This window comes from Bradyrhizobium genosp. SA-4 str. CB756 (genome assembly GCF_000473125.1).
In the GTDB taxonomy this organism is placed as follows: domain Bacteria; phylum Pseudomonadota; class Alphaproteobacteria; order Rhizobiales; family Xanthobacteraceae; genus Bradyrhizobium; species Bradyrhizobium arachidis.
This window is the reverse complement of sequence record NZ_KI421499.1, coordinates 908,555-1,132,044: the sequence shown is the minus strand read 5'-3', so window position 1 is coordinate 1,132,044 and position 223,490 is coordinate 908,555. Positions and strand designations below refer to the sequence as shown.

The 223,490-nt window shown below is 64.5% G+C and carries 224 protein-coding genes and 2 pseudogenes (2 of these 226 running past the window's edge); 119 read left to right on the top strand and 107 right to left on the bottom strand.

What is annotated here, in order from left to right; translation table 11 throughout:
* Together BRAGE_RS0105460 and BRAGE_RS0105455 are read right to left on the bottom strand one after the other, a co-directional pair.
* Positions 1-142 carry the 5' end (the start) of a TRAP transporter small permease gene (locus tag BRAGE_RS0105460; protein WP_027562513.1) on the bottom strand. Its footprint begins 407 nt before the window's first position, so the window shows 142 of its 549 coding nt (coding positions 1-142); the start codon lies at positions 140-142; its stop codon lies beyond the left edge, outside the window.
* Positions 143-218: 76 nt separating this feature from the next.
* Positions 219-1,190: a TRAP transporter substrate-binding protein gene (locus BRAGE_RS0105455; protein WP_027562512.1), complete on the bottom strand. Its 972-nt coding sequence runs from the start codon at positions 1,188-1,190 to the stop codon at positions 219-221.
* 306 nt (positions 1,191-1,496) lie between these two features.
* Between BRAGE_RS0105455 and BRAGE_RS0105450 the strand changes: the two genes are divergently transcribed.
* Positions 1,497-2,273 (top strand): cyclase family protein, encoded by a 777-nt coding sequence (locus BRAGE_RS0105450; protein ID WP_027562511.1) that lies wholly within the window; start codon positions 1,497-1,499, stop codon positions 2,271-2,273.
* A gap of 10 nt (positions 2,274-2,283) precedes the next feature.
* On the opposite strand, the gene BRAGE_RS0105445 is transcribed toward BRAGE_RS0105450, so the two are convergent.
* The 6 genes from BRAGE_RS0105445 to BRAGE_RS0105420 all read right to left on the bottom strand — a co-directional run bounded on the left by BRAGE_RS0105445 (position 2,284) and on the right by BRAGE_RS0105420 (position 7,365).
* Complete coding sequence (locus BRAGE_RS0105445) at positions 2,284-3,012, bottom strand: Crp/Fnr family transcriptional regulator (protein ID WP_027562510.1); 729 nt, start codon at positions 3,010-3,012, stop codon at positions 2,284-2,286.
* Positions 3,013-3,272: 260 nt separating this feature from the next.
* Positions 3,273-3,407, bottom strand: coding sequence for a hypothetical protein (locus tag BRAGE_RS57545; protein WP_265440920.1), 135 nt, complete (start codon positions 3,405-3,407; stop codon positions 3,273-3,275).
* Positions 3,408-3,503: 96 nt separating this feature from the next.
* The gene (locus BRAGE_RS0105435; RefSeq protein WP_027562509.1) at positions 3,504-4,217 is read right to left on the bottom strand and encodes a helix-turn-helix domain-containing protein; all 714 of its coding nucleotides are present in this window, start codon (positions 4,215-4,217) and stop codon (positions 3,504-3,506) included.
* A 134-nt stretch (positions 4,218-4,351) separates the two neighbouring features.
* Entirely contained in the window at positions 4,352-5,455 is a 1,104-nt protein-coding gene (locus tag BRAGE_RS0105430) for an ABC-type transport auxiliary lipoprotein family protein (protein ID WP_027562508.1), read from the bottom strand.
* Positions 5,456-5,458: 3 nt separating this feature from the next.
* A complete protein-coding gene (locus BRAGE_RS0105425) occupies positions 5,459-6,226 on the bottom strand; it encodes an ABC transporter ATP-binding protein (RefSeq protein ID WP_027562507.1) in 768 nt (255 codons plus the stop codon).
* Between the two features lie 2 nt (positions 6,227-6,228).
* Positions 6,229-7,365 (bottom strand): ABC transporter permease, encoded by a 1,137-nt coding sequence (locus tag BRAGE_RS0105420; RefSeq protein ID WP_027562506.1) that lies wholly within the window; start codon positions 7,363-7,365, stop codon positions 6,229-6,231.
* 174 nt (positions 7,366-7,539) lie between these two features.
* On the opposite strand from BRAGE_RS0105420, the gene BRAGE_RS0105415 reads away from it, so the two are divergent.
* A complete protein-coding gene (locus tag BRAGE_RS0105415; RefSeq protein WP_027562505.1) occupies positions 7,540-7,815 on the top strand; it encodes a hypothetical protein in 276 nt (91 codons plus the stop codon).
* Entirely contained in the window at positions 7,816-8,304 is a 489-nt protein-coding gene (locus tag BRAGE_RS0105410; RefSeq protein WP_027562504.1) for a phage holin family protein, read from the top strand.
* On the opposite strand, the gene BRAGE_RS0105405 is transcribed toward BRAGE_RS0105410, so the two are convergent.
* Both BRAGE_RS0105405 and BRAGE_RS0105400 read right to left on the bottom strand, forming a co-directional pair.
* On the bottom strand, positions 8,301-10,997 hold the full coding sequence (locus BRAGE_RS0105405; protein ID WP_027562503.1) for a bifunctional acetate--CoA ligase family protein/GNAT family N-acetyltransferase: 2,697 nt from the start codon (positions 10,995-10,997) through the stop codon (positions 8,301-8,303). The genes BRAGE_RS0105410 and BRAGE_RS0105405 overlap by 4 nt on opposite strands.
* 68 nt (positions 10,998-11,065) lie before the next feature.
* The gene (locus BRAGE_RS0105400; RefSeq protein ID WP_027562502.1) at positions 11,066-11,905 is read right to left on the bottom strand and encodes a universal stress protein; all 840 of its coding nucleotides are present in this window, start codon (positions 11,903-11,905) and stop codon (positions 11,066-11,068) included.
* A gap of 180 nt (positions 11,906-12,085) precedes the next feature.
* Between BRAGE_RS0105400 and BRAGE_RS0105395 the strand changes: the two genes are divergently transcribed.
* Positions 12,086-13,609, top strand: a complete 1,524-nt coding sequence (locus BRAGE_RS0105395) for an AAA family ATPase (protein WP_027562501.1) — start codon at positions 12,086-12,088, stop codon at positions 13,607-13,609.
* Between the two features lie 24 nt (positions 13,610-13,633).
* Positions 13,634-14,608, top strand: a complete 975-nt coding sequence (locus BRAGE_RS0105390) for a CHAD domain-containing protein (protein WP_027562500.1) — start codon at positions 13,634-13,636, stop codon at positions 14,606-14,608.
* Here BRAGE_RS0105390 and BRAGE_RS0105385 read toward each other — a convergent pair.
* Positions 14,605-16,431 (bottom strand): PHA/PHB synthase family protein, encoded by a 1,827-nt coding sequence (locus tag BRAGE_RS0105385; RefSeq protein WP_027562499.1) that lies wholly within the window; start codon positions 16,429-16,431, stop codon positions 14,605-14,607. The two genes, BRAGE_RS0105390 and BRAGE_RS0105385, sit on opposite strands and share 4 nt — an antisense overlap.
* A gap of 207 nt (positions 16,432-16,638) precedes the next feature.
* On the opposite strand from BRAGE_RS0105385, the gene BRAGE_RS0105380 reads away from it, so the two are divergent.
* Entirely contained in the window at positions 16,639-17,367 is a 729-nt protein-coding gene (locus BRAGE_RS0105380) for a CBS domain-containing protein (protein ID WP_027562498.1), read from the top strand.
* A 6-nt stretch (positions 17,368-17,373) separates the two neighbouring features.
* Here the strand turns inward: BRAGE_RS0105380 and BRAGE_RS0105375 are convergent, their stop codons facing one another.
* The 3 genes from BRAGE_RS0105375 to BRAGE_RS0105365 form a co-directional block, all read right to left on the bottom strand.
* Positions 17,374-17,832, bottom strand: a complete 459-nt coding sequence (locus tag BRAGE_RS0105375; protein WP_027562497.1) for a RidA family protein — start codon at positions 17,830-17,832, stop codon at positions 17,374-17,376.
* 21 nt (positions 17,833-17,853) lie between these two features.
* Positions 17,854-19,545, bottom strand: coding sequence for a benzoate-CoA ligase family protein (locus tag BRAGE_RS0105370; RefSeq protein WP_027562496.1), 1,692 nt, complete (start codon positions 19,543-19,545; stop codon positions 17,854-17,856).
* A gap of 151 nt (positions 19,546-19,696) precedes the next feature.
* Positions 19,697-20,215, bottom strand: coding sequence for a MarR family winged helix-turn-helix transcriptional regulator (locus BRAGE_RS0105365; protein WP_027562495.1), 519 nt, complete (start codon positions 20,213-20,215; stop codon positions 19,697-19,699).
* A 251-nt stretch (positions 20,216-20,466) separates the two neighbouring features.
* On the opposite strand from BRAGE_RS0105365, the gene BRAGE_RS0105355 reads away from it, so the two are divergent.
* Positions 20,467-21,642 (top strand): ABC transporter substrate-binding protein, encoded by a 1,176-nt coding sequence (locus BRAGE_RS0105355; RefSeq protein WP_027562494.1) that lies wholly within the window; start codon positions 20,467-20,469, stop codon positions 21,640-21,642.
* Positions 21,643-21,672: 30 nt separating this feature from the next.
* The gene (locus tag BRAGE_RS0105350) at positions 21,673-22,131 is read left to right on the top strand and encodes a cupin domain-containing protein (protein ID WP_018319243.1); all 459 of its coding nucleotides are present in this window, start codon (positions 21,673-21,675) and stop codon (positions 22,129-22,131) included.
* A gap of 9 nt (positions 22,132-22,140) precedes the next feature.
* On the opposite strand, the gene BRAGE_RS0105345 is transcribed toward BRAGE_RS0105350, so the two are convergent.
* The 4 genes from BRAGE_RS0105345 to BRAGE_RS0105330 all read right to left on the bottom strand — a co-directional run bounded on the left by BRAGE_RS0105345 (position 22,141) and on the right by BRAGE_RS0105330 (position 27,538).
* The gene (locus BRAGE_RS0105345) at positions 22,141-23,391 is read right to left on the bottom strand and encodes a flavin-dependent oxidoreductase (protein WP_027562493.1); all 1,251 of its coding nucleotides are present in this window, start codon (positions 23,389-23,391) and stop codon (positions 22,141-22,143) included.
* A gap of 55 nt (positions 23,392-23,446) precedes the next feature.
* Positions 23,447-25,798, bottom strand: a complete 2,352-nt coding sequence (locus BRAGE_RS0105340) for a bifunctional salicylyl-CoA 5-hydroxylase/oxidoreductase (RefSeq protein WP_027562492.1) — start codon at positions 25,796-25,798, stop codon at positions 23,447-23,449.
* 101 nt (positions 25,799-25,899) lie between these two features.
* The gene (locus tag BRAGE_RS0105335; protein WP_027562491.1) at positions 25,900-26,736 is read right to left on the bottom strand and encodes an enoyl-CoA hydratase family protein; all 837 of its coding nucleotides are present in this window, start codon (positions 26,734-26,736) and stop codon (positions 25,900-25,902) included.
* A 40-nt stretch (positions 26,737-26,776) separates the two neighbouring features.
* Complete coding sequence (locus BRAGE_RS0105330; RefSeq protein WP_027562490.1) at positions 26,777-27,538, bottom strand: SDR family NAD(P)-dependent oxidoreductase; 762 nt, start codon at positions 27,536-27,538, stop codon at positions 26,777-26,779.
* Positions 27,539-27,754: 216 nt separating this feature from the next.
* Here BRAGE_RS0105330 and BRAGE_RS0105325 point away from each other — a divergent pair, with 216 nt between their 5' ends.
* Genes BRAGE_RS0105325 through BRAGE_RS0105305 form a run of 5 tightly spaced genes read left to right on the top strand, consistent with a single transcriptional unit; the run spans position 27,755 to position 33,464 of the window.
* A complete protein-coding gene (locus tag BRAGE_RS0105325; RefSeq protein WP_051377699.1) occupies positions 27,755-28,558 on the top strand; it encodes an alpha/beta fold hydrolase in 804 nt (267 codons plus the stop codon).
* 6 nt (positions 28,559-28,564) lie between these two features.
* Positions 28,565-29,854: an acyl-CoA dehydrogenase family protein gene (locus BRAGE_RS0105320; RefSeq protein ID WP_027562488.1), complete on the top strand. Its 1,290-nt coding sequence runs from the start codon at positions 28,565-28,567 to the stop codon at positions 29,852-29,854.
* Between the two features lie 2 nt (positions 29,855-29,856).
* The gene (locus tag BRAGE_RS0105315) at positions 29,857-31,383 is read left to right on the top strand and encodes a class I adenylate-forming enzyme family protein (protein ID WP_027562487.1); all 1,527 of its coding nucleotides are present in this window, start codon (positions 29,857-29,859) and stop codon (positions 31,381-31,383) included.
* Entirely contained in the window at positions 31,380-32,468 is a 1,089-nt protein-coding gene (locus tag BRAGE_RS0105310) for an NAD/NADP-dependent octopine/nopaline dehydrogenase family protein (protein ID WP_027562486.1), read from the top strand. Before BRAGE_RS0105315 ends, BRAGE_RS0105310 begins: the two co-directional genes overlap by 4 nt.
* A 3-nt stretch (positions 32,469-32,471) precedes the next feature.
* Complete coding sequence (locus BRAGE_RS0105305; protein ID WP_027562485.1) at positions 32,472-33,464, top strand: 3-hydroxybutyryl-CoA dehydrogenase; 993 nt, start codon at positions 32,472-32,474, stop codon at positions 33,462-33,464.
* Here the strand turns inward: BRAGE_RS0105305 and BRAGE_RS0105300 are convergent.
* The 6 genes from BRAGE_RS0105300 to BRAGE_RS0105275 all read right to left on the bottom strand — a co-directional run bounded on the left by BRAGE_RS0105300 (position 33,461) and on the right by BRAGE_RS0105275 (position 39,832).
* Positions 33,461-34,507, bottom strand: a complete 1,047-nt coding sequence (locus BRAGE_RS0105300) for a peptidase M29 (protein WP_027562484.1) — start codon at positions 34,505-34,507, stop codon at positions 33,461-33,463. The genes BRAGE_RS0105305 and BRAGE_RS0105300 overlap by 4 nt on opposite strands.
* Positions 34,508-34,544: 37 nt before the next feature.
* Entirely contained in the window at positions 34,545-35,312 is a 768-nt protein-coding gene (locus BRAGE_RS0105295) for an ABC transporter permease (RefSeq protein ID WP_027562483.1), read from the bottom strand.
* Positions 35,309-36,094, bottom strand: a complete 786-nt coding sequence (locus tag BRAGE_RS0105290) for an ABC transporter permease (protein ID WP_027562482.1) — start codon at positions 36,092-36,094, stop codon at positions 35,309-35,311. The genes BRAGE_RS0105295 and BRAGE_RS0105290 overlap by 4 nt, the downstream gene beginning before the upstream one ends.
* Positions 36,091-36,936, bottom strand: a complete 846-nt coding sequence (locus tag BRAGE_RS0105285) for an ABC transporter ATP-binding protein (RefSeq protein ID WP_035729415.1) — start codon at positions 36,934-36,936, stop codon at positions 36,091-36,093. The genes BRAGE_RS0105290 and BRAGE_RS0105285 overlap by 4 nt, the downstream gene beginning before the upstream one ends.
* Positions 36,937-37,061: 125 nt before the next feature.
* The gene (gene ilvD, locus BRAGE_RS0105280; protein WP_027562480.1) at positions 37,062-38,756 is read right to left on the bottom strand and encodes a dihydroxy-acid dehydratase; all 1,695 of its coding nucleotides are present in this window, start codon (positions 38,754-38,756) and stop codon (positions 37,062-37,064) included.
* A 77-nt stretch (positions 38,757-38,833) separates the two neighbouring features.
* Positions 38,834-39,832 (bottom strand): ABC transporter substrate-binding protein, encoded by a 999-nt coding sequence (locus BRAGE_RS0105275; protein ID WP_027562479.1) that lies wholly within the window; start codon positions 39,830-39,832, stop codon positions 38,834-38,836.
* A gap of 167 nt (positions 39,833-39,999) precedes the next feature.
* Here BRAGE_RS0105275 and BRAGE_RS0105270 point away from each other — a divergent pair, with 167 nt between their 5' ends.
* Complete coding sequence (locus tag BRAGE_RS0105270; RefSeq protein WP_027562478.1) at positions 40,000-40,908, top strand: NAD(P)-dependent oxidoreductase; 909 nt, start codon at positions 40,000-40,002, stop codon at positions 40,906-40,908.
* Positions 40,909-40,937: 29 nt separating this feature from the next.
* Here BRAGE_RS0105270 and BRAGE_RS0105265 read toward each other — a convergent pair whose 3' ends face one another.
* From BRAGE_RS0105265 to BRAGE_RS57540, 6 genes are all read right to left on the bottom strand, one after another.
* The gene (locus BRAGE_RS0105265; RefSeq protein WP_027562477.1) at positions 40,938-41,495 is read right to left on the bottom strand and encodes a flavin reductase family protein; all 558 of its coding nucleotides are present in this window, start codon (positions 41,493-41,495) and stop codon (positions 40,938-40,940) included.
* Between the two features lie 9 nt (positions 41,496-41,504).
* Positions 41,505-42,704, bottom strand: coding sequence for an acyl-CoA dehydrogenase family protein (locus BRAGE_RS0105260; RefSeq protein ID WP_027562476.1), 1,200 nt, complete (start codon positions 42,702-42,704; stop codon positions 41,505-41,507).
* A gap of 119 nt (positions 42,705-42,823) precedes the next feature.
* Entirely contained in the window at positions 42,824-44,086 is a 1,263-nt protein-coding gene (locus tag BRAGE_RS0105255) for a CaiB/BaiF CoA transferase family protein (protein ID WP_027562475.1), read from the bottom strand.
* A 201-nt stretch (positions 44,087-44,287) separates the two neighbouring features.
* Positions 44,288-44,647 carry a GNAT family N-acetyltransferase gene (locus tag BRAGE_RS47785; protein ID WP_084334724.1) on the bottom strand — a complete coding sequence of 120 codons (360 nt, stop codon included), beginning with the start codon at positions 44,645-44,647 and terminating at the stop codon, positions 44,288-44,290.
* Positions 44,648-44,693: 46 nt separating this feature from the next.
* On the bottom strand, positions 44,694-44,993 hold the full coding sequence (locus tag BRAGE_RS0105245; protein WP_027562474.1) for a hypothetical protein: 300 nt from the start codon (positions 44,991-44,993) through the stop codon (positions 44,694-44,696).
* Entirely contained in the window at positions 44,990-45,121 is a 132-nt protein-coding gene (locus BRAGE_RS57540; protein WP_283808053.1) for a hypothetical protein, read from the bottom strand. Before BRAGE_RS57540 ends, BRAGE_RS0105245 begins: the two co-directional genes overlap by 4 nt.
* 684 nt (positions 45,122-45,805) lie before the next feature.
* On the opposite strand from BRAGE_RS57540, the gene BRAGE_RS0105235 reads away from it, so the two are divergent.
* Positions 45,806-46,003 carry a hypothetical protein gene (locus tag BRAGE_RS0105235; RefSeq protein WP_027562473.1) on the top strand — a complete coding sequence of 66 codons (198 nt, stop codon included), beginning with the start codon at positions 45,806-45,808 and terminating at the stop codon, positions 46,001-46,003.
* Between the two features lie 143 nt (positions 46,004-46,146).
* Positions 46,147-47,673: an FAD-dependent monooxygenase gene (locus BRAGE_RS0105230; RefSeq protein ID WP_027562472.1), complete on the top strand. Its 1,527-nt coding sequence runs from the start codon at positions 46,147-46,149 to the stop codon at positions 47,671-47,673.
* Positions 47,674-47,871: 198 nt separating this feature from the next.
* Here the strand turns inward: BRAGE_RS0105230 and BRAGE_RS47780 are convergent, their stop codons facing one another.
* Together BRAGE_RS47780 and BRAGE_RS0105220 are read right to left on the bottom strand one after the other, a co-directional pair.
* On the bottom strand, positions 47,872-48,129 hold the full coding sequence (locus BRAGE_RS47780) for a hypothetical protein (protein WP_231164092.1): 258 nt from the start codon (positions 48,127-48,129) through the stop codon (positions 47,872-47,874).
* A gap of 124 nt (positions 48,130-48,253) precedes the next feature.
* Positions 48,254-48,541, bottom strand: a complete 288-nt coding sequence (locus BRAGE_RS0105220) for a hypothetical protein (protein WP_027562471.1) — start codon at positions 48,539-48,541, stop codon at positions 48,254-48,256.
* Between the two features lie 226 nt (positions 48,542-48,767).
* On the opposite strand from BRAGE_RS0105220, the gene BRAGE_RS0105215 reads away from it, so the two are divergent.
* Both BRAGE_RS0105215 and BRAGE_RS0105210 read left to right on the top strand, forming a co-directional pair.
* Positions 48,768-49,796, top strand: a complete 1,029-nt coding sequence (locus tag BRAGE_RS0105215) for an IS110 family transposase (RefSeq protein WP_027562470.1) — start codon at positions 48,768-48,770, stop codon at positions 49,794-49,796.
* A gap of 63 nt (positions 49,797-49,859) precedes the next feature.
* Positions 49,860-50,705 (top strand): SOS response-associated peptidase, encoded by an 846-nt coding sequence (locus BRAGE_RS0105210; RefSeq protein ID WP_084334714.1) that lies wholly within the window; start codon positions 49,860-49,862, stop codon positions 50,703-50,705.
* A gap of 17 nt (positions 50,706-50,722) precedes the next feature.
* Here the strand turns inward: BRAGE_RS0105210 and BRAGE_RS54220 are convergent, their stop codons facing one another.
* Positions 50,723-50,911, bottom strand: a complete 189-nt coding sequence (locus BRAGE_RS54220) for a hypothetical protein (RefSeq protein WP_141263124.1) — start codon at positions 50,909-50,911, stop codon at positions 50,723-50,725.
* Positions 50,912-51,247: 336 nt separating this feature from the next.
* On the opposite strand from BRAGE_RS54220, the gene BRAGE_RS0105200 reads away from it, so the two are divergent.
* Positions 51,248-51,448 (top strand): hypothetical protein, encoded by a 201-nt coding sequence (locus BRAGE_RS0105200; RefSeq protein ID WP_027562468.1) that lies wholly within the window; start codon positions 51,248-51,250, stop codon positions 51,446-51,448.
* Entirely contained in the window at positions 51,445-51,669 is a 225-nt protein-coding gene (locus BRAGE_RS47775) for a hypothetical protein (protein WP_051377695.1), read from the top strand. The genes BRAGE_RS0105200 and BRAGE_RS47775 overlap by 4 nt, the downstream gene beginning before the upstream one ends.
* Here the strand turns inward: BRAGE_RS47775 and BRAGE_RS47770 are convergent.
* Complete coding sequence (locus BRAGE_RS47770; RefSeq protein ID WP_084334722.1) at positions 51,647-51,841, bottom strand: hypothetical protein; 195 nt, start codon at positions 51,839-51,841, stop codon at positions 51,647-51,649. The two genes, BRAGE_RS47775 and BRAGE_RS47770, sit on opposite strands and share 23 nt — an antisense overlap.
* A gap of 339 nt (positions 51,842-52,180) precedes the next feature.
* Positions 52,181-52,396: a hypothetical protein gene (locus BRAGE_RS0105180; protein WP_027562467.1), complete on the bottom strand. Its 216-nt coding sequence runs from the start codon at positions 52,394-52,396 to the stop codon at positions 52,181-52,183.
* A 143-nt stretch (positions 52,397-52,539) separates the two neighbouring features.
* Here BRAGE_RS0105180 and BRAGE_RS55700 point away from each other — a divergent pair, with 143 nt between their 5' ends.
* Positions 52,540-52,677, top strand: coding sequence for a hypothetical protein (locus tag BRAGE_RS55700; RefSeq protein WP_167336485.1), 138 nt, complete (start codon positions 52,540-52,542; stop codon positions 52,675-52,677).
* Between the two features lie 40 nt (positions 52,678-52,717).
* Here the strand turns inward: BRAGE_RS55700 and BRAGE_RS0105170 are convergent, their stop codons facing one another.
* Complete coding sequence (locus BRAGE_RS0105170) at positions 52,718-52,966, bottom strand: hypothetical protein (protein ID WP_027562466.1); 249 nt, start codon at positions 52,964-52,966, stop codon at positions 52,718-52,720.
* Between the two features lie 229 nt (positions 52,967-53,195).
* The gene (locus tag BRAGE_RS55695; RefSeq protein ID WP_167336484.1) at positions 53,196-53,396 is read right to left on the bottom strand and encodes a hypothetical protein; all 201 of its coding nucleotides are present in this window, start codon (positions 53,394-53,396) and stop codon (positions 53,196-53,198) included.
* Positions 53,397-53,460: 64 nt separating this feature from the next.
* Between BRAGE_RS55695 and BRAGE_RS54205 the strand changes: the two genes are divergently transcribed.
* Positions 53,461-53,637: a hypothetical protein gene (locus tag BRAGE_RS54205; protein ID WP_156950834.1), complete on the top strand. Its 177-nt coding sequence runs from the start codon at positions 53,461-53,463 to the stop codon at positions 53,635-53,637.
* Between the two features lie 97 nt (positions 53,638-53,734).
* Here BRAGE_RS54205 and BRAGE_RS0105150 read toward each other — a convergent pair whose 3' ends face one another.
* Complete coding sequence (locus tag BRAGE_RS0105150; RefSeq protein ID WP_027562465.1) at positions 53,735-54,175, bottom strand: hypothetical protein; 441 nt, start codon at positions 54,173-54,175, stop codon at positions 53,735-53,737.
* Between the two features lie 157 nt (positions 54,176-54,332).
* On the opposite strand from BRAGE_RS0105150, the gene BRAGE_RS0105145 reads away from it, so the two are divergent.
* The gene (locus tag BRAGE_RS0105145; RefSeq protein ID WP_027562464.1) at positions 54,333-54,518 is read left to right on the top strand and encodes a hypothetical protein; all 186 of its coding nucleotides are present in this window, start codon (positions 54,333-54,335) and stop codon (positions 54,516-54,518) included.
* A 256-nt stretch (positions 54,519-54,774) separates the two neighbouring features.
* Entirely contained in the window at positions 54,775-56,061 is a 1,287-nt protein-coding gene (locus BRAGE_RS0105140) for an NRAMP family divalent metal transporter (RefSeq protein ID WP_027562463.1), read from the top strand.
* Positions 56,062-56,207: 146 nt separating this feature from the next.
* Here BRAGE_RS0105140 and BRAGE_RS0105130 read toward each other — a convergent pair whose 3' ends face one another.
* The 5 genes from BRAGE_RS0105130 to rocF all read right to left on the bottom strand — a co-directional run bounded on the left by BRAGE_RS0105130 (position 56,208) and on the right by rocF (position 59,914).
* Positions 56,208-56,396 carry a hypothetical protein gene (locus BRAGE_RS0105130; protein ID WP_027562462.1) on the bottom strand — a complete coding sequence of 63 codons (189 nt, stop codon included), beginning with the start codon at positions 56,394-56,396 and terminating at the stop codon, positions 56,208-56,210.
* A 180-nt stretch (positions 56,397-56,576) separates the two neighbouring features.
* Positions 56,577-56,861: a hypothetical protein gene (locus tag BRAGE_RS56620; RefSeq protein ID WP_027562461.1), complete on the bottom strand. Its 285-nt coding sequence runs from the start codon at positions 56,859-56,861 to the stop codon at positions 56,577-56,579.
* Positions 56,862-56,974: 113 nt separating this feature from the next.
* Positions 56,975-57,517, bottom strand: coding sequence for a c-type cytochrome (locus tag BRAGE_RS0105120; protein ID WP_027562460.1), 543 nt, complete (start codon positions 57,515-57,517; stop codon positions 56,975-56,977).
* Positions 57,504-58,775 (bottom strand): sulfite dehydrogenase, encoded by a 1,272-nt coding sequence (soxC, locus tag BRAGE_RS0105115; protein WP_027562459.1) that lies wholly within the window; start codon positions 58,773-58,775, stop codon positions 57,504-57,506. Before soxC ends, BRAGE_RS0105120 begins: the two co-directional genes overlap by 14 nt.
* Before the next feature lie 164 nt (positions 58,776-58,939).
* Positions 58,940-59,914, bottom strand: a complete 975-nt coding sequence (rocF, locus tag BRAGE_RS0105110; RefSeq protein WP_027562458.1) for an arginase — start codon at positions 59,912-59,914, stop codon at positions 58,940-58,942.
* A 265-nt stretch (positions 59,915-60,179) separates the two neighbouring features.
* On the opposite strand from rocF, the gene BRAGE_RS0105105 reads away from it, so the two are divergent.
* A complete protein-coding gene (locus tag BRAGE_RS0105105; protein WP_027562457.1) occupies positions 60,180-60,440 on the top strand; it encodes a hypothetical protein in 261 nt (86 codons plus the stop codon).
* Positions 60,441-60,460: 20 nt separating this feature from the next.
* Here BRAGE_RS0105105 and BRAGE_RS0105100 read toward each other — a convergent pair whose 3' ends face one another.
* Positions 60,461-63,205, bottom strand: a complete 2,745-nt coding sequence (locus BRAGE_RS0105100) for an EAL domain-containing protein (protein ID WP_027562456.1) — start codon at positions 63,203-63,205, stop codon at positions 60,461-60,463.
* Between the two features lie 58 nt (positions 63,206-63,263).
* Positions 63,264-64,514 (bottom strand): FecR family protein, encoded by a 1,251-nt coding sequence (locus BRAGE_RS0105095; protein WP_035729407.1) that lies wholly within the window; start codon positions 64,512-64,514, stop codon positions 63,264-63,266.
* Between the two features lie 129 nt (positions 64,515-64,643).
* Here BRAGE_RS0105095 and BRAGE_RS0105090 point away from each other — a divergent pair, with 129 nt between their 5' ends.
* The 3 genes from BRAGE_RS0105090 to BRAGE_RS54200 all read left to right on the top strand — a co-directional run bounded on the left by BRAGE_RS0105090 (position 64,644) and on the right by BRAGE_RS54200 (position 67,663).
* Complete coding sequence (locus tag BRAGE_RS0105090; RefSeq protein WP_027562454.1) at positions 64,644-66,440, top strand: ShlB/FhaC/HecB family hemolysin secretion/activation protein; 1,797 nt, start codon at positions 64,644-64,646, stop codon at positions 66,438-66,440.
* A 152-nt stretch (positions 66,441-66,592) separates the two neighbouring features.
* Positions 66,593-67,423 carry an alpha/beta hydrolase gene (locus BRAGE_RS0105085; protein WP_027562453.1) on the top strand — a complete coding sequence of 277 codons (831 nt, stop codon included), beginning with the start codon at positions 66,593-66,595 and terminating at the stop codon, positions 67,421-67,423.
* Positions 67,424-67,501: 78 nt separating this feature from the next.
* The gene (locus tag BRAGE_RS54200) at positions 67,502-67,663 is read left to right on the top strand and encodes a hypothetical protein (protein WP_156950833.1); all 162 of its coding nucleotides are present in this window, start codon (positions 67,502-67,504) and stop codon (positions 67,661-67,663) included.
* 189 nt (positions 67,664-67,852) lie between these two features.
* On the opposite strand, the gene BRAGE_RS0105075 is transcribed toward BRAGE_RS54200, so the two are convergent.
* From BRAGE_RS0105075 to BRAGE_RS0105065, 3 genes are all read right to left on the bottom strand, one after another.
* Entirely contained in the window at positions 67,853-68,194 is a 342-nt protein-coding gene (locus tag BRAGE_RS0105075; RefSeq protein ID WP_027562452.1) for a phasin, read from the bottom strand.
* Between the two features lie 143 nt (positions 68,195-68,337).
* Positions 68,338-68,523, bottom strand: coding sequence for a hypothetical protein (locus BRAGE_RS0105070; RefSeq protein ID WP_007612798.1), 186 nt, complete (start codon positions 68,521-68,523; stop codon positions 68,338-68,340).
* Positions 68,524-68,910: 387 nt separating this feature from the next.
* The gene (locus tag BRAGE_RS0105065; protein WP_027562451.1) at positions 68,911-69,375 is read right to left on the bottom strand and encodes a hypothetical protein; all 465 of its coding nucleotides are present in this window, start codon (positions 69,373-69,375) and stop codon (positions 68,911-68,913) included.
* A 198-nt stretch (positions 69,376-69,573) separates the two neighbouring features.
* On the opposite strand from BRAGE_RS0105065, the gene BRAGE_RS0105060 reads away from it, so the two are divergent.
* Positions 69,574-69,930 carry a hypothetical protein gene (locus BRAGE_RS0105060; protein WP_027562450.1) on the top strand — a complete coding sequence of 119 codons (357 nt, stop codon included), beginning with the start codon at positions 69,574-69,576 and terminating at the stop codon, positions 69,928-69,930.
* A gap of 47 nt (positions 69,931-69,977) precedes the next feature.
* Here BRAGE_RS0105060 and BRAGE_RS0105055 read toward each other — a convergent pair whose 3' ends face one another.
* The gene (locus BRAGE_RS0105055; protein ID WP_027562449.1) at positions 69,978-70,553 is read right to left on the bottom strand and encodes a hypothetical protein; all 576 of its coding nucleotides are present in this window, start codon (positions 70,551-70,553) and stop codon (positions 69,978-69,980) included.
* 50 nt (positions 70,554-70,603) lie between these two features.
* A complete protein-coding gene (locus BRAGE_RS0105050) occupies positions 70,604-71,137 on the bottom strand; it encodes a GcrA family cell cycle regulator (RefSeq protein ID WP_027562448.1) in 534 nt (177 codons plus the stop codon).
* Positions 71,138-71,302: 165 nt separating this feature from the next.
* Here BRAGE_RS0105050 and BRAGE_RS0105045 point away from each other — a divergent pair, with 165 nt between their 5' ends.
* Positions 71,303-71,911 (top strand): S24 family peptidase, encoded by a 609-nt coding sequence (locus tag BRAGE_RS0105045; protein ID WP_027562447.1) that lies wholly within the window; start codon positions 71,303-71,305, stop codon positions 71,909-71,911.
* A 105-nt stretch (positions 71,912-72,016) separates the two neighbouring features.
* The gene (locus BRAGE_RS0105040) at positions 72,017-72,292 is read left to right on the top strand and encodes a hypothetical protein (RefSeq protein ID WP_027562446.1); all 276 of its coding nucleotides are present in this window, start codon (positions 72,017-72,019) and stop codon (positions 72,290-72,292) included.
* Between the two features lie 39 nt (positions 72,293-72,331).
* On the opposite strand, the gene BRAGE_RS0105035 is transcribed toward BRAGE_RS0105040, so the two are convergent.
* Entirely contained in the window at positions 72,332-73,306 is a 975-nt protein-coding gene (locus tag BRAGE_RS0105035; RefSeq protein WP_027562445.1) for a quinone oxidoreductase family protein, read from the bottom strand.
* Positions 73,307-73,530: 224 nt separating this feature from the next.
* Between BRAGE_RS0105035 and BRAGE_RS0105030 the strand changes: the two genes are divergently transcribed.
* The 3 genes from BRAGE_RS0105030 to BRAGE_RS0105020 all read left to right on the top strand — a co-directional run bounded on the left by BRAGE_RS0105030 (position 73,531) and on the right by BRAGE_RS0105020 (position 76,198).
* The gene (locus tag BRAGE_RS0105030; protein ID WP_027562444.1) at positions 73,531-73,716 is read left to right on the top strand and encodes a hypothetical protein; all 186 of its coding nucleotides are present in this window, start codon (positions 73,531-73,533) and stop codon (positions 73,714-73,716) included.
* 149 nt (positions 73,717-73,865) lie between these two features.
* Positions 73,866-74,813 (top strand): AAA family ATPase, encoded by a 948-nt coding sequence (locus BRAGE_RS0105025; protein WP_027562443.1) that lies wholly within the window; start codon positions 73,866-73,868, stop codon positions 74,811-74,813.
* 5 nt (positions 74,814-74,818) lie between these two features.
* Positions 74,819-76,198, top strand: a complete 1,380-nt coding sequence (locus BRAGE_RS0105020) for a vWA domain-containing protein (protein WP_027562442.1) — start codon at positions 74,819-74,821, stop codon at positions 76,196-76,198.
* Between the two features lie 21 nt (positions 76,199-76,219).
* Here BRAGE_RS0105020 and BRAGE_RS0105015 read toward each other — a convergent pair whose 3' ends face one another.
* Positions 76,220-76,402 carry a hypothetical protein gene (locus tag BRAGE_RS0105015; RefSeq protein ID WP_027562441.1) on the bottom strand — a complete coding sequence of 61 codons (183 nt, stop codon included), beginning with the start codon at positions 76,400-76,402 and terminating at the stop codon, positions 76,220-76,222.
* Positions 76,403-76,759: 357 nt separating this feature from the next.
* Between BRAGE_RS0105015 and BRAGE_RS0105010 the strand changes: the two genes are divergently transcribed.
* The 3 genes from BRAGE_RS0105010 to BRAGE_RS0105000 all read left to right on the top strand — a co-directional run bounded on the left by BRAGE_RS0105010 (position 76,760) and on the right by BRAGE_RS0105000 (position 79,550).
* Positions 76,760-76,981: a hypothetical protein gene (locus BRAGE_RS0105010; RefSeq protein WP_027562440.1), complete on the top strand. Its 222-nt coding sequence runs from the start codon at positions 76,760-76,762 to the stop codon at positions 76,979-76,981.
* 148 nt (positions 76,982-77,129) lie between these two features.
* Complete coding sequence (locus tag BRAGE_RS0105005; protein WP_027562439.1) at positions 77,130-78,143, top strand: formamidase; 1,014 nt, start codon at positions 77,130-77,132, stop codon at positions 78,141-78,143.
* A gap of 87 nt (positions 78,144-78,230) precedes the next feature.
* Positions 78,231-79,550: a dicarboxylate/amino acid:cation symporter gene (locus BRAGE_RS0105000; protein WP_027562438.1), complete on the top strand. Its 1,320-nt coding sequence runs from the start codon at positions 78,231-78,233 to the stop codon at positions 79,548-79,550.
* A 12-nt stretch (positions 79,551-79,562) separates the two neighbouring features.
* Here BRAGE_RS0105000 and BRAGE_RS0104995 read toward each other — a convergent pair whose 3' ends face one another.
* Together BRAGE_RS0104995 and BRAGE_RS0104990 are read right to left on the bottom strand one after the other, a co-directional pair.
* A complete protein-coding gene (locus tag BRAGE_RS0104995) occupies positions 79,563-80,936 on the bottom strand; it encodes a hypothetical protein (protein ID WP_027562437.1) in 1,374 nt (457 codons plus the stop codon).
* Positions 80,937-81,039: 103 nt separating this feature from the next.
* Positions 81,040-82,314, bottom strand: coding sequence for an allantoate amidohydrolase (locus tag BRAGE_RS0104990; RefSeq protein ID WP_035730949.1), 1,275 nt, complete (start codon positions 82,312-82,314; stop codon positions 81,040-81,042).
* A gap of 391 nt (positions 82,315-82,705) precedes the next feature.
* Between BRAGE_RS0104990 and BRAGE_RS0104985 the strand changes: the two genes are divergently transcribed.
* Genes BRAGE_RS0104985 through BRAGE_RS0104960 form a run of 6 tightly spaced genes read left to right on the top strand, consistent with a single transcriptional unit; the run spans position 82,706 to position 88,576 of the window.
* Complete coding sequence (locus BRAGE_RS0104985; RefSeq protein WP_027562435.1) at positions 82,706-83,818, top strand: BMP family ABC transporter substrate-binding protein; 1,113 nt, start codon at positions 82,706-82,708, stop codon at positions 83,816-83,818.
* The gene (locus tag BRAGE_RS0104980; RefSeq protein WP_027562434.1) at positions 83,815-84,927 is read left to right on the top strand and encodes an ABC transporter permease; all 1,113 of its coding nucleotides are present in this window, start codon (positions 83,815-83,817) and stop codon (positions 84,925-84,927) included. The genes BRAGE_RS0104985 and BRAGE_RS0104980 overlap by 4 nt, the downstream gene beginning before the upstream one ends.
* Entirely contained in the window at positions 84,927-85,853 is a 927-nt protein-coding gene (locus BRAGE_RS0104975) for an ABC transporter permease (protein WP_027562433.1), read from the top strand. Before BRAGE_RS0104980 ends, BRAGE_RS0104975 begins: the two co-directional genes overlap by 1 nt.
* Positions 85,854-85,864: 11 nt before the next feature.
* The gene (gene biuH, locus BRAGE_RS0104970) at positions 85,865-86,548 is read left to right on the top strand and encodes a biuret amidohydrolase (RefSeq protein WP_027562432.1); all 684 of its coding nucleotides are present in this window, start codon (positions 85,865-85,867) and stop codon (positions 86,546-86,548) included.
* Positions 86,545-88,077 (top strand): ABC transporter ATP-binding protein, encoded by a 1,533-nt coding sequence (locus tag BRAGE_RS0104965; RefSeq protein ID WP_027562431.1) that lies wholly within the window; start codon positions 86,545-86,547, stop codon positions 88,075-88,077. The genes biuH and BRAGE_RS0104965 overlap by 4 nt, the downstream gene beginning before the upstream one ends.
* 13 nt (positions 88,078-88,090) lie before the next feature.
* On the top strand, positions 88,091-88,576 hold the full coding sequence (locus tag BRAGE_RS0104960; protein WP_027562430.1) for a nucleoside deaminase: 486 nt from the start codon (positions 88,091-88,093) through the stop codon (positions 88,574-88,576).
* 193 nt (positions 88,577-88,769) lie between these two features.
* Here the strand turns inward: BRAGE_RS0104960 and BRAGE_RS0104955 are convergent, their stop codons facing one another.
* Entirely contained in the window at positions 88,770-89,879 is a 1,110-nt protein-coding gene (locus BRAGE_RS0104955) for a hypothetical protein (RefSeq protein WP_027562429.1), read from the bottom strand.
* Between the two features lie 570 nt (positions 89,880-90,449).
* Between BRAGE_RS0104955 and BRAGE_RS0104950 the strand changes: the two genes are divergently transcribed.
* The 4 genes from BRAGE_RS0104950 (at position 90,450) to BRAGE_RS0104935 (ending at position 95,153) form a co-directional block, all read left to right on the top strand.
* A complete protein-coding gene (locus tag BRAGE_RS0104950; protein WP_027562428.1) occupies positions 90,450-92,021 on the top strand; it encodes an ABC transporter ATP-binding protein in 1,572 nt (523 codons plus the stop codon).
* Positions 92,005-93,096: an ABC transporter permease gene (locus BRAGE_RS0104945; protein WP_027562427.1), complete on the top strand. Its 1,092-nt coding sequence runs from the start codon at positions 92,005-92,007 to the stop codon at positions 93,094-93,096. Before BRAGE_RS0104950 ends, BRAGE_RS0104945 begins: the two co-directional genes overlap by 17 nt.
* Positions 93,083-94,000 carry an ABC transporter permease gene (locus BRAGE_RS0104940; protein WP_027562426.1) on the top strand — a complete coding sequence of 306 codons (918 nt, stop codon included), beginning with the start codon at positions 93,083-93,085 and terminating at the stop codon, positions 93,998-94,000. Before BRAGE_RS0104945 ends, BRAGE_RS0104940 begins: the two co-directional genes overlap by 14 nt.
* Positions 94,001-94,076: 76 nt before the next feature.
* Positions 94,077-95,153: a BMP family ABC transporter substrate-binding protein gene (locus BRAGE_RS0104935; protein WP_027562425.1), complete on the top strand. Its 1,077-nt coding sequence runs from the start codon at positions 94,077-94,079 to the stop codon at positions 95,151-95,153.
* Positions 95,154-95,262: 109 nt separating this feature from the next.
* Here BRAGE_RS0104935 and BRAGE_RS0104930 read toward each other — a convergent pair whose 3' ends face one another.
* Positions 95,263-96,612 (bottom strand): 8-oxoguanine deaminase, encoded by a 1,350-nt coding sequence (locus tag BRAGE_RS0104930; protein ID WP_027562424.1) that lies wholly within the window; start codon positions 96,610-96,612, stop codon positions 95,263-95,265.
* Positions 96,613-96,761: 149 nt separating this feature from the next.
* Between BRAGE_RS0104930 and BRAGE_RS0104925 the strand changes: the two genes are divergently transcribed.
* Both BRAGE_RS0104925 and BRAGE_RS0104920 read left to right on the top strand, forming a co-directional pair.
* Positions 96,762-97,589, top strand: coding sequence for an FAD binding domain-containing protein (locus BRAGE_RS0104925; protein WP_027562423.1), 828 nt, complete (start codon positions 96,762-96,764; stop codon positions 97,587-97,589).
* Complete coding sequence (locus BRAGE_RS0104920) at positions 97,586-100,312, top strand: molybdopterin-dependent oxidoreductase (RefSeq protein ID WP_027562422.1); 2,727 nt, start codon at positions 97,586-97,588, stop codon at positions 100,310-100,312. Before BRAGE_RS0104925 ends, BRAGE_RS0104920 begins: the two co-directional genes overlap by 4 nt.
* Here BRAGE_RS0104920 and uraD read toward each other — a convergent pair.
* The 4 genes from uraD to BRAGE_RS0104900 all read right to left on the bottom strand — a co-directional run bounded on the left by uraD (position 100,309) and on the right by BRAGE_RS0104900 (position 102,917).
* A complete protein-coding gene (gene uraD / locus BRAGE_RS0104915) occupies positions 100,309-101,196 on the bottom strand; it encodes a 2-oxo-4-hydroxy-4-carboxy-5-ureidoimidazoline decarboxylase (RefSeq protein WP_027562421.1) in 888 nt (295 codons plus the stop codon). The genes BRAGE_RS0104920 and uraD overlap by 4 nt on opposite strands.
* A 4-nt stretch (positions 101,197-101,200) precedes the next feature.
* A complete protein-coding gene (puuE, locus tag BRAGE_RS0104910; RefSeq protein WP_027562420.1) occupies positions 101,201-102,136 on the bottom strand; it encodes an allantoinase PuuE in 936 nt (311 codons plus the stop codon).
* Positions 102,137-102,550: a DUF3830 family protein gene (locus BRAGE_RS0104905; RefSeq protein ID WP_027562419.1), complete on the bottom strand. Its 414-nt coding sequence runs from the start codon at positions 102,548-102,550 to the stop codon at positions 102,137-102,139.
* 88 nt (positions 102,551-102,638) lie between these two features.
* Positions 102,639-102,917 (bottom strand): hypothetical protein, encoded by a 279-nt coding sequence (locus BRAGE_RS0104900; protein WP_027562418.1) that lies wholly within the window; start codon positions 102,915-102,917, stop codon positions 102,639-102,641.
* A 223-nt stretch (positions 102,918-103,140) separates the two neighbouring features.
* On the opposite strand from BRAGE_RS0104900, the gene BRAGE_RS0104895 reads away from it, so the two are divergent.
* Entirely contained in the window at positions 103,141-103,359 is a 219-nt protein-coding gene (locus BRAGE_RS0104895) for a hypothetical protein (protein ID WP_027562417.1), read from the top strand.
* Between the two features lie 223 nt (positions 103,360-103,582).
* Here BRAGE_RS0104895 and BRAGE_RS0104890 read toward each other — a convergent pair whose 3' ends face one another.
* Positions 103,583-103,972, bottom strand: coding sequence for a hypothetical protein (locus BRAGE_RS0104890; RefSeq protein ID WP_027562416.1), 390 nt, complete (start codon positions 103,970-103,972; stop codon positions 103,583-103,585).
* 287 nt (positions 103,973-104,259) lie between these two features.
* On the opposite strand from BRAGE_RS0104890, the gene BRAGE_RS0104885 reads away from it, so the two are divergent.
* The gene (locus BRAGE_RS0104885) at positions 104,260-104,517 is read left to right on the top strand and encodes a DUF2798 domain-containing protein (protein ID WP_027562415.1); all 258 of its coding nucleotides are present in this window, start codon (positions 104,260-104,262) and stop codon (positions 104,515-104,517) included.
* Between the two features lie 249 nt (positions 104,518-104,766).
* On the opposite strand, the gene BRAGE_RS0104880 is transcribed toward BRAGE_RS0104885, so the two are convergent.
* The 4 genes and pseudogenes from BRAGE_RS0104880 to BRAGE_RS47765 all read right to left on the bottom strand — a co-directional run bounded on the left by BRAGE_RS0104880 (position 104,767) and on the right by BRAGE_RS47765 (position 109,047).
* On the bottom strand, positions 104,767-105,627 hold the full coding sequence (locus BRAGE_RS0104880; RefSeq protein ID WP_027562414.1) for a hypothetical protein: 861 nt from the start codon (positions 105,625-105,627) through the stop codon (positions 104,767-104,769).
* A 174-nt stretch (positions 105,628-105,801) separates the two neighbouring features.
* Positions 105,802-107,589: a chloride channel protein gene (locus tag BRAGE_RS0104875; RefSeq protein WP_027562413.1), complete on the bottom strand. Its 1,788-nt coding sequence runs from the start codon at positions 107,587-107,589 to the stop codon at positions 105,802-105,804.
* 12 nt (positions 107,590-107,601) lie between these two features.
* A complete protein-coding gene (locus tag BRAGE_RS0104870; protein ID WP_181411713.1) occupies positions 107,602-108,255 on the bottom strand; it encodes an L-fuculose-phosphate aldolase in 654 nt (217 codons plus the stop codon).
* A 181-nt stretch (positions 108,256-108,436) separates the two neighbouring features.
* Positions 108,437-109,047 (bottom strand): annotated as a pseudogene (locus BRAGE_RS47765) (MarC family protein).
* 140 nt (positions 109,048-109,187) lie between these two features.
* On the opposite strand from BRAGE_RS47765, the gene BRAGE_RS0104855 reads away from it, so the two are divergent.
* The 4 genes from BRAGE_RS0104855 to BRAGE_RS55690 all read left to right on the top strand — a co-directional run bounded on the left by BRAGE_RS0104855 (position 109,188) and on the right by BRAGE_RS55690 (position 112,900).
* Positions 109,188-109,757 carry a ferritin-like domain-containing protein gene (locus tag BRAGE_RS0104855; RefSeq protein ID WP_027562411.1) on the top strand — a complete coding sequence of 190 codons (570 nt, stop codon included), beginning with the start codon at positions 109,188-109,190 and terminating at the stop codon, positions 109,755-109,757.
* 185 nt (positions 109,758-109,942) lie between these two features.
* Positions 109,943-110,326: an Hsp20/alpha crystallin family protein gene (locus BRAGE_RS0104850; RefSeq protein ID WP_027562410.1), complete on the top strand. Its 384-nt coding sequence runs from the start codon at positions 109,943-109,945 to the stop codon at positions 110,324-110,326.
* An 8-nt stretch (positions 110,327-110,334) separates the two neighbouring features.
* A complete protein-coding gene (lon, locus tag BRAGE_RS0104845) occupies positions 110,335-112,740 on the top strand; it encodes an endopeptidase La (protein ID WP_027562409.1) in 2,406 nt (801 codons plus the stop codon).
* 4 nt (positions 112,741-112,744) lie between these two features.
* A complete protein-coding gene (locus BRAGE_RS55690) occupies positions 112,745-112,900 on the top strand; it encodes a hypothetical protein (RefSeq protein ID WP_167336481.1) in 156 nt (51 codons plus the stop codon).
* A 72-nt stretch (positions 112,901-112,972) separates the two neighbouring features.
* Here the strand turns inward: BRAGE_RS55690 and BRAGE_RS0104835 are convergent, their stop codons facing one another.
* The 8 genes from BRAGE_RS0104835 to BRAGE_RS0104800 all read right to left on the bottom strand — a co-directional run bounded on the left by BRAGE_RS0104835 (position 112,973) and on the right by BRAGE_RS0104800 (position 121,750).
* Positions 112,973-113,275: an HU family DNA-binding protein gene (locus BRAGE_RS0104835; protein ID WP_027528369.1), complete on the bottom strand. Its 303-nt coding sequence runs from the start codon at positions 113,273-113,275 to the stop codon at positions 112,973-112,975.
* A 333-nt stretch (positions 113,276-113,608) separates the two neighbouring features.
* Positions 113,609-114,841: an acetyl-CoA C-acetyltransferase gene (locus BRAGE_RS0104830; RefSeq protein ID WP_027562408.1), complete on the bottom strand. Its 1,233-nt coding sequence runs from the start codon at positions 114,839-114,841 to the stop codon at positions 113,609-113,611.
* Between the two features lie 308 nt (positions 114,842-115,149).
* On the bottom strand, positions 115,150-116,613 hold the full coding sequence (locus BRAGE_RS0104825; protein WP_027562407.1) for a GH1 family beta-glucosidase: 1,464 nt from the start codon (positions 116,611-116,613) through the stop codon (positions 115,150-115,152).
* A gap of 160 nt (positions 116,614-116,773) precedes the next feature.
* Entirely contained in the window at positions 116,774-117,181 is a 408-nt protein-coding gene (locus BRAGE_RS0104820; protein WP_027562406.1) for a hypothetical protein, read from the bottom strand.
* 150 nt (positions 117,182-117,331) lie between these two features.
* The gene (locus BRAGE_RS0104815) at positions 117,332-118,309 is read right to left on the bottom strand and encodes a Bug family tripartite tricarboxylate transporter substrate binding protein (RefSeq protein WP_027562405.1); all 978 of its coding nucleotides are present in this window, start codon (positions 118,307-118,309) and stop codon (positions 117,332-117,334) included.
* A gap of 77 nt (positions 118,310-118,386) precedes the next feature.
* Entirely contained in the window at positions 118,387-119,232 is an 846-nt protein-coding gene (locus tag BRAGE_RS0104810; protein ID WP_027562404.1) for a fumarylacetoacetate hydrolase family protein, read from the bottom strand.
* The gene (locus BRAGE_RS0104805; protein WP_027562403.1) at positions 119,229-120,854 is read right to left on the bottom strand and encodes a bifunctional 3-(3-hydroxy-phenyl)propionate/3-hydroxycinnamic acid hydroxylase; all 1,626 of its coding nucleotides are present in this window, start codon (positions 120,852-120,854) and stop codon (positions 119,229-119,231) included. Before BRAGE_RS0104805 ends, BRAGE_RS0104810 begins: the two co-directional genes overlap by 4 nt.
* Positions 120,851-121,750, bottom strand: a complete 900-nt coding sequence (locus tag BRAGE_RS0104800) for a VOC family protein (protein WP_027562402.1) — start codon at positions 121,748-121,750, stop codon at positions 120,851-120,853. The genes BRAGE_RS0104805 and BRAGE_RS0104800 overlap by 4 nt, the downstream gene beginning before the upstream one ends.
* A 133-nt stretch (positions 121,751-121,883) precedes the next feature.
* Between BRAGE_RS0104800 and BRAGE_RS0104795 the strand changes: the two genes are divergently transcribed.
* On the top strand, positions 121,884-122,582 hold the full coding sequence (locus BRAGE_RS0104795; protein WP_027562401.1) for a GntR family transcriptional regulator: 699 nt from the start codon (positions 121,884-121,886) through the stop codon (positions 122,580-122,582).
* Between the two features lie 94 nt (positions 122,583-122,676).
* Here the strand turns inward: BRAGE_RS0104795 and BRAGE_RS0104790 are convergent, their stop codons facing one another.
* Positions 122,677-123,750 (bottom strand): alkene reductase, encoded by a 1,074-nt coding sequence (locus BRAGE_RS0104790; protein ID WP_027562400.1) that lies wholly within the window; start codon positions 123,748-123,750, stop codon positions 122,677-122,679.
* 103 nt (positions 123,751-123,853) lie between these two features.
* On the opposite strand from BRAGE_RS0104790, the gene BRAGE_RS0104785 reads away from it, so the two are divergent.
* Positions 123,854-124,729: a LysR family transcriptional regulator gene (locus BRAGE_RS0104785; protein ID WP_027562399.1), complete on the top strand. Its 876-nt coding sequence runs from the start codon at positions 123,854-123,856 to the stop codon at positions 124,727-124,729.
* Positions 124,730-124,768: 39 nt separating this feature from the next.
* Here the strand turns inward: BRAGE_RS0104785 and BRAGE_RS0104780 are convergent, their stop codons facing one another.
* The 3 genes from BRAGE_RS0104780 to BRAGE_RS0104770 form a co-directional block, all read right to left on the bottom strand.
* The gene (locus BRAGE_RS0104780; RefSeq protein ID WP_027562398.1) at positions 124,769-126,499 is read right to left on the bottom strand and encodes a M48 family metalloprotease; all 1,731 of its coding nucleotides are present in this window, start codon (positions 126,497-126,499) and stop codon (positions 124,769-124,771) included.
* A 33-nt stretch (positions 126,500-126,532) separates the two neighbouring features.
* Complete coding sequence (locus BRAGE_RS0104775) at positions 126,533-127,177, bottom strand: LemA family protein (RefSeq protein WP_027562397.1); 645 nt, start codon at positions 127,175-127,177, stop codon at positions 126,533-126,535.
* Positions 127,178-127,320: 143 nt separating this feature from the next.
* Positions 127,321-127,578, bottom strand: coding sequence for a hypothetical protein (locus BRAGE_RS0104770; protein ID WP_231164093.1), 258 nt, complete (start codon positions 127,576-127,578; stop codon positions 127,321-127,323).
* A 404-nt stretch (positions 127,579-127,982) separates the two neighbouring features.
* Here BRAGE_RS0104770 and BRAGE_RS0104765 point away from each other — a divergent pair, with 404 nt between their 5' ends.
* From BRAGE_RS0104765 to BRAGE_RS0104745, 5 genes are all read left to right on the top strand, one after another.
* On the top strand, positions 127,983-128,942 hold the full coding sequence (locus tag BRAGE_RS0104765; RefSeq protein ID WP_027562395.1) for a helix-turn-helix domain-containing protein: 960 nt from the start codon (positions 127,983-127,985) through the stop codon (positions 128,940-128,942).
* A gap of 97 nt (positions 128,943-129,039) precedes the next feature.
* Positions 129,040-129,330, top strand: a complete 291-nt coding sequence (locus tag BRAGE_RS0104760; protein WP_027562394.1) for a hypothetical protein — start codon at positions 129,040-129,042, stop codon at positions 129,328-129,330.
* A 120-nt stretch (positions 129,331-129,450) separates the two neighbouring features.
* On the top strand, positions 129,451-130,656 hold the full coding sequence (locus tag BRAGE_RS0104755; protein ID WP_027562393.1) for an NAD(P)/FAD-dependent oxidoreductase: 1,206 nt from the start codon (positions 129,451-129,453) through the stop codon (positions 130,654-130,656).
* Positions 130,657-130,749: 93 nt separating this feature from the next.
* Positions 130,750-131,667: an MBL fold metallo-hydrolase gene (locus BRAGE_RS0104750; RefSeq protein WP_028146201.1), complete on the top strand. Its 918-nt coding sequence runs from the start codon at positions 130,750-130,752 to the stop codon at positions 131,665-131,667.
* Between the two features lie 139 nt (positions 131,668-131,806).
* On the top strand, positions 131,807-132,559 hold the full coding sequence (locus BRAGE_RS0104745) for an SDR family NAD(P)-dependent oxidoreductase (protein WP_027562391.1): 753 nt from the start codon (positions 131,807-131,809) through the stop codon (positions 132,557-132,559).
* A 41-nt stretch (positions 132,560-132,600) separates the two neighbouring features.
* Here the strand turns inward: BRAGE_RS0104745 and BRAGE_RS0104740 are convergent, their stop codons facing one another.
* Positions 132,601-135,081, bottom strand: a complete 2,481-nt coding sequence (locus BRAGE_RS0104740) for a TonB-dependent receptor (protein ID WP_027562390.1) — start codon at positions 135,079-135,081, stop codon at positions 132,601-132,603.
* Positions 135,082-135,234: 153 nt separating this feature from the next.
* On the bottom strand, positions 135,235-136,590 hold the full coding sequence (locus tag BRAGE_RS0104735) for a histidine kinase (RefSeq protein ID WP_027562389.1): 1,356 nt from the start codon (positions 136,588-136,590) through the stop codon (positions 135,235-135,237).
* Between the two features lie 197 nt (positions 136,591-136,787).
* Between BRAGE_RS0104735 and BRAGE_RS0104730 the strand changes: the two genes are divergently transcribed.
* Both BRAGE_RS0104730 and fghA read left to right on the top strand, forming a co-directional pair.
* Complete coding sequence (locus BRAGE_RS0104730; RefSeq protein WP_027562388.1) at positions 136,788-137,408, top strand: response regulator; 621 nt, start codon at positions 136,788-136,790, stop codon at positions 137,406-137,408.
* 75 nt (positions 137,409-137,483) lie between these two features.
* On the top strand, positions 137,484-138,329 hold the full coding sequence (gene fghA, locus BRAGE_RS0104725; protein WP_027562387.1) for an S-formylglutathione hydrolase: 846 nt from the start codon (positions 137,484-137,486) through the stop codon (positions 138,327-138,329).
* Positions 138,330-138,495: 166 nt separating this feature from the next.
* On the opposite strand, the gene BRAGE_RS0104720 is transcribed toward fghA, so the two are convergent.
* A complete protein-coding gene (locus BRAGE_RS0104720; RefSeq protein WP_027562386.1) occupies positions 138,496-139,065 on the bottom strand; it encodes a DUF3280 domain-containing protein in 570 nt (189 codons plus the stop codon).
* Positions 139,066-139,124: 59 nt separating this feature from the next.
* Here BRAGE_RS0104720 and BRAGE_RS0104715 point away from each other — a divergent pair, with 59 nt between their 5' ends.
* The 6 genes from BRAGE_RS0104715 (at position 139,125) to BRAGE_RS0104690 (ending at position 143,979) form a co-directional block, all read left to right on the top strand.
* Entirely contained in the window at positions 139,125-140,306 is a 1,182-nt protein-coding gene (locus BRAGE_RS0104715) for an ABC transporter substrate-binding protein (RefSeq protein WP_027562385.1), read from the top strand.
* A complete protein-coding gene (locus tag BRAGE_RS0104710) occupies positions 140,291-141,283 on the top strand; it encodes a YVTN family beta-propeller repeat protein (RefSeq protein WP_092216063.1) in 993 nt (330 codons plus the stop codon). Before BRAGE_RS0104715 ends, BRAGE_RS0104710 begins: the two co-directional genes overlap by 16 nt.
* The gene (locus BRAGE_RS0104705) at positions 141,280-142,086 is read left to right on the top strand and encodes an ABC transporter ATP-binding protein (protein ID WP_027562383.1); all 807 of its coding nucleotides are present in this window, start codon (positions 141,280-141,282) and stop codon (positions 142,084-142,086) included. The genes BRAGE_RS0104710 and BRAGE_RS0104705 overlap by 4 nt, the downstream gene beginning before the upstream one ends.
* Positions 142,083-142,931, top strand: coding sequence for an ABC transporter permease (locus tag BRAGE_RS0104700; protein WP_027562382.1), 849 nt, complete (start codon positions 142,083-142,085; stop codon positions 142,929-142,931). Before BRAGE_RS0104705 ends, BRAGE_RS0104700 begins: the two co-directional genes overlap by 4 nt.
* On the top strand, positions 142,928-143,542 hold the full coding sequence (locus BRAGE_RS0104695; protein WP_027562381.1) for a hypothetical protein: 615 nt from the start codon (positions 142,928-142,930) through the stop codon (positions 143,540-143,542). Before BRAGE_RS0104700 ends, BRAGE_RS0104695 begins: the two co-directional genes overlap by 4 nt.
* A 137-nt stretch (positions 143,543-143,679) precedes the next feature.
* A complete protein-coding gene (locus tag BRAGE_RS0104690) occupies positions 143,680-143,979 on the top strand; it encodes a copper-binding protein (protein WP_027562380.1) in 300 nt (99 codons plus the stop codon).
* 172 nt (positions 143,980-144,151) lie between these two features.
* Here the strand turns inward: BRAGE_RS0104690 and BRAGE_RS0104685 are convergent, their stop codons facing one another.
* Complete coding sequence (locus BRAGE_RS0104685) at positions 144,152-144,709, bottom strand: PQQ-dependent catabolism-associated CXXCW motif protein (RefSeq protein ID WP_027562379.1); 558 nt, start codon at positions 144,707-144,709, stop codon at positions 144,152-144,154.
* The gene (locus tag BRAGE_RS0104680; RefSeq protein ID WP_027562378.1) at positions 144,706-145,587 is read right to left on the bottom strand and encodes a substrate-binding domain-containing protein; all 882 of its coding nucleotides are present in this window, start codon (positions 145,585-145,587) and stop codon (positions 144,706-144,708) included. Before BRAGE_RS0104680 ends, BRAGE_RS0104685 begins: the two co-directional genes overlap by 4 nt.
* Before the next feature lie 127 nt (positions 145,588-145,714).
* Here BRAGE_RS0104680 and BRAGE_RS0104675 point away from each other — a divergent pair, with 127 nt between their 5' ends.
* Together BRAGE_RS0104675 and BRAGE_RS0104670 are read left to right on the top strand one after the other, a co-directional pair.
* Complete coding sequence (locus BRAGE_RS0104675; protein ID WP_027562377.1) at positions 145,715-146,641, top strand: quinoprotein relay system zinc metallohydrolase 2; 927 nt, start codon at positions 145,715-145,717, stop codon at positions 146,639-146,641.
* Between the two features lie 74 nt (positions 146,642-146,715).
* A complete protein-coding gene (locus BRAGE_RS0104670; protein ID WP_027562376.1) occupies positions 146,716-147,534 on the top strand; it encodes a quinoprotein dehydrogenase-associated SoxYZ-like carrier in 819 nt (272 codons plus the stop codon).
* A 198-nt stretch (positions 147,535-147,732) separates the two neighbouring features.
* On the opposite strand, the gene BRAGE_RS0104665 is transcribed toward BRAGE_RS0104670, so the two are convergent.
* Positions 147,733-148,092, bottom strand: a complete 360-nt coding sequence (locus BRAGE_RS0104665) for a hypothetical protein (protein WP_027562375.1) — start codon at positions 148,090-148,092, stop codon at positions 147,733-147,735.
* Between the two features lie 87 nt (positions 148,093-148,179).
* On the opposite strand from BRAGE_RS0104665, the gene BRAGE_RS0104660 reads away from it, so the two are divergent.
* The 5 genes from BRAGE_RS0104660 to BRAGE_RS0104640 are packed head-to-tail and all read left to right on the top strand — an operon-like array spanning position 148,180 to position 151,835.
* The gene (locus tag BRAGE_RS0104660; protein WP_051377690.1) at positions 148,180-149,160 is read left to right on the top strand and encodes an ABC transporter substrate-binding protein; all 981 of its coding nucleotides are present in this window, start codon (positions 148,180-148,182) and stop codon (positions 149,158-149,160) included.
* A 1-nt stretch (position 149,161) separates the two neighbouring features.
* Positions 149,162-149,899 carry an ABC transporter permease gene (locus BRAGE_RS0104655; RefSeq protein WP_027562373.1) on the top strand — a complete coding sequence of 246 codons (738 nt, stop codon included), beginning with the start codon at positions 149,162-149,164 and terminating at the stop codon, positions 149,897-149,899.
* The gene (locus tag BRAGE_RS0104650; protein WP_027562372.1) at positions 149,889-150,617 is read left to right on the top strand and encodes an ABC transporter ATP-binding protein; all 729 of its coding nucleotides are present in this window, start codon (positions 149,889-149,891) and stop codon (positions 150,615-150,617) included. The genes BRAGE_RS0104655 and BRAGE_RS0104650 overlap by 11 nt, the downstream gene beginning before the upstream one ends.
* A gap of 48 nt (positions 150,618-150,665) precedes the next feature.
* Positions 150,666-151,460 (top strand): pentapeptide repeat-containing protein, encoded by a 795-nt coding sequence (locus BRAGE_RS0104645; protein ID WP_108914583.1) that lies wholly within the window; start codon positions 150,666-150,668, stop codon positions 151,458-151,460.
* Between the two features lie 27 nt (positions 151,461-151,487).
* A complete protein-coding gene (locus BRAGE_RS0104640) occupies positions 151,488-151,835 on the top strand; it encodes a hypothetical protein (RefSeq protein ID WP_027562370.1) in 348 nt (115 codons plus the stop codon).
* A gap of 165 nt (positions 151,836-152,000) precedes the next feature.
* Here BRAGE_RS0104640 and BRAGE_RS0104635 read toward each other — a convergent pair whose 3' ends face one another.
* From BRAGE_RS0104635 to BRAGE_RS0104615, 5 genes are all read right to left on the bottom strand, one after another.
* Positions 152,001-152,210 (bottom strand): hypothetical protein, encoded by a 210-nt coding sequence (locus tag BRAGE_RS0104635; protein ID WP_027562369.1) that lies wholly within the window; start codon positions 152,208-152,210, stop codon positions 152,001-152,003.
* A 274-nt stretch (positions 152,211-152,484) separates the two neighbouring features.
* Positions 152,485-153,351: a hypothetical protein gene (locus tag BRAGE_RS0104630; protein ID WP_035729384.1), complete on the bottom strand. Its 867-nt coding sequence runs from the start codon at positions 153,349-153,351 to the stop codon at positions 152,485-152,487.
* Between the two features lie 243 nt (positions 153,352-153,594).
* Positions 153,595-153,675 (bottom strand): pyrroloquinoline quinone precursor peptide PqqA, encoded by an 81-nt coding sequence (pqqA, locus tag BRAGE_RS47760; RefSeq protein WP_012029362.1) that lies wholly within the window; start codon positions 153,673-153,675, stop codon positions 153,595-153,597.
* 228 nt (positions 153,676-153,903) lie between these two features.
* Positions 153,904-154,233 (bottom strand): hypothetical protein, encoded by a 330-nt coding sequence (locus BRAGE_RS0104620; protein ID WP_027562367.1) that lies wholly within the window; start codon positions 154,231-154,233, stop codon positions 153,904-153,906.
* A 144-nt stretch (positions 154,234-154,377) separates the two neighbouring features.
* Positions 154,378-154,770, bottom strand: a complete 393-nt coding sequence (locus BRAGE_RS0104615; protein WP_027562366.1) for an EF-hand domain-containing protein — start codon at positions 154,768-154,770, stop codon at positions 154,378-154,380.
* Positions 154,771-155,084: 314 nt separating this feature from the next.
* On the opposite strand from BRAGE_RS0104615, the gene BRAGE_RS0104610 reads away from it, so the two are divergent.
* The 6 genes from BRAGE_RS0104610 to BRAGE_RS0104585 all read left to right on the top strand — a co-directional run bounded on the left by BRAGE_RS0104610 (position 155,085) and on the right by BRAGE_RS0104585 (position 160,926).
* Positions 155,085-156,749, top strand: a complete 1,665-nt coding sequence (locus BRAGE_RS0104610) for a methanol/ethanol family PQQ-dependent dehydrogenase (RefSeq protein ID WP_027562365.1) — start codon at positions 155,085-155,087, stop codon at positions 156,747-156,749.
* 10 nt (positions 156,750-156,759) lie between these two features.
* Positions 156,760-157,116, top strand: a complete 357-nt coding sequence (locus BRAGE_RS0104605) for a c-type cytochrome (RefSeq protein WP_027562364.1) — start codon at positions 156,760-156,762, stop codon at positions 157,114-157,116.
* Positions 157,113-158,036: a transporter substrate-binding domain-containing protein gene (locus tag BRAGE_RS0104600; RefSeq protein WP_027562363.1), complete on the top strand. Its 924-nt coding sequence runs from the start codon at positions 157,113-157,115 to the stop codon at positions 158,034-158,036. The genes BRAGE_RS0104605 and BRAGE_RS0104600 overlap by 4 nt, the downstream gene beginning before the upstream one ends.
* Positions 158,037-158,243: 207 nt before the next feature.
* Entirely contained in the window at positions 158,244-159,254 is a 1,011-nt protein-coding gene (locus BRAGE_RS0104595; RefSeq protein ID WP_027562362.1) for an FUSC family protein, read from the top strand.
* 121 nt (positions 159,255-159,375) lie between these two features.
* The gene (locus BRAGE_RS0104590; RefSeq protein WP_027562361.1) at positions 159,376-160,365 is read left to right on the top strand and encodes a Bug family tripartite tricarboxylate transporter substrate binding protein; all 990 of its coding nucleotides are present in this window, start codon (positions 159,376-159,378) and stop codon (positions 160,363-160,365) included.
* Between the two features lie 135 nt (positions 160,366-160,500).
* The gene (locus tag BRAGE_RS0104585; RefSeq protein ID WP_027562360.1) at positions 160,501-160,926 is read left to right on the top strand and encodes a hypothetical protein; all 426 of its coding nucleotides are present in this window, start codon (positions 160,501-160,503) and stop codon (positions 160,924-160,926) included.
* A gap of 40 nt (positions 160,927-160,966) precedes the next feature.
* Here the strand turns inward: BRAGE_RS0104585 and BRAGE_RS0104580 are convergent, their stop codons facing one another.
* On the bottom strand, positions 160,967-161,935 hold the full coding sequence (locus BRAGE_RS0104580; RefSeq protein WP_027562359.1) for a helix-turn-helix domain-containing protein: 969 nt from the start codon (positions 161,933-161,935) through the stop codon (positions 160,967-160,969).
* Positions 161,936-162,450: 515 nt separating this feature from the next.
* On the opposite strand from BRAGE_RS0104580, the gene xoxF5 reads away from it, so the two are divergent.
* The 7 genes from xoxF5 (at position 162,451) to BRAGE_RS0104545 (ending at position 170,423) form a co-directional block, all read left to right on the top strand.
* On the top strand, positions 162,451-164,256 hold the full coding sequence (gene xoxF5, locus BRAGE_RS0104575; RefSeq protein ID WP_027562358.1) for a lanthanide-dependent methanol dehydrogenase XoxF5: 1,806 nt from the start codon (positions 162,451-162,453) through the stop codon (positions 164,254-164,256).
* Between the two features lie 110 nt (positions 164,257-164,366).
* Entirely contained in the window at positions 164,367-164,858 is a 492-nt protein-coding gene (locus BRAGE_RS0104570) for a c-type cytochrome, methanol metabolism-related (protein WP_027562357.1), read from the top strand.
* A gap of 60 nt (positions 164,859-164,918) precedes the next feature.
* Positions 164,919-166,028, top strand: coding sequence for an S-(hydroxymethyl)glutathione dehydrogenase/class III alcohol dehydrogenase (locus BRAGE_RS0104565; protein WP_027562356.1), 1,110 nt, complete (start codon positions 164,919-164,921; stop codon positions 166,026-166,028).
* Positions 166,029-166,061: 33 nt separating this feature from the next.
* Positions 166,062-166,625, top strand: coding sequence for an S-(hydroxymethyl)glutathione synthase (gfa, locus tag BRAGE_RS0104560; RefSeq protein ID WP_027562355.1), 564 nt, complete (start codon positions 166,062-166,064; stop codon positions 166,623-166,625).
* Positions 166,626-167,241: 616 nt separating this feature from the next.
* On the top strand, positions 167,242-167,694 hold the full coding sequence (locus BRAGE_RS0104555) for a (2Fe-2S)-binding protein (protein WP_027562354.1): 453 nt from the start codon (positions 167,242-167,244) through the stop codon (positions 167,692-167,694).
* Between the two features lies 1 nt (position 167,695).
* Positions 167,696-170,008, top strand: coding sequence for a xanthine dehydrogenase family protein molybdopterin-binding subunit (locus BRAGE_RS0104550; protein WP_027562353.1), 2,313 nt, complete (start codon positions 167,696-167,698; stop codon positions 170,006-170,008).
* A gap of 157 nt (positions 170,009-170,165) precedes the next feature.
* Positions 170,166-170,423: a hypothetical protein gene (locus BRAGE_RS0104545; protein ID WP_027562352.1), complete on the top strand. Its 258-nt coding sequence runs from the start codon at positions 170,166-170,168 to the stop codon at positions 170,421-170,423.
* 332 nt (positions 170,424-170,755) lie between these two features.
* Here the strand turns inward: BRAGE_RS0104545 and BRAGE_RS0104540 are convergent, their stop codons facing one another.
* The 4 genes from BRAGE_RS0104540 to BRAGE_RS0104525 all read right to left on the bottom strand — a co-directional run bounded on the left by BRAGE_RS0104540 (position 170,756) and on the right by BRAGE_RS0104525 (position 174,970).
* Positions 170,756-172,495 carry a methanol/ethanol family PQQ-dependent dehydrogenase gene (locus BRAGE_RS0104540; protein WP_027562351.1) on the bottom strand — a complete coding sequence of 580 codons (1,740 nt, stop codon included), beginning with the start codon at positions 172,493-172,495 and terminating at the stop codon, positions 170,756-170,758.
* Positions 172,496-172,612: 117 nt separating this feature from the next.
* Positions 172,613-173,266 (bottom strand): ubiquinol-cytochrome c reductase iron-sulfur subunit, encoded by a 654-nt coding sequence (locus tag BRAGE_RS0104535; protein WP_027562350.1) that lies wholly within the window; start codon positions 173,264-173,266, stop codon positions 172,613-172,615.
* Positions 173,267-173,513: 247 nt separating this feature from the next.
* Positions 173,514-173,978 carry a group III truncated hemoglobin gene (locus BRAGE_RS0104530; protein WP_035730946.1) on the bottom strand — a complete coding sequence of 155 codons (465 nt, stop codon included), beginning with the start codon at positions 173,976-173,978 and terminating at the stop codon, positions 173,514-173,516.
* A gap of 140 nt (positions 173,979-174,118) precedes the next feature.
* On the bottom strand, positions 174,119-174,970 hold the full coding sequence (locus BRAGE_RS0104525; protein ID WP_027562348.1) for a 3-hydroxybutyryl-CoA dehydrogenase: 852 nt from the start codon (positions 174,968-174,970) through the stop codon (positions 174,119-174,121).
* A gap of 401 nt (positions 174,971-175,371) precedes the next feature.
* Between BRAGE_RS0104525 and pstS the strand changes: the two genes are divergently transcribed.
* The 6 genes and pseudogenes from pstS to BRAGE_RS0104490 all read left to right on the top strand — a co-directional run bounded on the left by pstS (position 175,372) and on the right by BRAGE_RS0104490 (position 179,347).
* The gene (gene pstS, locus BRAGE_RS0104515) at positions 175,372-176,424 is read left to right on the top strand and encodes a phosphate ABC transporter substrate-binding protein PstS (RefSeq protein ID WP_027562347.1); all 1,053 of its coding nucleotides are present in this window, start codon (positions 175,372-175,374) and stop codon (positions 176,422-176,424) included.
* A gap of 91 nt (positions 176,425-176,515) precedes the next feature.
* A complete protein-coding gene (locus tag BRAGE_RS0104510) occupies positions 176,516-176,860 on the top strand; it encodes an ArsR/SmtB family transcription factor (RefSeq protein WP_027562346.1) in 345 nt (114 codons plus the stop codon).
* An 11-nt stretch (positions 176,861-176,871) separates the two neighbouring features.
* Positions 176,872-177,351, top strand: a complete 480-nt coding sequence (locus BRAGE_RS0104505) for an ArsI/CadI family heavy metal resistance metalloenzyme (RefSeq protein ID WP_027562345.1) — start codon at positions 176,872-176,874, stop codon at positions 177,349-177,351.
* Positions 177,352-177,367: 16 nt separating this feature from the next.
* Positions 177,368-177,778: an arsenate reductase (glutaredoxin) gene (gene arsC / locus BRAGE_RS0104500; protein WP_027562344.1), complete on the top strand. Its 411-nt coding sequence runs from the start codon at positions 177,368-177,370 to the stop codon at positions 177,776-177,778.
* Positions 177,778-178,476, top strand: a pseudogene (locus BRAGE_RS47755) (aquaporin); the annotation flags it as partial. The gene arsC and the pseudogene BRAGE_RS47755, both read left to right, overlap by 1 nt.
* A 172-nt stretch (positions 178,477-178,648) precedes the next feature.
* Positions 178,649-179,347: an ABC transporter permease gene (locus tag BRAGE_RS0104490; RefSeq protein ID WP_027562343.1), complete on the top strand. Its 699-nt coding sequence runs from the start codon at positions 178,649-178,651 to the stop codon at positions 179,345-179,347.
* Here BRAGE_RS0104490 and BRAGE_RS0104485 read toward each other — a convergent pair.
* Positions 179,321-180,130, bottom strand: coding sequence for an extracellular solute-binding protein (locus tag BRAGE_RS0104485; protein ID WP_027562342.1), 810 nt, complete (start codon positions 180,128-180,130; stop codon positions 179,321-179,323). The genes BRAGE_RS0104490 and BRAGE_RS0104485 overlap by 27 nt on opposite strands.
* A 157-nt stretch (positions 180,131-180,287) precedes the next feature.
* Between BRAGE_RS0104485 and BRAGE_RS0104480 the strand changes: the two genes are divergently transcribed.
* The 3 genes from BRAGE_RS0104480 to BRAGE_RS0104470 all read left to right on the top strand — a co-directional run bounded on the left by BRAGE_RS0104480 (position 180,288) and on the right by BRAGE_RS0104470 (position 182,683).
* Positions 180,288-180,560: a hypothetical protein gene (locus BRAGE_RS0104480; protein ID WP_027562341.1), complete on the top strand. Its 273-nt coding sequence runs from the start codon at positions 180,288-180,290 to the stop codon at positions 180,558-180,560.
* Positions 180,561-180,828: 268 nt separating this feature from the next.
* On the top strand, positions 180,829-182,334 hold the full coding sequence (locus tag BRAGE_RS0104475) for a hypothetical protein (RefSeq protein WP_141263126.1): 1,506 nt from the start codon (positions 180,829-180,831) through the stop codon (positions 182,332-182,334).
* Between the two features lie 64 nt (positions 182,335-182,398).
* The gene (locus BRAGE_RS0104470) at positions 182,399-182,683 is read left to right on the top strand and encodes a TonB-dependent receptor plug domain-containing protein (RefSeq protein WP_027562339.1); all 285 of its coding nucleotides are present in this window, start codon (positions 182,399-182,401) and stop codon (positions 182,681-182,683) included.
* Between the two features lie 19 nt (positions 182,684-182,702).
* On the opposite strand, the gene BRAGE_RS0104465 is transcribed toward BRAGE_RS0104470, so the two are convergent.
* Positions 182,703-184,019: an alpha/beta hydrolase gene (locus BRAGE_RS0104465; protein ID WP_027562338.1), complete on the bottom strand. Its 1,317-nt coding sequence runs from the start codon at positions 184,017-184,019 to the stop codon at positions 182,703-182,705.
* A gap of 260 nt (positions 184,020-184,279) precedes the next feature.
* Between BRAGE_RS0104465 and blaBJP the strand changes: the two genes are divergently transcribed.
* Both blaBJP and BRAGE_RS0104455 read left to right on the top strand, forming a co-directional pair.
* Positions 184,280-185,164, top strand: a complete 885-nt coding sequence (blaBJP, locus tag BRAGE_RS0104460) for a BJP family subclass B3 metallo-beta-lactamase (protein ID WP_027562337.1) — start codon at positions 184,280-184,282, stop codon at positions 185,162-185,164.
* Between the two features lie 314 nt (positions 185,165-185,478).
* On the top strand, positions 185,479-187,488 hold the full coding sequence (locus tag BRAGE_RS0104455) for a putative bifunctional diguanylate cyclase/phosphodiesterase (RefSeq protein WP_027562336.1): 2,010 nt from the start codon (positions 185,479-185,481) through the stop codon (positions 187,486-187,488).
* A 7-nt stretch (positions 187,489-187,495) separates the two neighbouring features.
* On the opposite strand, the gene hutU is transcribed toward BRAGE_RS0104455, so the two are convergent.
* Genes hutU through hutI form a run of 3 tightly spaced genes read right to left on the bottom strand, consistent with a single transcriptional unit; the run spans position 187,496 to position 191,964 of the window.
* Complete coding sequence (gene hutU, locus BRAGE_RS0104450; protein ID WP_027562335.1) at positions 187,496-189,166, bottom strand: urocanate hydratase; 1,671 nt, start codon at positions 189,164-189,166, stop codon at positions 187,496-187,498.
* Between the two features lie 27 nt (positions 189,167-189,193).
* A complete protein-coding gene (gene hutH / locus BRAGE_RS0104445; protein ID WP_027562334.1) occupies positions 189,194-190,753 on the bottom strand; it encodes a histidine ammonia-lyase in 1,560 nt (519 codons plus the stop codon).
* Positions 190,750-191,964, bottom strand: coding sequence for an imidazolonepropionase (hutI, locus tag BRAGE_RS0104440; protein WP_027562333.1), 1,215 nt, complete (start codon positions 191,962-191,964; stop codon positions 190,750-190,752). The genes hutH and hutI overlap by 4 nt, the downstream gene beginning before the upstream one ends.
* 89 nt (positions 191,965-192,053) lie before the next feature.
* Between hutI and BRAGE_RS0104435 the strand changes: the two genes are divergently transcribed.
* The 7 genes from BRAGE_RS0104435 to BRAGE_RS0104405 all read left to right on the top strand — a co-directional run bounded on the left by BRAGE_RS0104435 (position 192,054) and on the right by BRAGE_RS0104405 (position 199,115).
* Positions 192,054-193,412: a formimidoylglutamate deiminase gene (locus BRAGE_RS0104435; protein WP_027562332.1), complete on the top strand. Its 1,359-nt coding sequence runs from the start codon at positions 192,054-192,056 to the stop codon at positions 193,410-193,412.
* Positions 193,409-194,137: a histidine utilization repressor gene (hutC, locus tag BRAGE_RS0104430; RefSeq protein WP_027562331.1), complete on the top strand. Its 729-nt coding sequence runs from the start codon at positions 193,409-193,411 to the stop codon at positions 194,135-194,137. The genes BRAGE_RS0104435 and hutC overlap by 4 nt, the downstream gene beginning before the upstream one ends.
* A gap of 106 nt (positions 194,138-194,243) precedes the next feature.
* A complete protein-coding gene (locus tag BRAGE_RS0104425) occupies positions 194,244-195,188 on the top strand; it encodes an ABC transporter substrate-binding protein (protein ID WP_027562330.1) in 945 nt (314 codons plus the stop codon).
* 72 nt (positions 195,189-195,260) lie between these two features.
* Entirely contained in the window at positions 195,261-196,034 is a 774-nt protein-coding gene (locus tag BRAGE_RS0104420) for an ABC transporter permease (RefSeq protein ID WP_027562329.1), read from the top strand.
* Positions 196,031-196,816, top strand: a complete 786-nt coding sequence (locus BRAGE_RS0104415; RefSeq protein ID WP_027562328.1) for an ABC transporter ATP-binding protein — start codon at positions 196,031-196,033, stop codon at positions 196,814-196,816. The genes BRAGE_RS0104420 and BRAGE_RS0104415 overlap by 4 nt, the downstream gene beginning before the upstream one ends.
* A complete protein-coding gene (locus BRAGE_RS0104410; protein ID WP_027562327.1) occupies positions 196,809-198,041 on the top strand; it encodes a Zn-dependent hydrolase in 1,233 nt (410 codons plus the stop codon). The genes BRAGE_RS0104415 and BRAGE_RS0104410 overlap by 8 nt, the downstream gene beginning before the upstream one ends.
* Positions 198,042-198,194: 153 nt before the next feature.
* The gene (locus tag BRAGE_RS0104405) at positions 198,195-199,115 is read left to right on the top strand and encodes a catalase family peroxidase (RefSeq protein ID WP_027562326.1); all 921 of its coding nucleotides are present in this window, start codon (positions 198,195-198,197) and stop codon (positions 199,113-199,115) included.
* Between the two features lie 20 nt (positions 199,116-199,135).
* On the opposite strand, the gene BRAGE_RS0104400 is transcribed toward BRAGE_RS0104405, so the two are convergent.
* The 3 genes from BRAGE_RS0104400 to BRAGE_RS54195 form a co-directional block, all read right to left on the bottom strand.
* Positions 199,136-200,068, bottom strand: a complete 933-nt coding sequence (locus BRAGE_RS0104400) for a helix-turn-helix domain-containing protein (protein WP_027562325.1) — start codon at positions 200,066-200,068, stop codon at positions 199,136-199,138.
* A gap of 169 nt (positions 200,069-200,237) precedes the next feature.
* The gene (gene bamA / locus BRAGE_RS0104395) at positions 200,238-202,715 is read right to left on the bottom strand and encodes an outer membrane protein assembly factor BamA (protein ID WP_416207782.1); all 2,478 of its coding nucleotides are present in this window, start codon (positions 202,713-202,715) and stop codon (positions 200,238-200,240) included.
* Between the two features lie 55 nt (positions 202,716-202,770).
* On the bottom strand, positions 202,771-202,965 hold the full coding sequence (locus BRAGE_RS54195; RefSeq protein WP_141263128.1) for a hypothetical protein: 195 nt from the start codon (positions 202,963-202,965) through the stop codon (positions 202,771-202,773).
* A gap of 82 nt (positions 202,966-203,047) precedes the next feature.
* On the opposite strand from BRAGE_RS54195, the gene BRAGE_RS0104390 reads away from it, so the two are divergent.
* The 7 genes from BRAGE_RS0104390 to BRAGE_RS0104360 all read left to right on the top strand — a co-directional run bounded on the left by BRAGE_RS0104390 (position 203,048) and on the right by BRAGE_RS0104360 (position 212,494).
* Entirely contained in the window at positions 203,048-203,416 is a 369-nt protein-coding gene (locus BRAGE_RS0104390) for a hypothetical protein (protein ID WP_092216098.1), read from the top strand.
* A gap of 1,111 nt (positions 203,417-204,527) precedes the next feature.
* Positions 204,528-205,970: an efflux transporter outer membrane subunit gene (locus BRAGE_RS0104385; protein WP_051377688.1), complete on the top strand. Its 1,443-nt coding sequence runs from the start codon at positions 204,528-204,530 to the stop codon at positions 205,968-205,970.
* A 23-nt stretch (positions 205,971-205,993) separates the two neighbouring features.
* Positions 205,994-207,202: an efflux RND transporter periplasmic adaptor subunit gene (locus tag BRAGE_RS0104380; RefSeq protein ID WP_416207783.1), complete on the top strand. Its 1,209-nt coding sequence runs from the start codon at positions 205,994-205,996 to the stop codon at positions 207,200-207,202.
* Between the two features lies 1 nt (position 207,203).
* Entirely contained in the window at positions 207,204-209,165 is a 1,962-nt protein-coding gene (locus tag BRAGE_RS0104375; RefSeq protein WP_027564565.1) for a MacB family efflux pump subunit, read from the top strand.
* Between the two features lie 90 nt (positions 209,166-209,255).
* Positions 209,256-209,969 (top strand): response regulator, encoded by a 714-nt coding sequence (locus BRAGE_RS0104370; RefSeq protein ID WP_027564566.1) that lies wholly within the window; start codon positions 209,256-209,258, stop codon positions 209,967-209,969.
* A complete protein-coding gene (locus BRAGE_RS0104365) occupies positions 209,966-211,294 on the top strand; it encodes an ATP-binding protein (RefSeq protein WP_027564567.1) in 1,329 nt (442 codons plus the stop codon). The genes BRAGE_RS0104370 and BRAGE_RS0104365 overlap by 4 nt, the downstream gene beginning before the upstream one ends.
* 60 nt (positions 211,295-211,354) lie before the next feature.
* Positions 211,355-212,494 (top strand): MFS transporter, encoded by a 1,140-nt coding sequence (locus BRAGE_RS0104360; RefSeq protein WP_027564568.1) that lies wholly within the window; start codon positions 211,355-211,357, stop codon positions 212,492-212,494.
* A 6-nt stretch (positions 212,495-212,500) separates the two neighbouring features.
* On the opposite strand, the gene BRAGE_RS0104355 is transcribed toward BRAGE_RS0104360, so the two are convergent.
* Entirely contained in the window at positions 212,501-213,490 is a 990-nt protein-coding gene (locus BRAGE_RS0104355; RefSeq protein ID WP_027564569.1) for a Bug family tripartite tricarboxylate transporter substrate binding protein, read from the bottom strand.
* A gap of 296 nt (positions 213,491-213,786) precedes the next feature.
* Here BRAGE_RS0104355 and BRAGE_RS0104350 point away from each other — a divergent pair, with 296 nt between their 5' ends.
* A complete protein-coding gene (locus tag BRAGE_RS0104350) occupies positions 213,787-216,624 on the top strand; it encodes an ATP-binding protein (protein WP_027564570.1) in 2,838 nt (945 codons plus the stop codon).
* Between the two features lie 7 nt (positions 216,625-216,631).
* On the opposite strand, the gene BRAGE_RS0104345 is transcribed toward BRAGE_RS0104350, so the two are convergent.
* Positions 216,632-217,258 carry a LysR family transcriptional regulator gene (locus tag BRAGE_RS0104345; RefSeq protein WP_027564571.1) on the bottom strand — a complete coding sequence of 209 codons (627 nt, stop codon included), beginning with the start codon at positions 217,256-217,258 and terminating at the stop codon, positions 216,632-216,634.
* Between the two features lie 129 nt (positions 217,259-217,387).
* Between BRAGE_RS0104345 and BRAGE_RS0104340 the strand changes: the two genes are divergently transcribed.
* The gene (locus BRAGE_RS0104340; protein WP_027564572.1) at positions 217,388-217,780 is read left to right on the top strand and encodes a RidA family protein; all 393 of its coding nucleotides are present in this window, start codon (positions 217,388-217,390) and stop codon (positions 217,778-217,780) included.
* A 47-nt stretch (positions 217,781-217,827) separates the two neighbouring features.
* On the top strand, positions 217,828-218,517 hold the full coding sequence (locus tag BRAGE_RS0104335; protein ID WP_027564573.1) for an L-2-amino-thiazoline-4-carboxylic acid hydrolase: 690 nt from the start codon (positions 217,828-217,830) through the stop codon (positions 218,515-218,517).
* Positions 218,518-218,519: 2 nt separating this feature from the next.
* Here BRAGE_RS0104335 and msrA read toward each other — a convergent pair whose 3' ends face one another.
* From msrA to BRAGE_RS0104315, 4 genes are all read right to left on the bottom strand, one after another.
* On the bottom strand, positions 218,520-219,035 hold the full coding sequence (gene msrA, locus BRAGE_RS0104330; protein ID WP_027564574.1) for a peptide-methionine (S)-S-oxide reductase MsrA: 516 nt from the start codon (positions 219,033-219,035) through the stop codon (positions 218,520-218,522).
* 132 nt (positions 219,036-219,167) lie between these two features.
* Positions 219,168-219,590 carry an OsmC family protein gene (locus tag BRAGE_RS0104325; RefSeq protein ID WP_027564575.1) on the bottom strand — a complete coding sequence of 141 codons (423 nt, stop codon included), beginning with the start codon at positions 219,588-219,590 and terminating at the stop codon, positions 219,168-219,170.
* 167 nt (positions 219,591-219,757) lie between these two features.
* Positions 219,758-220,447 carry a VOC family protein gene (locus BRAGE_RS0104320; protein WP_027564576.1) on the bottom strand — a complete coding sequence of 230 codons (690 nt, stop codon included), beginning with the start codon at positions 220,445-220,447 and terminating at the stop codon, positions 219,758-219,760.
* A 51-nt stretch (positions 220,448-220,498) separates the two neighbouring features.
* Entirely contained in the window at positions 220,499-221,167 is a 669-nt protein-coding gene (locus BRAGE_RS0104315) for a sensor histidine kinase (RefSeq protein WP_027564577.1), read from the bottom strand.
* A 320-nt stretch (positions 221,168-221,487) separates the two neighbouring features.
* Between BRAGE_RS0104315 and BRAGE_RS0104310 the strand changes: the two genes are divergently transcribed.
* Positions 221,488-223,490, top strand: partial view of an ATP-binding protein gene (locus tag BRAGE_RS0104310; RefSeq protein ID WP_027564578.1) — the 5' portion only. The gene runs 832 nt beyond the window's last position; the window shows 2,003 of its 2,835 coding nt (coding positions 1-2,003); its start codon is at positions 221,488-221,490; its stop codon lies off the right edge, out of view.

Sequence of the window (223,490 nt, the reverse complement as noted above, 5' to 3'; positions counted from 1 at the left end):
CGATGGTGACAATGACGAGCAGTCCGGTCACCGACAGATACATGCCCAGGCGAGCGACGGGAGCATTGATCCGCGACAGCAGGCCGGTCGACGGACGTCCGGCGACCTCCTGCTCGTGGCTTGCGACGTGTGGGTCTGTCATTTGCCGCGTCTCCTTGCGCGTCTGCTCGCGAGGGTCCGGTATCGCCTCGCGGCGAACCGGACCCGATGCCGTGGCCTTACTTCGTGTCCTGGATGCGCTTGACGAGGCCCTTCAGCTTCTCGTCGCCGGCGAACTTGTCGTAGACCGGCTTCATCGCATCGACGAACTCCTGCTTGTTGGCGATCGTCACGACCTGGACGCCGGCCGCTTCGACGGTCTTGCGGGAGGCCTGCTCACGCTCGTCCCAGAGCTTGCGCATGACCGGCACCGACTCCTTGGCCGCCTTGCGGATCATCGCCTGATCCTCCTTGCTCAGCGTGTCCCAGACCTTCTTGGACATCACGAGGACTTCGGGCGCCAGCGAGTGCTCGGTGACGTTGTAGAACTTGGCCGCCTCGAAATGGCGCGAGGACTCGTAGGAAGGCCAGTTGTTCTCGGCGGCGTCCACGAGGCCGGTCTTGAGCGCGGTGTAGACCTCACCATAGGGCATCGGCGTCGGGTTGGCGCCGAGGCTCTGGATCATCCCGACCCAGAGGTCGGATTGCTGCACGCGGATCTTCAGGCCCTTGAGGTCGGCGAGCGACTTGACCGGCGCCTTGACCGTGTAGATGGACCGCGCGCCGCTGTCGTAATAGGCAAGACCGACCAGGCCTGCGGGCTCCATGGCGGCGAGGATCTCGTCGCCGATCGGCCCGTCCAGGACGGTGCGCATGTGCTGCGTGTCGCGGAAGACGAAGGGCAGGCACAGCGCGATGGTCTCGGGCACGAAATTGTTGAGCGGCGATGCGTTGATCCGCATCATGTCGAGCGCGCCGATCTTGAGCTGCTCGATGGTGTCCTTCTCGGAGCCCAGGGCGCCATTGGGAAACACCTTCACGCCGAGCTTGCCGCCGCTCGCCGCCGCGAGCTGCTTGCCCATGAACTTGACGGCCTCGACAGTCGGGTAGTCGGCGGGGTGGATGTCGGCAGAGCGGAAATCGCGTGCGGTCGCCAGCGGCGCGGAGATCGCCAGCACAGCGGCTGCGATGATACCGGTCAGTGTCTTCATCTGGGCTTTCCTCCTGGGGTGATTATGTCGTTGTCGGGCAGTTGCGGGCCGCCTTGGGTCGCTCCACTTCAGGTGCGAAGTCAAGCGCCATTGTCGTCCCTAGGGCGGGCGGCATTCCCTGTCCAAGCCAAATCCGGCATCGATCAATGCTGGAGTTGCATCGATCGATCGCGCGGTGCTCGCTAGGGCCTTCAGCGGATGATACCGGTTTTCCGAAGTCGTCCACACCGGCGCGTTACTTGACGCCGCAGCGCGAGCGCCCTCAAGATGCTGCAAAGCAGAACGGACCATTTCGGGGACATGCCCATGCCGCGGAAGCTGATCGATATTTCGGTGCCGCTCAGAAACGACGTGACGGCCGATCCGCCGGGCAATCACCCGACGATCCAGTATATCGATCACCAGCAGGGCTTGCCCCGCATGCTGCAATTTTTCGACGGCCTGAAGGCCCAGGATTTACCGGACGGACAGGGCTGGGCCGTCGAGCAGGTCTCGTTGTCCACCCATAATGGCACGCATCTCGACGCGCCCTGGCACTTCCATCCGACCATGAATCGCGGCGAGCGGTCATGGACCATCGACGAGGTGCCGCTGGAATGGTGTCTTCAGCCCGGCGTGAAGCTCGACTTCCGGCACCTGCCTGACGGTTATGTGGCGACCGCCGCCGATGTCGAGACGGAGCTGAAGCGCATCGGCCACACGCTGTCGCCGCTGGAGATCGTCGTCGTCAACACCAGCGCCGGCGCCAAATTTGGCCAGGCCGACTACGTCAATTCCGGCTGCGGCATGGGCTATGAAGCGACCATGTACCTGCTCGAACGCGGCGTGCGGCTGACCGGGACCGACGGCTGGAGCTGGGATGCGCCGTTCATCTACACCGCGAAGAAATATGCCGAAACAAAAGATGCCGGGCTGATCTGGGAGGGCCACAAGGCGGGACGGCACATCGGCTATTGCCATCTCGAGAAGCTGCACAATCTGGACAAACTGCCTTCGACCGGCTTCACGGTGTCATGCTTTCCGGTGAAGATTGAACGGGCATCCGCTGGCTGGACCCGCGCGGTCGCCATCATCGACAATTAGGTCGAGGCCATCACTCGCCGTCGAGGCCGCTCTCGGCGAGCTCGCGTAGCGCATCGGTGTCGAGCACGACGATGGCGCCATGCTCGAGCCGGACCCAGCTGCGTCCGGACCAGGCACGCAATTGCTTGTTGATGCTCTCGCGCGTCATGCCCACCATCTCGCTGATCTCCTGCTGCGTGATGGCGAGCGTGCCGCTGCCAGAATCGAGCTTGCGCTCCTCGGTGAGACCGAGCAGCGCGCTTGCAAGCCGGCCCGGCAGATTTTGCAGGATCACCTGCTCGACCTGCTGGCTGGTCCAGCGCAGCCGCGCGCAGAGCAGCTCGATGAATTTCATCGCCAGCGCCGGCTGGCTCTTCACGAACGGCAGGAAGTCCCGGCGGTCGATGATGTAGAGCTCGCAATTGGTATTGGCGGTCGCATCCGCCGATCGCGGCGCGCCGTCGAGAACGGCGATCTCGCCAAAGATTTCTCCAGGACCGATCAGATTGAGAATGGCGTTCCGTCCGTCGGGCGACGAAGAGGAAATCTTCACTGTCCCCGAGATCACTGCGAACAGATTGTTGCCGGGATCGCCCTTGGCGGCGATGGTCGCACCGCGCTTCACGGTGGTGTGCTTGGCGTAGCGGCAGAGCTGATCGAGCGCGTCCGGCTCCAGATCCGCGAAGATCGGGTGCTTGCGCAGGACCGATAGTTTGTTACCCACCGACTGTCGGGGGTCGCCGGTCTTGTCCTGAGGCACGCCGCGGGCTCCTAAGACTCAAGGCACTGAAGTTCCTGCGTAGTCAACGTTATCAGGCTTTTCAACCGGAAAGCACGGGCATGGTTTGAGGCAAATGCCCTAGGAATGCCCGAAGCCCGCATCCGAAGGATGCTCGATGCACTGGAATCGATGCAGGGTTGCAGCCTGCCCAAGCCGCTGGTTGCGTTGAGGCGCTGCCGCCGAGCCAGGCGTCGGCCGCTGAGCATCGGGCTGTCGGCCCAACAGACCTGACGATGACCTCAGGAGCTTTGGCGCTTGGAATCCCGGTCGAGCCGGCCTGCGCTGGTTTGCCGGTCCGCCCAGGCCAGGGCTGCGGCGAACGTCACGAAGATCGCGACGACGACAATGATCATCAGCAGCGCGTCAGTCGGCATCATGCTTCTCCCGGATTGTCCGGGGGCATTATTTGTCGCAGGCGGCCAGCGTCATTGATCGGGATCAAAAATCCGCGAGCATCGCGAAAACCCCCGTCAGGCCGCGGCCAGAGCCTGGACGCGCGCCGGATCGCGCAGACCGATACCACCCTGGATGATCTCGATCGCGCCGTGGCGCTCCAGCTTGGTGAAGGTGCGGCTGACCGTTTCGATGGTCAGGCCGAGATAGTCGGCGATGTCCTGGCGGCTCATCGGAAGGGGAACCGTGTCGGATGCCCCCTTGAGCGCGAACAGCCGCTCGCGCCAGCCGAGCAGAAAGGTCGCGACCTTCTCGTCCGCAGAACGACGGCCGAGCAGGACCATGTGGTCGCGGGCCTGGCTCAGCTCGCGAATCGCCAGCTCGTTGATGCGCCTGAGCAGGTGCGGTCGGTCCTCGATGAAACGGCCGAAGGGCGTCTTCGCGAACTGGCACACCGTCACCGCGCCGATCGCATCGGCCGAAAAATTGTGGCGGCCGGAGATATTCATCCCCAGGAAATCGCCGGGCAAGGCAAAGCCCACGATCTGCCGCCGGCCGTCCGGCAGCAGCTTGTAGAGCCGCATGACGCCTTCGAGGACGTTGTAGAACGAAGTCGCGATGTCCTCCTCGGAGAACACGGTCTCGCCCGCGGCGAAGTGGACGCGGCGGCCGAGATGCTCGAATTCCCGGAGCTCAGCTGTATCCAGCGACGCGCAAACCGCCGATCCGCGTACGGCACAGTCGCTACAGAAATGCCCGTTCGGCTCGATCGTCACCACGGAAGCTCTCATCCACCGCTCCATGCGCCGGCGGCCTCCGCATCAGGCCGGGTCCACCGCGCGGACTGCATTTTACTGCACTGCGCCAGAGCCGATTGACGCAGATCAATTTTTGCGGGCATGGCCGCCCTGCTCTGATCACGGCGCTAGACCGCCTGCACCGTCCAGCCGATCAGCTCCCTGGCGATGCGGGCGAAGGCTGCATCGAACGCTGCGACGGCCGCGGCCGGCTCGACCTTGTCGAGCTTCTCGCTGGCCTCAACGAGCCGCGATGCGACCACCTTGCCGCTCTTGTCGACGATCCGCGCCGACAGTCCGATCTCGACCCTTGTCTCGCCCTCGGTGGCGATCCGGAAGCGCCTGATGTCGATCAGGAGCTGATAGTCCGCTGGCCCGAGTTCGGTCGTGCGCAGCGGCGCATGCGCGATGTCGTAGTTCTCAAAGCTGTCGATGAGCCGCGCCTGCACCAGCTTTGGAATGCTGTCGGCCCAGAGAAATTCCGCAAAGCCCGGATTGTCCCCGCTGGGCGCGAACAGCATGCGCTGGGTCTGGAGCATCGCGACGGCGGTCGGCTCGGGAATGGCCAGTGACCCCGAGAGCGTCTTGCCGGCAGGCCCGGGATTTCGCGGCGCGCGCAAATCGTAGGTGACCTTTTGCACAGGCGTTCCGCCCCCCGTCATTTTCTCGAGCCCCGCTAGGATGCCGTCGATCTTGCCGGTGTTGCGCGCGAGGCCGTCGGAGAATGTCCTGAGGTTGGCGATGGTGTCCTTCAGCGGACCGGAATTGTCCTCGAGCACAGTGTCGACCCGCCGCAGCGCGTCGCGCGCGGCCTGCGTCATGCTCTGGCCTGCGCCCGCCTCCGCGATCAAGGTCAGGGGGGCACCGGATTTGGCGACGATCATGCCGCCCTCCAGCGTCACCACTGGCACGCCGGTCAGCCCCTGGAAGTCGAGCCCGACCTTGGTGTCGGTGCGCACCGGCGTCGTCGCGGCCACGGAGATCGTCGCATTGACGAAGCGCGGATTGTCCGGCGCAAGCCCAAGCTGGGTCACCTCACCGACGCGGATGCCATTAAACAGCACGCCGGCGCCCACCAGCAGGCCCGGCACAGGTCCCTGGAATTGCACGTGGTAATTCGTGCGCGGGCCGATGCCGCCGGTGTTGTTGAGCCAATAGACGAAGCCGAATACCGCAACGATCGCGGCCAGCACGAAGCTGCCGATCAGCACGTAGGGAGCGCGGGTTTCCATGTCTCATCTCATTTCGTGTTGCAGCATCTGCGAGCGCTTGCCGTGGAAATAAGCGCGCACCCAGGGATGCTCGGATTGCAGCAGCTCGCGCATCGGACCGATCGCGACGATCCTGCCGTCTGCGAGCGCGGCGACGCGGTCGCAGACGGTGGTGAGGCTGGCGAGATCATGGGTGACCATGAATACGGTGAGCCCCAGGGTCTTTTGCAGGGTCCTGATCAACGCGTCGAAATCGCCGGCGGCGATCGGATCGAGGCCGGAGGTCGGCTCGTCCAGGAACAGGATCGGCGGATCGAGCGCGAGCGCGCGCGCCAGCGCCACGCGCTTGGTCATGCCGCCCGATAGCTCCGACGGATATTTGTCGGCATCCTGCGGCCGCAGCCCGACCATCTCGAGCTTGGCGATCGCGATCTCGTCCATCAGCTCCTGCGACAGCACCAGATTTTCGCGCAGCGGAAACTGGATGTTCTGCCGAACCGTCAACGAGGAGAACAGCGCGCCCTGCTGAAACAGGATACCCCATGTCGTGGCCGCGCCTTCCGTGCGGCCGCCGATCGGCTCTCCCATCACTTCGATGGTACCGGCCTGGCGCGGAATGAGACCGATGATGGTCCGCATCAGCACCGACTTGCCGCCGCCGGACGCGCCGACCAGCCCGAGGATCTCGCCGCGGCGGACGTCGAGCGACAATTGATTGAGCACGGTCTGGCGGCCGAAGCCGACCACGAGGTCGCGGACGCGGATCGCGAACTCCTCTTGCGTCGCGTCCATCGTCACATTCCGATCGAGGCGAAGAAGATCGCGAACAGGCCGTCGAGCACGATCACGAGGAAAATCGACTTCACCACCGACGTCGTGGTCTGCCGTCCCAGCGATTCGGCGCTGCCCTTCACGCGGAGCCCCTCGCTGCACGCAACGATCCCGATCACCAGCGCCATGAACGGCGCCTTGAGGATCCCCACCTCGAAATGGGTGACGGAGATCGCCTCGTGCAGCCGCGCGATGTAGATCGCCGGCCCCATGTCGCCATAGAACTGCGCGACCAGCCCACCGCCATAGAGCGCCGCGATCGAACCGATGAAAGCGAGGATCGGCAGCGCAATGACGAGGGCGGCAACGCGCGGCAGGATCAGGACGTGGACCGGGTCGAGGCCCATGGTCGAGAGCGCGTCGATCTCCTCCCGCATCTTCATCGAGCCGAGCTCGGCGGTGTAGGCGCTGCCTGAACGCCCCGCGACCATGATGGCGACGATCAGGACGCCGAGTTCGCGCAGCACCAGGATGCCGACCATGTCGACGGTGTAGGATTCCGCGCCGAACCTGCGGAAATGAAAGAAGCCCTGCTGGGCGATGATGGCGCCGATCAAGAAGGTGATCAGCACGATGATGGGGATGGCCTGCCAGCCGATGCGGTAGAGCTGGTAGACCAGCGAGGTCAGCCGCAGCGACCGCGGCCGGCGCAGCACGCCGATCACGTCCATGAACAAGGCGCCGAACATCTGCAGGAAGATCGTGATGTCTTCGCGCGCCCCGACCGTGGACTTGCCGAGATCGCCCAGCCTGAGCAGAACCGGATTTGGCGCAGGCGCCGGCGGCGGCGTGTGGCGGTTGACCTGGCGCACCTCGTCCATCAGTCCGCTGAAATGATCGGCGACGCCGACGAATTCCGCCGATCTGCCGGATGATGCAGCCCGGCGTGACAACTTCTCGAGCACCCAGGCGCCGAGCGTGTCGAGCGCGCTGACGCCCGACATATCGAGCGTCACGGCTGTCGATCGATCGACATCCGCCCCGACCGACCGGGACAGCGTTTCAAGCGTCGACACATTGGCTGCGGTCCACGGCCCTTCCGGGCGCAGGTTCAGCACATCGCCGGAGGACGTTGCCAGCAACAGCGGTTCGGAGCTCACGCTTCACCTCATCGGGACAACCAGTCCCCATTCGATCGGCATTTCTAGGCCAGGGTGTGACGGCCGGTTTGACCTGTCTCAAGACCGGGATCGCGCGCCGCCTCTTGACGCAAATCAACCGCAGCCGTGCTGGCGGTCCTAAGTTCCTTCTGTATTCAATGGAGACCGAGATCCATGTTCGACAGCGACAGGATGAGCGACGAGCTTCGCGCACTGAAAGTGGACGTCACGCGCCTCCTGGGCTCCGCCGGCGAGGAAATGTTCGACAGCTCGAAAGAACGGGCTGAAGCTCTCGCCGATCAGATCAAGGCCGCGCTTGCCGAGCTCGGCGAGACCGTCAGCGACGAGCAGGAGCAGCTTCAGGGCCTGGTTGCTGATCGCCCGATCACGTCGCTTGCCTCGGCTTTCGCGCTCGGCGTGGTCGTCGGCTTCATGCTGAGAAGACACTAGGTGAATACGGAAAATATGGTCAAACACCTGCGCGTACTCTGGCGTACCGACAGGATCATTGCGGACATCAGGCTGCGCCATCTGCTGACGGGCCTCGGCCTCCGCGCCTTTGCGGCTCTGATCGCTGCATTCGGGCTGCTGATGCTGGAGCTGTCGGCCTATTTCGCGCTGGTCCAGATCTGGAGCGCCATCGCGGCGGCGGCCATTCTCGGGGCCGTCAATTTCCTCATCGCCGGGATTCTCTTCGTCATCGCCGGTCGTCCTCCGTCCGGCCGTGACATCGAGCTCGCCAACGAGATCCACGGCGCATCCATCGAGGCGCTTCAGATCGAGGCGCGCGCGCTTCAGGCCCAGGTGTCAGGCGCGGTTCACCATCCGCTCAGCACAATCGTTCCGGTGCTGGTGCCGCTGATCGCGATCATCGTCAAGAGCCTGCGGAAAACGGCCAACGAGTCCGCCAGTGCAACGTCGGCCGAGGCGCGCTCCTAGCGAAGCTTCAGCCGAACGTCGCAAATCTCCGGCTCGGTCGGGTCCGGCTTCACCTCGAAGCCGAGCTGCCGGCACATGTCGAGCATCGTGGTGTTCTCCTGAAGCACATCGCCCGAGATGGTCTTCAGCCCTTCCGACTTCGCGTAGTCGATGATCAGCTGCATCAGCGTCCATCCGAGCCCCCTGCCCTTGAGATCGGAGCGCAGCAGGATCGCATATTCGCCGCTCTCATAGACCGAGTCCGAATGGAGCCGGACCACGCCGACCATCTCGTTGGTCGCCTCGTCGAACGCGATGAAGGCCATGGCACGCGCATAGTCGAGCTGGGTCAGCCGCGCGATGAATTCGTGGGTGAACTCCTTCATCGGCGCGAAGAAGCGCAGGCGGAGGTCGTGCTGAGTGACATGACGCAGGAATTCGTGGATGGTCGGCTCGTCCTCGGGACGCAACGGACGCACGAAGATGCGCCAGTCGTACTTGAGCGCGAGGCGGCGCTCCCATTGTGACGGGTAGGCGCGAACGGCGAAATTGGCGGGTCCTGAACCGGCGAATTTGCGCTGCGGCGGCCCCACCGCGACGCGGGCATCGACCGCGGTCACGCCGGTCTCATCCGCGAGCAGCGGATTGATGTCGAACTCTCGTATCTCGGGAATGTCGGCCGCCATCTGGGCCAGCTTGACCAGCACCATGGCGACGGCATCCTGCTTCACCGCAGGTACGTCCCGATAGGCCTTCAGCAGACGCGAGACGCGGGTACGCTCGATCAGGTCACGGGCCAGTTGCAGATCGAGCGGCGGCAGCGCCAGCGCCTTGTCGTTGATGATCTCCACCGCCGTCCCGCCCCGGCCGAATACGACGACGGAGCCGAAGGTGGGATCGTCGGCAAGGCCGAGGATCAGCTCGCGCGCCTTCGCCTTGACCACCATGGCCTGCACGATGACGCCCTCGATGCGGGCTTCGGGACGCAGCTTCCTCGCCCGGGCGAGAATGTCGGTCGCCGCCGCGCGCACCGCCTCCGGCGTGGTCAGATTGAGCACGACGCCGCCGACATCCGACTTGTGGGTGATGTCGCGCGACATGATCTTCAGCACGACGGTCGCGCCTTGCGCGAACACTTCATTCGCACGAGCCACCGCCTGCTCGACATCACCGGCGGCATAGGTCGGCACCATCGCGATGTCGTAGGCTTCGAGCAGGTGCTTGATCTCGACGGGCTCGAGCCATTTGCGGCCGTCGGCGATCGCCGCGGTGACGATCTGCCTGGCGGCCCGGGCATCGGGCACGAACGTGTCGGGCATCGCCGGCGGAACCTCGCTCAGCTCCTCCACCACTTCGCGATGCCTCACGAGATGCATGAAGCCGCGCACGGCATCATCTTCGGTCGGGTAGTTCGGAACACCGGCGCCGGAGAGCGCCTGACTGATGCTCTGATCGGCGCCAACCCAGGCGGCCAGCACGGGCTTGGCCCATCGGCCCTGCTGCTTACGGTACTTGCCGACCAGCTCCGTCACCGTCGCTGCGATGTCGGCGGCCGAGGCGATCGCGGTCTGCACATTGAGAACGAGGACGGCATCGTTGTCGGAATCGGCGAGCAGCACCTCCAGCGCCGCCGCGTAGCGCGCTGCATCGGCATCGCCGACGATATCGACGGGATTTGCGCCCGACCACGTCGGCGGCAGCACCGCATCGAGCTTCGCGCGAGCGTCAGCCGAGATGGATGCGGGAATTCCATCGAGCTCGACCAGCCGATCGATGGCGAGAACGCCGATGCCGCCGCCATTGGTCAGGATGGCAAGGCGCTTTCCGGCCGGCGATTCGACGCGGCCGAGCGTTTCGGCACAGTCGAACAGCTCGCGCAGATCGGAGACCCGCAGCACGCCCGCGCGGCGGAACGCCGCGTCATAAACGGCGTCTGCGCCGGCGAGCGCGCCGGTATGGGTGGCCGCGGCTTTCGCCCCCTGCGCCATGCGGCCGGACTTCACCACGACGACCGGCTTCACCCGTGCCGCGGCGCGCGCCGCGGACATGAATTTGCGGGCATCCTTGATGGCCTCGATATAGAGCAGGATCGCGCGGGTCTTGTGATCCATCGCGAAATGATCGAGCAGGTCGGCAATGTCGACGTCGATCTGATCGCCGATCGTTACGATGCCGGAGAAGCCGACGCCGCGCTGCGCGGCCCAATCGACCATGCCCGCCGCGATGGCGCCCGATTGCGAGATCAGCGCGAGATTTCCCGCCCCCGGCATGTGCGCGGCGAAGCTGGAATTGAGGCTTACGGCAGGCATCATGATGCCGAGGCAGTTCGGCCCGATCAGCCGCATGCCGAATTTACGGGCCGCGGCGATGGCTTCCTCTTGCAGCGATCCCGGTCCATGACCAAGCCCGGCCGAGACGATCAGCGCGCCGGCCGAGCCGCGACGTCCCGCCTGGTCGATGATGCCGGGAACCTCGCGCGCCGGCGCGGTGATCACCACGAGCTCGGGGACGAAAGGCAGCTTGTCCAGATTTTTCACCGCCGCAATGCCGGCAATCTCGGCATGGCGCGGATTGACGAGGCCGAACTGCCCCTTGAATTCCGCCTTGCGGATGTTCTCCAGAACGGCGCGCCCCACTGAGACCGGGCGGGCGCTCGCACCGACGAGCGCGACCGAACGTGGCGACAGCAGATTCTTCAGGCGATAGGTGGACATGACAGCAAATGCGCCCGGCCGCTAGTGGTTCCGATGGTTGAAGGTCAGGTCGAAAGACTGGTCCGCGCCTAGTAGGAGATCATAACCCAGCACGGTGGCTCGCCAATGACGGTCTTTGTCACACCGCCCCAGACGATCTCGTTCAGGCGCGAATGATGGTAGGCGCCCATCACGATGGCGTCGATGGCATGGGAATTCGCCCAGCTTCCGAGCACCTTTCCGGTCGAGCTGCCTCCGCCCTCCGTCGTTTCGAACGTGGCGTGGATCCCATGTTCCCTGAGATGATCGACGAGACTCATGCCGGATTGGGCGATCGCCTCGGTCTTGTCGTCCGTCACCGTGAGCACCCGTACGGACGCAGCGGCCTGAAGTATGGGCAACGCGTCACCGACGGCCCGTGCGGCACGGGCGGAGTGATCCCAGGCAATCATGACATTCTCGAATTCCGGTCGCAGCTCGTCCACATGCTGTTCCGGGCAGAGCAGCAGCGGCCGGCCCGATTCGAACAGGAGCGCTTCAATGATGTGCTCCGTTCGGCTGTCATGCGGCTTTACAGGGACCAGGGTGAGGTCGGCAAAGCGCGCATGCTCGGCCAGGGTCAAGGCGAGCTGGTCTGCCGGCACCTTGGCCGATCGGCTCTGGGCGCGAACGTTGGCGCGGGCGGCTGCATGGCTGAAGGCGCTGATGAGTTGCTCCGTGTCGCCCAGCTCGATCGAACCGCCGGCCTCCGCGGGCTCCGGATCGCCGGGGCGTATGACCTTCGGCCGCACGAAAACTTCGTCCTCAAGCGCGAGCGCGGTGATCCTGGCGCCGAGGTCGGCGGCCACAGCCACGCACTTCTCGATCGCCGCGAGCGTCTGCTCGCGCGGCTGGCCGACAAGCGGCAGAAAGACATCCTTGATGGGCATCGGGATTCTCCTTGCCGGTTAGGATACGCTGCCTTTCGTCGGGACCCTTGATCCTTCTCAAGGCAGGAACCAGCCGCCGACGGCGCGCCTTGATTGATGTCAAGGACTGGCCGCGATCCGGCTCTAAGGGTTAGCTTGGCGCTTCAGCGTTCGCCGACCTATCGGGACATGCCCGCAGAGATGACGGATGATTCTGCTACCCAGGAACGGGTCTTCCAGGCGCTCGGCGCGCGTCCCGGCGTGGAACGGATCGATACGCACGCAGCCTCGGTGTTTCTCGATCGGACACGCGCGCTGAAGATCAAGCGGGCGGTCAAGTTTCCGTTCCTCGACTACTCGACGCTCGAAAAGCGCAAGGCAGCCTGCGAGGAGGAGATCAGGATCAACCGGCCGCTCGCCCCGCAGATCTATCATCGCGTCGTGGCGATCACGGAAGAGCCGGACGGCTCGGTGCAGGTCGGCGGAAGCGGCCGGCCGATCGAGTATGCGGTCGACATGTCCCGGTTCGACGAAAGCCGCACGCTGGATCATCTGGCGAAGGCGGGCCCGCTGGATGCGGAGCTGGCCGCAGCCATCGCGGACGCGATCGCAGGCTCGCATGCGCAAGCGACGATCGCGGACGGTGCTGCGTGGATCACTTCGATTCCCCACCTGATCGACGGCAACAGCACCGGGCTGCGCGCCGGCGACCATCTCGAGGCGGCGGCGATCGAGCAGCTTGGCAAGGCCTCACACGAGATATTCCTGCGCGTCCGCACCACGCTCGAGGAGCGTGGCCGCCGTGGCTTCGTGCGCCGCTGTCATGGCGACTTGCACCTTGCCAATATCGTGCTGATCGACGGCCGGCCCGTCCTGTTCGACGCGATCGAGTTCGATGCGCAGATGGCAACCGTGGATGTGCTCTACGATCTCGCGTTCGCGCTGATGGACCTGCTGCGCTACGGCCAGGCGAACGCGGCCAACGCAGTGCTGAACCAGTATCTGACGATGGCGCCCGTCGAAATGCTCGACGCACTGGCCGCGCTGCCGCTGTTCATGTCCATCCGCGCGGCGATCCGTGCGCAGGTGGCGCTGGCGCGGCTCAATCGGCCAGATGCCGAGCGTACCGGAGTTCTCGACGAAGCGCGTCGCTATTTCGACCTTGCCCGGGCGTTGATCCATCCGCCCGCCCCTCGCCTGATCGCGGTTGGCGGAATGTCGGGCACCGGCAAGTCGGTCCTCGCCCGTGCACTGGCCCCTACCGTGGCGCCCGAGCCGGGCGCCGTCGTGCTGCGCAGCGACGTCATCCGCAAGCAATTGTTTCAGGTCGGGCATACCGACCGGCTGCCGCCCTCCGCGTATGGGCCCGAGGTGACGGCGCGGGTCTACGAGGTGCTGATGCAGCGCGCCCGGCAGGTGCTGGCGCAAGGCCATTCTGCCATCGTCGACGCGGTCTTTGCGCGCGAATCCGAACGGGACGACCTCGCCGCCTTGGCCCACGCCTGCGGCGCGCCGCTCAACGGATTATTCCTGATCGCAGACCTCGCCACCCGCCAGGCGCGAATCGGCGGCCGTCAAGCCGACGCTTCTGACGCCACGCAAGAGGTTGCCGCGCTGCAAGAGCACTATAATATCGGTCATGTCGGTTGGGCGACCATCGATGCATCCGGGACACAAGCGCAGACGCTGGAGCGCTGCCGCGCCGCGATCGCTGAGGGCAAATAGGGAATCTGATTGGCGCGGGCTAAGATGGCGCGACCCACCAAGAGTTCGACGGCGGCCGCGCGCCCCAAGCCCGCGGCGCGACGTGGCGACCTGCCCGGCCGCCTCAGCCCCGGCATGGCCTGCGACACTGCATTCCGGATCATTGCCCGCCGCCATCTCGATGCCGTCCTGGCTCAGCATGAGGGCACATGCCGCGGCGACCCGGAGGCACTGCATCAGATCCGGATCGCACTGACGCATCTGCGCACCGCGATCCGATTTTTCGCGCCCATGGTCGACGACGCGCTACGGCCAAGCGTCTGGACCGAGTTGAAATGGCTGAACAGCCAGCTCGGCATGGTGCGGGACCTCGACGTGGCGATCGAACGCGTCGTCGCCGAAAGCGGCGAGGAGCTCGCCGTGATCGCCGAGCTCCAGCATTGGGACGAGAAGCGCGCCGAGAGCCACCGCCTGCTGGCACGCGCGCTGCAATCGGCCCGGTATCGCCGCCTCGTCGAGCAGACCTCGGCCTGGATCAAGCACGGCCCCTGGTCGACCCGGCGCAGCAAGGAGGCCATCAGGCTGCGCCGCTGCACGCTCGCCGACCATGCCACGGCGAAACTGACGGAGTGGGAAAAGGCGCTGCTCAAGAAAGCGCGCAAACTCCGCAAGCTCGACGTCGAGAAGCGGCACAAGCTGCGGCTTCTCAACAAGCGGCTGACCTATTCGATCGAATCGCTCCAGGATCTTTTTGCCGAGGAATCGCTGACGAAGCAGAAGTCGATCCTCAAGCAATTGCGCAAGGCGCAACGGTCGCTCGGACAGCTGAACGACGATGCGCGGGGGCAGACGCTGGCGGCATCCTTGAACGAGGCCGTCCCCGAGGCGCACATCCGCTTCCTCAACCGTAAGCGGGAAAAGAAGCTGCTGCGAACCGCCGTGGAAGCCTACCGCAAACTGGACAAGGCCAAGCCGTTCCGCTCCTCCGACCTCGCGCCGAATGCCGAGCCTGAGGATTAGGTGTGCACGTAGTGCCCCGGCGCGTCGGGTAGATCGCCCCCGATCTGGGGCGGGGCGCAGGGCTCACCCGAGCGCGCCGCCAGCCATTGCGCCCATTCCGGCCACCACGAGGCCTCGACATGCCGCGCGAGCTTCAGCCACTCTTCCGGACCGACATAAGGCGCATCCGCAGCCTTGGTCATGACCTGATAGCTGTGCCCGGGCTCGTCCGGTGGCGCGACGACGCCGGCATTGTGTCCACCGCTGGTCAACAGGAACGTCACATCGGCATCGACCTGATAGTGGATCTTGTACACGGATCGCCAGGGCGCAACGTGATCGGCGAGCGTGCCGACCACGAACGACGGCGCATGGATGTCGGAGAGTGAAATGCTCCTGCCGTCGACGCGATAGCGGCCTTCGGCGAGATCATTGTCGAGGAACAGCTTGCGCAGATATTCCGAATGCATGCGATAAGGCAGCCGTGTGGCGTCGGCGTTCCAGGCCATCAGGTCGCTCGGCGGCGCTGCCTCTCCCATCAGATAATCGCGCGACAGCCGCGACCAGATCAGATCGTTGGAGCGCAGCAGCGCGAATGCACCGGCCATCTGCGCCGTGTCGAGATAGCCGCGCTGCCACATCATGTCTTCGAGGAAGGCAACCTGGCTCTCGTTGATGAACAGCGTCAGCTCGCCCGCCTCGGTGAAATCCGTCTGCGCGGCAAGCAGGGTGATGGTGCCCAGCCGCTTGTCGCCATCGCGCGCCATCGCGGCGGCTGCGATCGACAGCAACGTGCCGCCCAGGCAATAGCCGAGCGCATGGGTCGTCCGGCCCGGCACGATCCGCCCGATCATGTCCAGCGCCGCCATCACGCCGAGCTTGCGATAATCGTCGAAGGCGACGTTCCGATCCTTTGCATCCGGATTGCGCCAGGAGATCGCGAACACGGTGAAGCCCTGCCCGGTCAGATATTTGACCAGCGAATTCTCCGGCGACAGGTCGAGGATGTAGTATTTCATGATCCAGGCCGGAACGATCAGGATCGGCTCAGGCCGCACCTGCGCGGTCGTCGGATGGTACTGGATCAGCTCGATCAGCTCGTTGCGGTAGACGACTTTTCCGGGAGACGCGGCAACCGTCTTCCCGACGACGAACTGCGCGTCGCCGGCCGGCGCTGCAAGCGAGAGTATGCGCATCAGATCGCTGCACCAGTTCTGCCAGCCGAAGACGAAATTTTCTCCGCCGCTCCGCAATGTTTTCTCGAGCACCTCCGGGTTGGTCGCGGCGAAATTCGACGGCGCCAGCATGTCGAGCATCTGGCGGACCGAGAATTCGACGATGGCTTCGTTCGCGCGCGACACGCCGCGCACGCCGGTCGTGGCGTCGTGCCACCAGCGCTCTCCGAGCAAGAATGCTTGCGCCAGCAGATTGAACGGCGCGGCCTCCCATTGCGGCTCCCTGAAGCGTCGATCCCGCGACCGCGGCTGGATCACCGACCACGGCTTTTGGCCCGGCGAGGTCGCGTGGACTGACGCTTCCAGGAACCGGCCGCTGTCGCGAAGGACGTTATGGGCGATCTCCATCTGCCGCTGCGGCGCAACCGCGAGATGCGAACTCCAGTCGAGCCAGGCCAGAGACAGGGCGGCCGGTGAAATTCCGCCGGTGAACCGAGCCAGCATCGCGTGAAATGCGCGGTCGAGCGGGTATGGCTCTGACTGAGGCTGCAAGTCCGCGACCGGCCTTACGGCCGGTCCCTCGGGGGAAGCGGCACGCGCAGCAGGCTCGACGGGGGATCCCGGCGCCGCCGGCTGCCCGGCTCGCGAAAGTATCTGCACGACGCTCATGACGGAAGGTTCCTGCGCGCTGATGTATGTTCGCGGCAGGATATGCTCCGGCGCTTTGGAGCAGCTTGAGCTGCATCAATTCTGGGAACGGATCGAAATTGCTCAACCAGGCAGGACTGGCTTCGTCCACTTGACCTGGGTCAAACCTCATCGCCACGCTGGAGCTAGGCTCTCCTTCGACATTCAACGAGCCCTCGGAGCTTTGCCATGCGCGCCCACCAGATCATGACCCGGTCGGTCATCTCGGTCACTCCCGACACCAGCATCGTCGAGGCCGCGAACATCATGCTGACGCGGCACGTCAGCGGCCTCACGGTGGTCGACGAAGCCGGCAAGCTGGTCGGCGTCGTCTCGGAAGGGGATTTCATCCGCCGCAGCGAAATCGGCACCGGGCGCAAGCGGGGACGCTGGCTGCGGTTCATTCTCGGGCCGGGCCAGTCCGCGAGCGACTTTGTCCACGAGCACGGCCGCAGGGTCGCGGAGGTGATGACCCCCTCGCCCGTCACCATCACCGAGGATACGGCTCTCGCGGAGATCGTCGATCTCATGGAACGGAACCACGTGAAGCGCCTGCCGGTGGTGCGCGGCGACAAGATCGTCGGCATCGTCTCGCGGGCCAACCTGCTACAGGCGGTGGCGGGGCTCGCTCGCGAGGTACCGGACCCGACCGCCGACGACGATCACATTCGCGTCCGCATCATCGACACCATGGAGAAGAACGACTGGTGCCCGTACGGGCTGAACGTCATTGTCCGCGACGGCATCGTTCATCTCAGTGGCGTCATCACCGAGGAACGAGCGCGGCAGGCCGCGGTTATTGCCGCCGAGAACGTCGAGGGCGTGAAGAAGGTGCACGATCATCTGTGCTGGGTCGACACCATGTCGGGTGTCTACCTGAACTCGCCGGAGGACGACAACCTCGCCAAAGCGAGCTGAGCGAATTCAGCGGGGAATGACGGCGGTGGCCTCGATCTCGACGCGTGCCGCCCTCTCGACGAGCCGGACGACCTGAACCAGCGCCATCGCCGGATAGTGCGCGCCGAAGACGGCACGGTAGATCCTGCCGAGCTCCTTCAGGTTCGTCAGGTACTCGTCCATGTCGACGACGTACCAGGTCAGGCGCACCAGATGCTCGGGCCCGGCACCAGCTTCCGCCAGGATCGCGGCGATATTGCTCAGGGTCTGGGCGACCTGCGCGACGAAGCCGTCGGCGAGACGCTCCTCGGCATCCCAGCCGATCACGCCGCCGGTCACGACGATGCGCCCCTCGGCGGCCATGCCGTTGGCGTAGCCCTTCGGCATCGGCCAGCCCGAGGGCTGGAGCACCTGCGCGCCTCGACGGCTGTCGTTCTCGGCTGCGGTCGGCAGCACCGCGAGCTGTGGGCCTTTCGGCGTCGTCACGGACAATTCTTGATCCTCATCTCATTCTGCGGCGACGCCAGAGGACGTCGCTGCCGCCTGCGCCAATTGCCTGAGGGCAAAGCGCTTCAATTTGCCGGTCTCGGTCTTCGGCAGCTGCGTCACGAACTCGATCGCGCGCGGATATTTGTACGGCGCAATCTCGCGCTTCACGTGCTCCTGCAACTCGGTTGCGAGCCGGTCGTCCGGCGTCACGCCGGGCGCGGCAACGACATAGGCCTTCACGATCATGCCGCGCGCCTCGTCCGGCGCACCGACGACGCCGCACTCGACGACCGCGGGATGCGTCAGCAACGCCGCCTCCACATCCGTACCCGCGATGTTGTACCCGGCCGACACGATCATGTCGTCGGAGCGCGACTGGTACCAGAAATAGCCGTCGCTATCCATCAGATAGGTGTCGCCGGTGATATTCCAGCCGTTCTGGACATATTTGCGCTGACGCTCGTCGGCGAGATAGCGGCAGCCGGTCGGCCCGCGCACCGCAAGATTCCCCATCGTGCCCCGCGGTACGTCATGGCCGTCATCGTCGACGATCTTGGCCTCATAGCCGGGAACGGGCTTGCCGGTCGCACCGGGCCGGATCTCGTCCTCGGTCGCGCTGATGAAGATGTGCAGCATCTCGGTCGAGCCGATGCCGTCCATCAGCTTGATGCCGGTGGCCTTGAGCCAGGCCTCGAATGTCGGTTTTGGCAATGTCTCACCAGCCGAGACACATTTGCGCAGCGAGGAGATGTCCCGGCCCGCGAGCTTGCCGATCATGGCCCGGTACGCGGTCGGCGCCGTGAAGCAGACTGTCGTCTTGTACTGTTCGATCGCCGACAGCATATCGTCCGGCGTCGTCTTCTCCAGCACGACGAAGGACGCGCCAATGTGCATCGGGAACAGCACGCCGCCGAAACCGAAAGTGAAGGCGAGCGGCGCCGAGCCGACGAAGCGATCCTTCTGCTCGGCGCGCAGGATGTTGCGCGCATAGCCGTCGCAGACCGCCAGCATGTCCCGGTGGAAATGCATGGTGCCCTTGGGATCGCCTGTCGTGCCCGACGTGAAGGCGATCAGGCAGATGTCGTCGGCGGCGGTATCGACGGCAGTGAACTCTGGGCTCGCGTCCGCTATCAGCGCCTCGAGCGAATTGGCCGCGCCATTGCCCCAATAGACCACGTGCCTGAGACCGGGCGCAGCGGCTTTCGCCTTCTCCAATTCGTCGGAGAGCTTTCCGTCGCAGAGCGCGAGCGTAATCGCCGCTTTCTGGATCGGATAGGACAGCTCCTTGGCGCGCAGCAGCGGCATCGTCGCGACGCAAATGCCGCCGGCCTTGATCACCGCGAGATAGGTCGCAACCATCATGGGATTGTTGGCCGAGCGGAGCAGCACGCGCTCGCCGGTGACGAGACCGAGCTTGCCGACCAGCACATTGGCAATGCGATTCACCAGCGCTTGCAGCTCGCGATAGCTGTAGCTGACGGCCGGACTGATCACGCATGGCGCATCGCCATGGCCCTGCTCGACCCAACGATCGAGGAAATAGCTGACGCAGTTCAGTCGTGGCGGGTAATGCAGCTCCGGCCGCGTGAAGATGAATTCGGGCCACAGCTCCGGCGGCGGCAGATGCTGCCGCGCAAATGTATCGACATGGGCTGTCGCGGCGTTGCCGTCATGCGAGCCCGAGACTTGAACCTTGGCGGCGTTGGCCATCGCACGCTCCTTTGCGCATGGAAAGCACCCGGCAGCACTATCTGGAAAAACATTTTAGGCTTAAAACAATTTGGCGCAATAGGCGATTTTGGGCACGGCGTGCTTTTTCCTGCGGCAAAAGGGGATTGGAGGGGCCGGCCCGGATGCGGGCTCAGGGCCGCCTGCGCGCGGCCGATTTTTGTGCGGACGCCTTGGTCTTGGCGAGGAGGCGCATCAGTTCGCGTACGTCTTTCGGCGTCAGGTCGGCGAAGAGATCGGCGATCCAGGTCTCGTGCTCTGCGGCCATCCTGCGGAACTCGGCACGGCCGAGCTTCGTGAGGCGGATCACCTGGACGCGGCGGTCGGTATCCGAGGTGCGCCGGTCGAGATGGCCGGATTCCACGAGACGTTCGACGAGGCCGGTGACATTGCCGTTGGACACCATCATGCGCTTGGAGACGTCGGACAGCGTCATGCCGTCGGGCGCCTTGTCGAGCTGTGCCATCAAATCGAACCGGGGCAGCGTGACGTCGAAGCGCTGTCGCAGCCGGCCGCGGACCTCGCCCTCGATCAGGGTCGTGCAGGTGAGCAGGCGCAGCCACAGCCGAAGCTCTTCGGCATGGTCCTCCGGCGTTTCGACGGCCTTGGTCTCGGAATCGAGCATCTCGGTGCAGTCACTCACGGCCGGCATTGGCGTCGGCGCGGATTCCCCAACGTTTTGAGCTTCAAATAAATCCGCGCCGGCCGCAAGTCCAAAGCTGCAACAATCGACCGCACGCGAATTTCTTTAGGCTTCAAATAATTGGCGCGCCGTTTGCATGCGCCCTGCGCGCTGGATGGCGACGCCGTGCACTTTGCTTGCCGCGGCCGCCATCATCGGCATAAGCTTGGATTGGAGTACGCGGCTTGCGGCGCAGGCCCTGATGTCACGGGGGACAGATCATGAAGACGCAAACGACCTTGGCTGCGGCCGCCTTGCTGCTCGGCACCGCGATGAGCCCTGCCCTCGCCCAGGAGAAGCTCAAGCTTGGCGTGATCGTGACCCTGTCGGGACCCGCCGCCGCGCTCGGCCAGCAGGTGCGCGACGGCTTTGCGCTCGCGGTGAAGGACCTCGGCAGCAAGATGGGCGGCCGCGACGTCGAGGTCGTCGTGGTTGACGACGAGCTCAAGCCGGATGCGGCGGTCACCAAGGTCAAGGGCCTGCTCGAACGCGACAAGGTCGACTTCGTGGTCGGCCCGATCTTCTCCAACATCCTCCAGGCGATCCACCGGCCCGTGACGGAATCCAAGGTGTTCCTGGTCAGTCCCAATGCAGGTCCGTCGACGTTCGCCGGCAAGGACTGCAACCCGTTCTTCTATGTGACCTCGTATCAGAACGATCAGGTCCACGAGATCCTCGGCAAGGTGGCGCAGGATCGCGGCTACAAGCGGATGTACCTGATGGTGCCGAACTATCAGGCCGGCAAGGATTCGGTCGCCGGTTTCAAGCTCGACTACAAGGGCGAGATTGTCGAAGAATCCTACATGCCGCTGAACACGCTGGACTTCCAGCCGGAGCTGTCCAAGATTTCCTCGCAGAAGCCCGATGCGCTGTTCACGTTCATGCCGGGCGGCCTCGGCGTCAACCTCGTGAAGCAGTACCGGCAGGCGGGCCTTGCCGACAGCATTCCGGTGCTCTCGGCTTTCACGGTGGATGAATCGACGCTGCCGGCGCAGCAGGATGCGGCGGTCGGCATGTTCGGCGGAGCGAACTGGGCGCCCAATCTCGACAATCCCCAGAACAAGAAGTTCGTCGCGGCCTATGAAGCCGCCTATAACACCGTGCCCGGCACCTACGCCTTCCAGGCCTATGATGCCGCGATGCTGATCGACAGCGCGGTCAAGGGCGTGAAGGGCGACCTCTCGAACAAGGACGCCGTCGCGGCTGCCCTGAAGAAGGCCGATTTCACCTCGCTGCGCGGCTCGTTCAAGTTCAACACCAACGGCTATCCGATCCAGGACTTCTACCTGACCAAGGTCGCCAAGCGTCCGGACGGCAAATTCCAGACCGAGATCGTCCAGAAGGTTTTCGAGAACTACGGCGACCGCTATGCCAAGGATTGCAAGGCGGCGAACTGAGGCCGCACGGCACGTTATGGGAGGACTTCAATGAGCAGCGAAATCACCGGCATCACGCGGGCCAATGAGGGGATCCAGGGCATTTCCTGGAACATCCTTGGCCAGACCTATGTGCCGAAGAGCAAGACCGAGCACAGTTTCTCCTGGCACGCGACCTTGCCACCGGGCACGTTCGTGCCGCCGCACATCCATCCCGACCAGGACGAGTATCTCTATATGCTGGAGGGCAAGCTCGACTTCATGCTCGGCAATTCGGAGTCGCAGGCAACCGCGGGCGATCTGATCCGGCTCGGCATGGGCGTGCCGCATGGCATCTTCAACAAGTCGGAGCAGACCGCAAAGGTGCTGTTCTGGGTCTCGCCGACCAAAAAACTGTTCGACCTGTTCTGGGGTCTGCACAACATGAAGGAGCAGAAGCCGGAGGACGTGGTGGCGATGGCCGCCGAGTTCAACATCCACTTCCTGCCGCCGCCTCCCGGCGCCGGCTAACAGCTCAAATCAGGCGCGTACGGCCGCGAGGCCGGGCACGGCAGCAAAGCCTGCCTTCGTGGCATAGCCCCGCACGATCGCCTCGCGCTGGGAATAGCTCAGGACGTTATCGACATTGTCGAAGCCGTCGGGGGCAAGCTGCTCGACGGCGTCGATGACGCCCTCGGGACCGCCGCGCCGGTTGGAGCGGACGATGTCAGCGGTCATCGGCAGGCGCTTCTTCTCGTATTCGAGCAGCGCCTGACGCGGATGCTCGGCACGCACCAGCGCATCGACAAGGCAGCGGGCATCGAGAATCGCCTGCGAGGCGCCATTCGAGCCGACCGGATACATGGGATGCGCGGCGTCACCGAGCAGCGTGACGCGGCCGGAAGACCAGTAAGGCAAGGGATCGCGGTCGCAGGTCGGATATTCGTAGAACTCGGGCGTCGCCGAGATCAGGCTCTTCACGTCGACATAGGGCACCGAGAAGCGCGCCACATGCGGCATCAGCTCCTCGCGGCGGCCCGGGCGCGACCAGTCTTCTTTCCGCGGCGGCGGGGCATTGCCCTCGCCGACCTTGACCAGCACGGCCCAATTGGTCAGCCGGCTCGCCGGGCTCGATCCCTCCGCGATCGGATAGATCACCACCTTGGCGTTGAGCCCACCGGCCACGATCATCGATTTTCCGGTGAGGAACAGCGGCCAATCCCGCGCACCGCGCCACAGCATCAGGCCGTTCCAGCACGGCGGTCCCTCGTTCGGAAACAACGTCTCGCGGACGCGCGAATGGATGCCGTCGGCGCCGATCAAAATATCGCCGCGCACGGTATGGATGTGCGCACCGGCACGATCGAAGAAATAGGCGGTGACGCCGCCCTCGTCCTGCGTGAAGGCGCCGAGGCGGCAACCGGTGTGGATTGCGTCCGTGCCGAGCCGCTCCTCGACGGCGCGATGGATGACGCCCTGAAGGCGGCCGCGGTGGATCGAGAATTGCGGCACGTCATGACCGGCATCGATGCCGCGCGCTTCGCGCCAGACTTCCTGGCCGTGGCGATTGAGGTAATAGAGCTGGTCGGTGCGGATCGCGACGTCGTCGAGCTTCTGCAACAGCCCGAGCCCGGCGAGCTCGCGCATCGCATGGGGCAGCGTGTTGATGCCGACACCGAGCTCACGGATGGTGTCGGCCTGCTCGAAGATCTCGCAGTCCAGGCCACGCGAGCGCAGCATCAAAGCGGTAGTGAGACCACCGATGCCGCCACCGACGATAATCGCCTTCATCGCCCTTACTCCACTCGAAACACGCCAGGCAATGCGGTTAACGTCGCACGGGCGGTCACTCCGCCGCAAGCGGCTTTGTCGCCTCCGCCTTGAGCTCGGCCCGGGTCTTGGGCTTAGCCTTAATTCGCAGCTCCTCGAGATCCTGCCGGTCGCGAACGCTGTTGCGGAAGATCTGGTCCTTGCCGGGCAGATATTGCGGCGGGCAGAACGCATTGTTCGCCCCGTACCAGGCCGCCGCCTTCATGGTGAAGAAGGGATCAACCAGATGCGGACGCCCGAGGGCAACGAGGTCCGCCCGCCCGGCAGCCAGAATGGTGTTGGCCTGGTCCGCCGTCGTGATGTTGCCGACGCACATGGTGGCGACGCGGGCCTCGTTGCGGACCTGATCGGAGAACGGCGTCTGGAACATGCGGCCGTAGACCGGCTGCGCATCGCGCACCGTCTGCCCGGTCGAGACGTCGACGAGATCGACACCGGCCTCGGCAAAGGCGCGCGCGATCGCCACCGCATCGTCGCCGGTGACGCCGCCATCCGCCCAGTCGGTTGCAGAGATACGGACCGACATCGGCTTGTGTGATGGCCACACCGCGCGCAGCGCCTCGAACACCTCGAGCGGGAAGCGCAGGCGGTTTTCGAGCGAGCCGCCATATTCATCCGTCCGGGTGTTCGTCAGCGGGGAGATGAAGCTTGCCAGCAGATAGCCGTGGGCGCAGTGCAGCTCCAGCATGTCGAAGCCGCAGCGCTCGCCACGCTCGGCTGCTGCGACGAAAGCATCCCTCACGCCGTTCATGCCGGCACGATCGAGCTCACGCGGCACCTGGCTGTCGGGGAAATATGGCAGCGGTGATGCCGAGACCACGTCCCAGCCGCCCTGCTCCAGCGGACGGTCCATGCCGTCCCACATCAATTTGGTCGCACCCTTGCGGCCGGCGTGCCCGAGTTGCAGACAGATCTTTGCGGCCGAGTTGCCGTGGACGAATTCCACGATGCGGCGCCAAGCAGCTTCCTGCTCGTCGTTCCAAATGCCGGCGCAGCCGGGTGTGATCCGGGCATCGCGGCCGACGCAGGCCATTTCCGTGAAGATCAGGCCGGCGCCGCCAATGGCGCGCGAGCCGTAATGCACCAGATGGAAATCGCCCGGCACGCCCTCCTTGGCCGAATACATGCACATCGGCGACATCACCGCGCGGTTGGCGATCTCCATCTCGCGCAGACGGAACGGCTGGAACAGCGGAACCATCGGCGTGTCGGTGCTGACATCGAAGCCGCTATCGCGCACCTGCTTGGCGAAGGACTTTTCGACCTCGGCGACGAAATCGGGCGCACGAAGTTTGAGATTGTCGTAGGTGATCGCCTTCGAGCGCGTCATCACGCCAAAGGCAAACTGCACGGGATCGAAGTCCCAGAAGCGGTCGACGTGCTCGAACCAGACCAGCGAGACGTCGGCGGCATGCTGGGTCTTCTCGACCTCCTCGCGGCGGCCGTGCTCATAGACTTCCAGCGCGGCCTTGACGCTGGGCGTGTTCTGCATCGCCTCGGCGAGCGCGATCGCGTCTTCCATCGCGAGCTTGGTGCCGGAGCCGATCGAGAAATGCGCGCTCGCCTTGGCATCGCCAAGCAGCACCATGTTGTCCTTGACCCAGCGCTTGCTGCGGATCATCGGAAAATTGCGCCACATCGAGCGGTTCGTCAGCAGCTTATGCCCGTCGAGGAACCAGCCGAAGATGTCGGCCATCCGCGCGGCGGACTCCTGCTCGTTCAGCCCGGTCAGCCCTGCCCGCTCGAACGTCTCCGGATCGGTTTCGAAGATCCAGGTCGAGTGACCGGCTTCGTACTGGTAGGCATGAGCGATGAACGGCCCCCACTCCGTCTCCTGGAAGATGAAAGTGAAGGCGTCGAGCGGCCTAGTCGACCCCATCCAGGCGAACTTGTTGGTGCGGAGATCGAGTTCCGGCTGGAAGTGATCGACATGTTTCTCGCGGAAGCGGCTGTTGATGCCGTCGGCAAGCAGGATGAGGTCTGCGTCGGCGAATCGGGACTCGTCGTCGATGTCCACTTCGAAATGCAGGCTGACGCCAAGCTCGCGCGCCCGCTCCTGCAGGATCAGAAGCAGCTTCTGTCGCGAGCAGCCGCAAAACCCGTTACCGCCGACCCGATGCACGGTGCCGCGGAAGTGCACGGCGATGTCGTCCCAATAGGCGAATTCCTGGGTGATGCGGCGGTAGCTCGGAAGATCGTGCTTCTCGAAATTGTCCAGCGTGGCATCGGAGAACACCACGCCGAAGCCGAAGGTGTCGTCGGCGCGGTTGCGCTCATACACGGTGACGTCGGCGCTCGGGCGCTGCTTCTTCAGCAGGATCGCCGCATAAAGACCCGCAGGTCCGCTACCGATGATCGCGACTTTCATGGGAGCCTCGCCAATTCATCCGGCCATGAAACTATTTTAAGCCTAAAATAATTTCTGGCAAGTCCCCGTTTCCGCGACGGCGGCGGCCGAGAGACCGCCGCTCAGTCGCCCCTGAAGACCGGCTTGACCTTGTTGGCGAAAGCCTCGAAAGCGCGCTCGAAATCCGCCGTCGTCATGCACAGCGCCTGGGCAACGGCTTCCGCTTCGATTGCCTCCTCAACCGACATCGCCCATTCCATCGCCAGCATCCGCTTGGTCATGGTGTTGGCGAAGGTCGGCCCCTCCGCGACCTGCTTGGCCAGGATTTGCGCCTGCGGCAGTACCTGTTCCGGTGTGACGATGCGGCTGAAGAAGCCCCAACGCTCGCCCTCTTCCGCGGTCATGAACCGGCCGGTGTAGAGCAGCTCGGACGCGCGGGACTGGCCGATGATCCGCGGCAGGATGGCACAGGCTCCCATGTCGCAGCCGGCAAGGCCGACCTTGTTGAACAGGAATGCCACCTTGGCCCCGCTCGCTGCGAGCCGCATGTCAGATGCCATGGCGATGATCGCACCGGCGCCGGCGCAGATGCCTTCGACCGCGGCCACGATCGGTTGCGGGCAGGCCCGCATCGCCTTGACGAGATCGCCGGTCATCCGCGTGAAGGCGGTGAGCCCCTTGGTGTCCATCTTCACGAGTGGACCGATGATCTCGAACACGTCACCGCCGGAGGAGAAATTGCCGCCCGCGCCGGTGACGACGATGGATTTGACCGCGTCGTCGAAGGCACAGGCGCGGAAGAAGTCGGTGAGCTCGCGGTAGCTTTCGAACGTCAGCGGATTCTTCCGGTCGGGCCGATTGAGCGTCACGGTGGCAACGCCGTCGACCACGGCCAGCAGGAAGTGCTGCGGCGAGTAGTCCGCGAGCGGCACGGTCACGGGATTGGCTGGTCTGCTCATACGGTCTCCTTGCTTTCCTCGTCCGCGCCTTTTCCGTGCGCTAGATCTCACCACCGGCCACGGCAATCGCCTGACCCGTAATCGCACCGGCGCCCTCGCTGCACAGCCAGAGCACGGCATTCGCCACTTCCTGCGGCGTGATCAAGCGCCCCTGAGGATTGTGCTTAGCGAGTTCCGCGATCGCCTGCTCGCGGCTTCGCCCTGTCTTCTTCATGATGTTCTCGATGCTGCCGGCGACGAGATCCGTATCGGTGAAACCGGGACAGATCGCGTTCACGGTCACGTTGCTGCCGGCCATCTCCAGGGCAAGCGATCGCACCAGCCCGACCACGGCGTGCTTCGCGGCCGTATACGCGCTCACATAGGCATAACCTTTCAGCCCAGCCGTCGATGCAATCGCGACGATCCGGCCATACGGCCGATCCTTCATCCCAGGCAGCACTGCCTGGACGGCATGGACAACGCCCATGAAATTGACGTCCATCATGCGCGCAAAGAGCGCACTGTCAGACTTGGAGAACGGCGCGGATTCGGCGCTACCCGCGTTGGCGATAAGGATATCGATCGGCTTTCGCTTGTGCGCTTCGGCTATGGCAGCTTTCAATGATGCTTCGTTCGAGACGTCGGCAACGGCCGCGAAATGCGCAGCACCCACGTTGATCGCCTCTTCGAGCGTAGCGGCATTCCGGCCCAGCACTGTCACGGTGGCGCCGGCCCCGACAAGTGAGGCGGCGATCGCACGGCCGATGCCGCGGCCGCCACCGGTCACCAGCGCGTGCGGCGAATGCGGCAATCCGGACATGCGCTGGCTCCCTGAAAATCTGCTGATCGCTCCCCGGATATATTTTAAACTTCAAATTTTTGCAACGAAAGCGCTGAACAGCATCGCTGAACGCCCGCGCGCGACAGACCGGCCCGAAAATTGCTTTAAGTATAAAATTATCGCTTCCCATCGCCCACAGGCCTGTTAGCATCGCAGGGCCAAGCAAAAGGATGTCGCGTGTCGCAGCCTGCGCCAATGATAACAAGGGACGGACGCTTCGCCTATGAGGCCGCGGGCGATCCGGGCGCGATTCCCCTGATCTTCCTGCATGGCATTGGCGGTGCGGCACGGGCCTGGCGGCAGCAACTCGCCACATTCGGCAAACGCTTCCGAACAATCGCATGGGACATGCCGGGCTATGGCGGGTCGGCGCCGCTCGCCAGCGTCAGCATCGCTGCCCTGGCCGATGCGCTCCAGCACTTCATCGAGCAGATCGGCGCAAACAGACCCATTCTGGTTGGCCACTCGATCGGCGGCATGATCGTCCAGAAATGGCTGGTGCAATCGCCGAAGCTGGCGCGCGCGGTGGTCCTCGCGCAGACCAGCCCGGCCTTCGGCAAGGCCGATGGCGACTGGCAGAAATCGTTCATCGCAGCGCGGCTTGGGCCGCTCGATCGCGGCGAGACGATGAAGTCGCTGGCGCCGTCGCTGGTGAATGAGCTTGTCGGCGAAGGTCCCGATCCCCAGGGTATGGAACTTGCGCGCGAGTGCATGGCAAGCGTGCCGGAGGCGAGCTACCGCGCCATGATGCTGGCGCTGATCGGGTTCGATCAGCGCAGCACGCTCAAGGACATTTCCGTGCCGACTCTGCTGCTGTCCGGCTCCAGGGACAACAATGCGCCCGCGCCGATGATGGCGAAGACGGCCACCTACATTCCTTCGGCTGAATATGTCGAGCTCGCCGGCGTCGGCCATCTCGCCAATCTTGAACGGCCTGCTGCCTTCGATGACGCCCTCGGCCGGTTCCTGAACTCCGTCGCGGACCAAAGCGTAAGGTGATGCGCAATGACCATGCAAGTCAGCAAGACGATCGGCACGACTGACAAGGTCGCGCTGGATGCGCCGATCTTCGATCCCGTCGCCTTTCGCTTGAGCGACGAGCAGGCCGGCATCATCACGCGCGCGCGGGAGATCGGCCAGAGCGTGTTCGCCGGCCGCGCCGCCACTTACGATCGCGAGGCGATCTTTCCGACCGAAAACTATCGCGATCTGCACCGCGTCGGTCTGCTCGGCATCGCCGTGCCCAAGAAGCACGGCGGGCTTGGCGCAAACTACCAGACCTATGCCCTGGCGGCCGCCGAGATCGGCCGCTATTGCGGCGCGACGGCGCTGACCTGGAACATGCATGTCTGCTCGACTCTGTGGTCGGGCCCACTCGCCGACGACCTCGACATGGACGCGGAGACCCGCGCCGAGCACGAGCGCCGTCGCGCCGTTCACTACAAGCGCATCGTCGAGGATGGCGCGATCTATTCGCAGCCCTTCTCCGAAGGCGGTGCGGCAGCCGCGGGCGGCGTCGCCTTCGGCACGGAAGCAAGGCCAGTCGAAGGCGGCTGGATCGTCAAGGGCAAGAAGATCTTTGCATCGCTCTCCGGCCACGCCGACTATTACGGCGTGCTCTGCACCGAGATCGAGGAAGGCGAGAAAGCCTCGCGCCGCAACACGCTCTACCTTGCGATCTCCGCGAAATCGGAAGGCGTCTCGGTCGTCGGCGACTGGGACCCGCTCGGCATGCGCGGCACCGTCTCGCGCACGCTGCTGTTCAAGGATGTCTTCGTTCCGGAAGATTCTGCGCTGATGCCGCGCGGCGTCTATTTCCAGGCCGCGATGCGCTGGCCGCACATGTTCCTGACGCTGTCGCCGACCTATATGGGCCTCGCGCAGGCCGCCTATGATTTCACGGTGCGCTATCTTCGTGGCGAGGTGCCGGGCATGCCGCCGGTCAAGCGGCGGATGTACCCGACCAAGCAGATCGCAGTCGCGCAGATGCAGATCAAGCTCGAGCAGATCAAGGCGATCTGGTTCCAGGCGGTCACGGAAGCGCACGCCAATCCGAGCAAGGAGCAGGTGCTGCGCGCCTACGCCGCGCAATATTCGGTGATGGAGGGCGCCAATGAGCTCGCGGCGCTCGCGATCCGCACTTGCGGTGGTCAAGCCATGCTCCGCTCGCTGCCGCTCGAGCGCATCTATCGCGACAGCCGTTGCGGCTCGCTGATGCTGCCCTGGACGGCCGAGCTCTGCCTCGACCGCATCGGCCGCGAGGCGCTGTACGAGACCGGCGAGACGGACGACTGACGGTGGACCTCTGTAGTCTGATCGATCGCAACGCGGCGTTTGCGCCAGACAAGACAGCCATCGTCTTCGAGGGAGAGCGGCTCAGCTACGCGGCGTTCGCCTCACGCATCGAACAGACCGCTACGGCGCTGAAGCAGGAGCTCGGCGTCGGCCGCGGCGATCGCGTTGCGATCTTGAGCCTGAACCGGCCGGATTATCTGGTTCTGCTCTACGCCTGTGCGCGGCTCGGCGCGATGCTGGTGCCGCTGAACTGGCGGCTGGCCGTCGCCGAGCAGCTCTTCATCCTCACCGATGCCGGCGTCAAAGTGCTGGTGCTGGAGCAGGCATTCGAAGGTGTGCTCTCCGAGCTTGCGCGGGGGACTGCTGTGGTCGGCCTCGATTTCGCGCCGCCGCGCGGAACGACGTTTGAAAGCCTGCTGACCCGCAGCGAGGGAAATGGCCGCAATCCGCACACCGATCTCTCCTGCCCGCTCCTGATCGTCTACACGTCAGGCACGACCGGGCGTCCAAAAGGGGCGGTGCTACGTCAGGAGGCGCTGTTCTGGAACGGCGTCATGAGCCAGCACATGCACAACATGACGTCCAACGATCATGTGCTGACGGTGCTGCCGTTCTTCCATGTCGGCGGCCTCAATATCCAGACCACCGCAGCGCTCCAGCTGGGTGCGACCGTCACGATCCATGCCCGCTTCACGCCGGATACCGCGCTTGCCGCGATCCAACGCGAGCGACCGACTCTCACGGTGATGGTGCCGGCGATCATCCAGGCCGTGAGCGAGCATCCCTCATGGGCGGCTACCGATCTCTCATCGCTGAAAGCCGTCGCCACCGGTTCGACCATCGTGCCACCGCACCTGATCGACCGCTTCGTCGCGCGTGGTGTGCCGGTGCTCCAGGTCTACGGTTCGACGGAGACCTGCCCCATCGCCGTCTACACACGCCTCGGCGGCGATCTCTCGCGGGCGGGATCGACCGGACTTGCGGGACTGTGCTGCGAAGCGAAGGTGATCGACCAAGCGGGCCACGAGGTGCCAGCAGGCACCCCGGGCGAGATCGCGGTGCGCGGGCCCAACGTGTTCTTCGAATATTGGGGCAATGCAGACGCTACGCGCGACGCCCTGAACGAGGGCTGGTATCGCACGGGCGATATCGGGCTGTGCGACGCCGACGGCTATTTCTGGGTTCGCGACCGCAAGAAGAACATGATCATTTCGGGCGGCGAGAACGTCTACCCGGCCGAGGTCGAGCGCGTCCTGCTCGAACACCCAGATGTCAGCGAATGCGCCGTGATCGGCCGGCCCGATCCGCGCTGGGACGAAGTGCCCGTCGCCTATGTGATCCCGCGATCCGGCTGCCGGCTCGAAGCGGAGGAATTGCGAGCGCACCTTCAGGCGCAGCTCGCGCGTTACAAGGTTCCGCGCGATATCGTCTTCGTTACCGATTTGCCGCGCACGGCGCTGGGCAAGGTCCAGCATTTCCTGCTGAAGCAGCTTGATGCGCAGTCGCGCGCGCAAGGAGAAGCATCTTGAAGATTGCGGTTCTAGGTGGGGGAAACGGCTCTTTCGCGGCCGCAGGCGATTTTGCGCTGTCCGGCCATGACGTCCGGCTCTGGCGCCGCGATGCCGATCAGGTCGCGGCACATCGTGCCGCCGGCTCGCGCATTCTGGTGAAGGATCATAACGGCAGGCACGATGTGAAGCTTGCACTGGTCACGACCGACATCGGCGAAGCCGTCAGCGGGGTCGAGCTGATCCTGTGCCCTGCTCCCGCCTTCGCGCAGCCGGATATCGCCCGCCTGCTCGCGCCGCATTTGCGGGACGGCCAGGTCGTGTTTCTGCCGCCGGCAACCTTCGGATCGATGATCTTCGCTCGGGCCGCAAGGGATGCCGACAACCACGCCAAGGCCAGCTTCGCCGAGACCGGCACGCTGCCCTGGCTGACGCGGAAGCACGGGCCGTTCGAGGTCGCGATCACCATCCGCGCCAAACGGCTGCCGGTCGGCGTGTTTCCACTCGATCAGGCACCGCACGCACTCGAAGTGATTGGACGCGCCTTCCCCGATGTAATCGAGCCGTGCGGAGATGCTCTCTCCGGCGCACTGATGAACGCAGGCCCGATCATCCACCCGCCGCTGATCGTGATGAACGCAGGTCCGATCGAGCATTTTGAGCGGTGGGACATCCACAAGGAGGGTACCCAGGCCGCGATCCGCCGGGTGACGGACGCACTCGACGCCGAGCGGATCGCCGTGCGCGAGGCGCTCGGATATGGCGCGCCGCATTTCCCGCTGGCGCATCACTATGCGAAGGAAGGGGAGATCTGGATGTATGGCCGCGGCTCGCACGACCGCCTGACCGATTCCGGGGACTGGCGCGAGCGGATCATACTGACCGAGCATCGCTATATGCGCGAGGATCTACGGCTTGGATTATCGCTGCTGGTCTCTGCCGCGACACTGGCCGGCGTCACAACGCCGCTAGCAAAAGCGTTTCTGGCCATTGGCGGCGCCATTTGCGACGAGGATTTTGCGCAGGGTGGCCGAACGCTCGAAACGCTTGGCCTCGGCGGTCTCCACAAGGCTGAGTTGCAGACGCTGCTTCGCGAAGGATTCTGACCGATGACTCGTCGCGCCAACATCGTCTGTCTCGGGGCCGGCCGCATGGGGCGCGGCATCGCCGTCGCGTTCGCCTACGCGGGTCACATCGTCACGATGATCGACATCAAGGCCCGTTCGGCGGAAGATTTCGTCAAGCTGGAAGCGGACGCGCTCGGCGAAGTCAGGAAGACCTTTGCGAGCCTCTCGAAACTGGGGTTGCTGACCGAGGCGGATGTCGATCCGCTCATTGCGCGGGTCTCGGTGGTACCAGCTAGCCAGAGCGATGCGGCGCTGGCCGAGGCCGGAATGGTCTTCGAGGGCGTTCCTGAGGTCGTCGAGCTCAAGCGCGAAGTGCTGGGCGCGGCTTCAAAACAGGTCGGCCCGGATACGATCATCGCATCGACCACGTCGACCATCCTCGTCGACGATCTCTCGGGCGCGATCGTGAACCCGCGCCGCTTCCTCAACGTGCATTGGCTCAATCCGGCCTACCTGATCCCGCTGGTCGAGGTTTCGCCCGGCACGGCTACCGATCCCTCCATCATCGACGAGGTCAAGACGTTGCTTGAAGGCATCGGCAAGGTGCCGGTGGTCTGCGCCGCGACGCCCGGCTTCATCGTGCCCCGCATCCAGGCGCTGGCGATGAACGAAGCCGCGCGCATGGTCGAGGAAGGCGTCGCCAGCGCCGAGGAGATCGACAAGGCGATCCGCTACGGTTTTGGTTTCCGCTATGCCGTGCTCGGACTGCTCGAATTCATCGACTGGGGTGGTGGCGATATCCTCTACTACGCCAGCCGGTATCTCGAAGGCGCACTCGGCAGCGATCGGTATCGCGCGCCGGACGTCATATCGCGCAACATGCGTGAAGGCCGGATCGGACTGCGCACCGGCGCCGGCTTTCTCGACTATTCCGGCATGGACGTCGATGCCTATCGCGCAAAACGGCTTCAAGCCATGGTGGACCTGCTCCGGCACTTCGACCTGGCTCGCCCGCCCGTGCTCGATCGCAGCTAGCCGAAAACGTCCTGAAGCACGCCTTCCCGCACAACCGCGACGCCATCGAGCTCGATGGTCGTTCCCATCATCGGCAAATCAAAGTGCCCTGCAGTATAGCGGCCGGCAAACTCATTCGCGCCGGTCGAAAACAGGAAGTTGCCGGAGACGGCGCGGATCTCGGTGCCGTTGGTGTCGCGCTGATCGTACATCGAGAGCGCTTCGTAGCGCGCGCCCGGGTTCATACCGAAACCGACATGTGAGACTGCATAGGCCTCGCGATCACCCCAGGCGGCAAGATAGGCGCGCATCATCGCAGCATCCGTGCCCTCGCCTTCCAGCTCGACGACGTAATCGTCCTTCAAGGTCATCTTCACCGGCGAGGTCAGATAGCGCTTGAAAGTCAAATTGATGTCGCCGGGCGCCATCACCAGCGTGCCGTTGATCGTCCCGCTCTTGGGGAAGCTGACGACGATGCCGCCGGGCCAATGCGCCAGCGTGCCGGGCTTGTCGGTCCAGCCCCAGACGCCGACCGTGGACGCACCGACCATGTCAACGTCGAGCGCTGTGCCGGCCTTCGAGGTCACCTTCATCCGCTTGGTCCCACGTAGCATCTTCGCCGCCGCGCGCACGCGCTTCTCGAGCGCGGGATCCGGCACCATCCGTTCCAGCGCCTCGGGATGCTCGTTGGAGATCACCAGGATACGTGCACCGGCCTTGAGGATCTCCGGCGTCTCCACCGCATGCATCAGGCCCTCGATGGTGCAATCTACCACGAAGCCGGCCTGCTGAAGCGCCGTGATGACCGGGCCAAGCTTCTGGATCGCTTCGCTGGCTCCCGTCGAGCGAACCGGAACGATATTGCGGTTGCGCGGCGTCGGCATCACTACATGGAACGGCCGCGCACCCATGCGCAGCAGCGCGAGTTCCGCCAGATGCACGTTCAAGGGGCGCGACTGGGTTTCCGAGAGGATCGCCGCGGTATCGCCGGCCTTGACGGCGCAACGCTCAAAGATCTCGCAAAACGCGTCGATCCATTTTGCTTCGATGCGATCAGCCAGCATGATTCACTCCCGGTCTTTTGGTTTCTTGTTCGTCAGATCACGCCTCAGGGAAGCCCCGCAGCAGGTACGAGCGCACCGCCCCGAGCAGCCCGTTCAGGATCAGGCCCAGCAGCGAGATCGTGATCAGCGGCACGAACATGTCGACGGCCTGAAAGGTTCGAGCCGCCGTGACGAGCGCATGGCCCAGTCCGTCCGTCGATGTGATCATCTCGGCCAGAAACACCACGATACATGAAATGACAAGGCCAATCCGGCAACCGGTCAGGATCGACGGCATTGCCGCCGGAAGCACCACTTTGAACAGGATTTCGTACCGCGGTGTCCCCGCGGCCATCGCCGACCAGATCAGCTTCTGCTCGACGGTCGACGCGCCGTAATAGGTGGAGAGCAGGATAGGAAAAAGTGCGTCGGCAGCCACCAGCGTGATCTTCGATCCGTGGCCAAAGCCGAGCAGCAGCAAGAGCGCCGGATACAGCGCAACCTTGGGCAATGGCGCCAATACGCGCACGATCGGCCGAACCACGGCATTGATCGCGGGACTGGCTGCGGCAGCGATGCCGATGCTGACACCGAGCACCACCGCAATCGCGAAGCCGGCGAACAGCCGGATCAGGGTCGCCGCGATCTCCTGCTGAAATGTCCACGTTACGAGCTGCTGGAGCAACCGGCTGAAGACGAACCCCGGCGGCGGCAGCAAGACCACAGGCGCAAAGCCGAACGATACGAGGCCTTGCCACAGCGCGATCACCAGCACGATCGGCGCAAGCCCGAAGATGACGTTTGTGGGGAGAAGGCGCGAGGTCATGAGAAGCTCAGCGGCATGTCGAACTGAGGCTCGGACCAGCGCACCAGCCGCGCGCGGATCCGCTCGAAGATCGCATCGAGGCAGATGCCCATAGCTCCGACGATGATGATCATCGCAAAGACGGTGTCGTACTGCCCCATGTCGAGCGCGTTGAAGAGGATGTTGCCGGCGCCGGACTGGCGGGCGATCATCTCGCTCGTGATCATCGTGATCAGCGCCAGCACGAGCCCGGTGCGGCACCCGGTCAGGATTTCCGGCAACGCCGCCGGCAGCACGATCCGGGCCAGGCGTTGCGGGGGTGAGAGTCCCATCGCAGCGCCTGACCACAACATCTTCTCTTCGACCGCCTTGGCGCCCTCGAAGCTGTGGTAGATCACCGGCAGGCTCACGCCGAGGAAGATCACCAGTGTCTTCGTGATATCGCCGACGCCGAGCCACAGCATGATGATCGGCATCAGGGCTGCTTTCGGCACCGGGTAGATCACCATCAAAAGCGGATTGAAGAAGGCCGCGACGGCCCGGCTGCGGCCCATCAACAGGCCGAGTGGAATCGAAAACAGAACAGCGATGCCGAACCCGATCGCCATGCGGCGGAGCGAGGCAAGGATGTTGATGAGAGAATCCTTGTCGCCAAGGATGTCCGGAATCGCGCGGATCGCCTCGAGCGCCGTTGGAAAGCTGTCGTTCTTCAGCGCAACCGAGGCGACCTGCCACACCGCCAGCAAGCCGATGCAGGCGAGCACCGGGGCAACGCGTCTCAGCAAGGCGGCTGGCGTCATCATGAGGGCGACCCGGCCTCGTCGCTCTCGTCGAACATGCGCTCGATGTCGACAACGTATTTCTGGTAGCGTGGGTCGAGCAACAGCTCGTTACGCCGGCGCGGCCGTGGCAAGTCGATGTCGATCACCTGCCTGATGCGGCCGGGCGATTTCGACATCATCACGACCTTGTCGGAGAGGAACACTGCTTCGTCGACCGAGTGGGTGACGAACAGCACCGTCTTGCGATCACGCTCCCAGATATTCAGGAGATCGTTCTGCAGCCGCGTCCGGGTGTGCGCGTCCAACGCGCCGAACGGCTCGTCCATCAGCAGGACTTCAGGATGGTAGGCGAGCGTCCGGGCCAACGCGACGCGCTGCTTCATACCGCCGGACAGCTCCTTGGGGTAAAAGTTCTCAAAGCCCTTGAGGCCGACCATCTCGATCAGGGCCCGGCTCTGCGCTTCTGCCTCGGTGGCTCGTACACCTTTCTGACGCGGGCCATACATCACATTGCCCAGCACGGTCTTCCAGGGAAACAGTGCGAACTCCTGGAAGACCGGCCCACGATCCGGCCCGGGTCCCGTGATCGCCCGTCCCTTGATCTTCGCCGCGCCGCTGGTCGGGCTGACGAAACCGCCGACGATGTAGAGCAAGGTCGACTTGCCACAACCGGACGGACCGAGGATGGAGACGAAGGCGCCCTCGTCAATCGTCAGCGAGATGTCCGATAGCGCCAGATGATCCCTGCGCGCCGAGGTTTGAAAGACCTGCGAGACGCGGTCGATCTCGATGATCGCAGAAGCCGGCTTTTTTGACGTCACCGCTCCCACCCATTCGCTCGACCTCGAAGCCACTATCGTCATCCCGTCTCCCGCGTTACTCGCGCGCGAACGTCGCGCGGCGGATCTGCTGAACGTCCTCCATCAGCGGCACGAGCTTAGCAAGAAACCTGCCAGACAGGCGGACGTTTTCGCAAGACGGCGGCGCTTCATTCGAACCATGGCCATTCTGCCGGGCCTTCATGCGTGACGGCTCCGCCCGGCGCCTGCCCGACCAGCCGCGCATATTTTGCAAGCGCACCCGCGCGATGGCGCGGCGGGCGCTGTTTCCAGTCCTGTCGGCGTAAAACGAGTTCCTGCTCGTCGACCAGCAGATCCATCCGCCGGTTTGCAGCATCGATCCGGATCCTGTCGCCATCACGAACGAGTGCGAGAGGACCACCGACAAACGCTTCCGGAGACACGTAGCCGATGCACATGCCGCGGGTCGCGCCGGAGAACCGGCCATCGGTAATGAGGGCCACCTTCTCGCCCATGCCCTGCCCGTAGATCAGCGCGGTGACGCCGAGCATCTCTCGCATGCCGGGGCCGCCGACCGGCCCTTCATTGCGGATCACGAGAACCTCGCCCGCCTTGTAGCTGCGGTCGCGAACCGCTTTGACACAGGCTTCCTCGTCTTCGAACACGCGCGCGACGCCCTCGAAGAACTGGCTCTTCAAGCCGGCGACCTTGATGACCGCACCGTCGGGACAGAGATTGCCCTTCAGCACCGCCACGCCGCCATCGGGCATGATCGGCGCACGAGATGCGTAGACGACCTCGCCATCGGGCGCGTTCGCCGCGCCATATTCTTCAGCGAGTGTGCGGCCCGTGATGGTGATGCAGCTGCCATCGATATGCCCGCTCTGGATCAGCTCGCGGATCACCACGGCCGCGCCGCCGATATCGTAAACGTCCTTTGCCGTATACTTGCCGCCCGGCCGCAGATTCCCGATCAGCGGCGTTCGGGCAAAAACCTCGCCGACGTCGTCGATCGTGAATGCAATGGCGGCCTCGTTCGCAATCGCCGGCAGATGCAGGGCGGCATTGGTCGAGCCGCCGGTCGCGGCAACGATCGCCGCGCCATTCTCGAGGGATTTCCGCGTCACGATGTCGCGCGGCAGCGGACCGCCGCGTTCCAGCATCTCCATGATCAGCCGGCCGGCGCGTCGCGAGATCTGTGCGCGCTCGGCATAGACACCCGGCACCATCGAGACGTTGGGAATGGTCAGGCCCATCGCCTCGGAGACCATGCCCATGGTGTTCGCGGTGAACTGGCCGGCGCACGCGCCGATGGTCGGCAAGCAAGCACGCTCGATCCGCTCAAGCGTCTCGCCATCGATCTCACCGGTCATGAAACTGCCGACAGCCTCGTAGGAATCGAGCACCGTCAGCGTCCGTCCGTCCACGCGGCCCGGCAGCGAGCTGCCGCCGTAGATGAAAATGGACGGGACGTTGCAGCGAACCATGCCCATCATCACGCCGGGAAGCGTCTTGTCGCATCCGCCATATCCGATGAGCGCATCGTAGGCGAGACCATGGACGACGGCCTCGATCGAGTCGGCGATCAGCTCGCGCGAAAACAGGGAGAACTTCATCCCCTCGTGATTCATGCTGATGCCGTCGGACACCGAGATCGTCGAGAATTCGCGCGGCGTACCGCCGGCCTCCTCAATTCCTGTCTTGGCCGCGGCCACCTGGAAGTCGTGCGTCATGTTGCAGGGCGTCTGCTCGCCCTTCATGCTGACGACGCCGACCATCGGCTTGGCAATCGCCGCATCGTCGAGCCCCATTGCGCGCATGAAGGCGCGATGCGGGGCCCGATCGAGGCCGTCTGTCGTGACTCGTGATCGCAACTTTTTCATACGAGCATCTTCTTCATGCAACGTCCCGGATCACCCGGGACGTTGCGATCTCCTTTGTTCGACGTACGGCCGCTCGCCTATTCCAGCGGGGCGACAATTGTCGGATGCTTGAACTGCGCCGCGTCCAGCTTCGGCAACATTCCCGTCTCGGCGTAGATGTCCAGCATCTTCTGGATCGCCGGAAAGTTTGGCGCGGCACCAGGATCGCGACCGAAATCATTGTCCTTGAGCAGATAGGTCTCCAGCACCGGAATGGGCGCCTTCAAGACCTCATTGACAACCTTCAGCGTCTCTTCGCGGTTCGCCAGCGCCTTTTTCATGCCCGAGGTGATGTCGCGGACATAGGCCTTGACCACCTCCGGGTTCTTATCGACGAAATCGGCGCGGCACGCTTCCAGGATGTGCACGATGTTCGGCATCGCCTGCGACAGCGAGAACAGTTTCCTTGTTCCGCCCTTGGCCTCTGCGCGCGCGGCAAACGGCTGGTTCATGTTGACCGCATCGACGCGGCCCTGGCGCAGGGCATCCTCGGAGACGGCAAAGCCGACCTCGACCAGTTTGATATCCTTGGCCGGGTCGACGCCATTCTGCTTCAGCAGCAGATTGAACGGCCCTTGCGTGCCGCCGCCAATCACGGAGATGCCGACCGTCTTGCCTTTGAGGTCCGCGATCGTCTTGATCGGCGAGTCATCCATCACCGCCCAGTAGACCGAGAAGCCGCCGGGTTTCTCGAACACGTGCTGCGCCACGATATAGGCCTTGAGGTTGCCGCCGACCACGCCGTTGGCGAGCGACAGCGGCGCCTGCGTCGCGCAGTCCAGCGCGCCGGCCGCCAAAGCCTGCGTCATCGGCGCGGTACCCTGAAACTGGGTCCATTCGATGTTGTAGGTCTTGCCGAGGTTGGGAAACTCAGCCGGGCGGCGCATCATCCAGTACTTGGATTCCTCGGCTGGGATCGTCCAGCCAACGCGGAGCGTCTGCTGTGCCCATGACGGGCTCGCGCCAGCGGTCACGGCTGCTGCCGCTCCCAAAGCCAGAATCCACTTCGAAACGCTCCACCTCGAAACGGTTCGCATCGTGCCCACTCCGCTGCTCCAGCGCCGACAGGCGCCACCCAACCCGACTGCCGCAAATGTTTCATGGTTCAAACAATCAAGCAAGCCATGCGGGTTGGACGGTTTCGCCGTCCGGCCTGCCATGTATGGTAAGGCGACGTTTGCGCTGCGACAGAAAGAGGCAACCTATGGCTGATGCGAGCAAGACAAACCCGCAAGGCGTCGAGAGGCTCGGCTATCTCGGCCTTGGGCTGATGGGCACACCCATGACCCGGCGCCTGCTCCAGGCCGGCTACCAAGTCAGCGTCTGGAATCGCTCGGAGGGCAAGATCACTCCACTCGTCGAGGCTGGTGCAAGGCGTGCAGCCACCCCTCGTGACGTCATGGCGACCTCGGACATCGTGTTCATGTGCGTCACGGATGCCGCCGCCGTCGAAGAGGTGATTTTCGGGCCCGAGGGGCTTTCCACGGCGCCCGGCGCGGAAAAGCTCGTCGTCGACTTCTCATCGATCCATCCTGACGCCGCGCGCGACCTTGCGAAGCGATTGAGGGCGGCGAACGGCGCGGGCTGGATCGACGCGCCGGTATCCGGCGGCACCAAGGGCGCCGAGGAAGGCACGCTTGCAATCATGGCCGGCGGGGAAGCGGCTGACATCGAACGGGTGCGACCCTATGTGCTGGCCATGGCCCGCAGGTTCACCCACATGGGCCCTACCGGGGCCGGCCAGACCACTAAGCTCTGCAATCAGGTGATCGTCGGTTGCGCGATGGCCGTGCTTGCGGAAGCAACACGCCTTGCGGCGAATGCCGGCATTGACGCCAACCGGTTGCCCGAAGCGCTCGCGGGCGGCTTTGCGGATTCCATTCCGCTTCAGCTGTTCGTGCCGCGGATGGCCCAGGGCATTCACTCCCCGCCTCTTGGGCACATTGCCACGATGCTCAAAGACCTCGATACGGTCGCCGACGTCGCGCAGACGACGTCGACGCCGGTGCCGATGGCGTCGCTGGCCGGACAGCTATTCAGGCTGGCCAAGGCCGCCCGCGGCGCGGAAGCGGATGCGCTGGAAATCTACAAGCTCTCGGCAGCAGAGCGCTAGGCCATCGCGCGGCTCGCAGCACGTCACTGCTACTTCTTGCGCTCGTCGTCCGTCAGGAACCGGCCATACGTCCCACGCGCAAACAGCAGCGGCTCGCTGGCGTTGTAGTCATAGGCCTCGACCGCGCCGAGAAAGATCACGTGATCGCCGCCATAGTAGCGATTGACGGATCGGCATTGAAAATTGGCGACGCTGTCGGCGAGCACCGGCGCATTGCCGAGGCCCGGTGTCCAGTCAACGCCGGCGAACTTATCCTCGGATGATTTCGCAAACTTGTTCGCTAACCCCTGCTGCGAAGTGCCGAGCACGTGAACGGTGAAATGGCTGGCGTTCTGAAACACGATCAGGCTCGACGAATAGATCCCGAGACTCCAGAGCACCAGAGGGGGATTTAAAGAGACCGACGCGAACGAATTGCAGGTGATGCCATATGGCTTTCCATCCGCGGCCGTGGCCGTGATGATCGTTACGCCCGTTCCGTATGTGCCGAGCGCATTGCGAAAATCGCGGGGGTCGATCGACGAGCTGTCGCTCGCAAGCTCATTGGCAGGATCGGGGACGGCCGGCTGCTTCGGCAGGTCAGTCATCGGCCGGCCTCACAGCGTGAGGTTCTCGGACGGTAGCCCGAGAGCCACGCGTCCATAGTTGGTTCCGGCCGCATCGAAGTTGAATGCAAGATGCGAGTTGATGGCGTGGGCGTCACGGAATTGCCGCTGCAACACGCCCGTCGTGAACAGGCCGCGCGCTCCGCTCGCCGCAAACAGCATCGAGACCGCCTCGGTGCACAGATTCACCGAAAAGGCTCCGTCGCGTCGATATCTGGTCTTCGTCGCCATATCGGGAATATGACGGTGTCTCGCATTCCCAACGGCTTCGATACAGGCCGAGCGCATGATCAGGCGCGCAGCATCAATCTTGGCCGAAGCCTCCGCGATCTTGATCTGTGTGCTTTGGAAATCGCTAAGCTTGGCGCGGTTGTAGGTCGAGATGCGATGACGCGCGACCTCCGCATAATCGTCAAGACACGCTTGCGCATTCCCGAGCGCAACACCGGACAGGACGTAGGGAAACAGCGAGAACACGGGCAGCGTATACGACGGATTGGGATTGACTCCGCTTCCGGGCGTCGGCCCGCCGGCAAGATCGCCGACGGCGACCGTCATGTAGTCGGGCACAAAGGTATCCTTGACCTCGACGTCAGAGGAACCGGTGCCGCGCAATCCCGCGACATTCCAGGTGTCCAGCACCTTGTAATCGCCTTTCGGCAGCAGAAAGATTCGATATTCGATGCCATCAGCCTCGTCGTCGGAGTAGACAACGCTCGCGAGCATGTTCCAGTCGCAGGATGCAACGCCCGACGAGAATGGCCAACTCCCGTGCAGCCGGTATCCACCCTCGACCCTCGTGGCGCGACCGGCCGGAAAAATGAACGAGGACGCAATCAGCGCATCCGGATCGCGACCCCAAACCAGACCCTGCGCCTTCTGCTCGAACATGCCGAGCATCCAGTGATGGCTCGCCAGATTGGCAAGATTCCACGCAACCGACGCGTCCGCCCGTCCGAGCAGCTCGGCGCAATCGACCAGGGCGACGTAGTCGAGCTCGGCACCGCCAACGCGCTTGGGCTGAAGCATCCGGAACAGACCAGCGTCGTGGAGATCTCTCTCGGTTTCCGGCGGAAGATGTCGCAGCTCCTCCGTCCGCGCCGCCCGCTCGCGCAGCTGCGGCAGAAGCCCTCGAGCCTTCGCGATCATGGCCGCATAGGCGCTGCCTTCCGGCCCTGTCGGCTGACCCATGCTCGGCTCCTGGTCAGGCGCCATTCGTGTCCCTCGCTGTCGCCTAGTTATGCGGCGGGAGCATCGCCAAATCAAGCAGATGTGGCGCCAGCGCGTCACGCCTGCTCAAGACTGCAGGTTCAGAGCGACGGCTTGGCTGATCCAAAAGCGCCCTTTTGTGTGAACTCCGAAATCCGACGTTCGTCGTATCCCAGCGTATCACGAAGGACGTCTTCGGTATGCTCGCCCAGCAAGGGTGCCGCTACAGGATCAATCGCACCGGTCAGGCTCATATTAATCGGAGCTTCGATGTTGGGGACCCATTGCGCCGTAGGGTGTGGAATCCGGCTCAAGCGATGGCGCTCCCGGGCCTCCGGCGCGTTGAATCCCTCCTCGACCGTGCGAAGATAGCCAACCGGAATATTGGCCAGCTTCATCTTCGCCATCCAGTTCTCGAGTGTATCGCTCGCAAACACCTCCGCGATGGCGGCCCGCAGCAGCTCCTTGTTCTCGGAGCGTGCCTTGCGCGAGGCGAATTGCGGATCGGTGATCAGATCGGGCCGGTTCAGCACCTCGACCACCAGCCTACGATAGAGGCGATCGTTGGCGCAGGCCATGTAGAGCGGCCCGTCGGAAGCCTCGTAGACGCCGACGGTGGGAGACCCGCTCGGCGAATTGCCGAATCGTCCGGGGTTCTCACCATTAATGAGATAAGCCATGCCGTAGAAGCCGGTCATCCCCATCGCGATGTCAAACAGGGCCACCTCGACATGTTGCCCGCGGCCGAGCCGATCCCGCGCCAAGAGCGCCAGCAGGATCGCGTTGCAGGCGGACATCCCCGTCGCCATGTCCACGATGGGCGGGCCGGTGCGCACCGCCGGGCCATCAGCGAACCCGTTGAGCGACATGAAGCCGCTTTCCGCCTGCGTAATGGGATCGAAACCGGGCCGCGAGGCGAACGGCCCGGTGCGCCCGTAAGCGGAGATCGAGCAATAGACCATCCGCGGATTGAGGGGCGCGACAGCCTCGTAGTCGAGGCCGAACTTCTTCATGACCCCGCTGGAAAAATTCTCGACGACCACATCGGCCTTCCGGATCAGATCCAGCGCGATCTCGCGGGCCTCCGGGACGGCGAGGTCAAGTGCGATGCCGCGCTTGTTGCGGTTCAGGCTGAGATAGGCCGCACTCTCGCCGCCGATTTCGGCATGCTCGTAGGCCCGCGTATCGTCGCCGCCGTCCGGATTCTCGATCTTGATGACGCGCGCGCCGAAATCGGCAAGCGTCTGCGTGCAGGCTGGCCCCGCCACGACGCGCGTGAAGTCCACGACCAGAAGACCATCGAGCGCAGTCGGTCCGCCGGCCGCCCGCGACGAACGTTCAGGCAATTGAGGCTTGGTGGGCATCGACAGCGCTCTCCCTTACATCGGCTTATGGTCGCCGAATTTCCTGCAGCACCAACTTAAAGCCCGGCGTCGCCGGGTTCGCAAGTGCCTCACCCGCATCGCTTCAATACGCAAAAAGGGCCCGGCAGCCGTCAAGCTGCCGGGCCCCTTTTTATGTTGAGAAGATTACCTTCCGCATCACGGGAAACCCGCTCCCATCGTTCAGCGAAGCCATTTCCGCCAATAAAGACTGTACGGCCAGGCCCAGGGCACTTCCGGCTCGAAGAGCCGATAGTTCGCCCGGATGAAGTTATTCGCCGAGATCGGGTTATCCGTCGTGTCGGAGACGATACTGTCCCATCCCACACGCCGTCCCCTCGCCTCGATTGCGCGCATCAGCCTGCACTGAAGGCCGCGCCCCCAGTGCCGCTGCAACACGCCGACCCTGGAGAAGTAACCTCCATTGCGAACGTGCGTCGACGGCACCACGCCGGCAAACGCGACCGCCTCACCACGATGATAGGCCAGCCACCACGCTCCCAGCTCGAATTGCGGCACGGTCGCCGCATCGAAGAACGTCATCTGATGCAGATCGGCCAAGGTATCGGCAATGTCCTCATCGGACGCATCACTTGCCCAGCACGACCTTTACGCAGAGCCAGATGGCGCCCATCAGACCGGTGGCAATCCCCGTGATCACGGCCTTGAACGTGTAGCTCTGCGCCTGCTCCACGCCCTTTCTCCATCTCCGCAGGTGCTGAAAATCAACCCTCAGCTCCTTACGGTCGTCCACTTCGATTCCAAAAGAGGCCAGCGCCGACGCGACAGCCTTCAACACGATCGCATCGATGCTCTCCCGTTGAATCCTGTGCTGCTCAGCGAGCGTTTCGGCGACGATCGCTCGAATCTCGTCGACTTGAAGCTTCACCGCTTGATGATCTTCGCAAGATTCTCGAACTCGCGATTGGCGAAGTAGAAGGACACCACGAGATTGGACGCAATGGCGGCAAAGCCGACTAATGCGTTGGTGGTTATGAGGTCGAGAACATTGTCCAAGACAAGGTGCTTGAGCCCAAGCGCGATCGAGAATCGCGTTAGCGGCCGAGACGCGCGCCGGCGGCATTACGTTATCGCTGCGCATTATGCCGACGAGCACACGGATAGCCATTCTAGCGTGTCTGCGCGCGAGCGAGTGGATCTCGGCCGGGGTGCGCGCCCTCGACATTTTCCTGGTTGCAGCCAAGCGAACTGGTGCACGCTCGAGCTCGCATTCGATGATTTCCTCGTTCACGAGAACGCCTCCTATAGCACGATTGCAACAAGGGCGGCGAGCGCGAGCGATATCAGATAAGCACTCATCATCTCTCCTTCAGAAAAAGATGCGCCGCAGATCGCGTGACGAAGCGCAATCGTTTCGAGCGCGAACCCTATTTCCGGTCTCGGAGACCGCAGCGGCACGAGCGAAAAGCACCAGCGTCGCGAGGCCGGCACGTTCGCAGTGCACGGCCAGCACTGGTTGGGACGTCGGCACGCCGATCGCTCAACGCGGATACGCGAGTGCGTGGCCGGGACGCGTGGGCCACCGTCCGATTCTGGGATCGAAAACGAAAAAGCCCGCCGCGGATTGTCCGCGCGGGCTGAACCAAATTCTTTCGATGATGCGAGTATGCCAATGTTTTGCCCGACGTGTCAAACGAACGAATTGGCGGAAGCAGCGTTAGCCGATCAGGAGCACCGCCAATGACAGTCGAGAGTTCACCCAAGACATCGCGAGATCTGCCGGGACCGAAGCCGCGCGTCGACAAGGAGCGCGACACGCAAGAGGCGATCATCGAGGACGCCGGCGAGAGCGAGGACAACGGCCGCGATCTCGTGCACGGCGATGGCGGCACCATCACTGTTCCCACGAAGCCCGGCGATATGTCGAAGGACGATTAGGCGGACCGGCGACGTGTCAATGCGGCGAGCGCTGACGCGCAAGTCCCTCCTCCCAGCTCAATATGTGGTGCGCAAGGGGCTTGCTTCAAGTCCCCGCTCCTGCCGTAGAACCCCCGCCCAACCACAAGCCGAGGGGTCACCACATGCCTGTATTGCTTCCGACATCCAGCTCGCGCGGCCGAGCCAGCGCAACACGCGCGGCAGCCAGCGGCCATGCGGTCATCATCGCCGGCGGCGGCCCGACCGGGCTGATGCTGGCCGCCGAGCTCGCGCTCGCCGAGGTCGATGTCGCCATCGTCGAGCGGCGCGCGGACCATGAGCTGGTCGGCACGCGCGCCGGCGGCTTGCACGCGCGCAGCATCGAGATCCTCGATCAGCGCGGCATCGCGGATCGCTTCCTGCGCGAGGGACAGATTGCCCAGCTCGCGGGCTTCGCCTGGACCCGGCTCGACATCAGTGATCTGCCGACGCGCCACGCTTACGGCCTCGCGCTGCGGCAGAGCCACATCGAGCGCATCCTGGCGGGCTGGGTCGCCGAGCTCGCCGTGCCGATCTACCGCAACTGCGTGGTGACGGGCTTCGCACAGGACGAAACCGGCATCGACGTGACCCTGTCCGGCGACAAAACGCTGCGGGCGGACTATCTGGTTGGCTGTGACGGCGGCCGCAGCCTGGTGCGCAAGGCGGCCGGCATCGATTTCGCCGGCTCCGATCCGACGCTGAGCAATCTCATGGCCGAAGTCGAGATGAGCGGAGAGCCCGCCTGGGGCCTGCGTCACGACGCGCTCGGCTTTCACGGCCTCAGCAAGACGGAGAGCGGGCGCGTGCTGGTCGTCGTGACCGAAGCAACGCTCGAGCGCACCGGCGAGCCGGACTTGCGCGATCTCAGCGAGGCTCTCGTCGCCGTCTACGGCACCGATTTCGGTCTCAAAAATCCCGCCTGGATCTCCCGCTTCACCGATGCGGCGCGGCAGGTCGTCTCCTATCGTACGGGGCGCGTGCTGCTCGCCGGCGATGCCGCGCACATCCATCACTCCGTCGGCGGGCAAGGCCTCAACACCGGCGTGCAGGACGCGGTCAATCTCGGCTGGAAGCTGGCGCAGGTCGTCAAGGGCATCTCGCCCCAAAACCTGCTCGACACCTACGACGCCGAGCGTCATCCCGTCGCCGCGCGCGTGCTGCGCAACACCAGGGCACAGATCGCCCTGCTCCGCCGCGCCGAGGACGGCCTCAACGCCGCGCGCGACATCATGTCCGAGCTGCTTGCCATGGACGAGCCGCGAAAACGCTTCGGCGCGATGATGAGCGGGCTCGATATCCGCTACGATCTCGGCGAAGGTCATCCACTGCTTGGGCGCCGCATGCCTGATCTCGACCTGGTGATCGAAGGCCGGCCGTTGCGATTATTCACGCTGCTGCACGGCGCGCGAGGCGCGTTGCTCAATTTCGGCGAGGCACGGAATTTCGATACTGCGCCTTGGGCGGATCGCATCAGCGCGATCAACGCCAGCTACGACGGCGCGTGGGAACTTCCCACCATCGGACAGGTCAGCGCGCCCGATATGGTTCTGGTGCGACCCGACGGGCATGTGGCGTGGGTTGGAGACGAGAGCGAAAGCGGACTTGTGGACGCGCTCACGACCTGGTTCGGGTCAGCCGCTGTGGCGTAGGCACTCGGCTCAGAATCCGGACGTTCGCGCGATCGCTGTGGACAGGCTCGTCGACTTTGACAGCCTTCTCGCGTGGCGCGGCGTCCGGCACGTGCGAAAGAGCCTCGCGCATCCACTGAGGCCAAGCGGTCAAATCTGAATTCTGTTTCGACTGCGGCGTGTTGGGAGAGCGTGTGGGCAAAATCGGTGTTTTCACGCTCATCGCAGCACCTTTTCGCGAGGCAGAACCGCTTGCGGCGCTTCCAGCGTCGCGGCCTCATCGATCGCGTTGGTAATCGCTGGAGGGTACTCCGGATGGACGATGACGCGCTCGATCCGATGGATCAGTTCAAGCGGCTCCTGATCGGTTGCCAATGGCTGCACCGGCTTGCCCCAGCCGCGATCGAGAAGGGCGTTCGCGGCGGCAACACGCGCAAATGCAGACGCAGTCTCCCCGAACATGATGGCGGAAAGCACGTTGATTGCAGCTTCGGTCTACACCAGCCTTCGTAACAGGAAAGCCGCCTTGCTTTATCCAAGGCCTTGATGAATTCCGGATGATCATCGCTGTCCGAAAACCACTTTGGTCTCTCCTTCACCATTATCGCCTCCCGACGATCTTGCGCTTGAGAGGCCGAACAGATGACATCTGTGCAGGCTGCCGACGCGGAATGAAGAGACTCTGCACAAGGATGGGCTCGTTGTCGCCCAGCCGCTCCCGCTCCTGGACCAAGCCGCTCATCACCGCGCGCATCTTCATGATCTCCTCCGCAACGAAGGTGCAATCCTCGTCACGCTTGATCTGCTCGTGCATGACCGCTTCCGCCTCACGCATACTTACGCGTAAGGCCCTGATGATACTGCGGATTTTATTGATGCGATTGTCCATGGCCATCTCCGTTCGAAGATGGCAGAATAAGAACAAATCATGAACAATGAGTCAAGGACCAAAGGATAAAAGAGTGGCGGATCATCATCCGGGAAAGTCGTTGTCCGTCGATGTATCAAATGACCACCAAAGGAGCCGGACGCGTTCATGTGCTGGTGTGGACGGCCTCTCATCCCCACGGTTCTATGGCGCTGTCAGCGTCACAGCTAGATGAGAGGAAAGTCTGATGAATCTTCCTGTTCGCATCGGTATGGACACTTCCAAGTCGGTTTTCCAGCTTCATGGTGTTGATGAGAATGAGGCGGTGGTGGTCCGCCGCCAGTTCCGGCGAGCCGAGATGATCCGCTACTTCGAGCGGCTTCCACCGGTTCTCGTCGCCATCGAATCCTGCGGCAGCTCCCATCATTGGGCGCGCCTGCTGCAGTCGTTCGGTCACGAGGTGAAGCTGATCCCCCCTCAGTACGTGAAGGCTTACGTGAAGCGCGGCAAGAACGACGCGGCCGATGCCGAAGCGCTGTGCGAGGCGGTCACCCGGCCGAGTATGCGGTTTGTACCGGTCAAATCGAAGGAACGGCAAGCGGCCTGCATGTTAATGACTGTGCGGGAACGCCTGGTCAGCGTGAAGTCGCAGCTTTCCAATGCTTTCAGGAGCTATGCGGCTGAATTTGGCATCGTCGGCCCCGCCGGTCGGCAGAATGTCGCGCAACTTATCAAACGGGTACTCGAGGATGACAGTTTGCCGGAAATGGCAAAGGATCTCTTCCGACTCCAAGCAGAGGAATATGCCGCGGTCGAAGCCCGCCTGGCAAAGATCGAAGCCAAGCTGATGAAGTGGCACCGCGACGATGATGTCAGCAGGCGAATCGCGACGATTCCCGGCGTCGGTCCGATTGGGTCGTCCATGCTAAGCATGAAAGCGCCGCCGCCCGAGACTTTCAGATCGGGTCGCGACTTTGCGGCGTGGCTCGGGCTGACACCTAAGGATCATTCAACTGGCGGCCGGCAAAGGCTCGGCGGCATTACAAAGGCTGGAGATTCTATACTGCGATCAACGTTGATCGTCGGTGCGACCGCACTGCTGAGGCATATTCGAAAGGGCCGTCATAAGCCCACACCATGGCTCGCTTCGCTGCTGGAGCGAAAGTCGCCAAAGTTGGTCGCGGTGGCCTTGGCCAACAAGTTTGCCCGCATCGCTTGGCGCTTGATGATATCGGGCGGCGTGTACAAGCAGCCGGTAGCCGTCATGCCGACTTGATCTGAAATCGGCCCGCGAGCAGGTTGCTCGGCGGATTGCCCACGAACTTGCAGGACGCAGTAGATGGAAGGACCGATCGGTCGATACGCGCGAGCTTCCGAAGATTACACTGGCAACAAGAATGTCGCCCATGTGCTTGGAGCGCGCGTAGCGAACACCATCTCGGCCAGCGGGCTTTGTCCGCGCAAACAGGCCGGACATCTGATAGCAAGCGATCTGGCCAAAAGTCTGCTACAATCGATCACCACCAATCAGGCGGCCATCGCCGATCTCTTCCGCGTGGTCCGACGCTATGAAGGCAACTTGCCGCCGATGCCCGGCGTGTTTCCCGATTACCCCGCGCCTGTCATTCGCGATGCAGGCAGCGGCGAGCGCGAGATGGTGATGATGCGGTGGGGCATGCCCCCTCCGCCACGCACGGGCGGGCCGCCCGTGACCAACATTCGCAACACCTCGTCTCCGCATTGGCGCGCCTGGCTCAAGTCGGAGCACCGTTGCCTCGTGCCCGTCAACAGCTTTGCCGAGTATGCACCGGAGCCGAACCCGGAGACGAAGAAGAAGGACGTTGTCTGGTTCGCTCTCACGGAGGCGCGACCGCTGTTTGCGTTTGCCGGTATCTGGACCACGTTCAACGGCGATCGGGGTACGAAGTCAAAGCCAGTCCCCGGACCGCATCAGGTCTATGGATTTCTCACGACGGCACCGAATTCGATCGTCGAACCGATTCACCCCAAAGCTATGCCCGTGGTCCTGACTTCAGCGCAGGAATGGGATGTTTGGCTCAGGGCACCATGGGATGAAGCCAAGGCACTGCAACGCCCCTTGCCGGATGATCAGTTGAGCATCGTGGCACGCGGACCTGACAAGGAAGATACGGTCTCAGCGGCAACGTACTCTAACCCGCCGTAGCGCCCACCCACAAAACCTCACTCCGCGCGGTCGTCGCCATCCGCCTCCCCGCCCTGCCCGTCTTCCTTCCGCGGCGCATCCATCGTCTTGCGTCCGAGAAACGTATCAGGCAGCGGTTGCTTCAACAGTTCGCGGCATTCATGCGCCAACTTCCGCATGAATTCGGCCTGCTCATGATCGACAGGCAATGGTCGGAAAATCCGCATGATGCGTGCTCCCTCGCATTGCAGGCGGGAGCACGATCGGTCTCTCAGCCACCGACGCCTACGGACGAAAGCCTTGGCCGGTGATGTCTGGCCAACGACGTGCGGTCATCATTGTTCAAAATCGAGCTTGAGAAATCGCACCGCAGTAAAATGAGTAATTCGCTCAAACGCCTCAGACTTGGCCAAAAGAATCTTCGCAGCGACGTATCATATGATGCGGACTCTCCGCCTGGAAGGAACGTAAGGTTAACCCATCACCGCAAGGCCCGAGGTAACGATCGGTGATGAGAACGCCAATTGCGCTTCCCGCCCGCACTCGAACAAGGGAGCAGCGCCATGCAGAAGCGGCGTCGATTCAAGCAGACCAAGACACTCGACCAGCGACTGGCCGAAGAGGTGACACGCCTGCGCGATCAGGCGCGCGCGCTGCCGCCGGGCCGCAGCCGCGAGATGCTGCTGCGCAAGGCGCGGCAGGACGAGACGGCGATACAGATCGAGTCCTGGCTTCGCTCGCCGGGCCTGAGGGCTCCGACATGACGCAGCAATACCGCGCTTATCTGGTCGGCGAGAACGGCGTCTTCCGCTCCGCCGAAGCGTTCGAGGCGATGTCGGACGAGAAGGCGCTCGCCTTCGCGCGGCAGTTCACCCGGCAGGGAAATGTCGAGGTCTGGCAGCTCGGCCGCAAGATCGGCCTGCTCAAGCAGGCGGCGTCCGGCGCCACATCGGGTCGCATCGTCAATCCGTCACGCCCGTCCTGAAATCCTGTTCTTTCGGAAAAGGCTCATGGGTCTTGCGGCCGAGGAAGGTGTCCGGCCGCGGCTGCTTCAGCACGCTGGCCGCTTGCGCCGTCAGCTCGCGGATGCGGGCATTCTGCTCGCTGATCTCGGCAGCCAGCTCGTGCACGCTGTCGATGAGTGATTTGCCGATCATGGCCGCGCTCCCTTCGCTCATGCAGGCGGGAGCGCGATCGGTCTCTCAGCCACCGACGCCTACGGGCAGAGCCTCGGCCGGTGATGACGTGACCATACACCTTTCGAGGAAAGGCTGCAGCGGAATTCAGTCACCCCAGGTGCGCTTGCCGCACGCGCACAGGTAGACACGGACGGTCGTGCCGCTGCGCGGGTCCAGGAATTTGTCCGCGAGCCTCGGCCATGCCTCGCATTCCGGGCAGCGGCGGCAGAGATGCACCACGGAATCCTCGCGCTTTTCATCGTCATCCGTCATGCGGAGGAGAATACAGCTCTCGCAGGGGCGTTTCCCTGCCCCAGGTTAATCGGCGTCACTTTGGTGCTCAGACAGTTCTTCCGTCCGATCTTGCGATCTGGGCCAGACCCGGGGCACGGGTGCGGCCAGCAGCGCCTCCGCGGACGCGATCATCTCGATGGAGCGTTGCAGCATCTGGAGCGTGGCCTGGTTGCCGGCGCGGATGCGGCTCATCCGCGTCTCGACAAGGATCTCGATCCATTCCCGGTCATTCGGCATCATGCCAACCGCTTCCGGACAGAACGCCCGCAAGCTTAACCCATGTTAAGCCGATTGGTTCCCATCCGGTCCTGGTTCGAAAAATAGGATCTGCTCCCTTGCGATAGATCAAGCCGAGCGCCTGACAAACAGCGCGGCTTGTAACCATGGATCGCCAGCCTCCAAAGATACAGGACCCGCCGCCCGCCAAGCTGTCGCGGACCGAGGAAGCTCGCCGCCTCATTGAAGAGTATGTAGCCAGCCTCCAGCAGGTGATCCAGAAGCTGCGCCGCAAGATGAACTAGCCGCGCACGGGCGTGGCAAGATTGGCTGCCCGCGGCCGCCTCATTCCTCGGCCAGCTTGCGCTCGATATAGGCATCTACAGTCTCGGCAAACGAACGCTGCACGCCGACCGCGACACCGTACTGATCGAGCGCATCGCGCTGGAGCACGCGCAGGCCGCGCCCGCGGGCGCTGACCGGCGCGGTGTTCAGATATTGATCGATGGCGCCCTTGGCGAGCGGGATGGCCTTGGGGTCGCCCCTCGCGATCAACAGGCGCAGGAGGCTCTGGCATTCGGCGAGGCCAGGCATGGTATCCTTCATCCTTGCCGCGATTTCGGCTTCGGCTTTTTCACGGGCTGGGTATGGGTGCCGAACAGGGCCAGCAGAAACGCGACTTCTTCCTTCGAACCGATCTGGATCATGATTGTCTCCTTTTCGCTCCGTTGGTCGGGGCCGGACGCGAAGGAGTTCAGGACGATCTGGTTTCAGGACTGTTTCAGGCGTGTTTCGTCAGAATCTTGCGCCTGCCTGGGTGGCCTCAGCCCCTGTTGTCGCGGCGCGCCTTGCTCTCGGCGCGCGACATCGCGCTTTCGAGGATCGCGAAGCGAAGCGCCTCGATCCGCTCGGCATATTCGCGGTCGAGACGCATCTTGTCCTCGCGCAGCCTGCGATTTTCCTCCATGACAAGAAGTGCCCGTGAGTGCAGCGAATCCGACATCGGCGAGATATGCCAAACCATGGAAACCTCCGCCTTCACATGCGTTAAGTGAAGTGTCTCAACCCCGCCCCGGAGGGAATCACCCATGGACTTTGTGAGCGAAGCAGCCCGGCACCGCCACCAGGCCGAAGAGCTGCGCGCGAAGTCCGAGCTGATGGCCGACGAAGCGACGCGCACTCAATATCTGCGGATGGCGGAAGCCTACGACGCCATGGCGGATCAGGAAGAGCGGATCACGCGGCTACCGAAGTCCCCGGACTAAGCGGCAGCGAGATCAGGATGATTCGTCATCGCGCTCTAGCCTGTTGTCTGCGCTTGATCTTTTCGGAAGACCGCTGCGCATCTTTCCGGATCATTCTTTAGGTCGTCCCGCCCTCTGACGCTGCGCGCTCCGTCGTCTTGGCCAAGGGCCTTCTGCTGCAATACCACGCAGCAAGGCCCGCAGCCGCGCCCGCGGCGGCATAGAGCATCCGGTCCCGGTCGAACGGACTGAAGAGATAATTACCGGACCAGCCCAGCGCCGCACCGCAGGCGACAAACAGAGGCGCGACAAGTTCCAGCCGCGCCTTGCGCACGCCCCACATCAACAGTCCGGCCGGAACGGCCGTGAACATGGCGATGAAAGCGAAGTGGACGGCGGCAACGAACAGCCCGGCGAACAGCAAGGGAAACGTCAGTCCCTTCGCGAGCGCCGCGACCAGTCCGTACAGAAAGAGGACCGCCGTTGCCGCCGCGCAGCCGGCGAACCAGCCCTTGACGTCCGCCGAGATCTCTGTTTCCCGATCCGTCATGACGGCCATCCTGATCCCGTCATCTTGCAGGTGCTTTCACCGAACGGTCAAACTTTAACTCAAATGCAGCAAAACGGATTCGGCGGAACGAAATTTCTTCGCGCCATGCTGGGACATGTCGGGCAGACATGATGTCGCCCGGACATAGGGCGCTGGAGAGATTGCGATGTATTACGTCGCCGCTGCATTGCTGGTGCTGTCGGGACTGTTCTACTCCGCGAGCCATCACGAGCTCGGCCAGTTCGGCGCGAACATGTGCAGCTATGGCAGCGCGTTCTGCGAGAACCCGCTGATCGTCTTTTCCGGCGCGGCGCTCGCCGCGGCCTGGGGCATGTTCGTCAGCGTCAAATAGATCGCGAGGCGGGCCTGCGCATGTTCGCGCGCCCGGATTCCGCCGGCGGATGCGGCCAGGCTCGCTGCCGGGCGGCAGCGCTTCGAAGCTTTCGGGATGATGCCAATCTACAGGTGTTTTGCCCGACGGGTCAAGCGAATTTAGCATAATCAGAAATGTGCGAGGGGTGGCCATCCGCGGATGGCCACGAGGAACTTTTGTTCCCTCCCCTGCATTTGCTAAAAAGACGCCGCACCGACCCCGAGCCCCCTTGTCCATGACCGACAGTGCCCTGACCCCGACGAAATCCACGCCGAGCCTGCTGCAACGGCTGGGGCCGGGCCTCATCACCGGGGCGGCGGACGACGACCCGTCGGGCATTGCCACCTATTCGCAGGCCGGGGCGCAATTCGGCTATGGACTGCTCTGGACGGTCTTCCTGACCACGCCGTTCATGATCGCGATCCAGCTCGTCAGCGCGCAGATCGGGCGCGTCACCGGCAAGGGGCTTGCCGCCAACGTCATGCAGATCGCGCCGCGCTGGGCGGTGCTGGCGCTGGTCGCCATGCTCGTCGCCGCCAACACGTTCAACATCGCCGCCGACATCGCCGCGATGGCGGAGGCGCTCTCGCTCGTCATCGGCGGCCTCAACCACGAGCACGCCCTGATCTTCGCGGCCGGCTCGACCCTGCTCCAGGTGTTCCTGCCCTATCGCCGCTATTCGCCGCTGCTGAAATTCCTCACGCTGGCGCTGTTCGCCTATGTCGCAACCGCCTTCACCGTGAAGATCCCGTGGAGCACGGCGCTGCTCGCCGCGGTGTGGCCGAAGGCGAATGTCAGCGCCGACTATTTCATGATGGTGGTCGCCGTGCTCGGCACCACCATCAGCCCCTATCTGTTCTTCTGGCAGGCCTCCCAGGAGGTCGAGGAGATGAATTGCGGCAAGCACGACCAACCGCTGCGCGAGCTGAAGCACGGCGGCAAGCCGGAGCTTGCGCGCATCAGGGCCGACACCATCTCCGGCATGCTGCTCTCCAACGTCATCGCCTTCTTCATCATCCTGACCACGGCGTCGGTCCTGCACGCCAACGGCGTCACCAACATCAGTTCGGCGACGCAGGCGGCCGAAGCGCTGCGGCCGCTCGCCGGCAACTTCACCTTCGCCCTGTTCGCAACCGGCATCATCGGCACCGGCCTGCTCGCGATCCCGGTGCTGGCGGGCTCGGCGGCTTACGGCGTCGCGGAGATCTTCGGCTGGCGCGCCACGCTGGAGGCAAAGCCGGACGAGGCGGTCGGGTTCTACACTATCATCGCCGCCGCGACCGCGATCGGCTTCGGCCTCGGCTTCACCGGGATCGATTCGATCCACATGCTGGTGTGGAGCGCGGTGCTCAACGGCGTCGTCGCGGTGCCGATCATGGTGATGATGATGCTGATCGTCTCGAGCCGCGCGATCATGGGCCGCTTCCGGGCGCGGTCATGGCTGATCGCGCTGGGCTGGCTCGGCACGGCGCTGATGGCGCTGGCCGTCCTCGCGCTGCTCGGCTCGTCCCTGATCGGCTGACTAGTGCGGCGACAACGCCGCCGAGATCTGCGAGGCGATGATGAAGGCCGCGAACACGGCCGGCACGGCGATGAACCGCAGAAACTGATCAATCGAAAGCATTGCTGTCGTCCCCCCAGAAGACAAAAGCGCCCTCGCCCGCCGCGCTACTCCACCCCTTGCGCGGCGTGCTGATCGGCCGTCAGAAGCTGATCGGAAATGGCAGCGCCGCTCAACGTGAGCAGCGCCAGAATCGAAATCACGGCCAAGAATTGCATGGCCGGAAGCTCGGCTCGGATTGTGGCCAAAGATGTCAGAGCCTGGTGCGATTTCGCGACGATCCCTGGCAAGATCATGGCTATCCTCAATCCGTTTCTACGGCCCTTTCCCACCAAGAACGCCAGGGCCGGCCGCGCCCCTTCGGGATTCACGACGATCCCAAGCTAGTTTAACAGTTGCGGCTGGAGTGGGGCTTGCGCGCGGACCTGGAGCGAGTTCGACGCAGGCTTTGGCTCGACGGCGTCGCGATCCGCGAGCTACGGCGTCACGGGATTGACAGTCGGGGATGTTTTCGGCCCCGGCCGCGCCGGTTCGAGCGACGACCTCGATTCAGTCGGAAGCACTGCGGCGCCTGCGGCACGCGCAGCCTCGCCCGTGGTTGCGTACATCGCGACATGGGCCGGCTGAGTCTTGGCTCGGTTCCAAGGACCGTGGTCGACGATCAACATTGCAGCGATCGTCAAGCCGGCCACGATCAGCGCAATCACGCCGGGATGGCGAAGCGCCGAGGACATGGAGTTTGCGAAACGATCCATTGCCATAGAAAGACCCACTCTGTTTCCTCTCGCAGGTTAATTCAAATTGGTCCTCGCAAGTTCCCCTTAAGCTTTGGCAAGTTCCGAGCTGAAGCCCGGAACTTGATCGTTCCCATAGGTCACTTCTTCACATCCGGACGCGCATCGCCGACGAATTTGTCTCGGTTCGGCATTCTGATGGCCGCCAGCGATTTGGCGTCGAGGATCGCATCCGCCGCAACAAGCCCGTTCAGGCTCAGGACGTAGGCCGACACCGCATAGACGTCATCGTCGCCCAGCGATTGCGGCGCATTCTGCGGCATCGCGCGGCGGATGTAGTCGAACAATGTCGGCGCATAAGGCCAGTAGCTGCCAACGGTTCGGACCGGCTTTGCCGTTCCGATCGTGCCCTGTCCGCCGGCGAGCCGGTCGCCCAGGCCGCCTTCGCCTTTGTCGCCGTGACACGAGGCACATTGCTGAGCGTACAACTCACGCCCATGAGCGACCGAGCCGCTTCCCTTCGGCAAATTGCTGCCGTCGCGGCCGATGTCGATATTCCAGCCTGCGATCTCGGCGGCCGTTGCCGGCCGACCGATACCGAAGGGGCTTTGTGCCTGCGCTACGTTTACCCAGATGCCGGCGAGGATCGCAGAGACCACGCCGCAAGTGTTACGCCAGCGCATTCGTCACCTCGCCGTCTTGAGCGATGCGCCAGGGCCAGATCGCATTGTTGTGGTAGAAATAATTCTCGCCGCGCACTGCAAGCAGCTCGGCCAGGGTCGGCTGCACATAGCCGGTCTCGTCGATCGCGCGGCTCTGGATCACGGCGGGCTTGCCGTCCCATTGCCACGGCAGACGGAAGCGCGTCAGGGCACGCGTCAGCACCGGCTCCTGCAAGCGCGCTTCCTGCCAGCTCTTGGCGTCGTCCACCGACACTTCGACGCGCGCGATCTTGCCATGTCCGCTCCAGGCGATGCCGGTGATCTCGTGGAAGCCCGGCGCGCCCAGACGCTGGCCGCCCGAGGGACGCGTGATGATCGACTTCGCCTCCATGTAGAAGGAGAACTCGCGTGCGGTGCCGTCCGGCAAGAGATCGGTGTATTTCGACGTCTCCTCGCGCGAATAGACGGGCTCTGCCGTCGCATGCAGGCGCCGCAGCCACTTCACGCTCATGTTGCCTTCGAAGCCCGGCAGGAGCAGCCGCAGCGGATAGCCCTGCTGGGGCCGCAGCCGCTCGCCGTTCTGGCTGTAGACCAGCATGGCATCCTCGAGGCATTTCTCGATCGGGATGCTGCGCGTCAGCGCTGCCGCATCGGCGCCCTCGGCGATCACCCACTTGGCCTCCGGCTTCAGCCCGGCCTCTTGAAGCACCAGCTTCAGGCTGACGCCGGTCCACTCCGCGCAGCTCACCAGACCCACGAGGTCCGATGCCGTCTTGCCGTAGGGCCTGCTGTAGCCGGGGTTGCCGGAGCATTCGAGGAAGTGGATGCGCGACTCCGATGGAAATCGCTTGAGATCGTCCATCGTGAAGATCAGCGGCCGTTCGACGAGCCCGTGCAGCATCAACCGGTGCTGCGCCGGATCGATGGTGGGGACGCCGCCGTGATGCCGCTCGTAGAACAGCCCGTTCGGCGTGATGATGCCGTCGAGCTCCTGCAAGGGCGTACGACTGGACGCCGAGATGTACTGCTTGAGAGTCTTCGAGATGTTTTTGACTACCCCCTTCTCGAACGGCGAGGGCGCGCCGTAAGGCTGGCTTCCCATGGGGTCGCCCGGCGCCTTCATCCACTCAGGAACGTTGGGCGGAAGATTGTCCGTCTCCGCTGCCGCAGAAGCGCCCGCGCCGAGAACGGCACCTCCAATGGCTGCCGAACCGGTGGTCAGGAGGCGGCGGCGCGTGGTCGTCACGGGATTGTCGTCGGGATGCATCGTACTGCTCATTGCGGGCCCTCCGCTGGCGCTGAGCCCGCATCAAACAATCCGACTGCGGTATTTGCAATTCGCAGCTGTTTCAAAAGCCAACGATTTTGATCGGGGCTGGTCTAAATCCAGCGGCCGCAGGAGCAGTTCCTTTCCTTGCAGCGCACAAACGCAAGCAGCTTGATTCACTCCCCCGGGGCGATCGCGTTGCTCGGCGTCGGCCGATCGGTAATCTGCTGGCCGAACAGGCTGCCGATCAGTTCGACCGCCGTGCGCGCGGTCCGGCCACGCTCGTCGAGGAATGGATTGAGCTCGACGATGTCGACCGATCCGACCACGCCGGAATCGTGCAACAGCTCCATGATCAGATGCGCCTCGCGATAGGTCGCACCGCCCGGCACGGTGGTGCCGACGCCCGGCGCCACGCAAGGGTCGAGGAAGTCGACGTCGAAGCTGACATGCAGCACGCCATTGCTCGCCTTGACCCGCTCGATGACGCGGCGGATCAAGACGGCGACGCCGAACTCGTCGATCTGGCGCATGTCGACGACCCTGATCCGTCGCGCGCGCATCAATTCCTTTTCGAGCTTGTCGATCGAGCGTGCGCCGAACAGATCGAGCCTGTCAGGATCGATCGAGGCGCGCGGATCGTCGCCCAGGAGGCCGTCAAGGCCCGGCTCGCCGCACAGGAATGCCGCCGACATGCCGTGCATGTTGGCCGTGATCGTCGTCTCCGGCGTGTTGTAGTCGGCATGTGCATCGAGCCAGAGCACGAACAGCTCGCGCCCACGCTCCTGCCAGTGACGTGCCATCGCATTGACCGAGCCCATCGACAAGGTGTGATCGCCGCCGAGGAAGATCGGCAACGCACCGGTTTGCGCGATCTCGTAGCCTCTGCGGCTCAGCACGCGCGTCCAGCGCTGGATCTCGCGGTAGTGATTTGCCTTCACGGGCGGCCTGTCGGCGAGGTCCGTGACCTCGGCGACGGAGAGATCGCCGTAATCGACGACGTCGAAATCGAGACTTTCGAGCAGCATCGCAAGGCCGGCCGTGCGCAGCGCCGCAGGGCCCATCAAGGTACCGCGCTGCGAGGCCCCCATGTCGATGGGCGCGCCGAGCAAGGCGATGCGCCGGGCTCGGTCCATGGTCCGGTCGGTCACGGCAATCTCCCGAGTTCAGCAAGGCTGCACCAGCCTAACAGAGATTCGCACCCGTCGTTTCCCGGGGATTTCGCAACGAAATGCGTCCCGCCGGAACTAATTGGCGTACGGCGCATTTCCACTGCAAGGCCGGCACCCGCCGTTCAAAACGGCGCCTGTCGCGGATAGCCAAAGGTCTTCGGGCCCGCTGTTCCAAAACGAGCGCTCGCGCGGATAGCCAAAGGTGCCGGTCTCAATCTTTCGGTCAGGTTCGGAGATCGCGCGCTTGAGCACGGAAATACCGCAGCCCAGTCCCCAGCCCGGCATGGCCGAACGCGCCATGGACGCAGCAACCGACGTCTCCCAGACCATCGGCGAGGTCGCAGGAGGCTTGCACGCCGCCGTCGACCGTCTCACCCATGCAATCGATGAGGCGCGAAAGCCCGGACGATCGCTCGCGACTGTCGCAGCGATCACGCGCGAAGCGCCCTTGGCGAGTCTGTTCGTCGCTTTCCTGTTTGGCGTGGCGGTCGCGCGCCGGCGCTAGCGGCCGCTATCGAGGGCGCTTCAGGCGGCGCTGACGGCTTCGAGTTCAGCGGTGAGAAATTGTGTCTCGAACGCCGCGGCAGGCATCGGACGGCCGAAGAAATAGCCCTGCCCTTCCTCGCATCCCATGCTGACCAGAAAGTCGGCCGTGGCGCGATTCTCGATGCCTTCGGCCACGACTGTCAGACCGAGCTGCTTGCTGAGGCCAATCGTCGATCCGACGATCGCAGCATCGTCGGAATCGGCGAGCAGGTCGAGCACGAACGAGCGGTCGATCTTGAGGCCATCCAGCGGAAACTTCTTCAGATAGCTCAGACTAGCGTAGCCCGTACCGAAATCGTCGAACAGGATGCGCACGCCGAGCTGCTGGATCCGCTTGAACATGTCGAGCACGCGAGCCTCGTCATGGAGCAGGATGTCTTCGGTGACCTCGAGCTCGAGCAGCGAGGCCGTGAGCCCCGTCGTGTCGAGCAGGGTCGCAACCGAATGCGCGAGATCGCCGGAGTGGAGCTGCGACGGCGACAGGTTGATCGCGACGCGCACGCTGCTGCCTGACAACTCCCAGGCGCGCGCCTGACGAGCGGCAGTCTCCATCACCCAGGTCGCGATTCGCTCGGAGAGCGCCGAGGTGTTGACCACCGGCATGAACTCGCCGGGCGACACGTGGCCGCGCAGGGGATGCCGCCAGCGGATGAGCGCTTCAGCGCCGACCAGGCCGCCGTCAACCAGCCGAACCTGGGGCTGGTAGAACAACTCAAACTCGCCTCGGTCTGCGGCAAGCGCCAGTTCGCTCTCCAGCGTCAGCCGGTTCTCCAGTTCTTGCCGGATCGCGTTCTCGAAGATCACGTGGCTGCCGCGCCGCGTCAGCTTCGCCTTGGTAAGTGCGAGATGGCCGTTGCTCAGGAGATCGTCGGCGTTGTGCCCGCCTTCCGGATAGACGGCGACGCCGAGGCTGATCCGCACGCGATGCTGGCGCGTGCCCGTCGTGAGCGGAGCCTCGAACGCGCGCGTGATGCGCTCGGCGAACTCCGCAATCGGCTCGCCGCCATCTGCGCTTTCGCGCCCAATGGCAAATTCATCGCCGCTGAGCCGGGCAACGACTGAGCGATCTCCGGCCTGCTCCTTCAGGCGATCAGCGACCGCCTGCAGCACGAGGTCGCCGGCGGAATGACCCAGCATGTCGTTGATGCGCTGGAAGCCGTCGAGCCCGATCACCAGCAGCGCAACCTCGCAGGAGCGCCGCTCCGCATCCGCAATCATGTCGACCAGCCCGGCATGCAGCATATTGCGGTTGGCAAGCCCCGTCAGCGCGTCGTGTTCGGCAAGATATCGGACACGTTCGGCTTCGCGCTTGCGAACCGAAATGTCGCGCAGGATCGCTCCGTACTGGAAACCGTCCGTTCCCTGCCAGCCCGAGAAGCTCGCTTCGACGGGGAACGTCTCGCCGTTCTTGCGCCGGCCCACGAACTCGACGACGACGGCACCGCCGGGCACCAGCAGCGCCTGGCGCGCCGCATCACGCATGGCGAAGGTCTTTGCGCCGGCATCCGCGGGCACCGCACAGAGCGCCTCGAACGGCTGCCCGATCATTTCAGCCGGCATGTAACCGAAGATCGCGCTCGCGCCGGGATTCCACACCGTAATCCGGTGATCCTCGTCGGTGCAGACCAGACCGTCGCCGAGCGACATTGCGATACGATGAAAGCGGCTTTCGGCGATGCGCCCTAGAAGACCGCGGAAATCGATCTCGTCGAGCGCGATCGCCGTCAGATAGGCGATGATCGCGATATGAAACAGCGACGTGTCGATGATGAGCGGCCATTTTGCCTGCACGAGGGCAGCGGCCAGCTCGATGCCGGCCCCCGCTGCAACGAGGACCGCGACGCGGACGCCGGGTGCGAAGCGGCGCCACGAATACATCATCAGCAGGCAGATCAGACCCAAGCCAATGAACATGCCGGCATCTGAGGTCCAGCGCAGCATGCGGTTCTGCAGGATCGATTCCGCAGCGAGCGCCTGGAGGGCGGGCCCCGAGATGATCTTGCCGTTGGGAACGCTGAACCGGTCGCCCAGCTCAAGCGCCGTGGCGCCGACGATGATCTTCTTGTCTCTCAACTTGTCCAGGGTCGCGGCGTCGCCGCGCAGCACGTCGGAATAGGAGACGGTTGGAATGGAGGACGCGCGAATGCTGTAATCGATCAGGAAGGGCGGCCGCCGATTGGCGTCCTGCCCGGCCAGCACGACGGCCATCGACGGCATCTGGGAGTCGCCGAGCTTTTCACCAACCGGATAACGGCGGACGAGCCCGTCGGATTCAATCGCGACATTGACGACGGCCGGCCACGACTGGTTACTGAATGGCTTCAAGGGACGATTGATGTGCGCCGTGCCGCCGTTTGGCGCCGGCTGCTTGAAGGACGGCAGGATCGTCGAACCGCCGACTTCGCGAAGCGCCGTGAGGAAGGCCGCGTCCGAGGCCGGATCCGACGGCGTGCTGAAATCGACGTCGAAGGCGACGTCCTGCGCGCCCGCCGCTTCGAGCCTGTGCAACAGCTCGGCGTGGAGCCGCCGCGGCCACGGCCAAAACCCGATCTGGTCGATCGAGGGCGCGTCGATAGCCACCACGACGACGTTGCCGGTCGCCGGACGCGATTGCCAGGCGAAACGCAGATCGGTGAGCGCATTGCGAAGCGCGCCATGCCATCCCGTGGACAGCACGACCGCCAGCGCGATCACGACCAGAATATGCGGCCGATAGCGTTTCACCCGATCCTCCCGCACACCCGCTTCAGCGCGTGCGCCCCCTCACCCCTTGGAATTGGCGTCAGTGCCGGCCGTTACCGTGGCCGTTGCTGCCGTTACCGCCGCCATTTCCGTTGCCGTTACCGTTGTTGCCCTTGCCGTTCCCGGTGGCACCGCTATTGCCGTTACCGTTTCCGTTGTTGCCGTTATTCCCGTTATCGTTGTTGCCGGCGTTTCCATTGCCATTGTTGCCATTCTTGCCTGACGCATCGCTGGTCGACCCAGCGCTGGTCGCAACAGTCGTCGTCGCACTTGTCGACGAAGAGGTGGCACTGACCGCAGCAGCACTGCTGCTCGTGGTAGCGGCCGTCACGGTCGAACTGTTCGCGGCCGTTGTCGTCGTGCTCGTCTTGCTATCGCTCCAGACCGTCTCGGTATTGGTGCTGGCGTTCGCGTTGCGCACCTGTCCGGGAGCAGTCGCGCCGTGAGCAAGCCCGTTCGTGACCTTGTGGAAGTTCAGCTTGACCTCGCCGAGCGAGCTCGAGATGCGGACGACGCCGGCTTTGGGCGCGTGGGCTCCGCTCGCCTGATGCGATTGCTTCGGCGCGCCGACTGCCTTCGCTCCCTTGTCGATCGGACCAAGCGCGTGGATCGCATGACCGTTGGCCGCATTGCGCGGCGCCGACAGGCCCGACTTCGGCACGGGGACGCGCTCGATCGTCGAGGCACGCGGCTTGCCCTGCTCGATCGGATTGAAGGTACCGGCACCACCCAGGCTGAGGCCGGGCTTGCCGTGCTCGAAGGCGGTCGCCGATTGTCCCGGCATGACCTGGGCGATCTGTCCCGTCTTGAAGTCAGAGACTTCGACCTGGCCGCGGAGCACGCCGACCTTGGTGCTGCCTGTCCCCACGGTGACGCTAAACTGCGTTCCCTTGACGACGGCGGCGAGATAGGGCGTCTCGACCTCGAAATGCTTGACGTTACGCTTCTCGACCTCGAGCAGGATCGAGCCCGCCTGCTGGATGATCGTGGTCGAAAGCCCCTCCTTCTTCTCGGCGGGTAAGCCGACCACCGAGTTCGGAGAGATCAAAATGGTTTCTTCACCGCGGACGAGCAGCACGCGTCCGTTGCGGCCGGTGCGAATGGTATCGCCCGGCTTGAGCGTGCCGTCCTGATTCAGCGACACGGGCTGCGCACCATCGGTGGCAAGCCAGACCTCGCCTGAGGACTTGCTGACCGACCAGACACCATCGTCCGCAGCGTGCGCAGCAGAAGCCATTCCCAGGATCAGCGCAGCCACGAAGGCGCACCGCATTCCAACTCTGCCGCGCATGATGACCCTCAGTCCCCGTTACAGGCGGACCCCGACGTATCCGAAATCACTCAACATAGAATTAGCGGGAAGCAACTGGTCGGCAGGTACCATTAACGTTTCATTGACCATAAAAAACTAAGAAAAATCATGCGGCTAGCGAACCTTTACCGGCTCATGGGAATTTCTCCGTTGAACTACGGAGAGCGGTTCGTCACCCAGGTTGCAAAGCGGCATGTCCTCGCCGCGCTGGCGTTCGCGGCACCAATTCTTACGGGCGTTCCGCAGGCTTTCGCGCAGCAGGCGAACCAGCCCGGCTTCGATCCGCGACAGCCGGAGAAATACTTTGAAAACCAATCCGAACAGGAATCGCTGAGACGTCCTGCGGTCAGACTGCCGACGGTTGGCCAGCCCAACACCGGCGGCGACACCAGGCCGCAATTCGTCCTGCGCGGCGTCACTGTCAGCGGCGCCCATGCCATTTCCGGCGATCGCATCGCTACGGTCTATCAATCTTATCTCGGCAAGAAGGTCTCGCAGGCCGACCTCGCCGCGATCGCAGGCGCGATCAGCGATCTCTATCGCGCCGCCGGCTTCCACTTAAGCCGCGCGATCGTGCCGCCGCAGGACATCGCCGACGGTCGTGTCCGCGTCCAGGTGATCGAAGGCGCCATCGTGGACGCCGAGCTGAAAGGCGACGGCGCCGAGCAGTTCGGCGTGAGGCCGATGCTCGCTCCGGTTCTGGCCGAACAGCCGTCGCGCCTCGCAACGCTCGAACGCCAGCTCTTCCTGATCAACGGCAGGCCGGGTGTCCGGATCACCGATACCGCGCTCAAGGAGATTGGCGGCGCGACCGGCCGCTTCCGTCTCACGGTCTATGTCAAGACCTGGCACGTTTTCACGTCGTTCGGTCTGGACAATCTCGGCTCGTCCTCGGTCGGCCCCTGGCAGACCTACGCGACCGGCGCGTTCAACTCCTATCTCACGCCCGGCGACACGCTGGCGGTCAACCTGTCGACCATTGCCAACGATCCACGCGAACTCGGCTTTGCGCGCCTCTCCTATGACGCGCCTGTTGGCGTCGACGGCGTGCGTCTCGGCGCGTCGGTCCTGTACAGCGCGGTGCGGCCGGGCGACGCCCGCCGCCTCGACAGCGACATCACCACGACCGAGGCTTTCGAGCTGCGTGCCGGCATCGTGCCGTTGCAGTCGCAATCCTCCACGCTGACGCTGACAGCGGCGACGACCTTCAGCAACGTCTCCGAGCACGATGTTTACGGCCCCTGGTACAACGACCACATCAGGACCGCGAGCCTGACCGCCGACTACCGGCTGCAGGATCGCTTCGGCGGCACCAATTTCACGACAATGACCTACCGCCAGGGCCTCGACATCTTCGGCGCCTCGCATTTCGACGACGATCTCTTGTCGCGCGACGGCGCGTCCTCGAACTTCTCCGTGCTGAATTTCTGGTTCACGCGGTATCAGACGCTGAACGACGCCTGGTCGCTCAAGCTCTCGGCGGCAGGCCAGACCGCATCGCGGCCGCTGTTCACCTCGCAGCAATTCTATCTCGGCGGCGCGGCCTTCGGCCGAGGCTACGGCGCGGCCGAGATCAGCGGCGACAACGGTCTTGCCGGCTCGCTCGAAGTGCGCTTCGACCAGAAGCTGAATTTCCGCTACTGGAGCGGCTATCAGCTCTACGCCTTTGGCGACGCTGGCGCGGTCTGGAACGACGGCTACCGTCTGGGCGACGGCCTCTCGCTGACATCGGCCGGGGCCGGCGTGCGGTTCTTCCTGCCGGACGATTTCCTGGCCGATTTCGGCGTGGCCGTCCCCTTGAGCTACCGGGCGCCGGACAACGAGCGCCGCAGCCCGCGTTTCCTGTTCACGTTGTCGAGCGCGTTCAGGCTCTGCCCAGAACACGGCACGGGCGGCTGCCTCTAGCCGCGCGAACCGCCGCCGTCGCATGCCTTGATGCGGCCCTTTTGCGGCGCTTCTCACAGACTTGCCTAAATTTAATCCCGTAACCTGCTCACGATCGCTCGATCCGGGAGTTCCCAATGACCATGTTCAGCCGAAAGTGATTGAGACGGACCATGAAAAGGGTGTTTGCAATCCTGGCGTTCCTTTGCGTTCTCGGCGTCGGCCAGTATTTCGTGGTCAGCCGGTTCGCGATCCGCCATGAGACGTTGTCCTTGTTCGACGCCTCCCGCCAGCGGCCGATCTCGGTCGAGATCGCGGTGCGGCGCGATTACGAGAACAAGGCCAATCTCGGCCTCTGGAAGCTCCCGCTTGCCGTCATCAGCAACGGCAACACCGTCAAGGCCACCGAGTATTCCTTCCTTGCCAACGTGCTCGCCGCGCGTGGCTATCTCGTTGCCAGCCTCCAGCAAGACCTGCCGAGCGATCCGCCATTGATGACCCATGTCGGCCAGCAATATGTCGGCCGGCGCGAGGTCTATATTCGCTGCGAGGCCAACATCCTCTTCACGCTGGGCGAGTTGAAGCGGCGGCAGGAGAACGTCGATTACGACCACATCACCCTCGTCGGGCATTCCAATGGCGGCGACGTCTCCATGTATGTCGCCCATCAGCATCCGGAGCTGGTGTCGAAGGTGATCACGCTCGACAATTTGCGGGTGCCTTTCGTGCTCAGCGACCATTTGAAGATTTTGTCGTTCCGCTCCAAGGATCCGCACTTCCAGACCGATCCCGGCGTGCTGCCGACGCCGGAAGAGGCGAAGGCGCGCGGCATCGACATCGTCCATACCGGCGCACAGCACACCGAGATGAGCGATCGCGGCCCCGACGCGGTCAAGGAGAAGATCCAGGCAACGCTCGACCGCTTCCTGCGCGACAGCGCCAGCAGCGCGCTCGCACCGGCCGACACGAGAAGCCCGATGATCATGAATCCGGGCGACTACTAGCCGGGTGCGCCTTGCGGCAGATCAAGGCCGCACCGGGCAGGCCGCGATAGCAAGAGCCTCACCATCCCGGAGAGGCCCGTGTCGCACCTGATCGAAAGCGTTCATACGGAAAGTCTTGAACTGCCCGCGGCAAAAACGCCGGGATTCGCGCGGCCGATCTATCGTTCGGTCCGCAGGCTGCTGCGGGCGATCATCGCTCGCATCGATCTCTCGCAATTTCCGCGATCGTGCTGCGGGTGAGTGCGATGCTTCGCGCGTGTGCCGCAACATGCAAATCCCTGCCGGAGGACCGACAGGGATCAGCAGAAAGGATGACGGACGGCGAATGGATCCATTCGGTGGCCCGTCATGGACCTGCACCAGCATCGAAATGCGGATCGCGGCGTCAGGCAAGATCAATTTGTGGGCACGCCCTGGACGAGCAGAGAATCAGGACTTGCCCTTGCCCGGTTGCATGAAGCTGCCGGTCATCTGGCGCATGTGATCTCCGGCGCTGGTGAACTGGCTGCGCAGGAAGTCGGACTGGATTCGCATGGCTTCCTGAAGGTCGGTGGCATGGACGAGCTTGCGTGCATGCTCGAAGGCCGACTTCATGTTCTGCTCAGTGAAAGCGAGCGCCTGCTTCGAGACCTCGGTGCCCGCTCCGGGAACCGACGTCATTGATTTGGTGGCAGCGTCGAAAAACATGCCGAAGGCCTTTTCGGCCTGGTCAATCGTCTTCTCGGCCAAGTCGCGCAGTTCGGCCGGAACTTCGAGCTTCGGTTCGATCATGGTCGCACTCCTCCCTTTTTCTTAACTAATTACCACACTTGCCCAATCGGCTGCCAGCGGCCAGACCCGGACAAACGTCGTCCGGCGGTCCGGCTGCTGGCAGGAAACGAAGGACAAGGCGTAAGACCGGCGCGCCGCCAGGCTCAGGACAGGGGGTGTTCGGGGAGGGTTTCTTCGGTGGCGAGGTCTTCGACGAGCTTAATGACCTCGAAGCGCTGTCGAGGCGCGAGCTTCAGAAACGCGCGGAGCAGGCGCAGGCTTTCGACGGTGCCGCTTGCTGGGGCGCCGAGCTTGAGGTGCAGTTCAGCCGCGAAATTGAGGTTTTTCATCTCGCACCTATGACAAGCATCGGCATTCGTGATCCGATATCGAGGCCCCACTCAGAGCCGAACGCCATGACCGAACGTCGCGGTGACGGTCAGTTGGCGGCCGGGTGGCCCCGTCGGGTAGCACGCTGAACGACATATCCGAACGGACGGGCTCAACCAATCAGGTTGCAATTATGCCAAGAAACAACCCATCCGGCAAGTCCAACCATCGACCTAGCGATGCTTCGTCCGCATCGGACCATGCCAATTCCGGATAACAGGAATATCGATCCTCGTCACCCACCTGCGTCAAGAAGCAGCATTAATCACGCACAGAGCCTCAATCGCTGTCAATCGGCACAGCGTTTCACGGTGTTTCCGATGTGAACGGGGATGGGCGAGGTCAGATTAAAGTTTCTTCAGAGTATACACGTAATTGTTGAGTCCGACCTCGGCGGTTGTACCGTCGACGAAATGAACGTCGATCTCGCAGCCGGTCTCCAGCGTCCTGATCGTCGCGCCAGTGAAGCCGAGCGAGGCGGCAAGCGCCTTGGGAACGGCTTTCTTGTCGGCGCGCTGCATCTCGTCGAATGCTCCCTGGAAGATCATGTCGGGAGTGTAGTCCGTCACCTTGTACTGCGGCTTCGCGCAGGCAAAGGGCCGTGGCCCCGATATCTCTTTCGTCTTGAAGACAACCGCCTTGCCCATCAGCCGCGTCCGCTCGATGTCGTCAGGCTTGCGGTGTGGATCGGCCCATGGTGCGACCGCCGCGGTCGTGAAGGTCCAGCTGCCCACGTAGAAGGGATCGGCGGCCGCAGCCGGGAGGGCCATACCCAGCCACGCCAGGAAGCAAACGATGCCGGTGATTTTCATCTGACGGTCCCTCAAGCTCTCGGCCTTGGACTCGCCTTCCTGCATCGAGGTTCATCGCTGCGGATATGTTTCTGCCCGTGAACCGCCATTCAAGATCGCGCGACAAAGCGGTTGCGGAACGGCCACGCGGATCACGGGCGCCATGGCCGATGGACTCAAAATCGATTCGGGCGCGCCTCAGCACCAAAGGACGACGGCATGCTTTCTCGCTGCGATCTCATCAAGGGCGCCGCGGTCGCGCTTTTCACCCTCTCGATACAAGGCGCATGGGCGCAGGAGACCAGGATGAATCTGTTCAAGATCGTCACCATCAAGGACGAAATCGTCATCGGATTGTCGGCGGAGGAGCTGCAGGCGCTCGGCGGCAATGATGCGAGCGCGGTTGCGCACGCGCTGGCGCAAAAGGGCGACCTCACCGTCTGGCAATACAACGTGCATCGCGGCCCAAGCGGCGAATTGCAGCAGGCGCCGACCGCCAAGATCGGGCTTCTGGCCAACGCCTCGCTCCGGGTCGAGCCCTACACGACCCCTTACCAGATCGTGCCGCACCCGTAAGCGGCGGACCGGCACGCCTACGGCCGAAGACCGCAGGCGTGCCGTCATCATTTGCGGCGGACTGCACGCTTCGTCCCCGCTTCCGTCGCAAACCCGTAGATCAGCGCCAGCCGGTCCAGGCATTCGCGAAAGCGCCGTGCAAAATAGTCGTTCCAGCGCTGCGTACGGACCGCGCGACGCTCTCCGATCTGGTCCATGGTGAGCCCCAGCACCAGCACGTCGTGCACCAGCGCCGCGCCGTCGGTGCCGAGCTCGCGCTCGACGCGGTTCAGCCGCAGCACCGCCTGGCGCTGGCTCTCGGTCAGAGGCTCGCGCGTGCTTGTACCATCGACATATTCGCGCGTCGTATCCACCGCCTGCGGCCCCCGCTCCGCCCTCTCCCAATCGTTCTGAAAGGCGCGTCCGCCGCGGTATTGCGCCTCGTCGATCTGATGGTGCGAATGCAGCCGGCCGAGCGGATCGCTGCGGACCGAGCGGATCGCCATGATCTTCTCGCCGGGATCGAGCGCCAATGGATTGTCGACCTCGACCTCGGCCACGTCGGCATTGAACGGCATCTCGCGCGAGCGCCGGTCATAGATCCCGGTCAATTTGTAGGATTTGTTGCGTCGGGCACGTGCCACTCGGATACTCCTTGCAGGATTGACGATTGGACAGGCAGATGGCCGCCAGCTCAGGCGGCGAAGACCAGCCTCAGCACAACGGGACCGGCCGTACGGGCGGGCGCAACTCCGGCCCGGCGCGTCAGGCGCGCATGCGGCGTGCAATAGCTGGAGCCTGACTGGCGCGGATGTCCGCAGAAGGTGATCTCCTCCCCGTCCCTGTCGCCGCCATAGGGATAGCGGCAATCGCCGGCTGCAAGTTCAGCGAACGAGATCAGGCGCGGCTGGACGCCGACGCAGCGCAGCTTCACCCGTGCGGCGGGCTTCATCGCGGATTTCGGCGGCAGAATCAGGTTCGGCAATGCCGGGCGATGTGCCGAAAGCAAACAGGTCTCGCCCGGCAAGCACGGCACGATCGGCGGACTCGTCACCCGTGCCGACCCGACAAGTCCGAGCCGCTTGACCCGGCCCGCCACGGCATTGCGCGTGTAAGCCGTTCCAAACCTTGCGTTAATCTCTCTCCCGATCTCCGCATAGGATAGTCCTTTGAGAAAATAGTCGCGAAGCGCGTCGGAGTGCTCCGACGGCCAATGACCCAGTTCCATGCTGCTGTCCTGTGATGCGCCTTCTCCGGTCGCACGACCGGAGGCGAGATACACATTCCGGTATTCCGAAGAGAGAGTCAAGCAATAATTCTGATATTCATAATTGCATTTATTCCGAATTCCGGACTACAAGAGGGCAGCCGATGGGCAATCGAGGGAATCACCATGTTGGACGTTGCGATGATCGAGCGGGGCCTGGAGAAGACGGGCAAGAGCAAGGGCGGCCTGGCGGCGGCGATGGGCGTGCGGCCCGGCGCGGTGTCGGAGATCCTCGGCGGCGAGCGCCTCGTGAAAGCCTCCGAAATCATTCCGATCATGGAATATCTCGAGCTCAACCTCGCGCCGATCATGGGACGCGTCGGGGCCGGCGCGGTGATCGAGCCGGACTACGAACAGGTTCCGCCCGATGGGCTCGGCGACATCACGCTGCCCTTCCCCATCATGGAAGAGACGATCGCATTCGAGATCGTGGGCGATTCGATGCTGCCCAAATACGAGAGCGGCGACGTGATCGTGGTCTACAAGGACCAGCGTCATCCGCTGTCGAGCTTCTACGGCGAAGAGGCCGTGGTCCGGCTCAAGACCGGGGAGCGCTATTTGAAGACCATCGAGCGGGGCAAATCCCCTTCCGTCGTCAATCTCACCAGCTTCAATGCCAAGCCGATCGTCGGCGTAAAGCTCGACTGGGTCGGGGAAATCTGCCTCTCCATGCCCAAGGGGCAGCTCGAGCGGCTGCGCGCCAAATCGGCCCGCCCCCGCAAGAAAGGCAAATAGGGGCGATCGAGCGATTTCCGATTTTTGGAAATCGCGCTTGACTTAATTCCGTTTTTCGGAAATACTCTGCCGCGCTTCCGACGAGGGGCGCGGCAGGATCGTTTCATGCAGTATTTCGTCGTGATGATCGACTACGGACGGCGCGGCCGCGAGGCGATCGTCGATCCCGAAATCACGCGGCGCGAGGTCATCTCGCGCATCGTCGCGGGTGAATATCAGAACATCTCGTTCATCCACGAGATCGCGGAGTCTTCGGTCGAGGACGTCACCGAGGCCATCCTGACCGAGGCCGCCCTCCCCCAGATTCCGCCCGAAGATGTCGATCTCCAGGCGATCCGACTCGATCACGCCCGCGACCTGCGCAAGCACGAGCGGACGTGACGCAGGGATAGCGAGCCTGCGCCAACGCCCAACGGGAGATCACACCGTCAGCACGGTCGATCCCGTGGTCTTGCGCGCGGCGAGATCGGCGTGCGCCTTGGCCGCGTCCTTCAACGGGTAGGTCTGGTGCACCTCGATCTTGACCGCGCCGGACTTCACGACATCGAACAGCTCGTTCGCCATCGCCACGAGATTCTCGCGTTTGGCGGCGTAGGTGAACAGCGTTGGCCGGGTGACGTAGAGCGAGCCCTTCTGGGCCAGCAGGCCGAGATTGAGCGGTTCGACCGCGCCGGAAGACTGACCGAACAGCGCGACGACGCCGAGCGGCGCGAGACAGTCCAGCGACTTCAGAAACGTGTCCTTGCCTACGGAATCGTACACCACCGGCACCTTCTTGCCACCGGTGATCTCGTCGACGCGCTTCACGAAATCCTCGCGCGTATAGATGATCACGTGGTCACAGCCATGCGCCTTGGCGAGCTTCGCCTTCTCGTCATTGCTGACGGTGCCGATCACGGTCGCGCCGAGATGCTTGGCCCATTGGCTCAGGATCAGCCCGACGCCGCCGGCGGCGGCATGCAGCAGGATCGTGTCGCCCGCCTTCACCCGATAGGTCTGGCGGATCAGATATTGCGTCGTCAACCCCTTCAGCATCATCGCCGCCGCGGTCTTGTCGTCGACGCCGTCAGGCAACTTCAACAAGCGGTCGGCAGGGATCAGCCGAGCTTCGGAATAGGCGCCGAGCGGCGAAGCGCCATAGGCGACACGATCACCCGGCTTCAAATCGGTGACGCCGGGTCCGACTTCCTCGATCACGCCGGCTGCCTCGCTGCCGAGCCCGCTCGGCAATTGCGCGGGATAGAGACCCGAACGGTTGTAGATGTCGACGAAGTTGAGACCGACCGCGGTGTGGCGAATGCGCGCTTCGCCCGGTCCGGGCTTGCCGACATTGACCTCCTCCCAGACCAGGACTTCCGGACCGCCGGTCTTGTGAAAGCGAATGGCATGCGTCATGGGCGTTGCTCCCTTATCGTTGAGGTGAAGTCCGAACACCGGATCGGCCTGTGAAATAGGCATTTAGTCCGCCCGTTACAGTACAGAGCCGTAACAAGAATGTCACAGCGAACCACAAACGTCGGCCGTTCCGTCTCTGTTCGAAAGAGTTGATGGCAGCCTTCGGGCAACCGGCAGTAGCCTTCGCGCGGGGTTTGATGGGTCGCCTGCGAAGGAGAACCGAGATGCCAGCTTATGTACAGCATCATCAGGATATCGAAATCGCGCCTGTGATTTGCCCGACGTGCATGGGGTTCCTGCCGATGTATGTCCGCGAGGTCGAACCGCATTGGAGCCTTGCCAAGATCGACTTCGTCTATGAATGCGCCGATTGCGGCGCCGAGGTCAGACAAACCATCCGCAAGCACTGATCGCGCGAACGGCGCGACCTGCGCAAGTATTTGCGTTTCGCGGAAAAAACGCCGTTCACGCGGGTCTGATGTCTCCCAAACGAGGCTTGTTCTTTGCCGGGAACGCAGGCAGAACAAGCCTCAAATAGGACCTTTGGGAGCGCCATTTCGTGGCTGATCAGAAGGCCTCGACCTCGATCGAGGCAGTGGAGAGCGGCCTCGCCGCGCAGGGCTACATCGCAAGCCGGCAGATCGCGACCGCCGTCTATTTGTCGCAACAGATCGAGAAGCCGATCCTGGTCGAGGGCCCTGCGGGCGTCGGCAAGACCGAGCTCGCCAAGGCGATTGCCGCCTGGCGCGGCATGAAGATGATCCGCCTGCAATGCTATGAAGGCCTCGACGAGGCCAAGGCACTCTACGAGTGGAAATACGCCAAGCAGCTGCTCTACACCCAGATCCTCAAGGACAAGCTCGGCGAGGTGCTCGGCGGCGCGCAGACGCTGCACGCCGCGCTCGACCAGCTGCACGATTTCGGCGACGTGTTCTTTTCCAAGGAGTTCGTCGAGCCGCGCCCCCTGCTCCAGGCGCTGGAGCAGCCGGGCGGCTGCGTGCTGCTGATCGACGAGATCGACAAGTCGGACGCCGAGTTCGAGTCCCTGCTGCTGGAGATCCTCTCCGACTTCCAGGTCACGATCCCCGAACTCGGCACCGTCTCCGCGATCACGCCGCCGACGGTGATCCTCACCTCCAACAGCGAGCGCGATCTCGGCGACGCGCTGAAGCGGCGCTGCCTGCATCTGCATATTGGCTTCCCGGAGCAGCGGCTCGAGGAACGTATCGTCGAAAGCCGCGTGCCCGGCATCTCGCAGGCGCTGCGCCGGCAGATGGTCGGCTTCATCCACGAGATCCGTTCGCTGGATCTGAAGAAGCTGCCCTCGGTCAGCGAGACCATCGACTGGGCGCGCGTGCTGGTGCTGCTTCAGGCGACCGAGCTCGACACCGATATCGTCAAGGATACGCTCAACGTGCTCCTGAAGTATGAGGCCGACATCGAGGCCGCATCGCCGCAGGTGACGACCTTCATTGCCAAGGCGGCCCGGTCCAACGTCTTCGGTTGACGCCGATGCGCGAGAACCTCCATCGTTTCTTTCGGGCGGCGCGCGGCGTCGGCGTCCACGTCTCGCCTGCCGAAAGCATCGATGCGATGCGCGCGGTGTCGCAGGTCGGCTTTTCCGATCGGGCGATCCTGCGCGACGCGCTGCTGCTGACGCTTGCCAAATCGCAGGACGAGAAGCTGGCGCTCGGCGACTGCTTTGATCTGTTCTTCAGCCAGCCGGAGCCGCGGCAGGATCAGCCTGAGGCCAACACTAATGACGAGGCCTCGCAAGGGGCGGACCAGTCTCCCTCGTCAGGCTCGGCCAGCGAAGCGGGCGAAGGCCAGCCCCCGGAAGGACTGGGTCCACTGGCCCAGATGCTGCTGTCGCAGGATCGCAATGCGATCCAAGCCGCCATCGCCAGCGCATCCGGCGCGGCGTCGCTCTCCGACATCCGCTATTCCACCCAGCGCGGCATTTTCTCCAGCCGCATCCTCGACGCCATGGGCCTCCAGCGCCTGCGCGACGATCTCGACGAGCTGACCGCGACCAATCCGTCGCTGGCCGAGCGTCTTCGCGCCGCGCTCGACGGCTTGCGCGAGGCCGTGCGCGACACGGTCTCGCAGGGCCTTGCACTCTATGCCCGCGAGGAGGCCGAAAACCTCCGCAACGAGATCCTGCGCAACGCGCCGCTCGCCCGGATCGAGCGGCGCCAGGTCGCGGAGATGCGCGCCCTCATTCGCCAGATCGCCCGCCGCCTGCGCGAGCGCTATTCGAAGCCGCGCAAGCGCCAGCGCCGCGGCCATCTCGACGTCCGCCGCACGCTGCGCCGCAACGCCGCCTGGGGCGGCGTGCCCTTCCTCACCGCCTGGAAGCGCAAGCATCGCGACCGGCCGAAGATCGTCGCGCTGTGCGATGTCTCCGGCTCGGTCGCGCAGGTCTCAGATTTCTTCCTGCTTCTGATCCACTCGCTGCACGAGGTCGTGGACGACGTCCGCTCTTTCGCCTTCTCCTCACACCTGATCGAAGTCAGCGAAATTCTCGAAAGGAAGTCGCCGGAAGAGGCGATGGCCGAGATCATGTCCAAGGTCGGCTTCGGCTCGTCTGACTACGGCTCTTCGCTGGTCGACTTCGAGCACGATTTCATGAGCACGCTGACGCCGCAGACCACGGTGATCGTGCTGGGCGACGCCCGCAGCAACAATCTCGATCCGCGCGCCGACATCCTGCGCCGCATCTCCGAACGCTCGAAGCGGCTGGTCTGGCTCAATCCGGAAGGAAGGCTCGCCTGGGGCTTTGGCGATTCAGAGATGCCGCGTTACGCGACCTTTTGTACGGTCGTGCGTCAATGCGCCACCGCGCAGCAGCTCGAGCGCGCGGTGTCCGATATCGTGGCCACTTATCAGTAAGCCGCGAGGGCGCGGCACAGATCAGCCTCGCGCAAGCTCCGCGTGAGAGGCATTGCACTCTCGGAAGTGATAGGCAATTTCGTCGAGCGCGCGCTGCTCCCATTCCTGGGCCTGCGCGAGCCAGAAAATCCGACGCGCCGAATCGAGCGCGGCACGTTCCCGGCACAGGGATTCCTGACTGCGAATTGCCACCAGCCTGTTCATGCACTCCACTCCTGCTGTGTGAAGCCATTTCCCTGGAATCAAGCTAACAGAGTCTCGAACTCATCGTCTCGTAATTTCTGTGCATATTGCGACGCAGAATGGGACAGCAACGTTTCCCTGCAGCGCGGTAATTCGCGGCGCAACATCAAGTCCGGATCATCAATATGTGATCGCGTTGAAGGACGATAATTGCACCCGCGCGATCTTAACTTTTGTGGCGCAACGAAGTGCCGCAATTCGTGAAGAGACGTTCTAAACAATTCACCGAATTCCCGACTCATTGTCGTCGCATGGTCTTCATGCAGCGCCGCTAACAGGGGCGCGCGAACTGCACTACCGACTACCACTTGAGGCAATATGAACGACGACTTCGATTTCGATCTTTCGCCGGAACAATGGGAAGCCCTGCGCACCCTTCGCAACCCGCCGTCGAACAGTCGCCTCTCCAAGGCCTATCTCGTCGAAAGCCTCGTCAAGCTCGGCCTCGTTGTCCTGAATGACGGCGTGCCTGCGATGACGCCCATAGGACGCAAGGTGCTGGTGCGCGGATCGTGCCGACTGCTGGATCTCGTCGCGTGACGAGACAGCCCGTGTGCAGCGGAGCTGCACGACCGCCTGAAAAATAATCTTTTGCTCCCTGCCAAAATCGGATTTTCTTTCCGCCACGGTATCGCGCGCGCTACGACGCGGTGCGAGGACGGCAACGAAGCCGATGAGGGAGCTGATCATGAACGGACTGGGCGGGCTGAACAAATCGCCTGAGGGCGTGGTCATCGGGCTGGTGCAGTTGCAACTGCCAAATGTCGTGACCAGGGCCGATCTGGCCAAGCAAACCGAGCGCATCGTCTGGATGGTCGGCAAGGCGCGTCGCAATCTCTCCACCATGGATCTGGTGGTCTTCCCCGAGTATTCGCTGCACGGCCTCTCGATGGACACCAATCCCGAGATCATGTGCCGGCTCGATGGACCGGAAGTCGCGGTCTTCAAGAAGGCCTGCGTCGACAACAAGATCTGGGGCTGCTTCTCCATCATGGAGTTCAACCCGCATGGCAATCCCTACAACTCCGGACTGATCATCGACGATCACGGCGAGATCAAGCTCTACTACCGAAAACTTCATCCCTGGATTCCGGTCGAGCCGTGGGAGCCAGGGGACATCGGCATTCCCGTGATCGAGGGGCCGAAGGGCGCCAAGATCGCGTTGATCATCTGCCACGACGGCATGTTCCCGGAGATGGCGCGAGAATGTGCCTACAAGGGCGCGGAGATCATGATCCGCACCGCCGGCTACACCGCGCCGATCCGCGATGCCTGGCGCTTCACCAACCAGGCGAATTCGTTCCAGAATCTGATGGTGACGGCGAATGTCTGCATGTGCGGCTCGGACGGCTCGTTCGACTCCATGGGCGAAGGCATGATCATCAATTTCGACGGCACCGTACTGGCGCACGGCACCACGGGACGCGCCGATGAGATCATCACCGCCGAGGTGCGGCCCGATCTCGTGCGCGAAGCCCGCATCAATTGGGGTGTGGAGAACAACATCTACCAGCTCTGGCACCGCGGCTACGTTGCGGTGAAGGGCGGCGCGATGGACTGCCCCTACACCTTCATGCAGGACATGGTCGCGGGTACATACCGGCTTCCGTGGGAAGACCAAGTGAAGGTCACCGACGGCACCTCCTGCGGCTTCCCCGCGCCGACGCGGATGTTCGGCAGGACGGCGAAGGCCGCAGAATAGACCGTTTTCACCGGCGATCCGCGACATTCTGGCACGGTTGTTGCTCCTTGTGGCGTCCAAGTCGCGTCAAACCGGGGGAGTTTCACCATGTCGACCATCACCGCGGCACCCACCGCCGAACCAAAGCCGCTCTACACCTCGCTGTTCGTCCAGGTCCTGGCCGCGCTGGTGCTCGGCGTCATCCTGGGGATGGCCGCCCCGGACTTCGCGGTCAGCCTCAAGATCCTCAGCGACGCCTTCCTGAAGCTGATCTCGATGATCGTGGCGCCGATCGTATTCTGCGTCGTCGTGCACGGCATTGCCGGCGCCGGCGATCTCAAGAAGGTCGGCCGGGTCGGCGTCAAGGCGCTGGTCTATTTCGAGGTCATGACGACCGTCGCGCTCGTCGTCGGCCTGCTGCTCGCTTACATCTTCGGCCCCGGCCACGGCATGAACATCGATCCCTCGACGCTCGACGCCAAGGCGCTCAACACCTACGCGGACAACGTCCACAAGCTGTCCGGCGGCGGCATCGGTGCCTTCCTGATGAACGTGATTCCCACCACCTCCTTCGATGCGCTGTCGCGGAACGACGTGCTCCAGGTCCTGTTCTTCGCCGTTCTGTTCGGCGTCGGTCTCGCGCTGGTCGGCGGCGAGAAGGGCGCACTGGTCACCAGCATGATCGACGCAGCGTCCACCGTGCTGTTCCGTGTCATGGGGCTGATCGTTCGCGTCGCGCCACTCGGCGTGCTCGGCGCAGTCGCCTACACCGTCGGCAAATACGGCGTCGGCTCGCTGAAGCAGCTCGTCTCCCTGGTGATGCTGTTCTACGTCTCGGTCGGCATCTTCGTGCTGGGCGTGCTCGGCGGCGTGATGGCGCTCGCCGGACTCAACATTCTCAAATTCCTCGCCTACCTGCGCGAGGAGCTCACCATCGTGCTCGCGACCGCCTCCTCGGACGCGGTGCTGCCGCAGATCATGAAGAAGCTGGAACGCATGGGCGTGAAGGATTCCGTGGTCGGTCTCGTGATCCCGACCGGCTATTCCTTCAACCTCGACGCCTTCTCGATCTACCTCACGCTCGCCGTCGTTTTCATCGCGCAGGCGACCAACACGCCGCTGTCGTTCGGCGATCTCCTCCTCGTGCTCGGCGTCTCGCTGATCACCTCGAAAGGCGCGCATGGCGTGCCGGGCTCGGCGATTGTGATCCTGGCCGCGACGCTGAACGCGGTGCCGAGCATTCCTGCGATCGGCCTCGTGCTGGTGCTGTCGGTCGACTGGTTCATCGGCATGGCCCGCGCGCTCGGCAACCTCGTCGGCAATTGCGTGGCGACGGTCGTCGTGGCCGCCTGGGAAGGCGACCTCGACCGCGCCAAGGCGGCCAAGGTGCTCGAGGGCGGCGAGCTTGTGGACGTGACCGCGGGATAGCGCCCTGGAGGCTCAGTCATTCCACTGGAGGAGCGGCGTTGCATGCGCCCTCCTCCACACCGACAGGAAGCGCGGAAACCAGGAGTGCGCCACTGCGCCCTTGTAGGCCCAGGTGCGATACTTCAGTCCCTGCTCCGAGATCAGCTCCTGATAGCCACCGTGAACCTCGGTCGCGGTGCGGATGTCCTTCAATATCCCCTGGGCGCAGGCGCGATAGGTGTCGCTCCCTGAGAATTCATCGAAGTCCAGCATGCGATCGGCGAACTCGACGTTGAACGTCGGCCAGGACGAGCGCCCCTGGTAGGCGGGCGCCGCGATCTTGTGGATCATCTTGTTGCGCGGATTATCCGCCGATACCAGGAAGTGGAACGTGCTGGGGATGCGGAAGCGAGGCTCGGCGATGATCAGATCCGTCGTCGCCGCGAACAGCGCGCGCTCGCTCGCATCGTTCATATTCCAGAAGCCGCGATGCACGCTGACGAAATCCAGTGCGACCTGAGACACCGGCGGGCCCGCCGGGCTGTCGAGGGAATGCCTGATATAGCCATTCTTGCCGAACAGACCGAGCAGGCCGCTCTTGTACTCTGTGAGATCGCGGCCGAGCAGCCGCTTCAGCTCGTTCTCCTCGACGATGCCGAGCTGCACGCCCCACACGAACGTCGTGTAAACGCAGGCATTGGTAACGAAACGCCGGCGCTCGGCGCGGGTATCCGTCGCCGCGGAGCGCGGCCCGCTGGCGTCGCAGAGCAAATATCTGATGCCGTCGGCGTCGAACGGTTCGAGCTCGCTCGCAAGCTTCAGGGTCGCGCGCTTCAGATCGACCCCGTACTCGGCCAACAGCAAGCGGCCGGCATGGGCGCATTGCGACATCGCAAGATAGGACAATGCCCGCTCCTCCGCGGAGATCATCTGCTGGAGACCGGCGAGCACACCAAGCAGCGTATCCGAGGGGCGCGAGAAGTAGTTCACGCCGAGGTAGCGGCCGCGTCCCGCCGGAACGATGGTCGTCGTAACGACGTCGGCGCGAACCGCTTCAAGCAGCAGGCGAACGCTCTTCTCGAGCAGACGCACCCGCCGCACCGCGTCCTGCGCATCCATGATGGTCTCGGGGTCGAGGACGTCAGGATAGAACCAGGCGAAGTCGCGCGGGTAATAGGCCGAAGCGTGCGGTGCGCCTGTGACGAGGAAGGCCTCGGTCACCGAAAAGGCGCTGTCCATCGAGTGCCGGTAAAGGTCCTCGATGGCCGACAACGAATGGGGCGATTGTCTCAGGAATCGATCACCGAGAAAATTGACCGCCTGAAGAGCGTTGGCGACGAAGGTCGCAGCCATGCCTTGGTAGAATCGGTTCTCACGAGGTGATGGATAGGAAATATCGCTGTTCATCTGTGCAAGTCGGTGATGTCTCGTGATCCCGGTGACGGCGGTCACCCATTTTACACATGTCTGATTCGTGTCTCTACCCGGTGACTTGCGGGCTTCATGACGGTCAGCTCGCGCCGGCGCCGTCCTGGCGCGGCCTGAAATTCTCGATCACCCCGAGCAGCACGCGCGCGCCGGCATCGGCGTCGGCAAGCTCGACGTGCTCGTCCGGATGATGGCTGATGCCGCCACGGCAGCGAACGAAGATCATGCCGACGTCGGCGATGTCGATCATCGCCATGCCGTCGTGCCCGGCCCCGCTCGGCAGCTCGAACACGGCAAAGCCTTCCGTGGCGATCGCCTTCGCGATCTGGTCCTTGAGCCATGGCGCGCAAGGCGCGGTGCGATTCTCGTGGGTGACGTCGAGCTGAAGCGTCAATTGCCGGCGCTTTGCGATCGCCTCGATCTGCCTGACGACATCGGCTACCGCACGCTTGCGATGCATGTCGGTCGGCGCGCGCATGTCGATGGTAAACGACACCTCACCCGGAATGACGTTGGTGGCGCCGGGCCGCGCCTGGATGTAGCCGACGGTGCCAACCAGCCCACTCTCATCGGTTCGGCAAAACTCTTCAATCGCGCCGATACATTCGGCGGCGCCTGCCAGCGCATCGCGCCGCAGCGCCATCGGCACCGTGCCGGCGTGTCCGGCCATGCCGGTCAACCGCGCGGCTAGCCGTGTCGCGCCTGCGATTGCCGTGACCACACCGACGGGCAGGTTCTGTGCTTCCAGAACCGGCCCCTGCTCGATGTGCAATTCGAGGTAGGCCAGCAGCTCGCGCCGCGTCCGCGCCGCCTTGCCAATGTGCTCCGGATCGAGCCTGAACTGAACCAGCGCATCGCGCATCGAGATGCCATCGCGGTCGCGCGTGTTCAAGACGCTCTCGTCAAACGTGCCGGCCACCGCGCGGCTGCCGAGCAGCGTCGAGGCAAAGCGCACCCCCTCTTCATCGGCAAATCCGACCACCTCGATCGCAAACGGCAGACGCTTGCCGCGGCGGTTGAGGTCGGCGACGCAGGCGATCGCGGTGATAACGCCGAGCGGGCCGTCCCATTTTCCGGCATCGCGCACTGTGTCGTAATGCGAGCCCAGCATCAGGCAGGGCGCGCCCGGCCGCTCGCCTTCGTAGCGGCCGCAGACATTGCCGATCGCATCGAGATGCGCGCTCATGCCGGCCTCACGCATCCAGCTCAGGATGAGGTCCGCGGCCTTGCGCAGCTCCTTGCTGAGATAAATCCGGGTAAGCTTGTCGCCGTCTTCCGAGATCGCGGCGAGCGCGTTGATGCGGCGGACGATCTCATTTCCGAGCGATGCGTCTTGAGCAGCGGTAGCAGCACCCATCTCGGCCGAGCTTTCCATCCTGAAGACCGCGCGCGGCGATCGTAACCACAATCGATACAAATTCGGTGCCAGCGAAAACCGCTCGGCCGACACCGTGGTTAGCATGAATGCGGCCGACCGGCAGACGGTCCGGCTCACATCCGCACATCGTGCGCGGGTTAATGCTGCTTAACTCCCTTGCATACAATGAGGCTATGCTGCCCACAAATTAATCTGCCGCTTTCCTCGCCAGAATTTTCGTAAGAAAGATAACCTATTTTCTTCAATGCTTTACTTAAGATTGCTCACTTCCTAACCTCTGGCACGAAGCTTGCGACACCTTCTCCCGGGCTCCGCCAGTCCGGCGCGGCCGCGAGATTGAAGGCGGGGCAGCCGCCAAGGGGAGTGAGCAATGGATTCTGGCAGGATTTCACGACGTCATGTGTTGCAGGGCGGCGCGGCCCTCACCCTCGGCGCTGCAGCGGGCCTCCGTCCGGCCTTCGCGGCCGAGACCACCATCGGCTTCATCTATGTCGGCTCGCGCGACGACTACGGCTACAACCAGGCGCACGCGCAGGGTGCCGCGGCGCTGAAGAAGATCCCCGGCCTCAAGGTCATCGAAGAAGAGAAGGTGCCGGAGACCGACGCGGTCGAGAAGACGATCGAATCCATGATCAATCTCGACGGCGCCACCCTCCTCTTCCCGACCTCGTTCGGTTACTACAATCCTCACATGATCAAGATGGCCGCCAAGTACCCGAAGCTGCGCTTCGAGCACTGCGGCGGCCTCTGGAGTGACAAGGATCCCAAGAACGCCGGCAGCTATTTCGGCTATATCGACGAAGCCCAGTACATCTCGGGCATCGTCGCCGGCCTGACCTCGAAGAGCGGCAAGCTCGGCTTCGTCGCGGCCAAGCCGATCCCGCAAGTGCTGCGCAACATCAACGCCTTCACGCTTGGCGCCAAGTCCGTCAATCCAAAGGCGACAACGCAGGTGATCTTCACCGGCGACTGGTCGATGCCGGTCAAGGAGGCCGAAGCCACCAACAGCCTGATCGACCAGGGCGTGGACGTGCTCACCTGTCACGTCGATGGCCCCAAGACCATGGTCGAGAACGCCGCGCGCCGCGGCGCCTCCGTCTGCGGTTATCACACCAACCAGTCGGCGCTGGCACCCAAGGCCTATCTCACCGGCGCCGAGTGGAATTGGGAGGCGCTCTATCCCAAGTTCGTCAAGATGATCGCCTCCGGCGAAGGCATCCCGAACTTCTACCGCGGCGGCCTGAAGGAAGAGATCGTGAAGGTCTCGCCCTATGGCGAAGCGGTGCCGGCCGAGGCCCGCAAGGCGGCCGACGAGGCCAAGGCAAAATTCCTGTCTGCCGACGGCTTTGCCATCTTCAAGGGCGGCCTCGTCGACAACAAGGGCAAGACCGTCATCCCTGCTGGCACCGATCGTGGCCAGAAGGATCCTGAACTGGAGAAGATGGACTATCTGGTCGAGGGCGTGATCGGAGCGACTTCGTGACCACGGAAGCCGCGGATTCCACTGAAGCGGTCGGGGCAATCGCCCCGGCCGCCGATCCCGGCTTTCTCCAGCGCTACGGCGCGAGCATCGAATACGTCGTGATCCCGGGGGCGGCGCTGGCCGGCGCGCTCGTGGTGTTCGGCATCTTCGTCGCGATGTTCGGCAAGAACCCGCTCGATCTCTATTTCTACATGTACTACGGCGCGTTCGGCACCCGGTTCTCCTGGCAGAACACGCTGACGCGCGCAGCGCCCCTGATCCTCACCGCGCTCTGCACCGCGCTGCCCGCGCAGCTCGGCATGGTCATCATCGGCGGCGAAGGCGCGCTGCTGATCGGCGCGCTGTCGGCGACGAGCGCCGCGCTCGCGCTTCAGGGCATGCCGCCGCTCGTCGTGCAGGTCGCCATGGTCATCGCCGGCGTGATCGGCGGTGGCCTCTGGATCACGCTGTCGGGCGCGCTGCGCCAGTATCGCGGCGTCAACGAAACCATCTCGAGCCTGCTGCTGGTCTACATCGCGCTGGCGATCCTCAATCATCTCGTCGAAGGCGTGATGCGCGATCCCGCCAGCCTCAACAAGCCATCGACCCGCGAGATCGGCGCCGCCAACATGATCGGCACCATCCCCGGCACCGACGTGCATTGGGGTCTCGTCTTCGGCCTGATCGCCGCGATCGGCGCCTATATCCTGATCTATCACACCGTGTTCGGCTTCGCCGCGCGCGTCGCCGGCGGCAACATCCGCGCCGCGAAGATCGTCGGCCTCGGCGTCAGCAAGCTGATCTTGACCATCTGCTTCCTCGCCGGCGGCGCGGCTGGCCTGGCCGGCATGGTCGAGGTCGCAGCCGTGCAGGGGCGCACCAACGCCAACCTCGCCGCGGGCTACGGCTTCACCGGCATCCTCGTCGCCTTCCTGGCGCGACAAAATCCACTCGCGATCATTCCCGTCGCGATCCTGCTCGGCGGCATCAGCGCCAGCGGCGGCCTGCTGCAGCGCCGGCTCGGCTTGCCCGACGCGTCCGTGCTGGTGCTCCAGGGCATCATCTTCGTCTTCGTGCTCGCCAGTGATGCGCTCTACGGCCGCATCGGATTCCTGAAAGGCAAGTACTGATGGCAGACGGATCGATCGGACTCTGGACGGTCCCGCTCGCCGTGCTCGGCGGCGCCATTCGCGTCTCGACGCCCTTCCTGTTCGTGAGCCTCGGCGAGTGCATCACCGAGCGATCCGGCCGCATCAATCTCGGCCTGGAGGGCACGCTCGTGATGGGCGCGATGAGCGCCTACGGCATCTCCTACCTCTCGGGATCGCCGTGGCTCGGGGTGCTCGCCGCCGGCATCACGGGCGCGCTTCTCGGCGCGCTGCACGCCGGCATCTGCTCGCTGCCGCGCGTCAACGATGTCGCGGTCGGCATCGCCTTGATGCTGTTCGGTACCGGCCTTGCCTTCTATCTCGGCAAACCGCTGATCGAGCCGACCGCGCCGCGCCTCCCCGCGATCGATTTCGGCTGGTGGAGTGACATCCCGCAGGTCCGCGCCGCGCTGCGCGTCAACGTCCTGTTCCTGATCGGCGTTGCGCTCGCGCCAATCCTCTATTTGGCCTTCCGCACCACGCGCTGGGGCTTGCTTATCCGCACCGCCGGCGAAAGCTCGGATGCCGCGCGTGCGATGGGCCATTCCGTGCTCTTGATCCGGCTGCGGGCAACCATGGTCGGCGGATTCCTTGCCGGCATCGGCGGCTCGTTCCTGTCGCTGTTCTATCCCGGCAGCTGGAACGAGGGCCTCTCCTCGGGCCAAGGCATCACCGCCGTCGCGCTGGTGATCTTCGCGCGCTGGGATCCCCTGCTCTGCCTGTGGGCCTCGCTCGCCTTCGGCGGCGCCGCAGCGCTCGGACCGGCATTGCAATCGGTCGGCGTCACCTCCGGCTATCACCTCTTCAACGCCGCGCCCTACATCCTGACTCTGGCGATCATGATCATCACTTGCTCGCCGAAACGCACGCTGACCGGAGCCCCGGCCGAATTGTCGATCACTCGCTAGGAAGCGAAATCATGCCCGAGCGCTACATCAAGTCCGAGCCCTATGCCTGGCCCTACAACGGCGATCTCCGCCCTGAAAATACCGCGCTCATCATCATCGACATGCAGACCGATTTCTGCGGCGTGGGCGGCTATGTCGACAAGATGGGCTACGATCTCTCGCTGACGCGGGCGCCGATCGAGCCGATCAAGAAGCTCCTCAGCGTCATGCGCAAGCAGGGCTTCCACATCATCCATACCCGCGAAGGCCACCGCCCTGATCTCTCCGACTTGCCCGCCAACAAGCGCTGGCGCTCGCGCCAGATCGGCGCCGGCATCGGCGATCCCGGCCCCTGCGGCCGCATCCTGGTTCGCGGCGAGCCCGGCTGGGACATCATCGAGGAGCTGGCGCCGCTGCCGGGCGAGCCCATCATCGACAAGCCCGGCAAGGGCTCGTTCTGCGCCACCGACCTCGAATTGATCCTGCGCGTCCGCGGCATCGAGAACATCGTGCTCACAGGCATCACCACCGACGTCTGCGTTCACACCACCATGCGCGAGGCCAATGACCGCGGCTTCGAATGCGTCCTGCTGCACGACTGCTGCGGCGCGACCGACAAGAGCAACCACGATCACGCGCTGAAGATGATCAAGATGCAGGGCGGCGTGTTCGGCGCGGTTTCGACCTCCGACGCTTTCATCGGAGCGATTTCGTGATCATCGGCGAAACGCCACCGCCGGCGGGCGCCTTCGGCGTCGACGCCATCGCCATGACCATGCGCTTCGGCGACTTCCTGGCGCTGGACAATGTCGAGCTGAAGGTGCGGCCGGGCTCGTTCCACGCGCTGCTCGGCGAGAACGGCGCGGGCAAGTCCACGCTCGTCAAATGCATCATGGGCTATTACCACGCGACCGAAGGTGACATCCTCGTCGGCGGCCGCGAGCAGGCGATCGCCAACCCGAAGGACGCCCACGCGCTCGGCCTCGGCATGGTCTACCAACACTTCACGCTGGTGCCGGCGATGACGGTCGCGGAAAACCTCGTGCTGGCGCGAGACGATGTGCCGGCCGTGGTGAACTGGCCGAAGGAGATGAAACAGCTCGAGGCGTTCCTGGCACGAATGCCCTTCAAGGTGCCGCTCTCCGCAAAAGTCTCGGATATCTCTGCCGGCGGGCGGCAGAAGTGCGAGATCCTCAAGCAGCTCTATTTGAAGCGCCGCTTCCTGATCCTGGACGAGCCGACCTCGGTGCTGACGCCGGCCGAGGCCGACGAGGTGCTCGGCATGCTCCGCGACATGGTCGTCAAGGGCGAGCTGACCATTCTGATGATCACGCACAAGTTCCGCGAGGTCATGGCTTTCGCCGACGATGTCACCATCCTGCGGCGCGGCAAGCTGGCCGGCGCCGGCAAGGTTTCAGAGCTGACGCCTGACGCGATGGCGCGCACGATGATCGGCGCCGAGGAACTGACGGTGCAACCGCCGCGCACCGGCGAAGCCGGCAAGGCGCGCCTGGAGCTGGACAAGCTCCGCGCACTCGACGATGCCGGCGCCATGGCTGTACACGACGTCTCCCTCACCGTGCGCGCCGGCGAAATCGTCGGCATTGCCGGGGTTTCCGGCAACGGCCAGCGCCAGCTGGTCGAGGTCCTTGCCGGCCAACGCGAAGCCGAGAGCGGGGAGATCCGCGTCGCCGGCGATGCCTATCACGCCAGCCGCGAGGAAATGCGGCGCCACAAGATGTCGCTCCTCCCTGAGGAGCCACTGAAGAACGCCTGCGTCGGCGGCATGAGCGTCGCCGACAACATCGCTTTCCGCGAGTTCGACCGCGCGCCCTTTGCCAGTGGCGGCTGGTGGCTCAACCGCGGTGCCTTCCACGACGATGCGACGAAGAAGATCGGCCAGTACAAGATCAAGACCCGCACGCCCGAAACGCCGATCTCGGCGCTATCAGGCGGTAACGTCCAGCGCGCCGTGCTCGCCCGCGAGCTTGCCGGCGACGTCGAGGTGCTGATCGCGGCCAATCCCTGCTTCGGCCTCGACTTCGCGGCGGTCGCACAGATCCACGCCGAGATCATGGCCGCACGCAACCGCGGCGCGGCGGTGCTGCTGGTCAGCGAGGATCTCGACGAACTGCTAGAACTCTCCGACCGGCTGGTGGTGATGTTCCACGGCGAATTCGTGTATGAAGCACGGACCAGCGAGGCCGACCTCACGGAAGTCGGCCGGCACATGGCAGGGCACTGAGCACGGAACAGCGATGAGCGGCGCAGCCGAACGCGACGAACAATTTTTACGCCTGTCCTTCGCGGTCGCCCGCCGATCCTTCGCCCATGGCAACCATCCCTTCGGCTGCGTGGTCGTCGATGCCGACGGCAAGGTGCTGATCCAAGCCGAGAACGGCTACATGCCGGACCACGACGGCACCGCGCATGCCGAGCGCCTGGCGGCGACGCAAGCCTGCCGCACGGTCAGCCGCGACGTGCTGGCGACTGCGACGCTGTATTCCTCCGCCGAGCCCTGCGCGATGTGCGCCGGCGCGATCTACTGGGCCGGCATCGGCCGCGTCGTCTACGGCCTCAGCGAGCACCGCCTGCGCGGTATCACCGGCAACCATCCGGAGAACCCCACGCTCGATCTGCCCTGCCGCGAGGTCTTTGCCAGCGGTCAGCGGGCGACGGAGGTCGTCGGCCCGCTGCTCGAGGATGAAGCCGCAGCGCTGCACGACGGCGTCTGGACGAAGTAGCTATTCCAGCAACCGGTACCGTGGGGTGGGCAAAGGCGCGCTCGCGCCGTGCCCACGATCAGCATGCAATGGAAGCCGAAGCGGTGGGCACGCTTACGCTTTGCCCACCCTACGGCAGCGCTGCTCTTCACGAACACGAATGACGCCGCGCACTCCCGCGCGGCGTCATCCGATCTCCAAATCCCGCGATCGATCAGAACTTCACGGTAATGCCGGAGTAGAGCGAGGACTCCGTGCAGGATCCGGTGCTCACCCTCGCCCCGCCGACCAGGGTGGTACAGGCAACCGCGTTGTTGTGGTCGAGGCCGAACTTGTTCTGCCAGTAGCGATAGGCGACCCAGACGTCGACGAAGTGCGAATACTTGTCACCCCAGATCGCCTTCGACGCATCCATGGTCAGGCGGATCGGCTCCGAGTTGAACTCGACTTTGGTGGGATAGACACCGTTGGCGACGCTAGCCGGAAGCGGCTCGGTGTCCGTTCCCTTCTTGCCGTACCAGGCGGCGCGGCCGCTGATCGAGAAATACTGCATGTTCGGCGGCAGGAAGCCGAGGTCCATATAATAGTTGGTTTCGATCGCCCAGGTCGGCTTGAACGACGTGTTGCCGTCGGCGAGACACGGGGCGGACCAGCCAGCGCCGCACTGCGAGAAGGAGTTGTGGTTGGCGAACTCCCAATAAACCAGCGGCGCGACGTTGAAGTAGCCCTTGTAGGGCAGGTCGAAGGCGAACTGCAGACCGCCGACGACGTCGCGCTTGGCAGCGCCGAAGTACCGGTTCTCCGTGTTGGCATCCATGCCAACCTCGAACGAGATGTTATGCAGCGGGCCTTGCGTGAATGCCTTGGTGTTGAAGAGCTCGTTCCAGCCGAAGGTGGAACGGAACAGGCCGTAGATCTCGGTCGCGCCGGCGCAGTTCGCCGGTGTGAACGCGAAGCCCGCCGCCGGTGAAACGATGCCGCCGGTTTGCGTGCAGGGACCGGCCGGATCGTTGTGGTCCGACTTGAACATCGAGATGGTGAAGAAGTTGGTGCCGTAAGCCCAGAGGTCGAAGTGGGTGAAGGAGTAGACCTGCTTGGTGGTCTTGGCGTTGATCACACCGTTGGTGTTGGTGAATGCACCAGGCTGCGAGGCATTGAAGATGTAGGAGAAGGTGACGCGGTCGTCGATCACCAGGAAGAACGGCAGGTCGGCCGCCTTCTTGGCCGCCTTGACCGGCAGATCCGCCGCGAGAGTCCGGCCACCGGTGGCCAGCATAGCAAGTGACAGCGCCATTGCTGCAATTGCCCTAGAACGAAACGACATCCTGAATACCCCCAAGTTTGTGCACGTAAAAATGAACGCCCTTGGGTGCGACACTTGCGCCGATCTTTCGGAGTGAGAAGCCTCAACTTTTTCCAGCGCATGCCGCTTGTTTCGGCAGCGGACAGCAAGTTCGCTACGAGTTCTGGAGGCTTTAGTGCTTCGCGCTGATTGCGGGCAGCAGCGCGACGTCCAGCCTGCGCCACACATTCCTGCCTGATATTGTTAGGCTTTAGCGAATTTCGGAAAAATTGAATATGACCGCCCGCAGCAGCTGGCGGGCCGGTCGGGAATTGCATACGCGTGCTGGCGCGAATTTGCGCAACTTCACCTCGCCCCTGCACAGCGGGTTCCGATTTGACGTAGACCGTCACAAATTTGCAACAGGCTCCCTGCGCACGTCGGCGATCTGGAGGTCGATCGGAGATGATGGGGCCCGGCGAGGCGGCGACTCGCGAGGCCGAACCGCCTGCCGAAGCGTTGAGCAAGGGATGACGCTTTTTCGCATCTTACGCAGCGGCGCAAACTAGCCCACAATTGAGGCACTCCATCCCCATGCCAGCGCATCAGCGAATGTTGGATCCGACGCCTACTAGCCCGCATTCCGGCAAGCCCCCTCTGCTCCAGACAATCGGGCTCACCAAGCGCTATGGGGATTTCCTCGCCAACGATTCCATCGACATCGACATCTGGTCGAAGCAGATCCACGCCCTGCTGGGCGAGAACGGCGCCGGCAAATCGACGCTGGTCAAGGCGATCTACGGGCTGATCCAGCCCAGCGCCGGCGAGATTCGCTGGGAGGGCGAACGCATCGTGCTGTCCGGTCCCGCGGAAGCCCGCAGCCGCGGCATCGGCATGGTGTTCCAGCACTTCTCGCTGTTCGACAATCTCACCGTCGCCGAGAACGTCGCGCTCGGCCTCGACGGCAAGGAATCCTTCAAGGACATGTCAGCGCGATTGGAGCAGGTGTCGAAGACGTATGGCCTGCCGCTCGATCCCAAACGCGAGGTCTGGCAGTTGTCGGTCGGTGAACGCCAGCGCATCGAGATCGTCCGAGCGCTGATGCAGGATCCGAAATTCCTGATCCTGGACGAGCCCACCGCAGTGCTGACGCCGCAGGAGGCCGACCAGCTCTTCATCGTGCTGGAGCGGCTCAAGGCGGAAGGCCGCGCCATCCTCTACATCAGCCACAAGCTGGAGGAGGTGAAGCGGCTCTGCGACACCGCCACGATCCTGCGCGGCGGCAGGAAGGTCGAGACCTGCAATCCCAGGCTCGAGACCGCCGCCTCGCTCGCGCGCATGATGGTCGGCGGCGAGATCAAGCAGGTGAAGGCGCCCGCGGGCCGGAAGACCACCGTGCCGCGGCTCGTCGTCAACGATCTCTCGCTTGCGCCAGGCGAGGCGCACGGTGTGCGGCTCGAGCACATCTCGTTCGAGCTGAAGGGCGGCGAGATCCTCGGCATCGCCGGCGTCGCCGGCAACGGCCAGGATGAGCTGTTCGCAGCGCTCTCCGGCGAGCACTTGTCGAAGGACCCGGGGACGGTCGTGATCGAAGGCATCGCCGCCGGCCATCTCTCGATCACGCAACGGCGCAAGCTCGGCGCCGCCTTCGTGCCCGAGGAGCGGCTCGGCCACGGCACCGCGCCACGCATGAAGCTGTCGGAGAACGCGCTGCTCACCGGGCATGCCGCCAGCGGCATGGTCCATCACGGCTTCATCGACACCGCGGCCACACTAAACACCGTCGACCGCGCCACCGAAACGTTCGACGTCCGCAAGGCCAAGCGCGATCCGGAGGCCGCCAGCCTCTCCGGCGGTAATCTGCAGAAGTTCATCGTCGGACGCGAGATCCTGCGCAACCCGGCGGTGCTGGTGGTGAGCCAGCCGACCTGGGGCGTCGATGCGGGCGCTGCCGCCGTGATCCGCCAGGCGCTGCTTGATTTGGCAACCGCAGGCGCCGCCGTGCTGGTGACCAGCCAGGACCTCGACGAGCTCGCGGAGATCGCCGACCGCATCGCCGTGATGTTCCATGGCCGGCTCTCTGCACCGCTCGCGACAAGCGAGGCGACCCGCGAAAAGCTCGGCCTCCTCATGGGCGGCAGCAGCCTCGAGCCGAAGGAGGCTGCGCATGCAATTGGTGCTTGAGAAGCGCGCCGAGCGCTCCAACACGATCGCGCTGGTCTCGCCGCTGATCGCGATCGGGCTGACGATCGCCACCATGGTTATCCTGTTCGCGATCCTCGGCAAGAATCCGCTGCTCGCCCTGCACGCCTATTTCATCGCGCCGCTCACCGACGGCTACTCGCTGCAGGAGATCGCGGTGAAGGCGACGCCGCTGGTGATGATCGCGATCGGCCTGTCGCTCTGCTATCTCGCCAATGCCTGGAATATCGGCGCCGAAGGCCAATTCCTGATCGGTGCGGTCGCGGGAAGCTGGATCGCGGTGAAGACGCAGGGCACCGACGCCGGCGCCTGGGTGCTGCCGGCGATGCTGGTGCTCGCGACCGCCGCTGGTGCGCTGTACGCGCTGATCCCGGCGATCTGCAAGGTGAAGTTCGGCGCCAGTGAAATCCTGACCAGCCTGATGCTGGTCTATGTCGCCGATCTCTTCCTCGATTATCTCGTCCGCGGCCCCTGGCGCGATCCGCACGGTTTCAATTTCCCGACCACCGCCGAGTTCGATCCGGTCGCCACCGTGCCGCTGCTGATCGAAGGTGGCCGCCTGCATCTCGGCTCGATCATCGCCCTGCTCGTCGTCGCGGCAGCCGCGATCCTGCTCGGGCGCACCATCAAGGGCTTCGAGATCCGCGTCGTCGGTGCCGCGCCCCGCGCTGCACGGTTCGGCGGCTTCAATGCCAACCAGCTGGTCATCCTGACCTTCGCGATCTCGGGCGCGCTGGCGGGCCTTGCCGGCATCATCGAGGTCGCCGGCCCGGTCGGGCATCTCCAGCCCGGCATCTCGCCCGGCTACGGCTTTACCGCGATCATCGTCGCCTTCCTCGGCCGACTGAACCCGCTTGGAATATTAATTGCAGGCCTTTTCCTCGCGCTGACCTTTATCGGCGGCGAGCAGGCACAGATCGCGATGAAGATCCCGTTGGACGTCACCAAGGTTTTCCAGGGCATTTTGCTGTTCTACGTGCTCGCCTGCGATTCCCTCATCCTCTACCGCTTCAAGCTGGTCTTCCCGAACCGACAGGTGGCCCGTGGAGCTGGTTGAAGCCATCATCCTCTCGGTGCTCGCCGCATCGACACCGCTCCTGATCGCGGCGACCGGCGAGCTCGTGACCGAGCGCTCCGGCGTGCTCAATCTCGGCGTCGAGGGCATGATGATCGTCGGCGCAGCCTGTGGTTTTGCCGGCGCGTGGCTGACCGGCTCGACTCTGGTTGGTGCGCTGTTCGGCATCATCGCGGGCACGCTGATGTCGCTGATCTTCGCGCTGATGGCGCTCGGGCTCGCGGTCAACCAGGTCGCGACGGGCCTTGCGCTGACCATCCTTGGCGTCGGCATCTCCGGCCTGATCGGCGCCGGCTTCGTCGGCGAGCGCATCACGCCGGCGGCGCACCTCGCCATTCCCGGCCTCACCGACATTCCGCTGGTCGGCCGCGTGCTGTTCGGCGAGGACGCCTTCGTCTATTTCTCCATCGCGCTCATCATCGGCGTCTGGTGGTTCCTGTACCGCACGCGGGCAGGATTGATCCTGCGCGCCTGCGGCGACAATCATGCTTCGGCACATGCGCTCGGCTATCCCGTGCTGCGCATTCGTACCTTCGCCGTGATGTTCGGCGGCGCCTGCGCAGGTCTTGCCGGCGCCTATCTGCCGCTCGCCTACACGCCGTTCTTCATTCCCGGCATGACTGCCGGCCGTGGCTGGATCGCGCTGGCGCTGGTCGTGTTCTCGTCGTGGCGGCCGGGGCGGCTCGTGGTCGGCGCCTATCTGTTCGGCGCGGTGACGATCCTGCAACTGCATGCGCAGGGCTGGGGCGTCGGCATTCCCTCACAACTCATGTCGGCGCTGCCATACCTTGCGACCGTCATCGTGCTGGTTCTGTTGTCCCGCGCGCGCACCGGCGGCTCGACCGCGCCGGCCACGCTCGGCACCGTGTTCGTGCCTGACCGCTGATGATTTTCCGCGGGGCGCGCGATGGGGCGCGCGCCTTGCGGATCGTGGCTTTCCCCTGATGTTTTGGAGATCGATGATGAGGAAATCACTTCTTGCGCTGGCTGCCGGGCTGTTGCTTGCCGGAAGCGTCAGCGCAGCCTCCGCCGCCGACAAGCTGAAAGTCGGCTTCATCTATCTGGGTCCGATCGGTGACTTGGGGTGGACCTACCAGCACGAGCTGGCACGCCAGGCGCTGGTGAAGGAGCTCGGCGACAAGATCGAGACCACTTATCTGGAGAACGTGCCCGAAGGGCCCGATGCCGAGCGCGCCATCGAGCAGCTCGTCCGCGCCGGCAACAAGCTGATCTTCACGACGTCGTTCGGCTACATGGACCCGACGCTGAAGGTCGCCAAGAAATATCCGAACGTGCATTTCGAGCACGCCACTGGCTACAAGCGCAACCCGAACATGTCGACCTACTCGGCCAAATGGTATCAGGGCCGCTACATCCAGGGCCTGATCGCGGCCAAGATGTCGAAGTCCGGCGTGCTCGGCTATATCGGCTCGTTCCCGATTCCGGAGGTCGTCTCCGGCATCAACGCGACGATCCTGGCGGCGCAGACCATCAACCCGAACATCAAGGTCAAGATCATCTGGGCCAACACCTGGTTCGATCCGGGCAAGGAGGCCGATGCCGCCAAGGCGCTGATCGACCAGGGCGCCGACGTGATCATGCAGCACACGGATTCGCCAGCGGCGATGCAGATTGCCAGCGAACGCGGCAAGCTCGCCTTCGGCCAGGACTCCGAGATGATCAAGTTCGGTCCGAAGACCCAGCTGACCTCGATCCTGGACACCTGGGGCCCCTACTACATCGAGCGCGTCAAGGCCGAGCTCGCCGGCACCTGGAAGTCCGAGGACAGCTGGGGCGGCCTCGACAGCCACATGTTCGCGATGGCGCCCTACACCAACATGCCTGACGACGTGAAGAAAATGGCCGAGGATGCCCAGGCTGCAATCACCGCGGGCAAGCTGCACCCCTTCAAGTGCCCGGTCGTTGGGCAGGACGGCAAGCCGATCGAGTGCAAAGGCGGCGATCACCTCGACAACGGCCAGATCCTCGGCATGAATTTCTACGTGAAGGGCATCGACGACAAGCTGCCGGGCAAGTAGCACGCTTCTTGCATTGACTAAATCACCTGCTCCTCCCGGAGGAGGTTTGGAGGGGGTGGCCAGAAGCACCCGGCACTTGTGGTCGCCCCCTCCATCTATTCTGCCTCGATCATCCCGCCTGCATGGCCCGCGCCGCTGCGCTGTGGCGGCGGATGAGATCGGCGACATCAAGGCCCGGGATCGCCCCGTCGACCACGGTCCAGTTCCCCGCCACCATCACCCGATCGGCGCGATGCGCTCCGCACAGCACCAGTGCGGCCAGGGGATCACCGTGGCCAGAGAAGCGCAATTCGTCGAGCTTGAACAGCGCCAGGTCGGCGGCCCTGCCGACGGCGATCTCGCCGAGTTCCGGCCGGCCGACGCAGGCCGCCGAGCCCTTTGTGGCCCAGCGTACCGCATCCTTGTGGCTGACCTTGCTCACGCCATAGCGGGCGCGTTGCAGCAGGAACGCCGCGCGCACTTCCTGCATCAGGTTCGATCCGTCGTTCGAGGCCGAGCCGTCGACGCCGAGCCCAATGCCGACGCCAGCCTCCTCCATCTCGCACACCGGGCAGCAGCCGGACGCGAGGATCTGATTGCTGCACGCGCAGTGACTGATGGAGGTCTTCGCCTTGCCGAGGCGCGCCATTTCGTCAGCGTTGAAAAAGATGCCATGGGCGAGCCAGGTTCGCGCATTGAGCCAGCCGCATTGCTCGAGATAATCGAGCGGACGGCAGCCATACATCTGCTGGCAGAATCTGTTCTCGTCCTCGGTCTCGGCGAGATGGGTGTGCAAGCGCACGTCGAGCTTGTCGGCGAGGTGGGCGGTCGCGCGCATCAGCGAGGTCGTCACCGAGAACGGCGAGCACGGCGCCAGCGCGATCTGCACCATCGCATCCGCGCCCCGCTGATGATATTTTGCGATTACGCGCGCGCTGTCGGCCAAGATCGCGTCCTCGTCCTGCACGAGGCTGTCAGGTGGCAGGCCGCCGTCGCGCTGCGACAGGTTCATCGAGCCGCGCGTCAGCAGCACGCGCATCCCGAGGCGTGTCGCGATGCTGACTTCGATATCGATGGCCTCTTCGAGGCCGGCCGGGAACACGTAGTGATGATCTGTCGTCGTGGTGCAACCCGACAGCAGCAATTCGGACATCGCCACGGTGACGCCGAGTTCGAGTCGCTCCGGCGTCAGCTTCGCCCACACCGGATAGAGCGCCTGGAGCCAGGGAAACAGCTCGCGGTCCATCGCCGCCGGCACCGCTCGCGTCAGCGTCTGATAGAAATGATGATGGGTGTTGATCAAGCCCGGCAGCACGACGTGCTCGCCCGCCTCGAACGCCGCGACATCCGCCGTCGCCGGCGTGCCGCCGGCCGGCACCAGCTCGACGATCCGGCCATCCTTCACCACGACACCGCGCTCGGCACCGTCTCCGAGAATGGCGAGCGGATCCTTGATCCAGACCGGCTTTGCGTCGCTCATGATCCCGCTTCTCCTCACATTCGCGCGACAGGCACCCAATGCGGCCAAGTGCCCAAACGCCGTTTCGGCTGCGACTTGTTTGTTGCGACTTGGCTCCGGTCTTGCAAGACTCATCCCACGATTCACCGGGCGAAAGCGCTGGCGCAGCCATGGATTTGAATACCATCACGACGGTCGCCCATCCGCAAACGCGCGCGCAGCTGCCGGTCTGGACGGCGGGCGATGCCTGGCTCGCGGGCGGCACCTGGCTGTTCTCGGAGCCGCAGGTCCATCTGACGCGGCTGATCGATCTCACCGACCTGAAATGGCCGGCGCTGACGATCACGGACAGCCATCTCTCCATCGCCGCCACCTGCACCGTGGCGCAGTTCGATGGTTTCGCCTGTCCGCCGGATTGGCTCGCTGCTCCGCTGATCGGCCAGTGCTGCCGCGCGTTCCTCGCCTCGTTCAAGATCTGGAAGACGGCGACGGTCGGCGGCAATCTCTGCATGTCGCTGCCGGCCGGACCGATGATCTCGCTCACCGCGGCGCTCGACGGCGTCTGCACCATCTGGAAGGCCGGCGGTGGCGAGCAAAAGATTCCCGTCGCCGACTTCGTCACCGGCAACCAGCGCAATCGGCTGACGCCGGGCGACCTCATCCGGCAGATCGACATTCCGATTGCCGCTCTGAGGCGCCGAACGGCGTTTCGCCAGATCTCGCTGGCGCCGGTCGGCCGTTCGGCGGCGCTTCTGATCGGCAGCCTCGATGCCGACGGCACGCTGACGCTGACGGTGACGGCATCGACGGTGCGGCCGATCCAGCTGTCGTTTCGCAAGGCCCCGGACGCAAGCGTGCTTCGCGAGGTGATCGCGCAGCAGATCACGGATGATTTGTACCACACCGACATCCACGGCAAACCGCTCTGGCGCAAGCACATGACGCTACGGCTTGCCGAGGAGATCCGCGCCGAACTCTTGGGGGCAACGCCATCGTGAGTTTCGAGGTCAACGGCAAGGTGTTTTCGGATGAGCCGCGCGCGGGCCAGTGCCTTCGGACGTTCCTGCGCGAGCTCGGCCATTTCGGCGTGAAAAAGGGCTGCGATGCCGGCGATTGCGGCGCCTGCACCGTGCTGCTCGACGGCGAGCCGGTGCATAGCTGCCTGATCCCGGCTTTCCGCGCCGACGGCCACGTCGTCACCACGATCGAAGGTCTCGGCGGCGAGCGCGGCACGCATCCGATGCAGCAGGCCTTCCTCGACGCGCAGGGCTTTCAATGCGGCTTCTGCACCGCCGGTATGATCCTGACCTGCGCCTCGCTGAACCAGGCGCAACGCACCGATCTCGGATCGGCGCTCAAGGGCAATATCTGTCGCTGCACCGGTTATCGATCCATCGAGGACGCGCTGCTCGGCAAGACCAATGTCGAGGACAGCGTCGAGGCCGGCGCCGCGTTCGGCCGCAGCCTCCCGGCCCCCGCAGGCCCCGACGTGGTCCGCGGCAAGGCGCGCTATACCTTCGACACCGCCATCGACGGCCTGCTGCACGTCAAGCTGCTGCGCTCGCCGCATGCGCATGCCAGGATTGTCGCGATCGACAAGTCGGAGGCGCTGCGCATCCCCGGCGTGCACGCGGTGCTGACGCATGAGGATGCGCCATCGGTGCTGATCTCGACCGCCCGGCATGAGAAGGACTGGATGGATCCCGAGGACACCCGCATCCTCGACGACGTCGTCCGCTTCATCGGGCAGAGGGTTGCTGCGATCGTCGCCGAGAGCGAAGCCGCCGCCGAGGAGGCGTGTCGCCGGATCAAGGTCGATTACGACATCCTGCCGGCGCTGATCGATCCCGAGCAGGCGATGGCACCGGGCGCGCCCGTCCTTCATCCTGATCGCACCACGGCGAACCGCATCGCCGATCCCCAGCGCAACCTCGCGGCGGAGACGCATGGCGAGTTCGGCGACGTCGCCGCAGCACTCGCCTCCTCCGCCGTCACCTATGAGGCCACCTTCCACAGTCATCGCGTGCAGCACGCGGCACTGGAGACGCATGGCGGCCTCGCCTGGCTTGATGCCGCAGGCGTGCTCAATGTCCGCACCTCGACGCAGGTGCCGTTCCTGACTCGCCGCGCGCTGTCCGATATCTTCCAGCGTCCCATGGACAAGGTCCGCGTGTTCTGCGAGCGCGTCGGCGGCGGCTTCGGCGGCAAGCAGGAGATGTTCGTCGAGGACATCCTGGCACTCGCCGCGCTCAGGACGGGACGTCCGGTGAAGCTGGAGCTGACCCGCGAGGAGCAGTTCATCGCGACCTCGACCCGGCACCCGATGCGCGTCCACATCAAGGCCGGCGCCGATGCCAATGGCAGGCTGACCGCGCTCCAGCTCGACGTGCTCTCCAACACCGGCGCCTACGGCAATCACGCCGGTCCCGTGATGTTCCACTCGCTGTCCGAGTCCATCGCGGTCTACAACTGCCCGAACAAGCGGGTCGACGGCTACGCCGTCTACACCAACACGGTGCCAGCAGGCGCGTTTCGCGGCTATGGGCTGCCGCAGACACAGATCGCGATCGAAGCCGCGATCGATGAATTGGCCAGGCAGCTCGGCGTCAGCCCCTACGACATGCGTCGGCGCAACGTCGTCAAGCTGGGCGATCCCATGTTGTCGCCCCCGCCGTCCGAGTTCCACGACGTGCTCTATGGTTCCTACGGGCTCGATCAGTGCATCGACCTCGTCGAGCGCGCGATGCAGGCGGGTGGTCCGCAGCCGGAGCTGTCGCCGGAATGGCTGATCGGCGACGGCGTGGCGCTGACCATGATCGATACCGTGCCGCCGGCCGGCCACATCGCCGATGCCATGATCGCGCTCAACGACGATGGCAGCTTCGACCTCACTGTCGGCACCGCCGAGTTCGGCAACGGCACCAGCACCGTGCACCGGCAGATCGCCGCGACGATCCTTGCGACCACAGTCGACCGCATCCGCCTGCGCCAGTCCGACACCGCCCATGGCGGCCACGACACCGGCGCCTATGGCAGCGCCGGCACCTTCGTCGCGGGCAAGGCCACGCATGCGGCTGCGATGCAGCTTGCGACCGAGCTGAAGGCCGCGGCCGCCAGCGCGTGGCTGAGCGACACCGCGGGCTGCACGCTCGACCACGAGGCGGTCGTCAGCGGCGTGCGGCGGATGCCCTTCACAGAGCTCGCGACGTTCGCGCGCGAGCGTGGCAAACCGTTTGCCGCTGCCGGCAATTCCGGCGGCACGCCGCGCTCGGTTGGCTTCAACGTGCAGGGCTTTCGCGTCGCCGTGAACAAGGGCACCGGCGAGCTCAGGATTCTCCGCAGCGTGCAGGCGGCGGACGCGGGCGTCGTCGCCAATCCCATGCAGTGCCGCGGCCAGGTCGAAGGAGGCGTGGCGCAGGCGCTTGGCGCTGCGCTCTATGAGGAGATGGTGATCGATGCCGAGGGGCGCGTCACCAACCCGAAGTTCCGCGACTATCACCTGCCGTCCTTCGCCGACGTTCCGCGCACGGAGGTCTTCTTCGCCGACACCTCCGACACCATCGGCCCCCTCGGTGCGAAGTCGATGAGCGAGAGTCCCTATAATCCCGTCGCCGCCGCACTGGGCAATGCGATCGCGGATGCCACCGGCATCCGCTTCACCGCACCGCCGTTCAAGCCGGACCGGCTGTTTCCGGCGCTGCTCGAGAAATTCGGCAGCTAGCTGCCGCGATAGGTCGAATAGCTCCAGGGTGTGACCAGCAGCGGCACGTGGTAATGGCCTTCCGGCTCGCTGATCGCAAAGCGCAGCGGGATCTCGTCGAGGAAGGGCGGATCGGGCGTCTGCACGCCGCGTTCAGCGTAATACTTGCCGATGCTGAATCTGAGCTCGTAGCGACCGATCGGCAGCGGCCGACCGCCGATCAGCGGCTGGTCGGTGCGGCCATCGTCATTGGTAATAGCGCGCGCGATCACGCGGCTCTCACCGAGCGCGGCGAGCTCTATGAGCTCGACCGGAATGCCGGACGCAGGCTTGCCGGCGTGATTGTCCAGCACATGCGTCGACAGGCGACCGTGCACTTTCAACTTGTCGTCGGCAATCACGAGCTGATCGAGCCGCAGCGCCGAGATGCGGCCGATCTCCTCAATCGCACGCCGCGTCTCGGTCTTGGCAATGTTGCGCAGCCGCGTCTCGAAATCGCGCAGCACGGAATCCTTGGTGTGACGGCGCACGCAGACGATGTAGGGGAAGCCGAACTTGTCGCGATAGGCGCTGTTGACGCGCTCGAACGCCGCGTATTCGGCATCCGACAGCCGGTCGAGGCCGGCGCTGTTCTGCTCGTCGGTCGATTCTGCCGTGAGCCCTGCGGCGCGCTGGGTCTTGTTGGCGAGATCGGGATGAGCACGGATGAGCGCGAGCTGCGCGTCAGGCTCGGCACTCTGGATCGCCCCCATCAATGCCGTGTGCAACTGGTTGATGCCGGCGAACGGTCGCTGCTCGGCAAGCTTCTCCGCAATCCAGGGCGAATACTCGACCACGTTGGCGAGCGCGGCGACGAAATCGGCCTTGCCTGCAGCGTTGAGATCGGCGAGCGAGATCTGCGGCATCGCCTTACCCGATCTCGAACGCGTCGGCGGCGAGATGCGCGTGCTTGTCGTGCCAGTGCTGCGCGATCTGGAGCCGCGTCGGCACCCAGACGCGATCATGCTTGCCGATATAGTCCAGGAAGCGGATCAAGCCCGCGGCGCGGCCGGGACGTCCGGCAAGACGGCAATGCAGCCCCACCGACATCATCTTCGGCGCGGTTTCACCCTCGGCATAGAGCACGTCGAAGGCGTCCTTCAAATAGGTGAAGAACTGCTCGCCCTCGGCAAAGCCCTGCGGGTTGATGAACCGCATGTCGTTCGCGTCTAACGTATAGGGAATGATGAGCTGCTTGCCCTTGGCGCCCTTGACCCAATAGGGCAGATCGTCGGCATAGGAGTCGCAGAGATAGAGGAAGCCGCCCTCCTCCATCAGCAGGCGGTTGGTGTTGATCGAAGAGCGCCCGGTGTACCAGCCGAGCGGCCGCGAACCGGTCGCCTCGGTATGGACGCGGATGGACTCGGCGATCTCGGCGCGCTCCTGCGCCTCGGTCATGTCCTTGTGCTCGATCCATTTCAGGCTGTGGCTGGCGATGTCCCAGCCTGACTCCTTCATCGCCGCGACGATTTCCGGATTGCGCTTCAGCGCCGTAGCGACGCCGAACACAGTGGTCGGCCACTTTCGCTCATTGAACATCCGCCACAGCCGCCAGAAGCCGGCGCGCGAGCCGTACTCGAACATGGATTCGATGTTGGCGTGGCGCTGGCCCGGCCAGGGCTGCGCGCCAAGCACGTCCGACAGGAACGCTTCCGAGGCGCGGTCGCCGTGCAAAATGTTGTTCTCGCCGCCTTCCTCGAAATTGACGACGAACTGCACCGCGACCCGCGCGTTGCCCGGCCACTCCGGATGCGGCGGGTTGCGACCGTAGCCGCGGAGATCGCGCGGGTAGCGGGCGTCAGTCACTCAGACTTCCTCGAAGCGGATCGGCAGCGCGCCCTTCCAGAGCACAGCCTTGCCGAGAGTCGCCAGATTCTCCAGCCCCGAGGTCACGGTGATGAAGTGATTGCCGGCGAGCTGGCCCATCTTGCTGGCGAAGCTCACGCCGCCATAGGCCATCAGGATCTCGGTCTCGCTGATGCCGCCGGGATAGAGGATGATCTGGCCGGGCGCGGGATAGCTGGTGTGGTTCTCGTAGCCGACGCCGAAATCGAGGTCGCCGAGCGGCATCCATACCGCCTCGCCGCTCCAGCGCACATGGATGATGTGGCTTTCGAACGGCAGCGCCTTGCGGAATGCGGCGACGGTCTTGGGCGCGGCTTGCTCCTCGAAGCGGGCATCGAAGGTGAAATCGCCGGCGCGGATAACGAGTTTGCTCATCTCATCTCTCTGGGTCGGGGGCGATGGCCCCACGGGAACTTCCAAGCAAAGAGCATTCCATGGGCCTTCGCGCAAGTGGCGCGGGCCGTCACCGGCGGTCGTAGGACCAACCGAAGATGCCGCTCCGCCGCACCTCCGGCTCCGCCTCAGTGGCGGGCTGCGGCGCCTCCTTCAGTTCGGCCTGCGGCGGTGGCGCGGGCGGTGCCGGAAGGTTCTCGCATTTCATGGAGTAGACCAGCTTGCCGTCCGCGGTGCGCCCGATCGGAGCGCAGGGGTCCGGATGCGCCGCCGTGGCCTTCGGGGTCAATTTGACCTGCGCGGCCGCCGGTGAGGCCATCAACAACAGGACCAGCAGATATTTCGACATCGTTGTCGCCTGGAAAGCCAATTCGCAGCATTGAACCGGATTGCGGCGGGCAAGTCCACCGCGTCACGGGTGTGATTGCCGAATATTTAGCCGGGACCAAAAAGTTTGCTCGCTCCAACGTGAAGGCGGCGCCGCTGATATTCGGAAAGGCCCATCGCCATGTCAGCGGCGACGACGAACACACAAGACCCCACCGCCGGAGCGTCGTCACGGGAGAAACGACATGCAGAAATCTTTCGCCATTCTCGGCGCTACCTTGATTGCCGCGGTCACCATCCAGACCGCCGCGGCAAGTGACCGCCACCACGTCCGCAAGGCGCATCCCGCCCCCGTCACCCAATCGGTGCGTAACTCCAACGCGACAATGTGGCCCTCGCAGCCGACCGAACCCGACTGGTCGCGCTACGCCAACGGCGCGATGTCGGCACCGGCGGGACGGTAACTTGCAGGACGTGTAGCTCTCGTAGGATAGGTAGAGCACAGCGAAACCCATCACCTCTTCGTTGCGCGAAGCATGAGGGGTTTCGCAAGAGCTCTACCCATCCTACGTCCTCTGCGCCGCTTGACAGACGAGGGACACAGCATCATCGACCGCGGCATCCCGCGATGCCGGACGCAAAAAAGGGGCGGTGCAAGGCACCGCCCCTTTTTGCGAAACCGGTCGCCTAATAGGGATAGTAGCGCGGGCCGTAATAAGGACCGCCGCCATAATAGCCCGGGCCGCCGTAGTACGGACGCGGAGCATAGTAATAGTTGTCGTAGTACTCCTGGCGCCGGCTCTCGGCGATCGCGCCTCCGATCAGACCTGCCGCGACGCCCATGAAGGCGAGACCCGCGGCGTTCGGCCCGCGTCGATAATAACGATGGCGTCGGGCTGCACTGAAATCGGTGGCATTGGACGAAGCCGGACCTGCCGCGGTGGTGGGCAAGGTCTTGGCCGCGACGGGGGACGCCGCAACCGACGGCGATACCGAAGCCGCAGCCAGGGCAAGGCCCGCGAACGCGGCCAGCGCAGCGGTGCGGCCAAACCTGGAAGTGACGGGTCGATTGCTCATCTTGACGTCCTCTGTTCTCGCCAAAAAAACTATTCAAACGTGACCTAACACGCAAACCACTGAAATGGTTTCAGGATCGCGGCAATCTGCCACGCTTTGAACGATTGTAAACCGAACCAGCCGATCCAGCTTGCACCACTCAACCTGAGCGGATAATGAACAGCCGCGCCGTTTTGCGGTCGCCGTAAGCGTTCACGTGAACCAACGCATCAACCGACGCCGTCGGGATCGATGCCATTTTAATGGGTTCAACGTGACTGACGCGTCCTTTCTCGAAGAGAAATCAGATGATTGCGGTTCGCAAACTGCCGGCGCGCTATGCGCCGATCGTGATGCCATTCGTGCTGTCCGTCCTCATGACGGCCGTGGTGTCGGTCATTTCGACCCTGCGGAGCCTCGGCGCGACGCCGGCGTTCCTGGCGACCTGGCCGGGCGCATGGGCGCTGTCGTGGCTCGTCGCCTTTCCTACGTTGCTGATGGTGCTGCCACTGGTCCGCCGGATCGTGGCCTGCCTCGTGGCAGCGCCATCTCAACCAAGCCGATAGCCGGACGCGGGCGGCGCTCATGAAGCCCGCCGTCCCGCTTCCATGATTACTCGACACCTTGGATCGATGGGCGCCATACGATCGGCGGCGTGACCCGCGTCGCGCCGGTGCGGCTTGGCGAATTCGAAAGCGGCATGACCGCCGTCTCGGCGCGATGCCGGCGGTCATTCTCGGCGGCGTCGGCACCATCGATGTGGAGCGATCGTTGCCGTGAATGTGGCCGCGACTACGGGTTCGTATCGATCGCGACTATTGTCGCGCCGATTGCAGCTGGACCGGAGCCGTCCGTCGCACCGCGGCATGCGGTGACGAGGTTGCCGCCGCCGGCTTGGGCGTATGAGCCGCAGCCGGACGTGACGCAGGCACTGGTGCTGCGCTCGTCTTCTGCCCCGCGTTCGACCGGTCGGTCGTTTTGCCGGCGATCTCGGGCCTCTTGTTATCCGACGCCTTGCTTTCAGACGCCTTATCTTCAGGGGTTTTGGCGACGAGCCGCGTCATTTGTTCCTGGCCTGCTTTCAACTCATCGGCAAGCCTGAGATTGTCGACCGACATTTGCTCCTGGTTCGCTCTCAGTTGCGCGTGGCTCGCCTTGAGCTCATCGATGCCTTGCTGCACGTTTGCGAGATCGCTCGCCAGCTTCTGCAGCAATTCGGTCAACTCCGGCGGGAGTGTGCCGCCGGTTGGCGCGACGACCTCCGGTACGGTCTCGGCCGCAGATGCCGGTTGCGGCGATGCCTCGGCCAATTGAGCAGTCGGGCTCGTCTCGGCTTCGCGCACCGGCTCTGCTTGCAACTGCGACGACGTCGCAGCGTGCACCGGCGCCCAACCTGCGAACATCTGCCTGACCGTATCACCGTGGGATGATTGCGAGACGAAGGCAGCGATGCCGATCCCTGCAGCCAGCCCGAGACCGGCGAGGCCGCGCAGCGCTGTTCCGCCACGCCGCGGGCGACTGCGCACGGCATCGCGCTCCAGCCGGGCAAGCTGCTCGTTGGCGCGCGCGATCTCTTCATCCACGCTCTTGATTTTCGCGAAGGTATGCGTGAGCTGTGCGTCTATGCGCGCAGACAGCGCATAAGGCGGCTCGATCGGTGTCGTTACGGAGTTCATTGGCGCTCCCCTTCCCAGCCCAATGTCGCCCGAAGGCGTCCGTCGCATTTGCTTGCCCTGATCATCGCTGACGCGGTTTGTCCAAAGCAAGACGCCTTCAAGGAAATTCGAAGGCGACTGCGGGTGCCATGGCCCCTCCCCCAATACCTCTCTCGACCCCGAGGCCGCAGACCCTTACGACAGCGCCCCCAGCACGCCGCGCGTGGCCTTGTCGATCTCCTCGACGTAGCGGCGGCGGGCGAAGGTCTCGGTGAGGAAACCAACCACCTTGCGGCTGTCGGTGGAATCGACCACCGCCAGCATCTCGGCTTCCGCCTCATCGAACACCGCCATCGCCGACTTCACGTTCATTTCCGGAATCAGCACGATGTCGATCAGGCGGGCGAGCTCGATCACCTGGATATCGTCGGCGATGGTGTCGAGGTCGCTGGAGAACAGGTCGGGCAACAGCACGAGGCCAACATATTCGTCAGCATTGTTGACGATGACGATACCCGGCCGCGAGCCCAGCGCGAATTCGCGGCGGACGGCGGCGATCGTCGTGGTCGACGGCACCTTGCCGACGTCGGAGCGCATCAGCCGCTCGACGGTGAGGTTGCGCAGCCAGCCGACATCGTTGGCGCTGCGGATGGTCTCGCCGCGCAGATGCAGGCGCCAGGTCGAGAACGAATGTCCAAACATGAAGCGGACACAGATCGAGGTGACGATGCAGCCGGCCAGCACCACGGCGGTAACGTCGACATTGCGGGTCATCTCGAGCACGAGGAACGACATGGTGAGCGGACCGCCGACGATGGCGACGCCGAGCGTCGCCATGCCCGTCAGCATCGCCACCAGCGGATCGATCACGAAGTTCGGGCTGACCAGCAGCAGCACCGCGGCGAAGAATTTGCCGATCAGGCTTCCGACGAACAGCGAGGCGAAGAACAGGCCGCCGCGGAAGCCCGACGCGAGCGAGATCAGGCAGGCCGTCACCTTCAGGCCGATGATCACGGCGATCAGGCCGATGGTCATGTCGTGGAAGAGATCAAGCACCATGGCGCCGTGGCCCGCCGCCAGCACCTGCGGCGTGACGATGGCGAAACTGCCGACGATGAGGCCGCCGATCACCGGGCGCAGCCAGACCGGCAGCCATTTGAACAGGCGCTCGAACATCGAGGAGGAGCGCATCACGGCGATGCCGACGCCACTGGTGACGAGGGCGAGCCCGATCAATGCCAGATACTGCTCGATGCCGACCGAGCTGACCTTCGGGATTTCGATGGAATACGGCGCGCCGCCGAGCCATTGCGCGGTCAGCGCGCCGGCGAGCGAGGCCGCCAGGATCGGTGCTGCGCTGCCGACCGAATAGACGCCGACGATCAGCTCGCAGGCGTAGAAGGCGCCGGTGATCGGCGCGCCGAACGCCGCTGCGATCGCCGCGGCAGCGCCGCAACCGACCATCAGGCGCAGATCGTTGCGGCGCAGGTTGAAGAACTTGCCGAGCAGCGAGGCGATGCCGGAGCCGATCTGGGTATAGCCGGCCTCGAGGCCGACCGAGGCGCCGCAGCCGTTGGAGATCAGCGTCTGGCTCGACACCACCACGCTGTCGCGCATCGAGAGATTGCCGCCGCGAAGGGCATTGGCCTCGATCGGGTCGACCGCGTTCGAAATCTTCATGCGCCGGCGCGACCATTCCATTATGCCGAGCGCCAATCCGCCGAGCGCCGGCGCGAGCAGCGCCGCCCAGGGACTGACCCGCGCATTGGCGGACAGGCGGACGTCGACGGGAATGCCGTAGATCACGACATGCGCGATCTGCGCGATCTCCGCCATCAGCGTCACGATGGCGCCGGCCAGCGTGCCGATCACCAGCGCCAGCGGGATCAGGTAGAACTCGTTGCTGCGCAAGAGCGCCCGGAGCCGAACCATGGTGCGGTTCGTCCCCTTGCGATCGACGATATGTCTGTGCCGCACGAACACTGTCTGTCCGCCCTACCCTTCCGACAGGCCGTAGCCGGCCATGCGCTGGCGAACCCGCTCGATCTCCTCGCTCGACAGCAGCGGCGGTTGTCCGATCTGGAGACACCCGTGATACTGCCGCGCCAGGGTCTCGACCTCGACGGCGAGCCACATCGCCTTGTCCAGTGTCTTGCCGATCGCGATCATGCCGTGATGGTCGAGCAGGCAGGCGAGCCGGCCCTCGAGCGCCCGCATCGCATGCTCGGACAGCTCCGCCGTTCCGAATGTGGCATAGGGCGCGCAGCGGATGCTGTCGCCGCCGGCGGCCGCGATCATGTAGTGCACAGGTGGAATGTCCATGCCCATGATCGCCAGGATGGTGCAATAGGTCGGATGGGCGTGGACAAGGGCGTTGACGTCCTCGCGCGACTTCAGGATGTCGCGGTGGAAGCGCCACTCGCTGGATGGCTTCTGATCGGGCGCATGCGCGCCGTCCATCCTCATGAACACGATCTGGTCGGGCGTCATGGCCTCATAGGGCACGCTGGTCGGTGTGACCAGGAGTCCGTCCGCATGCCGGACGCTGATATTGCCCGATGTGCCCTGGTTGATGCCGAGCGCATTCATGCGGCGGCAGGCGTCGATGATGGCCTGTCTCTTGGCGAGCTCGTCCGCTGTCATCGACATCTCAGTTTCTTCTCGATTTCTTCTCGATTTCTTGGCGAAGTGCGTTTGTTAGACCCGAAGTACGTCAAAGCAATATGGCAGTGCAAGAGAAAGCGGACCGGATGAGGTACCGTCTTGCCGGGTGTACCGTTACATCGAGAAACCAATTGTAAAATCAGTATATTAGCAGATTGTCGCAGGCTCAGGAAAAGCTCGCTTTAACGGCCGCGATTCCGTTGATCACGAACTGCACCGAATAGGCCGCAAGCAGCATGCCGAGCACGCGCGAGAGCACCGCATTTCCGGTCCGCCCCAGCGTGCGGAGACGAAGCACAGCATGCAGAGCAGGCACACCGCCAGAACGATCGCAATGATGATGGCGAGCTTGGCGCCGTAGCCGGCATCGCCCGAAAGCAACAGCGTGGTCGCGATCGCGCCGGGGCCGGCCATCATCGGGATGGCCAGCGGGAACACCGCGACATCGGATGCGTGTTCCGACGTCGCCTTGTCGGCCTCGCGGGCCTCGCGATGCGGGCGGTCGCCGAAGATCATCTGGTAGGACACGCCGAACAGCAGCAGTCCGCCAGCGATCTGAAAGGCGGGGATGCCGATCCCGAGCTGGCGCAGCAGCCAGTTTCCGGCCAGCGCGATCACGACCAGTATCGAGGCCGCGATCAGCGGCGCGCGCACCGCGACCGTGCGCTTGACCTTGTCAGGCATGCCTCCTGTCGCAGCCAGGAACGCCGGCGCCAGACCGACAGGATCGACCACCAGCAGCAGCGTCACGAAGGCGGACAGGGCGAAGTCGATCATGGAAAGCGTCTCGGGTGGCGAGGCGCAAGCCATAGCGGCTCGCGAAGGCCTTCGCGAGGAACATTTGCTGATCCCGGCTCTTGATCGCGTGAGGATTGAGGAAGGGCATGCCTTCCCGTGTCGCCTCATGAGGAGGATCCATGGCTAAACGAGCAAAGAAACGTACAACCAAGAAAAAGACCGCAGCGCGCCGTCCGCGTCGGGCGCCCAAGATGCTGAGCGACCTGTTTCTGGAGACGCTCAAGGACATCTATTTCGCCGAGAACAAGATCATCAAGACATTGCCGAAGATGGCCAAGGCGGCCCATTCGAAGGACCTTGCGGCGGCCTTCAACAAGCATCTGCGCGAGACCCAGGGCCAGGTGAAACGGCTGGACCAGATCTTCAGGATGCTGGGCAAGCCGGCACGCGGCAAGCCGTGTGAGGCGATCAACGGCATCACCGACGAGGGCGCCGAGATCATGAAGGAGTTCAAGAACGCCCCTGCCCTCGATGCCGGCCTGCTCGCCGCGGCACAGGCCGTCGAGCACTACGAGATTTCCCGTTACGGCACACTGCGTACCTGGGCCGAGGAGCTCGGCATGCATGACGCAGCGAGGCTGCTCCAGGAGACGCTCGACGAGGAAGAGGCCACCGACCACGCGCTGACGGAGCTCGCCACCTCCGTGATCAACCTCGAAGCAGAAGAAGGGTACCGCGAAGCCGCCTGATCGGCGCCGCCCGCCCAACTGTTGCCTTCGACGCCGCAGAACATGGCTGCGGCGTCGAAGCGCCTGACTGCAAGGGCCTCCGGTTCGAGAGGCCAGGCATGCTCCAGACGCGCGATGCTGGAATTTGCGGGAACCATCCCCATATCCTCGTTTTCCAACCGCAGCGCCTTCCCCGAGTTTTTGCCATGCAACCCAAAAATCCCCTCGACTGGATGCTGTCCGAAGCTTTGGACTCGCTGACCCGCGCCGAACGGCTGCGCCAGCAGTTCGGCCGCCAGGAAGCCTGCTGGGAGCCGCCGATCGACGTGCTCGAGACCGAGCATGAGCTTTTGATCCTGGTCGCGCTCCCCGGCGTCAATCCTGACAACGTCGAGACGGTGATCCATGACGGCGTGCTCATCATCTCCGGCCAGCGCACGCTGCCGCCGGAGCTTCGCAACGCCCGCATCCACCGCCTCGAGCTGCCGCAGGGCCGTTTTGAGCGGCGCATCGCGCTTCCCATCGGCCGCTACGCCATCAGCCGCTTCGTAATGGACGGCTGCGTCGCACTGCGCCTCGCCAAATCCTGAGGTCGATCATGGCCACCGAACAGATGAATACCGAACAGACCAATTCCCAAAACGGTCCTGACGTGAAGATCCCCGAAGACGCGCTGATCATCATCCCCGTGCGCGAGATGGTGCTGTTTCCGGGCGCCATCGCGCCGATCGCGATCGGCCGGGCGAAGTCCATCGCCGCCGCACAGCAGGCGCTGCGCGAGCAGCGGCCGGTCGGCATCGTCCTGCAACGCAGCCCCGAGATCGAGGAGCCCGGGCCGGACGATCTCTACCGGGTCGCGACCATCGCCAACATCGTGCGCTACATCACTGCGCCCGATGGCACCCATCACATCGTCTGCCAGGGCGTGCAGCGCGCGCGCATCCTCGACTTCCTGCCGGGGACGCCGTTCCTGGCCGCGCGCTTCCAGCAGATCCCCGAGCCGGCTACGAGCTCGCCCGAGATCGAGGCGCGCGCGCTGAACCTGCAGCGCCAGGCCATCGAGGCGATCGAGCTGCTGCCGCAGGCGCCGCCCGAGCTGATCGCGATGTTCCAGGGCACGACTGCGCCCGGCGCGCTGGCGGACCTCGCAACCTCGTTCATGGACATCAAGCCGCAGGACAAGCAGGAGGTCCTGGAGACCATCGACCTCGCTTTGCGCGTCGAGAAGGTGTCGAAGCACCTGGCCGAGCGGCTGGAGGTGCTGCGCATCAGCAATGAAATCGGCCAGAAGACCAAGGCCTCCTTCGACGAGCGGCAGCGCGAGGCGATCCTGCGCGAGCAGATGGCGACCATCCAGCGCCAGCTGGGCGAAGGCGACGGCAAGGCGGCCGAGGTCACCGAGCTGACGGCTGCGATCGCCAAGGCCAACATGCCCCCTGAAGCCGAGGCGCATGCCAAGAAGGAGCTGCGCCGCTACGAGCGCATGCCGGAGGCTGCCGGCGAAGCCGGCATGGTCCGCACCTATCTCGACTGGCTGATCGAACTGCCCTGGGCCCTCCCCGAGGAGAAGCCGATCGACATCAAGGAGGCGCGGCGCATCCTGGATGCCGATCATTTCGGCCTGGAGAAGATCAAGAGCCGGATCATCGAATATCTGGCGGTGCGCAAGCTGGCGCCGCAGGGCAAGGCCCCGATCCTGTGCTTCGTCGGCCCGCCCGGCGTCGGCAAGACTTCGCTCGGCCAATCCATTGCCCGCGCGATGGATCGCCCCTTCGTGCGCGTCAGCTTAGGCGGCGTGCATGACGAGGCCGAGATCCGCGGTCACCGGCGCACCTATATCGGCGCGCTGCCCGGCAACATCATCCAGGGCATCAAGAAGGCGGGCGCGCGCAACTGCGTCATGATGCTTGACGAGATCGACAAGATGGGCCGCGGCGTGCAGGGCGATCCCTCCGCCGCCATGCTGGAGGTGCTCGACCCCGAGCAGAACGGGACGTTCCGGGACAATTACCTGGGCGTGCCTTTCGACCTGTCGCGCGTGGTCTTCATCGCGACCGCCAACATGCTGGACCAGATTCCCGGTCCGCTGCTGGACCGCATGGAGCTGATCAGCCTCGCCGGTTACACCGAGGACGAGAAGCTGGAGATCGCGCGGCGGTATCTGGTGCGGCGGCAGCTGGAGGCTAATGGCCTCTCGGCCGAGCAGGCGGAGATCGAGCCGGAGGCGCTGAAGCTGGTGGTCAAGGGTTACACCCGCGAGGCCGGCGTGCGTAACCTCGAGCGCGAGATCGGCAAGGTGTTCCGCCATGCCGCGGTGCAGATCGCCGAAGGCACGGCTGCCAAGGTGGTGGTGACGACAAAGGACATCGGCACCGTGCTCGGCCAGCCGCGCTTCGAAGGCGAGATCGCGCAGCGCACCAGCATTCCGGGCGTGGCCACCGGCCTTGCCTGGACCCCTGTTGGCGGCGACATCCTGTTCATCGAGGCCTCGCGCGTGCCCGGCCGCGGCGGCATGATCCTGACCGGTCAGCTCGGCGAGGTCATGCGCGAGAGCGTGCAGGCTGCGCTGACACTGGTGAAGAGCAGAGCCTCCCAGCTCGGCATCGATCCCCAGCTGTTCGAGAAGAGCGACATCCACGTTCACGTCCCCGCGGGCGCCACCCCGAAGGACGGACCGAGCGCGGGCGTTGCGATGTTCACGGCGCTGACGTCGCTGCTCACCAATCGCACGGTGAGGAGCGACACGGCGATGACCGGCGAGATCTCGCTGCGCGGCCTGGTGCTGCCGGTCGGCGGCATCAAGGAGAAGGTGGTAGCCGCGGCCGCCGCCGGCCTGAAGCGGGTGATGCTGCCGGCGCGCAACAAGCGGGACTATGACGACATCCCGAAGAGCGCGCGGGACAACCTCGAATTCATCTGGCTGGAGCGCGTCGACGAGGCCATCGCCGCAGCGCTCGAGCCGGCGGAAGCCAAGGTCGATCCGAAGATCGAAGCGGCGGAGTAATGCGATGAAGAAACTGCTGGAGAAAGCAAGGAGATCGCGCAAGACGCAGCGGCTGCGCCAGCTGCTCGATCGCGCCATCGACCGGGTGCGCGATGCACTCGCGGGACCCGAGCCGCGGCTTGCGCCAGTCCCGGTCCGGGTGAAGCGCCGCAAGGGTTGAGCCCTCCGTCTCAGGCCCTTGCGACTACCCCAAATCAAAAGGCCCCCTCTCATCGAGGGGGCCTTTGCGTTATCAGGCCACGGCGTCCTTGGCAGCCTTGACCGGGCGGGCGCGGACGATCTTCCGGGCCGGCTTGGCCTTGAACATCATCTCTTCACCCGTGAACGGGTTGGTGCCCTTGCGCGCCTTGGTCGCGGGCTTCTTGATGACCACGAACTTGGCGAAGCCCGGCACCAGGAACAGGCCGTTCTTCTTGAGCTCCTTGTGGCCGACGTCGGTCAGCGTCTCCATGACGTTCTTGACGTCGCGCTTGGAAAGCTCGGTGGCGGTCGCAATCTTTTCGATCAACTGCGATTTGGAAAGTTGGGTCGGCATCGTGTCTCCTCTGATTCGTTGCCGGTTGCATATTAGACCAACCGGCGAAGGCCTATAGCCTTCTGCACAGTTTTGTCGAGATTTTACGGGCTTTTTTGGCCCCCTGTGGCAAAAAACCCTGCTTTTTAGCTACTTCCGGAGCGGAGGAAGCCTCAGGCAGCGGATTTTACCTTGTTTCAAAGGCCCGCACGCAACCTTGCTAAAGCTGATTCGCGGCTTTCGACAAGCGACGACCGAACGACCGCGTGCGATTCACCCTGAAAAATAAGGGTTGGATCGCACTGCAGCTGCCTTTCTCCCCATTTTTAAGGGGAGCGGTGAAGACGAGGTTGGCTAGACGCGCTCGATGATGATGGCCGGCGCCATGCCGCCGGCGGCGCACATGGTGACGAGGCCGCGCTTGAGGTCGCGCCGTTCGAGCTCGTCGAGCACGGTGCCGATCAGGATCGAGCCGGTGGCGCCGATGGGATGGCCGAGCGCGATCGAGCCGCCATTGACGTTGACCTTGGCGCGGTCGAGCTTGAGATCGCGGATGTATTTCTCCGCCACCACCGCGAAGGCCTCGTTGATCTCGAAGAGATCAATGTCATCGATGGAGAGCCCCGCCTTCGCCAGCACCTTGCGCGTCGCCGGCACCGGTGCGTTCAGCATCAACGTCGGCGAGTCCCCCATGTTGGCCATCGCCACCACGCGGGCGCGGGCTTTAAGGCCATGCGCCTTGGCGTAGGCGGGTGAAGCCAGGAGGATCGCGGCCGCGCCGTCGACGACGCCCGACGAATTGCCCGCGTGATGCACGAAGTCGATGTCGAGATCGGGATATTTCTGCAGGATCAGGCCGCGATAGGTCGTGCCCTTGTCGTCGAGCGCATAGTCGGCGACGGCGGGGAACGCCGGCTTCAGGCTGCTGAGGCCCTCCATCGTGGTCTGCGGCCGCGGATACTCTTCATGGTCGAGCGCGAGGCTGCCGTCCTCGCGATGGACGGGCACGAGGCTGTTCTTGAAGTGGCCGTTCGCGATCGCATGCGCCGCGCGCTTCTGGCTTTCGAGACCGAGCGCGTCGACGTCCTGTCGCGCGATGCCTTCCAGAGTCGCGATCGCATCGGCGCAGACGCCCTGATGCGACTGCGGATGCTTCGCCCGCAGGCGCAGATTGCCCGAGTCCATCATCATCGGACCGCCGCCGCGGCGTCCCTCCATCGACATCATCTCGCAGCCGCCGGCGATGACGAGGTCTTCGGCGCCCGCCATGATCGAGGATGCGGCCATGTTGACGCTGGTGATGCCGCTTCCGCAGAATCGATCCAGCGTCACGGCGCTGGCGCGCACGTCATAGCCGGCATCGAGCGCCGACATGCGGCCGAGATCGCCGCTTTGCGTTGCGACCTGCGCGCTGCAGCCCCAGACGATGTCGTCGACGTCGGCGGTATTGATGCCGGTGCGCTCGGCAAGCGCGCGCAGCACGGTTGCTCCCAGCTGCTGCGGATGAATGCCCGAGAGTGCTCCCTTGCCGGCCTTGCCGACACCTCGCGGGGTACGGCATGCATCGATGATCAGCGCGTCAGCCATGGGCGTTGTCCTCTTGTTATGAGTGTTGAGAGGCGTTGTGAATCAGGGGGAGAGTTGAGTCAATCGGCGGTGCCGGACGGCCTCTCTGCAAAAAGTGAAAAACAACCCCATGCACAGTAGAAGCCCCGGTTCCGCGTGAGGCGCAGCGATACCTGTGAAGCGATTGGTCCGTCAGGCTAAACGGCAATTGCTGCGCAATCTTGCGTCAGGGCAGCTCAAACGCGACAGACGGGCCGCGTCCCCCTCACCCGGATTTTCCGCTGCGCGTAAAATCCGGCCTCTCCCCGCACGTGGGAGAGGCGAGGACATCACACCCCCGCGGCGTTCTTCGCGATGACGTTGCGGTAGAAGCTCGCGCTGAGCTTTGGCGTGCGCACCTGGGTGTCGAAATTGACGTGATAGAGACCGAACCGCTTGTTCAGCCCGAACACCCATTCGAAATTGTCCATCAGGCTCCAGAGGAAATAGCCGCGCACCGGCACGCCCTCCGCCGTCGCACGCTGGAGCTGGGCGAGATAGTTGCGCAGGTACATGATGCGGTCGGTATCGTAGATCTTGCCGTCGGGTGAGATCTCGTCGTCGCCGGAGGTGCCGTTCTCGGTGATGTAGATCGCATCCGTCTTCCAGATCTTTGCCGCGAGCCTCGGCACCCAATAGATCGTCTCCGGCGCCACGCGGAGCCAGTTCGAATTCATGTGCGGAAAGGATTTCGGGATCGGCAGCGGCATGAAGCCCGCGCCCTGGTCGGACGGCACCACGTAGTTCTGCGGCGCATAGATGTTGAGGCCGAGGAAGTCGACCGGCGAGGAGATGATCTTCAGCTCGGCGTCGGTGTATTTCGGTGCATTGGCGCCGGCGTATTTCAGGAAAGCGTCGGTGTACTGGCCCGTCATGATGACGTTGAGATAGCCGGCATTCATCTCGCGCAGCGCGATCTCGGCGGCGCGGACATGCTCGGGCGTGTCGATCGCGGGAACGCAGACGTCGATGTTCTCGGCCGGCCCCACTTTGGTGCCACGGCGGCCGCGCGCACGCACCGCCTGCACCGCGAGCCCGTGCGCGAGCGCGCTGTTGTGCCTGATCTGGTTGACCTCGGCTTGCGGCAGCGTCGCGCCGGGCGCATCGATGCCGAGGCCGTAGCCGAACTGCACGAAGCGGCCGCTCTCGTTCAGCGTGAACACGTTCTTGACACGATCGGTCAGGCGCTCGGCGACATAGCCGGCATAGTCGCCGAAGATCTTGCAGGTCTCGGTCGAGCGCCAGCCGCCAAAGCGGTCCTGGAGCGACTGCGGCAGATCCCAATGATAGAGCGTCGCCCACGGCTCGATGCCGTTCTTCAGGAGCTCGTCGACGAGGCGATTGTAGAAGTCGAGTCCTTTCGGGTTCGGCTTGCCGTCACCATCCGGAAACACCCGCGGCCAGGCGATCGAGAAGCGATAGGCCTTGCAGCCGAGATCCTTGATCAGCGCGATGTCTTCCTTGTAGCGATGATAATGCTCATTGGCGCGGTCGCCGGTGGTGCCGTCCTCGATCTTGCCGGGGATGCGCACGAAAGTGTCCCAGATCGAGGCCCCTCGCCCATCCTCATTGACCGCGCCCTCGACCTGATAGGACGAGGTCGCCGTGCCCCAGACGAAGCCCGGCGGAAAGCCGTCCATGCCCCGCGGCGCCGGTACCGGCTTGGCATCGGCCAGCTCGACGGGACCTGCGATTCCGGCTGCGGACAATCCCGCCAGCTTGGCAAACTGGCGGCGCGAGACCTTGTCCGACATGTGATGCTGCTCCCAAGGTGATGCTGGTGCGGCACCACAATGACGCGTGACGGGCCATTTGAGAAGCGCCGCAGCGGAAGTTTGAGGATGCAGAATTGCGCTGCCGGGGGCGCGACATGTCGGCGCGGGCGATTTCGCCGGCCGGCGCACGCTGCCGCGATCAGCGGGAGCGCTTCGGCAGTTTTGGAAGCTTGTCGGGATTGAACGCGGGGACCTGAGCCGTTCGCTCAGGCGCCGCCGCCGGCTTTTCCGTCAGGATCAGCGTTCCCTCGAGGACGACTCCCGGCGCCTGTCCCGCCGTCGCGGTGTAAGTCGCGATCTTGCCGGGGCACGTCCCTACGATGTTCAGCGTGAGCTCATCATAGACGCCGAAGACCGTGTCACGTCCTTCGGTATGACGCTTCGTCGACACGGTCGCGGTGAAGCGATCGCCGTCGACCTGACACGAACCATGATACGTCATCAGGCTGTCGCGGCCCCAGATCTGGCCGTCTGCGACATGGACGATGCCGGTGCCCTGCTCGAGCGGCGTCTTGTACCAAGCCGCGTAGGTACCGTCGTTCAGCATGGGAGCAGTCTCCCCAGGTATTCCCATGCAGATCATCCGCATGACTAGCGCTAAGAAACCGTTAATCACGCGGCCCGTGTGAATCCGGCCTCTCGAGCCCGGCGCGGCGCCCGCGACGATGCGCCAGCCGCAACGCGAGGCGTCTGCCCGCTATTCCGGCTCGATACCGAGTCCCTGAATGATCTTGCCGGACGAGGCAAGCTGTTGATCGAGGAAACGCTTTGCGCCCGCCGTCGTCACGGCATCGCCAACGCTGACATCGAAACCGAGAGTTGGAGCTCGCTCGCGCACATCGGATGATTCCAGGGCGCTTGCAATCTCGGCGCTCAGCTTTTCGACGATCTCGGCGGGCGTGCCGACTGGCGCCATGAACATGAACCAGCCCTGCAGGTCGACGCTTTGCAGCGTCTCCGCGATCGCAGGAACGTCCGGCAGGGAGTCGATCCGCTTGGCTCCGGCAACGGCGACCGGTCGCAGCGTACCTGCCTTGATGAAGGCTTCGGCGATGGACGCCGACTGGATCGTCACCTGGATGCGGCCCGAGATCGCGTCCTGCACCGCATTCGTGGTCGTGTTGTAGGGGATGAGCACAAAGCCGGTTCCGGCGCTCTTGTTGATGGCTTGAGCGATCAGGCCCGAGAGATTGCGCGCACCATCGACGGCCAGACTCAATGAACCCGGCGCCGACTTCTCGAGCTTGATCAACTCCGGCAGCGTATTGGCCTTCACCTCGGGATTGACGAGGAGGACGTGGTTGCTCTTGGCAGCCATCGCGACCGGCACGAAGTCCTTCACGGGGTCGTAGGGCAGTTTCTTGAACGTGTAGGGATTGGTGACGAGCGCGGCCGACGTGGCAAACAAGAACGTGTAGCCGTCCGGCGCCGCACGGGCGACGGACTGCGTGCCGACGAGGTTTGCGGCACCCGGACGATTCTCGACCACGAATTGCTGCCCGAGGGTCCGCGAGAGCTTTTCGGTGATGAGGCGGCACATCACGTCCGGGCTGTTGCCCGCCGGCTGCGGCACGACGATGGTCACCGGCCTCTGCGGCCAGGGCTGCGCCAAGGCCGGAAGAGAGAAACAAAGCGCGGCGCCGGCGAGCAGCAGACGACGGGATAGTGCGGACATGATGTTCCTCCCTGAAAGATTCCGCTTTGCGGGTTTTATTGATCGTTCGCACGCCGTCGCCGGCGGCCGTCGTTCGATCAGGTTTCGTCTGCGACGACGTTCCTGAGCACGCCGAGGCGTTCGACCTCGATCTCGACGACGTCGCCGGGCTTCATCCAGAGCGGCGGCTCGCGCCGCGCGCCGACGCCACCCGGGGTGCCGCTGACTATGACGTCGCCGGGCTCGAGCCGCGTGAACGTGGAGCAGTATTCGATCTGGCGCGGGATATCGAAGATCATCTGCTTGATCAGCGCTTCCTGCATGACCTGTCCGTTGAGGCGGGTCTGCAGCTTGAGCTCGCCGAGCGGACCGAGCTCGTCCGACGTCATCATCCAGGGCCCGAATGCACCGGTGTCCGGAAAGTTCTTGCCCGGCGTGAACTGATGGGTGTGACGCTGGAAATCGCGGATGCTGCCGTCATTGTAGCAGGAATAGCCCACGACATGATCCATGGCGTCGGCGCGGGAGATGTAGCGGCCGGCCTTGCCGATGATGACCGCGAGCTCGCCTTCGAAATCGAGGTGGGTCGAGACGCGCGGCCGCACGATCGGACTCAAATGTCCGGTCTGGCTGTTGGCGTAGCGCGAGAAGATGGTGGGATGATCGACCTCGGCCCGGCCGGTCTCCTTGCGGTGGGTCTCGTAATTCAGGCCCACGCACAGGATCTTGTCCGGGTTCGGGATGACCGGCAGCCAAGTGACTTTCGAGATCGGGAGGGTGGCGGCGGAGGACTTTGCATCCGCAACGCCGGCGAAGGCGGCGCCGATGGCCGCCTTGAGATCGGCATAGCGCGCCTTGAGCGCGGTGCCGACATCAAAAAAGGTCTCGCCCTCGACGATGCCCCAGGTGGTGCGGCCGTCGATCGCTACAGTGGCCAGTTTCACGGCGTTCTCTCCATTGTCTGATCGGGAATTAGGTTTGCTTGCTCGGCCGGGACGTCGCGACAATACAAGCCGATCTCGCGCAAGAGATCGCCGAGCTCAGAAGTATTGCGCGCGGTGCCGAAAACGTAATGGTCGGGCCGCACGATCGCGGCGACGACACCGTGGCGGTCGAACCAGCTCGCGAGTACGCCCTCGGTCTCTTCGAGCACATTCGGCCGACCTGCCCCAGCAGGCGCGACGGCCGTTGCCGATACGTCCGGGCGCGCGGCACAGAGCGAGAGCATGGACGCGGCATCATTGCTGCGGCCGTCGATCAACACGCGCCAGCCGGCCCCTATCATTTCGTCCAGCAGGCGAGCCGTACCGCCGCTTGCGATGCGCGGCTGCGGAAACAGGCTGCCGCGCGCCGGCGTCTCTTGATGCGACAGGCATCCTGCGCGGAGCGGCGGGATGATTTCCTGCCGCGTCAAGAGCAGCGGCTTGCCGCCGCCATCGCTAAGGATTTGCGCATCGCTCTTGCGGGCCGCGGCCGGATCGCGCTCGCAGATCGACTGGCCGATCGCCTTGATCTTGCCGGTCAGCTCGATGACGTGCTGCTTTCTCTCGACCGTGTAGCTGTCGAGCAGGCTGTCGGAGGACACGCCCTTGAGCACCTGATCCAGTTTCCAGACGAGGTTGGTCGCGTCACGCAGGCCCTGGCACATGCCCTGGCCGATGAAGGGCGGCTGCTGATGCGCGGCATCGCCGGCGATCAGGATCCTGCCGCTCCGCCAGTCGGCGGCAACGAGCGCGTGGAAGCGATAGGAGGCAGCCCGCCACAAGTCCCCGTCATGCGGCGTGAGCCAGGGCGAGAGCAGCTTCCAGACATTGTCGGGCCGCTCCATCTGCCGCACGTCTTCGCCCGGCAGCAGCATGATCTCCCAGCGGCGGTGGTTCTTCGGGCCGATCAGGAAGCTCACGGGGCGCGCCGGATTGCAGAACTGCGCGGAGCATTGCGGCAGGCGGGCCAGCGCGCTCTCGTTCACGCGCATGTCGACCACGAGCCAGGGTTCGTCGAAGACGAGATCCTCGAGGCCGAGCCCTGCGATCTGCCGCACGGTGCTCGAGGCGCCGTCGCAGCCAAGCACGTAGCGCGCCGTCACGGAACGATGCCGTCCGTCGCTGTCCTTCAGGCGCGCCTCGACGCGATCGGAGGTCTGGACGAGATCGAGCAGCTCGACGCCGAGCTCGGCCCGCACATTGGAAAAACTCATCGCGTGGCGGCGCAGCTCGGTCTCGACCGCGGGCTGGCTGAACACCATGCTCGGCGTGTAGCCGAGTGGATAGGGCTTTGCGACCATGTCGATGCGCCGGATCAACTGGCCGTCGACACCGAAATGCTCCGATGCGGTGAAGGGCTCGATGAAGGGCGAGATTGCATCCGCGAGGCCCATATTGTCGAATTGACGGAAGATCTCGTGATCGAGCGCGATCGCACGCGGCTTGTCGTAGACATCGGTGAGCCGGTCGATGACGAGCGTGCGATGACCGAGCCGGCCGAGCTGGCCCGCGGCAACGGCGCCGGTCGGCCCGAAGCCGACGACGAGCACGTCATAGTCGGTAGCGCCAGCCATATCCGTCATGCGCGCGCCGCCGTGAAGGGAATGGCGAGCTGCGCCGTCTTGCAGGTGTCGGACTTGGGCGGGGCGATACCCCACTGGTCGGTTCGTCCCGGAGGCCAGACCCAATCGGTCGGGCCTTTCGCGACGTAGCTGTCGTCGATCTGCAAGACCTCGGCGGTGTATTCGATCACGGTGCCGGCCGGATCGACGAAATAGGCGAACACGTTGTCGCCCGGTCCGTGACGACCGACGCCCCATCCGATCGGGTGGCCATGGTCGACCATGCGACCGGAGCCGCGCATGACGGACTCCAGATCAGGCATCAGGAAGGCAATGTAATTGAGGCCGTTGCGAGGGGCCTCGGCAAGCACGATCGCGTGGTGATCGCTGTTGCAGCACAGGAACGCCATCAGCTTCGAGCGATCCGTCAGCCGAAACCCCAGGGTGTCCTGATAGAATGTCGAAAGCGTTTCGATGTCGGCGCTGTTGATGTTGACATGCGCCAGCCGTTCGGGGCGATCCGCGATCACGCGCGGCGGCCTTACATGATCGCCATGGACGAACTCCATGGCGCAGCCCTGTGGCTCGCGAACCACGAAGCTTGTCCCGCCCGAGGGCGCAGGCGACGGCGCGGGTGAGTTGATCACCTCACAGACGGCTTGCCGCGCACGCGCGAACAGGCGGTGCAGATCTTCAAGCGAGCGGGTACGGAAGCTGATCTTTCGGAGTGACGTCGCCTCACCGGGTGTGAGCTCGAGAACGTGGAAGTCACTGCCCGTCGCGGCGAGGTACACGGTGCCGTCCGCTTCCGCCACGACGTCGAGGCCCCAGACCTTGCTGTAGAACTCGACCGAACCGGCGAGGTGCGGCGTCGTGACCTCGACGCTGCGCAGGGCCGTCACCGGAAAGTCGGACATTGGACTTCCTTGTCAGGAAACGCGAATGTCAGTCCATTAATATGTACAAAATCGTCAGTAAAGCAAAAATTTATAAATAACAGGTCCAAACCCTGCTAATGTACACAGGCGCAGAGATTCCAATGGGATGCCCATGAGCCCTGACCTGCCGAGCCAGAAGGACGACCAACCGGCAACGCTGGCGACCACGATCTACGCACGCCTCAAGGCCGACATCCTGACCACCCGGCTCGCGCCCGGTCGCAAGCTGCAGTCGCGATTCCTGATGGAGCAGTACAATGTCGGGCAGACCCCGCTGCGCGAGGCGCTCAACCGGCTGACGACCGAGGAGTTCGTCGTCGGGATGGAGCAGCGCGGCTTCTATGTGAAGGAGGTCAGCAAGGGGGAGCTGCAGGAGCTGACCAAGACGCGGTGCTGGGTCGAAGGCCTGGCGCTCCGCGAGTCCATGCAGAATGCGACGCAGAGCTGGGAAGAGGCTCTGCTGGTGGCGCATCACCGGCTCGACCGCACCCCTCGCTCGCTCAAGCCCGACACGTTCGAGGACAATCCGGACTGGGAGAAGGTGCACCGCGCCTTCCATGCGACGCTGATCGGCCTTTGCGGTTCACGTCCGCTTCTCGGCTTCTGCGAGCAGCTCGCCGACCGTCTCTATCGCTATCGCATGATGTCGATCGCAAAGGCCTATCCGGCGCGCAAGGTCGGTGCCGAGCACAGCGATATCCTTCAGGCGGTTCTCGCCAAGCACACCGAAAAGGCCGTGCGTCTGCTTCAGCAGCACTATCAACGCACGGCCGACGTCATCTATTCCGATCTCGACGGAATGCTGGCTTAGCGTCGCCGCGAGCCAGCGGCGATTCGGCTTCGGGAAGAGCACGCTCGCACCGCGGGCGCGGTGCAGAGCCGATGATTGCGATGACCGGGAGTGCTCAGACCGCAGCAGTCGCACCCAACGCAGGATAGTCGGTGTAGCCGCGGGCGTCGCCGCCGAAGAAGGTGGTGCGATCCGCCTCGTTCAGCGGGGCGCCGGATTTCAGGCGCGCCATGACGTCGGGATTGGCCAGGACCATCTGGCCGTACGCCTCCATGTCGGCCAGTCCGGCCGCGACGTCGGCGCCGATGAGGTCGCGCGGACGCCCCGGTCTGTTCACGATCAGCCTGCCGCGCCACAGCTTGCGGAGATCGGCAAGAAGGCGGTCGTCGCCCTGATGCATGATGTGCAGATAGGCGAGCGAGAGCTTGTCGAGCTCAGTGACCAGATGACGATAGAGGTCAGGTCCTTCGACACCTTCGTCGATGCCCCACATCGTGATGCCGGGCGACAGACGGATCGCCGTCTTGTCCGCGCCGATCTCGCCAGCGATGGCGGCCGCCACCGCGATGGCGAAACGCGCACGATTTTCGATCGAGCCACCATAGGCATCGGTTCGGGTGTTCGCGCTCGGCGCAATGAATTGCTGGACCAGATATCCGTTGGCGCCGTGGATCTCGACGCCATCTGCTCGCGCCGCGATGGCGCAGCGCGCAGCGTCGCGAAAGTCGGCGACGGTCCGGCGCACCTCGTCGGTGGTGAGCGAGCGTGGCTGCGGGATATCCTGCATGCCGGTCGCCGTGAACATCGGGGTATCCGGCGCGATGGCCGAGGGGGCCACGCCCTGCCGGTGATGCGGCGTGTTGTCGGGATGGGACATGCGCCCGGCATGCATGAGCTGGATGAAGATATGGCCGCCCTTGTCGTGCACGGCATCGGTGACCTTGTGCCAGCCTGCGACATGCGCCGGCGAGTAGATACCGGGGGTCGCCATGTAGCCCTGCCCGTCGTCAGATGGCTGCGTGCCCTCGGTGACGATCAGACCGACGCCGGCGCGCTGCGCGTAATATTCGGCGGCGAGGTTGCCGGGCGTGCCATTGGCGGCGGCGCGCGACCGCGTCATGGGCGCCATGACGAGGCGGTTCGGGAGCTCAAGTCCACCGACGCGGACGGGACTGAATAGCGATTTCATGGCGAGTTCCTTCTCGTTGCTGTCGAGAAGGCAGATGGACCCTCCATCTCATGGAATAAATGGCGTATAATGGAATAGATTGGTCCACATATGGAATAATCTTATGGAGCTGTTGAACGACATGGCGCTCTTCGTCGAGGTCGTGAAAGCCAGGAGCTTCCGCGGCGCTGCGGCGACGCTGGACATGCCGAACTCCACCCTGTCGCGACGGATCAGCCTGCTGGAGAAGGAGATCGGGCTTCGCCTCCTGAACCGCACGACGCGCAGGATCGAATTGACCGAAGCCGGCCAGCTCTATTTCGAGCGTTGCAAGCGCATCGTCGACGAAGCACGCCTCGCGCACGAGCAGCTCGGCGAAATGCTGGCGCGGCCGAGCGGATTGTTGCGCGTCTCGCTGCCGGTGGATTTCGCGAACACCTATCTGGCGCCGTTGATCACCGAATTCGCGCAGCTTTATCCCGGTATCGATTTCGAATTCGACCTGACGCCGCGGCGCGTCGACCTCGTCTCCGAGCCGTATGATCTCGCGATCCGCATCGGAGAATCCGAGGCGTCCCACATGATCGCGCGGCCGCTCGCCCGCCTGCACGGCTATCTCTACGCCTCGCCGCGCTATCTCGAACTCAACGGCGAGCCGCGCGAACCCGCGGACCTCGCGCACCATCAATGCCTCTGCCAGACGAGGGTAAGCAGCTGGAAGCTGCACAACGGAATGCAAATGTTAGACGCCGAGGTCGGCGGCCGTTTCCACCTCAACAGCATCGGCATGCTCCGCCGTCTCGCGACCCTCGACATGGGCATCACCTTCGTGCCGCAGGAAATCGTCGCCGACGAAGTCGCAGCCGGCCGGCTACGCCGCATCATGCCGCAATGGCAGGGCTTGCCCATGACCATCTATGCCGTCACCGAGACCAGACTGCTTCCTGCCAAGACGCAGCGCTTCATCGAATTCCTGCGCGATCGGCTGAGCCGGGCTTAGATCGTCCGCGCCATTTGGCGAACAGACCAGGAAGCGACTTTACACCCTCCTCCGGCCAAACACCGGCGCCGAAAGCGGGGCACTCGGCGGCGGCGGTGCGTTCCACTTTGGCTGGTCGTTCCTGACGATCTCTTCGTCGATTTCGACGATGTCCGGACGCGACTTGCGACGATCGATCTCGAGCGGCTCGAGATGGCCGAACAGCGCGCGGAGCAGTTTCGGCTTGAATATCCCAACCACCACGAGGCCGAACAGCAAGAGCGGCATGAAGGCTGAAGGCGCTGCTGGACGATCGCTGCCTTCAGCCCAGACTCCGCCGTTCGCTCCCGGCTTGCCGGCCGGCGCGGCAGCAGGCGCGCTTTGCGCGACCTGGTTGTTCGGCTTCGGCACCGGCGCGCCTTTGGTAGCGCATTTGCCGTCGGGATAGGATGGGCCGCTGCAGAACGGTCCCGAATTCGTCATCCGGGCGATATCGACCATCCCCGCCGGGTTCATCAGGCTCGCCAGCTTCGACAGGTTTCCGTCCTTCGGCCAGTAGAGATAGAGCACCGCCGCAAACGCAAGGCCCAGCGGGATCATCAGTTTCGGCATCACGCCGAGGACATTGCGACGCTCGTTCAGCTGCCATTCCGTCCAAGCCACGCAGGCATTGTGCCACTGCATGTAGAGCTCGTGGTCGGTGAAGTAGAGCAGCAAGGGATGCCGGGACGGCGGGCGCGGCCGCTCCAGCGGCCGGCCCGACGCATCGAGCGGATAGGCCGTTGCAGCTTCTATTCGCGGGCGCCTGCCGAACACGGGCCGCGCCGGAACGCGGGTGTCGCGGCGCTGCCGCGCCGGATTCATCAGCTCTCCGCCAAGGTGGCCGATGGCCTCGATCCGATCCGTGGCAGACGGATGGCTTCCGCCTTCGTGATCGGCGCGCCCGTCGAACAGCAGACCCTCGACACGGTCGCTGCCGACGAAGCAGCCCCGGCCGCTGACCTTGGCGATCGCGCTGAGCAGCGCCTCGGGAAAATGCGTGACGCGGATGGCCTCGCCGTCGGCGACGTGGTCGCGGCTCAGCTTCAACCCGCGCCGCGCCGCGCGCGACAGCCGCATGGAGAGCGACGTCATCGCGCTGCTCGCGAGCATCAGCAGCAGCATCGGCGGGATCAGCACCGCGATGACCATCTGCCGCCAGTCTTCGAAGCGCAGCGGATTGTTCATCTGCATGATGATGGCGGTGCGCATCAAGGCGTGGTTGGCGGCGAGCAGCCGCGTATCGCCGTGGCGAATATGGGAGGCCTCATGGGCGAGGACCGCGGCAAGCTCGTCGTCGTCGAGCACGTCCAGCAGGCCGCGCGTGACCGCGATCAGGCCTTGGGTCGGCCCCTCGCCTGCGGTCACGGCATTGGGTTCGCTCGCCTCGATGATCCCGAAACGCGGCAGGCGCACGCCGAGCGCGGTGCACTGCTCCTCGGCGATCGCGACGAAACGCGGCTCGTCCTCGCGGGTGACGATGCGGACGCCGAGCACTTTCGTCACCGCCTTGGCGTGACTGCTGTAGATCCACCAGAACACGAATCCGGCCACGATGGCGATCGGCAGTGCGTAGCGCAGCGCATAGCCGGCCGGATCGGTCAGGATGGTATGCTCATGGTCGGCCGAGAGCAGGATCATCGTCAGGGCGAAGGCCCCGATGATCTCGAAGGCCAGCACATAGCCCAGCACCAGCAACGCCGTGAACCGCCTGTTGTGCGCGGCGTGGGTGACGTAGCCGTGAACCGCCATGACCTAGCCCCTGTTGGCGCCAGCCCTTTCGGCCTAAAGCGCGATCTTGACCGGCTCCGCCAGCTCGGCGCGGCGCTCGCCGAGCACGAATTTTTCGCGCGGAGGATTGTGCCCGATCATCGCGATGAAATTGCCGGGGAAGGCACGGCGGACCGAGTTCAATTCCTCGACCGCGAGATTGTAGAACTTGCGCGCCGCGGTGATGCGGTCCTCGATCCGGATCAGGTCGGAGCGCAGCGTGCTGTAATGGGCGGCGCTGGCAAGCGCGGGATAGTTTTCGCTGACCGTGAACAGATTTTGCAGGACGCTGGCGATCTGGGTCTCGCTCTGAATCACCCCGCCGCTGCCGCTGATCGCTTCCAGCGCGTCGATGCGCGCGTCGAGCACGTCGCGGATCAACTGATGCTCCCTCGCGGCAAAGGCGCGGACGATCTCGACGAGATTGCCGATCAGCGTGTGCCGCTCGACCAGCAGCGCATCGACGTCGCCGAAGGCCGCATCCGCGCGCTCGTCGAGCTGCGCGATCAGCGCATGCTGCGCGCGGATCTTCAGCATCAGCCAGAGTGCGGCGGCGGCCAGCAGCCATATCCACCAATTGTCCAGCGCGAAATTGGCGGCGCGCACGAGGCGGCCTGAAATGTCGATGGCCTGAGAGAAAGTCTGATCGGCAGCAGCCATAATACGTCTCCTGCAAAAACAAATGTTTGCGAGGGGTCATACAGGCGCGACGCTAAGATTATGAACCGCGCACGATTAGAATTTTAATCAATACTTCAGGTTTGCCGATTCCGCTTCAATCCGGGACCGGGCCGAGTTCTGCTCTAGGAGGCCAGGCGAAGCCAGACGTCCTTGCTCGCCAGCGTGCCGTTCATCGTGGCGATCTCCATGTCCACGACATCCAGCGAACCGGGCTGGTCTCCATAGATGTACTTGAGGTGCCACATGAGACCGAGGTCCGGAGAGACGACAAAATCGTCCAATCCGTCGGTAATCGCCCGGACGGCCTGCCGATGCGTCAAGGGCGCGGAAAACATCGCATCGATCAGGGTGGCGAGGCTCATGCCGCCGACGAGCATCATTCGCGCGACCTCGTCACCGTAAACGTGCCGAAGCGCTGCAACGATGGCTGCGACTGCGTCCGGATTCTTCAATGACACGGCGAAGCGAACCTCCGGGCCTATCATGCCGGAGGCGGGATATTCTGTGCAAGCCGTCCGCCCGCGGCGGCGCCGGCGAGGGCCCCGCCTCGGCCGCCGGCACCGGGCCCTTTCAGCGAATTTATTCCTCTCGCGAAATCGGCACTGCGACGACGCGGCGCTGCGCGTCGGGCGTTTGCGAAAGCGCGCGCCGGCTCGGAGCAGGATCGGGCAAAGCATGGGCGCTTCAGGCAAGACGCTCGGCCCGGGCAGCGCCTAGAACGCCCCCGACCCGTAGAAACACGGACACCTGATCTGAGCTCGAAGCGATCGGGAGGAGCCACGCAATGACCGGGAGCACCACACTCATGCGCAATCCCTCCCCCAAGGGCTTGCCACCCATACCTGGCGCAAGGCCGGACGATCACGCGGCGTCCGAGCGTCGCGCCGCCGATGCCGAGATGGCACGCGTGCTCAAGACGAAGCCGCTTCGCATGGCCTCCGATTCCAGCAGCGGCGCCATCGCCTTTTGGAGGCACGAACCGCTGCACGACACCGTCGAGCCCATGGCCGATCATGTCGTCATGGCCTATCCCGCCGGCTCGCAGGCGCTGGAACGACGCACGGGAAGGACGGCCGCGATTTCGACGGCGCGTCCCGGCGTCGTGACGATCATTCCGGCCGGCTCGACATCGCGATGGGACATCCACCGCCCCATGCATGTCGTCCAGCTCTATCTTCCGCAGAGGACGCTGCTGCGGATCGCCGACGAGGCCAACACGACGAACCCCGGCGATCTGCTGGAGCGAACCGGGCATCCTGACGCCATCACGTCGCGGCTGCTGCTGAGCGCCGCCGACTCGCTCGAAGGCAGCGCCACGCTGGACACGCTGTTCAGGCAACAACTGACGGATCTGCTCGCCACGCGCCTCTTGGCCGCTCATGCCGGCGTTGCGGCTACGCCGCAGCCGATCATCGGCGGTCTTTCGCCTTCGGTTCTGCGCCGGTCGATCGAACGTCTGCGCTCGGACAGCGATGCAGATGTCTCGCTCTCGGCGCTCGCGTCCGACGCCGGACTGTCGCGCTTCCATTTCTGCCGGTCCTTCAAGGAGAGCACCGGGCTCTCGCCGCATGCCTGGCTGCGCCAGCACCGGCTCGAGCAGGCCATGGACATGCTGCGCGGGAGCGACGAGCCGGTGGTCTCGATCGCCGCAGCGCTCGGCTATTCCTCGCAGACCGCCTTCGCCGCGGCCTTCAAGAAGCTGACCGGCGAAACGCCGAGCGATTGGCGCAGGCGCATGCGGTAGCAGCAATCGCTCGACAGGGACGGCAATCGCTCTGGCGCAGTCGACTATCCGGTTCGCTAAAGATCGCAATGTCACATCATCCGGACGGAGACGAACGATGGACTGGAAACAGCTTGCAATCGCACCGAAACGGAAGGCCGCCGCCTCGGCGCTCGTGTACGGGCTCTCGCTGACGGTGCGCTTCACCTCGCCGACCGCCGAAGAGGCGGAGTTACAGGGCCCACGAAGCGCCAATGCCGCAACGTCGATCCTGCTCGATCGCGGCTGGCTCGGGAAGCCCGCGATGCCGGTCGCCCTGCGCGGCTGGCCGCTGGGCCCGCGCAGCTGCCGCGCGGCTTGCGAGGGCCCCGCCCTCCTGTCCTCGCTGCCGAACTGCACCGCGCCGTAACGGCCCGGCGCTCTCCGTCTCACCTCTTCGCGTCATCACGGGTCGCAACAGACTCCGCTCGCATCGAGCGGCAGCGATGACGCGCGCGTTTCGAACCAATCCAATCCTGGAGACAACCACATGCGACTACTCATTATCGGTGCCGGCTTCGCCGGCATGTACGCCGCCCTCTCCGCCGCTCGCCTCCGCGACATCCAGGGTGTTTCGCCCGACGATCTCGAGATCGCGCTGATCGCGCCGCAGCCGACGCTGGTGATCCGCCCGCGGCTCTACGAGCCGAAGCCGGAAACCTTGACGGCGCCGCTGCTCGACGTCCTCGAGGCCATCGACGTCGATTACATCCAGGGCAGCGCCGAGGCGGTCGACACCAAGGCGCAGACGGTGCAGATCGCCACAGCCAAGGGTACGCGAAAGACGCTGTCCTACGACCGGCTGGTGGTCGCCGCCGGCAGCCGCCTGTTCCGCCCCAACATTCCAGGTCTTGCCGAGCATGGCTTCAGCGTCGATTCGCTCGATGACGCGATCGCACTCGACAAGCATCTGCACAGCCTTGCCAATCGGCCGGCCGTCAACGGGCGCGACACGGTCGTCGTCGCCGGCGGCGGCTTCACCGGCATCGAGGCGGCCACCGAGCTGCCCGCGCGCCTGCGCCAGATCTTCGGCGAGGATTCCAGGGCGCGCGTGATCATCGTGGAGCGCAACAGCGCGATTGCCCCCGACATGGGCGAAGGGTCCCGCCCCGTGATCGAGGAGGCGCTGCGCAAGCTCGGCGTCGAGGCCCGGCTCGGCACCGGCGTTGCCTCGCTCGACAAGTCCGGCGTGACGCTCTCGACCGGCGAGCACATCGAAACCGAGACGGTGGTGTGGGCAGCCGGCATTCGTGCCGCGCCGCTGACGGCACAGATTCCCGCCGAGCGCGACAGTTTCGGCCGGCTGCTGGTCGACCGCGACCTGCGCGTGCCCGGCATTCCCAGCGTCTTTGCCACCGGCGATGCGGCGCGCGCCGCCTGCGACGACACCGGCAATTACGCACTGATGTCATGCCAGCACGCGACGCGCATGGGCGCATTTGCCGGCAACAACGCCGCCGCCGAGCTGCTCGGCGTTCCGACCAGGCCATATCACCAGAAGGCTTACGTCACCTGCCTCGATCTCGGCGAAGCCGGTGCGCTGTTCACGCGCGGCTGGGAGCGCACGGTCGAGCTGGTCGGCGACGTCGCCAAGAAGACCAAGCGGGAGATCAACACCGTCTGGATCTACCCGCCCCGCGCCGAGCGCGCCGCGGCGTTGGCATCGGCCGATCCGGAACGCGTGACGAGCCTCTAGTCGCATCACGCAACGGCGGCCGCGCTCTCCCGGCGGCGCGGCCTGCTCGACCATGACCAGCCGGGGGCCTTCACCTTGAACCAGGAGACGAACATGAACATGCACAACACCTCATCCCCCGTGACGTCGAAGCCCGAAGAGCTGGTCCCGTCGCGCTATGCGCTGAAGATCGGCGACATCGACGTGATGGTGGTCAGCGACGGCGTGCTGCCGCTGCCAACGGCCATGCTGGCCCACAATGTCGACCCGTCTGCCCGGGCGGCCTGGCTGAAGGAGATGTTCCTGCCACCGGACGCTTTCGATTGGGCGCTGAACGCGGTCGTGGTGCGGAGCGGCAGCCAGACCATCCTCGTCGATGCCGGGCTGGGATTCGATCCGGACCTGCACTTGCCGCGGGCCGGGCAGTTGATCAAGCGACTGGAAGCCGCCGGCATCGATCTTTCGTCCGTGACCGACGTGGTGCTCACCCACATGCACATGGACCATGTCGGCGGGTTGCTGGTCGACGGCGTGAAGGAGCGGCTGCGCAAGGACCTGCGCATCCATGTGGCGGCCGCCGAGGTCAAGTTCTGGGACGCGCCCGATTTCTCCCACGTCTCCATGCCGCCGGGATTCCCGGACGCGCTTCGCTCGGCCGCCAAGCGCTTCGTGAAAGAATACGGCAGTCAGCTGCGCCAGTTCGATGAGGAGCACGAAGTTGCGCCGGGCGTCGTCGTCCGTCGCACCGGCGGTCACACGCCCGGACACAGCGTGGTTCGCGTCGCGTCCGGCGGCGACCGGCTGATGTTCGCGGGCGATGCCGTGTTCGCAGTCGGGTTCGAGCACCCCGAATGGTACAACGGCTTCGAGCACGATCCCGAGGAAGCCGCTCGCGTTCGGGTTCAGCTGTTCAAGGAGCTGGTCGAGACCAAAGAGCTGCTGGTGGCGACGCACCTGCCGTTCCCGTCCGTCGGCCGGGTCGCGGCCGATGGCGATGCGTTCCGCTGGGTGCCGGTGTTCTGGGACTATTGAGCGATTGATCGAATGAATCCGAGGGCGCGTGCTCATCGCATTGATGAGTTCGCGCCCTGGTCTTCCTCAAACACCGAGCTGTGGTTCGCCGAACACTGGCCCACGCTCTCCTTCCATTTGGAACGACGCAACAAAGCGAATGAACATGCAGAACGAAAGAGTCGTGATCATCACAGGCGGCAGCTCTGGCATCGGCCGGGCGGCAGCACTGCGTTTCGCCAACCAGGGCGACAAGGTGCTCATCACCGGCCGCCGCGCCGGTCCCATCGAACAGACAGCAGCGGAGCATCGGAATATCGCAGGCTTGGTTGCGGACACTGCCTCCACCGAGGACGCCAATCGGACCATCGCTGAGGCTGTCGGCAAATGGGGCCGGCTGGACGCGCTCGTCAACAACGCCGGCGCCGGAGCCATTCTTCCGCTGTCGGATGCGGCGGCGGACCGGATCGACGACATCCTTTCCGTCAACGTGGTCGGTCCAAGCCTGCTCGCCCGCGCCGCGCTTCCTCACCTGAAGGCGACGCAGGGCACCATCATCAACATCTCCTCCACGTTCGGTCATCGGCCTGCCGCGGGGCTGTCCCACTACGCCGCCAGCAAGGCGGCGCTGGAACAACTGACCCGCTGCTGGGCGCTCGAGCTGGCGCCATTCGGAATCAGGGTGAATGCGGTCGCCGCCGGCCCTACGGAATCGGGGGCCCTGACGGGGATGATGGGGCTATCTGCGGAACAGGCTGAAGCCGTCAAGGACGACGAGCGCGCGCGGATTCCGCTCCGTCGTCGCGGCGTTCCCGACGACATTGCGCCATGGATCGTCCAGCTGGCAGGCCCCGCCTCGCAATGGATCACCGGCCAGGTTCTGGCCGTCGATGGCGGCCTGGGACTGACCTAGTCTCCGCGCTGTCGATCGCACGTCCCGCGCTTCGCAGATACCTAGAACGTCACCCGCATGCCCGCATAGAACGCGCGAGGCCTTGCCGGGCTCAGCGAGCGCGGGTCGGTGAATTCCGCGCCGCCATTGGTGAAGTTGGGCAAGGCTTCGCGATCGAAGAAGGTGCCGACGGTCGAGTAGCGGTTGTCGAAGATGTTGTTGACGCGACCGTAAAGCTGGAGGTTCTTGGTGACCTGGTAGGAGGTGTGGAGGTTGAACACGGCGTAGGATGGCAGCTTGGGAAACTGGTTGGACTCATCGCCGACGAAATACTGGCTTGAGACAAAGAGCGCGTCACCCCCGACCTTCCAAACATCGGTAACAGCATATTCGATGCTGGCCTTGATGAGGTGGCTCGGCAGCCGCGGAATGTGATTACCCGGCAAGACCTGGATGTTGCCGTCGGCGTCGGCGAACGGGCTCTCTGAGCCAAGCGTCAGCGCATCGAGGAAGCGCGCATCCAGGAATGCGTAGCTCGCCTGGAACTGAAGCACATTCGACTTCAGACTCACCTCGGCTTCGATACCCTGCCTGCGCGTCCGTCCGACGTTCTGGAAGAAGCCGAAGCCCGTCAGGCCCGGAATTGGGGTCGCGAGGATGTCATCGTAGTTGGTGGCACGGTAGGCACCGATCTTCCAGCCGAGCGAACCGATGTTCAATTCCTTGGTACCGCGGAAGCCAGCTTCAAACGTCTTGGATACGACCTGCTGCAGTGGGGGGTCAGCGATCAGGAACTGCCCGATGATGCACGGCCTCGCCGGATCGGCGCAGCCGAGTTCGAGTGGCGTCGGCACCCGGTTGGCCTCGGAATAGCCCGCATAGGCGGTCACCTCGGACGTGATCTTGTAAGTGGCGCCAATGATCGGATTGAAACGATCATAAGTATGATCGCCATTGAGGGCGGTGCCGAGCTGGTCCATCAGCGTGACACGGGCCGCATTGAACCGGCCGCCCCCCGTCACCGCAAAGCGATCGTCCACGTTGAACGTGTCGAGCGCATAGAGCCCGTGATATTGATTGACGGTGCGAAGGGACACCGGGCCGATCGATGTCGGATCGCCGGACTGCCCCAGGAATATGCCGCTGCCCGTGACGACATAGTTCGTGCCGATGGTTCCCAATTCAGCGCTACCGGTGAAACGCGTGCTGCTGACATCGTAGCTTGCGCCGATCACGAAGCGGTTCTCGTGACCGAATAGCCGATCGATGTTGGTCGCCTGCCCGGATACGCCAAACGTGGTCGATTTCGTGCTGGTGCGATCAATCTCGCCGAGGATGGCACCTGGCGCAAAGGGATTTGCGAGCTGAACGCCATTGAGGCCGTTGGCCGACGGTTGGAGGCCAGTCAAAGGGTCGACATCGCCAAAGCAAAGCAGCGTCGCATCGGCGTCGCAGGGCACCGTATCGGTCGGATTTCCGTCCATGGTATTCTGTTTGAAGGCCCGCACATGCGCCGTGCCCTCAAAGGTCCAGGTCGGCGTCGCCTCCACCTTGCCGGTCAGGTTGAGATAGCCGACCTTGTTGGAAATGGTTTGTGGCGTTGTATAGGTCGCCCCCCAATATTGCTGGAGCAATTCGGCCGGAACAGTGCTGGGTCCTGCCAGGGAATTGTTGGCGACGCCGCCATTGAGGTGGAACTCGTTGCCTTCAAAGCGATACCCGACATCGCCATAGAAGCGCCGGACGTCCGATGCCGAGAAATTGCGGAAGCCGTTGTCGTGAATGCCTTCGAGCGCGCCGTAGACAGACCAGTTTCTATCGACCTGCTTACCCCATTGTGCGGAGCCCTGGATGCGGCCGAATGAGCCGCCCATGACGTCGATCTCGGCGCCTTGGTAGTTGAAGCCGTTCTTCATCTGCAGATCGATGGCGCCGCCGAGCGCATTGAGGCCGTAAGCAGGATTGTTGGTCACCACCACCGCGGATCGAATGGCTGCCGTCGGGATGAGATCCCAATTGACGATGTCGGAAAAAGCTTCGTTGATGCGTACGCCATTCTGGTAAACGGCGAGCCCCTGCGGCGTTCCGGCCAGAGGCGAAGCCACATAGCCGCGAAATTGGACGTCAGGCTGGAAGGGATTGCCGGTTACCTCATTGATGCTGACACCGGGCACATACTGCTGCAGGGCATCAGCAATATTCGGCGAGTTGGTGCGCCTGATCTGGTTGGCATCGACGGCATTGATCGCCGACGGGACCTTGTCGACATCGAGACCTCTGCCCGTGCCCGGCGACGTCGGGTAGACGTAGATGCGCGTTTTGGGGCGCGTGGACGACGATGTTCCCGCCACGCGCGCGACCGGGCGCGATGGCGCGGTGCGCCTCGGTGTCGAGGGCGGCGCCGTCACCTCGACCGCCGGCAGGTTCTGGACGTTGGTCTCCTCGTCCTGCGCGGCGCCGGCCTGGCCCGCGAAGACCAGCCCCAGCCCGGTCGAAATCGAGGCCATCAACCAACGACGCTTGAACCAAAGACGCTTGCCCATCCCAGCCTTCCCATCCCCGATCCCCCGGCTGTTTTGATTTCGCCGTTTGGTGGAGACGAGTGTAGTCGGCAAGAGCCCCCGCACCAGCCACAAAAGGTCGGGCAATATCCGAACCCGTTTTCCCGACCGGATCGGGAATTTTTCCCGACGTAGTCAGGACACCACTGTGGGAACCAGCGCCTCCAAGGTCAGACCGCCGTCGCTAGAGACGACGTTGAGCGTGCCGCCCAGTGCTAGAATCCGCTCGCGCATGCCGACGAGGCCGAAACCCAGCTTCTGGCCCGGCTCCATGCCGCGGCCATTGTCGCTGACCCGCACCCGCGCGCAGGAGCGGCCGCCGGCCTGCTCCACGGGTTCGATGACGACGTGGACGGAGGTGGCGCCGGCATGGCGGAACACGTTGGTGAGCGCCTCCTGCACGATCCGGTAGATGGTGAGATCGGCGGTCTCGCCCGTCGTCGGGCCCAGCGCCGGCGAGATCACGGTTTCGATCGCGACATCGGGATGTGACTCCCGCCACAGCCGCGACAGCGATTCCAGCGCCTGGCGCAGGCCGAGCTCGGCAAGGCCGACGGGGCGGAGCCGCTCCAGCACGCGGCGATTGAATTGCTGGAGCGCGTTGATCTGCTCCATCATCGCGCTGCCGTGCTTTCGCACCGCTTCCGCACTCGGATCACGCCCGTCCGCCTGCTTCGCCAGCGCACTGGCATGCGCCCGCAGCGAGAACAGATAGGGCCCGAACTCGTCGTGCAACTCGCGCGCGATCTCCTTGCGCTCGATATCCTGGAGCGACACCGCGCGTTCGGCAAGGCGCCGCTTGTCCTCGACGGCCTCGCCGAGCGTTGCGGCCAAGTGATTGAGCTTGGTGCAGATCGCGGCCAGCTCCGGCGCGCCGCCTGGCGCGACGCGCGCCTCATAGCGGCCGTCTTCGAGCTCGGCCATCACGTCGGAGAGGGATTTAAGCGGGGTGAGCGCGCGGCCAACCACCGTCATCATCAGGAAAAACAGCGCGAGCGCGATCACCGAGCCGACCTCGAGCTGGGTCACGATGCCGTCCCAGATCTCGGCGATCTCGTCATCGGGATGCGAGGTGATCAGGAGAGAGCCGGGCTTGCCACGGACCGAGACCGGGACACTAACCGCGGTCTGCTCGGGATGAACCAAACTCACGAACCAGGCGGGCGGCCCGCGCGTGTCGTCATCGGTGTCTGGGCGCGGCGGCGTCAGCGGGCTCCCGCTGGAATCCATGAGGGCGATGCTGACATGGCGGAGCCGGCTGAGATCGCGCGCGATCTGGTTCAGCCTGGCATCCGGATCGGGCGCCTCGTTGAGATCGGCAACGATCATCTCGATGAACTCGCGCGCAAGCCGGATCACGCTCTGGTCCTCGGCCTGCACGCGGGGACCTGCCTCGGCGACCTGCCGGCCGATATTGACGGCGAGCCCCAGTGCCAGCAACAGCGCCAGCAGCAGGTTGATGCGCGCACGCAACGATAGATTTTGCCACATTGATGCCGCCCGTGCCTCGCGAAGGTTGGCCCGCACCTGTCCGATGACGTTGACAGGGGCGAAGCGCCCGATATCTAATCGAAAGCGTACAGCAATCCCGGCCGGGTTGCATGAGGCGACGTGAGACGCGCATGGCGTCCTGCTCGGTATCATGCGGCGCGAAATAAAGAGGCCGGCGCTGTTACGGGGAAACGCCTATGCGCATTCTGATCGTCGACGATCATCCCATTGTCGCCTCCGGCTGCCGCGCCGTGCTGGCCGACGAAGGCGAGATCGAAATCCTGGAGGCCGCCGACGCCGAGGACGGCGAAAGCGTCTTCATCGTTGAGCGCCCCGACCTCTCGATCATCGACATCAACCTGCCGACCGTCTCCGGCTTTGAGCTCGCGCGCCGCATCCTCGAGCGCGCGCCCGAGGCCCGTATCATCATGTTCAGCATGAACGACGACCCAGCGTTTGCCGCGCGCGCGATCGAATGCGGCGCCAAGGGCTACGTCTCCAAGACCGGCGACCCCGACGACCTCGTCGAGGCGATCCGTGCCGTCGGCGCCGGCGGCACTTACCTGCCCACGGCGATCGCGCGCAGCATCGCCTTTGCCGGGCCTGCGCTGGCGCAAAGCCCGCTGTCGAAGCTGAACGCGCGCGAGATGGAGATCCTGCGGCTGCTCAGCGCCGGAAAGAGCCTGTCCGAGATCGCCTGGCTGGTGCAGTCGTCCTACAAGACGGTGGCCAACACCTCCTCGATCATGCGACAGAAGCTCGGCGTGAAGACCTCGGTCGAGCTGGTACGGCTGGCTATCGACAGCGGCGTCGCCTGACGGCACGTAGCGCCGCAGATTCGGTCACACAAGCGTTGCAATGTTGATGTGGTTAGATGCCACGGAGCAAAAGGCATGACGATCCAGACTGTCTCGACGAACAAATCCTACGGCGGCGTGCAAGGCGTGTATCGCCATGCGAGTAAGGCGACCGGAACCGACATGGTGTTCTCGGTCTATGTCCCCCCGCATGCCGACGGCGCCAAGCTGCCCGTGGTCTGGTATCTCTCCGGCCTCACCTGCACGCATGCCAACGTCACCGAGAAGGGCGAATTCCGCAAGGCCTGCGCCGAGCTTGGCCTGATCTTCGTCGCACCCGATACCTCGCCGCGCGGACCCGACGTGCCCGGCGATGCCAACAACGCCTATGATTTCGGCCTCGGCGCCGGCTTCTATGTCGATGCGACGCAAGAGCCGTTCGCGCGCAACTATCGCATGTGGAGCTACGTCACCGACGAGCTTCCAAATGTCGTGGCGGGAAATTTTCCCGTCGATGCCAAACGTCAATCGGTGATGGGCCATTCGATGGGCGGCCATGGCGCGCTGACGGTCGCGCTGCGCAACCCGCACCGCTTTCGCGCCGCGAGCGCATTCGCGCCGATCGTGGCGCCGTCGCAGGTGCCCTGGGGCATCAAGGCGCTGACCGGCTATCTCGGGCCGAACAAGGATGCCTGGCGCAACCACGACACGGTGGCGCTGATCGAGGACGGCGCGAAGTTTTCCGGCTTCCTGGTCGACGTCGGCGAGGCCGATAATTTCCTGAAAGAGCAGCTCAAGCCCGAGCTACTGGAGGCCGCCTGTGCCAAGGCCAACATCCCGCTGACGCTGCGGCGCCAGGCGGGGTATGACCACAGCTATTATTTCATCTCGACCTTCATGGGCGATCACCTGCACTGGCATGCGGAGCGATTGAAGGGGTGATCGCGCTCTCTCCTCCCCCTCTCCCCGTCCTTTACGGGGAGAGGGTTGGGGTGAGGGGCTGCTTCCGCAAATACGCTGAGAATTGGACTCGCGGAGACTCCCCCTCACCCGGAATTTGCTCTCGCAAATTCCGGCCTCTCCCCGCACGCGGGGAGAGGCGACGATCTCACGGCTTGCCGTAATTCGGCGCCAGCAGGCGGTTGCGGATGAGATAGCTCATCGTGCGCGACCAGGATTCATCCGTGTTGCCGCGCATGTCGGCGCTGGCGGCCGCGATCATGTTGCCGGTCTTCACGTCGCGCAGATAGATGTTGAGATTGATGATCAGATTCGAGACCTTCTGCACCATGCCGGTGATCTCGAGCTCGGCGCCCAATTGCGCCGCAAGCTTGAGGTCGCAGCCGCCGCAGGCCTGCAGATTGGCGTGACGGGCCGCGTCCCTGACCGGCGCGATGTCGAGCAGCTGGAACCTGCCTGACTCCGCCAGTTCCTTGCGCAGCTGCTCGCTGATGCGTAGCAACCTCGCCTCTTCCGGCTTGGAGCCGTAGAACTCGCCGGGCAGGCTGGTGTCGATCAGCTCGAAATCGAACACCGCGAGCTTCGGCGGATCGGCGAACGCGACCGAGCTGGTCAGCAGCAAAGCCGCGAAACATATCAGCGCTCGCATGATCGTGATTCCGCCTCCACAGCTTGCGACGACGAAATGCGGGGTTGCATGCCCTGACAAATCGGTCATGCTTCAGCAGAGACAATTCTCCACCGGCGGTCAAGCCGGGGAGAACGTTTGGAGGAAACATGATCCGATGGTTGGTCGGCCTGATCGGCTTAGGTCTTGCCGCGACGAGCGCGCTCGCGGCCGACCCTGTCACGATCGGCGTCGGCTATCTCGGTGTCGCCGGTACCAGATCGACGCTGTCGCTGGTCGAGCAGCCCGCCGAGAATGACGGCGTCGCCGGCGCGCGCCTTGCCATCGAGGACAACAACACCACGGGAAAATTCACGGGCCAGCGCTTCACGCTGGAGGAGCGGCGCATCAAGGAGGGTGAGGATGCGGTGCAGGCCGCGACCGACCTTGCCGCGCGTAACGGCTTCATCATCGCCGATCTTCCGGCCGACGCACTGCTGAAAGTCTCGGACGCCCTGCGCGATCGCGGCACGCTGCTGTTCAACGCCGGCGCGATCGACGAGCGGCTGCGCGAGGCCGATTGCCGCGCCAACGTGATCCACACCGCGCCGACCCGCGCGATGTTGGCCGATGCGCTCGGCCAATATTTGGTGTGGAAGAAGTGGTCGCGCTGGCTGCTGGTGGTCGGCTCGCATGACGAGGACAAGCTGTTCGCCGATGCGCTCCGGCGCACTGCGGCGCGGTTCGGCGCCAAGATCGTGCAGGAGCGGACCTTCGAGGACAAGGGCGGCGCGCGGCGCACCGACAGTGGCGTGACGCTGATCCAGCGGCAGATGCCTGTCTTTACACAGCAGGCGCCAGCTTACGACGTGCTGGTCGCCGCCGACGAGAGCGAGGTGTTCGGCGCCTATCTGCCCTATCGCACCTGGGATCCCCGCCCCGTCGCGGGCTCGGCCGGCCTCGTGCCCCGGAGCTGGGACGCTTCGCAGGACCAATGGGGCGCGATCCAGATGCAGAACCGCTTCATCAAGCTGAATTCGCGGCGCATGACCGCGCTTGACATGCAGGCCTGGACTGCGGTGCGCATGATCGGTGAAGCCACCTCGCGCACCAACTCCGGCGACGTCAAGAAGGTCACCGACTTCATCAAGGGCCCGGATTTCTCCGTCGCGGCCTTCAAGGGCACAAAGCTGACGTTGCGCGACTGGAACCTGCAATTGCGCCAGCCGATCCTGCTGGTCGACGGCCGCATGGTGGTGTCGGTGTCGCCGCAGGAAGGATTCCTGCACCAGGTCTCCGAGCTCGACACGCTCGGCTACGACCGCCCGGAGAGCAAATGCAAGCTGAAGTGAGGACGCAGATGTTGCGCATGTGGAGTGTTGGGCTTCTCTCCGGACTGGTGGCGGCCACCGCGCCCGCGCATGCGTTCATCGCCTATGTCTCGAACGAGAAGAGCAACACGGTTTCGGTGATCGACACCGACAGCTGGACCGTGACCAAGACCATCAAGGTCGGCCAGCGCCCGCGCGGCATCGACTTCACGCGCGACGGCAAGTTCGTGATGGTCGCGGTCGGCGACGACGACACCATCCAGGTGATCGACGCCAAGACGCAGGCCGTGGTGGACAGCCTGCCCTCCGGCCCCGACCCCGAGCTGTTCGCCCAGGATGCGGCGGGAAAAATTCTCTATGTCGCCAACGAGAACGACAATACGGTGACGGTGATCGACCTCGAGAAGCGCGCGCGCCTCGGCGACATCCAGGTCGGCGTCGAGCCGGAGGGCATGACCATCAGCCCCGACGGCAAGACGCTGATCAACACCTCCGAGACCACCAACATGGCGCATTTCATCGACACGGGTTCGCGCCAGATCGTCGCCAACGTGCTGGTCGACGCGCGGCCGCGCTTTGCCGAGTTCAAGCATGACTCTTCGGAAGTCTGGGTGTCCTCGGAGATCGGCGGCACGGTCTCGGTGATCGATCCCGCAAAGCACGAAGTGATCGGCAAGGTCAATTTCGAGATTCCGGGCCTGAGGAAAGAGGCGATCCAGCCCGTCGGCATCGGCATGACCAAGGATGACAAGACCGCCTTCATCGCGCTCGGCCCGGCCAACCGCGTCGCCGTGGTCGATGTCGCCTCGCGCAAGGTGACGAAATATCTGCTAGTCGGCCAGCGCGTCTGGCACATGGCGTTCACGCCGGACGAAAAATATCTGCTCACCACCAATGGTGTGTCGAACGACGTTTCCGTCATCGACGTGGCCGCGCAAAAAGTGATCAAGACCATTCAGGTGGGCGAACTGCCCTGGGGCATCACGATCGCGCCATGACCAGCCCTGCCCCCATCGCCGAACAACGCGAGACGCCGAGTCCTGACCCGGCGGCGGTGCCGGCGCTGGCAATCGACGGCGTCGGCCATTCTTACGGCCCGCGCCGGGCGCTGATGGACGTCTCCTTCAACGTGCAGCCCGCGAGTTTTACTGCGCTGCTCGGGCTCAACGGCGCGGGCAAGAGCACGCTGTTTTCACTCATCACGCGCCTGTTCGGCATCCAGACCGGCCGTGTCTCCATCTTCGGCCATGACATCAGCAAAAGCCCGGGCGAAGCGCTGCGGCTGCTCGGCGTCGTGTTCCAGCCGCGCACCCTCGACCTCGACCTGTCGTTGACGCAGAACCTGCTCTATCACGCCGCACTCCACGGCATCAGCCGCCGCGAGGCCGCCGCGCGCAGCGCCGAGCTGCTCGGCCGGATCGGGCTATCCGACCGCGCTGCAAGCAAGGTGCGCGATCTCTCGGGCGGACAGATGCGGCGGCTGGAGATCGCTCGCGCATTGCTGCACCGACCGCGCCTGCTTCTGCTGGACGAGCCGACCGTCGGCCTCGACGTCAAGGCGCGCGCCGACATCATCAGCCATGTCCGCCAGCTCGTGACCGAGCAAGGCATTGGCGTGCTCTGGGCGACGCACCTGTTCGACGAGATCATGCCCGGTGACGATCTCGTGGTGCTGCACCAGGGCAAGGTGCTGGCGCAGGGGCCGATGAGCCGCGTCGTCGCGGAGGCCGGTGCACAGGACGTCAACACCGCCTTCATGCGCCTGACCGGCGCGCAGACGATGCCGGGAGGCGGGGCATGAGCAGCATCACGACGCGCGACGCGCCGCGCGGCTTCTCGGCCGGCGAGTACATGACCTGCCTCACCGGCATCGTCTGGCGCGAGGGACTGCGCTTCCTGCATCAGCGCGAGCGCTTCGTCTCGGCGCTGGTGCGACCGCTGGTGTGGCTGTTCATCTTCGCCGCCGGCTTCCGCCAGGTGCTCGGCATCTCCATCATCCCGCCCTACGAGACCTACATCCTCTACGAGGTCTATATCGCGCCCGGACTGATGGCGATGATCCAGCTCTTCAACGGCATGCAGTCCTCGCTCTCGATGGTCTACGACCGCGAGATGGGCAACATGCGCACGCTGCTGGTGAGCCCGCTGCCCCGCGGCTTCCTCCTGTTCTGCAAGCTGCTCGCGGGCACCGCGGTGTCGCTGCTCCAGGTCTATGCGTTCCTCTTGATCGCCTGGTTCTGGGACATCACCCCGCCTCCGTCAGGCTATCTCACCGTGCTGCCCGCGCTGATCCTGTCCGGATTGATGCTGGGCTCGCTCGGCATGCTGATCTCCTCCGGCATCAAGCAGCTCGAGAACTTCGCCGGCGTCATGAACTTCGTGATCTTCCCGATGTTCTTCGCCTCCTCCGCACTCTACCCGCTCTGGCGAGTGCAGGAGGGCAGCCCTTATCTGTATTATCTCTGCCAGGCCAATCCGTTCACCCATGCGGTCGAGCTGATACGTTTTGCACTCTACGGGCAAATCAACTGGATCTCGCTGGCGGTGGTCGCCGCCTGTACAATCGTCTTCATGATCGGCGCGATTTTGGCCTATGATCCCTCGCGCGGGCTGGCGCGGCGGGGCCCTGCGGGAGGCGAAGGATGAAGGTTCGGGTTCTGGCGACGGCTGTTCTGGCGCTCGCGCTGTCGGGCGCGACAGCGCGCGCAGCCGATCCGCGCTATCCGGACTGGCCCTGCACGCAGGCCAAGGTGCCGGAAATCTCGCTGGCGGCGGTATGGGCCGGCCCGCCGCTCGACGATGTCCAGAGCAAGTGGAAGGACGACGCCAAGGTCAGCGCGCTGGTCTCAAAGCTGTCGGCGCGCAAGACGCCGCTGGACGAGGCCGAGAAGTCGGTGAAGGAGTTTCTTGCAGGCTCCGCCGCCGACAAGACCGCGAACGCAAAGCTGCTGTTCGCCGGCCTGTTCGACACGCTCAATGCCCAGCGCTCCCAGGTCATGAGCGGGCTCGAACGCGTCAGCCGCAAGCAGCGCGACGCCGCCGACAAGATCCGCGACGAAACGCTTCAGCTTCAGGCTCTGCAAGGGGCGACGCCCCGTGACGACGCCAAGGTCGAAGCGCTCAGCAACGAGCTGATCTGGAAGACCCGCATTTTCGAGGACCGTCACAAGGTCGTGCGATTCGTCTGCGAGGTTCCCACCACGATCGATCAGCGTCTGTTCGCGCTGGGGCGCGTGATCCAGCAGGAGATCGAATAGCGTCAGCCCCGCTGACGGCTCATGAAAAGTTCCCGCGATCGCCTCGGGATCGTTACGCTTTTGCCCCGCTATCTGCCGGAACCAAACCCATTTAAGATGTCTTGTCGAAGTGAACTCCAGGACGTCGGGAGGCCACGATGGGAACTACAAAATTCATCTTCGCGGGCGCTGCGGCCCTCGGCATGCTCGCAACCAGTGCTCTTGCTGACGACATGACCGGAATGGTCACGCGGATCGATCGGCTCAACAACACGATCTCGATCCAGCAGATGCAGAAGGGCACGGTCGGTGGCAGCGCGGGCGGCGCCGGCGCGCTGCAGGAGTACAAGGCCAAGGACGCCGCGATGCTGGATGCGGTTCATGCGGGCGACAGGGTGAGCTACTCCGCGACCGACACCAACGGCACGGGGACGCTGACCAAGTTGCAGAAGCAGTAGTGCCGTCTTTCACCTCTCCCCGCTTGCGGGGAGAGGTCGGATCGCGCTTGCGATCCGGGTGAGGGGGTACAGGTCTGTCTGCGTGATCATACGCGGAGAGAGGCCCCTCACCCCAGCCCTCTCCCCGTAAGAACGGGGCGAGGGAGCGCACCTGCGCTCTTCGATGCAGGAGCTACTGCTCAGGCCGCGCTTCCGGCTGCGCCTCTTCCGTCGGAAGCTTGGCGCGCTCCCAGCCGTCGGTGCCGTCGGGATACCAGGCGACATTGGAATAGCCGTAAGCCAGCGCGCGCTTGGCGGCGTTCCACGACATCCAGCAGTCGGCGAGGCAATAGACCACCAGCAACGTAGTCTTGTCACCGCGCGATGCCTGCGCGAGGCCGCGCTTGAAATAATCGTCCATCGCCGGCGGCAGCGCGCCGTAGCCGGTGTCGGGCAGCCAGAGACTGCCCGGAATGTTCTTCCGCGGCGCATCGCGCCACACCGTGCCTGCGGGCAGGTTCTTCGGCTTCGGGGCGCGCGGCAGCACGTCGACAAACGCGCCGCTCTTCGCGCGCCAGATCGCTTCAGCCTCTGCCGTGGTCAGCACGCGCGCGCCCTCGAGCGTCGCCGGCACCGGCGCCCGGTAATTGTCGGTGCGATAACCCTCGGGCTCGAACGGCTCCTGCTGCTGCGCGCACACCGGCGCGACCAGCGCGGCGCTGATCAGCGCAGCGGCAAGGCGCCGTGTCATGGCGTCTTCTTGGCCGTCTCCGCACCGAGCGGCTTGTCGCTCTCATCGAGCAGCGGTACGCCGAAGTCGAGCAGGATCTTGTTGATCTCGCCCTGGTTCTCCTGGATCAGCTTGTTGAGCTGCCGCTTCCAGTTCTGGTCGGCAGGACGCACGCCCATGCCGATGCGATAAACCAGTTTTGGTCCCGTCGTTTCCTTCACCAGCGGCGTGACATGGAGTGATCCCGCCTTCTTCGCGTAATATCCGGCCATCGGTCCCCACAGCACGCCAGCGTCGATCTTGCCGGCGGCGAGGTCGTCGATCATCGCCTGCGCCGAATTGTCGAAGCGCGTGTCGATCATCAGCGGATAGGGCTTTGCATCGCCCATCAGCCCGGCCAGCGCCATGTTTGTCGCTGGCGGCGTGCCGGCGACGATACCGACATGCTTGCCCTTCAACTTCGGATCCTCGAGCGTGTCGACGTCCTCGAGTCCGCTGCCGGTCTTGGCAACCAGCGCGTAGGTCGTGCGGTAATAGGGATTGGTGCCCTGCACGAGGTCGTCGCCCTGCGGAAAGCCCATGATGACGTCGCAGCGATGCGCGCCCAGCGTCATGCGCACGAAGCCGGTGGCCTGCGGGAAGAAGACGTAGTCGAGCTTCTTCTGCAGCTTGTCCGCAAAAAATTCGGCGAGCTTGTTCTCGAAACCCTCGCCCTTCTCGTTGGAGAACGGCAGATTGCGCGGGTCGGCACAGACGCGCAGCACTTTGGGATCCACCAGCTCGAACGAAAGATCACCCGTCTCGTTCGTCTGCGCGATGGCGATGCCATTCATCACGCAAGATGCAGCCATCAACACCAGCGAATACAACCAGCGACGATGTCGTCCGGCCTCCGTCATCGCGCTTCCTCCTCGTTTTGTTTGGATGTTATCCATGCAACGCATGACGCGCCATGTTTGCCAAACTTTGGTTGGCTTGATTTTGTTGCAGTGCAATGCGGCAAACCCTTTGAACTGAGGCGGAAAAGTGTCTCGCATCGCTCTCGTGATCGCAGCCTTGTCCCTGCTGGGGACACCGACGCTAGCACGCGCCGGAGCGGCCGAATTGCCTGTGAGCGAAGTCGCAACGGGAATCTTCGTACACTCCGGGACCATCGCCCTGATGTCCCGCGAGAACGAGGGTGACATCGCCAATGTCGGCTTCGTTGTCGGCGAGGACGCGGTGGCCGTGATCGACACCGGCGGCAGCCTGCGCGAGGGCGAAGCGCTGCTGGCGGCGGTGCGGGCCCGCACGTCCAAGCCGATCCGCTATGTCATCAACACCCACGGCCATCCCGACCATGTCTTCGGCAATGCCGCCTTCGTGGCCGACGGAACGAGCTTCGTCGGCCACAGCAAGCTGCCGCAGGCGCTGGCGAGCCGTGGACCGTATTATCTTGACAATTTTAAACGGATCATGGGCAGCGAGCTGATCGACCCCGTGAAGATCGTGCCGCCGACGGTGCTCGTGCACGACACGCTGACGCTCGATCTCGGCGCGCGCCGCCTGACCGTGCGGGCCTGGCCGGCCGGACACAGCGACAACGATCTGACCGTGTTCGACGAGACGAGCAAGACGCTGTTCGCGGGCGACCTCGTCTTCCTCCGCCATATCCCGGTGATGGACGGCAGCATCCGCGGCTGGCTCGGCATTCTCGGGGAACTCGAGGCAATTCCGGCGGTTCGCGTCGTTCCGGGTCACGGGCCTGTGAGTACCTGGCCTGCGGCATTGGCTGACGAACGGCGTTACCTCACGACACTGCTGGCGGATGTCCGGGCGTCGAACAAGAAGGGCGAGCCGATCCGGGCCGCCGCGGACAAGGCCGCCGCCGAGGAGCGACCGAACTGGCAATTGTTCGACGACTACAACGCCCGCAACGCAACCGCAGCATTTTCGGAAATTGAATGGGAGTAGCGGGCGCGCTACGCTGGACTACACGGGATCAGCTACGCTGACCCGGACAGCTTCGTCCGCACGGGACCACGACCATGACGGGATGCACACGCCGCCTGCCCCTGATCGCCGCACTGCTCGGCCTCGCTTTCGCCGTGCCGGCGCAGGCCGAGGAGGCCTACGATCCCTGGCCGGGCCTGGTGCAGGACATCTTCAGCAACCGTCCGATGAATGACGGCAACGACGTCATCGGCATCGAGATGCCCTATCGCGCCGAGGACGCGGCCATCGTGCCCGTGACCCTGCGCAGCAAGCTGTCGCCGGCTGACGGCCGCCGCATCCGCTCGATCACGCTGGTGATCGACCGCAACCCCGCACCGATGGCGGCGAAGTTCGAGCTCGGCGCGGATGCCAATGTCACCGAGATTTCCACGCGCGTGCGCGTCAACAATTACACCGACGTGCATGCGGTCGCCGAGCTCAGCGACGGCCAGCTTTACGTCTCGAAAGTGTATGTGAAGGCGTCCGGCGGCTGCTCCGCGCCGGCCGGAAAGAACGTCGAGGAAGCCAAGAACCGCCTCGGCCAGATGCGCTACCGTCAGTTCGTGCGCGAGGACGCACCCGCGAGCCGTGTCCGCGAAGCGCAGATCATGATCGGCCATCCCAACAATTCCGGCCTGCAGATGGACCAGGTCACGCAGCTCTATATCCCCGCCTTCTTCATCAACCAGCTGAAGCTGACGCAGGACGACAGCCCCGTGCTGTCGATGGAAGGCGGCATCTCGATCTCGGAAGATCCCAACCTGCGCTTCACCTACGTCTCCAACGGCGCCAAGCGTTTCCGCGCGGAAGCGAAGGACACGGAGGGACACGTGTTCCGCAATGAGTGGGATGTGGAGAAGCCGGGGACTTAAGACGAGAGGCTTGCTTCTCTCCCCCTCTCCCCTTGTGGGAGAGGGTGGATCGCCGCATAGCGGCGAGACGGGTGAGGGGTATCCCTCCGCGCACGCCGCTCTCACTAGAATTCGCGGATAGAACCCCTCATCCGGCGCTTCGCGACACCTTCTCCCGCAAGGGGAGAAGGAACAGAGCACCGTCTGCGCAGCATTAAATCAAAAACACCTCACCTCAGCCTCGGCCTGCGCGCGGCGCAAATCGTTCACCGCCGAGTTCGCCTGCTCAGAGGTTCGGAACTGGACGCCGAGATTGCCGCGCACCTGCGACATGCTGAGCGCGGTCTCTGCGGTGACGTAGCGCGCATAGGGCACGATCGAGGCGACCACGTCGATCGAGCAGGAACATTGCTCAATGGACTGCCGGCTCTCGCCATTCGCCTTCATGCAACCATAGACATATTCCGCGCGCGCCGACGTCGGATAATCATTGGCCTCCTCGGCCCGCGCCACGCATGCGGTCGCCGCCAATACCGCCAATGCGGCGACAATCGGTCGTAGCTGCCCGGCCAGTTTCATGCGCGTCCTCCCGCTGGTTGCGACCAAAGCTATGCTATGCGTATTGTCCTGAAAAGCACTCTGTCAGAGGAAACGGCTCACAAGGTGATGAGAGCATTTGGTCGAACATTGGCGCTCGCGACGACGCTAGCGCTGACGCTGGTTGCGCCCGGCCACGCCGCGGATACGATCCGCCTTGCGGTGCAGAAGACCGGAACATTCTCCTGGGAGCTGGCCGCGATCCGCAGCGCCGGGCTCGACAAGGAGGCCGACCTGTCGCTCGAGGTCACCGAGCTTGCGAGCCCCGAAGCCGGCAAGATCGCGCTGCGCGCCGGCAGTGCCGACATCATCCTGTCGGACTGGCTGTGGGTGTCGCGCGAGCGTGCGCTCGGCGCCAAGCTCACCTTCTATCCCTATTCCAGCGCGCTCGGCGCGGTAATGGTGCCCGCGGCCTCACCGCTCAAGACGCTGGCCGATCTGAAGGGCCGCAAGCTTGGCGTTGGCGGCGGCGCAATCGACAAGAGCTGGCTGCTGCTGCAGGCGCGGATGAAGCTGGATGGCATCGACCTCAAGTCGGCGGCGACCATCGTCTATGGCGCCCCGCCGCTGATCGCCGCCAAGGCGCTCGACGGCGAGATGGATGCGAGCCTCAATTTCTGGAATTTTTGCGCCCAGCTCGAGGCCAAGGGGTTTCGGCGCCTCGCGGGCATCGAGGAGATTTTGCCGAAGCTGGGCGCCGAGGGCGCTGTGTCTGCGGTCGGCTATGTCTTCGGCGAGAATTGGGCGGCCAGTCATAAGGATGCCGTGGCGCGCTTCATCGCCATGACCCGCAAGGCCAAGCAATTGCTGACCACCTCGGACGAAGCCTGGGACAAGATCGCGCCGCTGACCGGCACCAGCGATGCCACCATGCTCAAGGCCTACCGCGACCGCTATCGCGACGGCATTCCGCGCCGGAGCATCGACGACGAGGAAAAGGACGCACGCGTGCTCTACCGCGTGCTGGCCGAGATCGGCGGGCGGGACCTCGTCGGCCCCGCGGCGGAGCTCGATGCCGGTACCTTCTATCACGCGGTCCCCGGAGATTGAGGTGCTGCGTCTTCTCTCGTTCGCCCTGTTTCTCGCGATCTGGTGGATCGCTGCGCTGTTCGTCGGCGGCGCAAAGCTGCCCTCCCCGCCGGCCGTGCTCCAGGTGATGATCGCGGAGGCCTCGAGCGGCGCGCTGTTCCTGCATCTCGGCGCGACGCTGGCGCGCGTCGCGCTCGCCTTCACGCTCGCAATGTCGGTTGGCAGCGCCATCGGTTATCTGATGGGACGGGTCAAGCTCGCCGACCGGCTCGGCGATCCCTGGCTGATCCTGCTGCTCAATCTGCCGGCGCTGGTCGTGATCGTACTGGCCTATATCTGGGCAGGCCTGACCGAGGCCGCCGCGATCGCGGCGATCGCCATCAACAAGCTGCCGACCGCCATCGTCACCCTGCGCGAGGGCACGCGCGCGCTCGACCGTTCGCTCGACGAGATGGCGAGCGTGTTCGCGATGCCGCGCTGGCGCGCCTTCCGCCATGTCGTGCTGCCGCAGCTTGCGCCCTATATCGCCGCCTCGGCCCGTTCCGGACTGTCGCTGGTATGGAAGATCGTGCTGGTCGCCGAGCTCCTGGGCCGGCCCAACGGCGTCGGCTTCGAGATCGGCGTCGCCTTCCAGCTGTTCGACACGCCGCGGCTGCTGGCCTACTCGCTGACCTTCGCGGCGGTCGTGCTCGTGATCGAGACCTTGCTGGTGCAGCCGTTCGAAGCCCGCGCAACACGGTGGCGACCCCGTGCGGCTTGAGGTCGGCATCACAGGCAAGACCTTCAGGAGTGCCGCGGGCGGAACGCACGAGGTGCTGGCGCCGGTCAAGTTCGCGATTCAATCCGGCGAGGTCGGCGTGCTGATCGGGCCGTCCGGCTGCGGCAAGAGCACGATGCTACGCATCATCCTCGGGCTCGATCACGACTTCCAGGGTCACATCACGCGTCCGCCGGAGGCGCGGATCGGCATGGTGTTCCAGGAGCCGCGGCTGCTGCCGTGGCGCTCGGTCGAACAGAATGTGCGGCTTGCAGCGCCTGATGTCACTGACGCAAAACTGTCGGAGCTGTTCAAAATCCTCGAGCTCGAAGCCCATCGCAGCCACTTTCCGGGCGAATTGTCGCTGGGGCTCGCCCGCCGCGTCGCGCTGGCCCGCGCCTTTGCGGTCGAGCCCGATCTGCTCGTGCTCGACGAGCCCCTCGCCTCGCTCGACGACGCGCTCGCCGGCCGGCTGCGCGACGAGATCGCGACACTGGTAGCGAGCCGCCCGGTGATGACACTGCTCGTCACCCATAGCCTCGACGATGCGATCCGTCTCGGCGACCGCCTGTTCTTCCTGTCGCCGCGCCCGGCGCGGATTCTGGCCGAAGTGCCGATCGCTATCCCGCGCGCCGCGCGGGGCGAGGCCGAGATCGCCGCAATCAAGGCCAGCCTCGTGCGGTGGACGCAGAGCGAGCACGCCGGGCGGGATATCTCATAGGCACCAGCGCCGCCTGCGTGCTAGACAGACGTGAAGCGGAGCCTGACGATGAAGGCAACGGTTGTCCTGACAGCGCTCGGTGTCGTGCTCGCCGCACAAGCGGCAAACGCGCAGGACATGATGCGCGACGTTGACCTCACCTCGCCTGCGATGACGTCGGCCGAGATGAGCCGGGCAGAGGTCGAAACCATGCTCGCGGGAGCGAGCGCGGCCGCACCCGCCGACTTCACCGGCAAGCGGCTCTCGGGCCTCGACCTGTCGGGCCTGAACATGTCCGGCGCCATTCTTCGCGCGGCACGGCTGAACAAGACCAAGCTCGCAGGCGCCCACCTGGATCGCGCGATCCTCGATCAGGCCTGGCTGCTGGAGGCCGATCTCACCGGCACAAGCCTCAGGGGCGCGAACCTGTTCGCTACGCAAATGGTCCGTGCCCGACTCGACGGCGCCGATCTGACCGGCGCTCGCATCGCCGCTGATCTCACCGGCGCAAGCCTCGTCGGCGCCTCGATCGCGGAGGCGCGTCTTGGCGCCGACATGCGCAACCAGTCGATGGGGCTGATGCGCGCCGTCCTGCGCTCGGCCAATCTGACCGGCTTGAACGCGCGCGACGCCGATCTCTCGCGCGCCGACCTCGAATTTGCTTCCCTCAAAGGCGCCGATCTCACCGCCGCCTCGCTCAAGGGCGCCCAGCTCGGTGGCGCCGACCTGAGTGGAGCAACCGTCATCGGCACCGATTTCGAGGACGCCGATCTCGTCTCGACCAGGCTGATCGCGCCGATCGGCCTTGACCGCGCCAAGAATTTCGACAAGGCAAAGAACCGGGAGCGCCTGATCAGACAATAGCGGCGCCGCTTTGGGGAGTGCGAAATGATGCGTTGGTGTCTCGTCTTGATCGCGGCGTTGGTGTGTGCCGGTGAAGCCGCCGCCCAAACGAAGGGCAAGGGCATCCGGCTCTGGAATCTGACGACCGAGACGATCTCCGGTTTCCAGCTCTCGCCCGCCGGCAAGACCGACTGGGGCCCGAACCAGTGCCTGAACGACAAGGACAAGGAGGTCGACCACGACGAGCGGCTGCGCATCACCGGCGTCGAGCCTGGCCGCTACGACGCCAAGGTCAGCTATCCCAGCGCGCGGCAGTGCATCGTTCGCGACATCGAGATCAGGGCCGACGCGGTATTCTCGATCGCCGACAAGGATCTGAAGGACTGCACGAAGTAGTGGCTCTCCCTCATCCTGAGGAGCCTGCGGAGCAGGCGTCTCGAAGGATGAAGGGCCCGGCTGCAGCAGCGGGGCCCGCATGGTTCTCCCGGCGATGCGAAGCATCGTCCGGAGACGCCGCTTCGCGGCTCCTCGCCATGAGGGACTAAGGCCCGTGCGCGCGCCTCACGCCTTGTCGTTCGGATGGGGATACTCGCAGCGCCATCGCACCGCCTGCCACTTCGGGTGATCACCGATCCATTGCGCGATATAGGGCGGCGCAGCCATCGCGCATTGCCGCGGCGAGCCCGCATAGTTGAACACCAGATGCTGCTCCTCGCAGGTCGCAGGCGAGAGCACCGCACACACAGTCACCACAAGGTCGATCGGATTCATGCCGGGTCCTCTCGCGGGGCAATCAACGTTAGCATGAAAGGCTACGTTCCACGGAGAGGGAAGTTTCAAACCGGCGTGAGGGGGGGAACTGGCCGCACCCCGCGCCGCCCTTGGGAAGCGAAACACCAAAGGCTTCCGCATCGTCATGGCCGGGCCTCGTCCCGGCTATCCACGCCTTGCCCCGCGGCACGAAAGAACGTGGATGCCCGGGCATAGGCGAGCGGAAGCGACGCCGTCCTTCAGACGGCTATGCCAGGGCATGACGACCTCGCCCCTAGAAGTTCACTCCGAACACCAATCTTGCCTGGTGCCGCTCGAAATTGACGAGATCGAGATTGCCGCCCATCCCTGCCGGCCGGCCCCAGGCCTGCATGCTCCAGCTGAGAGTGAGCCGCGATTGCTCCGAAAGCTGGAAATAGGCGGTGGGGCCGACGAACAGGGCCTGCCCTGAGAACTCACCGAGGCCAATGCCTTCATATTGCCGGAAGTAGCGCATCTCGCCGCCGAGCAGCACGTTGGGGCGCACGCGCACCAGGCCGGCGATGGCGGCGCCGATGGTCGAGCTCTTTTCCGAGACGCCCGCCACCTCGAAGCGCGCCCATTCCGGCTGATAGATCAAATTGAGCGCGCCGATCACGAAGTTCGGGACGAGCTCGCGGTCGAAGGCGAGCGTGAAGTCGGTGCCGTACATCCGCCCCTTGGCGCCGCTGGTCTCGTCGATGCGGTCACCGTGGAGCTCGGCGGCGATGGTCAGGCCGAACGGCGCGCGCTCGCGGTCGAGCAGGCGATAGCGCAGGTCGAGCGAGGCGCCCTGGAAGTTGAACTGGCGGCGGTCGTCGAGATCGGGGACGCCGGTGATATCGTGCCAGCTGGCGGTGCCGCCGATCTCGATGCGGAAGTTCGGCAGCGGCACCACCTCGATCTCGACCTCCTGCGCGAGGGCACGATAGGTGCCGCCCTTGCCGAGGCGCCCCGTGGTCTGGGTCTGGAATTCACGCTCGCCGGGATTGCCGACATCGGTGCCGATCATGAAGCCGAAGATGTGCTCGGTATCGAAGCCTTCCTCGGCGCTGACGCATGCCGGCGCAGCCGCGAGGCCGCACACCACCGTCGTCCAAAATCTGAAAGCTCCGATCCGCATCCCGACTTCCGCATGCGCGCGCCGATTTGATGCGGCAATAGCGCTGACTGAGGATCAGCGTAGCACACCGCAGCAAGAGCACGATCGGGATTTTTGGAGGTGGAGTGCCGCCACCCAAACAAGTGTGGCTTTGCATCAACGGCAAAGCATCAAGGGAAAAGCGCGGGACCCGGCTATGACAGGCAACAACACTGCCACGGCTGCGAGGACATTCGCCATCGAAGCCGCGGCAGGTCGTCGGTCTTACTTGCGCGCAGCGCAGGCGTACATGTTGATTTCCATGCCGACCGGCACTTCGACGATCTTCGGAGCTTTCCAGGCCATTCGGGGTCTCCCCAAGGAATTGAGCGCGACATCGCGCGGGGCAAAACCTAGGGCTGCGTCATCCATAGTTCAAGCTTCGATTCGAGTGCCGCGCAGGTCTGTGTCGATTCTTCGCGACTGCATTTCTCTCTCGGGCAAAGCCAGTTCCCTCTTGGTCAAACACGACCCGCAGAGAACCCGCTTGTGCGGCGCACCGCACGTCGAATCGACCCGACCTTAGCCTCGCCGTCAGCAACCCTTGTCGGCCGTCGCTGTGTTCGGCTTGGCACCTTCGGCCCGCTGAGCCGCTGTCGGCTCGCTCTGCATCTGCCGCTGCGCATCCTCGGACGACGCCGGCGTTTCACCGCTTGCGCGATTCATCGTGCTGGTCGGCAGATGCTGGCTGGTGTCGCTCGCTGAACTCGACGAATGGGACTGCGCCGAGCCCACCGTGACGGGACCGGAGCCGGCATCCTTGTCGTTGGCTGCGCTACCGGTGTTGCAGGGGCCTGCGACGGCGACACCAGCGCTCAACGTCAGGATCGCGCATGCAGCAAGGACGGATCGTTTCGTGTTCATCTGCGTCATCTCCTCTGCTCCCGTCGCGCAGCCCCGGTCGCCGGCGGGAATTGCGGAGAGAACAGGCCGGGCAGCCCGATGTTCCGGATGTCGGAGCGGAATTGATCGCGTCCGCCGTCGTCGGGCTTGTTCCCCTTGACGCGCTCAGCGCAACAAGCGCAGCAGCGCGCGGCCGGCGCGCGAGTTCAATTCCTTCGCATCCAGCGTTCCGTCCTTGTCGGGATTTGCTGCATTGAAGCGCTGCTCGACCACCGCCAGGTATTCGTCGAGCGTGAGAGTCCCGTCATGATCAGGATCGGCGGCGGCGAGCTCTTTCGCCGATAACCGCCCGCGCAACTCGCGCGCATCGAGCGTGCCGTCGTGGTCGGGATCGAGCTTGGCGAACAATGCGCTCGCGGCCTTCTTCACCTCGGCGAGATCGAGCGTGCCGTCATTGTCGGTGTCGAACATCTTCACCGCACTGCCGGAAGCCGACCAGGCTGGACCGGACAGCACTGCAATCGTAAGCGCAAGCGCAATCGAGCGACGTGACATCATCGAAACCTCCTGGCCATGAGCCGCGATCCTCGCGGGGCGAAATGACATAAGTCCACAAGCCTGCCCCGGTTCAAGCCCGGAATGCAACCTGCGCACTGCACAACCCGCGGAACCCAGTTGTCGAAACCGGCAGTCCGTGCTCGGCACTGCTTCACGCCGCGGAATTTTTGCAGCGCCTGCACACAAGCGCGGGTCGCTTGTCAGGTTTCCGTAAGGCGCATCCATCGCACCTTCGACTTTCGTATTGACGGGTTTTGCATTCGGGCGGAGTGTTACGTCGCAGCGTCAAAAGGCGCGCATATTGGGAGGAACGGATGAAACGCTTTGCGATGGCCGCGAGCCTCGTCATGCTTGCATCGACATGTGCAAGCGCCCAGACCACCGAGCAACTGGTCAAGGGCGCGACCGATACATCGAACGTTCTCAACTACGGGATGGGCTACAATCTTCAGCGTTTCTCGACGCTGAACCAGATCAACAAGGATACGATCAAGAACCTCGTCCCGGTCTGGAACTACTCCTTCAACGATGATCGCAGCGAGGAATCCCAGCCACTGGTGTACCAGGGCGTGATCTACGTGACCTCCCACAACGCAACCATGGCGGTCGACGCCAAGACCGGCAAGCAGATCTGGAAATCCAAGATCGAATATCCCGCCGAGACGCCGCGCGTCGTCTGCTGCGGCATCATCAACCGCGGCGCCGCGCTCTACGACGGAAAGGTGTTTCGCACCACGCTCGACGCCAACGTGATCGCGCTCGATGCCAAGGATGGCAAGGAGCTGTGGCGGCAGAAGGCCGCCGACATCAAGGAAGGCTATTCGATGACGGTGGCCCCGCTGGTGGCCGACGGTGTCGTCATCACCGGCATCTCCGGCGCAGAATTCGGCACCCGCGGCTTCATCGACGGCTGGGATCCCGCGACGGGCAAGCATCTCTGGCGCACCCATTCGATCCCCTCGCCGGACGAGCCCGGCGGCGACACCTGGAAAGGCGACACCTGGAAGCTCGGCGGCGGCTCGACCTGGATCACCGGCTCCTACGATCCCGAGCTGAACACTGTCTATTGGGGCATCGGCAATCCCGGCCCGTTCAATTCGGCAGTGCGCCCGGGCGACAATCTCTACACCTGCTCCGTGCTGGCGATGGATCCCAAGACCGGCAAGATCAAATGGCACTACCAGTTCTCGCCGAACAATCCGTTCGACTATGACAGCGTGGCCGAGATGGTGCTCGCCGACATGAACGTCGAGGGCAAGCCGACCAAGGTGCTGATGGACGCCAACCGCAACGGCTTCTTCTACGTGCTCGACCGCACCAACGGAAAGCTGCTGGCGGCCAATCCCTACGTGAAGGTGAACTGGGCGACCGGCATCGACATGAAGACGGGCCGGCCGATCGAGACGGACGTCAGCAAGGATGCCCGCGAAGGCAAGAAGGTCGTCGTCTACCCATCGCTGCTCGGTGGCAAGAACTGGGAGCCGATGTCGTTCAATCCGCAGACCGGACTTGCCTATGCCAACACGCTCGCATTCGGCGGTCACTACAAGACCGAGCCGGTGACCTATAAGGCCGGCGAATGGTACCTCGGCATGGATCTGACGGACCTCTGGGACTGGCCCGACGGACCGCGTGGTCACCTCAAGGCGATCGATCCGATGACCGGCAAGGCGAAGTGGGAGGCGCCGAGCGATATCCCGCGCTTCTCCGGCGTGTTGTCGACGGCGGGCGGCGTCGTGTTCACGGGCGCACTGACCGGAGAGTTCGAAGCGTTCGACGCCGACAGCGGCAAGAAGCTCTGGCAGTTCCAGACCGGCTCGGGCATCGAGGGACAACCGATCACATGGCAGCAGGACGGCGTACAATATGTCGCCGTGACCAGCGGCTATGGCGGCGTCTACTCGATCTTCTCGGGCGACGAACGGCTTGCGAGCGTGCCGGCCGGCGGCTCGCTGTGGGTCTTCGCGGTCAAGCAATAACCGCGGCGCGATGCTGAAAGACATATCTCACAAGACGGTGGCGGTCCTCGCCACCGCCGTGGTGCTGACGGTCGCGCTTGCGGCGACCGTTCGTGCCGCGGACGACGCAACCGGCAATCCACTGCAGGCTCAGATCGATCATGGCAAGTCGACCTATGCTTCGAAATGCTCGCACTGCCACGGCCCCAATATGATGAATTCCGGCACCATCACGCCGGACCTGCGCGCCTTTCCCGACGACAAGACGCGCTTCGTCACCACCGTGAAGAACGGCAAGAACAACAAGATGCCGCCTTGGAGCGACATCCTCAGCGACGACGAGATCGGGGACCTCTGGGCCTTCGTCTCGAGCCGGAGAAAGCCGTGAGGGCCTGGCTTGCAGCATGGAGCGTTGGCGCGATTCTCGCGGCGACCACCGCGCATGCGGCCGACGATCCACTCAGGATCTGCCTCGACGAGGACCGGCCGCCGCTCTCGGCGCATCACAGGGGCAAGCCGGATGCCGGCTTCGACGTGCTGTTGGCACAGGCGATCGCGCAGCGGCTGGGGCGACCGCTGGCGATCCAGTGGTTCGAGAGTAAGCTGGATGAGGATTCCAGCCCGCAGCTCGAAGCCAACGCGCTGCTCTCCGACGGGCGCTGCGCGCTGGTCGGCGGCTACGCGCTGACGGCGGATTCCCTCGTCAAGCCCGGCATGAAGACGGCGCGCCTGCCGGACTTTGCCGGCGCCACGCGCGACGACAGGCGCCGCCGCGTCGCGCTCGGCGTGCTCGCGCCGAGCCAGCCTTATGTCTATTCACCGATGACGATCCTGCTTGGGCCGAAGGTGCAGGGCCGCAAGATCGGCGACATCGGCGATCTCGCGGGCCTTCGCCTCGCGATCGAGAGCGGCTCGCTCGGCGATGCCATCCTGATGACGTTCGACAAGGGACGCCTGATCGACAGCATCACCCATCTCGTCCCCGGCCGAGACGACCTGCTCGGCGCGCTCCAGCGCGGCGACTATGACGCGACGCTGATCGATCTTGCCCGGTTCGACGCCTATCGCGCCGCACATCCCGACACGGCCGTGACCGCCTCCGGCTATTACTACCCGATCGGCGCCAATCGCGGCTATGTCGGGCTTGCCGGCAACGGCGAGCTGATGGATGCGGTCAACAAGGCGCTGGCGGAGCTTGCGGCCGAGGGCAAGATCGCGGAGCTCGGCAAACAGGCCGGCCTCACCTATCTGCCGCCACGCGAGCCCGCGATCCTGGGTGAGGTCTGGATGAAGATCATTCAGCGGTGAGGTGGCCGTACCCACCGCTGTCATGCCCCGGCTTGATGTTTAGACCGGAGACATGGCTGACACCTGTTCGGACACATCACTGACAGGTTGGCGGTTAGTCAAGCCGGGCGATGACAGCGAGTGCGTGGAAAGGCCGTCGCGCCATACGCAAAGTTTCTGCACCATTCCGTGCTATCATCGGCATTTCATTCGCCGCCTTGGTGCCCCGTGAATTCCCCCACGATTCCTTCCGCCGCGGGCCTGCGCGGTCTCCTCGCCCGCGAGGTCAAGTCCGCCGAGCTCGTGCGCGCGCTGATCGTGGTCGGGCCGATGGTCGCCGCCTATTTCATCGCGCGCGAGACGGCACTGCTCAATCTCGGCCTAGTTGCGGTGTCGCTGCTCATTCCCGCGCTCCGGCAGCACTTTCCGCCGAAAGTCGTCGCCTGGCACTATCTCGCCATCCTCGTCACCTTTGCCGTGCTGTTCTTCGCAGCTCCAGTCAAGCCGCTGTTCGTGGTGCTGACGGCGCTCGCCGGCTTCCTGGCTGTCGCGGGAACGCGCTACGGCGAACATTTTCGCACGCTCGGCAATTGGGTGTTCATCCCCGCCGTCTATCTCGCCTGCGAGGTGCGGGAGGGCGTCAGCGCCTCGGAAGCGCTGCGTCATGCCGGCGTGATCATCGTCTCCTCTCCGATCGCGCTGGCGCTGGTCTGCGCCATCCAGCTTTACGACCAGCGCCGGGGCGGCACTGCAGCGACCTCGTTCGGACCGCCCGCGGCCGAATGGTTTCTGGCCGCGCTCGCGACTGCCATGGCGGTGTTCGCGGCGGCGGCGCTGGTCGAGATCCTGAACCTTGCGCAGGGGCAATGGGTGATGTGGTCGGCCGCGAGCGTCGTGGTCGGCGACCTCACCGCGTCCACCGGCAAGCTGAAGCAGCGGGCGATCGGCGCCGTCGTCGGCGTGCCGCTCGGCTTTCTCGCCGGCCTTGCCCTGCCGCAAAGCCGCGTTGGCTATGCGATCGCGGTGCTCGCGGCCACTCTCACGCTGATCTCGTTCTCCCGCTATGTCGTCGGCTTCGGCCTGCGCTGCTTCTTCATCGCGCTGGCGGCATCCTTCGCCGGCGGCGCCAGCGGCATTGCCGAGGAGCGTATCGTCAACGTGCTGATCGGCGGCACCTTTGGCCTGATTGCGGTGGCGCTGACCGAGATTGTCTGGCTGCGGATGATGCGGAAGGCCTGATTGTCCGGCAGACGGGAGAAAGGTCCGTCCACACCGTCTCGAATGCGCCAATCTGTCTCGCCTCCCGCCCATGATGGCGCCAGCCTGATGCAGTAGGTTCGGCAAAAATCAGGAGGGAATCATGTCCGCCAAATTCGATCGCCGCCACTTCATCGCCGCCGGCAGCGCCGTACTCGCAATGCCCTTTGTCCCGCGCGGCGCCTCGGCACAAGGCACGTGGCCGTCGCGGCAGATCCGCATGATCTGCAGCTACCCGGCCGGCGGGCAGACCGACCTGCTCGCGCGTGCCTATGGCGAATTCATCTCCAAGCAGGTCGGCAAGACCGTCGTCGTCGAGAACAAGCCCGGCGCTTCCGGCGCGATCGGCACGGCGGAAGTCGCCCGCGCCGAGCCTGACGGCCACACCATCCTGTGCTCGATCTCGACCACCTTCATCATGAACCGGGTGGTGATGAAGAATCCCGGCTACGACATGGACAAGGATCTGACGCTGGTCAGCGTCATCCCGGGCGCCGGCCTGCTGCTGATCGCGAACCCCAAGACCGGCGTCAAGACACTGGAGGATTTCGTCGCCTTCGCGCGCAAGAGCGGCAAGGTGAATTTCGGCACCTACAGCGCGGGCTCGGCGCCGCACATGACGATCAACGAGCTCAACAAGCAGTACGGCCTCAACATCGAGCCGGTCCATTATCGCGGCGAGGCGCCGATGTGGACCGGCATGCTGGAAGGCACGCTCGATGCCGCCATGGGCAGCTACACGGCGGCGCAATCGGTCCTGCAAAGCGATCGCGGCACCGTGTTCGCGGTGCATTCGAAGAAGGTCGACGCGATCCCGGCGATCAAGACCCTCCCCGAGCAGGGCGCGACGTCGAAATTCTTCACGGTGAGCGGCTTCTCCGGCTGGGCGGTGCCGAAAGCGACGCCGCAACCGGTCGTCGACCGCCTCGCCGAGCTCTGCGTTGCCGCCAACAGCGATCCGAAGGTGAAGGAGGTTCTCGCGACCTTCGTGCTCGAGCCGGCGATCGGCTTCAAGCAGACCAACGAGCTGTATCAGCGCGAGCTGCCGATCTGGATCGAGAGCGCAAAGTCGCTCGGCCTCGAGCCGGCCTGAAGCACGAACCGCGACACGGCGCCGGTCACTCTTCGGCCCGGCGTCCGACCAAAAGCCTAGTGTCGGAAAACGTACTTTCCCGCTATGATTGTGCGCCGGAAACCCTCGCCAGCGCACACAAGAAGGGCAGATCGCATGACACCGGATGCAGTCGCCGTCGCCGTTATGATCATCCTGCTCTTTCCGATGGGCTATTTCACGCTGGCCTCGCCCGCCTTCCTGCTGGTGAAGCTCGACATCCAGCCCGTCGCTCAATTGCTGCGCGGAATGTTCAATGCGCATTTCCTGGTGATGCGTGTTGCCGGCCTCATCGGAACGGTGGCTCTGCTCCTCGACGGTCGCCTGCTCGCCGCGCTGGGCGTCGCCATGCTCACAGCCCTCGCCATCTGGGGACGCCCGTGGTTCATGCGACGGATGGACGACGAGCTCAGCGCAAGGGATGCCGGCGATGCCGAGGCGCCGCGTCGGCTACGCCGGCTGCACTGGAGCGGAATGCTCGGCAACGCGGCTTCGCTCGCCGCGCTCCTGACCAGCATTCCCTACATGGCGACGACGGCCTGAGCGGCACCGTTATCGCTGGAGCGACCGCGGCGACGACTGTCTAATGCTCGTCTGCGACGGCGCTGGCCTGCTGCGCCTTGTGGATCGAGGACGGCACCACGCCGAAATATTTCCGGAACACGCGGCTGAAATGCGATGAGCTGGAGAAGCCCCAGGAGAACGCGACGTCTGTGATGGTCTTTCCGGCGTGGGCCTCGAGTTCCTGGCGGCAGTTCTGCAAGCGGGCCTGCCAGATGTAGTCGCTCACGGTCGTGCCGCGCTCCGAGAACAGCATGTGCAGATAGCGCTTGGAGCAGCCGAGCTCGGCCGAGATCTGGTCGATGCACAGATCCGGGTCGCGCAGGTGCTCGCGGATGAAGAACTGCGCGCGCACATACATCGCCTCGGGCCCGACGCGATCGAACATCGTGTCGGCTTCGCGCAGCGGCAGCAGCAACAGGTCGATCAGCGAATCGGCGACGCCGACCGCGCTGTTCGCCGACAGCTTGGCCGCCTCGTCGAAGGTTGCATGGACGAAGTCATGAGCGATACGCCCCGTGCCGGTCTTCGCCGACAATTTGCAGGCTGGCATCCGCTGCGACGGGAAGCCGCGATCGCGCAGCAACGATTTGGGCACGATCACGACGTCGTGACGCGTGAAGGCGGGGCTGATGATCGAATGCGGACAGGAGACGTCATAAGCGATGATGTCGCCGGGATTGATTTCGATATGGCGGCCTTCCTGCTCGAAATACGACACGCCGTAGGTCTGGAAGTGGATCTTGATGTACGGGTGTTCATTGGCCTTGGCGCGCGCCAGCGTGTGCGCGATGCGATGCTGGCTCACCTCGATCTGACACAGCTTCAGGCGCGAGACGGAGGTGTAGTCGATGCGGCCTTCGAGCGAGGACGCCTCCAGTGGATCGACGTCGAAATGCCCACACAGGCTCGTGAGCCCGTCGATCCAGCTTTGGATCTGGCGCTTCGGCGTCATTCCGGTCGTCGAGAGCGTGTGAATTGTGTCGGACATTAATCCAGCCACTGGTTTGATCCGGAGATTGGACGCGAATCGCGACCGGCGCTGCCGGAGCCCTCAGCCGTGATTGCGTGACGTTTACCTCGAATTTGAGCGGTCTTTTGCAGCGAGCGCCATCGCCCCATTGCCACCCTTTAAAGTTAATCCTCCGCCTTAGTTGCACCGCCGTCAAGGGGAACCTGAGTGCTGACGGCGCTCCAGAAGCCGCGCGGAAGCCGCTGAATTCGCTACTGCAAAATCAAAATCTTCGCCTCCGTGCGCTGTCGAGCAAACCGCCTTCTCTCTTGGGCAAGTTTCCCGATGACGAAGCCGTTAGGGATTGCGTCAGGAACAACAAGAACGGGCCGCTCCTGCACGTGGACCCGTGGCTCTCATCCAGGAGGAGGAAACAGCACAGCATCGTTTCTGGTCCCAATCGTGACCGCCCTGCACGAGCAGACGCCGGACGAGAAGCCCGGTGATTGATCAATGCTTCGGAAACAATAAACGAGACCAACGGAGGAATAACTATGCGCAAGGTGCTACTGGCGACTTATCTTGGCTCCGCGGCGGCTCTCGCCGTCGGCAGCGCCTCAGCCAATGATGAGCTGATCAAGATGTCGCAGAACCCGAAAGACTGGGTGATGCCGGCGGGCGACTACGCCAATACCCGCTATTCCAAGCTGAACCAGATCAACGCACAAAACGTGGGCAAGCTCCAGGTCGCCTGGACCTTCTCCACCGGCGTGCTGCGCGGCCATGAAGGCGGCCCGCTGATCATCGGCAACGTCATGTACGTCCACACACCGTTCCCGAACAAGGTCTACGCCATTGACCTTTCCAACGAGAACAAGATCATCTGGAAGTACGAGCCGAAGCAGGACCCGAACGTCATCCCGGTGATGTGCTGCGACACGGTTAACCGCGGCCTGTCCTACGGCGACGGCAAGATCATCCTGCATCAGGCCGACACCAACCTCGTCGCGCTCGACGCCAAGACCGGTCAGGTGGCCTGGTCGGCGACGAACGGCAATCCGGCGAAGGGCGAGACCGGCACGTCGGCGGCGCTGGTCGTCAAGGACAAGGTCCTCGTCGGCATCTCCGGCGGCGAGTTCGGCGTGCAGTGCCACGTCACCGCTTACGATCTGAAGAGCGGCAAGCAGGTCTGGCGCGCCTTCTCGGAAGGCCCGGATGACCAGATCAAGGTCGACCCGGCCAAGACGACGTCGCTCGGCAAGCCGGTCGGAGCCGACTCCTCGCTGAAGACCTGGCAAGGCGATCAGTGGAAGATCGGCGGCGGCTGCACCTGGGGCTGGATGTCCTACGATCCCGCTCTGAACCTCGTCTATTACGGGTCGGGCAATCCCTCGACCTGGAATCCGAAGCAGCGTCCGGGCGACAACAAGTGGTCGATGACCATTTTCGCGCGCGACGCCGACACCGGCATGGCCAAGTGGGTCTACCAGATGACGCCCCACGACGAGTGGGACTATGACGGCGTCAACGAGATGATCCTCTCGGATCAGCAGATCAACGGCCAGGCGCGCAAGCTCCTGACCCATTTCGACCGCAACGGTCTCGCCTACACCATGGACCGTGAGAGCGGCGAGCTGCTGGTCGCCGAAAAGTACGATCCGAAGGTGAACTGGACCTCCGGCGTCGACATGGACAAGAACTCGGCGACCTATGGCCGTCCGAAGGTGCTCGACGCAGCTTCGACCGACAAGGCCGGTGAAGACCACAACGTGAAGGGCATCTGCCCGGCCGCGCTCGGCACCAAGGACGAGCAGCCGGCAGCCTACTCGCCGGAAACGCAGCTGTTCTACGTTCCGACCAACCACGTCTGCATGGACTACGAGCCGTTCAAGGTGAGCTACACCGCGGGCCAGCCCTATGTGGGTGCGACGCTCTCGATGTATCCGCCGCAGGGTGAAAGCCACATGGGCAACTTCATCGCCTGGGACGGCAAGACCGGCAAGATCGTCTGGTCGAACAAGGAGCAGTTCTCGGTCTGGTCGGGTGCGCTCGCAACCGCCGGCGGCGTGGTGTTCTACGGCACGCTCGAAGGCTACCTGAAGGCGGTCGACGCCAAGACCGGCAAGGAGCTCTACAAGTTCAAGACTCCCTCCGGCATCATCGGCAACGTCACCACCTATGAGAACGGCGGCAAGCAGTATGTCGCAGTGCTCTCGGGTGTCGGCGGCTGGGCTGGCATCGGTCTGGCAGCTGGTCTGACCGATCCGACCGCCGGTCTCGGCGCAGTCGGCGGCTATGCGGCTCTCAGCAACTACACGGCTCTCGGCGGTACGCTGACCGTGTTCTCGCTGCCCAACTAGGCCCCTCAGCATCGCTCCGGCGCGTGGATCGCTCCACGCGCCGGTTCGTCTCCACCGAACGCCTTCCGAGGAAAAATCTCTTGCGTAAAATCTGCTTTGTCATTGCTGCGATGATCTTCGTTGGGTCCGGAGGAATTGCGATCGCGGACGGTCCGGGCGACCCGACCGCCGTGAAGAAGGAAGACGACGGCAAATGGCTCGATAAGGAAGGAAACCCGACCTACAAGATTTCGGCCGATGGCACCGTGGACTGGTTCACCTACTCCGGCTACCGCCGCTATCACTCCGACTGCCACGTCTGCCATGGCCCCGACGGCATGGGATCCACTTACGCACCGGCGCTGAAGGATTCCGTCAAGACCATGAGCTACGGCGACTTCCTCGGCGTCGTTGCCTCTGGCCGCAAGAACATCTCGACCGCGCAGGAGAACGTCATGCCGGCGTTCGGCGACAACCCGAATGTCGCCTGCTACATGGACGATCTCTACGTCTATCTCCGCGCGCGCTCGACCGAAGCCTGGGGCCGGCAGCGTCCTTCCAAGAAGGAAGAGAAGAACGAGGCCTACACCAAGGCTGAAGACGCCTGCATGGGCAAGAAATGAACGTTACGGAGACTGCCAAGACTACTTCCTGGCGTCTGATGAGAATTTGAGGAGCTACCGATGAAGACACGTGCCGCCGTCGCTTTCGAAGCCAAGAAGCCGCTCGAGATCGTCGAAGTCGATCTGGAAGGACCCAAGGCCGGCGAGGTCCTTGTCGAGATCAAGGCGACGGGCATCTGCCACACCGACGCCTACACGCTCGACGGCTTCGACAGCGAGGGAATCTTCCCCTCGATCCTCGGCCATGAGGGCGCCGGCATCATCCGCGAGATCGGTCCCGGCGTGACCTCGGTGAAGCCGGGCGACCACGTCATTCCGCTCTACACGCCGGAATGCCGGCAGTGCAAAAGCTGCCTGAGCCAGAAGACCAATCTCTGCACCGCGATCCGCGCGACGCAAGGCAAGGGCGTGATGCCCGACGGCACCAGCCGCTTCTCCTACAAGGGCAAGCCGGTCTACCATTACATGGGCTGCTCGACCTTCTCGAACTTCACCGTGCTGCCGGAGATCGCGGTGGCGAAGATCCGCGAGGACGCGCCGTTCGACAAGAGCTGCTACATCGGCTGCGGCGTCACCACCGGCGTCGGCGCCGTCGTCAACACCGCCAAGGTCACGCCGGGCTCCAACGTGGTCGTGTTCGGCCTCGGCGGCATCGGCCTCAACGTGATCCAGGGCGCCAAGATGGCCGGCGCCGACAAGATCATCGGCGTCGACATCAATGACGCCAAGGAGGATTGGGGCCGCCGGTTCGGCATGACCGAGTTCGTCAATCCCAAGAAAGTTACGGGCGACATCGTCCAGCATCTCGTCGGCCTCACCGATGGCGGCGCCGACTACACCTTCGACTGCACCGGCAACACCACCGTGATGCGCCAGGCGCTGGAAGCCTGCCATCGCGGCTGGGGCACCTCGATCATCATCGGCGTCGCCGAATCCGGCAAGGAGATCGCCACCCGCCCGTTCCAGCTCGTCACCGGGCGCAACTGGCGCGGCACCGCCTTCGGCGGCGCGCGCGGCCGCACCGACGTGCCGAAGATCGTCGACTGGTACATGAACGGAAAGATCCAGATCGATCCGATGATCACCCACGTACTCAAGCTCGAAGAGATCAACAAGGGATTTGACCTCATGCACGAGGGCAAATCCATCCGTTCCGTCGTCGTGTACTAGCCCACAGGCATCGCACCCAAGGAGGATCGACCCATGACTGTTGCACTCCATCCCTCGATCGATAACGGCGTCAAACAGGGCAGCGGCAGCTTTGCCGGCGGCACGCTGGTCTGCAAATGCAACGACCACCCGGTCAAGGTCGCGGTGAAGGGCGACGTCGCCCACAACCACGCCTGCGGCTGCACCAAGTGCTGGAAGCCGCAAGGCGCAAACTTCTCGGTCGTGGCCGTAGTGCCGCGCCAGAACGTCACCGTGACCGAGAACGGCGACAAGCTACAGATCGTCGATCCCTCTGCGGTGATCCAGCGCTACGCCTGCAAGGCCTGCGGCACGCACATGTACGGCCGCATCGAGAACAAGGGCCATCCGTTCTACGGCCTCGACTTCATCCATCCCGAGCTGTTCCAGGAGCAGGGCTCGCAGGCGCCGCAATTCGCCGCCTTCGTCTCCTCCGTGATCGAATCGGGCGTGAAGCCGGAGCAGATGGCGGGCATCCGCGCGCGGCTGAAGGAAATCGGGCTCGAGCCCTATGACTGCCTGTCGCCCGCACTGATGGACGCGATCGCGACCCACGTGGCCAAAGCCAAAGCGGCCTGAACGAGGTCGCCTGAACACAGGCCCTGCCCGTCCGCTCACTGGCGTCGACCAACGCCAGCGAGCCGGACGGGCCTGGCCTCGGAACGATCGCGGCGTGCCCCGCCGCCTCTGTACGGCGCGTATGCGTGAGGGCCATTGGCTCCTCAGTCCTGGTCTCTGAATGACTGCGCAGTGCCGCCTGCTTCCTGATTGAAGTCCGCGGACTGCGCTTCTCCCTCCCTCGACTGAGGCATCCTGCTTCGTCCGTGCAGTCTTTTCTCGCGGACGAAGCCTTTTTGGTGCGCCCGCCTGGGAGGCGCGCGGCTTGATGTTGCGCCCTGCTTTTGACAAACGATCGATGCAATCTTTTCCCGGTGAGAACACTCGGCTGTGAACGCCGGGCCGGCGCGATCTCTGCTACGGTCGCGCCGTCACGATGCCGCGCGAAGTTCAATCAATTAAGAACAACACGGGAGGTATCGAGCACATCCAGACATCGCCATTGGCGTAGCTGCCTCCCTCCGGGATTTGCCCGCGCGGGATGACGGCAGATATTTGCCGATACGACGCACGAGCCGCCGCCGATCCAGATCGGCGAATTTGAATTCGACATGCTTATGAAGAGCGAGGGACGATCATGATCAAGGTGAAGATCAACGGCCAGGAACAGAGCTGGGACGGCGACCCGGATCTCCCGCTACTCTGGTTCCTGCGCGACGAGGCCGGGCTCACCGGCACCAAATATGGCTGCGGCCAGGCCCTGTGCGGCGCCTGCACCGTCATCGTCGACAAGGAGGCCGTGCGCGCCTGCATCACGTCGATCAACGACGTCGCCGGACGCGAGGTCACCACGATCGAGGGGCTGCATCCGAACGGCGACCACCCGGTGCAGAAGGCCTGGCGCCAGGTCAACGTGCCCCAATGCGGCTTCTGCCAGGCGGGCCAGATCATGCAGGCCGCGGCGCTGTTGATGGAGAACCCGAAGCCGTCCCACGACCAGATCCGCGAGGCGATGGCCGGAAACATCTGCCGCTGCGGCTGCTATCAGCGCATCGAGAACGCCGTCCATCTCGCATCGACGGGAGTGTGACATGAATTTCATCGACAATCCCGGCAAGCTCCGTGGCTTCGAAAAGAACATCAAGGTCGAGAAGGTCTCGCGCCGCAGCATCCTGAAGGGGCTCGGCATCACCGGCGGGTTCGTGCTCGCCGCACCCGTGATGTCGCGCCAGGCCTTCGCCTACGAAACCGGCGCCGGCAAGATGCCGCATGGCGTCGTGGTTGATCCGCGCGTCTTCGTCGCGGTCGCGCCCGACGGCATCGTCACCATCCTCGCTCACCGTTCCGAGATGGGCACCGGCGTGCGCACCAGTCTGCCGCTGATCGTGGCGGAAGAGATGGAAGCCGACTGGTCCAAGGTGAAGGTGCAGCAGGCCCATGGCGATGAGGTGAAGTTCGGCAACCAGGACACCGACGGCTCGCGCAGCACGCGGCACTACCTGATCCCGATGCGCCAGATCGGCGCCTCCGCCCGCACCATGCTGGAGCAGGCCGCGGCCAAGCGCTGGAACGTGCCGGCGACCGAGGTCAAGGCCGTCAACCACGAGGTCGTCCATAGCGCCAGTGGTCGCAAGCTCGGCTTCGGCGAGCTCGCGGCCGACGCCGCCAAGGAATCGGTGCCTGCTATCGAAGGCCTCAAGCTGAAGGACCCCAAAGACTTCCGCTATCTAGGCAAGGGCCAGGTCGGCATCGTCGATCTCCACGACATCACCACCGGCAAGGCGCAATATGGCGCCGACGTACGCCTGCCCGGCATGAAATATGCCGTGATCGCGCGTCCGCCGGTGACCGGCGGCAAGCTGGTCAAGTTCGAGCCGGACAACGCGCTGAAGATCCCCGGCGTCGAGAAGGTGATGCAGGTGCAGGGCTGGCCATGGCCGTCGAAATTCCAGCCGCTCGGCGGCGTCGCGGTGATCGCGCGCAACACCGGTGCGGCGATCAAGGGCCGTGACGCGCTGAAGCTGACCTGGGACGACGGCGCCAACGGCAAGTACGACTCGGTCGCCTATCGCAAGGAGCTCGAGGAGGCCGCGCGCAAGCCGGGACTCGTCGTGCGCCAGGAGGGCGATGCCGACACCGCGCTGAAGAGCGCCGACAAGGTCATCGTCGGCGAATATTATCTGCCGCACCTTGCCCATGTCAGCATGGAGCCGCCGGTGGCGGTCGCCGACGTCAAGGGCGACAAGGCGGAGATCTGGGCGCCGGTGCAGAGCCCCGGCGGCACCCGCGAGGATGTCGCCAAGACGCTCGGCATCCCCGAGGGCAACGTCACCGTCAACGTGACGCTGCTCGGCGGCGGTTTCGGCCGCAAATCGAAATGCGATTTTGCGCTCGAGGCTGCCCTCCTCTCGAAAGAACTGGGCGCGCCCGTGAAGGTGCAATGGACGCGTGAGGACGATCTTCATCACGACTTCCTGCACACCGTCTCGGTGGAACGCATCGAGGCGGGGCTCGACAAGAGCGGCAAGGTGGTCGCATGGCGCCATCGCAGCGTGGCACCGACGATCGCTTCGACCTTCGCCGCCGGCGCCAATCACGCGGCTCCCTTCGAGCTCGGCATGGGCCTTGTCGACATGCCGTTCGAGATCGCCAACATCACCTGCGAGAATCCGGAAGCTGCGGCGTTCACCCGTATCGGCTGGTTCCGCTCGGTCTCGAACATTCCGCGCGCGTTCGCGGTGCAGTCGATGGTCGGCGAGATCGCGGCTGCGACCGGCCGCGACCAGAAGGAGACGCTGCTCGCGCTGATCGGCAGCCCGCGCATCGTCAAGCCGGCGGTGAAGGATCTGTGGAACTATGGCGAGCCCTTCGACAGCTATCCGATCGACACCGCGCGCCTGCGCAAGGTGGTCGAGCTGGTCGCCGAGAAGGGTGAATGGGGCCGCCAGGTGCCCAAGGGCCACGGCCTCGGCATCGCGGTCCACCGCAGCTTCGTCAGCTACATCGCGACCATCGTCGAGGTGGCCGTCGACGAGAAGGGCAAGCTGACGGTGCCGCGGGTCGACACCGCGATCGATTGCGGCACCTATGTCAATCCCGAGCGCATCGCCTCGCAGATCGAAGGCGCGGCGATCATGGGGTTGAGCCTTGCCAAATACGGCGAGGTCACCTTCAAGGACGGCAAGGTGGAGCAGAAGAACTTTGACGACTTCCAGGTCATCCGGATGGATGAATCTCCTGTGGTCACCAACGTCTACATCGTTCCGCCCGGACCCGACACGCCGCCGAGCGGCGTCGGCGAGCCCGGCGTTCCCCCGTTCGCACCGGCGATGATGAACGCGATCTTCGCCGCGACCGGAAAGCGCATCCGCAACCTTCCGCTCGGCAAGCAACTCGAAACCTAGGGCATGATCCGGAAAAGTGCGTAGCGGTTTTCCGAAAGATCATGCTCAAACAATAACCTAAAGCGCGATGGTGATTCATCTTCATCCCATCGCGCTTTAGGGCGGGGAACACAAGGCGGCCTCGCGCCGTTTCCATCGATCTGACAGGAGCAGATCGATGACCAACATCTCAAAGGCGCTCGCAGTCTCGTTGCTGTCGGGCGCTTTTTTCATGACCACGGGCGCGTTCGCCCAAAGCAACACGACGCCCCCGACCACGGCGACGCGCCCCACCGCGCCCGACCAGAACTCACTTCCCAATGCGACCGCCCCGCCGCCTTCGACCACCCAGACCACCGGGCAGCACAATCCGGATCCGAAGGTTCGGGAGATGAACCAGAAGGAAAAGGACAAGGTGGACAGGCAGGGGAAGTAGTTATCTGACGGCTGCGCATGGATGTGCCCTCTCCCCTTGCGGGAGAGGGCCGCGACGCTGGGAGATACAACCTTGCTTGGGTGAAGGGTCTGTTCCTGCGAACTCATCTCACAATGAGTGCGCGCGGAGACATACCCCTCATCCGGCGCCATAGCCGAAGCTTTGCTTCGGCGTTCCTGAGAACGGCGGCCGAAGGCCGCCTACGCCACCTTCTCCCGCAAGGGGAGAAGGATCGACAACAATCCGCACCGCCAAGCAAAATGCGGCGGACGTTGCCGTCCGCCGCATTCTCCACCCCCCTGCTGCTCCGCTTTCGTCGATCCGCCGCGGAGCTATTTCTTCAGCGCGAACACCCAGATCACGCCGCCCTGCGGCACGTTGGACTCGATGCCGATATTATTGGTGGCGAGCGCATCCTGGATGCGCTGCGCGTCGACGCCCCACCCGGACTGGATCGCGACATATTGGGTGCCGTCGACCTCATAGGACACCGGCATGCCCATGATGCCGGAGTTGGTCTTCTGCTCCCACAAGAGCTCGCCGGTCTTGGCGTTGAAGGCGCGGAAGTTGCGGTCGTTGGTGCCGCCGGCGAAGACGAGATCACCCGCGGTCGCCGTCACCGAGCCGAACAACTGCGATTTCGGGAAGTTGTGCTGCCAGACCTTCTTGCCCGTGGTCGGATCCCAAGCCTGGAGCTCGCCGAAATGATCGGCGCCGGGCTTCGCCTTCAGGCCGATGTCCTCCGGCTTGGTGCCGAGCCAGAGCTCACCCGGCTTGAGCGGGAGCTTCTCGCCGGTGAAGCCGCCGCAGAAATTCTCGTTGGCCGGCACATAGACGAGACCCGTCTTCTGGCTGTAGGCCGCCGACGGCCAATCCTTGCCGCCCCATAGCGACGGACAGAACTCGACGCGCTTGCCGATGACCGGCTTGTGGTCGGGATCGACGATCGGCTTGCCGGTCTCCGCATCGATGCCCTTCCAGACGTCGGTGGAGACGAACGGCCAGCCGGCGACGTAGTTGATCTTGGTCGGTGTGCGCTCGAGCACCCAGAAGATCGCGTCGCGGCCGGGATGGACCAGGCTCTTGATGTTGCGGCCATCGCGTTGCAGGTCGATCAGGATCGGCGCCTCGACCTCGTCCCAGTCCCAGGAATCGTTCTGGTGGTACTGGTGATAGGTCTTGATCTTGCCGGTGCCGGGATCGAGCGCGAGCACCGACGAGGTGTAGAGATTGTCGCCGGGATGCATCTCGCCGGGCCACGGCGCGGCATTGCCGACACCCCAATAGATCGTCTTGGTGTCCTTGTCGTAATTGCCGGTCATCCAGGCCGAGCCGCCGCCGTTCTTCCAGTCGTCGCCCTGCCAGGTGTCATGACCGGGCTCGCCCTCGCCGGGAATGGTGAAGGTCCGCCACAGCTCCTTGCCGTCCTTGGCATCGAAGGCAGCGACATAGCCGCGCACGCCGAACTCGCCGCCGGAGCCGCCGACGATGACCTTGCCGTCGACGATCAGCGGCATCAGGGTCATGTACTGACCCTTCTTGTAATCCTGCACCTTGGTGTCCCACACCACCTTGCCGGTCTTGGCGTCGAGCGCGACGACATGGTCGTCGGTGGTGGCGAGATAAAGCTTGTCCTCCCAGAGGCCGACGCCGCGGCTGGTCGGATGCAGCTGGAACAGATCGTCTGGGAGCTGCCGCTTGTAGCGCCAGTATTCGTCGCCGGTCTTCGCGTTGAGCGCGATCACCTGCCCCATCGGGGTTGCCACGAACATCACGCCGTTGTTGACGATCGGCGGCGCCTCGTGGCCTTCGACGACGCCGGTGGCGAAGGTCCAGACCGGCGTGAGATTCTTGACGTTCGAGGTGTTGATCTGGTCGAGCGGGCTATAGCCCTGGCCGTCATAGGTGCGGCGATAGAGCATCCAGTTGCCGGCTTCCGGATTTTCCAGGCGCTGCTGGGTGACTGGCGCGTAGCTCTCGATCGGGCCGGCAATTGCAGCGGTCGAGACAAGACAAGTGAAGGCGACGAAGCCGGACAGGTACCATTGCTTTCTGGTGGTCGACGTTTTCATGGACGTTCCCCTTTTTCATCCGCTTGAATTCTTGTTCTGAATTCTTGTCGTTCGTCCCGTCGTCCGCCCCTCGGCGGATGCGGCCTCTCGTGACGCGGGCATAACCCGCAGCGTCCATCATCCTGGCTGCGCGCCACCTACCTTTCCGATGAAATTGCCGGCGACGCTGAGCGAGCCGGCGGCGAGCGCCAGCGGCAGCGCGGCGAGCCGTCGCGGCGCCGGCCCGAACACGACCTGCGCGCCCTCGCGAGGATCGTATTCCGAATTGTGGCACATGCACTTGAACACGTCCTTGTCGCCGACATCGCTCTTGACCCAGGCGGTGACGGGACAGCCGGCATGCGAGCAGATCGCCGAATAGGCGAGGATGCCGTCGACCGCACGCGCGCGGGTCTTCTCGTCGAGCTCGGCGGGATCGAGCCGGATGATCAGGATCTCGTTGAGGCGCGAGGCGCTGCGCACGACCGATGTCTTGGGGTCCTTCGGCCAGGCATGCACCGGCGGTCCGCCCGCCGGCAGATCGGCTGCGGTGATGAGCTTTCCCTCCTGGTCTCCTTCGGAGAAGACGAGCACGTCGCCGTTTTGCGGACGCTCGTCGGAGCCAGGCGGATCCTCACCCGCGCGCGCCCGTGTGGAGCAGCCGAGACACGCGGTGCTGGCGAGTGCGCCGAGCAGGATCGCCCGTCGAGTCTGCTCCGTGCACGCGTCAGCTTCGGGGTCCGCAATCGTCTCGGAGAATGAGGAATGGGTGTTGAACGGTGCGCTCGCCATGCCCGCTAGCAGGCGCTGGAACTCTGCCGAAAACAAGGCGAAGGATTGGCGCCGCAGTGCATCAATATGTCTTTGCTCGCTTTGATTGAGCAAGAGTGAACGCGTTCGCGCGCGTTTTCGCGAGTTCTACGTCACACCGCGCGAACGGCATGATGATTTTGCAGATCAGACCGATGATGCTGGAATTGGTGCGACGCGCCATTGCGCGAAGCGAACTTGCGCGTTTCTCAGGCAGGCATTTTGTATGTCAGGACCTCAGCGCGTGACGCGGCGAAGCGATGCGGCCCGCGATGGTGGCCGAAGCCATTTCAAAGCTGTCGGCGATACGCCGCGCCTTGTCGATGAACAGCGCAGCCGCCGGCGGCGGACAGACTTCGCGCGCAGTCTGCTCGAACAGATCGAGCCAGCGGTCGAAATGATCGCCAACCAGACTCAGCGGCATATGCGCTCGCATCGGCGAGCCATGATAGCGGCCGCTCATCAGCACGACCGACGACCAGAAATCCTTGAGCTTGGCGAGGTGCTCGTCCCAATTCTGCACGATCGCGAACACCGGCCCGAGCAGCGCGTCCTCGCGCACGCGTCCGTAGAAACGGGTGACGAGTTCCCCGATCATCTCCTCGGTGATTCCGGTGCGCTCGATCGCATCCTGGGTCAACAGGCTCCGCCGCGCGGCCGCCGCCTCGCGCTCGGCCTTCAGTCGATCCGACATGTTTTTTGCTATCCGCTTTCGTTGTTCCCGCGACGCCGCCCGTTCGACATTGTCGGGCCATTTGCGCGCGGCGTCTTTGTCGCAGCGCAAATTGCGGGGATCGGGCGGCGGACGCGAAAGGCCCGCCGCCTGCACCATGATCAGGTGCCGTAAGTGTAAAAGCCCTGCCCGGTCTTGCGGCCGAGATGGCCGGCGTCGACCATTTCCTTGAGCAAGGGGGCCGGACGGTATTTAGGATCGTTGAAGCCCTTATAAAAGACCTCCATCACCGAGAGCATGGTGTCGAGGCCGACGAGATCGGCCAGCGCCAGCGGTCCGATCGGATGGTTGCAGCCGAGCTTCATGCCGGCGTCGATCTCTTCCGCCGTTGCGATCCCTTCCTGCAGCGCGAAGATCGCCTCGTTGATCATCGGGCACAGGATGCGGTTGACGGCGAAGCCCGGGCTGTTCTTGGCCGTGATCGCCACCTTGCCGACGCGCTGGGCGAAATCGAGCGCCTTGGCGTGAGTGTCGTCGGAGGTCTGCAAGCCGCGGATGAGTTCCAGCAGCGCCATCACCGGAACCGGATTGAAGAAATGCATGCCGATGAAACGATCGGGACGATCGGTCGCGGCGGCCAGCTTGGTGATCGAGATCGACGAGGTGTTGGTTGCCACCAGGGTGCGCGGCGACAGCGTGGCGCAGAGGTCCTTCAAGATCTTGACCTTGAGCTCCTCGTTCTCGGTCGCCGCTTCGATGACGAGGTCGCAGTCGGAGAGCTTGGCGCGATCGGTGGTGCCTGTGATGCGCTTGAGTGCAGCCTCGCGATCGGCGGCCGAGATCTTCTCCTTCTTGACCAGGCGCTCGAGGCTGCCGCCGACGGTCGAAAGCCCGCGGTTCACCGCCGCATCCGAAATGTCGACCATCACGACCGAAAGCCCGGCCGCGGCGCAAACCTGCGCGATGCCGTTCCCCATGGTACCTGCCCCGATGATGCCAACGGTCTGGATCATTGCCTCACATCCTTCATCCTTGCGGGGCGTGCCGGTACGGCCCGGCCCCAATTGTTTCTGCATCAGGGTCTAGCACCGCCACCGGGCGGGGGCGACCTGATCATGCCCCTTCCTTAAAGCATCCGAAGCGGGAATAAAGCCGCCATTCGGCCGCAAAACGGCATGATTTGGCGGTCTGGCAGGCGGTTTTCCCGAATCTGCGCGTGCTCTACCCCCAGCGCCTTGCAGCGGGGCGGCTGGACCCGGCCCGTTCGGACCACCTTGATCTACATCAATCGGACGATGCGGAGCTCGCTGACGGTGTGCTGTAATTGATGCGCAATGGCCAGTGCGAATGCTTCGCGACGCCATTGTGACATAGCCCACATCAGCCTCGTGCCCCACCTGTTAGCGTCGCGCACATGACAAAACATATTGCACTTCCCATCGTCCTCGCCGCTCTGCTGGTCGCCACGCAGAGCCTGGCTGCCGAGACCAAGGGAGCCGGCTCAACCTTCGTTTCGCCCGTGATGGCGAAATGGATCGACGCGTATAGGTCGAAGACCGGAAACATTGTCAGCTACCAAGCCGTCGGCTCGAGCATCGGCGTCGGCCTGATCAAGAAGGAAGCCGTCGATTTCGGCGCCAGTGACATGCCGCTCGATCCCAAGGAGCTGGACAAGCTCGGCATGATGCAATTCCCGATCGTTATCGGGGGCGTCGTGCCGGTGGTCAATATCGACGGCGTCAAGCCCGGCCAGATCCGCTTCACCGGGCCCATGCTCGCCGACATCTATCTCGGCAAGCTCAGATCCTGGAACGATCCGGCCATTCGCGCCATCAATCCCGACATCAAGCTGCCGAACACGGCGATCACGGTGGTCCATCGCGTCGACGGATCCGGCACGACGTTCAACTGGTCGAACTATCTCGCGAAGGTCAGCCCGCAATGGAAGACGAGCGTCGGCGAAGGCACCTCGGTCGAATGGCCGCTGGGCCTCGGCGGCAGGGGCAATGACGGCGTCGCCTCGCTGGTCAGCCTCGTTCCGGGCGCGATCGGCTACCTCGAATACACCTACGCGCTGCAGCGGCTCGATCGAATCTCATTCGGTGTCGTGCAGAACAGCGCCGGCAATTTCGTCGTCCCTGACGCCGCCTCGTTCCAGGCGGCGGCCTCGAGCGCGGACTGGAAGGCGGAGAAGGATTTCCATCTCGTGCTCACCAATGCGCCGGGCGAAGACGCCTATCCGATCACGGCGACGACCTTCGTGCTGATGCCGAAGATGCCGAAATCACAGGAGCGTTCCGCAGCCGCGATCGACTTCGTCCGCTGGTCGCTGGAGAACGGCAAGTCGCAGGCCGAGACGCTCAACTACGTCCCCCTGCCCGCCGCCCTGATCGATCAGATCGAGCGCTACTGGCAGCAGAACTTTGAAGCGCAGACGGTCTCCGCAGCGGCCAGCGTGAAACGTTGAGGCCCAAAGGGCCGGCCGTCAGGTCGAGATCGGGGCATGCTCGCCCCGATCTCGATTGACAGACACCCGATATTTCCATAATCGTTGAAATATGGAAAAGACAGATGCCGTCGCGGCACTCGCCGCGCTCGCCCAGGACAACCGTCTCGATGTCTTCCGCCTGCTGGTGCAGGCCGGCCCGAACGGCATGGCGGCGGGCGCGATCGCCGAGGCGCTGGATCTCGCCCCCAACACGCTGACATTCCACTTCGACCGGCTGCGGATGGCGGGGCTTGCGACCGTCCGGCGCGAGGGGCGCTCGATGATCTATGCGGCGCGGTTCGAGACCATGAACGCGCTCGTCGGCTTCCTCACCGAAAACTGCTGCGGCGGAGCGTCATGCGCTCCGGCGGCGCCTGCGACATCCGCGCGAAAGCGCAGCAAAGTGCCAACCTGAAGGGACAGACCATGAAGCGCCTGCACGTTCACGTCTCCGTCGAGGATCTCTCCCGCTCGATCGAGTTCTACTCCGCCCTGTTCGCAAGCGAGCCTTCGGTCGTGAAAGCCGACTATGCCAAATGGATGCTTGAAGACCCGCGCGTAAATTTTGCCATCTCGACACGCGGACGCGCGGCAGGCCTCGACCATCTCGGCATCCAGGTCGAGACCGGCGAGGAGCTGCAAGAGGTCTATGCACGCCTGCGCCAGGCCGGCGGCGACATCATCGAACAGGGGCAGACCACCTGCTGCTATGCCAAGTCGGAAAAATCCTGGATCGACGATCCCGCCGGCATCGCCTGGGAAACCTTCCACACCACGGGCGAGAGCACCGATTACGGCGACGGCAGCGGCGAGAACCGGGCGCGGGTCGCGCACGAGAAGCAACAGACGCAGTCGGCTTGCTGCGCGCCGCAGGCGGCGCCGACGGCCTCAAAGGCGTGCTGCTGAGCGCGGAGGTTCTCGAATGGACGCGATCATCTACCACAATCCCGATTGCGGCACGTCGCGCAACACGCTTGCGATGATCCGGAACGCCGGCATCGAACCGCACGTGATCGAATATCTGAAGTCGCCACCGTCGCGCGCGCTGTTGCAGCAGTTGATCGCGCGCATGGGAATTTCGGTACGCGAGGCGGTTCGCGAGAAGGCGCCGCCTTACGCGGAGCTCGGGCTCGGCAATACGGCGCTGACCGACGAGCAACTGCTCGACGCGATGATGGCGCACCCGATCCTGATCAATCGTCCGATCGTGGTGACGCCGAAAGGCGTGAAGCTCTGCCGCCCCTCCGAACTGGTGCTCGATCTGCTGCCGGCGCAGCACGGCGAATTCGTCAAAGAAGATGGCGAGCGCGTCAGGCTGGATCGCGGCGCCTGATGCCAGGGCTTGCACAGCGCGCCTTCGCCGAGTGGCTCGGAACGGCGTTCCTGCTCGCAGCCGTCGTCGGCTCCGGGATCATGGCGCAGAGACTCTCAGGCGGAAACGTCGCGCTGGCGCTGCTGTGCAATACCATCGCCACCGGCGCTGTCCTCGTCGTGCTGATCCTGATGTTCGCCCCGATATCGGGTGCGCATTTCAATCCGGCGGTGACGCTGGCATTCGCTTTGCGCGGCGAGGTACCATGGACCGACGCTATTGCCTATCTCGCCGCCCAGATCGCCGGCGCAATCGCGGGCGTGGGGCTCGCGCATCTGATGTTCGAGCTTCCACTCCTCCAGCTGTCGCTCACGGAACGCAGCGGCGCCGGACAATGGTTGGCCGAGGCCGTCGCCACCTTCGGCCTGCTATCGACGATCCTTGGCGTCGGCTATCGGACCCCAGCGGCCGTTCCTTACGCGGTCGGCCTCTATATCACCTCGGCCTACTGGTTCACGTCGTCGACATCGTTCGCCAATCCCGCCGTTACCATCGCCCGCTCGCTATCTGATACGTTCGCAGGGATCGCCCCTTGGGGCGTTCCAGCTTTCATCACCGCTCAACTCATCGGGGCCGGCCTTGCCGTTCTGCTGGCACGCTGGCTCTGGGCCGGAGCCCCTGAAACGTGGAGCGCTCCTCAGCTCCCGTCCGGCGGGCCTGATAACCAGGCCTCAAATTCATTTCCTGAGATGAATCGCGTTTCCAAATCGCTTCCCGCGGGTATTCTGTGCATGTCGACAAGACCAGCAGAGACCGATCCGTGACGCGATCACGTCGCTTCGACATCGATGATTCCGAGGCATTCCGCCCGGCGCCAAAGCGTCCGGCCGAATGAACGATTTCGCGCGATCCGTTGCCGCGGCCTTTACGCTGATCGGCGAAGCCGATGCCGAGTTGCTCGGCATCGTCGCCCTGTCGGTCCGCGTCAGCCTCACCGCCAGCATCGTCGCGCTGCTGATCGGCGCGCCGTTCGGGGCGTTGCTAGCCATCACCCGTTTCCGCGGACGGCAGGTCATCATCGTGCTGACCAATGCGCTGCTCGGCCTTCCTCCGGTCGTGGTCGGGCTCGCGCTCTATCTGCTGCTATCGCGGTCCGGTCCGCTCGGGGCTGCCGGCCTGCTGTTCACGCCGACCGCCATGGTGATCGCGCAGACCCTGCTCGCCACGCCGATCGTGGTGGCGCTGGTGCACCGGCCGGCAAGCCTGCTGTGGGCCGAGTACGGCGACTTGGCGCGGATCGACGGATTGTCGGCGCTGCGCAGCATGGCGCTTTTGTTCGCGCTGGGACGGACCTCGCTGCTGACCGCCTTTCTCGCGGCTTTCGGGCGCGCCATCGCCGAGGTCGGCGCCATCATCATCGTCGGCGGCAACATCCGCGGTTTCACGCGCACGATGACGACAGCGATCGCACTGGAGACCAGCAAGGGCGACCTGCCGCTGGCGCTTGGGCTCGGGCTGATCCTGCTCGCGCTCAGCGTCGCGGTATCGACCGTCGCATTCCTGCTAGTGGGACGCGTTGGGGAAAAATAGCTGCTCGCCCCCGACCTTGTAGCCGGCGATCGCATCCTGCCCCTTCGGCGAGACGAGCCAGTCGATGAAGGCCTGCCCTTCCTTCGCCTTCACGTTCGGATGCTTTTCCGGATTCACCAGCATGACGCCGTACTGGTTGAACAGCCGCTTGTCGCCCTCGGTCAGGATGGTGAGCTCGCCGCGGTTCTTGAACGAGAGCCAGGTGCCGCGGTCCGACAGCAGATAGGCACTCGACGACGAGGCCATGTTCAGCGCCGGGCCCATGCCCTGCCCGATCTCGCGATACCAGCTGTCCTTGGCGGCAGCGATGTCGATGCCTGCCTCTTTCCACAATCTCAGCTCGGCCGCGTGCGTGCCGGACTTGTCGCCGCGCGAGATGAACGGCGCTTTCGCAGCCGCGATCTTGCGCAAGGCATCAGCGACGTCCTTGCCGCCGGCGATATGTGCGGGATCGGCCTTCGGGCCGACGATGACGAAGTCGTTGTACATGACGTCGAAGCGCTTCACGCCCTGCCCTTCGGACATGAACTTGTCCTCCGCCACCCTGTCATGGACGAACACCACATCGGCATCGCCGCGCCGTCCGATGTCGAGCGCCTGACCGGTGCCGACGGCGACGACCTTCACCTCGATACCCTCGGCCTTCGAGAACAGCGGCAGTAGGTAGCCGAACAGGCCAGATTGCTCCGTCGACGTCGTCGAGGCTACGGTGATGCTGCGATCCTGCGCGAATGAGCATGTCGACCAGAACAGAACCGTTGCGATGGCGGCAAGCTTCCTCATTGCGTCGTCCTCACACCTGGATATCGAGTGCTGCAAATTACGTCAGGCAAACTGCGCAGGGAACCCCGACGATCGGCCCCGCCCGGGCGCGATCCGGCCGCTCAGGAACGTCGCTCCCGTGTCCCGGTTGTCCAGACACGAACCCAGGGAGATCCTGATGAAGAAAATCATTCTCGCATCCGCCTGCATCATGGCGCTGGCGACCGGTGGCGCCTTTGCGCAGACACAACCCGCGCCGGACGCATCTGGTCAGGGCGGCGTCGGTCAATCCTCGCGAGGTCCCGCGACCAAGGGCATGACGACGGGCAAGTCGTCGAACATGCAGAACGAGGCCGGCAGCAGCAAGGGCACACAGTCGCCGAGCGCGGGCGGCGCCAACACCAACAACATGGGCAGCCAGGCCGGCGGCGGCGCCGGTTCCAGGAAATAGCCGCAAGATCGACATGTCGGGAAGGCACGACTGTGCCTTCCCGCGGGATCAACGATCTCGGACGACTCTTACCGCACCGCGAGGCACGCGACATCGACGTTCGGAAAGTCTTGGAAACTGCCGACGGTAATCTCATCTGCACGGCACGTGTGGATGTTCTGCAATTGGTCCCAGTCAGATTGACATCGGTGTGACAGGCGGGGCAGTTTTTCATATTGCTGACGAATCAGCGATTGCCTCACGCCGAGTACCTCTTGGACAACTCCCAGTGCTTTCGAGACTGATATCGTTGCTGCGCCGCATTCCAGCGGTGAAATGGGCGTTCACCCGGCTTCGGCCCTTGCCGCACAGCGGCAGCATCGACGTCGCGGCGAACGAAGCAAGTGACTCGCCTGCCATCCTTGCCGACGTCGCGGAAGCCGCGCCGGTGCGCGACGCGAGTAGCGCCGAACCGTTGCATGGCCAGGCCGACATCACGGTCACGACTCCCGTCGTCGAGGACGAGCCCGCGATCTCCGTCATCGTGGAGAGCCCGTCAGCAACGCCGGCTGGTATCAGCCTCAGCGACGAACCCTCCGGCGAGACAAGCGTGGACGTCGAGCCTGCTGTCGTCGAGCAGGCTTCGGTCTTGCCGGTCGATGTCGCGAGCGAGCAGGTTGAGGCTCCCGAAGTCGTCAGCAACGATCCTCCGGCGCAATCGCCTGCGAGCGTTGAGCCCGTCATCGTGGAAGAGGCACCGGTCTCATCCATCGAGGTTGCGAGCGAGCTCGCCGATGCTCCCGAGGCTGTCATTGGCAGCGTTCCATCGTTCGAGCTCGCGACCGAGATCGAGCCTGCTGCCGCGGAGGAGACTCCGGTCGCGTCGGTCGACGTCGCGAGCGAGCACGTTGCGGCTCCCGCAGTCGTCGGCAACGATCCTCCGGCGGAACTGCTTGCAAGCATTGAGCCCGTCATCGTGGAAGAGACGCCGGTCTCGTCTGTCGCGGTTGCGAGCGAGCCGGCCGAGGCTCTCGAAGCTGCCATCGGCAGCGTCCCATCATACGAGCTCGTGACCGAGATCGAGCCCGCTGCCGCGGAGGAGACTCCGGTCGCGTCGGTCGACGTCGCGATCGACGCGGTCGATGCTCCCGTTCTTCTCGTCACCGACGACTCCGCTCCTGACGTTCTCGTGGATGACGCGCCGGCCGCTATCGACGGCTCGTGTGTCGCGTGCGCCGATGACAATGTCCTGGATGTCTCCGAGAGCAGCATCGACGGCGATCCCTCGCCCAGCGTCGCGGCGGAGATCGAGCCTGCCACCGCCAACGATCCTGCCCCTGTCATGGTGGTCGCCGCTGAGGATTCTTCCGCTGAGGCTGCCAGCGGCATCGCCGACAGCGCGCCGGAGCCGGCTCTCGAGTCTCCCGTTCCGGAAATCTCCCGCGCAGCGAAGGCCCGCGCAAAGGTCACGGAACCCACCGACCGTGCCGCGCTGATCCGGCAGCGCTGGGCGGAGACCGGGATCAGGATGTGGAATCCGCGGCTTCACGGCAGTGGCGATGCGACGCTGAACATCCAGGGGCGGATTGGGCTGCTGCCGCCCGCGCCCGGCGAGACGATGCCGCGCTACGACAAGCTGGAATTCAAGATGCTCGGCGGGCAGATCGTCTGCGAGGGTGTCATCGTCGAAGCGCCCGCGCAGGCGGACAGGCGCAGCTTCACCCGGCTCGCCGAGCCGCGTCACTCCGAGCGGGTCCGCGAACCGGCGCGGGAACGCCAGGCCGCCCTCGCCTGATCCCTTTTCATCTGCGATCGCGCTCGCCATATGCTAGGCTGACACCCTGGATATGGGAGACCGCATGTTCGCAACATCATTGCGACTGGTCGTGATCGCTGCTCTCTGCGTCTCGCAAGGAGCTTTTGCGGCGTCCGGCAAACGGCCGCGCCACGTGCCGGCAACGGCGGCCGCGACCGATCCCGCAGCACCCTACAAGGCCGACCGGTTGTCCTCCTCGCGCGGCGAGACCATCCTCAACACGCCCGGCCAGACCACCGTGCTGACGCGTCAGAGGCTCGACGACATGAACGCCACCAGCCTCCGCGACGCCATGCGCTCGACCGCCGGCGTGACGATCGGGCGCTAAAGCCTGATCCGCTTTGCGCTCAGGGGATCGGATAGCCCTTCCAGACCCACTCCAGCGCCGACGGCAGCGTCTGCGCGATCGTCGGGCGATCGACGTGCTTGGCGTTGCGCACGAACAGGAACTGGTAGTGATAGCCCTTCTCCGCCAGCACCTTGGCCATCAGCGCGTTCGACAGGGTCCAGTCGTGCATGCCGTCGGGAATGGTGGGGTTCGGATAGAACAGGTCCTGGTCGCCGCCGAAGAACCAGAAGCGGATCGGCTTGGCCGGCGCGGCGACGATCAGCGGCACTCCGGGCGGCTCGGCCGGCGTCAGCACACCCGCCTTGGAGATCAAATTGGGACCAGCCGGCCCCGTCCAGGCGCTGTGATACTCCCAGGCGCCGCCGCGCAGCGACGGATCATGCGGCCATTGCTGGTTGACCATCGTCGGCGAGAAGGCCAGCACGCGGTGATAGAGATCCGGATAGAACCAGGCCATGGTGAAGGCGGCGGCGCCACTCGAGCTCAATCCCATCGTCGCGCGTCCGTCGGGATTCCTCGTCAGCTTGACGTCGGCGTTCTTCTCGACCAGCGGCAGCACCTCGCGTTCGACGAACTGCGCATAGATGCCCGAGACCGCGTCATATTCACGACCGCGCTGGCTACCCTGCGCATCCTGCCCGCCATTGCCGATCTGGATCGCGATCATCGGTGGCACGCGGCGCTGCGCGATCAGGTTGTCGAGCGTCGTGGCAAGGTCCTTGTAAGCGTTGGAGCCGCCGTCGCCGACCACGATGAACGGCGCTTCGGATCCGCGCACATATTGGGCCGGCACGTAGACGTCGATCGTGCGCGACCAGACACCGGGATGGCTGGTGATGACGATCATGTGCGACTTGTCGTCCGCCGCAGTGACCGTCGTCATGATCGAGGAATTGGTGCAGCCCGCGACGTCGTCGCGGATCAGGCCGGGATTGTAGACCGCGCTCTCTTTCGATGACAGCGTGAAGGATTTCGTCGTGCCGCGCGGCACGCCCTCCTTTGCGATCGTCTCCGGGGCGGGATTGTGGGTCGGGCCGATGATGAAATTGCCTTCGGCGCCCGGCGGCGGCAGCGTCCCGTCCGGCAGCTCGGTCGCGCGCGGGTAGTTGGCACTAAGGGGATCTCGCGTCGGCGGCGCTGTCTTGAAATCGAGGCCTGTCGTGTCGATGAAGAAGGGCGCGGCCTTGTCGGTGGTGTTGGCACCAGGCGGCACGGCCATGTTCTGGGTGACGCAGACCGGCTGGGCCGACGCGATCGACGAGAATGAGACGACGGAAATCAGCGTCCCCGCAAGGACGAACAATGGATTGGTCATTTCAGCTCCCCGTGCCGACGAGTCTTGCTGGCCCATCTTGAAGCAAAGTATGCCGGGCCGCCGATGCCGGGTCAAACAGCAAGCGGCCGCATTGCAGCGATGGCCCATGCTCAAACCGGACGGCGTCCCTTATTCCGCGCATGCCGCGAAAATTTGAGAGCTTGATGCCGTTGCTGCCGCCCTTCGCACGACGTAGCTTGCGCATCGGCCGCGCAGATGCCGCGTCTGGCTGAAACGACAAGAACACTCGGGAGGCAACCATGAGAAAGCTTACGGCCGCGCTGTGTGCGCTGGCGTTCCTCACAACCGGCGCGCAGGCGCAGACCATCAAGGACTTCCTGGCAACGGTCATGCAGAAGTGGACGGCGCCGTTCGAGCCGTTCCAGCTCATCGGCAACATCTACTATGTCGGCACCGACGGCATCGCCGTTTACGTCATCAAGACCTCACAGGGCCTGATCCTGATGGACACGGCGATGCCCCAGTCGACCGGCATGATCAAGGACAACATCGCCAAGCTCGGCTTCAAGGTTGCCGACATCAAGATCATCCTCAACACGCACGCCCATCTCGACCACACCGGCGGCTTCGCCGAGATCAAGAAGGAAACCGGCGCACAGCTCATCGCCGGCGAGCGCGACAAGCCGCTGCTCGAAGGCGGCTACTATCCTGGTGACGAGAAGAACGCGGACCTTTCCTTCCCCGCGGTGAAGGTCGACCGCACGGTGAAGGAAGGCGACAAGGTCACGCTCGGCGACACCACGCTGACGGCGCATGCGACACCAGGCCACTCGCCGGGCTGCACGAGCTGGGAGATGACCGTCAAGGACGGCAACCAGGACCGCGACGTGCTGTTCTTCTGTAGCGGCACCGTTTCGCTGAACCGCCTGGTCGGCCAGCCGACCTATCCCGGCATCGTCGACGATTACCGCGCGACTTACGCGAAGGTGAAGGCGATGAAGGTCGACGTGCTGCTCGGGCCGCATCCGGAAGTCTATGGCATGCAGGCCAAGCGTGCGGAGATGAAGGACGGCGCGCCGAACCCGTTCGTCAAGCCGGGCGAGCTCACCACCTACGCGACCGGCCTGTCGGAGGATTTCGACAAGCAGCTCGCCAAGCAGACCGCGGCGCTGGAGAAGAAATAGCGGAGATACTTCACCTCACTCCAACGCGGAGAGGTGGATGCCGCACGTCGTCCGGCACGACCGGCGTGCGGCGATCCGCGGCGCCCATGCGCATGGTTAGCAGGACGTGACCACGAACGCGCCGATGGGGCCGAAGCGCTGCCCCCGGCAGCCTGTAATGCTTAACGGGACCTGACCAATGCACGCGGCCGGAAATTTTTGCGGCCGCGCGCAACCTGCGCTGGCCTTTTCGCAGGGAACCCGTCTAACGCGCCCTTTACCCCCGCCGTGCAAGATCGCCCCCGTTTTTGAAGGGATACGGGGCGCGTATTGCAATGCCTGTCGCCGATTTGAAGTCTCACTTCGCCGCCGCGATGCGGCTGTTTCGCGTGCCGGTCGACAACCCGGACCTGACGCGCGCGCAGTTCGACGCCTTCTCCAAGCAGGTCCCGCTGCTCTACTTCATCCTGATGAGCAACACGATCGCCGTCGCCTATACGTATGTGAACGTGGCGCCGGACTGGCTGACGATGATCGTGCCCTCCGTGCTGACTGTGCTTGCGGCGCTCCGGACCATCTGGTGGCTGCGCCAGCGTCATCTCGTGCGCAGCGATGCCGACATCCTGCGCAATCTGCGCGCCACCAACTGGATGACGCTGCCGATCGGTGCGGGCTTCACTGCATGGTCCTTCGCGCTCTATCCTTACGGTGATCCCTTCGCCAAGAGCCAGGTCGCCTTCTACATGGCCGTTACCGTGATCGGCTGCATCTTCTCGCTGATGCATCTGCGCTCGGCGGCACTGATCGTGACGCTGGTCGTCGACGTCCCCTATGTGCTGTTCTTCTGGACCACCGGCGAGCCGACGCTGAAGGCGATCGCCGTCAACAACCTTCTGGTTTCCGGCGCGATGGTGACGGTGCTGGTCATCTACTATCGCGACTTCGCCGATCTCGTCGCCAGCCGCAAATCGCTGCTGGCGCAGCAGGCGGCGACGCAAGCGCTGTCGGACGAGAACTTCCGTCTTGCCAATCTGGATTCGCTCACCGAACTGCCCAACCGCCGCCGCTTCTTCGCCGAGCTGTCGAGTGCCTTCATCGACGCCGAGCGCAGGAACGTTCGCGTCGCGGTCGGTATCATCGACCTCGACGGCTTCAAGCCGATCAATGACAATTACGGCCATTCGGTCGGCGACCGCGTCCTGATCGAGGCCGGCCGGCGCATCCGCGAGGTCTGCGAAGGCTTCGGTCCGCAGCGCGTCGAGTTCGCAAGGCTCGGCGGCGACGAGTTCGGTCTCGTCGTGTGCGGCGACCCCGAGGACGCCGATCTGGTGCGGCTCGGCGAACGCATCGGCGAGCGGGTCAAGCTGCCCTACCAGCTCGACACTGCCCACACCGGCCTGTCCTGCTCGATCGGCTTTGCGCTTTATCCGGACTCCGCAACGACGGCGGAGGCGCTCTATGAATGCGCGGACTATTCGCTCTACCACGCCAAGCGCCATCTGCGCGGTCGCACCGTAATCTTCTCGAGCGAGCTGGAGGCGGAGATCCGCAGCCGCGGCGTGATCGAGACCCTGCTGCGCAGTGCGGATTTCGACACGGAAATGGAGCTGGTGTTTCAGCCGATCGTCGATGCCATGAGCGAGCATACTGCGGGCTTCGAGACCCTGGCACGCTGGCGTAGTCCCCGCCTCGGCTGGGTCTCTCCGGCCGACTTCATTCCGGCCGCCGAGCGCATCGGCCTGATCCGGCCGCTGACGCAGGCCCTGCTGGCGCGCGCGCTTGCAGCGGCGAAGATCTGGCCCGACCACATCCGCCTGTCGTTCAACCTTTCGGCCCACGACGTCTGCGCAGCCGAGGGCATCCTGCCGCTGATCTCGATCATCGAGAGGAGCGGCCTGCCGCCGCACCGGATCGATTTCGAGATCACCGAGACCGCCGTCACCTTCGACTTCGTGCGCGCGCAGCAGTCGATCGCGACGCTGAAGGCGATGGGCTGTGGCATCTCGCTCGACGATTTCGGCACCGGCTATTCCTCGCTGAGCCATGTGCACCGGCTGCCGCTCGACAAGATCAAGGTCGACCGCAGCTTCGTCGCCGACATCAACGAAAATCCTGTCAGCCACAAGATCATCAAGTCGCTCACGGGCCTGTGCGACGACATGGAGATCGCCTGCGTCGTCGAGGGCGTCGAGACCCGCGCGCAGCTCGACACCTTGCGCCGCCTCGGATGCGACTACATCCAGGGCTACTACTTCGCAAAGCCGATGCCGGGCGATGCGATCGGCGACTACCTCGCGAACGAGGGGCAACGCCTCGATGGTGCAGCGGCCAGGGTCGTGGCTTGAGGCGAGGCTATTTCGCCAGGCTCGGCAGATCGAGCCCCTTGTCGCGCGCGCAGTCGATCGCGATGTCATAGCCCGCATCGGCATGGCGCATGACGCCAGAGGCGGGATCGTTCCACAGCACGCGCTCGATGCGTTTGGCGGCTTCCGGCGTGCCGTCGGCGACGATCACCATGCCGGCATGCTGGGAATATCCGATGCCGACGCCGCCGCCGTGATGCAGCGAGACCCAGGTCGCGCCACTGGCGCAATTGAGCAGCGCGTTGAGCAGGGGCCAGTCGGACACCGCGTCCGATCCGTCCTTCATCGCCTCGGTCTCGCGGTTGGGGCTTGCCACCGAGCCGCTGTCGAGATGATCGCGGCCGATCACGATCGGCGCCTTCAATTCGCCGCGCGCCACCATCTCGTTGAAGGCGAGGCCGAGGCGATGACGATCGCCGAGGCCGACCCAGCAGATCCGCGCCGGCAGACCCTGGAACTTGATGCGCTGCTTGGCCATGTCGAGCCAATTGTGCAGATGCTTGTCGTCAGGCATCAGCTCCTTGACCTTGGCGTCGGTCTTGAAGATGTCCTCGGGATCGCCCGACAGCGCGGCCCAGCGGAACGGGCCGACGCCGCGGCAGAACAACGGGCGGATATAGGCCGGCACGAAGCCGGGGAAATCGAACGCGTTCTTCAGGCCCATGTCCTGCGCCATCTGGCGGATGTTGTTGCCGTAGTCGAGCGTCGGAATGCCCTGCGCATGGAAATCCAGCATGGCCTGGACATGCTCGACCATCGACGTCTTCGAGGCGCGCTCGACCGCCTTCGGATCGGACGCGCGCTTGGCTTCCCAATCGGCAAGCGACCAGCCCTTCGGCAAATAGCCGTTGATCGGATCGTGCGCGCTGGTCTGGTCGGTGACGATGTCGGGCTTGACGCCGCGGCGCACCAGTTCGGGGAAAATCTCCGCGGCATTGCCGAGCAGCCCGACCGAGACCGCCTTCTTGGTCTTCTTGGCCTCTTCCATGATCGCAAGGGCTTCGTCGAGCGTGGCTGCCTGGCGGTCGAGATAGCCCGTCCGCAGCCGCATCTCGATGCGGCTCGGCTGGCACTCGACCGCGAGCATCGAGGCGCCGGCCATGGTCGCCGCCAGCGGCTGCGCGCCGCCCATGCCGCCGAGGCCGGCAGTGAGGATCCATTTGCCGGCGAGGCTGCCGCCATAATGACGACGGCCGACCTCGACGAAGGTCTCGTAGGTGCCCTGCACGATGCCCTGACTGCCGATATAGATCCAGGAGCCCGCGGTCATCTGGCCGTACATCATCAGCCCCTGGCGATCGAGCTCGTTGAAATGGTCGAGCGTCGCCCAGTGCGGCACGATGTTGGAGTTCGCGATCAGCACGCGCGGCGCATCGGCATGGGTGCGGAAGACGCCGACCGGCTTGCCGGACTGCACCAGCAGCGTCTGGTCGGCTTCGAGCTTGCGCAAGGCCGCGGTGATCCGGTCAAAGCTCTCCCAGTCGCGCGCGGCGCGGCCGATGCCGCCATAGACGACCAGCTCGCTCGGACGCTCCGCAACATCAGGATCGAGATTGTTCATGAGCATGCGCAGCGGCGCTTCCGTCAACCAGCTCTTGGCGCTGATCTCGCTGCCGCGGGGAGCACGGATAGTGCGGTCATTGTCCAGTCGGCGGTTCATGCGGAACACCCCTTAGTCAAGTCTTGTTCAGTCAAGTTTTGGAAACGGATCGGCTGAAAGCTTGGCGATCGCCGCGACCGGCAGCGCATCAGCTTCGACAAGCGCCGCAGCCTTGGCGAGATCGCCGGCCATGTAGCGGTCAGTACCGAGTGCAGGCACCTGCTCGCGAAGCCTGGCAATGACGGCAACGAGCGGCGCGCTGGTCGCATGCGGCGCCCGCAGCGTGATGCCTTGGGCTGCGACCAGCAGCTCGATTCCCAAGATGGCGGTGAGATTGTCGGCCATATCCGAGAGGCGCCGCGCGGCGTGGGCAGCCATCGAGACGTGATCTTCCTGGTTGGCGCTGGTCGGCGTCGAGTCGATCGAGCAGGCAGCCGCCCGCTGCTTGTTCTCGGCATAGAGCGCGGCCGCCGTCACCTCGGCGATCATGAAGCCGGAGTTGAGGCCGGGATCCGGTGTCAGGAACGGCGGCAGACCGAAATTGAGAGCGGGATCGACCAGCGTCGCGATGCGCCGCTCGCTGATCGCACCGATCTCCGACAGCGCAAGCGCGATGGCGTCGGCGGCAAAGGCGACCGGCTCGGCGTGGAAATTGCCGCCAGAGACGATCTCACCGGTCTCGACCAGCACCAGCGGATTGTCAGTGACGGCATTGGCCTCGACGATCAGCGTGCGCGCGGCCTGCGTGATCAGGTCCAGCGCGGCGCCTGCGACCTGCGGCTGGCAGCGCAGGCAATAAGGATCCTGCACGCGCTCGTCGCCTTCGAGATGCGACAGGCGGATATCGCTGCCGTCGAGCAGCACGGTCAAGGTGGCGGCCGCGGCGATCTGACCGGCATGGCCGCGCAGCGCCTGGATTTCGGGACGGAACGGCGCCGTCGAGGCCATTGCCGCATCGACCGACAATGCGCCGGTGACGAGCGCGGCGCGGATCAGGCGGAATGCACGCAGCACGCCGGCGATGGCGTAAGCGGTCGAGAACTGCGTGCCGTTGATCAGCGCCAGCCCCTCCTTGGGGCCGAGCGTCAGTGGCGTAAGGCCGGCAGCGGCGAGCGCTTCGCCACCGGATATAGTCACCCCGTCAAAAATCGCCTGCCCTTCGCCAATCATCACCGCGGTCATATGCGCGAGCGGCGCAAGATCGCCGGAGGCGCCGACCGAGCCTTGTTGCGGCACCAGCGGGTAGACGCCGCGCGTCAGCATGGCCTGCAATTGCTCGATCACCTCGCGGCGGACGCCGGAGGCCCCGCGCCCGAGCGAGATGATCTTCAGCGCCATCATCAGGCGGACGATCGGCTCGGGCGTCGCCGGGCCGACGCCGCAGCAATGCGAGACGATGAGATTGCGCTGGAGCAGCGCGGTTTGATCGGGCGGAATGCGCTTCGAGGCCAGCTTCCCGAAGCCGGTGTTGATGCCGTAGACTGGCGCGGCGGCATGCGCGGCCTTCGCGACAATCTCCGAAGCCGCCTCTACGCGCGGCCAAAACGAGGGATCGAGCACGACGGACGCACCCGCAAGGACGCGTGCGAGATCGTCGAGAGTGACCGTTCCCGGCTTAACGACGATCGCTGCGCCCTGCTCCGTCACTGTCCCCTCCACACCCGGCGGTGCAGCGGATTGAAGCCGATGCGGTAGACCAGCTCGGCGGGCCGCTCGATGTCCCAGATCGCGAGGTCGCACCACTTACCGGGTTCGAGCGTGCCAGTTTCATTGAGCACGCCGAGCGCGCGCGCACCTTCTCGGGTAACACCGTCGAGGCATTCGGCCACATTCATCCGGAACAGCGTCGCGCCCATGTTCATGGCGAGCAGCAGCGAGGTCAGCGGCGAGCTGCCGGGATTGCAGTCGCTCGCAAGCGCCATGGGAACACCATGCTTGCGGAACACCTCGACCGGCGGCTTCTGCGTCTCGCGGATGAAGTAGAACGCGCCAGGCAGCAGCACGGCCACCGTTCCGGCCTTCGCCATCGCAGCGGCGCCGGCCTCGTCGGTATGCTCCAAATGATCGGCCGACAGTGCCGAGAATTTTGCGGCGAGCGCGGCGCCGCCGAGATTCGACAGCTGGTCGGCGTGGAGCTTCACCGGCAGCCCGAGCCCTCTCGCGGCCTCGAAGACCCGCGCAGTCTGCTCAGCCGAGAACGCGATCCCTTCCATGAAGGCATCGACGGCATCGGCAAGGCCAGCCTTGACGACGGCGGGCAGCATCTGTTTGCACACGAGATCGATGTAGCGATCCTTGTCGCCGTCGGCTTCCACCGGCAGCGCATGTGCGCCGAGGAAGGATGTGCGGATCGCAACCGGCCGCTGAGCGACGAGGCTGCGCGCGGCGGACAGCTGCCGCATCTCGGTCTCGGTATCGAGGCCGTAGCCCGACTTGATCTCGACCGTGGTTGCGCCCTCGCCAATCAGCGCGTCGAGCCGCGGAAGCGCGCTTGCGACGAGTTCGGCCTCGCTCGCCTTACGAGTCGCGGCGACCGTCGAGACGATGCCGCCGCCGGCCCGCGCAATCTCTTCATAGCTTGCCCCCTTCAGGCGCAGCTCAAACTCGTGCGCGCGGTTGCCGCCATAGACGAGATGGGTGTGGCAGTCGACGAGACCCGGTGTGATCCAGCGTCCCTCGCAATCGATCCGCTCGATGGCGTCCGCATCCGCAGGGAAATCTGCTGCTGCGCCGGCATAGACGATACGGCCGCCGCGCGCGGCGATCACGCCACGTTCGATCTCGCCGAGGTCGGGACGGTCGGCCCGCATCGTGGCGAGCCGGGCATTATGCCAGATCCGGTCGAAGCGCTCTGCCATGAAGGTGTCCCTTCGCCGTGGGATGCTTGACTTATATGTCTAGACATATAATCGTAAGGCGGTTCTGTCCAGCCGGCGTGTAATCAATCATGACCCGACTGCATTTCGCCTCCGCGCTCCTGCCCCCGGGCTGGGCCAATGACGTGCAGGTGGTGATCACCGCCGGCGCGATCGCGGAGGTGACGCCAGGCGTGGCGCCGGCCGCCGGCGACGAACGCCACGCCATCGCACTTCCCGGACTTGCGAGCCTGCACAGCCACGCCTTCCAGCGCGGCATGGCCGGACTTGCGGAACTGCGCGGCGACAGCACCGACACGTTCTGGACCTGGCGCGAGACGATGTATCGCTTCGCGCTGGCGATGACCCCGAATGACGTTACCGCCGTTGCCACGCTGCTTTATGTCGAGATGCTGGAACAGGGTTTTACCCGCGTCGGCGAATTCCATTATCTGCATCATGATCGCGACGGCTCGCATTACGCCGATATCGGCGAAATGGCCGGGCGCATTGCGCAGGCTGCCGAGGCCTCGGGCATTGCACTGACGCTGCTGCCGAGTTTTTACGCGCACGGCTCTTTCGGTGGCGCGGCGCCGCATGACGGCCAGCGCCGCTTCATCTGCTCGGTCGATGAATTCGCCGCGTTGATGGATGCATCGCGCAAGGCGATCGCAACATTGCCGGGCGCCAATATCGGCATTGCGCCTCACAGTCTGCGCGCGGTCGCGCCGGACGAGCTCGCGGCGATCATTCCGCTTGCGAACGGCGGGCCGGTGCACATCCACGCCGCCGAGCAGGTCAAGGAGGTCGAGGATTGCCTCGCCTGGTCCGGCCGGCGCCCGGTGCAGTGGCTGCTGGAGCACGCGCCGCTCGATCAGCGCTGGTGCCTCATCCACGCGACCCACATGACCGATGCGGAAATCACGGCATTCGCGAAGACCGGTGCAGTTGCTGGCCTCTGCCCCATCACCGAGGCGAGCCTCGGCGACGGCATCTTTCCGGCGCGCGAATTTCTCGCCGCCGGCGGCGCGTTCGGTGTGGGCACCGATTCCAACGTGCTGGTCGGCGTCGCCGACGAATTGCGCCAGCTCGAATACGGCCAGCGCCTGAAGCATCGCCAGCGCAACGTTCTCTCCAGCGGTGCAGGCCGCTCGACGGGGCGTACGCTATTCGATCAAGCGCTCGCCGGCGGCGCACAGGCAATGGCGCAGGCGATGGTCGGCCTCACGCCGGGCGCGCGCGCGGACATCGTCACGCTCGATGCGGCGCATCCGTCGCTGGCCGGCCGCACGCACGACGCGGTCATCGACGGCTGGATCTTTGCCGCCAGCGGATGCGTGATCGATTGCGTCTGGGCTGGCGGCCACAAAGTCGTCGAGCGCGGTCGGCACAGGCTACGCCAGGCCGCGCGCGAGCGATTCAACGCGGCGGTGCGGAGGCTCGTCGCATGAGCCTTGCCAGCGATGCCGCCGACAAGCGGACACTCTACAAGCGTATCCGCGCCGACATCGAGAAGCGGATCCTCACCGGCGAATGGCCGCCCGGACATCGCATTCCATTCGAGCACGAGCTCGTCGCGCGCTACGGCTGCTCGCGCATGACGGTGAACAAGGCGCTGTCGGAACTGGCGCAAGCCGATCTGATCGAGCGACGGCGGCGCGCCGGCTCGTTCGTACGGCGACCGCAGCATCAGTCAGCCGTGCTCAAGATCGCCGACATCCGCGCCGAGATCACCGCGCTCGGGCGCGCTTACGGCTACGAGCTGATCGGCCGCAAGCTGCGGGCGGCGACTGCCGCCGACCGCGAGCGTCTCGGCGTCAAGAAAGCCGGCAAGGTCGTCGCGATCACCTGCCGTCACAGCGCCGACAAGGTGCCATTCGCGGTCGAGGACAGGCTGATCGATCTCGCCTCCGTGCCCAGTGCTGCGACCGCGGATTTCTCGCGCGAGCCGCCGGGCTCGTGGCTGCTTCATCATGTCCCATGGACAGAGGCCGAGCATACGATCAGCGCCATCGTCGCGGATGATCGCACGGCGGAAGCGCTCGACATCGCAATCGGCGCGCCCTGTCTCGTGATCGACCGCTATACCTGGCGCAGCGCGCGCACGATCACCGCGGTCCGCCTGCTCTATCCCGGTGACTCCCACCGCCTTGTCGCCCGATTCAAGGGAGGTTGAGAGAGCAATGTCGGCACAATTCGTGCAATGCTTCGGGCAACGGTCCGTAGGGGCCGACAGAGATCAACAGGACGTCAATCCATCGATCGGCAAGAGGACGACAATCATGCGTAGTTCGACGATTTTTGCGACAATCATTGCTCTTGCGGCCTCCACTCCCGTGCTCGCCGACGATGTCAAGGTCGGCATCGGCATCTCCGGCTGGACCGGTTTCGCGCCGCTGACGCTGGCGAAGGAGGCCGGCATCTTCAAGAAGAACGGCCTCGACGTCACCATCAAGAAGATCCCGCAGAAGGATCGTCATCTCGCGATCGCCTCCGGCGACGTCCAATGCGCGGCGACGACGGTCGAGACCTGGATCTCCTGGAACGCCAACGGCGTTGCGACCAAGCAGATCTTCCAGCTCGACAAGAGCTATGGCGCCGACGGCATGGCCGTGCGCAACGACGTCAGCGCGATCAAGGAGCTGAAGGGCAAGACGGTCGCAGCCTCCGCACCCGGCACATCGCCCTATTTCGCGCTGGCCTGGATGCTCAAGAAAAATGGTCTGTCGGTGAAGGACGTCACCGTCGTGAACCTCGAGCCGGCCGCGGCCGCGCAAGCCTTCGTCTCCGGCCAGAACGATGCCGCCATGACCTATGAGCCGTATCTGTCGACGGTCCGCGCCGCGCCCGACAAGGGCAAGATCATCGCGACCACGCTCGACTATCCCATGGTCATGGACACCTTTGGCTGCACGCCGAAGTTCCTCAGCGAGAACCCGAAAGCCGCCAAGGCGCTCGCCGACAGCTATTTCGAGGCGCTCGACATGATCGCCAAGGATCAGGCCAAGGCCTATGAGATCATGGGCGCGGACGTGAAGCAGAGCGGCGAGCAGTTCGGCAACTCGGCAAAGTACCTGCGCTGGCAGGACAAGGCCGCGAACCAGAAATTCTTCGCCGGCGACTTCCTGACCTTCAACAAGGAGGCCGCGGACCTTCTGCTCGAGATCGGCATCATCAAGGCCGCGCCGAAGGTCGAGGACCTCTTCGACGCGAGCTACATCAAGTAAGTCACTTTGGAGCTGCCGGCCCCGTCTCGCGGCGGGGCCGGCAAATCTGTTCACCGCCTGGATAGATCGTCGATGCGTCCCCTGGACCCTGTTACATCGAAGCAGCGCATGGTTTACGGCCTTGCGTTCTTTGTCCTGTTCGTTGCGCTCTGGTCATGGGCGACGCTCGGCGGCCATGTGTCGAAGACCTTCCTCGCCAATCCGCTGACCATGGTGCAGGAAGGTTATGACCTCCTGGCCAAGCAGGGATTCATCTACGACATCGGCATGACGATCTGGCGCGTCGTCGGCGGCTTTGCGCTCGCCGCCATCATCGCGGTGCCGCTCGGCGTGCTGATGGGTGCCTACAAGCCGGTCGAGGCGTTCCTCGAGCCGTTCGTGTCCTTTGCACGCTATCTGCCCGCCTCCGCCTTCATTCCGCTGCTGATCCTGTGGGCGGGCATCGGCGAGTTGCAAAAGCTGCTCGTCATCTTCATCGGCTCGGTATTCCAGGTCATCCTGATGGTCGCGGTCACCGTCGGTGCCACGCGGCGCGATCTGGTCGAGGCGGCCTATACGCTGGGCGCCAGCGATCGCGGCATCATCCGCCGCGTGCTGCTGCCCTCCTCCGCGCCCGAGATCGCGGAAATCCTGCGCCTGGTGCTGGGCTGGGCCTGGACTTACGTCATCGTCGCCGAGCTGATCGGCTCGTCCTCGGGCATCGGCCACATGATCACCGACAGCCAGGCGCTGCTCAACACCGGGCAGATCATCTTCGGCATCATCGTGATCGGACTGATCGGCCTCCTCTCGGACTTCATGTTCAAGGCGTTCAACGCCTGGCTGTTTCCGTGGAGGCTCGCATGACCACGCTCAGAATCGAGCAGGTCTCGCGCACCTTCCCCGCCCGCCACGGCAATGCGCCGACCAGGGCGCTGGAGCCGACCGACCTCACCATCGCCAACAACGACTTCGTCACCATCCTCGGGCCCTCCGGCTGCGGCAAGTCCACGCTGCTGCGCATCGTTGCCGGCCTCGACCGTCCGACCAGCGGCCGCGTCACGCTCGACGGCCGCGAGGTGACCGGCCCGGGTGCCGATCGCGGCATGGTGTTCCAGTCCTACACGCTGTTCCCCTGGCTGACCGTGCGCGAGAACATCGCCTTCGGCCTGCGCGAGCGCGGCGTGGCCGAGGCGGAGCGAAACAAGATCGCGGATGCCTTCATCCGCCAGGTCGGGCTGTCCGGCTTCGAGAATCACTGGCCGAAACAGCTCTCGGGCGGCATGCAGCAGCGCACCGCGATCGCGCGTGCGCTCGCCAATGATCCCAAGATTCTCTTGCTGGACGAGCCCTTCGGCGCACTCGACAACCAGACCCGCGCCTTGATGCAGGAAATGCTGCTGGGAATCTGGGAACGCGACCAGAAGACCGTGCTGTTCGTAACCCACGACATCGAGGAGGCAATCTTCCTCGGCAGCCGCGTCATCGTCATGAGCGCACGCCCGGGCCGGATCAAGGCCGAGATCAATGTGGACCTGCCGCATCCGCGCTCCTACAAGATCAAGACGACGCCGGAATTCGTCCAGCTCAAGGAACGGCTGGTCGAGGAGATCCGCACTGAGGCGCTCAAGGTTGCCGAACATGCCTGACACCAAGCCGCGCGCCAATGGCGAGCGCGTTCTCGCCGACCTCAATGCCCTCCGCGCCATCGGCGCCTACAAGACCGGCGTGCACAAGCCGACCTTCTCCGAGCCGCATAGGCAATCGCTGGACTGGCTGGTGCAGAAGCTGCCCGACGCCGGTCTTGCCGCCGCGATCGACGGCATCGGCAACGTATTCGGCACCAGCGCCAAGCCGGGGCCAAAACTGCTCGCCGGCTCGCATCTGGAGAGCCAGAATTACGCCGGCTGGCTCGATGGCCCGCTCGGCGTCGTCTATGCGCTTGAAGCCGCCCGCGTGCTCAACGCCGATCCCGCGCTCAGGGGCGCGGTCGAGGTCGCAGCGTGGTGCGACGAAGAAGGTCATTTCGGCAGCTTTCTCGGCTCGCGGTCCTATGTGGGACAAGTGACCGAAGCCGAGATCGACGCCGCGCGCGACCGCACCAGCGGCCGGACCATGCGCGAGGCCCTCGCCGACATGGGTCTCGCCGGGCGGGCGCGCGTTGCCGCCGAGCCGGGCCGGCACCTCGGATATCTGGAGGCGCATATCGAGCAGGGCGACACGCTCGAAAGCGGCAAGCTTGCGATCGGCGTCGTGACCTCCATCGTCGGCATCTGGCAATACAAGATCAATTTCACCGGTGAGCAGAACCACGCCGGCACCACGCGCATGACCGTGCGGAAGGACGCCGGTCTCGCGCTGGCCAAATTCTGCGTGGCGATCGACGAGCGTTTTCCGGGCGCCTGCGGACCCCGCACCGTCTGGACCACCGGCCGCATCACGCTCGATCCCGGTGCGCCGAGCATCATCCCGGGCGGCGCCGAGATGCTGTTCCAGATCCGCGATGACAACCCGGCCGTGATCGCGCGGCTGGAGGAGCTGCTGCGGACCATGGCCGACGAGGCCAGCGCGAAAGGCCCCTGCACCGTCACCGTGGAGAAGATCCGCACCGGCGCGCCCGCCATGATGAACACGGGCATTCAGGACGCGATCGAGGCCGCGAGCAAGGCTCTCGCTGACGGACGCTCCATTCGCATGCCGAGCGGCGCCGGCCACGACGCGCAGATGCTGGCAACCGTGATGCCCGCAGGCATGCTGTTCGTGCCGTCGATCGGCGGCATCAGCCACCACTGGACCGAAAATACTGCCGACGCCGATATCGTCACCGGCGCGCAGGTGTTCGTCGACGCCTGCCGGCGGATCCTCGGCGGTTAGCCGGGCGCCGTCCAGCCGGCGCGCGGCGGCCAAGTCCGCGCGCTCAGCCATGCACGCATCTTGGGCAGGATCGTGCCAAGCGCGATCGGTTCGGGAAAGACTCTGATTTCGCACGAGGCCTAATCTGCGCGCCCCCACGCGAGAAGGCCCATCATGCCCCGGAGTCCCACGGCAACGCCCGCCGCCATCGTCGATGCCCTGAAGGCGGTTGCCGGCAATCCGCCGAAGGTGCGCGCGAGTTTCGCCAAAGGCTGGTGCGTTCGCGGCACCTACACTCCATCGGACCGCGCGGGAGAGATCACGCGATCCCAGAGCTTCACAAGGCCATCGCGTGTGCTAGCCCGCTTCTCGGTCGGCGGCGGCAATCCTGGCGTCGCCGACACCAACAATCTGGTGCTGCGCGGCTTCAGCTTCAAGCTCGGCGACGAGGATCATCGATCCGACATTCTCGTCGAGAGCGCGCCGGTGCATTTTGCGCGAACGCTCGAGCAGATGCTGGCCTTCCTCAAGGCGCGCGTTCCGGGCGCCGACGGCAAGCCTGATATGGCAAAGGTCAAGGCGTTCTCGGTGGCCAATCCCGAGACACTCAATCAGGCGAACTACATCGCTGCGCGCCCGTTGCCCGGAAGCCTTGCCGGTACGACCTATTGGGGCGTGCACGCCTTTCCGGCAACGAATGAGCAAGGCGAGACGCGCTTCATCAAGTTCAAGGTGGCCCCGGCCGGAGGCGACATCACGCTGAGCGAGGACGAAGCGAGAGCGAAGCCGGCCGATTTCCTGCGCGACGATCTCGGCACGCGGATCGCGGCAGGCCATGCCCGCTTCAACGTGATGGCGCTGCTCGATCGTCCCGGCGATCCCATCAAGGACGTCACGATCCGCTGGCCCGACGAGGATGATCGCGAAGAGGTGCGCCTCGGCACGATCGTGATCACCGGCTTCGAGCCGAACGAGGCCTGCGACGCCTCCATTTTCAATCCGGCCAATCTCGCCGATGGCATCGGCCACCCGCCGGACGAGATCTTTGCGGCGCGGCGCGCCGCCTACACCATTTCACTGGCCAAGCGCCGCTGAGGCGCACGGCATCACCGATTTCAAGCCCCGACGCGCGAGGCCCCAAGCGCCTCGCGGCGCCATACCGCCGGGCTGACGCCGACGATCGAGGAAAACACCCGCGTGAAATGGCTCTGATTGGCAAAGCCGGCCGACATCGCGATCTCCGACAGCGGCAGGTCGCGAACGCTCATCAACTGCTTGGCGGCCTTGACGCGCTGATGCAGCAGCCATTGGTGCGGCGGCAGGCCGATCGAAATCCGGAAGGCGCGCGAGAAATGGCTGACCGAGAGGTCGAGTTCGGCCGCGACTTTCTGCAACGAGAGCTTGCCGCTGAGGTCGGATTCGAGCCGCTCGCAGGCGCGCTTCGCCTGCCATGGCGCGAGGCCGCCGCGCGCGGATGCGGTCGTACGCTGAAGCCCGCCATAGGTCTGGGCCACATGGGCGGTCAGGCCGAGCATCATGTGATCGATGAACAGCTGATTGGCCTCGTCCGGTCTGCGCAGGCCCTCTTGGAGCGAGGCGCCGATGTGACGGATGATTCCGTCGTCATGGCCGATGCCGATCTGACAGTCGAGCTCGTCGACGCGCGGCGCATTGCACTGCTCGGCGATGCTGTCGAGCGCCGAGCGTGGAATGTAGAAAAACAGCGAGTGGAACGGCTTGTCGATCACGTAGCGCGGATCGCGCTTGAGATCGTAGAGATAGGTCGTCCCGGCGCGGACATCCGCCCGCATGATGCATTTGCCGCGCTCCCAGAGCTCGCAGTCCGGATAATCGTGCAGCTTCAGGCTGACGAGAAAGGCATCTTCGGCGGTCAGCGAGCCGGACAGGCCACGCACCGGGCGGTCATTGCGGGTTTCGGTGACCGCGAGCGCGGCGCTGCGCAGCGAGCGCGTGACCAGCGAGGGCGGCGCATCCTTCAAACGCAGGAATTGCCCAAGCCTCTGCCCGTAGGCGCCTGCCTGTGTCATCGGGATCGTCCTTCTGTGGAAACTCAAGTGCAGGCCACAGGGCCCTGCAATTGCAGCGCGCATTATCGGACATTCGCCAATAGCTGTCCACGCTTGCGCGCAACAAGCCCATCACAGATTTTCACAAACGCACGAGGCATGCCGCGGCGTCCCGCCGCAGCACCGCGTCCTAGAATGAGGTGCCGCCGCCGAACCTGAACTCCTGGACGATGTCGTATTTGCCCTTCGTGATCGGCACCGCATAGTCGAAACGCAGCGGCCCGAACGGCGAGGCCCAGATCAGGCCGACACCGACCGACGAGCGCACCACATTGCCGTCGTCATATTGCAGTCCGCAGGTCGGACAGGCCTTGGTGTTGACCTCGCCGGTGGCCGACCATGACGTCGGCCCCTGGTAGCCCCAGAGCGAGCCGGCGTCGGCATAGACCGCGCCCTTGAGGCCGACTTCCTTCGGCAGGAACCAGAACGGCATCTGCAATTCCATCGACGCGCCCCAATATTTGGTGCCGCCGAGCGCATCGCCCGCGGTGCCGTAATTGTAATAGGTGATGTCGCGCGGGCCGATGCCGTTGGAAGCGAAGCCGCGGACGAGATTCGGGCCCATCTGGAAGTGATCGAGCATGCGCAGATCGTTGTTGCCGATCTTGTTGAGGATACCGCCCTGGAGGTGGATCACGTTGACGATATCGGACACCAGCGACGTGTAGTACTTGGTGTCCACGGCGGTCTTCAGATAGGTGACGTCACCGCCGACCCCGGCGAAATCCTGCCGGAAGTCGACCAGCAGACCGTCGGTCGGGTTCTTGTTGTTGTCGAGCGTGTTGTAGTTCAGCGTGTAGCCGAGCGCCGAAGTCCAGGTCGCGCCGTTCGCCAATTCCTTCCGGACCGGCAGGCTCGACTCGCCGTCGCCGTAGCAGCCATAGCCATAGACGCCCGAATCCGTCGCATTGGTCGGGTCCACGCCGCCTAGGACGTTCTTGATGTAGGCCGGCGTCGGATTGAAGGCCAGCGAGCTGTTCGATGCGTTGTTGTTACAGTTGTTGTAGGCGCTGGCGAGCGTGATGCTCTGCTGATAGAGCGAATAGCGCAGCTGGAGCGAGAGATCCTCGCGCAGCGCGAAGCCGAGGCGCGGCGAGAAGCCCAGCGTCGTCACGCCATAGCTCGTATAGCTGTTCGACAATTGCTGGCGCCAATAGGTGTCGAATCCGAGCGCCAGCCGGTAGTCGAGCAGATAGGGCTCGACGAACGACAGCGAGATGCCGCGCGAATACTGGCCGTAGCTGACGGATGCCTTGGCGTAGAGCCCCTTGCCGAGCAGGTTGCGCTCGGAGACCGAAACTTCGGCCAGGGCGCCGTCGGTGGTGGAGTAACCGCCCGAGATCGAGAAGTCGCCGGTCGATTTCTCCTCCATCTCCACGACCAGGATGACGCGGTCGCTCGACGAGCCCGGCTCGGTCGTGATCTTCACGCTCTTGAAGTAGTCGAGGTTCTTCAGCCGCCGCTCGGCACGGTCGACCAGGGCGCGGTTGTAGGCGTCGCCTTCCGAGAGGTCGAATTCGCGGCGGATCACGTAGTCGCGCGTGCGCGTGTTGCCGCGCAGATTGATGCGCTCGATATAGGTGCGCGGCCCCTCGTCGACGTTGAAGACGACCGACACTGTATGCGCCTCGAAGTTGCGGTCGCCGCTGGGCCGGACGATGGCGAAAGCATAGCCGCGTCGCGAGGCTTCGATCTGCATCTCCTCGGTCGACTTCTCGACCGCTTCCACATTGTAGAGCGAACCGGTACCGACGCGCGAATAGGAACGCATCGAGCTTGCGTCGAAATTCGGGATGCTGGAGCGGAAGTCGACCGATCCGACCCGATATTGCTGGCCTTCCTCGATCTTGAAGGTGACGTTGAAGCCCTTCTTCTCCGGATCGTATTCGGTGAGCGCGGCCACGACCTGGACGTCGGCATAGCCGTTCTTGAGATAGAAGCGGCGGATCAGGTCGCGGTCGGCCTCGACGCGGTCGGGGTCGTAGATGTCGTTGTTACCGAGGAAGCTGAGCAGGTTGCTTTCGTGCGTCTTGATCACGTCGCGCAGCCGCGCCGCCGAATAGGCGTTGTTGCCGATGAACTCGACCGACTTGACGCCGGTCTTGGCGCCCTCCTCGATGGTGAAGATCAGGTCGACGCGGTTGCTCGGCTGCTCGATGATCTCGGGCGTGACGTGGACGTCGTAGCGGCCCGAGCGCCGGTAGATCTCGGCGATGCGCAGCGTATCGGACTGCACCATGGCGCGGGAGAAGGTGCCGCGCGCCTTGGACTGGATTTCGGCCGAAAGCTGCTCGTCCTTGATCTTCTTGTTGCCCTCGAAGGCGATGCGGCCGATCACGGCGTTTTCGACCACCGACACGGTGATGCGGCCGCCGGCCTGGCTGATCTTCACGTCCTGGAACAGGCCGGTCCCGATCAGCGCCTTGAGACCGTCGTCGATCGCGGATTGATCGAGCCGTCCGCCAGGGCCGGGCCTGAAGTAGGAGCGGACCGTCTCCGCCTCGACGCGGCGATTGCCTTCGACCACGATCGTCTCCACGCTCTGCGCGGCGGCCGGTTGCGGCAACAGCGCGACCGGAATTGAACTCGCAATCGATACACCGCTCATCGCCACCGCGATCAGCCAGGCCCGCAAAACCGACATTCCACACCTCAAGAGCACGTCACCTGCTCAAACGAAACGGCTGTGGCCGCGGTGTGGCTTTGAGATTGCTGTACTGTTTCCGGTCGTTGAATTTGATTGGCCGATCAGCCGCGTCGGCGTTGCCGCCACGATGACGGCGCGGGCCATCAATGGCGGCTGGCTGAGGTTGAAGCCGCCGCGAAGCGGCCTGCCCCATGTGCAGCTTCAGCAACATCGCGCAACGCCCGAATTCTTTACAGGCCCCCGATCCGGTGCGAGAGGCGGCGGCATCAGGAACTCGCATGGGGTGTTTGCCGATGAACGCGATTGTCATGACCAGAACGGCGCTGGTCGCCCTCCTCGCCTCGACCCTCGCCGCGCATGCCGAGACAGCCGGCAAGCGCGATCAATCGCCGACGAGGCAGAATGCCGCCTATGAGTACGGTCCGAACGGCCCCAACCGCTCCTACCCCTCAGGCCCGCACACGCGCATCTATGTGAGCAAGCGGTCGTGGCTGGATGGCGGGACCGAGGTGCTTCCCGGCGAGCGCAAGTTCACCGACTACGCCCTGCCGCCCGGCACGTCGTTCGCGCGCGGCAACAACAACCGGCCGCTCGATCGGCAGCCGCTGAGCCCTGACTCGGATCTCGGTGGATTTGTGCAAAGGATCCCGATCTCGTGGTGACCAGACGTGTCCCGGACACGCGGCAACGCCCGGAGGCGGCATCTCAGATTTCCGCTCTTGTAGGATGGGTAGAGCGAAGCGAAACCCATCGACTCGTTGGCGCCGAAGCATGATGGGTTTCGCTTCGCTCTACCCATCCTACGGCGCTGCGGACGCGCCTTCGCCTTCTCGCGGCTCAATTCACCCGAGCTTTGCTTGGTCATTCCACCCTCAAAGCCAAGAGGGCGCAGGGAAGGCCGGGTGCCGGCTAGCACCCGCGGTCCGCTGCGCGAATAGGTAGCGCAAGGAGACCGCACAGCAGCATACAGGTGAAGCCCAACACACGGCCTTCCCTGCGCGATGGTTGGACGGCTTATGCCGTGCTCTCCCGGGAGCCGAGTTCGTTCTGGCCTCCCTCACTCTCACGAAAGTCGCCGGCACCGCGCCGGTTGACGCGACTGCCGCATCCGCAAGAGCTTGACCGTAGCAACGACGGCCAGGACCACACGGTTTTGCCGTACGCACGGCCCGCTATTCGCCGCAGTTTTCCCAGCCCTGTCGACAGAGCCGGAAACTTACAGGCGAGACGAACCTGACAGCGCCGTTCGTCCACGCGCGGTTTCGGGCTCGCGGAGAGCAATCCGCCCCGCCCTAACCTCTCGCGCCCGACGCTGCCGCGTCCACCGCAAGCCCGGCTCGCGAACATGACGACCTCACGATCGCCCCTCAAGGATGAGCCGGGATGGGCAAGACATACGACAAATCCGAATTTCGGTAAAGTGGAATATTTTTGTCTAGAGGGCTTGACCAGGCGGCGACACAGGGCCGATGTTCTTCCCGGCGGGCACCGTGCCGCCAGCGCCGAGATGCCGCGCAATATCTGTTTACATTCAGAAACATTGGGGCTGCCGAAAGGCCACGATCGCCCGGCTAGTGGTTCCTGCCTCGACCCCGCCTCCGAGGACGATGGGCGCCGTTCCTTCCCGGGCCAGGCCAATGGATCTCAGCCGATTTGATGCCGTCTCACTCGTTCGTCGCAATCCCCGTGCCATCCGCAAAGGAGAATCCCCATCCAACGCCCAGCCTGTTGCGCGCCGCCCTGTCGCGTGGCGGATCAGTTTGCTTCGCGCTGATGCTGGGTAGCTCATTGACCGGCTGCGCGGTGGGTCCGGACTATGCCGGTCCGCCAAGGCTGAACCTGCCTTCGCACTGGAGCACCAAGGCCGCTTCGCGGCGAGATGCCGGCACGCTTGATCGCTGGTGGCTGCGCCTGCGCGATCCTCTGCTCAACCGGCTGATCGAAGAGGCCGTCGAAGCCAATCCCAGCGTCGCCAAGGCGAAAGCGGTCGTGCGCGAAGCGCGCGCAACCGTGCAGCAGACCAGCGCCGGCCTGTTTCCGTCCGTGAGCGGCACGGCCTCGGGGACGAACAACAAGACCAGCTCCGGCTCCGCCTCGGCCATCGCGGACAGCGCGCCCTACACGCTGCACCAGGGGAGCTTCGATTCGAGCTGGGAGCTCGACCTGTTCGGCGGCACGCAGCGGAGCATCGAGGCGGCGGTGCGCGGCGAACAATCCGCCGAGGAGGATTTGCGCGACAGCCTCGTCACCCTGATCGGCGACGTCGCCGCCTACTATGTCGAGGCGCGCGGCTATCAGGCCCGGATCGCGCTGGCAGAGCGCACATCGGTCTCGCAGCGCGACACCGAGAAGCTGACCCGCAGCAAATACGACGCCGGCAGCGGCAACGCCGTCGATCTTGCCAAAGCGACGGCGCAGGCCGCCAGCACCGAAGCCAACGTCCCGACCTATCAGGCGGCGCTTGCCGCCGACATCCACCGGCTCGGCATCCTGCTCGGCCGCCCGCCCAACGGCGTCGCGGCGCTGCTGGCGAAGTCCGCGCCGGTGCCGGCGCCGCGCATGCCATTGCCAACGGGGCTGCCCGCCGATCTGCTGATGAGCCGCCCCGACATCGCCAGCGCCGAACGCAAGCTGGCGCAGGTGACCGCCAAGATCGGCGCGGCCGAGGCCGACCGCTACCCGGCGGTGTCGCTCACCGGCTCGGTCGGCACCTCGGCGATGCGCGTCGGCGATCTCGCAAAATATTCCAGCGTGAGCTGGTCGGTCGGCCCTTCCGTCACCGTGCCAGTGTTCGATGCGGGCAAGCGCCTCGCGACGGTCAGGATCGCGGAAGCGCAGCGCGACCAGGCCTTCGCCACGTTCCATTCGACCCTGCTCACCGCGCTCGAAGATGTCGAGAACGCGCTGGTCTCGCTGGCCCAGGAACGCGTCCGCGCCAGCAAGCTGACCGAAGCGGCGACGAACTACCGCGAGGCGGCAAAGCTGTCGCGCTCGCTGTTCGAGACCGGCAGCGCCAGCTTCATCGACGTGCTCGATGCCGAGCGATCGCTCTATTCGGCCGAGGATTCGCTGATCCAGAGCAAGGTCGCGGCGGCCAAGGACTACATCTCGCTCGCCAAGGCGCTCGGCGGCGGCTGGACCGATCCAGTCGACGTCTCGAGGCCGATCATCGTGGACACCAACACCGGACCGCATCTCCGGGAGGTGCAGAAGTGACCGAGTTCATCACCGCCAGGCACATGAAGGTCGCCGCCGCAATCGTCGCCGTCGTTGCGACCGGCGTCGTCGCGGCCTCGCGTTTCCCGGGAACGTCGAGCAAGGCGCAATCCTACATCACGGCACCCGTCACGATCAGCGATCTGCGCGAGGAGGTACTCGCCAGCGGCACCCTGAAACCGGCGCGGCTGACCGCCGTCGGCGCCCAGGTGTCCGGCCGCATCACCGCGCTCAACGTCCGCATCGGCGACACCGTCAAGGCCGGCGACGTCATCGCCCAGATCGATCCCGTCACCAAGCAGAACGATCTGCGCAGCTCGGAAGCCTCGCTGAAGAACTATCGCGCGCAGAAGGAGGAGAAGGAGGCCGCCTTGGTGCTGGCCGAGGCGAACCTCGTGCGCCAGCAGGCGACATTGGCGCAGCGCGCGACCTCGCGCAGCGATTTCGACAGCGCGGATTCGACCGTGCGCCAGACCCGCGCCCAGATCGCAGCCCTCGAGGCGCTGATCGTCGGCGCCGAGGCCAGCGTCCAGACCGCGCGGGTGAATCTCGAATACACCCGCATCACCGCGCCGATCGACGGCACGGTGCTCGCCACCGTGGTGCAGGAGGGACAGACGGTCAACGCGGTGCAGTCCGCGCCGACCATCGTCGTGCTGGGCCAACTGGAGACGATGACGGTGCGGGCGGAGATCTCCGAGGCCGATATCGTCAAGGTCCGGCCGGGACAATCGCTCTATTTCACGATCCTCGGCGACCAGGACCATCGCTACGAGGCCCGCCTGGAACAGATCGAGCCGGCGCCCGAATCGATCAAGAACGACGCCAGCTTCTCCTCGACCACCACGTCGAGTTCGAGCTCGTCCAGTTCATCGAGCTCGACCAGCACGGCGATCTACTACATCGGCGTCTTCAACGTGCCGAACAAGGATTATGCACTGCGGACCTACATGACCGCCGAGGTGCACATCGTCACCGGCGAGGCTAAGCGCGTAAAAGTCATCCCCGCGCTGGCGGTGATGCGGAAATCCGACGGCCGCAGCACGGTGCGGACGCTTGCCGCATCCGGTGACGTAAGCGAGCGCGAGGTCAAGACCGGCCTCAACGATCGCACCACCGTCGAGATCCGATCCGGCCTCGACGAGGGCGAACGGGTCGTCACCGGGGAAGCCAACGAGCAGACCGCATCGCACGGCATGCCGGGCGGCCCGCCCGGAGGGGGAGGCCCATGAGGTGACCGACCCGATCATCGATCTCCAGAACATCCGCCGCGAGTTCGCGGCCGGCGACACCATTGTGGTGGCGCTCGATGATTTCTCGCTGAGCATCCAGCCCGGCGAGATGGTCGCGATCATCGGTCAGTCCGGGTCGGGTAAGTCGACGCTGCTCAACATCCTGGGCTGTCTCGACCGTCCAACGTCAGGCACCTATCGGGTCGCGGGCAAGAACGTCTCTGAGCTAGATGCGGATCAGTTGGCGGCGCTGCGGCGCGAGCATTTCGGCTTCATCTTCCAGCGCTACAATCTGCTCGGTGATCTCTCCGCGGCCGACAACGTCGAGATTCCCGCCGTCTATGCCGGCATGACGGCGCGGGAGCGGCGCACGCGCGCGGACCGGCTGCTGGCGCGGCTCGGCGTCGGCGAACGCAGCGGCCATCGCCCGAACCAGCTCTCCGGCGGCCAGCAGCAGCGCGTCTCGATCGCGCGAGCGCTGATCAACGGCGCCGAGGTGATCCTGGCGGACGAGCCGACCGGCGCACTCGACCGGCGCAGCGGCGAGGAGGTCCTGAAGATCCTGAAAGAGCTGCACCGCGAGGGGCGGACCATCATCATCGTCACCCACGATGCCGGTGTCGCCGCGCGGGCCGAGCGCATCGTCGAGCTGCGCGACGGCAAGATCGTCTCCGATCGCCGCACGGAGAGCGAGGCCATGGCGGAGCCGCCTGCCCCGGCGTCCCGGACCTCAGGGAACGGCGGCGCTCGTTGGTCCGGCGGATTGCGGCGCCTGCGGGAGGCCTCGCGCATGGCGCTGGTCGCGATGGCCGCGCACCGGCTGCGCGCGTTCCTGACCATGCTCGGCATCATCATCGGCATCGCCGCGGTCTCGTCCGTGGTTGCCCTCGGCAATGCGTCCCAACGCAAGGTGCTGTCGGACATCGCAAGCCTCGGCACCAACACGATCGAGGTATTTCCCGGCAAGGATTTTGGCGATGCGCGCGCCGGCAAGATCAAGACGCTGGTGCTCGACGATGCCCGCGCGCTCGACCGGCAGAGTTTTATCGCCGGCGTCACGCCGACGGTCTCGACCAGCACAACCGTCCGCTATCGCGGCAACGAATCCAACGTGCTGGTGAACGGCGTCGGCGAAAGCTATTTCCAGGTCAAGGGCGCCAAGCTGGCAAAAGGCCGCCTGTTCGACGCCGATGCGGTCCGCAACATCGAGCGGCAGGCCGTCATCGACGACAACACCCGCAAGACCTTCTTCGCCGACGACCAGACCTCGGGCATCGGCCGCGTGATCTGGCTCGGCAAGGTGCCGTGCCGCATCGTCGGCGTCATCGCCCAGCAGCAGGGCGGGTTCGGCTCGAACCAGAACCTGTCTGTATATCTGCCCTACACCACCGTGCAGGCGCAATTCACCGGCGACCGCGCGCTGCGCAGCGTGCTGCTGCGGATCAGCGACGAGATCTCGACCACATTGGCTCAGGACGCGGTCACCACGCTTCTGAGGCAGCGGCACAACACCAAGGATTTCGTCATCCTCAATACCGACGACATCCGCCGCACCATCACCAGCACGACGCAGACCCTCGCCTTCCTGGTCGCCGCGATCGCGGTAATCTCGCTGGTCGTCGGCGGCATCGGCGTGATGAACATCATGCTGGTGTCGGTGTCCGAACGCATCAGCGAGATCGGCGTGCGCATGGCGGTCGGCGCGCGGCGCAGCGACATCCTCCAGCAGTTCCTGGTCGAGGCGACGCTGATCTCCTCGATCGGCGGCATCGCCGGCATTCTGATCGCGATCCTGCTCGGCGTCGCCATCAACGCCGCGGTGCCTGGATTCCAAGTCAGCTATTCGATGTTCTCGGTCGGCGCGGCGTTCCTGACCTCGACCGGGATCGGGATCGCCTTCGGCTTCTTCCCCGCCCGCCGTGCCGCCTTCCTCGACCCCGTGGTGGCGCTCAGCCGTGACTAACTCTAGGATTGCACCATGCCCGTAGTTCTTCGGACGAGACAACCGTCCGCAAATCGACCAACGATCGGCGATCCCGATGCGATTTCAACCATGACCAACGGCACGCCGAACATCCTGATCGTCGAGGACGATCAGCCGACCCGCGACCTCATCGCGCGCTATTTGCACGACCATTCGTTTGCGGTCAGCACCGTCACGAACGGCAAGGAGATGGACCGTTACCTCTCGCAGAACCGGGTCGATCTGATCGTGCTCGACCTGATGCTGCCAGGCGAGGACGGGCTCAGCCTGTGCCGCCGGCTGCGCATGGAGTCCATGACGCCGATCGTCATCCTCACCGCCAAGGGCGAGGACCTCGACCGCATCCTCGGCCTCGAGATGGGCGCCGACGATTATCTGCCGAAGCCGTTCAACCCGCGCGAGCTGCTCGCCAGGATCAATGCGGTGCTGCGCCGGAACGCCAGCGGCCTCACTGCCGCCTCCACCGCGACGCGCCTGAAGTTCCAGGGCTGGACCATCGATCTGCGCCTCAGGGAATTGCGCGACCCCGAAGGCGCGCAGGTGCCGCTGACCAGCGCCGAGTTCGATCTGCTGCAAGCCTTCTGCGAGCGTGCCGGCCGCGTGCTCGGCCGCGACAATCTGCTGAGCATGACGCGCGGCCGTCCCGGCGGCAGCTTCGGCCGCAGCATCGACGTGCTGGTCAGCCGGCTGCGCCGCAAGCTCGACCGGACGGAAGGCACGTCCATGATCAGGACCATCCGCACCGGCGGCTACATCTTCACGCCGGTCGTGGAGGAAGCATGAGGCGCGTTGCCGACGTCATCGCGCTGTTCAGCTTCAGGCGGATCAGCGGCCAGATCGCCGCCCTGGTCCTGTTCTCGCTGGTCCTGATCCATGTCCTGATCGGCGGATATTTCCTGCTCAACAGGCCGAAGCTTCTGGCGGACAGGCCGCTGGAGCAGTTCGCGCTGATCGTTCGGATCATCGCCAACACGCCACAGGCCGAGCGAGCGACCGTGCTGGAGAGCGTCAGCCGGACCTTTCCGGCGTTGAGGCTCCGCTTGCTAGAAGGCGTTTCCGCCTCCACCGTGCCATTGCCGCAGCGGACGCTGAACGTCCCCTCGCCGCTCAATGGCGAAGTCGACCTCATTCGCGGCAGCACGTCGGAAGACGATCGCGTCTGGTTTCACCTGTCGAAGGACGACGTGCTCGAGGCAACGATCGGCTCGCCGAAAATGCCGGCCTTCGTCAGCGGCCTGTGGACCTCCACGCTGCTGTTCCTGGTCGCGAGCGTCACGCTGCTCGGCGTCTGGGCCGGCCGCGCGCTCTCCTCGCCTTTGTCGGCGTTCGCCCGCGCGGCGGAGGATTTCAGCCTGAGCCGGTCGTCCGCGCCGCTCCCTGAAAACGGACCGGAGGAGATCAAGTCCGCAGCGCGCGCGCTCAACCGGATGCGCGAGCGCATCACGGCGCTGATGAACGACCGCACCCGCATGCTCGCGGCCATCAGCCACGATCTGCGCACGCCGATCACGCGGCTGCGGCTGCGCTCGGAATATATCGAGGATCCGGCCCAGCGCACGCAAACCGTGCGCGATCTCGACCAGATGCAGTCGATGCTGGAATCGGTGCTGTCGCTGCTGCGCAACGAGAGTCAGGTCAAGCCGACGCTGGTGGATGTTGCCGCGCTGCTGCAAATGGTCAGCGAGCAGTTTTCGGATTGCGGCCATGCGGTGACCTATTCGGGACCCGCGAGGGCCGCGTTCGTGATGCGGCCGGACGAGATCATCCGCGCGGTGACCAATCTCGTCGAGAACGCGACGCGCTTCGGAACCGACGTCGAGGTCGCGCTGGTGATGGCCGAAGATCGGCTCGTCATCGATGTCTCCGACAATGGACCCGGCATTCCCGACGACAAGAAGGCGGCGATGCTGGAGCCGTTCGTGCGGGGCGAGGAAGCCCGTACCATGGACGAGACATCGGGATTTGGCCTTGGCCTCTCGATCGCGCAGGCGATCGTGACCGCGCATGACGGAACGCTCGAGCTGCTCGACAATGCGCCGAAGGGCTTGCGCGTCCGCCTGCAGCTCGCTCGCGCCGGCCGCGACAATTCGAGCACCGCTCGGACATAAAGGCGCGGCAATTCTGGGGCTTGTCGGCGGCTCCCGCCTGCTTCATCTCCCGGAGTTCCCATGCATTCTGCCGATCGGCCGGCGACCCGTCTTGCGACGCGGCTCGCCTTTCTCGTCGCTGGCTTTGGCATCGCCTGCTGGGCCCCGCTGGTGCCGTTCGCGAAGGCGCGGCTCGCCGTCGACGACGGCGTGCTCGGACTGCTGCTGCTCAGCCTCGGCATCGGCTCGGTGCTCGCGATGCTGCTGACCGGCGTCATGAGCGCGCGCTACGGCAGCCGGCCGATCATCATCGCGGGCGGCCTCGGCCTTGCGCTGGTGCTGCCGCTGCTGGCGGTCGCGAGCACACCGGCAACGCTGGCGCTGGCGCTGTTCGGCTTCGGCGCCGCGCTCGGCTCGATCGACGTGGCCATGAACATCCACGCGGTCGAGGTGGAGCGCGATGCGGGCCGGCCGCTGATGTCCGGCTTCCACGCGCTGTTCAGCATCGGCGGCTTTGCCGGATCGGCGCTGATGACCGCGCTGCTCTCGCTGCAACTCTCCGCGCTTGCATGCACACTGGTCTGCTCCGCCCTGATGCTGATCGCGATGCTCGTCGCCTGGCCGCGTTTGCTTCGCTCCGTGCAGGTGCAGGAGGGACCGCTGTTCGTGCTGCCGCACGGCTCGGTGCTGCTGCTGGCGCTGCTCGGCGCCATCACGTTCCTGGTCGAAGGTGCAATGCTCGACTGGGGCGCACTGCTCGTGATCGGCGCGGGCCTCGTCTCCGAAACGCAAGGCGGGATCGGCTATATCGTGTTCTCGATCGCGATGACGATGGGGCGACTCGGCGGCGATGTCGTCGTCGCGCGCGTTGGAGACCGCGCGACATTGCTCTGGGGCAGCCTCATTGCGATCGCGGGGTTCGTCGTCCTGCTCACGGCGCCGGTGGCTGCGGTCGCGATCGCCGGCTTCTTGCTGATCGGCCTCGGCGCTTCGAACCTCGTGCCGGTGCTGTTCCGCCGGGCGGCGCGGCAGACGGTGATGCCGACGGGGCTTGCGGTGGCCGCGATCACCACCGCGGGCTATGCCGGCATCCTCATCGGCCCGGCAGGCGTCGGCTTCGTCGCGCGTATCGGGGGATTGCCGCTGGCGTTCTGGCTCTTGGCCGCGCTGATGGGTCTCGTCACGCTGTCGGCGCGCATCGTCACGCGGCCTGCGGCGTGAGCTCCGTCAAAACCTCTCCAGTCCGATCGATTTGATCATGGACGCGAGGCTCGCCGAGGTCGCCTCGACGAGGCGCTGGAATGTGGCCGGGTTGGAGTCGCTGTCCGGCTCCATGCCCTCGGCGCGGTAATTGGCCTGCATCGCCTTGTCGGCCATGGCAAGGCGCGTCGCCTGCGCGATCCGGTCGATGATCGCATCGTCGGTCTGCCGGGGCGCGAACAGGCCGAACCAGCCATCATAGCGCAGGCCCGGCATGCCGGATTCGATGGCGGTCGGAATGTCCGGCGCAACGCTCAGCCGTTTTTCGGTGGCGACCGCAAGCATCCGGATCTTGCCGGCCTCGCTCCACTGCTGCAGTTGCACCGACATCACGGCAATGATGAGGGGGATCTGACCGGCGAGGAGGTCGTTGCTGGCCTGCGCGATGCCCCGATACGGGACATGAACAATGTCCAGCGCACCCGTCTGCAGCTTGAAGGCCTCGCCGACGAGGTGATTTCCACTACCGATGCCGGGCGTCCCGTAGGACAGCTTTCCCGGATTGGCTTTTGCGTAGGCTACCAGTTCGCGCAGGTCTTTGACGGGCAGCGACGGATGGACGGCGAAAACCAGCGCGCTGGTGATGAGGCGGTAGATGGCGCGGAAATCGTCCATTGCATAGGACGGGTTTTGCGCGAGCAGCGGAATGGCCGCCTGCGTGCTGTCGTTTCCGAGCAGCAGCGAGTAGCCGTCGGGCTTCTCGCGCGCGACCGCGGTTGTCCCGATCGCGCCGCCTGCACCCGTGATGTTTTCGATGAAGACGGGTCCGAGCAGCGAGGACATCCTCTCCGCCCAGGGACGCCCGATCTGGTCGCCCGATCCGCCTGCCCCATAGGGAATCACCAGGCGAATGGGACGCGACGGATAGTCGGCGGTTCGTCCACTGCGCGGGATTGCGGCAAGCGCCGCCGCGCCCGGCAATGCATGGACGATCTGTCGCCGCGAGAAGGAGGGCATGTTCGAATCCGGACGTCGGTTGTCACTGTCGAGGCGGGGCCGGCTCCAGAACCCTTCCATCGCAGCAATGATTCACCGCCGTCAATGCTCCCTCCGGATAAGTCGGCAGCGTCATTGCCGTGTCATATTTGCCTAACCCATTCCTTTTCAAGCAAGATTCCGCTGCCCCTCTGACCCAAGCGATGCACGCAGGGCTGCCAGCCCTGCCCCACTGCTTTCGGCCAGTTTACTGTACGCCTCGTTCTGATAGAGCAGAAAGTCATACCTTTTGACTCCCGTTGCGGGGGCCATGGCGCGTGCCAGATCGTAGCGAAGACTCGGCCATTTCCTTCGGGCCATTTCGACTGTTTCCGAAGTCCCGGCTCTTGGAAAAAGAGGGCTCGCCTCTGCATGTCGGCGGCCGTGCGCTCGATATTCTCATTTTTCTGGCCGAGCGCCCCGGCGAGGTCGTCGACAAGCGCGAGCTGGTCAAGCGGATCTGGGCCGACGTCAATGTCGACGAGGGCAGCCTGCGCTTCCATGTCGCAGCACTGCGCAAGGCGCTCGGCGATACCGGCAAGTCGGCCCGTTATGTCGTCAACGTGCCCGGCCGCGGCTATTGCTTCGTCGCCTCGTTCGCCCAAGCCACGGCGCCGGCCGCGCCGCCCACCGTCGACATCCTGCCGCTCCGCTCCCTCCCCGCGCCGCTCTCGAAGATGGTGGGACGGGAGGAGATCGTCGAAAAAATATCGAACGGCCTTTCGCTCTATCGCTTCATGACCGTGGTCGGCCCCGGCGGCATCGGCAAGACCGCCGTCGCGGTCACCGTCGGGCATCGCCGCTCGACGGATTTCGGCGGGCGCGTCTTCTTCGTCGATTTCGGTCCGCTGCGCGATGCCAGCCACGTCGCAACCACCGTCGCCTCCGCGCTTGGCCTCACCATCAGCGCGGAGGATCCGACGCCGGCCCTGCTGACCTTCCTGAAGACCGGCCCCGCTTTGCTGATCTTCGACAGCTGCGAGCATGTGCTGGATACGCTCGCCCCGCTGGTCGAGCGCATCGTTCGCGACGTGCCGCAGCTTCGCGTGCTCGCCACCAGCCGCGAATCGTTCCGGAGCGAAGGCGAGCGCATCTTCCGGCTGTTCCCGCTGGATTGCCCGCCCGAGCGCGAGGGCCTCGGTGTCGACGATGTGCTCGCCTATCCCGCGGCGCAGCTCTTCGTCGAGCGCATCGCGCAGAGCTCGGGTCCGTTCCAGCTCAGCGCGGAAGAGGCGCCGCTTGTCGCCAGCATCTGCCGGCGCCTCGACGGCATTGCGCTCGCAATCGAGCTCGCGGCGGGCCGTGTCAACGCCTACGGCATCGCCGGCACGGCATCGCTGCTCGACAGCCGCTTTTCGCTGCAATGGCGGGGGCGGCGCACCGCCGTGCCGCGACACCAGACCCTCGCCGCAGCGCTCGACTGGAGCTACGACCTGCTGCCTCCCGCCGAGAGCGCCACCTTGCGCCGGCTCTCGGTCTTCGCCGGCCCGTTCGCGCCGGAGGCGGCCGCGGCGGTCGCATCCGGCGACGGCCTCAGCACGTCGGAGACGCTGGAAGCGATCGACAGCCTCGTCACCAAATCGCTGATCTCGCCGTCCGGCTCACGGATGCTGCGCTATCGCCTGCTCGACACGACGCGCACCTACGCGCAGGGAAAGCTCGCCGAGCTCGGCGAAACCAAGCAGTTCGCGCGGCGCCACGCCGAGCATTTTCGCGATTTCTTCCAGCGCGCCGAAGCCGACTCGTCGACGCCGCTGCCGGAATGGCTCGGCATCTATGGCGCCGAGCTGGACAATGTGCGCGCGGCGCTGGACTGGGCCTTCGCGCCCGACGGCGACGCTGCGCTGGGAATCGCGCTGACCGCAGCCGCGGTCACGATGTGGGTGCGCCTGTCGCTGTTCGCCGAATGCCGCGAGCGCGCCAGAACGGCGCTCACGGCGCTCGGAGATGCCGGCGACGAGCGTGTCCGCATGCAGCTCCTGTCAGCGCTCGGCTGGTCGCTGATGTATGGCGAGGGCCGCGCCCGCGAGGCGCGTCCGATCCTGGAGACGACGCTGGAGCTCGCCGACCGGCTCGACGACAAGGACTTCCGGCTGCGCGCGCTCTGGGGCTTGTGCATCGACCAGTTCAACAACGGGCAGTTCGGCAAGGCCCGCGCCCTGGCCGATCGGTTTGCGAATGCCGCGGCGAACTCGCCCGACAGGACCGATGTGATGCTGGGCGACCGGCTGATGGCCGTGGCGCTGCACTATCTCGGCGAGCAGAACGAGGCACGCGTCTGCATCGACCGGGTGAATGCATCGCTGCATGTGCTGGCGGAGAAGCCAAAAATCTTCCCGCTCGACCTGCGGATATCTACGCAATATTTCCGCGCCCGCATCCTGTGGCTTCAGGGGCTCGCCGATCAGGCCCAGGCGCTCGCCGCCAGGAACATCGAGGAGGGCCGCGCCAACGGCCACGCGCTGACCTTCTGCAGCGTGCTGGGACAGGCCACCTGCCCGATCGCGTTCTGGGCCGGCGATTTCGAGGCCGCGGAGCGCCACGGCGCCGAGCTCGTCGAACACACCGAGCGCCACGCCATCCGGCTGTGGGGGCTGTGGGCGCGGGCCTTCAACGCCGCGGTGATCGCAAGGCGCGGCGATATCGCAACAGGCCTGCCGCTCCTGCGCGAAGAACTCAATCGCGCCGGCGATGCGCGCTTCCTGCCGCGCTTCCTGCCGCTGCTCGGCGAGCTCGCCGCGTGCTTTCTGGAGGCCGACCAGATCGATCGCGGCCTCGACGTGATCGAGGACGTCCTGACCCGCTGCAACGACCGGCAGGAGCTCTGGTATCTGCCGGAGCTGATCCGCATCAAGGGCGAATTGATGCTGAGGAGCCCGCGGCACGCCGGCGACGCCGAGGCGCGCTTTCGCGAGGCCATGGGCATTGCGGCCCAGCAGGGCGCACGGTTCTGGGAGCTGCGCTGTGCGACCAGCCTCGCGCGCTTCATGATCGGGGCCGGCCGGACCACGGAAGCCCTGCCGGCTCTCGAGCACGCCTGCGCCGCATTTGCCGAGGGCCTGGAGATCGCCGACATGCGCATCGCGCGCGACCTGATCGCGCAATTGCGGAGCTGACGGCGCCTCAAATTCCGACACCGCCGACCAGTCGAGGACGGCGGTTTGTGTGCGGGCTCTGCGCGATCACAGCGCGCAGCCACGCGCGGAAGCTGACGATTTCAGGACAATCCGCGGTGCCTTCGGGCGCGATCAGCCAGTCTCCCAGGCCGGATCCCTCATCGACGCGGTCGCAGCGATAGCCCGGATGGTGACCGAGACCGCGGGCGATCAAGAGGTCGACCTTGCCCTCGACCAGCTCGTGCAGGCCGGCGGGCTGCAGCACGCGCAAGCCGATGTCGGCATGCGCGCTGCGAAACGCCGCCAGATCGAGCCGGCGCAGGTCGAAGCTGGCATGGACGCCCAATTGCAACAACACTGCACCTGACGGCTTCAATTGCGAGGTTGCCTCGGCAATGTGGCGAAAGCCTTCGGACACCCCGGGCAGATAGGCCTGCCCGGCCGCAGTGAGGATCAGCTGCTTATGCAGCCGCTCGAACAGCTGCACGCCGAGGCGTGCCTCCAGCGCTTTCACCTGCTGCCCCACGGCGGCGGGCGTCACATGCAGCTCGTGCGCGGCCAGCTTGAAGCTGAGATGCCGTGCGGCGGCTTCGAAGGCGCGAAGCGCGTTGAGTGGTGGAAGGGCGTAGGTCATCGCACCGCAAGTTTGACACTGATAGGCGCCGGCCTTGCAATAGATTTTCTTGCGCTGAACCGCAGCAATGATGCTTTGCGCCGCGGCGATGTCGCCGGGTACGGTTACGCCGCAATCCGGAGAAACCCTATGCCCCTACCTCATATCGTCAGCCACAATCCCGCAACGGTCTACCCTCCCGCCGGCGGCTACTGCATGGGACTTGAACTGACGCAGCATCGCCGCCTGTTGTTCATCAGCGGCCAGGTGCCCGAGAGATCCGACGGCTCCGTGCCTGAAGGGTTCGAGGCGCAATGCGAGCAGGCCTGGCGCAACGTCAAGGAGGTGCTCGCCGCCGCCGGCCTTGGCGTCGAGCATCTGGTCAAGGTCACCACGTTCCTGACTGACCGGGCTCAGCTCGTGACCAACCGCACCATTCGCCGCGCGATGCTCGGCGACCATCAGCCCGCGGTGACGGTCGTGATCGCCCAGACCGTCAACAGCAAATGGCTGCTGGAGATCGAGGCAATCGCGGCGGAATGAAACCGGCTTCGCCGACTTTGCGATGAGCCAAACTTGTCAGGTGTCCAATGGCTGAGACCGTCCATCCCTTTTACGCGCAGCATCGCAACGCCATGGAGGCCGCCATGCGCCATCGCCTCGACCTTGCCGAAGCGATGCTCTGCGAGCGCGCGCATGTCTCCGACATCCACGCGATCAGACGAGAGGTGATGGACGAATTCGAGATCGTGCTCACCCAGATGCCTTATGTGGGCGGCACGGCGAGCCGCATGAGCGACTTCTTCATGCGCCTGATGGGCTTCATGGCGATCAGCCGGGTGCTGCGGCGGCATGGTGTACCGCTGCCCGTGATCGGCGAGATCGAGCGCGAAACCTACAAGGCGCAATTGCTCACCGTCCCCGAAGCGGAACGTCTCGCTTCGGGGCGCCAATTTATGTCGTCAGAGAACCAGGCCTTGCTGCGCGAGCAGGCTGCAAAAAGCACGAACGCAAGCCACCAGGACGCATTTCCGGAAGATTTCGTCTACGATTTCGTCGAGCCCGGCCCGGGTGACAAGTTTGAATTCGGCATCAACTACAAGGCTTGCGGCTTCTGCAAATTTGCCGCTCGCCATGGCGACAAGGACATCCTGCCCAACATTTGCGGGCTTGATTTCGACGCGTATGCGACGCGAGGGATCCGCCTGGAACGGACGCAAACGCTGGCCGGCGGCGCGAGCCACTGCAATTTCCGCTTCTCGCGCCTGCCGTCGGAGTAGATCTAGCCGCCCACGGCAGCCGCGCGCCGCGGCAGCTTCCAGTTGGGCCGGATGAAGTGGCAGGTGTAGCCATCGGGATAACGTTCGAGATAATCCTGATGCTCCGGCTCGGCTTCCCAGAACTCGCGCGCCGGCGCGACCTCGGTGACAACCTTGCCCGGCCACAGGCCCGACGCCTCGACGTCGGCAATGGTGTCCTCGGCGACCCGCTTCTGCTCGTCGCTGGTGTAGAAGATCGCCGAGCGGTAGCTCGTGCCGAGATCGTTGCCCTGACGGTTGAGCGTGGTGGGATCGTGAATCTGGAAGAAGAACTCCAGCATGGTCCGGAAGCTGGTCTTGGCCGGATCGAAGTTGATCTCGATCGCTTCGGCGTGGCCTTCGTGGTTGCGATAGGTGGCGTTCTTGACGTGCCCACCGGTGTAGCCAACTCGGGTCGAGATCACGCCCGGTTGCTTGCGGATCAGATCCTGCATGCCCCAGAAACAGCCTCCGGCCAAAACTGCACGCTCCGTCGTCATCTCTCCGCTCCCGATTGATCGCCCTGCATCTGTCTTATCATATGCATTCGGCTGCCCGTCCGAAAGGCGGGCAGTTCGCCTATGTCCACCCGGTTCCTCAAAACCGGATGGACAAGCGTTGAAGGCCTGCGGCTAGCCCAGCTTGGCGTCCAGCGTGACCGCGGCGTTGAGCACTTTCGACACCGGACAGTTCTTCTCGGCCTCGCCGGCAATCTTGGCAAATCCTGCCTCGTCCAGATTCGGCACCTTGGCCCGCAGGGTGAGCGCCGACTTGCTGATCTTGAAACCCTTGCCTTCCGGCTCCAGCGTGATGGCGGCTTCCGTCGACAGCTCGTCCGGCGTGAAGCCGGCCATCTGCAGTCCGAAGGCCAGCGCCATGGTGAAGCAGCCGGCATGGGCCGCCGCGATCAATTCCTCGGGATTGGTGCCCTTCTCGTTCTCGAAGCGGGTCTTGAACGAATAGGGCGTATCAGTGAGCACGCCGGATTCGCTCGAGAGATGGCCGGTGCCGTCGCGACCAGTGCCCTTCCAGACTGCTTTTGCCTTGCGGATCATCTCGGTTCTCCTTGTTTGTTTTCAAGCACCGGCGCTCCGTACCGGTGGAGGCGACATCGGCGTGACCGCCTGCGGCCGTTCCAACCGGTCGAGCGCCGCAGCGGTTCCGATGCAGAACAAAGCGAGCGGCGTGCCGACCACTTGCGCTTCTTCTTTGCGACGCATGCTCAAGACGGCAGCGGCTGGCCGGCTTGCTCGCGGACGATGTAGTCGGCGTACCAATCCGCCCAGTTCTCGTCATGCCCGCCGGTCCGCTTCTCGTGCTCGCCATGCGCCGCCGCCGCGCGGCGCAATGTTGCCGCGAGCTCGGCCGTCGAGGCGAATGTCGTGCTGCCTCCTTCGATGCGTCCAGGCAGCCGCGACGTCACTTCCTGGAACAACCAGCCATTGCCGTCGGGATCGCTGAACGAGGCGAACGAGCTATAGCTGCCGTGCTTCGGGTCAGCGCCGCTGACCCGAACGCTGCCGAACAGATACGGCTCGTCCAGCCCGGCGTGAACATCGCCGCCGCCGTGGAACGGTGCGCTGACCGCGATGCCGCGGTCGAGCAGATCCTGTCGGGCCGCCTCCAGATCGGCGACGATCAGGTACAGGCCACGCATCGAGCCGGGCGCCGCGGACGTGACGTTCCGGCCGAAGATCACCGAACAGGCCGAACCTGGCGGCGTGAACTGGATCACCCGCCAGTCGTCGCCGGATGTAAAGTCTGCGTCCAATCGCCAGCCGAGACGCGTGTAGAACGCCTTGGCACGATCGACGTCGGACACGGGGATGACGATGACCTCGAGCTTCAGATCGACGCTGCGCGATGTCGAGGGCTTGGAGGCGGCGTCGCGGTTGATATCGAGTGTGGCCATGTGGAACTCCCAGGTGTGAGGTGCAGCGATTGCGAAGAGAGAGATGGTTTTTCAGGCGGCCGCCGGCATCACGATGGTTACCCGCGTGCCGCCCTGTCCCGTCTCGCCATGCAGCCGCGCCTGGACGCTGCGTGCAAGCCCCTCGAGGATGCGGCTGCCGGTGCCCTGAAGCGGACCGGTCGCACCGATGCCGTTGTCGGCGACGGTACAGAGCCAGGCGCCGTCGTGCCGCGCCATGTCGATGCGGATCAACGCACCCTTCTTGTTCGGGAAGGCATGCTTTGCCGCATTCGTCACCAGCTCCGTCAACATCAGCGCGAGCCGATGGCATTGAGACGCCGACAGCGTGCCGCTCGCGATCGCAGCCTCGCAGCGGATGCCCGCAGGCGCCAGCACCGCCTCGGAGAGCGCTCCGCACAAATTCTCGAAGAAGACCCCGATCGAAACCGGCGCGGGATCGTCGTTGTCGGACAGCAGCTGATAAAGCCTGCCGAAGGCGACGATGCGCCGCTCGAACCGGTCCAACGCAACCGAGACGTCCCTTGGCCCTGCCCGCGTGAAATCGCGACGGACTGACGCGCCCAGCAGCGTCAGCGTGTTCTTCATCCGATGGTGGGATTCCCGCAGCACGAGTTCCCAATCGCGCAACTGATCGTCGAGACTGGCTACGAATTCAGGTCGAACAACGTGGTCGTTCGGTCGAGCGCCGATACCGGACATCATAGCCTCCCCGTTTGACGTAGTGCTGAACTCGGAGGCCATACTGGATGCAGTCTGCGCGCATTGCTCGTTAGACGTTGCAAGATTCTGTTATGATCGGCTGCAAACAGAGAGTGGCAGCGAAGCTGTCCTCTGCACGGTCAAGCAGGCTGACGAATCGTCGCAGACCGCGCGGTAAGCCGCTCGCGTTTAAGCAAAATTTGCCACAGATCGGCTGACAGATTGCCGCGCGATTTCGCCACTTTCGGTTAGTTTACTGACGACCTCGTTCTGCTAGACCAAAGCGCAGATGTCAGCTCTTTCACTGGAATCGACGGCCCGTGCCGAACATTAGCGACCAGGATTCGGCTATTGCCTTCGGGCCATTCCGCCTGTTCGCCAAGTCTCGCCTTCTGGAGAAGGACGGCGCGCCGCTTCACCTCGGCGGCCGCGCGCTCGACATCCTGATTTTTCTCGCCGAGCGCGCCGGCGAGGTCGTGGACAAGCGGGAGTTGATCAAGCGCGTCTGGGCCGACGTGAATGTCGACGAGGGCAGTCTGCGCTTCCACATCACGACGCTGCGCAAGGCCTTAGGGGATGCCGGCGAAGGCTCGCGCTATGTCGTCAACGTGCCCGGACGCGGCTATTGCTTCGCGGCTCCGCTGCAGCGGTCCGAAACTCCGGAGCGGCGGCCGAGCCCGGCGGTCCCCGCTCCTCACGCACTTCCCGCGCCGCTTGCGAAGATGATCGGGCGGGACGAGGCGGTGGAGCGGATTTCCGCCGAGCTCGCCCAGCATCGCTTCGTCACCATCGTCGGCCCCGGCGGGATCGGCAAGACTTCGGTCGCGCTCGCCGTGGCGCATGGCGAGCTCCAGGCTTTCGACGGCCGGGTGAGCTTCGTGGATTTCGGCGCGCTGACCGATGCGCGGCTCGTTCCCGGGACGATTGCGGCCGCGCTCGGCCTGACCGTCAATTCCGACGACCCGATGCCTGGCTTGCTGACGTTCCTGCGCAGCCGGCGGATGCTGCTGGTGTTCGACAGCTGCGAACACATCATCGATGAACTGGCGCCCTTGGCCGAGCGCATGATCCGCGAGGCGGGCGAGCTGCATGTTCTTGCCACCAGCCGCGAGTCGTTTCGCACCGAAGGCGAACGCGTTCATCGGCTGTTTCCGCTGGATTGCCCGCCACAGCGCGACGGGCTCGGCATCGCCGACATCCTTGCTTATCCCGCAAGCCAGCTCTTCGTGGAGCGCATCGCCGAGAGCCTGGGTGACTTCGAGCTCAGCGAGGAGGACGCCCCGCTCGTCGCCGATATCTGCCGGCGGCTGGACGGCATCGCGCTCGCGATCGAGCTCGCGGCCGGACGCGTCAACGCCTACGGCATCGCCGGGACCGCCTCGCTGCTCGACAACCGCTTCTCGCTCTTGTGGCGCGGACGGCGCACCGCGATCCCGCGGCACCAGACCCTGAGCGCCGCGCTGGCCTGGAGCTACGATCTGCTGCCGCCGACCGAAAGCGCGGCGCTGCGCGCACTGTCGGTGTTCGTCGGCCCCTTCACGCTGGAGGCTGCGCTGGCCGTCGCATGCAGCCAGGGCATCAGCGAGTCTGAAGCCGCCGAGGCGATCTCGAACCTGCTCTCCAAATCCCTGATCGCGACCTCGCCGGCGGAGCGGCGACTGCGCTATCGCCTGCTCGACACCACCCGCACCTTCGTCGGCGACAAGCTTGTCGAGAACGGCGAAGCGACCCGCGTCGCGCGTGCCCACGCCGAATATTTCCGCGACTTCCTGCGCGACATCGCGCTCAAGTCCACGGGCATGCAGACGGCAGGCGGCTTCCTTCCCTATGCCGACCACCTGCCCAATGTCCGGGCCGCGCTGACCTGGAGCTTCTCGGATGGCGGCGACCGGACGATCGGCGTGGATCTGGCGGCCTCCGCAGCCCAGTTCTTCCTCGAGCTGACATTGCTGACGGAGTGCTATCGCTGGACCCAGCAGGCGCTCGACACGGGCACGATGGACAACCGCCAGGAGATGACGCTGCAGGCTGCGCTTGGCGTCTCCGTGATGTTCACGCAAGGCAATACCGACGCGGTCCGGGCAGCATTCACGCGCAGCCTCAAGCTGGCACGGGAGCTCGGGGATCTGCATTGGCAGCTCTGGCTGCTGCGCGGCTTGCACATTTACCTGACCAGGGTCGGAGATTTTCACGGCGCGCTCGGGACCGGCGAACAGGGCGAGAGCGTCGCGCGCAAGCTGAACGATCCCGCCGCGACGCTGAACGTCGAATGGATGCTGGGCGTCGCGCATCATCTGATCGGCAACCAAGACAAGGCCGTGCA

Coding starts and splice junctions, on each gene's coding strand:
- BRAGE_RS0104455 (WP_027562336.1), top strand. CDS start 185,479: ATGCCTGTCGCCGATTTGAAGTCTCACTTCGCCGCCGCGATGCGGCTG.
- BRAGE_RS0104770 (WP_231164093.1), bottom strand. CDS start 127,578: ATGATGCTCGTCGGCGGCATGAGCCTCGCCACCCTGATCGATGCGATG.
- BRAGE_RS0105270 (WP_027562478.1), top strand. CDS start 40,000: ATGGCTGATGCGAGCAAGACAAACCCGCAAGGCGTCGAGAGGCTCGGC.
- lon (WP_027562409.1), top strand. CDS start 110,335: ATGGCCACCGAACAGATGAATACCGAACAGACCAATTCCCAAAACGGT.
- BRAGE_RS0104470 (WP_027562339.1), top strand. CDS start 182,399: ATGTTCGCAACATCATTGCGACTGGTCGTGATCGCTGCTCTCTGCGTC.
- BRAGE_RS0104345 (WP_027564571.1), bottom strand. CDS start 217,258: ATGACCTACGCCCTTCCACCACTCAACGCGCTTCGCGCCTTCGAAGCC.
- BRAGE_RS0104590 (WP_027562361.1), top strand. CDS start 159,376: ATGTCCGCCAAATTCGATCGCCGCCACTTCATCGCCGCCGGCAGCGCC.
- BRAGE_RS0105320 (WP_027562488.1), top strand. CDS start 28,565: ATGACCATGCAAGTCAGCAAGACGATCGGCACGACTGACAAGGTCGCG.
- bamA (WP_416207782.1), bottom strand. CDS start 202,715: ATGAGCGGTGTATCGATTGCGAGTTCAATTCCGGTCGCGCTGTTGCCG.
- BRAGE_RS47770 (WP_084334722.1), bottom strand. CDS start 51,841: ATGATCGGCAAATCACTCATCGACAGCGTGCACGAGCTGGCTGCCGAG.
- BRAGE_RS0104480 (WP_027562341.1), top strand. CDS start 180,288: ATGAAGAAAATCATTCTCGCATCCGCCTGCATCATGGCGCTGGCGACC.
- BRAGE_RS0105435 (WP_027562509.1), bottom strand. CDS start 4,217: ATGAGAGCTTCCGTGGTGACGATCGAGCCGAACGGGCATTTCTGTAGC.
- BRAGE_RS0104870 (WP_181411713.1), bottom strand. CDS start 108,255: ATGTCGATGACAGCGGACGAGCTCGCCAAGAGACAGGCCATCATCGAC.
- BRAGE_RS0104510 (WP_027562346.1), top strand. CDS start 176,516: ATGGAAAAGACAGATGCCGTCGCGGCACTCGCCGCGCTCGCCCAGGAC.
- BRAGE_RS0105065 (WP_027562451.1), bottom strand. CDS start 69,375: ATGAAAATCACCGGCATCGTTTGCTTCCTGGCGTGGCTGGGTATGGCC.
- BRAGE_RS0105030 (WP_027562444.1), top strand. CDS start 73,531: ATGCCAGCTTATGTACAGCATCATCAGGATATCGAAATCGCGCCTGTG.
- BRAGE_RS0105015 (WP_027562441.1), bottom strand. CDS start 76,402: ATGAACAGGCTGGTGGCAATTCGCAGTCAGGAATCCCTGTGCCGGGAA.
- BRAGE_RS0104425 (WP_027562330.1), top strand. CDS start 194,244: ATGCGTAGTTCGACGATTTTTGCGACAATCATTGCTCTTGCGGCCTCC.
- BRAGE_RS0105265 (WP_027562477.1), bottom strand. CDS start 41,495: ATGACTGACCTGCCGAAGCAGCCGGCCGTCCCCGATCCTGCCAATGAG.
- BRAGE_RS0104755 (WP_027562393.1), top strand. CDS start 129,451: ATGCGACTACTCATTATCGGTGCCGGCTTCGCCGGCATGTACGCCGCC.
- BRAGE_RS0105010 (WP_027562440.1), top strand. CDS start 76,760: ATGAACGACGACTTCGATTTCGATCTTTCGCCGGAACAATGGGAAGCC.
- BRAGE_RS57545 (WP_265440920.1), bottom strand. CDS start 3,407: ATGCCGACTGACGCGCTGCTGATGATCATTGTCGTCGTCGCGATCTTC.
- BRAGE_RS0104485 (WP_027562342.1), bottom strand. CDS start 180,130: ATGAGGAAGCTTGCCGCCATCGCAACGGTTCTGTTCTGGTCGACATGC.
- BRAGE_RS0104825 (WP_027562407.1), bottom strand. CDS start 116,613: ATGTCGGACAAGGTCTCGCGCCGCCAGTTTGCCAAGCTGGCGGGATTG.
- BRAGE_RS0104895 (WP_027562417.1), top strand. CDS start 103,141: ATGCAGAAATCTTTCGCCATTCTCGGCGCTACCTTGATTGCCGCGGTC.
- BRAGE_RS0105200 (WP_027562468.1), top strand. CDS start 51,248: ATGCAGAAGCGGCGTCGATTCAAGCAGACCAAGACACTCGACCAGCGA.
- BRAGE_RS0105340 (WP_027562492.1), bottom strand. CDS start 25,798: ATGAAAGTCGCGATCATCGGTAGCGGACCTGCGGGTCTTTATGCGGCG.
- BRAGE_RS0105350 (WP_018319243.1), top strand. CDS start 21,673: ATGAGCAGCGAAATCACCGGCATCACGCGGGCCAATGAGGGGATCCAG.
- xoxF5 (WP_027562358.1), top strand. CDS start 162,451: ATGCGCAAGGTGCTACTGGCGACTTATCTTGGCTCCGCGGCGGCTCTC.
- BRAGE_RS0105425 (WP_027562507.1), bottom strand. CDS start 6,226: ATGGACGCGACGCAAGAGGAGTTCGCGATCCGCGTCCGCGACCTCGTG.
- BRAGE_RS0104795 (WP_027562401.1), top strand. CDS start 121,884: ATGAGCCCTGACCTGCCGAGCCAGAAGGACGACCAACCGGCAACGCTG.
- BRAGE_RS0104660 (WP_051377690.1), top strand. CDS start 148,180: ATGAGAGCATTTGGTCGAACATTGGCGCTCGCGACGACGCTAGCGCTG.
- BRAGE_RS0104855 (WP_027562411.1), top strand. CDS start 109,188: ATGGCTAAACGAGCAAAGAAACGTACAACCAAGAAAAAGACCGCAGCG.
- BRAGE_RS0105295 (WP_027562483.1), bottom strand. CDS start 35,312: ATGACCTCGCGCCTTCTCCCCACAAACGTCATCTTCGGGCTTGCGCCG.
- BRAGE_RS0104390 (WP_092216098.1), top strand. CDS start 203,048: ATGAACGCGATTGTCATGACCAGAACGGCGCTGGTCGCCCTCCTCGCC.
- BRAGE_RS0104605 (WP_027562364.1), top strand. CDS start 156,760: ATGCTGAAAGACATATCTCACAAGACGGTGGCGGTCCTCGCCACCGCC.
- BRAGE_RS0105390 (WP_027562500.1), top strand. CDS start 13,634: ATGGCGCGACCCACCAAGAGTTCGACGGCGGCCGCGCGCCCCAAGCCC.
- BRAGE_RS0104320 (WP_027564576.1), bottom strand. CDS start 220,447: ATGGCCACACTCGATATCAACCGCGACGCCGCCTCCAAGCCCTCGACA.
- BRAGE_RS0104815 (WP_027562405.1), bottom strand. CDS start 118,309: ATGTCCGCACTATCCCGTCGTCTGCTGCTCGCCGGCGCCGCGCTTTGT.
- BRAGE_RS0104630 (WP_035729384.1), bottom strand. CDS start 153,351: ATGCGGATCGGAGCTTTCAGATTTTGGACGACGGTGGTGTGCGGCCTC.
- BRAGE_RS0104930 (WP_027562424.1), bottom strand. CDS start 96,612: ATGAGCGACGCAAAGCCGGTCTGGATCAAGGATCCGCTCGCCATTCTC.
- BRAGE_RS55700 (WP_167336485.1), top strand. CDS start 52,540: ATGGATCGCCAGCCTCCAAAGATACAGGACCCGCCGCCCGCCAAGCTG.
- BRAGE_RS0104410 (WP_027562327.1), top strand. CDS start 196,809: ATGCCTGACACCAAGCCGCGCGCCAATGGCGAGCGCGTTCTCGCCGAC.
- BRAGE_RS0104900 (WP_027562418.1), bottom strand. CDS start 102,917: ATGTCGAAATATCTGCTGGTCCTGTTGTTGATGGCCTCACCGGCGGCC.
- BRAGE_RS0104565 (WP_027562356.1), top strand. CDS start 164,919: ATGAAGACACGTGCCGCCGTCGCTTTCGAAGCCAAGAAGCCGCTCGAG.
- BRAGE_RS0105365 (WP_027562495.1), bottom strand. CDS start 20,215: ATGCCGGCCGTGAGTGACTGCACCGAGATGCTCGATTCCGAGACCAAG.
- BRAGE_RS0104435 (WP_027562332.1), top strand. CDS start 192,054: ATGACCCGACTGCATTTCGCCTCCGCGCTCCTGCCCCCGGGCTGGGCC.
- BRAGE_RS0105415 (WP_027562505.1), top strand. CDS start 7,540: ATGTTCGACAGCGACAGGATGAGCGACGAGCTTCGCGCACTGAAAGTG.
- BRAGE_RS0105075 (WP_027562452.1), bottom strand. CDS start 68,194: ATGATCGAACCGAAGCTCGAAGTTCCGGCCGAACTGCGCGACTTGGCC.
- pqqA (WP_012029362.1), bottom strand. CDS start 153,675: ATGGCCTGGAAAGCTCCGAAGATCGTCGAAGTGCCGGTCGGCATGGAA.
- BRAGE_RS0105290 (WP_027562482.1), bottom strand. CDS start 36,094: ATGATGACGCCAGCCGCCTTGCTGAGACGCGTTGCCCCGGTGCTCGCC.
- BRAGE_RS0105275 (WP_027562479.1), bottom strand. CDS start 39,832: ATGCGAACCGTTTCGAGGTGGAGCGTTTCGAAGTGGATTCTGGCTTTG.
- BRAGE_RS0104830 (WP_027562408.1), bottom strand. CDS start 114,841: ATGGCTGACGCGCTGATCATCGATGCATGCCGTACCCCGCGAGGTGTC.
- BRAGE_RS0104370 (WP_027564566.1), top strand. CDS start 209,256: ATGACCAACGGCACGCCGAACATCCTGATCGTCGAGGACGATCAGCCG.
- BRAGE_RS0105325 (WP_051377699.1), top strand. CDS start 27,755: ATGATAACAAGGGACGGACGCTTCGCCTATGAGGCCGCGGGCGATCCG.
- BRAGE_RS0104990 (WP_035730949.1), bottom strand. CDS start 82,314: ATGGGTGCTGCTACCGCTGCTCAAGACGCATCGCTCGGAAATGAGATC.
- BRAGE_RS0104985 (WP_027562435.1), top strand. CDS start 82,706: ATGGATTCTGGCAGGATTTCACGACGTCATGTGTTGCAGGGCGGCGCG.
- BRAGE_RS0104420 (WP_027562329.1), top strand. CDS start 195,261: ATGCGTCCCCTGGACCCTGTTACATCGAAGCAGCGCATGGTTTACGGC.
- BRAGE_RS0105095 (WP_035729407.1), bottom strand. CDS start 64,514: ATGCGCGGCAGAGTTGGAATGCGGTGCGCCTTCGTGGCTGCGCTGATC.
- BRAGE_RS0105140 (WP_027562463.1), top strand. CDS start 54,775: ATGACCGACAGTGCCCTGACCCCGACGAAATCCACGCCGAGCCTGCTG.
- blaBJP (WP_027562337.1), top strand. CDS start 184,280: ATGAGAAAGCTTACGGCCGCGCTGTGTGCGCTGGCGTTCCTCACAACC.
- BRAGE_RS0104505 (WP_027562345.1), top strand. CDS start 176,872: ATGAAGCGCCTGCACGTTCACGTCTCCGTCGAGGATCTCTCCCGCTCG.
- BRAGE_RS0105285 (WP_035729415.1), bottom strand. CDS start 36,936: ATGACGATAGTGGCTTCGAGGTCGAGCGAATGGGTGGGAGCGGTGACG.
- ilvD (WP_027562480.1), bottom strand. CDS start 38,756: ATGAAAAAGTTGCGATCACGAGTCACGACAGACGGCCTCGATCGGGCC.
- BRAGE_RS0105335 (WP_027562491.1), bottom strand. CDS start 26,736: ATGAGCAGACCAGCCAATCCCGTGACCGTGCCGCTCGCGGACTACTCG.
- BRAGE_RS0105405 (WP_027562503.1), bottom strand. CDS start 10,997: ATGTCCACCTATCGCCTGAAGAATCTGCTGTCGCCACGTTCGGTCGCG.
- BRAGE_RS0104785 (WP_027562399.1), top strand. CDS start 123,854: ATGGAGCTGTTGAACGACATGGCGCTCTTCGTCGAGGTCGTGAAAGCC.
- BRAGE_RS0104765 (WP_027562395.1), top strand. CDS start 127,983: ATGACCGGGAGCACCACACTCATGCGCAATCCCTCCCCCAAGGGCTTG.
- BRAGE_RS0104885 (WP_027562415.1), top strand. CDS start 104,260: ATGATTGCGGTTCGCAAACTGCCGGCGCGCTATGCGCCGATCGTGATG.
- BRAGE_RS0104555 (WP_027562354.1), top strand. CDS start 167,242: ATGATCAAGGTGAAGATCAACGGCCAGGAACAGAGCTGGGACGGCGAC.
- BRAGE_RS0104550 (WP_027562353.1), top strand. CDS start 167,696: ATGAATTTCATCGACAATCCCGGCAAGCTCCGTGGCTTCGAAAAGAAC.
- BRAGE_RS0104340 (WP_027564572.1), top strand. CDS start 217,388: ATGCCCCTACCTCATATCGTCAGCCACAATCCCGCAACGGTCTACCCT.
- BRAGE_RS0104525 (WP_027562348.1), bottom strand. CDS start 174,970: ATGATCCAGACCGTTGGCATCATCGGGGCAGGTACCATGGGGAACGGC.
- BRAGE_RS0104995 (WP_027562437.1), bottom strand. CDS start 80,936: ATGAACAGCGATATTTCCTATCCATCACCTCGTGAGAACCGATTCTAC.
- BRAGE_RS0104570 (WP_027562357.1), top strand. CDS start 164,367: ATGATCTTCGTTGGGTCCGGAGGAATTGCGATCGCGGACGGTCCGGGC.
- BRAGE_RS0104775 (WP_027562397.1), bottom strand. CDS start 127,177: ATGGCTGCTGCCGATCAGACTTTCTCTCAGGCCATCGACATTTCAGGC.
- BRAGE_RS0104835 (WP_027528369.1), bottom strand. CDS start 113,275: ATGCCGACCCAACTTTCCAAATCGCAGTTGATCGAAAAGATTGCGACC.
- BRAGE_RS0105305 (WP_027562485.1), top strand. CDS start 32,472: ATGACTCGTCGCGCCAACATCGTCTGTCTCGGGGCCGGCCGCATGGGG.
- BRAGE_RS0105090 (WP_027562454.1), top strand. CDS start 64,644: ATGCGGCTAGCGAACCTTTACCGGCTCATGGGAATTTCTCCGTTGAAC.
- BRAGE_RS0105210 (WP_084334714.1), top strand. CDS start 49,860: ATGGAAGGACCGATCGGTCGATACGCGCGAGCTTCCGAAGATTACACT.
- BRAGE_RS47785 (WP_084334724.1), bottom strand. CDS start 44,647: ATGACGTTCTTCGATGCGGCGACCGTGCCGCAATTCGAGCTGGGAGCG.
- BRAGE_RS0104750 (WP_028146201.1), top strand. CDS start 130,750: ATGAACATGCACAACACCTCATCCCCCGTGACGTCGAAGCCCGAAGAG.
- BRAGE_RS0105060 (WP_027562450.1), top strand. CDS start 69,574: ATGCTTTCTCGCTGCGATCTCATCAAGGGCGCCGCGGTCGCGCTTTTC.
- BRAGE_RS47775 (WP_051377695.1), top strand. CDS start 51,445: ATGACGCAGCAATACCGCGCTTATCTGGTCGGCGAGAACGGCGTCTTC.
- hutC (WP_027562331.1), top strand. CDS start 193,409: ATGAGCCTTGCCAGCGATGCCGCCGACAAGCGGACACTCTACAAGCGT.
- BRAGE_RS0104780 (WP_027562398.1), bottom strand. CDS start 126,499: ATGGCGGTTCACGGCTACGTCACCCACGCCGCGCACAACAGGCGGTTC.
- BRAGE_RS0104635 (WP_027562369.1), bottom strand. CDS start 152,210: ATGAATCCGATCGACCTTGTGGTGACTGTGTGTGCGGTGCTCTCGCCT.
- BRAGE_RS0105230 (WP_027562472.1), top strand. CDS start 46,147: ATGCCTGTATTGCTTCCGACATCCAGCTCGCGCGGCCGAGCCAGCGCA.
- BRAGE_RS0104790 (WP_027562400.1), bottom strand. CDS start 123,750: ATGAAATCGCTATTCAGTCCCGTCCGCGTCGGTGGACTTGAGCTCCCG.
- BRAGE_RS0104850 (WP_027562410.1), top strand. CDS start 109,943: ATGCAACCCAAAAATCCCCTCGACTGGATGCTGTCCGAAGCTTTGGAC.
- BRAGE_RS0104665 (WP_027562375.1), bottom strand. CDS start 148,092: ATGAAACTGGCCGGGCAGCTACGACCGATTGTCGCCGCATTGGCGGTA.
- BRAGE_RS0104325 (WP_027564575.1), bottom strand. CDS start 219,590: ATGATCCGCAAGGCAAAAGCAGTCTGGAAGGGCACTGGTCGCGACGGC.
- BRAGE_RS0104880 (WP_027562414.1), bottom strand. CDS start 105,627: ATGAACTCCGTAACGACACCGATCGAGCCGCCTTATGCGCTGTCTGCG.
- BRAGE_RS55695 (WP_167336484.1), bottom strand. CDS start 53,396: ATGGTTTGGCATATCTCGCCGATGTCGGATTCGCTGCACTCACGGGCA.
- BRAGE_RS0105220 (WP_027562471.1), bottom strand. CDS start 48,541: ATGGACAATCGCATCAATAAAATCCGCAGTATCATCAGGGCCTTACGC.
- BRAGE_RS0105395 (WP_027562501.1), top strand. CDS start 12,086: ATGACGGATGATTCTGCTACCCAGGAACGGGTCTTCCAGGCGCTCGGC.
- BRAGE_RS0104735 (WP_027562389.1), bottom strand. CDS start 136,590: ATGTGGCAAAATCTATCGTTGCGTGCGCGCATCAACCTGCTGCTGGCG.
- BRAGE_RS0104385 (WP_051377688.1), top strand. CDS start 204,528: ATGCTGGGTAGCTCATTGACCGGCTGCGCGGTGGGTCCGGACTATGCC.
- BRAGE_RS0105385 (WP_027562499.1), bottom strand. CDS start 16,431: ATGAGCGTCGTGCAGATACTTTCGCGAGCCGGGCAGCCGGCGGCGCCG.
- BRAGE_RS0104710 (WP_092216063.1), top strand. CDS start 140,291: ATGCAAGCTGAAGTGAGGACGCAGATGTTGCGCATGTGGAGTGTTGGG.
- BRAGE_RS0104400 (WP_027562325.1), bottom strand. CDS start 200,068: ATGACACAGGCAGGCGCCTACGGGCAGAGGCTTGGGCAATTCCTGCGT.
- BRAGE_RS0105170 (WP_027562466.1), bottom strand. CDS start 52,966: ATGCCTGGCCTCGCCGAATGCCAGAGCCTCCTGCGCCTGTTGATCGCG.
- BRAGE_RS0104760 (WP_027562394.1), top strand. CDS start 129,040: ATGGACTGGAAACAGCTTGCAATCGCACCGAAACGGAAGGCCGCCGCC.
- BRAGE_RS0104705 (WP_027562383.1), top strand. CDS start 141,280: ATGACCAGCCCTGCCCCCATCGCCGAACAACGCGAGACGCCGAGTCCT.
- BRAGE_RS0104730 (WP_027562388.1), top strand. CDS start 136,788: ATGCGCATTCTGATCGTCGACGATCATCCCATTGTCGCCTCCGGCTGC.
- BRAGE_RS56620 (WP_027562461.1), bottom strand. CDS start 56,861: ATGGCAATGGATCGTTTCGCAAACTCCATGTCCTCGGCGCTTCGCCAT.
- biuH (WP_027562432.1), top strand. CDS start 85,865: ATGCCCGAGCGCTACATCAAGTCCGAGCCCTATGCCTGGCCCTACAAC.
- BRAGE_RS0104315 (WP_027564577.1), bottom strand. CDS start 221,167: ATGTCCGGTATCGGCGCTCGACCGAACGACCACGTTGTTCGACCTGAA.
- BRAGE_RS0105005 (WP_027562439.1), top strand. CDS start 77,130: ATGAACGGACTGGGCGGGCTGAACAAATCGCCTGAGGGCGTGGTCATC.
- soxC (WP_027562459.1), bottom strand. CDS start 58,775: ATGAGCAGTACGATGCATCCCGACGACAATCCCGTGACGACCACGCGC.
- BRAGE_RS0105235 (WP_027562473.1), top strand. CDS start 45,806: ATGACAGTCGAGAGTTCACCCAAGACATCGCGAGATCTGCCGGGACCG.
- BRAGE_RS0104640 (WP_027562370.1), top strand. CDS start 151,488: ATGCGTTGGTGTCTCGTCTTGATCGCGGCGTTGGTGTGTGCCGGTGAA.
- BRAGE_RS0104360 (WP_027564568.1), top strand. CDS start 211,355: ATGCATTCTGCCGATCGGCCGGCGACCCGTCTTGCGACGCGGCTCGCC.
- BRAGE_RS0104615 (WP_027562366.1), bottom strand. CDS start 154,770: ATGATGTCACGTCGCTCGATTGCGCTTGCGCTTACGATTGCAGTGCTG.
- BRAGE_RS0105120 (WP_027562460.1), bottom strand. CDS start 57,517: ATGCGCTGGCGTAACACTTGCGGCGTGGTCTCTGCGATCCTCGCCGGC.
- hutI (WP_027562333.1), bottom strand. CDS start 191,964: ATGGCAGAGCGCTTCGACCGGATCTGGCATAATGCCCGGCTCGCCACG.
- BRAGE_RS0104415 (WP_027562328.1), top strand. CDS start 196,031: ATGACCACGCTCAGAATCGAGCAGGTCTCGCGCACCTTCCCCGCCCGC.
- BRAGE_RS0104745 (WP_027562391.1), top strand. CDS start 131,807: ATGAACATGCAGAACGAAAGAGTCGTGATCATCACAGGCGGCAGCTCT.
- BRAGE_RS0104890 (WP_027562416.1), bottom strand. CDS start 103,972: ATGAGCAATCGACCCGTCACTTCCAGGTTTGGCCGCACCGCTGCGCTG.
- BRAGE_RS55690 (WP_167336481.1), top strand. CDS start 112,745: ATGAAGAAACTGCTGGAGAAAGCAAGGAGATCGCGCAAGACGCAGCGG.
- fghA (WP_027562387.1), top strand. CDS start 137,484: ATGACGATCCAGACTGTCTCGACGAACAAATCCTACGGCGGCGTGCAA.
- BRAGE_RS0105035 (WP_027562445.1), bottom strand. CDS start 73,306: ATGACGCATGCCATTCGCTTTCACAAGACCGGCGGTCCGGAAGTCCTG.
- arsC (WP_027562344.1), top strand. CDS start 177,368: ATGGACGCGATCATCTACCACAATCCCGATTGCGGCACGTCGCGCAAC.
- BRAGE_RS0105260 (WP_027562476.1), bottom strand. CDS start 42,704: ATGGGTCAGCCGACAGGGCCGGAAGGCAGCGCCTATGCGGCCATGATC.
- BRAGE_RS0105145 (WP_027562464.1), top strand. CDS start 54,333: ATGTATTACGTCGCCGCTGCATTGCTGGTGCTGTCGGGACTGTTCTAC.
- BRAGE_RS0105455 (WP_027562512.1), bottom strand. CDS start 1,190: ATGAAGACACTGACCGGTATCATCGCAGCCGCTGTGCTGGCGATCTCC.
- BRAGE_RS0104945 (WP_027562427.1), top strand. CDS start 92,005: ATGCAATTGGTGCTTGAGAAGCGCGCCGAGCGCTCCAACACGATCGCG.
- BRAGE_RS0104365 (WP_027564567.1), top strand. CDS start 209,966: ATGAGGCGCGTTGCCGACGTCATCGCGCTGTTCAGCTTCAGGCGGATC.
- BRAGE_RS0105370 (WP_027562496.1), bottom strand. CDS start 19,545: ATGGCCAACGCCGCCAAGGTTCAAGTCTCGGGCTCGCATGACGGCAAC.
- BRAGE_RS0105430 (WP_027562508.1), bottom strand. CDS start 5,455: ATGGAAACCCGCGCTCCCTACGTGCTGATCGGCAGCTTCGTGCTGGCC.
- BRAGE_RS0104535 (WP_027562350.1), bottom strand. CDS start 173,266: ATGGCGAGCGCACCGTTCAACACCCATTCCTCATTCTCCGAGACGATT.
- BRAGE_RS0104820 (WP_027562406.1), bottom strand. CDS start 117,181: ATGCTGAACGACGGTACCTACGCGGCTTGGTACAAGACGCCGCTCGAG.
- BRAGE_RS0104695 (WP_027562381.1), top strand. CDS start 142,928: ATGAAGGTTCGGGTTCTGGCGACGGCTGTTCTGGCGCTCGCGCTGTCG.
- msrA (WP_027564574.1), bottom strand. CDS start 219,035: ATGACGACGGAGCGTGCAGTTTTGGCCGGAGGCTGTTTCTGGGGCATG.
- BRAGE_RS0104380 (WP_416207783.1), top strand. CDS start 205,994: ATGAAGGTCGCCGCCGCAATCGTCGCCGTCGTTGCGACCGGCGTCGTC.
- BRAGE_RS0104610 (WP_027562365.1), top strand. CDS start 155,085: ATGAAACGCTTTGCGATGGCCGCGAGCCTCGTCATGCTTGCATCGACA.
- BRAGE_RS0104905 (WP_027562419.1), bottom strand. CDS start 102,550: ATGAGCAAACTCGTTATCCGCGCCGGCGATTTCACCTTCGATGCCCGC.
- BRAGE_RS0105215 (WP_027562470.1), top strand. CDS start 48,768: ATGAATCTTCCTGTTCGCATCGGTATGGACACTTCCAAGTCGGTTTTC.
- BRAGE_RS0104960 (WP_027562430.1), top strand. CDS start 88,091: ATGAGCGGCGCAGCCGAACGCGACGAACAATTTTTACGCCTGTCCTTC.
- BRAGE_RS0104670 (WP_027562376.1), top strand. CDS start 146,716: ATGACGGGATGCACACGCCGCCTGCCCCTGATCGCCGCACTGCTCGGC.
- hutU (WP_027562335.1), bottom strand. CDS start 189,166: ATGAACCGCCGACTGGACAATGACCGCACTATCCGTGCTCCCCGCGGC.
- BRAGE_RS0104645 (WP_108914583.1), top strand. CDS start 150,666: ATGAAGGCAACGGTTGTCCTGACAGCGCTCGGTGTCGTGCTCGCCGCA.
- BRAGE_RS54220 (WP_141263124.1), bottom strand. CDS start 50,911: ATGCGGATTTTCCGACCATTGCCTGTCGATCATGAGCAGGCCGAATTC.
- BRAGE_RS0105330 (WP_027562490.1), bottom strand. CDS start 27,538: ATGTCCGGATTGCCGCATTCGCCGCACGCGCTGGTGACCGGTGGCGGC.
- BRAGE_RS0104805 (WP_027562403.1), bottom strand. CDS start 120,854: ATGACGGATATGGCTGGCGCTACCGACTATGACGTGCTCGTCGTCGGC.
- BRAGE_RS0104975 (WP_027562433.1), top strand. CDS start 84,927: ATGGCAGACGGATCGATCGGACTCTGGACGGTCCCGCTCGCCGTGCTC.
- BRAGE_RS0105050 (WP_027562448.1), bottom strand. CDS start 71,137: ATGGAACTGGGTCATTGGCCGTCGGAGCACTCCGACGCGCTTCGCGAC.
- BRAGE_RS0104620 (WP_027562367.1), bottom strand. CDS start 154,233: ATGAACACGAAACGATCCGTCCTTGCTGCATGCGCGATCCTGACGTTG.
- BRAGE_RS0104465 (WP_027562338.1), bottom strand. CDS start 184,019: ATGACCAATCCATTGTTCGTCCTTGCGGGGACGCTGATTTCCGTCGTC.
- BRAGE_RS0104715 (WP_027562385.1), top strand. CDS start 139,125: ATGATCCGATGGTTGGTCGGCCTGATCGGCTTAGGTCTTGCCGCGACG.
- BRAGE_RS0105300 (WP_027562484.1), bottom strand. CDS start 34,507: ATGCTGGCTGATCGCATCGAAGCAAAATGGATCGACGCGTTTTGCGAG.
- BRAGE_RS0104530 (WP_035730946.1), bottom strand. CDS start 173,978: ATGTCGGATCGACTGAAGGCCGAGCGCGAGGCGGCGGCCGCGCGGCGG.
- uraD (WP_027562421.1), bottom strand. CDS start 101,196: ATGCCGCAGATCTCGCTCGCCGATCTCAACGCTGCAGGCAAGGCCGAT.
- BRAGE_RS0104580 (WP_027562359.1), bottom strand. CDS start 161,935: ATGTCCGACACAATTCACACGCTCTCGACGACCGGAATGACGCCGAAG.
- BRAGE_RS0105000 (WP_027562438.1), top strand. CDS start 78,231: ATGTCGACCATCACCGCGGCACCCACCGCCGAACCAAAGCCGCTCTAC.
- BRAGE_RS0104720 (WP_027562386.1), bottom strand. CDS start 139,065: ATGACCGATTTGTCAGGGCATGCAACCCCGCATTTCGTCGTCGCAAGC.
- BRAGE_RS0104680 (WP_027562378.1), bottom strand. CDS start 145,587: ATGACGGAGGCCGGACGACATCGTCGCTGGTTGTATTCGCTGGTGTTG.
- BRAGE_RS0105355 (WP_027562494.1), top strand. CDS start 20,467: ATGAAGACGCAAACGACCTTGGCTGCGGCCGCCTTGCTGCTCGGCACC.
- pstS (WP_027562347.1), top strand. CDS start 175,372: ATGACAAAACATATTGCACTTCCCATCGTCCTCGCCGCTCTGCTGGTC.
- BRAGE_RS0105180 (WP_027562467.1), bottom strand. CDS start 52,396: ATGATGCCGAATGACCGGGAATGGATCGAGATCCTTGTCGAGACGCGG.
- BRAGE_RS0105400 (WP_027562502.1), bottom strand. CDS start 11,905: ATGCCCATCAAGGATGTCTTTCTGCCGCTTGTCGGCCAGCCGCGCGAG.
- gfa (WP_027562355.1), top strand. CDS start 166,062: ATGACTGTTGCACTCCATCCCTCGATCGATAACGGCGTCAAACAGGGC.
- BRAGE_RS54195 (WP_141263128.1), bottom strand. CDS start 202,965: ATGTTGCTGAAGCTGCACATGGGGCAGGCCGCTTCGCGGCGGCTTCAA.
- BRAGE_RS0104540 (WP_027562351.1), bottom strand. CDS start 172,495: ATGAAAACGTCGACCACCAGAAAGCAATGGTACCTGTCCGGCTTCGTC.
- BRAGE_RS0104405 (WP_027562326.1), top strand. CDS start 198,195: ATGCCCCGGAGTCCCACGGCAACGCCCGCCGCCATCGTCGATGCCCTG.
- BRAGE_RS0104585 (WP_027562360.1), top strand. CDS start 160,501: ATGACACCGGATGCAGTCGCCGTCGCCGTTATGATCATCCTGCTCTTT.
- BRAGE_RS0105085 (WP_027562453.1), top strand. CDS start 66,593: ATGAAAAGGGTGTTTGCAATCCTGGCGTTCCTTTGCGTTCTCGGCGTC.
- BRAGE_RS0104355 (WP_027564569.1), bottom strand. CDS start 213,490: ATGCCCTCCTTCTCGCGGCGACAGATCGTCCATGCATTGCCGGGCGCG.
- BRAGE_RS0104925 (WP_027562423.1), top strand. CDS start 96,762: ATGGATTTGAATACCATCACGACGGTCGCCCATCCGCAAACGCGCGCG.
- BRAGE_RS0105380 (WP_027562498.1), top strand. CDS start 16,639: ATGCGCGCCCACCAGATCATGACCCGGTCGGTCATCTCGGTCACTCCC.
- BRAGE_RS0105130 (WP_027562462.1), bottom strand. CDS start 56,396: ATGATCTTGCCAGGGATCGTCGCGAAATCGCACCAGGCTCTGACATCT.
- BRAGE_RS0105450 (WP_027562511.1), top strand. CDS start 1,497: ATGCCGCGGAAGCTGATCGATATTTCGGTGCCGCTCAGAAACGACGTG.
- BRAGE_RS0104335 (WP_027564573.1), top strand. CDS start 217,828: ATGGCTGAGACCGTCCATCCCTTTTACGCGCAGCATCGCAACGCCATG.
- BRAGE_RS0104490 (WP_027562343.1), top strand. CDS start 178,649: ATGAACGATTTCGCGCGATCCGTTGCCGCGGCCTTTACGCTGATCGGC.
- BRAGE_RS0105345 (WP_027562493.1), bottom strand. CDS start 23,391: ATGAAGGCGATTATCGTCGGTGGCGGCATCGGTGGTCTCACTACCGCT.
- BRAGE_RS0104740 (WP_027562390.1), bottom strand. CDS start 135,081: ATGGGCAAGCGTCTTTGGTTCAAGCGTCGTTGGTTGATGGCCTCGATT.
- BRAGE_RS0105020 (WP_027562442.1), top strand. CDS start 74,819: ATGCGCGAGAACCTCCATCGTTTCTTTCGGGCGGCGCGCGGCGTCGGC.
- BRAGE_RS0104800 (WP_027562402.1), bottom strand. CDS start 121,750: ATGTCCGACTTTCCGGTGACGGCCCTGCGCAGCGTCGAGGTCACGACG.
- BRAGE_RS0105255 (WP_027562475.1), bottom strand. CDS start 44,086: ATGCCCACCAAGCCTCAATTGCCTGAACGTTCGTCGCGGGCGGCCGGC.
- BRAGE_RS0105040 (WP_027562446.1), top strand. CDS start 72,017: ATGCAGTATTTCGTCGTGATGATCGACTACGGACGGCGCGGCCGCGAG.
- BRAGE_RS0105150 (WP_027562465.1), bottom strand. CDS start 54,175: ATGGCCGTCATGACGGATCGGGAAACAGAGATCTCGGCGGACGTCAAG.
- BRAGE_RS0104700 (WP_027562382.1), top strand. CDS start 142,083: ATGAGCAGCATCACGACGCGCGACGCGCCGCGCGGCTTCTCGGCCGGC.
- BRAGE_RS0104690 (WP_027562380.1), top strand. CDS start 143,680: ATGGGAACTACAAAATTCATCTTCGCGGGCGCTGCGGCCCTCGGCATG.
- BRAGE_RS0104545 (WP_027562352.1), top strand. CDS start 170,166: ATGACCAACATCTCAAAGGCGCTCGCAGTCTCGTTGCTGTCGGGCGCT.
- BRAGE_RS0104935 (WP_027562425.1), top strand. CDS start 94,077: ATGAGGAAATCACTTCTTGCGCTGGCTGCCGGGCTGTTGCTTGCCGGA.
- BRAGE_RS0105070 (WP_007612798.1), bottom strand. CDS start 68,523: ATGAAAAACCTCAATTTCGCGGCTGAACTGCACCTCAAGCTCGGCGCC.
- BRAGE_RS54205 (WP_156950834.1), top strand. CDS start 53,461: ATGGACTTTGTGAGCGAAGCAGCCCGGCACCGCCACCAGGCCGAAGAG.
- BRAGE_RS0104955 (WP_027562429.1), bottom strand. CDS start 89,879: ATGTCGTTTCGTTCTAGGGCAATTGCAGCAATGGCGCTGTCACTTGCT.
- BRAGE_RS0105045 (WP_027562447.1), top strand. CDS start 71,303: ATGTTGGACGTTGCGATGATCGAGCGGGGCCTGGAGAAGACGGGCAAG.
- BRAGE_RS0104950 (WP_027562428.1), top strand. CDS start 90,450: ATGTTGGATCCGACGCCTACTAGCCCGCATTCCGGCAAGCCCCCTCTG.
- BRAGE_RS0104685 (WP_027562379.1), bottom strand. CDS start 144,709: ATGACACGGCGCCTTGCCGCTGCGCTGATCAGCGCCGCGCTGGTCGCG.